Annotated in this window: 211 protein-coding genes, 1 tRNA gene and 6 pseudogenes (1 of these 218 running past the window's edge); 116 read left to right on the forward strand and 102 right to left on the reverse strand. The window is 68.0% G+C overall.

All coding sequences use genetic code 11. The annotated features are described in order from the left end of the window. Window positions 1-25 precede the first annotated feature (25 nt). The 3 genes from SA2016_RS04020 to SA2016_RS04025 all read right to left on the reverse strand — a co-directional run bounded on the left by SA2016_RS04020 (window position 26) and on the right by SA2016_RS04025 (window position 7,314). On the reverse strand, window positions 26-475 hold the full coding sequence (locus SA2016_RS04020) for a hypothetical protein (RefSeq protein ID WP_066495537.1): 450 nt from the start codon (window positions 473-475) through the stop codon (window positions 26-28). A 1,089-nt stretch (window positions 476-1,564) separates the two neighbouring features. Beyond that, on the reverse strand, window positions 1,565-1,900 hold the full coding sequence (locus SA2016_RS21280) for a hypothetical protein (protein WP_141305592.1): 336 nt from the start codon (window positions 1,898-1,900) through the stop codon (window positions 1,565-1,567). Next, entirely contained in the window at window positions 1,900-7,314 is a 5,415-nt protein-coding gene (locus SA2016_RS04025) for an RHS repeat-associated core domain-containing protein (protein WP_084249290.1), read from the reverse strand. The genes SA2016_RS21280 and SA2016_RS04025 overlap by 1 nt, the downstream gene beginning before the upstream one ends. 262 nt (window positions 7,315-7,576) lie before the next feature. Between SA2016_RS04025 and SA2016_RS04030 the strand changes: the two genes are divergently transcribed. The 9 genes from SA2016_RS04030 (at window position 7,577) to SA2016_RS04065 (ending at window position 14,837) form a co-directional block, all read left to right on the forward strand. Beyond that, window positions 7,577-8,584, forward strand: coding sequence for a DinB/UmuC family translesion DNA polymerase (locus SA2016_RS04030; protein ID WP_066495541.1), 1,008 nt, complete (start codon window positions 7,577-7,579; stop codon window positions 8,582-8,584). Window positions 8,585-8,852: 268 nt separating this feature from the next. Beyond that, a complete protein-coding gene (locus tag SA2016_RS21285) occupies window positions 8,853-9,005 on the forward strand; it encodes a hypothetical protein (RefSeq protein ID WP_157089105.1) in 153 nt (50 codons plus the stop codon). 233 nt (window positions 9,006-9,238) lie between these two features. After that, complete coding sequence (locus SA2016_RS04035; RefSeq protein WP_066495547.1) at window positions 9,239-10,135, forward strand: transporter substrate-binding domain-containing protein; 897 nt, start codon at window positions 9,239-9,241, stop codon at window positions 10,133-10,135. Window positions 10,136-10,149: 14 nt separating this feature from the next. Beyond that, window positions 10,150-11,100: an amino acid ABC transporter permease gene (locus SA2016_RS04040; RefSeq protein WP_169803044.1), complete on the forward strand. Its 951-nt coding sequence runs from the start codon at window positions 10,150-10,152 to the stop codon at window positions 11,098-11,100. Further along, window positions 11,097-11,852 carry an amino acid ABC transporter ATP-binding protein gene (locus SA2016_RS04045; RefSeq protein ID WP_066495553.1) on the forward strand — a complete coding sequence of 252 codons (756 nt, stop codon included), beginning with the start codon at window positions 11,097-11,099 and terminating at the stop codon, window positions 11,850-11,852. The genes SA2016_RS04040 and SA2016_RS04045 overlap by 4 nt, the downstream gene beginning before the upstream one ends. A gap of 34 nt (window positions 11,853-11,886) precedes the next feature. After that, window positions 11,887-12,510 (forward strand): RraA family protein, encoded by a 624-nt coding sequence (locus tag SA2016_RS04050; RefSeq protein ID WP_066495556.1) that lies wholly within the window; start codon window positions 11,887-11,889, stop codon window positions 12,508-12,510. Then, window positions 12,495-13,268 carry an NAD(P)-dependent oxidoreductase gene (locus SA2016_RS04055; RefSeq protein WP_066495557.1) on the forward strand — a complete coding sequence of 258 codons (774 nt, stop codon included), beginning with the start codon at window positions 12,495-12,497 and terminating at the stop codon, window positions 13,266-13,268. The genes SA2016_RS04050 and SA2016_RS04055 overlap by 16 nt, the downstream gene beginning before the upstream one ends. Continuing rightward, window positions 13,265-13,852: an HD domain-containing protein gene (locus tag SA2016_RS04060; RefSeq protein WP_066495561.1), complete on the forward strand. Its 588-nt coding sequence runs from the start codon at window positions 13,265-13,267 to the stop codon at window positions 13,850-13,852. Before SA2016_RS04055 ends, SA2016_RS04060 begins: the two co-directional genes overlap by 4 nt. A 7-nt stretch (window positions 13,853-13,859) precedes the next feature. Beyond that, window positions 13,860-14,837 (forward strand): cyclase family protein, encoded by a 978-nt coding sequence (locus SA2016_RS04065; protein WP_066495563.1) that lies wholly within the window; start codon window positions 13,860-13,862, stop codon window positions 14,835-14,837. A gap of 74 nt (window positions 14,838-14,911) precedes the next feature. Here the strand turns inward: SA2016_RS04065 and SA2016_RS04070 are convergent, their stop codons facing one another. Then, window positions 14,912-15,679, reverse strand: a complete 768-nt coding sequence (locus tag SA2016_RS04070; RefSeq protein WP_066495564.1) for an IclR family transcriptional regulator — start codon at window positions 15,677-15,679, stop codon at window positions 14,912-14,914. 197 nt (window positions 15,680-15,876) lie between these two features. Here SA2016_RS04070 and SA2016_RS04075 point away from each other — a divergent pair, with 197 nt between their 5' ends. Both SA2016_RS04075 and SA2016_RS04080 read left to right on the forward strand, forming a co-directional pair. Continuing rightward, window positions 15,877-17,253, forward strand: a complete 1,377-nt coding sequence (locus SA2016_RS04075; protein ID WP_066495570.1) for an MFS transporter — start codon at window positions 15,877-15,879, stop codon at window positions 17,251-17,253. Between the two features lie 2 nt (window positions 17,254-17,255). Further along, window positions 17,256-18,143 (forward strand): DUF6282 family protein, encoded by an 888-nt coding sequence (locus tag SA2016_RS04080; protein WP_066495571.1) that lies wholly within the window; start codon window positions 17,256-17,258, stop codon window positions 18,141-18,143. Between the two features lie 174 nt (window positions 18,144-18,317). Here SA2016_RS04080 and SA2016_RS21715 read toward each other — a convergent pair whose 3' ends face one another. Continuing rightward, window positions 18,318-18,518, reverse strand: a complete 201-nt coding sequence (locus tag SA2016_RS21715; RefSeq protein WP_066495578.1) for a DUF1508 domain-containing protein — start codon at window positions 18,516-18,518, stop codon at window positions 18,318-18,320. A gap of 977 nt (window positions 18,519-19,495) precedes the next feature. Then, on the reverse strand, window positions 19,496-20,905 hold the full coding sequence (locus SA2016_RS04090) for an MFS transporter (protein ID WP_229710795.1): 1,410 nt from the start codon (window positions 20,903-20,905) through the stop codon (window positions 19,496-19,498). A gap of 118 nt (window positions 20,906-21,023) precedes the next feature. Between SA2016_RS04090 and SA2016_RS04095 the strand changes: the two genes are divergently transcribed. After that, the gene (locus SA2016_RS04095) at window positions 21,024-21,434 is read left to right on the forward strand and encodes a winged helix-turn-helix transcriptional regulator (protein WP_218030606.1); all 411 of its coding nucleotides are present in this window, start codon (window positions 21,024-21,026) and stop codon (window positions 21,432-21,434) included. A gap of 95 nt (window positions 21,435-21,529) precedes the next feature. Here the strand turns inward: SA2016_RS04095 and SA2016_RS04100 are convergent, their stop codons facing one another. Continuing rightward, window positions 21,530-22,786 (reverse strand): IS110 family RNA-guided transposase, encoded by a 1,257-nt coding sequence (locus tag SA2016_RS04100; protein ID WP_066495589.1) that lies wholly within the window; start codon window positions 22,784-22,786, stop codon window positions 21,530-21,532. Between the two features lie 389 nt (window positions 22,787-23,175). Between SA2016_RS04100 and SA2016_RS04110 the strand changes: the two genes are divergently transcribed. Together SA2016_RS04110 and SA2016_RS21290 are read left to right on the forward strand one after the other, a co-directional pair. Continuing rightward, complete coding sequence (locus SA2016_RS04110) at window positions 23,176-23,844, forward strand: hypothetical protein (RefSeq protein WP_066495598.1); 669 nt, start codon at window positions 23,176-23,178, stop codon at window positions 23,842-23,844. A gap of 362 nt (window positions 23,845-24,206) precedes the next feature. Further along, a complete protein-coding gene (locus SA2016_RS21290) occupies window positions 24,207-24,359 on the forward strand; it encodes a hypothetical protein (protein ID WP_157089106.1) in 153 nt (50 codons plus the stop codon). A gap of 150 nt (window positions 24,360-24,509) precedes the next feature. Here the strand turns inward: SA2016_RS21290 and SA2016_RS04115 are convergent, their stop codons facing one another. Continuing rightward, entirely contained in the window at window positions 24,510-24,740 is a 231-nt protein-coding gene (locus SA2016_RS04115) for a hypothetical protein (RefSeq protein WP_141305593.1), read from the reverse strand. A 427-nt stretch (window positions 24,741-25,167) separates the two neighbouring features. Here SA2016_RS04115 and nrdH point away from each other — a divergent pair, with 427 nt between their 5' ends. From nrdH to SA2016_RS04140, 5 genes are all read left to right on the forward strand, one after another. Beyond that, window positions 25,168-25,431, forward strand: coding sequence for a glutaredoxin-like protein NrdH (gene nrdH, locus SA2016_RS04120; protein ID WP_066495604.1), 264 nt, complete (start codon window positions 25,168-25,170; stop codon window positions 25,429-25,431). A 28-nt stretch (window positions 25,432-25,459) separates the two neighbouring features. Beyond that, the gene (ssb, locus tag SA2016_RS04125) at window positions 25,460-26,143 is read left to right on the forward strand and encodes a single-stranded DNA-binding protein (protein ID WP_066495606.1); all 684 of its coding nucleotides are present in this window, start codon (window positions 25,460-25,462) and stop codon (window positions 26,141-26,143) included. A gap of 2 nt (window positions 26,144-26,145) precedes the next feature. Next, on the forward strand, window positions 26,146-26,433 hold the full coding sequence (locus SA2016_RS04130; protein WP_141305594.1) for a hypothetical protein: 288 nt from the start codon (window positions 26,146-26,148) through the stop codon (window positions 26,431-26,433). A 58-nt stretch (window positions 26,434-26,491) separates the two neighbouring features. Next, window positions 26,492-27,283 (forward strand): hypothetical protein, encoded by a 792-nt coding sequence (locus SA2016_RS04135; protein ID WP_066495611.1) that lies wholly within the window; start codon window positions 26,492-26,494, stop codon window positions 27,281-27,283. 85 nt (window positions 27,284-27,368) lie between these two features. Next, entirely contained in the window at window positions 27,369-27,737 is a 369-nt protein-coding gene (locus SA2016_RS04140) for a hypothetical protein (protein WP_066495612.1), read from the forward strand. A 94-nt stretch (window positions 27,738-27,831) separates the two neighbouring features. Here SA2016_RS04140 and SA2016_RS04145 read toward each other — a convergent pair whose 3' ends face one another. Further along, window positions 27,832-28,743 (reverse strand): DUF8370 family protein, encoded by a 912-nt coding sequence (locus SA2016_RS04145; protein WP_157089107.1) that lies wholly within the window; start codon window positions 28,741-28,743, stop codon window positions 27,832-27,834. Window positions 28,744-29,315: 572 nt separating this feature from the next. On the opposite strand from SA2016_RS04145, the gene SA2016_RS04150 reads away from it, so the two are divergent. The 5 genes from SA2016_RS04150 (at window position 29,316) to SA2016_RS04170 (ending at window position 32,204) form a co-directional block, all read left to right on the forward strand. After that, complete coding sequence (locus tag SA2016_RS04150) at window positions 29,316-29,819, forward strand: DNA ligase-like domain-containing protein (RefSeq protein WP_066495614.1); 504 nt, start codon at window positions 29,316-29,318, stop codon at window positions 29,817-29,819. Beyond that, complete coding sequence (locus SA2016_RS04155; RefSeq protein ID WP_141305595.1) at window positions 29,816-30,121, forward strand: hypothetical protein; 306 nt, start codon at window positions 29,816-29,818, stop codon at window positions 30,119-30,121. The genes SA2016_RS04150 and SA2016_RS04155 overlap by 4 nt, the downstream gene beginning before the upstream one ends. A gap of 207 nt (window positions 30,122-30,328) precedes the next feature. Continuing rightward, window positions 30,329-30,817: a TIR domain-containing protein gene (locus SA2016_RS04160; RefSeq protein ID WP_066495619.1), complete on the forward strand. Its 489-nt coding sequence runs from the start codon at window positions 30,329-30,331 to the stop codon at window positions 30,815-30,817. After that, window positions 30,811-31,713, forward strand: a complete 903-nt coding sequence (locus SA2016_RS04165; RefSeq protein ID WP_229710796.1) for an HIT family protein — start codon at window positions 30,811-30,813, stop codon at window positions 31,711-31,713. The genes SA2016_RS04160 and SA2016_RS04165 overlap by 7 nt, the downstream gene beginning before the upstream one ends. 92 nt (window positions 31,714-31,805) lie before the next feature. Continuing rightward, window positions 31,806-32,204, forward strand: a complete 399-nt coding sequence (locus SA2016_RS04170) for a hypothetical protein (RefSeq protein WP_066495621.1) — start codon at window positions 31,806-31,808, stop codon at window positions 32,202-32,204. Between the two features lie 445 nt (window positions 32,205-32,649). On the opposite strand, the gene SA2016_RS04175 is transcribed toward SA2016_RS04170, so the two are convergent. From SA2016_RS04175 to SA2016_RS04260, 17 genes and pseudogenes are all read right to left on the reverse strand, one after another. Next, complete coding sequence (locus SA2016_RS04175) at window positions 32,650-33,714, reverse strand: DegT/DnrJ/EryC1/StrS family aminotransferase (RefSeq protein ID WP_066495622.1); 1,065 nt, start codon at window positions 33,712-33,714, stop codon at window positions 32,650-32,652. Continuing rightward, entirely contained in the window at window positions 33,704-35,431 is a 1,728-nt protein-coding gene (locus SA2016_RS04180; RefSeq protein ID WP_066495625.1) for an AAA family ATPase, read from the reverse strand. The genes SA2016_RS04175 and SA2016_RS04180 overlap by 11 nt, the downstream gene beginning before the upstream one ends. Further along, complete coding sequence (locus SA2016_RS04185) at window positions 35,431-36,180, reverse strand: hypothetical protein (protein ID WP_066495627.1); 750 nt, start codon at window positions 36,178-36,180, stop codon at window positions 35,431-35,433. Before SA2016_RS04185 ends, SA2016_RS04180 begins: the two co-directional genes overlap by 1 nt. A gap of 23 nt (window positions 36,181-36,203) precedes the next feature. After that, a complete protein-coding gene (locus SA2016_RS04190; protein ID WP_141305694.1) occupies window positions 36,204-37,454 on the reverse strand; it encodes a hypothetical protein in 1,251 nt (416 codons plus the stop codon). A 5-nt stretch (window positions 37,455-37,459) separates the two neighbouring features. Further along, a complete protein-coding gene (locus SA2016_RS04195; protein WP_066495633.1) occupies window positions 37,460-38,395 on the reverse strand; it encodes a hypothetical protein in 936 nt (311 codons plus the stop codon). A 17-nt stretch (window positions 38,396-38,412) separates the two neighbouring features. Further along, window positions 38,413-39,342, reverse strand: coding sequence for an NYN domain-containing protein (locus SA2016_RS04200; RefSeq protein ID WP_066495636.1), 930 nt, complete (start codon window positions 39,340-39,342; stop codon window positions 38,413-38,415). A gap of 255 nt (window positions 39,343-39,597) precedes the next feature. Further along, window positions 39,598-40,353: a SprT family zinc-dependent metalloprotease gene (locus SA2016_RS04205; RefSeq protein WP_066495639.1), complete on the reverse strand. Its 756-nt coding sequence runs from the start codon at window positions 40,351-40,353 to the stop codon at window positions 39,598-39,600. Further along, window positions 40,346-40,504: a hypothetical protein gene (locus SA2016_RS21295; protein ID WP_157089108.1), complete on the reverse strand. Its 159-nt coding sequence runs from the start codon at window positions 40,502-40,504 to the stop codon at window positions 40,346-40,348. Before SA2016_RS21295 ends, SA2016_RS04205 begins: the two co-directional genes overlap by 8 nt. A 728-nt stretch (window positions 40,505-41,232) precedes the next feature. Beyond that, window positions 41,233-41,889 carry an acyltransferase gene (locus SA2016_RS04210; RefSeq protein ID WP_084249297.1) on the reverse strand — a complete coding sequence of 219 codons (657 nt, stop codon included), beginning with the start codon at window positions 41,887-41,889 and terminating at the stop codon, window positions 41,233-41,235. Between the two features lie 3 nt (window positions 41,890-41,892). Beyond that, window positions 41,893-42,461, reverse strand: a pseudogene (locus SA2016_RS20690) (histidine phosphatase family protein). After that, window positions 42,458-43,420 carry a LipP1 family hormone-sensitive lipase gene (lipP1, locus tag SA2016_RS04220; RefSeq protein WP_066495652.1) on the reverse strand — a complete coding sequence of 321 codons (963 nt, stop codon included), beginning with the start codon at window positions 43,418-43,420 and terminating at the stop codon, window positions 42,458-42,460. The pseudogene SA2016_RS20690 and the gene lipP1 overlap by 4 nt, the downstream one beginning before the upstream one ends. Then, window positions 43,417-44,523, reverse strand: coding sequence for a hypothetical protein (locus SA2016_RS04225; RefSeq protein ID WP_066495656.1), 1,107 nt, complete (start codon window positions 44,521-44,523; stop codon window positions 43,417-43,419). The genes lipP1 and SA2016_RS04225 overlap by 4 nt, the downstream gene beginning before the upstream one ends. Beyond that, window positions 44,520-47,294 carry an AfsR/SARP family transcriptional regulator gene (locus SA2016_RS20695; RefSeq protein WP_084249299.1) on the reverse strand — a complete coding sequence of 925 codons (2,775 nt, stop codon included), beginning with the start codon at window positions 47,292-47,294 and terminating at the stop codon, window positions 44,520-44,522. Before SA2016_RS20695 ends, SA2016_RS04225 begins: the two co-directional genes overlap by 4 nt. Window positions 47,295-47,710: 416 nt before the next feature. Next, on the reverse strand, window positions 47,711-47,881 hold the full coding sequence (locus SA2016_RS21300; protein ID WP_157089109.1) for a hypothetical protein: 171 nt from the start codon (window positions 47,879-47,881) through the stop codon (window positions 47,711-47,713). Window positions 47,882-48,124: 243 nt separating this feature from the next. Beyond that, window positions 48,125-48,757 carry a hypothetical protein gene (locus SA2016_RS04250; RefSeq protein ID WP_066495669.1) on the reverse strand — a complete coding sequence of 211 codons (633 nt, stop codon included), beginning with the start codon at window positions 48,755-48,757 and terminating at the stop codon, window positions 48,125-48,127. 67 nt (window positions 48,758-48,824) lie between these two features. Further along, on the reverse strand, window positions 48,825-50,930 hold the full coding sequence (locus SA2016_RS22475; protein WP_066495671.1) for an LGFP repeat-containing protein: 2,106 nt from the start codon (window positions 50,928-50,930) through the stop codon (window positions 48,825-48,827). Between the two features lie 283 nt (window positions 50,931-51,213). Beyond that, window positions 51,214-51,795 (reverse strand): recombinase family protein, encoded by a 582-nt coding sequence (locus SA2016_RS04260; RefSeq protein ID WP_066495673.1) that lies wholly within the window; start codon window positions 51,793-51,795, stop codon window positions 51,214-51,216. Between the two features lie 376 nt (window positions 51,796-52,171). On the opposite strand from SA2016_RS04260, the gene SA2016_RS04265 reads away from it, so the two are divergent. The 3 genes from SA2016_RS04265 (at window position 52,172) to SA2016_RS21305 (ending at window position 53,085) form a co-directional block, all read left to right on the forward strand. Beyond that, a complete protein-coding gene (locus SA2016_RS04265; RefSeq protein ID WP_066495681.1) occupies window positions 52,172-52,432 on the forward strand; it encodes a ribbon-helix-helix protein, CopG family in 261 nt (86 codons plus the stop codon). Further along, window positions 52,429-52,668: a hypothetical protein gene (locus tag SA2016_RS04270; protein WP_066495683.1), complete on the forward strand. Its 240-nt coding sequence runs from the start codon at window positions 52,429-52,431 to the stop codon at window positions 52,666-52,668. Before SA2016_RS04265 ends, SA2016_RS04270 begins: the two co-directional genes overlap by 4 nt. Window positions 52,669-52,815: 147 nt before the next feature. Beyond that, window positions 52,816-53,085 (forward strand): hypothetical protein, encoded by a 270-nt coding sequence (locus SA2016_RS21305; RefSeq protein WP_141305692.1) that lies wholly within the window; start codon window positions 52,816-52,818, stop codon window positions 53,083-53,085. 299 nt (window positions 53,086-53,384) lie between these two features. Here the strand turns inward: SA2016_RS21305 and SA2016_RS21720 are convergent, their stop codons facing one another. From SA2016_RS21720 to SA2016_RS04330, 11 genes are all read right to left on the reverse strand, one after another. Beyond that, on the reverse strand, window positions 53,385-53,702 hold the full coding sequence (locus SA2016_RS21720) for a TetR/AcrR family transcriptional regulator (protein WP_066495685.1): 318 nt from the start codon (window positions 53,700-53,702) through the stop codon (window positions 53,385-53,387). Beyond that, window positions 53,653-54,039: a response regulator gene (locus SA2016_RS04280; protein WP_169803045.1), complete on the reverse strand. Its 387-nt coding sequence runs from the start codon at window positions 54,037-54,039 to the stop codon at window positions 53,653-53,655. The genes SA2016_RS21720 and SA2016_RS04280 overlap by 50 nt, the downstream gene beginning before the upstream one ends. A gap of 140 nt (window positions 54,040-54,179) precedes the next feature. Further along, on the reverse strand, window positions 54,180-54,920 hold the full coding sequence (locus SA2016_RS04285; RefSeq protein ID WP_066495698.1) for an MgtC/SapB family protein: 741 nt from the start codon (window positions 54,918-54,920) through the stop codon (window positions 54,180-54,182). A gap of 77 nt (window positions 54,921-54,997) precedes the next feature. Next, entirely contained in the window at window positions 54,998-55,954 is a 957-nt protein-coding gene (locus tag SA2016_RS04290) for a DUF6454 family protein (protein ID WP_066495700.1), read from the reverse strand. Then, window positions 55,944-57,527 (reverse strand): inositol monophosphatase family protein, encoded by a 1,584-nt coding sequence (locus tag SA2016_RS04295; RefSeq protein ID WP_066495703.1) that lies wholly within the window; start codon window positions 57,525-57,527, stop codon window positions 55,944-55,946. Before SA2016_RS04295 ends, SA2016_RS04290 begins: the two co-directional genes overlap by 11 nt. Continuing rightward, window positions 57,524-58,606, reverse strand: coding sequence for an ABC transporter ATP-binding protein (locus tag SA2016_RS04300; protein WP_084249301.1), 1,083 nt, complete (start codon window positions 58,604-58,606; stop codon window positions 57,524-57,526). The genes SA2016_RS04295 and SA2016_RS04300 overlap by 4 nt, the downstream gene beginning before the upstream one ends. 8 nt (window positions 58,607-58,614) lie before the next feature. Continuing rightward, window positions 58,615-59,490 carry an ABC transporter permease gene (locus tag SA2016_RS04305; protein ID WP_084249302.1) on the reverse strand — a complete coding sequence of 292 codons (876 nt, stop codon included), beginning with the start codon at window positions 59,488-59,490 and terminating at the stop codon, window positions 58,615-58,617. Then, on the reverse strand, window positions 59,490-60,434 hold the full coding sequence (locus tag SA2016_RS04310; RefSeq protein ID WP_066495706.1) for an ABC transporter permease: 945 nt from the start codon (window positions 60,432-60,434) through the stop codon (window positions 59,490-59,492). Before SA2016_RS04310 ends, SA2016_RS04305 begins: the two co-directional genes overlap by 1 nt. Beyond that, the gene (locus SA2016_RS04315) at window positions 60,431-61,585 is read right to left on the reverse strand and encodes an extracellular solute-binding protein (RefSeq protein WP_066495708.1); all 1,155 of its coding nucleotides are present in this window, start codon (window positions 61,583-61,585) and stop codon (window positions 60,431-60,433) included. The genes SA2016_RS04310 and SA2016_RS04315 overlap by 4 nt, the downstream gene beginning before the upstream one ends. 323 nt (window positions 61,586-61,908) lie before the next feature. Then, window positions 61,909-63,096, reverse strand: coding sequence for an ROK family transcriptional regulator (locus SA2016_RS04320; RefSeq protein ID WP_066495713.1), 1,188 nt, complete (start codon window positions 63,094-63,096; stop codon window positions 61,909-61,911). Between the two features lie 1,531 nt (window positions 63,097-64,627). Further along, a complete protein-coding gene (locus SA2016_RS04330; protein WP_066495717.1) occupies window positions 64,628-65,296 on the reverse strand; it encodes a GntR family transcriptional regulator in 669 nt (222 codons plus the stop codon). Between the two features lie 208 nt (window positions 65,297-65,504). Here SA2016_RS04330 and cuyA point away from each other — a divergent pair, with 208 nt between their 5' ends. From cuyA to SA2016_RS04355, 5 genes are read left to right on the forward strand one after another with little or no spacing between them, the layout of a single operon-like run. Continuing rightward, window positions 65,505-66,515, forward strand: coding sequence for a D-cysteate sulfo-lyase (gene cuyA, locus SA2016_RS04335; protein WP_066495719.1), 1,011 nt, complete (start codon window positions 65,505-65,507; stop codon window positions 66,513-66,515). Beyond that, window positions 66,508-67,269, forward strand: a complete 762-nt coding sequence (cuyB, locus tag SA2016_RS04340) for a cysteate racemase (RefSeq protein ID WP_066495723.1) — start codon at window positions 66,508-66,510, stop codon at window positions 67,267-67,269. The genes cuyA and cuyB overlap by 8 nt, the downstream gene beginning before the upstream one ends. Next, a complete protein-coding gene (locus tag SA2016_RS04345) occupies window positions 67,253-68,536 on the forward strand; it encodes an amidohydrolase (protein ID WP_169803046.1) in 1,284 nt (427 codons plus the stop codon). The genes cuyB and SA2016_RS04345 overlap by 17 nt, the downstream gene beginning before the upstream one ends. Before the next feature lie 58 nt (window positions 68,537-68,594). Next, a complete protein-coding gene (locus tag SA2016_RS04350) occupies window positions 68,595-68,855 on the forward strand; it encodes a DUF3311 domain-containing protein (protein WP_066495727.1) in 261 nt (86 codons plus the stop codon). Beyond that, complete coding sequence (locus SA2016_RS04355; protein ID WP_066495729.1) at window positions 68,852-70,384, forward strand: sodium:solute symporter family protein; 1,533 nt, start codon at window positions 68,852-68,854, stop codon at window positions 70,382-70,384. The genes SA2016_RS04350 and SA2016_RS04355 overlap by 4 nt, the downstream gene beginning before the upstream one ends. 599 nt (window positions 70,385-70,983) lie before the next feature. Here the strand turns inward: SA2016_RS04355 and SA2016_RS04360 are convergent. Further along, a complete protein-coding gene (locus tag SA2016_RS04360) occupies window positions 70,984-72,075 on the reverse strand; it encodes a carbohydrate kinase family protein (RefSeq protein WP_066501995.1) in 1,092 nt (363 codons plus the stop codon). A gap of 97 nt (window positions 72,076-72,172) precedes the next feature. On the opposite strand from SA2016_RS04360, the gene SA2016_RS04365 reads away from it, so the two are divergent. After that, window positions 72,173-72,928 (forward strand): DeoR/GlpR family DNA-binding transcription regulator, encoded by a 756-nt coding sequence (locus tag SA2016_RS04365; RefSeq protein WP_066495732.1) that lies wholly within the window; start codon window positions 72,173-72,175, stop codon window positions 72,926-72,928. 18 nt (window positions 72,929-72,946) lie between these two features. Here the strand turns inward: SA2016_RS04365 and SA2016_RS04370 are convergent, their stop codons facing one another. Both SA2016_RS04370 and SA2016_RS04375 read right to left on the reverse strand, forming a co-directional pair. After that, window positions 72,947-74,293 carry a 6-phospho-beta-glucosidase gene (locus tag SA2016_RS04370; RefSeq protein WP_066495736.1) on the reverse strand — a complete coding sequence of 449 codons (1,347 nt, stop codon included), beginning with the start codon at window positions 74,291-74,293 and terminating at the stop codon, window positions 72,947-72,949. Between the two features lie 43 nt (window positions 74,294-74,336). Continuing rightward, window positions 74,337-75,062 carry a PIG-L deacetylase family protein gene (locus tag SA2016_RS04375; protein ID WP_066495743.1) on the reverse strand — a complete coding sequence of 242 codons (726 nt, stop codon included), beginning with the start codon at window positions 75,060-75,062 and terminating at the stop codon, window positions 74,337-74,339. Between the two features lie 617 nt (window positions 75,063-75,679). Here SA2016_RS04375 and SA2016_RS04380 point away from each other — a divergent pair. The 5 genes from SA2016_RS04380 to SA2016_RS22610 all read left to right on the forward strand — a co-directional run bounded on the left by SA2016_RS04380 (window position 75,680) and on the right by SA2016_RS22610 (window position 80,125). Next, on the forward strand, window positions 75,680-76,564 hold the full coding sequence (locus tag SA2016_RS04380; RefSeq protein ID WP_066495744.1) for a carbohydrate ABC transporter permease: 885 nt from the start codon (window positions 75,680-75,682) through the stop codon (window positions 76,562-76,564). Further along, a complete protein-coding gene (locus tag SA2016_RS04385) occupies window positions 76,551-77,447 on the forward strand; it encodes a carbohydrate ABC transporter permease (RefSeq protein ID WP_084249306.1) in 897 nt (298 codons plus the stop codon). The genes SA2016_RS04380 and SA2016_RS04385 overlap by 14 nt, the downstream gene beginning before the upstream one ends. Before the next feature lie 48 nt (window positions 77,448-77,495). After that, window positions 77,496-78,836: an ABC transporter substrate-binding protein gene (locus SA2016_RS04390; protein WP_066495745.1), complete on the forward strand. Its 1,341-nt coding sequence runs from the start codon at window positions 77,496-77,498 to the stop codon at window positions 78,834-78,836. A 254-nt stretch (window positions 78,837-79,090) separates the two neighbouring features. After that, on the forward strand, window positions 79,091-79,810 hold the full coding sequence (locus SA2016_RS20705; protein WP_084249307.1) for a glucosamine-6-phosphate deaminase: 720 nt from the start codon (window positions 79,091-79,093) through the stop codon (window positions 79,808-79,810). Window positions 79,811-79,885: 75 nt separating this feature from the next. Next, window positions 79,886-80,125: an AAA family ATPase gene (locus SA2016_RS22610; protein WP_371326656.1), complete on the forward strand. Its 240-nt coding sequence runs from the start codon at window positions 79,886-79,888 to the stop codon at window positions 80,123-80,125. A gap of 796 nt (window positions 80,126-80,921) precedes the next feature. Here SA2016_RS22610 and SA2016_RS04400 read toward each other — a convergent pair. Continuing rightward, window positions 80,922-81,920 carry a Fic family protein gene (locus SA2016_RS04400; protein WP_084249309.1) on the reverse strand — a complete coding sequence of 333 codons (999 nt, stop codon included), beginning with the start codon at window positions 81,918-81,920 and terminating at the stop codon, window positions 80,922-80,924. Between the two features lie 153 nt (window positions 81,921-82,073). After that, the gene (locus SA2016_RS04405) at window positions 82,074-83,048 is read right to left on the reverse strand and encodes an IS481 family transposase (protein ID WP_066495756.1); all 975 of its coding nucleotides are present in this window, start codon (window positions 83,046-83,048) and stop codon (window positions 82,074-82,076) included. Between the two features lie 390 nt (window positions 83,049-83,438). On the opposite strand from SA2016_RS04405, the pseudogene SA2016_RS21960 reads away from it, so the two are divergent. Then, a pseudogene (locus tag SA2016_RS21960) lies at window positions 83,439-83,575 on the forward strand (IS481 family transposase); the annotation flags it as partial. A gap of 222 nt (window positions 83,576-83,797) precedes the next feature. Here the strand turns inward: SA2016_RS21960 and SA2016_RS04410 are convergent. Beyond that, window positions 83,798-84,250 (reverse strand): hypothetical protein, encoded by a 453-nt coding sequence (locus tag SA2016_RS04410; RefSeq protein WP_066495758.1) that lies wholly within the window; start codon window positions 84,248-84,250, stop codon window positions 83,798-83,800. A gap of 444 nt (window positions 84,251-84,694) precedes the next feature. On the opposite strand from SA2016_RS04410, the gene SA2016_RS22105 reads away from it, so the two are divergent. The 6 genes from SA2016_RS22105 to SA2016_RS04435 all read left to right on the forward strand — a co-directional run bounded on the left by SA2016_RS22105 (window position 84,695) and on the right by SA2016_RS04435 (window position 89,585). Then, the gene (locus SA2016_RS22105) at window positions 84,695-85,171 is read left to right on the forward strand and encodes an FAD-binding oxidoreductase (RefSeq protein WP_257125850.1); all 477 of its coding nucleotides are present in this window, start codon (window positions 84,695-84,697) and stop codon (window positions 85,169-85,171) included. Between the two features lie 35 nt (window positions 85,172-85,206). Then, complete coding sequence (locus tag SA2016_RS22110) at window positions 85,207-86,124, forward strand: FAD-binding oxidoreductase (protein WP_257125851.1); 918 nt, start codon at window positions 85,207-85,209, stop codon at window positions 86,122-86,124. Window positions 86,125-86,551: 427 nt separating this feature from the next. Further along, window positions 86,552-87,076: a hypothetical protein gene (locus tag SA2016_RS04420; protein WP_157089096.1), complete on the forward strand. Its 525-nt coding sequence runs from the start codon at window positions 86,552-86,554 to the stop codon at window positions 87,074-87,076. 91 nt (window positions 87,077-87,167) lie between these two features. Then, window positions 87,168-87,431: a hypothetical protein gene (locus tag SA2016_RS04425; protein WP_066495765.1), complete on the forward strand. Its 264-nt coding sequence runs from the start codon at window positions 87,168-87,170 to the stop codon at window positions 87,429-87,431. Between the two features lie 428 nt (window positions 87,432-87,859). Next, the gene (locus tag SA2016_RS04430; RefSeq protein WP_066495767.1) at window positions 87,860-88,519 is read left to right on the forward strand and encodes a class I SAM-dependent methyltransferase; all 660 of its coding nucleotides are present in this window, start codon (window positions 87,860-87,862) and stop codon (window positions 88,517-88,519) included. Window positions 88,520-88,919: 400 nt separating this feature from the next. Then, window positions 88,920-89,585: a hypothetical protein gene (locus tag SA2016_RS04435; RefSeq protein WP_141305763.1), complete on the forward strand. Its 666-nt coding sequence runs from the start codon at window positions 88,920-88,922 to the stop codon at window positions 89,583-89,585. Between the two features lie 194 nt (window positions 89,586-89,779). On the opposite strand, the gene SA2016_RS22115 is transcribed toward SA2016_RS04435, so the two are convergent. Further along, on the reverse strand, window positions 89,780-89,992 hold the full coding sequence (locus SA2016_RS22115; protein WP_371326650.1) for a YidH family protein: 213 nt from the start codon (window positions 89,990-89,992) through the stop codon (window positions 89,780-89,782). A gap of 279 nt (window positions 89,993-90,271) precedes the next feature. On the opposite strand from SA2016_RS22115, the gene SA2016_RS04440 reads away from it, so the two are divergent. The 5 genes from SA2016_RS04440 to SA2016_RS04460 are packed head-to-tail and all read left to right on the forward strand — an operon-like array spanning window position 90,272 to window position 95,857. After that, window positions 90,272-90,949 carry a GntR family transcriptional regulator gene (locus SA2016_RS04440; RefSeq protein WP_169803047.1) on the forward strand — a complete coding sequence of 226 codons (678 nt, stop codon included), beginning with the start codon at window positions 90,272-90,274 and terminating at the stop codon, window positions 90,947-90,949. Further along, entirely contained in the window at window positions 90,946-91,824 is an 879-nt protein-coding gene (locus tag SA2016_RS04445; RefSeq protein ID WP_066495774.1) for an NAD(P)-dependent oxidoreductase, read from the forward strand. Before SA2016_RS04440 ends, SA2016_RS04445 begins: the two co-directional genes overlap by 4 nt. Further along, window positions 91,821-92,984, forward strand: coding sequence for an enolase C-terminal domain-like protein (locus SA2016_RS04450; RefSeq protein WP_066495776.1), 1,164 nt, complete (start codon window positions 91,821-91,823; stop codon window positions 92,982-92,984). The genes SA2016_RS04445 and SA2016_RS04450 overlap by 4 nt, the downstream gene beginning before the upstream one ends. Then, complete coding sequence (locus tag SA2016_RS04455; protein ID WP_066495778.1) at window positions 92,981-94,414, forward strand: aldehyde dehydrogenase family protein; 1,434 nt, start codon at window positions 92,981-92,983, stop codon at window positions 94,412-94,414. Before SA2016_RS04450 ends, SA2016_RS04455 begins: the two co-directional genes overlap by 4 nt. Window positions 94,415-94,447: 33 nt before the next feature. After that, a complete protein-coding gene (locus tag SA2016_RS04460; RefSeq protein ID WP_066495779.1) occupies window positions 94,448-95,857 on the forward strand; it encodes an MFS transporter in 1,410 nt (469 codons plus the stop codon). 140 nt (window positions 95,858-95,997) lie between these two features. On the opposite strand, the gene SA2016_RS04465 is transcribed toward SA2016_RS04460, so the two are convergent. After that, window positions 95,998-97,974 (reverse strand): APC family permease, encoded by a 1,977-nt coding sequence (locus SA2016_RS04465; protein ID WP_066495788.1) that lies wholly within the window; start codon window positions 97,972-97,974, stop codon window positions 95,998-96,000. Between the two features lie 162 nt (window positions 97,975-98,136). Between SA2016_RS04465 and SA2016_RS04470 the strand changes: the two genes are divergently transcribed. The 3 genes from SA2016_RS04470 (at window position 98,137) to SA2016_RS04480 (ending at window position 102,110) form a co-directional block, all read left to right on the forward strand. After that, window positions 98,137-100,656 (forward strand): DUF4118 domain-containing protein, encoded by a 2,520-nt coding sequence (locus SA2016_RS04470; RefSeq protein ID WP_066495789.1) that lies wholly within the window; start codon window positions 98,137-98,139, stop codon window positions 100,654-100,656. A 13-nt stretch (window positions 100,657-100,669) separates the two neighbouring features. After that, window positions 100,670-101,416, forward strand: a complete 747-nt coding sequence (locus tag SA2016_RS04475; protein ID WP_084249310.1) for a response regulator — start codon at window positions 100,670-100,672, stop codon at window positions 101,414-101,416. Window positions 101,417-101,552: 136 nt separating this feature from the next. Continuing rightward, a complete protein-coding gene (locus SA2016_RS04480; RefSeq protein WP_066495790.1) occupies window positions 101,553-102,110 on the forward strand; it encodes a hypothetical protein in 558 nt (185 codons plus the stop codon). Window positions 102,111-102,617: 507 nt separating this feature from the next. Here SA2016_RS04480 and SA2016_RS04485 read toward each other — a convergent pair. From SA2016_RS04485 to SA2016_RS04515, 7 genes are all read right to left on the reverse strand, one after another. Continuing rightward, the gene (locus tag SA2016_RS04485) at window positions 102,618-104,009 is read right to left on the reverse strand and encodes an MFS transporter (protein ID WP_084249311.1); all 1,392 of its coding nucleotides are present in this window, start codon (window positions 104,007-104,009) and stop codon (window positions 102,618-102,620) included. 1 nt (window position 104,010) lies between these two features. Further along, entirely contained in the window at window positions 104,011-104,928 is a 918-nt protein-coding gene (locus SA2016_RS04490; RefSeq protein WP_066495792.1) for an SMP-30/gluconolactonase/LRE family protein, read from the reverse strand. A gap of 138 nt (window positions 104,929-105,066) precedes the next feature. Continuing rightward, window positions 105,067-105,999 (reverse strand): 3,5-dioxohexanoate:acetyl-CoA acetone transferase, encoded by a 933-nt coding sequence (gene kce, locus SA2016_RS04495; RefSeq protein ID WP_066495793.1) that lies wholly within the window; start codon window positions 105,997-105,999, stop codon window positions 105,067-105,069. Between the two features lie 13 nt (window positions 106,000-106,012). Then, complete coding sequence (locus SA2016_RS04500; RefSeq protein WP_066495797.1) at window positions 106,013-106,792, reverse strand: SDR family oxidoreductase; 780 nt, start codon at window positions 106,790-106,792, stop codon at window positions 106,013-106,015. A 185-nt stretch (window positions 106,793-106,977) separates the two neighbouring features. Next, window positions 106,978-108,066: a LacI family DNA-binding transcriptional regulator gene (locus SA2016_RS04505; RefSeq protein ID WP_229710747.1), complete on the reverse strand. Its 1,089-nt coding sequence runs from the start codon at window positions 108,064-108,066 to the stop codon at window positions 106,978-106,980. Window positions 108,067-108,354: 288 nt separating this feature from the next. Beyond that, on the reverse strand, window positions 108,355-109,527 hold the full coding sequence (locus SA2016_RS04510; RefSeq protein ID WP_066495798.1) for an ATP-binding protein: 1,173 nt from the start codon (window positions 109,525-109,527) through the stop codon (window positions 108,355-108,357). A 275-nt stretch (window positions 109,528-109,802) separates the two neighbouring features. Continuing rightward, window positions 109,803-110,066 (reverse strand): hypothetical protein, encoded by a 264-nt coding sequence (locus SA2016_RS04515; RefSeq protein WP_066495799.1) that lies wholly within the window; start codon window positions 110,064-110,066, stop codon window positions 109,803-109,805. 474 nt (window positions 110,067-110,540) lie between these two features. Between SA2016_RS04515 and SA2016_RS04520 the strand changes: the two genes are divergently transcribed. Further along, window positions 110,541-112,268, forward strand: a complete 1,728-nt coding sequence (locus SA2016_RS04520) for a sensor histidine kinase (protein ID WP_157089110.1) — start codon at window positions 110,541-110,543, stop codon at window positions 112,266-112,268. A gap of 96 nt (window positions 112,269-112,364) precedes the next feature. Here the strand turns inward: SA2016_RS04520 and SA2016_RS04525 are convergent, their stop codons facing one another. The 3 genes from SA2016_RS04525 to SA2016_RS04535 form a co-directional block, all read right to left on the reverse strand. After that, complete coding sequence (locus SA2016_RS04525) at window positions 112,365-112,670, reverse strand: hypothetical protein (protein WP_066495803.1); 306 nt, start codon at window positions 112,668-112,670, stop codon at window positions 112,365-112,367. Continuing rightward, window positions 112,667-114,229 (reverse strand): signal peptidase I, encoded by a 1,563-nt coding sequence (locus tag SA2016_RS04530; RefSeq protein WP_066495804.1) that lies wholly within the window; start codon window positions 114,227-114,229, stop codon window positions 112,667-112,669. Before SA2016_RS04530 ends, SA2016_RS04525 begins: the two co-directional genes overlap by 4 nt. 82 nt (window positions 114,230-114,311) lie before the next feature. Further along, complete coding sequence (locus SA2016_RS04535) at window positions 114,312-114,704, reverse strand: hypothetical protein (protein WP_066495806.1); 393 nt, start codon at window positions 114,702-114,704, stop codon at window positions 114,312-114,314. 880 nt (window positions 114,705-115,584) lie between these two features. Between SA2016_RS04535 and SA2016_RS21725 the strand changes: the two genes are divergently transcribed. After that, window positions 115,585-115,941, forward strand: coding sequence for a response regulator transcription factor (locus SA2016_RS21725; RefSeq protein ID WP_169803048.1), 357 nt, complete (start codon window positions 115,585-115,587; stop codon window positions 115,939-115,941). Between the two features lie 27 nt (window positions 115,942-115,968). Here the strand turns inward: SA2016_RS21725 and SA2016_RS04545 are convergent, their stop codons facing one another. The 4 genes from SA2016_RS04545 to SA2016_RS04555 all read right to left on the reverse strand — a co-directional run bounded on the left by SA2016_RS04545 (window position 115,969) and on the right by SA2016_RS04555 (window position 119,742). After that, on the reverse strand, window positions 115,969-116,307 hold the full coding sequence (locus SA2016_RS04545) for an Hpt domain-containing protein (protein WP_141305508.1): 339 nt from the start codon (window positions 116,305-116,307) through the stop codon (window positions 115,969-115,971). A 781-nt stretch (window positions 116,308-117,088) separates the two neighbouring features. Further along, entirely contained in the window at window positions 117,089-118,291 is a 1,203-nt protein-coding gene (locus tag SA2016_RS04550) for an IS110 family RNA-guided transposase (protein WP_066495812.1), read from the reverse strand. 300 nt (window positions 118,292-118,591) lie between these two features. Further along, entirely contained in the window at window positions 118,592-118,879 is a 288-nt protein-coding gene (locus SA2016_RS21310) for a hypothetical protein (RefSeq protein WP_157089111.1), read from the reverse strand. 539 nt (window positions 118,880-119,418) lie between these two features. After that, window positions 119,419-119,742 carry a hypothetical protein gene (locus tag SA2016_RS04555; protein ID WP_066495815.1) on the reverse strand — a complete coding sequence of 108 codons (324 nt, stop codon included), beginning with the start codon at window positions 119,740-119,742 and terminating at the stop codon, window positions 119,419-119,421. 455 nt (window positions 119,743-120,197) lie between these two features. On the opposite strand from SA2016_RS04555, the gene SA2016_RS21315 reads away from it, so the two are divergent. The 6 genes from SA2016_RS21315 (at window position 120,198) to SA2016_RS04580 (ending at window position 124,134) form a co-directional block, all read left to right on the forward strand. Continuing rightward, the gene (locus tag SA2016_RS21315) at window positions 120,198-120,491 is read left to right on the forward strand and encodes a response regulator (RefSeq protein ID WP_141305506.1); all 294 of its coding nucleotides are present in this window, start codon (window positions 120,198-120,200) and stop codon (window positions 120,489-120,491) included. 57 nt (window positions 120,492-120,548) lie between these two features. Next, complete coding sequence (locus SA2016_RS04565; RefSeq protein WP_066495825.1) at window positions 120,549-121,145, forward strand: TetR/AcrR family transcriptional regulator; 597 nt, start codon at window positions 120,549-120,551, stop codon at window positions 121,143-121,145. Window positions 121,146-121,331: 186 nt separating this feature from the next. Then, window positions 121,332-121,562: a hypothetical protein gene (locus SA2016_RS04570; protein WP_066495826.1), complete on the forward strand. Its 231-nt coding sequence runs from the start codon at window positions 121,332-121,334 to the stop codon at window positions 121,560-121,562. Window positions 121,563-121,883: 321 nt separating this feature from the next. Next, window positions 121,884-122,387: a hypothetical protein gene (locus SA2016_RS04575; protein ID WP_157089112.1), complete on the forward strand. Its 504-nt coding sequence runs from the start codon at window positions 121,884-121,886 to the stop codon at window positions 122,385-122,387. A 412-nt stretch (window positions 122,388-122,799) separates the two neighbouring features. Beyond that, window positions 122,800-123,006, forward strand: coding sequence for a hypothetical protein (locus SA2016_RS21320; RefSeq protein ID WP_141305505.1), 207 nt, complete (start codon window positions 122,800-122,802; stop codon window positions 123,004-123,006). A 411-nt stretch (window positions 123,007-123,417) separates the two neighbouring features. Further along, entirely contained in the window at window positions 123,418-124,134 is a 717-nt protein-coding gene (locus SA2016_RS04580; RefSeq protein WP_066495831.1) for an ankyrin repeat domain-containing protein, read from the forward strand. Between the two features lie 342 nt (window positions 124,135-124,476). On the opposite strand, the gene SA2016_RS04585 is transcribed toward SA2016_RS04580, so the two are convergent. From SA2016_RS04585 to SA2016_RS04595, 3 genes are all read right to left on the reverse strand, one after another. Continuing rightward, window positions 124,477-125,139, reverse strand: a complete 663-nt coding sequence (locus SA2016_RS04585; protein ID WP_066495834.1) for a response regulator — start codon at window positions 125,137-125,139, stop codon at window positions 124,477-124,479. 309 nt (window positions 125,140-125,448) lie between these two features. Then, entirely contained in the window at window positions 125,449-126,249 is an 801-nt protein-coding gene (locus tag SA2016_RS04590) for a hypothetical protein (protein ID WP_066495841.1), read from the reverse strand. Beyond that, window positions 126,246-126,626, reverse strand: a complete 381-nt coding sequence (locus tag SA2016_RS04595; RefSeq protein ID WP_066495844.1) for a hypothetical protein — start codon at window positions 126,624-126,626, stop codon at window positions 126,246-126,248. Before SA2016_RS04595 ends, SA2016_RS04590 begins: the two co-directional genes overlap by 4 nt. A gap of 351 nt (window positions 126,627-126,977) precedes the next feature. Between SA2016_RS04595 and SA2016_RS04600 the strand changes: the two genes are divergently transcribed. The 5 genes and pseudogenes from SA2016_RS04600 to SA2016_RS04620 form a co-directional block, all read left to right on the forward strand. Then, window positions 126,978-127,487: a hypothetical protein gene (locus SA2016_RS04600; RefSeq protein WP_066495847.1), complete on the forward strand. Its 510-nt coding sequence runs from the start codon at window positions 126,978-126,980 to the stop codon at window positions 127,485-127,487. An 878-nt stretch (window positions 127,488-128,365) separates the two neighbouring features. After that, entirely contained in the window at window positions 128,366-129,652 is a 1,287-nt protein-coding gene (locus SA2016_RS04605; RefSeq protein ID WP_066495849.1) for a competence protein CoiA, read from the forward strand. A gap of 722 nt (window positions 129,653-130,374) precedes the next feature. Then, the gene (locus SA2016_RS04610) at window positions 130,375-131,406 is read left to right on the forward strand and encodes a DUF8611 domain-containing protein (protein WP_218030590.1); all 1,032 of its coding nucleotides are present in this window, start codon (window positions 130,375-130,377) and stop codon (window positions 131,404-131,406) included. Between the two features lie 564 nt (window positions 131,407-131,970). Next, window positions 131,971-132,285, forward strand: a complete 315-nt coding sequence (locus tag SA2016_RS04615; protein ID WP_066495854.1) for a hypothetical protein — start codon at window positions 131,971-131,973, stop codon at window positions 132,283-132,285. Window positions 132,286-133,307: 1,022 nt separating this feature from the next. Next, window positions 133,308-133,820 (forward strand): annotated as a pseudogene (locus SA2016_RS04620) (IS3 family transposase); the annotation flags it as partial. Window positions 133,821-134,007: 187 nt separating this feature from the next. Here SA2016_RS04620 and SA2016_RS04625 read toward each other — a convergent pair. Next, complete coding sequence (locus SA2016_RS04625; protein WP_066495864.1) at window positions 134,008-134,241, reverse strand: hypothetical protein; 234 nt, start codon at window positions 134,239-134,241, stop codon at window positions 134,008-134,010. 1,071 nt (window positions 134,242-135,312) lie between these two features. On the opposite strand from SA2016_RS04625, the gene SA2016_RS04630 reads away from it, so the two are divergent. Both SA2016_RS04630 and SA2016_RS20735 read left to right on the forward strand, forming a co-directional pair. Then, complete coding sequence (locus SA2016_RS04630) at window positions 135,313-137,376, forward strand: hypothetical protein (protein WP_066495866.1); 2,064 nt, start codon at window positions 135,313-135,315, stop codon at window positions 137,374-137,376. Between the two features lie 29 nt (window positions 137,377-137,405). Beyond that, window positions 137,406-137,774, forward strand: a complete 369-nt coding sequence (locus SA2016_RS20735) for a hypothetical protein (protein ID WP_218030589.1) — start codon at window positions 137,406-137,408, stop codon at window positions 137,772-137,774. A 2,499-nt stretch (window positions 137,775-140,273) separates the two neighbouring features. Here SA2016_RS20735 and SA2016_RS04635 read toward each other — a convergent pair. Both SA2016_RS04635 and SA2016_RS04640 read right to left on the reverse strand, forming a co-directional pair. After that, entirely contained in the window at window positions 140,274-140,648 is a 375-nt protein-coding gene (locus SA2016_RS04635) for a hypothetical protein (protein WP_141305503.1), read from the reverse strand. A 644-nt stretch (window positions 140,649-141,292) separates the two neighbouring features. Then, a complete protein-coding gene (locus SA2016_RS04640) occupies window positions 141,293-142,105 on the reverse strand; it encodes a RodZ family helix-turn-helix domain-containing protein (protein WP_066495870.1) in 813 nt (270 codons plus the stop codon). A gap of 313 nt (window positions 142,106-142,418) precedes the next feature. Here SA2016_RS04640 and SA2016_RS20740 point away from each other — a divergent pair, with 313 nt between their 5' ends. The 5 genes from SA2016_RS20740 (at window position 142,419) to SA2016_RS04665 (ending at window position 146,178) form a co-directional block, all read left to right on the forward strand. Then, window positions 142,419-142,604 (forward strand): type II toxin-antitoxin system Phd/YefM family antitoxin, encoded by a 186-nt coding sequence (locus SA2016_RS20740; RefSeq protein WP_229710748.1) that lies wholly within the window; start codon window positions 142,419-142,421, stop codon window positions 142,602-142,604. Window positions 142,605-143,169: 565 nt separating this feature from the next. Further along, window positions 143,170-143,580, forward strand: a complete 411-nt coding sequence (locus tag SA2016_RS04650) for a hypothetical protein (protein ID WP_066495880.1) — start codon at window positions 143,170-143,172, stop codon at window positions 143,578-143,580. Window positions 143,581-143,620: 40 nt separating this feature from the next. Then, window positions 143,621-144,397 (forward strand): HigA family addiction module antitoxin, encoded by a 777-nt coding sequence (locus SA2016_RS20745; protein WP_169803049.1) that lies wholly within the window; start codon window positions 143,621-143,623, stop codon window positions 144,395-144,397. A gap of 54 nt (window positions 144,398-144,451) precedes the next feature. Continuing rightward, window positions 144,452-145,090, forward strand: coding sequence for a transglycosylase domain-containing protein (locus tag SA2016_RS04660; RefSeq protein WP_066495881.1), 639 nt, complete (start codon window positions 144,452-144,454; stop codon window positions 145,088-145,090). A gap of 317 nt (window positions 145,091-145,407) precedes the next feature. After that, window positions 145,408-146,178, forward strand: coding sequence for a potassium channel family protein (locus tag SA2016_RS04665; RefSeq protein ID WP_066495883.1), 771 nt, complete (start codon window positions 145,408-145,410; stop codon window positions 146,176-146,178). 8 nt (window positions 146,179-146,186) lie between these two features. On the opposite strand, the gene SA2016_RS04670 is transcribed toward SA2016_RS04665, so the two are convergent. The 4 genes from SA2016_RS04670 to SA2016_RS21335 form a co-directional block, all read right to left on the reverse strand. After that, window positions 146,187-146,675, reverse strand: coding sequence for a hypothetical protein (locus tag SA2016_RS04670; RefSeq protein ID WP_141305502.1), 489 nt, complete (start codon window positions 146,673-146,675; stop codon window positions 146,187-146,189). Further along, on the reverse strand, window positions 146,672-146,860 hold the full coding sequence (locus SA2016_RS21325; protein ID WP_141305501.1) for a hypothetical protein: 189 nt from the start codon (window positions 146,858-146,860) through the stop codon (window positions 146,672-146,674). Before SA2016_RS21325 ends, SA2016_RS04670 begins: the two co-directional genes overlap by 4 nt. Window positions 146,861-147,245: 385 nt before the next feature. Further along, on the reverse strand, window positions 147,246-147,407 hold the full coding sequence (locus tag SA2016_RS21330; protein ID WP_157089113.1) for a hypothetical protein: 162 nt from the start codon (window positions 147,405-147,407) through the stop codon (window positions 147,246-147,248). Window positions 147,408-147,993: 586 nt separating this feature from the next. Continuing rightward, window positions 147,994-148,536, reverse strand: a complete 543-nt coding sequence (locus SA2016_RS21335) for a hypothetical protein (RefSeq protein ID WP_141305499.1) — start codon at window positions 148,534-148,536, stop codon at window positions 147,994-147,996. Window positions 148,537-149,740: 1,204 nt separating this feature from the next. On the opposite strand from SA2016_RS21335, the pseudogene SA2016_RS22120 reads away from it, so the two are divergent. Both SA2016_RS22120 and SA2016_RS04690 read left to right on the forward strand, forming a co-directional pair. After that, window positions 149,741-150,796, forward strand: a pseudogene (locus tag SA2016_RS22120) (type IV secretory system conjugative DNA transfer family protein); the annotation flags it as partial. A 231-nt stretch (window positions 150,797-151,027) separates the two neighbouring features. Continuing rightward, on the forward strand, window positions 151,028-151,429 hold the full coding sequence (locus tag SA2016_RS04690) for a DUF4913 domain-containing protein (RefSeq protein WP_066495897.1): 402 nt from the start codon (window positions 151,028-151,030) through the stop codon (window positions 151,427-151,429). A gap of 171 nt (window positions 151,430-151,600) precedes the next feature. Here SA2016_RS04690 and SA2016_RS04695 read toward each other — a convergent pair whose 3' ends face one another. The 10 genes from SA2016_RS04695 to SA2016_RS04740 form a co-directional block, all read right to left on the reverse strand. Then, on the reverse strand, window positions 151,601-152,512 hold the full coding sequence (locus SA2016_RS04695; RefSeq protein ID WP_066495900.1) for a dihydrodipicolinate synthase family protein: 912 nt from the start codon (window positions 152,510-152,512) through the stop codon (window positions 151,601-151,603). Between the two features lie 231 nt (window positions 152,513-152,743). Then, the gene (locus SA2016_RS04700; RefSeq protein ID WP_306505424.1) at window positions 152,744-154,282 is read right to left on the reverse strand and encodes an aldehyde dehydrogenase (NADP(+)); all 1,539 of its coding nucleotides are present in this window, start codon (window positions 154,280-154,282) and stop codon (window positions 152,744-152,746) included. A 9-nt stretch (window positions 154,283-154,291) separates the two neighbouring features. Further along, window positions 154,292-155,671, reverse strand: coding sequence for an MFS transporter (locus SA2016_RS04705; RefSeq protein ID WP_066495903.1), 1,380 nt, complete (start codon window positions 155,669-155,671; stop codon window positions 154,292-154,294). Window positions 155,672-155,714: 43 nt separating this feature from the next. After that, window positions 155,715-156,794 (reverse strand): glycoside hydrolase family 88 protein, encoded by a 1,080-nt coding sequence (locus tag SA2016_RS04710; RefSeq protein WP_066495907.1) that lies wholly within the window; start codon window positions 156,792-156,794, stop codon window positions 155,715-155,717. Between the two features lie 303 nt (window positions 156,795-157,097). Next, window positions 157,098-157,889, reverse strand: coding sequence for a FadR/GntR family transcriptional regulator (locus tag SA2016_RS04715; protein WP_066495910.1), 792 nt, complete (start codon window positions 157,887-157,889; stop codon window positions 157,098-157,100). Window positions 157,890-157,959: 70 nt separating this feature from the next. After that, window positions 157,960-158,904, reverse strand: a complete 945-nt coding sequence (locus SA2016_RS04720; protein WP_218030588.1) for a U32 family peptidase — start codon at window positions 158,902-158,904, stop codon at window positions 157,960-157,962. A gap of 38 nt (window positions 158,905-158,942) precedes the next feature. Continuing rightward, on the reverse strand, window positions 158,943-160,046 hold the full coding sequence (locus SA2016_RS04725) for a carbohydrate ABC transporter substrate-binding protein (RefSeq protein WP_141305497.1): 1,104 nt from the start codon (window positions 160,044-160,046) through the stop codon (window positions 158,943-158,945). A gap of 47 nt (window positions 160,047-160,093) precedes the next feature. Further along, on the reverse strand, window positions 160,094-161,749 hold the full coding sequence (locus SA2016_RS04730; protein ID WP_066495927.1) for an AMP-binding protein: 1,656 nt from the start codon (window positions 161,747-161,749) through the stop codon (window positions 160,094-160,096). A 1-nt stretch (window position 161,750) separates the two neighbouring features. Continuing rightward, the gene (locus SA2016_RS04735; protein WP_066495929.1) at window positions 161,751-162,956 is read right to left on the reverse strand and encodes a CaiB/BaiF CoA transferase family protein; all 1,206 of its coding nucleotides are present in this window, start codon (window positions 162,954-162,956) and stop codon (window positions 161,751-161,753) included. Between the two features lie 79 nt (window positions 162,957-163,035). After that, window positions 163,036-163,830 carry an enoyl-CoA hydratase/isomerase family protein gene (locus SA2016_RS04740; protein ID WP_218030587.1) on the reverse strand — a complete coding sequence of 265 codons (795 nt, stop codon included), beginning with the start codon at window positions 163,828-163,830 and terminating at the stop codon, window positions 163,036-163,038. Window positions 163,831-163,971: 141 nt separating this feature from the next. Here SA2016_RS04740 and SA2016_RS04745 point away from each other — a divergent pair, with 141 nt between their 5' ends. The 6 genes from SA2016_RS04745 to SA2016_RS04770 all read left to right on the forward strand — a co-directional run bounded on the left by SA2016_RS04745 (window position 163,972) and on the right by SA2016_RS04770 (window position 170,424). Continuing rightward, window positions 163,972-164,928 carry an MBL fold metallo-hydrolase gene (locus tag SA2016_RS04745; protein ID WP_084249318.1) on the forward strand — a complete coding sequence of 319 codons (957 nt, stop codon included), beginning with the start codon at window positions 163,972-163,974 and terminating at the stop codon, window positions 164,926-164,928. 4 nt (window positions 164,929-164,932) lie between these two features. Continuing rightward, on the forward strand, window positions 164,933-166,060 hold the full coding sequence (locus SA2016_RS04750) for a Gfo/Idh/MocA family protein (RefSeq protein WP_066495933.1): 1,128 nt from the start codon (window positions 164,933-164,935) through the stop codon (window positions 166,058-166,060). A gap of 20 nt (window positions 166,061-166,080) precedes the next feature. Further along, window positions 166,081-167,088 (forward strand): arabinose ABC transporter substrate-binding protein, encoded by a 1,008-nt coding sequence (locus tag SA2016_RS04755; protein WP_066495937.1) that lies wholly within the window; start codon window positions 166,081-166,083, stop codon window positions 167,086-167,088. Window positions 167,089-167,109: 21 nt separating this feature from the next. Next, entirely contained in the window at window positions 167,110-168,615 is a 1,506-nt protein-coding gene (locus SA2016_RS04760) for a sugar ABC transporter ATP-binding protein (RefSeq protein WP_066495939.1), read from the forward strand. A gap of 77 nt (window positions 168,616-168,692) precedes the next feature. Beyond that, a complete protein-coding gene (locus tag SA2016_RS04765; protein WP_066495941.1) occupies window positions 168,693-169,661 on the forward strand; it encodes an ABC transporter permease in 969 nt (322 codons plus the stop codon). Next, on the forward strand, window positions 169,651-170,424 hold the full coding sequence (locus SA2016_RS04770) for a glucose 1-dehydrogenase (RefSeq protein ID WP_066495943.1): 774 nt from the start codon (window positions 169,651-169,653) through the stop codon (window positions 170,422-170,424). The genes SA2016_RS04765 and SA2016_RS04770 overlap by 11 nt, the downstream gene beginning before the upstream one ends. Before the next feature lie 329 nt (window positions 170,425-170,753). Here SA2016_RS04770 and SA2016_RS04775 read toward each other — a convergent pair whose 3' ends face one another. The 4 genes from SA2016_RS04775 to SA2016_RS04790 form a co-directional block, all read right to left on the reverse strand. Then, on the reverse strand, window positions 170,754-171,074 hold the full coding sequence (locus tag SA2016_RS04775; RefSeq protein WP_066495945.1) for a recombinase family protein: 321 nt from the start codon (window positions 171,072-171,074) through the stop codon (window positions 170,754-170,756). A 251-nt stretch (window positions 171,075-171,325) separates the two neighbouring features. Beyond that, window positions 171,326-171,676, reverse strand: coding sequence for a beta/alpha barrel domain-containing protein (locus tag SA2016_RS04780; RefSeq protein WP_066495947.1), 351 nt, complete (start codon window positions 171,674-171,676; stop codon window positions 171,326-171,328). Window positions 171,677-171,821: 145 nt separating this feature from the next. Continuing rightward, window positions 171,822-172,985, reverse strand: coding sequence for a galactonate dehydratase (dgoD, locus tag SA2016_RS04785; RefSeq protein ID WP_066495949.1), 1,164 nt, complete (start codon window positions 172,983-172,985; stop codon window positions 171,822-171,824). 185 nt (window positions 172,986-173,170) lie between these two features. Beyond that, window positions 173,171-174,394 (reverse strand): MFS transporter, encoded by a 1,224-nt coding sequence (locus SA2016_RS04790; protein WP_218030586.1) that lies wholly within the window; start codon window positions 174,392-174,394, stop codon window positions 173,171-173,173. A gap of 396 nt (window positions 174,395-174,790) precedes the next feature. Here SA2016_RS04790 and SA2016_RS04795 point away from each other — a divergent pair, with 396 nt between their 5' ends. The 10 genes and pseudogenes from SA2016_RS04795 (at window position 174,791) to SA2016_RS04840 (ending at window position 185,532) form a co-directional block, all read left to right on the forward strand. Then, complete coding sequence (locus tag SA2016_RS04795; protein ID WP_066495954.1) at window positions 174,791-175,588, forward strand: FCD domain-containing protein; 798 nt, start codon at window positions 174,791-174,793, stop codon at window positions 175,586-175,588. Window positions 175,589-176,966: 1,378 nt separating this feature from the next. Beyond that, window positions 176,967-177,086: pseudogene (locus SA2016_RS22615) on the forward strand (winged helix-turn-helix transcriptional regulator); the annotation flags it as partial. Between the two features lie 48 nt (window positions 177,087-177,134). Continuing rightward, window positions 177,135-178,097, forward strand: a complete 963-nt coding sequence (locus SA2016_RS04805; protein WP_229710746.1) for an ROK family protein — start codon at window positions 177,135-177,137, stop codon at window positions 178,095-178,097. 134 nt (window positions 178,098-178,231) lie between these two features. After that, window positions 178,232-179,680, forward strand: coding sequence for an APC family permease (locus SA2016_RS04810; RefSeq protein ID WP_084249226.1), 1,449 nt, complete (start codon window positions 178,232-178,234; stop codon window positions 179,678-179,680). Beyond that, entirely contained in the window at window positions 179,677-180,696 is a 1,020-nt protein-coding gene (locus SA2016_RS04815; RefSeq protein ID WP_066495967.1) for an ROK family protein, read from the forward strand. The genes SA2016_RS04810 and SA2016_RS04815 overlap by 4 nt, the downstream gene beginning before the upstream one ends. 23 nt (window positions 180,697-180,719) lie before the next feature. Beyond that, complete coding sequence (gene nagB / locus SA2016_RS04820) at window positions 180,720-181,463, forward strand: glucosamine-6-phosphate deaminase (RefSeq protein WP_066495970.1); 744 nt, start codon at window positions 180,720-180,722, stop codon at window positions 181,461-181,463. A gap of 120 nt (window positions 181,464-181,583) precedes the next feature. Then, a complete protein-coding gene (locus SA2016_RS04825) occupies window positions 181,584-182,573 on the forward strand; it encodes an alpha/beta hydrolase (RefSeq protein ID WP_066495972.1) in 990 nt (329 codons plus the stop codon). Window positions 182,574-182,904: 331 nt separating this feature from the next. After that, window positions 182,905-183,108, forward strand: coding sequence for a cold-shock protein (locus SA2016_RS04830; protein ID WP_066495975.1), 204 nt, complete (start codon window positions 182,905-182,907; stop codon window positions 183,106-183,108). 409 nt (window positions 183,109-183,517) lie between these two features. Then, window positions 183,518-184,570 (forward strand): annotated as a pseudogene (locus SA2016_RS04835) (PDDEXK nuclease domain-containing protein). A gap of 344 nt (window positions 184,571-184,914) precedes the next feature. Continuing rightward, a complete protein-coding gene (locus SA2016_RS04840; RefSeq protein ID WP_066495977.1) occupies window positions 184,915-185,532 on the forward strand; it encodes a hypothetical protein in 618 nt (205 codons plus the stop codon). Between the two features lie 59 nt (window positions 185,533-185,591). Here SA2016_RS04840 and SA2016_RS04845 read toward each other — a convergent pair whose 3' ends face one another. Further along, entirely contained in the window at window positions 185,592-185,780 is a 189-nt protein-coding gene (locus SA2016_RS04845; RefSeq protein WP_066495979.1) for a hypothetical protein, read from the reverse strand. 316 nt (window positions 185,781-186,096) lie between these two features. Beyond that, on the reverse strand, window positions 186,097-186,237 hold the full coding sequence (locus tag SA2016_RS21340; RefSeq protein ID WP_157089114.1) for a hypothetical protein: 141 nt from the start codon (window positions 186,235-186,237) through the stop codon (window positions 186,097-186,099). Between the two features lie 135 nt (window positions 186,238-186,372). Here SA2016_RS21340 and SA2016_RS04850 point away from each other — a divergent pair, with 135 nt between their 5' ends. Further along, the gene (locus tag SA2016_RS04850) at window positions 186,373-187,020 is read left to right on the forward strand and encodes a plasmid pRiA4b ORF-3 family protein (RefSeq protein ID WP_066495985.1); all 648 of its coding nucleotides are present in this window, start codon (window positions 186,373-186,375) and stop codon (window positions 187,018-187,020) included. A gap of 229 nt (window positions 187,021-187,249) precedes the next feature. Here SA2016_RS04850 and SA2016_RS04855 read toward each other — a convergent pair whose 3' ends face one another. From SA2016_RS04855 to SA2016_RS04870, 4 genes are read right to left on the reverse strand one after another with little or no spacing between them, the layout of a single operon-like run. Next, window positions 187,250-188,017, reverse strand: a complete 768-nt coding sequence (locus SA2016_RS04855) for an amino acid ABC transporter ATP-binding protein (protein ID WP_066495989.1) — start codon at window positions 188,015-188,017, stop codon at window positions 187,250-187,252. Beyond that, window positions 188,014-189,003 (reverse strand): amino acid ABC transporter permease, encoded by a 990-nt coding sequence (locus SA2016_RS04860; protein ID WP_084249323.1) that lies wholly within the window; start codon window positions 189,001-189,003, stop codon window positions 188,014-188,016. Before SA2016_RS04860 ends, SA2016_RS04855 begins: the two co-directional genes overlap by 4 nt. A 6-nt stretch (window positions 189,004-189,009) precedes the next feature. After that, window positions 189,010-189,927: an ABC transporter substrate-binding protein gene (locus tag SA2016_RS04865; protein ID WP_066495992.1), complete on the reverse strand. Its 918-nt coding sequence runs from the start codon at window positions 189,925-189,927 to the stop codon at window positions 189,010-189,012. Window positions 189,928-189,985: 58 nt separating this feature from the next. Further along, window positions 189,986-191,206, reverse strand: a complete 1,221-nt coding sequence (locus SA2016_RS04870; RefSeq protein WP_229710755.1) for an alpha-hydroxy acid oxidase — start codon at window positions 191,204-191,206, stop codon at window positions 189,986-189,988. Window positions 191,207-191,470: 264 nt separating this feature from the next. On the opposite strand from SA2016_RS04870, the gene SA2016_RS04875 reads away from it, so the two are divergent. Both SA2016_RS04875 and SA2016_RS04880 read left to right on the forward strand, forming a co-directional pair. Then, window positions 191,471-193,057 (forward strand): PucR family transcriptional regulator, encoded by a 1,587-nt coding sequence (locus SA2016_RS04875; protein ID WP_066495995.1) that lies wholly within the window; start codon window positions 191,471-191,473, stop codon window positions 193,055-193,057. Between the two features lie 427 nt (window positions 193,058-193,484). After that, window positions 193,485-193,709, forward strand: coding sequence for a hypothetical protein (locus SA2016_RS04880; RefSeq protein WP_066495997.1), 225 nt, complete (start codon window positions 193,485-193,487; stop codon window positions 193,707-193,709). A gap of 376 nt (window positions 193,710-194,085) precedes the next feature. Here SA2016_RS04880 and SA2016_RS04885 read toward each other — a convergent pair whose 3' ends face one another. Both SA2016_RS04885 and SA2016_RS04890 read right to left on the reverse strand, forming a co-directional pair. Beyond that, window positions 194,086-194,577 (reverse strand): hypothetical protein, encoded by a 492-nt coding sequence (locus SA2016_RS04885; RefSeq protein ID WP_066495999.1) that lies wholly within the window; start codon window positions 194,575-194,577, stop codon window positions 194,086-194,088. Window positions 194,578-194,747: 170 nt separating this feature from the next. After that, entirely contained in the window at window positions 194,748-195,047 is a 300-nt protein-coding gene (locus SA2016_RS04890; RefSeq protein ID WP_066496001.1) for a 3'-5' exonuclease family protein, read from the reverse strand. Window positions 195,048-195,551: 504 nt separating this feature from the next. Here SA2016_RS04890 and SA2016_RS04895 point away from each other — a divergent pair. From SA2016_RS04895 to SA2016_RS21345, 5 genes are all read left to right on the forward strand, one after another. Beyond that, window positions 195,552-196,943, forward strand: a complete 1,392-nt coding sequence (locus SA2016_RS04895) for a tyrosine-type recombinase/integrase (RefSeq protein WP_066496004.1) — start codon at window positions 195,552-195,554, stop codon at window positions 196,941-196,943. A gap of 25 nt (window positions 196,944-196,968) precedes the next feature. Then, a tRNA-Thr gene (locus SA2016_RS04900) sits at window positions 196,969-197,039 on the forward strand. 182 nt (window positions 197,040-197,221) lie between these two features. Next, entirely contained in the window at window positions 197,222-197,401 is a 180-nt protein-coding gene (locus SA2016_RS04905) for a helix-turn-helix transcriptional regulator (protein ID WP_066496007.1), read from the forward strand. A 105-nt stretch (window positions 197,402-197,506) separates the two neighbouring features. Further along, the gene (locus SA2016_RS04910; protein ID WP_066496010.1) at window positions 197,507-197,788 is read left to right on the forward strand and encodes a hypothetical protein; all 282 of its coding nucleotides are present in this window, start codon (window positions 197,507-197,509) and stop codon (window positions 197,786-197,788) included. A 53-nt stretch (window positions 197,789-197,841) separates the two neighbouring features. After that, window positions 197,842-197,997 (forward strand): hypothetical protein, encoded by a 156-nt coding sequence (locus tag SA2016_RS21345; RefSeq protein ID WP_157089115.1) that lies wholly within the window; start codon window positions 197,842-197,844, stop codon window positions 197,995-197,997. Between the two features lie 427 nt (window positions 197,998-198,424). Here the strand turns inward: SA2016_RS21345 and SA2016_RS04915 are convergent, their stop codons facing one another. Further along, entirely contained in the window at window positions 198,425-199,150 is a 726-nt protein-coding gene (locus SA2016_RS04915) for an AfsR/SARP family transcriptional regulator (RefSeq protein ID WP_066496013.1), read from the reverse strand. Between the two features lie 550 nt (window positions 199,151-199,700). Continuing rightward, window positions 199,701-199,940 carry an STAS domain-containing protein gene (locus SA2016_RS04920; protein WP_066496016.1) on the reverse strand — a complete coding sequence of 80 codons (240 nt, stop codon included), beginning with the start codon at window positions 199,938-199,940 and terminating at the stop codon, window positions 199,701-199,703. A 737-nt stretch (window positions 199,941-200,677) separates the two neighbouring features. Here SA2016_RS04920 and SA2016_RS04930 point away from each other — a divergent pair. The 5 genes from SA2016_RS04930 to SA2016_RS04950 all read left to right on the forward strand — a co-directional run bounded on the left by SA2016_RS04930 (window position 200,678) and on the right by SA2016_RS04950 (window position 206,370). Beyond that, window positions 200,678-202,015, forward strand: coding sequence for a glycosyltransferase family 2 protein (locus SA2016_RS04930; protein WP_066496027.1), 1,338 nt, complete (start codon window positions 200,678-200,680; stop codon window positions 202,013-202,015). Beyond that, a complete protein-coding gene (locus tag SA2016_RS04935; RefSeq protein WP_066496030.1) occupies window positions 202,012-202,662 on the forward strand; it encodes a LamG domain-containing protein in 651 nt (216 codons plus the stop codon). The genes SA2016_RS04930 and SA2016_RS04935 overlap by 4 nt, the downstream gene beginning before the upstream one ends. A 51-nt stretch (window positions 202,663-202,713) precedes the next feature. Beyond that, window positions 202,714-203,904 carry a non-hydrolyzing UDP-N-acetylglucosamine 2-epimerase gene (gene wecB / locus SA2016_RS04940; protein ID WP_066496035.1) on the forward strand — a complete coding sequence of 397 codons (1,191 nt, stop codon included), beginning with the start codon at window positions 202,714-202,716 and terminating at the stop codon, window positions 203,902-203,904. Between the two features lie 65 nt (window positions 203,905-203,969). Further along, a complete protein-coding gene (locus SA2016_RS04945) occupies window positions 203,970-205,751 on the forward strand; it encodes a DUF2334 domain-containing protein (RefSeq protein WP_084249326.1) in 1,782 nt (593 codons plus the stop codon). A gap of 337 nt (window positions 205,752-206,088) precedes the next feature. Further along, the gene (locus SA2016_RS04950) at window positions 206,089-206,370 is read left to right on the forward strand and encodes a hypothetical protein (protein WP_066496048.1); all 282 of its coding nucleotides are present in this window, start codon (window positions 206,089-206,091) and stop codon (window positions 206,368-206,370) included. A gap of 888 nt (window positions 206,371-207,258) precedes the next feature. Here SA2016_RS04950 and SA2016_RS04955 read toward each other — a convergent pair. Beyond that, window positions 207,259-207,555 carry a DUF4193 family protein gene (locus tag SA2016_RS04955; protein ID WP_066496050.1) on the reverse strand — a complete coding sequence of 99 codons (297 nt, stop codon included), beginning with the start codon at window positions 207,553-207,555 and terminating at the stop codon, window positions 207,259-207,261. Window positions 207,556-208,157: 602 nt separating this feature from the next. Between SA2016_RS04955 and SA2016_RS04960 the strand changes: the two genes are divergently transcribed. Continuing rightward, a complete protein-coding gene (locus tag SA2016_RS04960; RefSeq protein ID WP_066496052.1) occupies window positions 208,158-208,361 on the forward strand; it encodes a cold-shock protein in 204 nt (67 codons plus the stop codon). Window positions 208,362-208,540: 179 nt separating this feature from the next. Here SA2016_RS04960 and SA2016_RS04965 read toward each other — a convergent pair whose 3' ends face one another. After that, the gene (locus tag SA2016_RS04965) at window positions 208,541-209,830 is read right to left on the reverse strand and encodes a T6SS phospholipase effector Tle1-like catalytic domain-containing protein (RefSeq protein WP_066496054.1); all 1,290 of its coding nucleotides are present in this window, start codon (window positions 209,828-209,830) and stop codon (window positions 208,541-208,543) included. A gap of 229 nt (window positions 209,831-210,059) precedes the next feature. Here SA2016_RS04965 and SA2016_RS04970 point away from each other — a divergent pair, with 229 nt between their 5' ends. Further along, entirely contained in the window at window positions 210,060-210,479 is a 420-nt protein-coding gene (locus tag SA2016_RS04970; protein ID WP_066496055.1) for a nuclear transport factor 2 family protein, read from the forward strand. Window positions 210,480-210,491: 12 nt separating this feature from the next. Here SA2016_RS04970 and SA2016_RS04975 read toward each other — a convergent pair whose 3' ends face one another. Then, window positions 210,492-210,968, reverse strand: a complete 477-nt coding sequence (locus SA2016_RS04975) for a hypothetical protein (RefSeq protein WP_066496056.1) — start codon at window positions 210,966-210,968, stop codon at window positions 210,492-210,494. A 232-nt stretch (window positions 210,969-211,200) separates the two neighbouring features. After that, window positions 211,201-211,821: a hypothetical protein gene (locus tag SA2016_RS04980; RefSeq protein WP_066496057.1), complete on the reverse strand. Its 621-nt coding sequence runs from the start codon at window positions 211,819-211,821 to the stop codon at window positions 211,201-211,203. A gap of 135 nt (window positions 211,822-211,956) precedes the next feature. On the opposite strand from SA2016_RS04980, the gene SA2016_RS04985 reads away from it, so the two are divergent. Beyond that, entirely contained in the window at window positions 211,957-212,994 is a 1,038-nt protein-coding gene (locus SA2016_RS04985) for an AAA family ATPase (protein ID WP_066496064.1), read from the forward strand. A 208-nt stretch (window positions 212,995-213,202) separates the two neighbouring features. Further along, entirely contained in the window at window positions 213,203-213,466 is a 264-nt protein-coding gene (locus SA2016_RS04990; RefSeq protein WP_066496065.1) for a hypothetical protein, read from the forward strand. A gap of 130 nt (window positions 213,467-213,596) precedes the next feature. Here SA2016_RS04990 and SA2016_RS04995 read toward each other — a convergent pair whose 3' ends face one another. From SA2016_RS04995 to SA2016_RS22125, 3 genes are all read right to left on the reverse strand, one after another. Beyond that, window positions 213,597-214,217 (reverse strand): CPBP family intramembrane glutamic endopeptidase, encoded by a 621-nt coding sequence (locus tag SA2016_RS04995; RefSeq protein WP_066496066.1) that lies wholly within the window; start codon window positions 214,215-214,217, stop codon window positions 213,597-213,599. A gap of 473 nt (window positions 214,218-214,690) precedes the next feature. After that, complete coding sequence (locus tag SA2016_RS05000; protein ID WP_066496068.1) at window positions 214,691-216,415, reverse strand: L,D-transpeptidase family protein; 1,725 nt, start codon at window positions 216,413-216,415, stop codon at window positions 214,691-214,693. Continuing rightward, complete coding sequence (locus SA2016_RS22125; protein ID WP_141305626.1) at window positions 216,412-216,858, reverse strand: hypothetical protein; 447 nt, start codon at window positions 216,856-216,858, stop codon at window positions 216,412-216,414. Before SA2016_RS22125 ends, SA2016_RS05000 begins: the two co-directional genes overlap by 4 nt. A 156-nt stretch (window positions 216,859-217,014) precedes the next feature. On the opposite strand from SA2016_RS22125, the gene SA2016_RS05015 reads away from it, so the two are divergent. From SA2016_RS05015 to SA2016_RS05050, 8 genes are all read left to right on the forward strand, one after another. Further along, window positions 217,015-217,296 carry a hypothetical protein gene (locus SA2016_RS05015; protein WP_066496075.1) on the forward strand — a complete coding sequence of 94 codons (282 nt, stop codon included), beginning with the start codon at window positions 217,015-217,017 and terminating at the stop codon, window positions 217,294-217,296. 234 nt (window positions 217,297-217,530) lie between these two features. Continuing rightward, complete coding sequence (locus SA2016_RS05020) at window positions 217,531-218,988, forward strand: purine-cytosine permease family protein (RefSeq protein ID WP_066496077.1); 1,458 nt, start codon at window positions 217,531-217,533, stop codon at window positions 218,986-218,988. A gap of 402 nt (window positions 218,989-219,390) precedes the next feature. Next, a complete protein-coding gene (locus tag SA2016_RS05025) occupies window positions 219,391-220,551 on the forward strand; it encodes an extracellular solute-binding protein (RefSeq protein WP_066496079.1) in 1,161 nt (386 codons plus the stop codon). A gap of 50 nt (window positions 220,552-220,601) precedes the next feature. Then, a complete protein-coding gene (locus SA2016_RS05030; protein ID WP_244932815.1) occupies window positions 220,602-221,513 on the forward strand; it encodes an ABC transporter permease in 912 nt (303 codons plus the stop codon). Then, a complete protein-coding gene (locus tag SA2016_RS05035; RefSeq protein ID WP_066496081.1) occupies window positions 221,513-222,337 on the forward strand; it encodes an ABC transporter permease in 825 nt (274 codons plus the stop codon). The genes SA2016_RS05030 and SA2016_RS05035 overlap by 1 nt, the downstream gene beginning before the upstream one ends. 7 nt (window positions 222,338-222,344) lie before the next feature. Then, the gene (locus tag SA2016_RS05040; protein ID WP_084249329.1) at window positions 222,345-223,445 is read left to right on the forward strand and encodes an ABC transporter ATP-binding protein; all 1,101 of its coding nucleotides are present in this window, start codon (window positions 222,345-222,347) and stop codon (window positions 223,443-223,445) included. Between the two features lie 86 nt (window positions 223,446-223,531). Then, entirely contained in the window at window positions 223,532-225,130 is a 1,599-nt protein-coding gene (locus SA2016_RS20750) for an inositol monophosphatase family protein (protein WP_169803052.1), read from the forward strand. After that, the gene (locus tag SA2016_RS05050) at window positions 225,120-226,061 is read left to right on the forward strand and encodes a DUF6454 family protein (protein WP_066496083.1); all 942 of its coding nucleotides are present in this window, start codon (window positions 225,120-225,122) and stop codon (window positions 226,059-226,061) included. The genes SA2016_RS20750 and SA2016_RS05050 overlap by 11 nt, the downstream gene beginning before the upstream one ends. A 49-nt stretch (window positions 226,062-226,110) precedes the next feature. Here the strand turns inward: SA2016_RS05050 and SA2016_RS05055 are convergent, their stop codons facing one another. Further along, window positions 226,111-226,602, reverse strand: a complete 492-nt coding sequence (locus tag SA2016_RS05055) for a hypothetical protein (RefSeq protein WP_066496084.1) — start codon at window positions 226,600-226,602, stop codon at window positions 226,111-226,113. Window positions 226,603-226,730: 128 nt separating this feature from the next. Next, a protein-coding gene (locus SA2016_RS05060) for a phosphodiester glycosidase family protein (RefSeq protein WP_229710757.1) crosses the window boundary here: on the reverse strand, window positions 226,731-226,876 show its 3' portion. It continues 1,516 nt past the right edge of the window; the window shows 146 of its 1,662 coding nt (coding positions 1,517-1,662); the start codon falls outside the window, past its right edge — the gene reads right to left on this strand; the stop codon is at window positions 226,731-226,733.

Here is a 226,876-nt window from a genome sequence, read left to right on the forward strand (position 1 = left end):
GGTGCCCCATAAGGGTGCGGCTCCGTCAGGTGGGCATCGAGCCGAGTGCCGCGGAGAACACCGTGGCCATCTTGATGCAGGCGACGATGACGGTGCCGACGAAGGCCGCGGCAAGGAGCCACACGGGCGCGAGCCCCCGCGGGCGGGCTGCTCTGCGGACGACCACCGACCTGCCGATCACGTAGCAGGCCGGGGAGAGGAAGGCCCAGGCCCAGTGGAACGGTCGGTGCAGGCCCTGGCCGAGGAGCCCCTCCCAGTCGGCATGTGCGGACCAGACAGACACCCCATAGGCAATGAAGCCTGTGAGCAGGACGACCAAGTACAGGGGTGTGAAGATCGAGTCCATCTCGAGCATCCGGATGCTCTGGCCGCCGCTGACGACGGTGCGGTGGCGGACGACGGGATTCCAGGCGAGCTCGAGGAGCACATTCGTGAAGGGCGCGAGAGTGACAACCCAGATGGGCCAGCCGTACACAGCAGAGCTGGTGTGGAGCGGTGGCCTGTCGGCGCGTACTCCGGGGAACCCCTGTGCGCGGTATGGGTGGGCCCAGGAGCGTCCATCCCCCTGCCCGGGCTGGGGTGAGCTTGGCGCCGGATATGATCCGGGGGGCAGCTTCGAGGGACGCACGTGCCATGCACCCGGAGGTGGCCACCCACCACTTGTGTCGTCCAACCTGAACTCCGATCTCTACGCGGTTCTTCGAAAGGGCGCTTGTCCTGCCGCCGGTGGTCACGGTCCCAGGAAGGTGTCGATTTCCCAGGAGCCTGCGGCGACTGTGTGAGCCAGTCTGGACATCGCGGCAAGGTTCGTGGGCCTGCCGGCAGTACCTGGGTGATACAGGACAGTGACAGAGCCGAGCTTGGTGCATAGGGTGTAATGCCATTCGGCTTTCTCGTTCGCGTAGCCCCCGGCGGGGTCCGCCGGATCAGCTGTGAGGCCTGTCTTGCCGCAGCCGTCCTTGCTATCCGAAACATACTGGAATCGAGCGTACCCAGAAGGGCTCTCTATTCCACTTGTGGGACTGATCTCGCAGGTTACTTCATACCCTGGTGCATTGTCGTGACCCACAACGGCCTGTTCCTTTAGAGGCGCGAACTCCACCCTCTTGGTGAATAACCGCCGGAAGTCAACGGAGAACGTGAGATTCGCGCAGTTCTGGCTCGCCGGAGAACCTTTCGCTGGCCTCTTGGGCATTCGCTCTGCGCTCATGGAGCCCTCAGCAGTCGCCTTAGGGGATGGGCTCATGGATTGCGGAGAAGGAGCGCTCGCGCTCGAGGTTGCGGTCGGATGCTCAAGTCCGGTCGGCTGGAGAGACGCCGAACATCCCGCCGCACAAATAAGGAGCAGTGAACCGCCGAAGGTGGATGCCACTGTGCGAATCCTCGTTCCATTCATTGGTCACCTCGATTTCTTCTCGTTTTTTCTCATTGGAACCTCGTTGTCGTTTCGGCGTCGCAGTATTGTCCTGAGTTTCCTACTTCGAAGATGCGGTCGGCATTCTCTTCGTGATTGCAGTCGGTCAAATTCCCCGGCTCAATGGCGTCGCCTTATGGAGCGGCCCGGCTACATGGACATCGCACCAATGCCTATGGGTGAAAGTACAATGTTCACCGCCAGTGAAATGCTGGCTGTCAGCCGTAGCGATCTAAGTGCTCCCCAGTTGCGGGTTTTAGAGTAGAAGATCCCCATGATCAGTGGTGCCACATACGCGAGTAGTAAGTAGGTGATCATCGAGATGATGGACATCGGACCTGCTCCGCCCTCAAGGCCGCTTAGCATCAATGAGATGCTGACGACGATTCCGATGTAGCCCATGACGCAGGCGATGAGTAGTGCCAGTATGGTGGTCATCACCAATAGTAGTGGCGTGCCAGCAATGCGTTCGAAGGGTTGTCTCATTAAACGCTTCCCAATGGCGCATAACCGTCCGTTGCCATGTAGTCGAAGTTGGTTTGGATGTTTCCGGCGAATTTTGCCCAAGTTTCGTGCGCTATGAAGAAGTTTATATCCCGGACTCCCCACGCGCTTGTTAGGAGGCTTCCACCGGAGGATGTGTCTACGTGAAGCATTGTATCTTCATTGGCCCCCGTGCAGAAGGTGAATGTAATGGCCCGTCCCGCACCTTCGGGGTGACCCTCTCGTGCCACGAACTGGAAGGAGTTGCTCGATGTATTCGTTACGCGCACGGGGAAGGGTAACATTAATTGATGGAGATCAAGGGATTCGCCTGCTTGGAAATTGTCAACGCAGCCACTGATCGGAAACAGGAATGCACAATTCGCTCGTGTGTAGCTGGCCAGCTGGTCAGGCGTCCCCAGGGCACCGAGGTCATACGAATAGTGATAAGCGTCCAGACCAGTCCGGTCTGCTTGGTTCAACGGATCATTCTGCCCGTACTGGTAAGGCTGTGCCGTTACAGATTCAAGTGGGTCACGGCTTAGGAACTGCGCGGTCTCGGGATCGTAGTATCGGGCGCGGAGGTAGTACAGGCCCGTCTCAAGGTCCTGAGCCTGACCGTTCCATCGAAGAGCCGTGTCTGCTGCGCCGGTCTTCTTGATCAGATTGCCGTATGGGTCGTAGGTGTAACTCGCGGCGGCGTTCCCAGCGGCATCGGTGAGTAGGCGTGTAGAGCCGTACCGGTCGTGCTGGAAGTAGAGGGCTGTGCCTTCCGGATCGATCTGCTCAAGGGGGTTGCCTGAGTCGTCGTAGAGGTAGCTGACGGTCCCGTCGGTGAGCATGAGCGGCATAATCCCGTGCATATCCCAGGCGTAGCGTGCCGTGTCTCCGCCCGCTGGGGTCCGAGAAGAGCGGAGGCCGTCGGCGCTGTAAGTCGCGCTACTCCCGGTGGCATCTGTCAAGCGGCTGGCTTCGTCCCAGGTGTAGGAAGCCGTGGTTCCATTGGGGCCTGGGCCGCTGGCGCGGTTGCCCTGGGCGTCATAGGTGAGGCTTGTTTGGTTGCCGTTGACCGTGAAGGTGGCTGGCTGGCTGGCTGTGTCGTAGGTGAGGGTTGCGCCGTTGGCGAGGGTGGTGGGGTTTCCTGTTGGGTCGTAGGTGTAGGCCCCTGACGCGGTTCCCTTGAGCTGGTTGAGGGAGGTGTAGGTGTAGCCGGTCTGGCCGCCCGTGTTTGTTTCGCCGGTGATGTTCCCGGCGGTGTCTCGGGTGTAGGTGAAGGAGCCGAGGGCGGTGTTCCCGGGGCCGGTGTCGGTGATTCCGGTGATTCTTCCTGCCGCGTCGAAGGATGCCGCCGCGGTGACTCCGTTGGCGTATGCGGTGCTGGTGGTGTTGCCGTCGGCGTCGGGGGCGAAGGCGGTGGTGTGCCCGTTCCAGTCGGTGATCGCGGTGAGCCGTCCTGCGTCGTCGTAGGCGCGCGTGATGGTCTTGCCGTTCGGGTAGGCGATGGCTGTGAGGTGCCCTGCAAGGTCGTAGGTGTAGGCGGCCGTTTGGCCGTTGCTGTTGGTCTGCCCGGTGAGGCGTCCGAGGGAGTCGTAGGTGCTGGTGGTGGTCCCTGTCCCGTCGGCTGTCGTCGCCTCGAGCCCGGTCGGGGTGTAGGTGAAGGTCTCGGGCGGCGTGGTGCCGTCAGAGTATGTCGTGCCGGTCTTGCGTCCGGCTGCATCGTACGCGGTGGTCGTTGTCCTTCCGGAAGGGTCGGTGAGGGTGGTGCGGTGTCCTGCGGTGTCGTAGCCGTAGGTGGTGGCCCGGTTGAGGGGGTCTGTTGATGTGATCACCCGGTTGAGGGAGTCATAGGCGTAGGAAGTGGTGTGGCCGGCGGCGTCGGTCTGTGTGGTGGCGTTACCGTCCGGGTCGTAGCCGGAGCTGGTCGTAGTGCCGTCGGCCCTGGTGACAGTGGTGGGGCGGTCGAGAGCGTCGTACGCCGTGGTGGTGGTGTGCGAGAGCCCGTCGGTCGAGCGAGTGCGGTTGCCGTCGGGGTCGTAGGCGTAGGTGAAGATCGAGTTGCCGAGCGCGTCGACCGCTGTGAGGGGGCGGCCCTCGGCGTCGTAGGTGTATGCGGTGGTGTTGCCGCGCGGGCTGACGGCGGTGAGGCGGCGGCCGAGGACGTCGTAGGTGTACTGTGTCTTGTTGCCGAGGGCGTCGGTGCTGGTGGCGAGGTCGCCTACCGCAGTGTAGGTCAGCGTGGTGGTCTTGCCGTCAGGATCTGTGACAGAGGTGGTGTCGCTGGGGTGCGCGCTGTCCGCATGGCCGTAGGCAGTCGTCGCAGCCTGGGAGGTTCCGTCCAGTGGCGTGGACGTGCTGAGCAGGTTCCCTGTCCGGTCGTAGGCGTAGGTCGTGGTGACTCCGGCTGCGTTGGTTGCCGAGATGCGGTCGTTGAGCGCGTCGTAGGTCCAGGACAGATGGTTGCCGTCCGGGTCGGTGGCGGTGAGCATGTTCCCGGCGCTGTCGTAGGTTGCAGTGCTCGTGTGGCCGAGCGGGTCTGTGGTCTGTGTCCGGCCCATGGTGTTCGGGTCGTAGGTGTAGGTCCAGGTGGCCGCTGATGGGGTTCCTGCCCCCTTGACCATTTTCACGATCTGGCCGGCGGCGTAGGTCTCGACGGTGGTCCGTCCGCCTGGCGAGACGATTGTGGTGCCGTCGGCGGCGTAGCTGAAGGTTGTGGTGCCGCCTGCGCGGTCGGTCTGGCTGGTCACCCGGCCGAGGGCGTCGTAGACGTTGGTCGTCGTGTTGCCACGGCGGTCGGTCAGCGCGGTGAGCTGGTTGAGGTCGTTGTAGCTGTAGGAGCTGCCGGCCCAGGCCCGGTCCTGGCGTGCGGTGAGCCTGCCGTCGGTGTCGTAGTTGTACCAGACGGAGTGCATGCTCTGGTCCTCGGCGCCCCAGATCTTGCCTTGGGTGTTGTAGATGAAGGAGATCCATCTTCCCGAGGCGTCGGTGGCGGTGGTGATCTGTCCGGCGCTGTTGCGGGCCAGGGTGGTGGTGTTCCCATTCAGGTCGCTGAGGCTGTTGAGCAGCCCATCCGCGCTGAACGAGAAGGTCTCCTTGGCCCGTCGCGTGTAGGTCCAGGTGCCGTCGGCGTTGTGGGCCAGGGCGGCGAGGACGCGGGGTGGAGCGTGGTAGGCGCCGTTGGCGTCGGGCGTGAAGGTGACGATGGAGCCGTTCTCCTGGTGGACGTCGACGGATTTGTCGGAGTTCGTCGTGAGGGACATCCCGTAGTTGAAGGACCAGCCGTAGCCGAAGGGGCCGTCGGCTGCGGCGAGCTGGGACGAGTAGGAGCGGGTGACCTCGAGTCCTGGGCCGCGGCCGGGGACGGTGATGTCTGTCTCGTTCTCGAAGAACTCCCCGTTGTAGGTGTTGACGGGGTCTCCCTCGCACTTCTGACAGGTCTGCTCGGCCGGGTTCGATCCTGCCGCGGTCTCGTGTGCAGCGGTCGGGCCGGCTGTTCCCACGGTGTTGGTGAAGACCAGGTGGTCGCCGGAACCGTACGCGCTCGTGCTCTTGCCGGCCGCGGCGATGTACTGGTGCCCGGTGTCGCTTGTGGTGACAGTGCAGGAGGCGCCGGTGATGCAGGAGGCCACTCGGGGGTACCCGTCCTGGGAAAGGTCATAGATCTCAATTGCAAGGCCTGTGTTGTCGACCGCGTAGTTCGCGGTGGCCGTGAGGGTGTTCCCGGATGAGGCCAGGCTCTCGGTCCAGACGGGGGCGGTGAGCGGGTCTGATGTGGCCTGGGCCCCCGGGGCGATCCCTGAGCCGGTGTAGGGCGGGGCGGCCACGGCGACGTATTTGGCCTGCTTCTCGGCCGGCGCGCCGGTCCACGAGCAGGAGAGGGCGGTCGGGCAGGAGGCGAGCAGCTGTGGGCCGCCGGGGCCGGTGGTGTCGTAGATGAAGGTGGAGAGCCCGGTGGTGTCGGCGTTGTAGTCCCCGGAGGTGGTGAGGGTGAACTGTGGGCTCATGGTCATGTTCAGGTGCAGCGTCCCGATTGGCGGAGGCTGATAGGTGACGATGGTGCTGCCGCCTTCAACCGTCAGGTCTGTAAGGCTCTTGCCTTCGATCACGGTTCCGGTCAGGTCGATCGCCACGGGCGACCAGGCGGTTTCCCCGGCGGGGACCGCTGTGCTCAGGGAGCTGTCCCAGTTGGTTCCCCAGCAGTAGGGCTTGCCGTCGGCGAGCACGCAGGTGGCGTTGTCTGACGTGCCGATTCGCGTTGCCGTCTTCCCGGCAAGGACGCCCGAGGTGTCCACGGCCTTGGGATAGTACTCAGTGTTCTGGGTGTAGTCGGTGGAGGTGTAGGCGGTGCCGGTGCCTAGCATGCCGCCGGCACCGTCGCCCCAGCAGTAGGGCCTGCCGTCCGCGATGGCGCAGGTCACCCAGGTAAGCACGATGTCGGTGACGTCCATATTGGCGAGGTCTCCACCGACCGCAACGGGGACCTCTGACTGCGTGTTCGAACCGTTGCCGATGTCGCCCAAGTAGCTGGCGCCCCAGCAGTAGGCCCTGTGGTCTGCGATGGCGCAGGCGGTGTCCCAGCCCCCGGAGATCTTGGTGAGCTGCTTTCCTGCAAGTGCCCCGGTGGTGTCGACTGCGACCGGTGACTGTTCGAATCTGGCCGTCTGGCCGTTGCCGATCTGTCCCGAATCGTTGCCGCCCCAGCAGTAGGGGGCGCCGTCGGCGATCGCGCATGCGCCCGTGTCGAGCAGGGTGATGTCGGTGACGGTCTTGCCCGTCAGGAGGCCGCCGATTTCCAAGGGGACGTCGCTGATCTGACCGGTCCCGGTGACCCACCACTCGCCCCAGCAGAACGCCCGTCCGCTCGCGATAGCGCAGGTTGATCCATCGTTGGTCACGACCTTGGTCACGGTGGTGCCCGCCAGTGCCCCGCTTGTGTCTACCTTCGTCGGGGTCGGGCTGTCGTTCTCGGACCCGTTGCCGAGGCCGCCAGCCCAGCCTTCGCCCCAGCAGTAGAGGGTGCCGTCCTTGACTGCGCAGTTGTGGTACCCCGCGGAGGCTGTGGACATGAGGGAGACCGCAGCGCCTCCGAGGTCTCCACTGCCCACAGGGGATGGCCTGTCCACCGGAACGTTCTCGTTTCCCCGGCCGAGCTCGCCAGCATAGTTTCCGCCCCATCCTGCCAGCCCGTAGCCGGTAGGTGTGGCGTCGGTTGCGGGAACCGTGAGGGGGATCGCCGGTCCGGCGATTCTCCGAGGGACCGCAGCCGCAGGTGCCTTCCTCTGGAGCGGTTCGACTGTCGAGGCGACGCGTCCGGGCGTCTCGACGGCGTTCGCTGGCGGTACTGGTAGCGCTGCTGTGGTCATCACTGAAATCGTGAAAGCAGCAATAAGAGCACGCGACGCGAACACTGGGCCCCCCATTGACGAAGCGTCACTTCCAGGTGCCGAGAGCACCTGGGCGATGATCCTTCAGTAACAGGAGGAAATCCGCAAGGCCCGGATGACTCATCTTTTACATGTCCATTCGACAGGTCGATCAAGCGGGTGAGACGCCTGCCAGGAGCCCACTCCGGCAGCATGGCCGAGCTGGGGGAGGCCAGGAACCCAGTTGGAGCTTGCGTAGGATTGCCTCCCAATCGCCTGCGAATAGTGAACTTCCTATCAATAGGCGTCACCAGTAGAGGTGCTGGAGCGGTTCGCCCCGACCCTGCAGTACTCGATCGACGAGGCCTTCCTCCTCCTCGGCCCCCGCACCGCCCAGACCGACCTGGCAGCCTTCGGCCAGGAGGTCAAGGACGCCCTGCGCCGGCTCGTCGGCGTCCCCGTGTGCGTCGGGATCGCCCGCACGTACACGCTGGCGAAGCTGGCGAACAGGACCGCGAAGAAGCTGCCCGTGTTCGACGGGGTATGCGTGTGGGACTCGACCCGTCCCGAGTGGTGCGACGCCCTGTTGTCCCGGCTGCCGGTGTCGGAGGTGTGGGGCATCGCCTCCCGGCTCGAGCGGCGCCTGGCCGCCCAGGGCATCACCACGATCGCCGACCTGCGCGCTGCGGACCCGGTCGCGATCCGGGCCCGGTTCAACGTCGTCGTCATGCGCACCGTCCTCGAACTCCAGGGCACCCCGGCGGTCACGCTCGAGGAGGAGCGGGTCGGGAAGGAGCAGCTGATCTTCTCCCGCTCCTTCTCCGAGCCGGTGACCACGCGGGAGGGGATGCGGCAGGTCCTCTCCGTGTACGGGCAGCAGGCCGCCGCCCGCCTGGTCAGGCACCGCCAGAAGGCGAAGCTGCTGACGGTGTTCGCCGGCACCAGCCACTTCGCCGCCCAGCGCGACTTCCCGAATATGCTCGTGCCCCTGCCGGCCCCGACCTCGGACCCGGTCGTCCTGGCCAAGGCCGCCGGGCGGATCCTGCCCCTGCTGCACGAGGGCACCCCGTACGCCAGGGCCGGGATCATGCTCACCGACCTCCGCCCCGCCGACGGGCAGGCGGCGTTCGAGCCGTTCCGGTTCCGGCACGAGGACGAGGGCATCGCCGAGCTCGTCGACCAGGTCAACCGCAAGCTCGGCGGCGGCTCCCTCGGGCTCGGCCACGGCGGCCTCCGCCCCGGCCCCCAATGGCAGATGAAGCGCCAGAAGCTCTCCCCACGGGCCACCACCCACTGGGACGAGCTCGCCCTCGTCAAAGCCAGCTGATCCCGCCCCCGCAGGGATGCGGCTGGTACCGTCGATCCGTCGCAATCACACCCCTCGCCGGGGGAGTAGACGCGCAAGAACGACGAAGCCCCCAGCCGCCCCTGTCGGCTGGGGGCTTCGTCGTCTCCGTGGGCGGATCCACGCCGTCACCGCGCTCGTGTCGGCGCGGCGGCCCCCGCCTCGGTCACGTGCGCTGCAGGACCGTCCGAGGAGCGGGGCTCTGCGAACGACCGGCTTGGAACCACGGCAGAACGGGCAACAGGGGAACATGGCCATCACCGAGGATGCCGGCAGCCGGACAGGCACAGAGCCTAGGTCCGGCCCTGAGAAGGCCGCGGCCGCTCGCATCGCCCTCGCGTTGGCCGCGGTCTCCACCGCGGCCGGGGCCCTCATCCCTGCACTCCTCACGCAGCTGCGCTGACACCACCCCCTCGTACCACGGGCCCGAGCGTCCACAGGGGTGCCCCCTCGGGCCCGTCCAGCCCCAGCCAAGCGGCAACCTCGCCCGACTGACGTCCCCCCTATCGGCTCCCTTGGCCTTGACATCGTTCCGTGCCCTGAATCACACTGTACCTACTGATAGTTTCTATCACAGAATGATACTCCCTGATGGTCTCCAGCCAATGGCGGCTCCCGATCCGAGGAAACATGTCAATGAAGAAATTGATCCGCAGTACCGTCACCGTGGGCGCCGTCGCGTCCCTGGCCCTCGCGCTCGGTGCGTGCGGGAACAGCACCTCCGCCAGCAGCGCGGCCGGTGCGTCGGGCAGCGCGGACCCGAGCCTCTCCAAGCTCGTCCCGGACGACATCCGTGCGAAGGGGACCCTGGCCGGGGGTGCCTCGTTCGACACCCAGCCGATGAACTTCTACGCGCCGGGCAACAAGCCCGACGGGGTCCTGATCGACCTCCTGAACGGGGCGGCCGGGAAGCTGGGCCTGTCGATCAAGTGGTCGCAGATCCCGTACGCGGGCCTCGTCCCTGCGCTGCAGTCCAAGCGCGTCGAGATCGCCGGTGCCCAGATCAGCAAGACCGCTGAGAACAAGGGCGTGGTGAACCTCCTGGCGTTCTACAAGGCCTCCTCGAGCCTGCTGGTCCCGGCGGGCAAGCAGTACGCCGCGGACACCGATGCGTGCGGCACGCGGTTCGGCCTGACCACGGGCTCGACGGTGAACAAGAACATCGCCGACTCGATCAACAAGGAGTGCAGGGCCGCGGGCAAGCCGGAGCTGCAGTACCTGTACTTCCAGAGCTTCAACGCCGGCGAGGACGCGATCAGGGCCGGCCGGATCGACTCCTTCCTGAACTCCACCCCGCAGATCCAGCTGGCCGTCAAGGCCGACAAGAGCGTCGCTGCCACCCTCGTGGGCAAGCTCGCGACCCGCGAGACAGGCGTCGCCCTCCCGAAGGAGTACACCCAGCTCACCGAGGCATTCCAGGCAGCCTTCAACGCCATGATCGCCGACGGGTCCTACAAGAAGATCCTGGACAAGTGGGACCTGGGGACGATGGCCGTCGACAAGGCCGAGATCAACGACCAGATCCCGATGTGATGGAGCAGGCCCTCATGCAATCCTCAGTCAACCGCCCAGACAGCCTCCCGGCGCCCCCGGCGCAGGGCCTGCGCGGGCAGGTGCCCGACACCGTGGCCGTGAAGAGGCACTACGGCCGCTGGCTCGCCGTCGCCGTCCTCGCCGCGCTCGCGCTGGGCGTCGTGAAGTCCCTCGCCCAGAACCCGCAGCTCGCGTGGGACGTGGTCGGCCAGTACCTCTTCGACGGGCTCGTCCTCGAGGGGCTCGGCGAGACCGTCGTCCTCGCCGTCCTGTCCATGGTCGGCGCGACCGTGATCGGACTGCTCTTCGGGTTCTTCCGCCTCAGCACGAACCCGGTCCTCAGGACGCTGGGCAGCCTGTACGTGTGGGTCTTCCGCAGCGTCCCGGCCCTGATCCAGATCCTCTTCTGGGGGAACCTGGCCCTGTTCGCGCCCCGGCTGGGGCTTGGCATCCCCGGCACCGGCTGGACCCTCGCCTCAGCCCCCACGAATGATGTGCTGTCGCCCTTCGCGGCCTCGATCGTGGCGCTCTCGATCGCCAACGGCGCCTACCTGGCCGAGATCATCCGCTCGGGCCTGCTGTCCGTGGACGAGGGCCAGCACCTGGCCTCCTCGGCCCTGGGCCTGACCTGGTGGCAGGCGCAGCGGAAGGTCATCCTGCCACAGGCGCTGCGCGTGATGATCCCCCCTGCCGGGAACCAGTTCATCACCCTGCTGAAGGAGACCTCGCTCGTCTCGGTGATCGCCGGCGGCGACATCCTCTCCAAGGCCGAGAACATCTCCGGCTACAACCTGCGCACGATCGAGCTCCTGATCGTCGCCGCCATCTGGTACCTCCTCGTCACCAGCGCCGCGACCCTCGGACAGAACATCATCGAGCGCCGCACCGCCCGCGCCCAGCGCCAGCACAAGCGCAAGGGCCGCCCCGCCGAGCCAGCAGCGAGCGTCCAGGAGGCCACGCGATGAGCAGCGTCGACATCGTCAACGTCCACAAGAGCTTCGGCGAGAACGAGATCCTCAAGGGCATCGACATGCAGGTCGCCCAGGGAGAAGTCGTCTGCCTCCTCGGACCCTCCGGCTCCGGGAAGAGTACCCTGCTCCGCTGCGTCGACGGGCTCGTCATGCCGGACAAGGGGCACGTGTCGGTCGGCGGGACGCTGATCGGCCGCAAGGTGCATGGCGGGAAGCTCCACGACCTCAGCGGACGGGAGGCCGCCGGCCAGCGGGAGCGGATCGGCATGGTCTTCCAGCAGTTCAACCTCTTCCCCCACCTGGATGTGCGCGAGAACCTCGTGCTCGGCCCCCGCGCCCACCGGCTCGGCGCCAAGGCCGAGCTCGAGGAGAAGGCCCACGCGCTCCTGGGCAAGGTCGGGCTCTCCAGCCGCGCCAAGGCCTACCCCGCGCAGCTCTCCGGTGGCCAGCAGCAGCGGGTCGCGATCGCGCGGGCCCTGATGATGGAGCCGGACCTGATGCTCTTCGATGAGCCCACCTCCGCCCTCGACCCCGAACTGGTCGGCGAAGTGCTCGACACCATGCGCTCCCTCGCCCAGGACGGCATGACGATGATCGTCGTCACCCACGAGATGGCCTTCGCCCGCCAGGTCGCCGACCGCGTTGTCTTCATGGCGGACGGGCACATCGTCGAGGATGCCGCCCCTGCCCTGTTCTTCGACAGCCCCGAGACCGAGCGTGCCCGAGCATTCCTCCGGCTCGTCTGACCTGCCCACCCCTGCACTACCGGAAAGACCGACCATGACACTGACCACCGAGCAGCTCAGCCACCGCCTCGGCGCGCTGCCCACCCCGAACATCGGCGATGCGATGGAGCGCCTCGGCGTCCTCGACTCCGCCATCAAGTCCGTCTGGGCCGGCGGCCGCCTGGCCGGCCCGGCGTTCACCGTGTGGACCCGCGCCGGCGACAACGCCTACATCCACCGCGCCCTGGCCGAGGCAGCGCCCGGCGACGTCGTCGTGGTCAACGGCCAGGGCGACGAGTCCCGGGCCCTGCTCGGGGACCTCATCGGCGCCCGGGCCCGCAACGCGGGGATCGCGGGCTTCGTCATCGACGGCGCCGTGCGCGACGCCGCCGGACTCGAGCGCGTCGGCATGCCCGTCTTCGCCCGCACCACCTCACCGGCCGGCCCCTACAAGAACGGCCCCGGGGCCCTCGGATGCGCCGTCGCCGTCGGCGGCGTCGCTGTCCTCCCGGGCGACATCGTCGTTGGCGACGACGACGGCGCGGTGGTCGTCCCGCGTGCCAGGGCAGAGGAGGTCCTCCTGGCCGCCGAGGCCGTCCAGGAAGACGAGGCCGAGCGGATGCGCACCATCCTCGCCGCGGCCACGGATGCGGAGGAGGCGGCATGCGCTGCACGGTGATCGGCCTCGGCGAAGCCGGGCGCATCTACGCCCGCGCCCTCCAGGGACTCGGACACGACGTCCTCGGGTACGACGTTGCCCCCATCCCCACCCCCGGCCTGCCCCGCGCCGCGAGCATGGCCGAGGCCGTGGGACAGGCCGACGCCGTGATCGTGATGACGACGGCGCGCGCCTCCCTGCCGGTCGCCCGGGACGCCGCCCCCCACCTCTCCCCGGGAACCCTCTACGCGGACTTCACCTCGGCCGCGCCGGGCGCCAAGCTCGCCCTCGAGGACGCGCTGCCCGCCGGAGCGGTCGCGGCCGACGTGGCGATCCTCGGCCCGGTGATCTCCCTCGGCGCCTCCACTCCCCTCATGGCGGCCGGCCCGGGGGCAGACCGGACCGCCGACCTCCTGCGCCCCATCGGCGCGCCCGTGGAGGTCGTCCACGGCGCCCTCGGGGACGCGATGGCCCACAAGCTCCTGCGCAGCATCGTCATGAAGGGCCTCGCCGCCGTCGTCTGCGAGGCCGTCGAGGCGGGACGCCGCGCCGGCTACGAGGACTGGGTCCGCGGCCAGATCGCCGCAGAGCTCTCCGGGGACGGGCAGTCGACCATTGACCGCTTCATCACGGGCTCGGCCAAGCACGCCTCCCGCAGGGCCGAGGAGATGGCCGCCGTGGCCGACTACTGCCAGGCCCTCGGCGCCCCCTCCCACATGAGCGCAGCCGCCCGGGACTCCCTGCGGGGCCTGGCCGGCTCAGCGCTGGAGAGCGCATGAGCGCCCTCTACACCCTCCAGGCCGGCGACCCATGGCAGCGGCGGGAAGTGGCCCGGGCCCTGCCCAGGCTCGCAGAGATCGCACCGCCCCTGCGCGAGCAGGCCGTCACGGCCTGGGCCAGCGCCTGGCTCTCCAGCACCCACAGCACGCTGGAGGAGATGCCCTACTCCCTCCAGGCCCCGGACTACCGGCTGCTGGACCACACCAACGAGGTCGCCGACACCGGGATCCTGCTCGCGGACTACGCCTGGGAGCACTGGGGAGTGGCCCTGGACCAGGACACCCTGCTGGCCGCGCTGCTGCTCCACGACATCGACAAGGCGCTCCTCTACACCCGCGACGGGGACGCGGTGGTCGCCGACAGGACCCGGGCCGGCCTGCCGCACGGCGTCCTCGGGGCGATGCTGCTGAAGGAGGCCAGCCTCCCGGACCGGGTCGTAGCACTGGTCGGCACGCACACCACCACCAGCCCCGTCAGGACCGAGGGCCCCGAGGCCTGGGTCCTCCACTACGCCGACCTCTTCGCCTGCGACCACGCCTTCGGCCAGGCCGAGGGCACCGTTCCCTTCTTCCAGCGAGTCTGAAGGACCCATGACCGAGACCCTCCCCACCTACGAGCGGCTCCTCCTGCGCAGCGACGCCCCGCCCGGCTCCAGCTGGGGCCTCTTCCCCGAGGACCCCGAACGCGGCATGGCCAACTTCGCCGGGCCCGACCAGGTCCTGCGGGGCCGGGCAGCGATCCGCACCGGTGCCGTGTTCAACCTCGACTACCCGGCCGACGCCTTCGAGCCCTCCATGTCGCGCAGCCGCAGGCCCCCGGCGCAGACCATGACCTCCGCGCACCCCGACAGCTTCGACGACGTCTGGGACGGCTACTGGCCCCAGGCCAGCAGCCATCTCGACGGGCTGCGCCACCGGCGCGCGCACGGGCACGGGTTCTACAACGCCGTGCCGGACAGCAGCGTCGCGGCCGGAACACCCCACTTGGGAATCCAGGCATGGGCACAGAAGCCGATCGTCGGCAGGGCAGTGCTGGCCGACGTCGAACGCCACCGCCGGGAGTCAGGCTCGCCCGTCGACCACGCGGCCGGCGAGCCCCTCGCGCTGGCCGACATCACCTCGACGCTCCAGGCCCAGGGATCCCCCCTGAAGCCCGGGGACATCCTGCTGCTCCACACCGGCTGGGCCGAATGGTTCCTCGGCCTCGATGCACCCGGCCGGGCGCAGGCCAAGGCCACGCGCCACACCACCGGCGTCGCACAGTCGGAGGAGTTCCTGGCATGGCTCTGGGACAGCCGCATCGCCCTGCTCGGCACCGACACCTTCGCGGTGGAGGCCCTCCCCGCCAGCGCGGACAGCCCGTTCCGCGAGACCTCAGGGGAGGACGGCGGGATGATGCACCAGGAGCTCATCGCCAAGCTCGGCTGCCCGCTCGGAGAGCTCTGGCACCTGGCCGGACTCGCCGCCGACTGCGCCCGCGCCGGACGCTACGAGGCCTTCCTCACCGTCAAGCCGCTCAACCTGCCCGGCGCGGTCGGGTCGCCGGCGAACGCCACCGCCATTACCTGAGCAGGACGCCGGCGCCATCACTTCAGAAGGACGCCGGCGCCGCGCCGGCCGCCTCCCTCAGGTGCGGCCGGCGCTCAGCGCATCCGGGCCGCGATGCTGGCCGCAGCGTTGACGACCTCGCGGGTCGCCGCGGCCAGCCGGTCCTCGGAGAGGTCCTCCTCCCGCCCGGACACCTGCACCACCCCGAGCAGGTCGCCGTCCCTCAGGCGGACCGGTGCGCTCACGGACACCGCCCCGACCACGCGCTCGTTGCGTGAGACCGCGTATCCCTGGGCGGCGATCTCATCGAGGAGCGCCGTGTACTCGGAGGCGGGGATCGCCGCGCCGCCCGCGGTCTCGATCTCCTCCATCCCGGCCAGGACCTCCGCCCGCCCCGCCCCGTCCATATAGGCGAGGAACACTTTGCCAGCCCCGAGGTGCAGCGGAAGCCGGCCGCCGACGGGGAGCTGGTAGCGCAGCGGGCTGCTGCCCTCCACCCTCGCCACCAGGACCCGGGCGGAGCCCACCCGCACCGACAGCGAGGCCGTCAGCCCCAGCGCGGCCGCGAGCTCCTGCAGGACCGGGGTCGCCGTCAGCACGAGGTGGTTGCCGACCAGGAACGAATGGGCGGCGGCAAGGGCGGCCGCCCCGACGCTGTACCCGGCGGAGTCCTGCGCGACGTAGTTCCGCCGCTCGAGCACCTTGAGGATCCGCTGGGCCGTGGCGATGTGGAGCCCCGTCCCGCGGGCGACCTCCGCGAGCCTGAGCGGCCGCCCGCTGTCCGAGAGGAGGTCGACCACGTCGAACGCCCGCTCCACCGAGCGCATGGTCGACCGCTCCTGGGCCGCGCCCTCGTCTGCCATGTTGCCTCCTAGGATCATCACGAAATCTACGCCACCGGCCCGCATCTCCCCGCCGATCCACCCCGGCCGCCGCGGGCCGGCCATCCGGTTGACAAGGCGCTATGGGCCGCATCACACTGGGATTGTTGTGATAATCACTATCATACGGTGATAATCGAATGCGAGGGCGTACGCTCCCTCCAAGGAAGAGAAGTCCCATGAAGCAATGGACCGAGGCGCCCGACGCCTCCACGGATGGAGCACCCATCAGCACCGTAGACCACAACCGAGGACCGGCGCGGGGGCCGGCCGTGTGGAGGACCGCCGTAGCCGGCGGTGCCGGCTCGGTCATCGAGTACTACGACTTCTCCCTGTACGCGAACCTCGCCATCTACATCTCCGCGGCGTTCCTGTCCCGCACGGATCCGTCCACCGCCCTGCTGGAGACGCTCGCCGTCTTCGGCAGCGGGTTCCTGATGCGCCCGGTCGGGGCCCTCTTCTTCGGCTGGCTCGGCGACCGCCACGGCCGCCGCACGTCGCTGCTCGTCAGTGTGGTCCTGATGGGACTGGCCAGCTCCGCCGTCGGCCTCCTCCCGGCCTACGCCACGCTCGGCGTCGCGGCGCCCCTCCTGCTGCTGCTCCTGCGCCTGCTCCAGGGCTTCTGCGCCGGGGGAGAGGCCAGCGGGGCCTCGACCTACATCGCCGAGACTGCCCCCGCCCGCCTCCGGGGCTTCTTCGGCGCCTTCAACCCCGCCGGCATCGCCATCGGAACCGCCGCCGCCGGGGGCCTCGCCGCCGTGGTCAGCTCCGTCGTCGGCACCGCGGCCATGTCCGAGTGGGGATGGCGCGTGCCGTTCCTGCTCTCGCTCCCGCTGTCCGTCGCCGTCCTCTTCCTCCGCAGCCGCCTTCCCGAGTCGGCGCAGTTCGCCAAGAACGTCCGCACCGGGGTCGCAGCGGCCAGCCCTTTCCGGTCCGCGCTGGAGGAGTGGCCAGCGGTCGTGAAGCTGGTCCTGCTCTCCTTCTCCATGACGTGCACCGGCTACGTCGGGCACGTCTACCTCAACACCTACCTCACGGCCCAGCTCCACCGTCCCGCCGCCGAGGCGCTGGGGACGAACTCGGCCATCACCGTCGTGTTCGCCCTGCTCATGCCGCTCGCCGCCTGGTCCTCCGACCGCTTCGGCCGGCGCCGGATCTACGCCGCCGCGATGGCCGGGTACATCGTGCTCGCCCTCCCGGCGTTCCTGTGGATGGCCCCCGGCAGCGGGGTCCCCTTGGGCCTGGCCATGGCGGTGTCCTTCATCCCGTGGGTCTTCGCCCAGGCCGTCGGCTACCCGCTCTTCACCGAGCTCTTCGGCTCCAAGGCCCGCATGACCGGGGTGGCCTTCGGCTTCGCCCTCGGCACGATCCTCGGCGGCGGCTTCGGGCCCTACATCGCCCAGCTGCTCACCACCGCAACGCACTGGAACCTCGCCCCCGCCGCCTACATGGCCGCCTCTGCACTCGTCGGACTCCTCACCCTCCGCTTCGTAGGCCGCTCCAAGATCGACGAGCCCGCAGCCGAGTCCGCCGCAGGCCCGGCGTCCAAGGGCTGACCATGGCCGAGCTGGCCGAAGTCCTCCAGGGAGCGATCGACCTCCACACGCACCCGTCCCCCGACATCGTCCCGCGTTCCCAGACCATCGCCGAGACGGCCGCCGACTTCACCGCAGCCGGCTTCGGCGGCTTCGTGGCCAAGTCCCACGTCGCCTCCACTGCGGGCCTCTGCGCTGCCTACAGCACTGGACCCCAGGCCCGGGCCATCGGGTCGATCGCCCTCAACCGCCCCGTCGGCGGACTGAACGCCGCCGCAGTGGAAGTCGCCGCCCTCCTCGGCGCCCGGGTGGTATGGCTGCCGACCGTCGACAGCCGCCGCCAGCGCGAGCAGGCAGCCGCTGCCGGCCCGGCCCCCGTCTGGGCCGACACCCAGGCAGAGCTGGCCCGTACGCCCGGCTACGGACCACCCGTCACGGTGCTCGAGGACGGCGGCGTGCTCCCGGCACTCCACGACATCCTCGACATCGTCGGCGAGCACAACCTGCTGCTGGCCACCGGCCATCTGGACTGCGAGGAGGCCTTCGCTGTCATCGACGCCGCCGCAGAGCACGGGATCGAGCGCATCATGGTCACCCACCCCGACCTCCCACGCCAGCGCATCACCCCCGACGCCCAGATCGAGATGGCACGCCGCGGCGCCTGGATCGAAAGGACCATGGCCTCCGTCCTCGAGGGCAAGCTCCCCCTCGGGCACGCCCTGCACGGCATCAGAGCCTGCGGCACAGGATCGACCCTCCTCACCGGAGACCTCGGACAGCCCCACAACGGCCCCATCATCGGCGGCCTCCGGCGATGGGCAGCAGCACTGAACGATGCAGGATTCCAGCAGGAGCAGATCCGCCGACTTCTCGTCGCCAATCCAAATGAGGCCCTCTCCGGCGGCTTCTGACCCACCTGACGCCCCGGCTGGAACCCACGTTAAGCAGGCACTCCTGACGGCCTTGAACCCGCGCAGCGACCGGCCCGGAGGTGAAACTGGCCGGGGTCCACAGGGACAAGTGCGCCTGCCTGGCAGAGCGCTCCGGCACTCAGCCGGCGCCCCCTTTTGCGGGAGGCCCGCAGCCTACTGCCTGTCGTGCAGGCCCTTCCGGGTGGTTCTTGCGTCCTTGTAGTGGCCGGTGATCACCTGCTCGGCCATCGTCTGCGCGACGGACTCGTGCTCGTAGCCCTGCCCGCCGTCGGTGGCGATGACGTTGCCATTGTCGGAGATGAGCCGCCATCCCCAGTTGCTGTCCGGGCGCTGGTACACGTTCAGTTCAGCCATGCCGGCCCACTTCCCGGATCCTGGGCGGGGCAAACCGTTGCCGGCCGACGTGCCCGGGGCGGGGTGCGGCCCGCTGAGCGGGCCTTGGCCAGGGCTGCGCCCTGGCATGTGGTCCTCGCTGCGCTCGGGCTGTGGCCCCGGGGCATGGCCGGTGCCTCCGCTTCGCTCCGGCCCCGTCGATGCCCCGGGGACGTTCTTCGTCTTTCGGCTGTCCTGCGGATTGTACGCACCCGCCCGGAACCGGCTAGCCCCTCCTTCGTCGGGGCCGCCACGCGTCGGGAATTCTGCTCCGGCGCTCCTTCGTCGCATGTTTCCTCCGCAGATTTCCCGGCGGCGCCGCCCTTCGGGTAGCCGGCCCCGGCCGGGCGCAAGCGAACAAGTTCGCCAGCCGGAATCTCAATGGGGAATGTCAATTCGCTGCGGGCTCGGTCAGTTGAGCCCGCGGCGCCTCACGGGAGGCCGTGAACGAGGAAGCCGGGACTGTGACGATGGTCCAGGGACAGCGGGGCGTTGGGGGTGGGATATGGCGGGCCTTGTCGGGGTCAGCGTTCCTCAGGGTGCGTACTGGAGTTCGCCGTGTCCGAAGGAGAAGTTCTCCTTCGGGACGGGGATGAGGGCTACGAACACGTCGTCAGGGCCGGATGCCGAGCGTCTGTGTCGTGTGTCGGCTGATGGCTGTGGTGAGTGCCTTCTTGTCTGCCAGTGGGCGTTCGGCGGTGAGCAGGACGGTGATGATGAGGGGTCGGGCTGCGCTGCATGCCCATGTAGGTGGGGGATTCAGGAACAGTTCGTTGGCCTGGTGTTCGGTGATGATGTCGAACTGGTCCTCTCTGGTATCTGCAGGGCTCGGTGGAGGGCTTGTGGAAGGGCGGCTGCGAGGTCCCTCTTCTGGTCTGAGGAGTAGCGGCCGGCGGGGATGTGTGCGTGGAAGACGGGCATGGTGCCTCCTTCGGGTAACCCGGTCGGGCCGGTTGATTTCAGCGGCCCGCGATCTCGGTCGCGGGCTCGTCGACGGTCTTCGGGGAACGGCTGCGGATGAGGAATGTGAGGGTCGTGGCGGCAGCGAGGGCTCCGGCTGCGCCCATCGCGGTCCATGCGCCTGGGTAGGCGGTGGGGTTGTCGCCCGTGGTGACGATCGTGATGAGGATCGCTACTCCGAGCGTGGCTCCGATCTGGCGGGCGGTGTTGATGACGCCGGTCCCGGCGGCGTACTCCTCATTCGGCAGGGACCTCGAGGCTCCTGCGAGGAATCCGGTCTGGGCCACTCCCGCTCCGGCGCCGGTGAGGACGAGGCCGGCGAGGAAGAAACTGGGCGAGGGAGATGCGGCGGACAGCGCAGCGGACCACATCGCCCCGCACGCCAGGAAGAGGGCTCCGCCGATCGCCGCGAACCATCTGGGGTCGAGCTTGGCCCGGCCCGCCCCGAGCGCGGTCGCTACCGCGGTGCCGGGACCGACGATGAAGGCCAACCCCGTCATGGCTGGACTCCAGTACCAGACGTTGGTCACCCACAGGGTTCCGCCCAGGAGCATGATGGAGAATCCGACGTAGAACGCCGCCATCCCCACGGCGGCCGCAGTGAACGGCATGCTGCGGAAGACGGCCAGGTTGATCGCGGGAACTGGGTGGGTCCGGCATCGGACGACGAACACGCCGAAGGCCGCGGCGCTGATTGCCAGGGCGGTCCAGAGCCAGCCGCTGGCAGGCGTCCATTCCGTCCAGTAGGACAGGGCCGTCACGAGGGCACCGACCGAGACCGCGAGCATGAGCGAGCCGACCAGGTCCGGCGCGCGCCCGCCTGTGCGGGCAGCCTGGCCCAGGCGTCTGGAGAAGAGCAGGGCCACCATTCCGATCGGGAGGTTAATCGCGAAGACCCACCGCCAGTCGATCTCGGTCAGGAGCCCGCCGAGGGCCGGGCCCAGGGCCGCAGCGACCGAGCCGGTGGCTGCCCACACCGAGACCATCCTCTTGTGCCGGTCCTCCGGGGCCGAGCTCAGCAGCAGGGCCAGGCTCGTCGGAACGATCACTGCCGCCCCGACGCCCTGCACGGCCCGCGCGGCGATCAGGGCGGCCACCCCGGGGGCGGCGACGGCGGCCAGAGACCCGAGGGTGAACACCGCCAGCCCGGCCTGGAACACGGTCCGCCGTCCGAGGCGGTCCGCGATCCGCCCTGCCGGTGCCAGAAGGGCCGCGAACGCCACACCGTAGGCATTCAGGACCCAGGACAGCTCCTGCGCAGACGCGCCGGCGAAGCTGCGGCTGATCCGGGGGAACGCGAGGTTGACGATGAACAGGTCGAGCGAGGCAAGCACGCTGGCGCCCAGCACGGCAACCATCGCCGCGGCCGTGCCACGGGGGGCGGCACCGTCTGGAGAATAAGTCTTCACCCCCTTAGACTATGGATATTAGATACCTTTAAGCAAGCTAATGTGGAGGAACTGAAGCGATATGCCACTGCGTTCCGATTGGTCCGAGAGGCCGTGCCCCATCGCCAGGGCAATCGATGTGCTCGGGGATCCCTGGACCCTGCTCGTACTGCGGGAGCTTGTCTACGGAGTCCACCGCTTCGAGGACATCCGGGCCAACATCGAATCCACGGACAAGACCTTGTCCGAGCGCCTCGAGCGGATGATCGACGCCGGCCTCGTCAGCCGCAGGCAGTACTCCGGAACCGTCAGGCCACGCTATGAATATCTCCCCACATCGGCAGGGCGGGACGCGCTGCCAATCCTCCAGTCCCTCGCCTTCTGGGGAGCAAAGCACACCGAAGCCCGCGACCTCGACCAGCCGTTCGCGATCGTGTGCCTAGCCTGCGGCCAGGAGACGCACCGTTCCGAGACCTGTTCCAGCTGCGGCGCCGAACTGACCACAGGGAACACCATCTGGATCCGCCCCACCACTCGCACCGGGTCCTGACCCGACACCTCAGCCTGGCAGGACTCGCCCGTGCGCCGGTCACAGAGCTCCACCAACTCGCGTGCAGACGCACCGGCTCAGCCAGGTCGGGGCGGTCAGGCTGCGAGGGCGACGTCGGGTTTCCGGTGTTGGAAGGTGGTCCCGTCGCGCAGGAGTGCCCAGATGACGTTGATGCGGCGGCGGGCGAGAGCGAGGACAGCCTGTTTGTGGTTCTTCCCCTCGGCGCGCTTCCTCTCGTAGTAGGTGCGCGATTCGGGGCAGTATCTTGCCGCGTTCTGGGCGGCGAGGAAGCAGGTGCGCAGGAGTCTGCGGTCGTAGCGTTTGGGGCGCCGGCAGTTGCCGCTTACCCTTCCTGAGTCCTTCGGTACGGGCGCGACGCCGGCTATCCCGGCGAGGCGGTCGGCGCTTGCGAAGCGGTCCATGGTCCCGCCGGTGGCGGCGATGAACTCGGCGGCGAGCTGTGGCCCGAAGCCGGGCACGCTCTGGAGGATCTCGAAGTGGGCATGCGCCTGGACCCTCGCTTCAATCTGGGCGTCCACCTCGGCGATCTGCTCGATGAGGGACAGGACGTCTTTGGCGATCCGCGCGACGAGTGCGGCGGCCGCAGTCTGTCCGACCACGGTCGTTGACTGCTGCTGAGCGGCCCGCAGGGCGGTCTCGGCAGTCTTGTCGGGGCGGTAGCAGCCCTGCTTGCGCAGCCAGGCCTCGACACGTGCCTGGCCGGCCCGGCGGATCCCCTCTGGGGTCTGGTACCTGGTCAGCAGGATGACGGCGGCCTTGCGCTGGGAGAAGTCGAATGAGGCCTCCAGCGCCGGGAAGTACTCGAGCAGGGTGGCTCGCAGCCTGTTGTACGCGCGGGTGCGGTCGTGGACGAGGTCGGCCCGGCGGGCCGTGAGCAGGCGCAGCTCGACGATCGTCTCGTCCTCGGCACGAACGGGCTGGAGGTCCCGGCGCATCCTGGCCTGGTCGGCGATGATCCCTGCGTCCTTCGCATCGGTCTTGCCCTCGCCGCTGTAGATGCGCGCGGCGTGGTGCACGGTCCGCCCCGGGATGTAGAAGACGGTCTGGGCGTGCGAGAGGAGGGCACTGATCAGCAGCGCCGCCGCTCCCTGGTTCAGGTCGGTGGCCCAATGGACCTCCCTGCCCTCGGCGAGGGCGAGGACATCGGCGATCAGGGCGAGGATCGCATCCTCGGTGTTCGCCAGCCGCGAGAGCAGCCGGCTCCCGTCCTGGTCGATGACCGTGCAGTGGTGGTGGGTCTTGCCTGCATCGATTCCGGCCCACAGTTCGGCCACAAGTACACCCTTCTCTCTTCGGTCTTCTGGAGGGCCCACGGACAACCACGCCGTCATTTCCTTACACAGCGATCGATGCGCATCTCTCAATCAGCGGTCGAGTCGTCGTGGGACGCAGGCGGCCATTCCGGCTAAGCCACGGCAACGGCGAAAACGAAGAAGCCATACCTGCACCCCTGGGCGGTCAGAAGCCTACGGAAGCCCCGGACCGGCACCTCAAACACCGTAAGGAAAAACGATAGGGGCGGGGGAGGGATACCGGCTGGTCACCACACCCTCCCCGCCTCACCGACCACAAGGAGACACACACCGTGGAAGCAACGCTCAAAGTCGACGGCCCCGCCTCGATGCTCGCCCACATCGACCACCAGTTCGGCCGCACCCCCTAGGACTCCCTCGTCCTGATCACCATCGGCCCCGATAAGCGCCTCGGCGCAGGCCTGCGGATGCTCCTGACCGCCGACCAGGACCCCGACGAGACCGCCGCCCGCGTCCTGCACCTCGCCACCGGCGCGACCACGACCGAGTCCGTCTTCGTCGCCGTCTACACCCCCGACCGGGAACAGGCCGCCGTCCTCGGCGCGCACGTTCACGAGCGCGCCGCGTGCCTGGGCATCGGCCTGCTCGCCAGCGTCCACGTCACCCCCACCGGCTGGGAACGGCTCGACCTCCCCGGACAGGGCGGCACCGCCGAGCAGGTCCGCGACAGCCTCGTCAACGCCGAGCTGGTCGCCCGCGGCTCCGTCGTCTTCGCCGCCGCCCCCGCCGACGTCCCCTTCACCGGAGCACCCGACGCGGCCGAGCGGATCGCTGCCGTCGCCCCCAAGAGCGCCCGCGCCGCGGTGGCGTGGTGGCACGCGGTGATCAACGCCGACCGGGTACTCCTGCCCGCCGACGCCTACCAGCTCGCCGCCGCCCTCTCCCGCGCCGACGAGGTCCGCGACCGCCTGATCGCCGCGACCATCGCCACGGGAACGAGCCCATGCCCGAGCTGCGGGACCTGCTGCTCGGCCGGCCCGGCACCGCCCCGGACTGGAGCCGGGCCGAGAAGGCCATACAGGCCCTCACCGGAGCCCTCGCCCACACCCCGGCAGGGCACCGAGCCGGGATCCTGACCGCCCTCGGCTGGCTGTCCTGGCTCCAGGGCCGCGGCACCGCCGCCCACGCCTGGATCAACCGGGCACGGCAGGACGAGCCCCGCCACCGCCTCGCCCTGCTCCTCGAGCAGCTCATCGACCGCGAGATCGCCCCCATCGCCCTCGACCTGAACGCCGCCTACCGCCGCAACCGCGCCTGACCCCACGACCCGCGGCCGCCCACACCGGGCGGCCGCGGGAACCGTCTCCTCGTGCCCGGGCGGGGCGGCCGGCCCGTGCGCCCCGCGCTCCGGCCCGGAGCGCGGCCCGACCCGGGCCGGCCGCCCCAGCGCAGCACCCGCGCCCTGGCCGCCGCGTGTTCGGCGGCTACCCTGAAGACCATGGACAACCCCGGCACCCCGGAGGGCACCCCCTTCGAGCAGGCACTCCAGAACGCCCTCACCGAGGCCGACGCCTTCGGCCAGCCCCACTTCGGGCCCACCGACATCGGCCGCCCGGCCAGCGACGAAACGGACCCCCAGGGCGCCGACTAGGCTCAGAAGCGATGGCCCCGCTCAGCGGGCGCCGGGCGCCAATTGAATAGAATTCCCCTAGATTTCCTGTGGTTGGGAAAACAAGAAGCGGGACGGCACATGAATGCGGTTTGTGGTGAACCGTGCCGTCCCGCTTCTTCGTCCCCGAATTCAGCGCACAGCGCGCCAATACACCGAGCTGACCATGACCCCGGCAATGGCCAGCACGACCCCGAAAACCACCATCAGCACATTCGGCTGATCGCCCAGGGCCCCAGCGAGGGCCATCCAGGCGGACTCGAGGACGATGACCGCGCCGATCCCCGCAGCGCACGCACGCGTCGCACCCTTCCGGGATCCGGCCGCCAGCCGCCGGCACGCCAGCGCCAGCAGCAGCACCACGGGGAGCCCCCACACCGCAGCAATTCAAAATCCGCTCATGCACCGATCCTCCCCCTGCCGGTCCGACAGAACTCAGGCCCCAGGACAACACCATGCACAGGACAGGCGCAGGCCACCGCCACGGCCAGGACAGGCGCCGAACCCACCCGGACCACGGGGCAGCCGCTCAAAGACGGCTTCATTCCGAGGACTCCCACAGGGGTGGCCATACGGCCGGACATGACGGTCCCACCACTCGCTGCGGAAAAGGGAAATTGCCATGAAGCACCATGCATTTGAACCGCCATAATTGGTCCGCAAAATGCAGGGACAGCCTTCACAATTGCGCGCCCATAAACTAGAATTGAAGCATGAAGACGGGGAGACCATTTCCCGGTCAGATCAGACGAACGAAACCATAATTGCTACGGAACCAAGGACTGCGACCATGGAAAACACCGGCCCCGCCATCACCCTCTACAGCAAGCCGGCCTGCGTGCAGTGCACCATGACCAAGAAGGCCCTCGACAAGGCCGGCCTTGCCTATGAAGAGGTGGACCTCACCGAGAACCCCGCCGCCCTCGAGAATGTGACCGAGGAGTTGCGCTATTCGCAGGCGCCTATCGTCCAGGTCGATGACGAGAGCCATTGGAGCGGTTTCCGCCCCGACCTCATCGCACGCGCCGCCTCTGCCCTCGGCGCCACCGCCTGAACCGGTGGAGAGCCGGGAGGAGGAGACCATGACCCAGTACACGCAGGAGCAGGACCAGGCCTGGATCGACGGGCGCACCACCCCGCCCGAGCCCACGCCACCGGCCCCGGTGGCACAGAGCACCCACCCCCAGGTGCACGCCCTCCAGCACGCCCTCGCCCAGCTGCGCGAAGCGCGCTACTGGCCCCAGGCAGACCCCGACATCCAGACTGCTGTCCGCGCGGCCGCCGCCGCGATCGCCGACGAGCTCACCCACCATGTCCACGAGGACAACGACACCGATCCCCGGAGAGCCGGCACCGCGGGGGAGACCGTCACAGTCACCGGCAACCTCACCGCCGCGCCACGGCTGGACCGGACGCCGGCCGGCACCCCCGTCGCGGACTTCACCATCGCCTCCACCCCGCGCACCTACGACCGCGTGGCGGGGCAGTGGAAGGACGGGGAGACCGCCTTCATCCGCTGCACCCTCTGGCGCGAAGCCGCCCGGCACGCCGCCGCTTCCCTGGCCAAGGGAACCCGCGTCATCGCCACCGGCACCCTCACCACCGGCACCTACCAGGCCAAGGAAGGCCAGACCCGCACCAGCCAGGAGCTCGACGTCGACGAGCTCGGCGCAAGCCTCCTCTTCAACCCCGTCACCGTCAGCCGGCCCAGCCGCCACCACAACCATCGGGCACAGGCCCCCGCAGAAGGGACGAGACAGTGCTGAACGTGACCGACACGACCACCGGACCCGATCCGAGCTGGTGGACCGACGAGTACACCGCCGTCCCCGACCCCATCGAGGCCGACACCGACCACTACTTCGACACCAGCGCCGAGGCCGCCGAGCACGGGACGCCCTGGGCCGTCCTCGAGAACCCCGACGCCTACACCAACGGGCCCATCACCCCCGGCCACTACGTCACCGCAGGCCACCACCCCGCCGCGGCCTACTACCTCTCCTCCCGCGAGCCCCTCCGCGACGCGGACCGCGGCACCTGGTTCCGCTTCTCCTGAACCCGGACCCCTCCCCGCACCACAGACACCGACCCACCAGCACCGGAGGAAGCACACCATGAGCGGAAAGCACACCACCCCCGCCGCGGGCGCCGAGCCGACGGCATGGACCCCCGAAGACCTCCACGAGGCCCACCGGCTCTCCCAGGCCGTGCTCCAGTGGGAATCCCAGCGGCGCGCCACGCTCGAGGAGATCGCGCGCAGGCCCCGCCTGTCCTTCGAGGAGGCAGTGGAGTGCCACGACACCGACGGCAGCGCCTACATCCTGCCCTGGCAGCTGAGCGAGCATCGGATCGCCAGGATGGTCGAGGCCGCAACCCTGATCCTGGGCCCCACCGAGGACGAGCTGCGCACCGCTGTGCAGGCCGTGACCGAGGCCGTCAGCGAAGCGGCCGCCCGCGCCGTCGCCGAGGCCCACCCCGACGCCGCCGTCCAGGCCGAACACGCCCTCTGGGGCACCCCCGCCCTGCGGTACGACGGGGCCGACCAGGAGCAGGCCGCCCTGTATGGGCGGGGGATCCCCTCCGACCACCTTCTCGAAGGCGCCCTCGCCTACACCCCCGGCGCCTTCATCGCCGCCGCCAGCATCCGCGCCCAGAGGACCGCAGCAGCCCAGAACCCCGAGCCCGCCCGCCTGGACGAGGAGAAGACGAGCGCCCTCCCCAGCCCGACCGCGGAGCCCGAGCTCACCGCCGCTGATATTGCCCAGATCCGTGCCCTGCAGGCCGCAAGCTTCCCCACCAGCCCCGGAACCCACCAGCCCCCGACCCGCACCGGCACCGCCGCCGGCACCGACCCGGCCACGACCCGGACACCGAACGCCGCCACGGCCCGCGGCCACGGACGCTGACCCCGCGCCCGGGGGAACGTCATACCCGGGCCCTAAGCTGCACCCAAGGGAACACCCGCCACAGGCACCGGAGGAAAAACACGGCATGAGCGAAGACCAGGACCAGGACCCGATCGTCGTCCAGGAGGCCGACGCCATCTACGAGTCCGTCCGCACCATCTGCCACCACAGCGAGACCCAGCCCGCCCCCACGGTGTACCGGGTGCTGGGGAACCTCAAGGGCGCCGCCGGGCCCATGCTCGCCCAAGCCCTCAACCAGCTCGCCGACGGCCTCGAGCGCTCCTTCACCGAGTACGACGTCTACGAAGACGACGGCTCGGACCCGGCCGGTAACGTCGCGGCGGCGGCCGAGCACATGCGCTTGGCAGCGCACCTCGCGGCCGAGCTCGGCGAACACCTCTCGAAGGCGCAGAGCGCCATCAGCAGGCAGGGGTACCGGGCGCCGGGCGACTGAACCCCAGCTCGGCCTACCGGTAGAGCCGCGTCACCGGAGGGCGGGTTAGGGCCGGTGGCTTCGGCGTGCTGCCGAGGCCACCGGCCCTTTGGGGCTAGGCTGCGGCCCGCTTAGCCAGTTCGAGGCGCTCGGCCACAAACCCACGGAAGATCGCCAGGAGGTCCTGCCCGTCGCGGTCTGCGCGCAGCGTCACTTCACGGTTCGTCTCCCGCCCTCGGGCGAGCCCCTCCTGACGCTTCAGCTCATACTTCGGCGTCCGGAGCGGCTTGCCGTGGGCATCGAACACGACCTGCTCGCCCTGCGCGTACGACAGCACGCTGGTCTCATAGAACCGGCGCGCGTTCAGCAGCAGCGTAGACCGGACCCATTCAGCGGGTACGAGGAGGAGCGGCTTGCCGTTGACGATGGGCAGCTCGACGGGACGGAGAGCCCACGTCAGGGTCGAGGGGTCCCAGACCTGCCGCTCGACCACTCCCGTCTGATGCGACCCCGCAGTGAATTCGGGGTACTGGACCAGCATGTCGGCGGTGAAGTCCGCCAAGGCTCCGAACGCGATCCTGGTCGTCATGTCTGAGGTGATGTCGCGATCCACGCCTTCCACGAAGAGCGGCAGCTCCTCAAGGTGCTTGAGAACCCCAACCCTCAGCAGAGCATCCAGATCGTTGCAGAGCGCGTGCCAGATGCGGGAGCCGATATCCTCGGCCCCGCCGTGCCCAGCGAAGCCCTCCGCAGCCATCCCAAGGCGGGTCTCCCACGGCTCTTCGAAATGCGTCAGCAGGTCGAGGGCCTGCTCACGGGCCGAAGCGGCGCTGGACATTGCGCCGAGGCTGATGGTGTCGAAGAACGTGTCGAAGGACAGCACAGCAGTTGCCGCGTGGGGGTTCGAACTGCCCCACCGCCGGATGATGTGCGCGTCCAGGAACCGCTTGTTGTCACAGTCCACGTCGATGTCGGCGAAGGGAACCGGACCAGCGATTCCATAGTGTTTCGTAATTGATGTCCCCAAGGGGGCCTACTTCCTCCAGCCACTAAGGCTGGCGACTGCACGGCGGATTGCCCGACCCGGGCTGTCGAGGATTCGACAGCCCGGCAGGTTTCGCGTAGAGTCGATCTGTCGCCTCACCAACGACTTACGACCCTGCTCGGAACCAGAATGCTTACTGAAGCAATCTTCCGGGCGGGGCATTCGTGCTGCATACCCACATGCACATCCTACAGCATGGATTGCTGTCCCATGCGGAGGCATGCGCTCCCAGAGCCCCTCCAAGGCCCCCAGGGAGCCTAAGGGCCTGTGTACCTACTTGACACGGAATCCCGCCAAGCGGGCCTCTGAGGGCCCCTCAGGGGCCTTGAGTAGAATGACAACGGCGTGATTTCAGGGTTTTTGGTGATTCCGCGATGCAAGCGCTTACATGCGGAGGGGGTCCGGCCCACCCCGGAGCGCAGGCGGCGAGGAGTATCGGAACTTTCAAACTTAATATTTTGTAACATCTTCTCTGGACCAGAATTTCTGGGTCTTCCTCCTGATATAAGTCCCACTTTCAGTGTCTGCGGGTCGGCGCGGGGCTACCGTGAGGCATGCCATCGCCGCACTCCCGGACGCTGAGCGGCCCGTTTGAGCTCGCCCTGGCCAAAGCCGTTCCCTCGCTCCCCACCTGCTCCGGGATCCTCTTCGAGCCGAAGTGGGACGGCTTCCGATCGACCCTCATCTTTTCGTCGGCAGACCTGCGAGCCGGCCATGCCGAAGAGAGGCGGCGCCAGATCGTCGAGGAGCACAGGGACCAGCTCTTCTTCAGGAAGAACCGTGACTGGGAGTCCGAGAGCGAGCACCGGTATTTGGCCATCAGCGGCTCGGCGAGCGAGCTCGTTCCCATTGATTCGGCGCTGGTCGGGATCGTCCTCGGACAGGGCTTCCCTGACACGGAGCTGAGCGTCCTGGATGACCGGCTTCGTCGCAACGGCCTCGGCCAGGTCAAGTGTGCCCTCCTGACCTGGGACAACGGCGTGCCATACGTCTTCGGTGACACCGACAGCAATGGGCAACTCTGGCTGGTGCTCAATCCTTTTGGGCGACCCGCATGAGTGCCCTGAACCAGCGCGGAGACTCTGAATCGGACCCGGTCCTAGTCCCCGCCGCAGCGATCGACTTGCAGAAGGTCAGCCGTCCGCCGGCACCGATGCCGGTATGGGTACGGCTGACGTTCGACGACGGCAGCGCCGAGCGTACCCAGAAGGGCTTCGCCCTCGCGTGGACCGACCAGCACGTCCAGGTCCAGATGCTGTGGGAGATCTCCTACTACCACGGGGCCCGGGACTTCTGGGTGAACGCCGACCAGGTCACCCGGCGCGCCATCGACCCGCAGTGGCTCGGTTGCTCGGGCTGAGGAAAAGAGCGGATGGCCAAAAGCATTTGGGTGAGCCCCCGGTCCGGGCATTAAGGCCATGAGGCTGCAGGCTAGGGCGGGGCGAGCTTCTATTCGAATGAAACTCGCCGCTATTGCTGATGAACACCCTAGAGTGTCGGTGACCCGCTGTAACTTGACCCGAGGGGGGCGAAAACCGTTCGCCCATCGAGAGTTAGGAGCCAGCGGGTGGCGACCAGGACAGTGTTCTACTCCTTCCACTATGAGCGAGATGTGAACCGGGTACAGCTCGTGCGCAACATCAACGCACTGGAAGGCCAGCCACTTCTCAATGCCCAAGCGTGGGAAGAAGTCAAGCGTCGTGGCCAGCAAGCCATCGTCAACTGGATTGACAAAGAGATGCTCTACAAGCGCGCTGTCGTGGTCCTCATAGGGCAGGAGACCGCAGGCCGGTCATGGGTGCTCTACGAGATCGAGAAGGCGTGGCGCGAGAAGAAGCCACTTGTAGGAATCCGCATCCATGGCCTCTCGTCGTTCGGCAGCGTTGACCGCCCCGGCGCAAACCCCTTCGACAAGGTGTCCGGCGTCCACGGCATCCCGGTGTTCGACCCGACGCGGACTGATTGGCGGGGCGTGGTCGACTCCAAGGCCACGTACACGAACCTCGTCAATAACATGGAGGGCTGGGTCGCTCAGGCGAAGGCTCGCATGTGGTGACCGAGGCCTGCCAGTTCTGCAAGATTGTCGATCGCGATGATCCCGATGTGCGCGAGGTATACCGTGATGAGAATGTCGTCGCGTTCTTCCCCCCTAGGCCTGCGGTCCTAGGGCATGTGCTCGTCGTGCCTCGACGGCACGTACGGGACATATGGGCGTTGGAACCTGACGAGGCGTCGCAGCTCTCGCGGGCGGTGCTGCTCCTGGCCGAAGGCATCCGCGACGCGGTGCGCCCCGAGGGGCTGAACGTCATCGAGTCCAACGGCGCGGCCGCGACGCAGACGGTGCCCCACCTCCACGTCCATCTCGTGCCGCGATGGACGAACGATGCCATGGGTCCTATATGGCCGGAGGAAACGAGCTACTCAGAAGACTTGAAGGAACGCACGATGCTCGATGTCCGCAGCGCAGTGCAGATCCTTAGGGCATCCGTGGAACCGCCGCTCGCTCCTGAGGACCGGCGAAAACACCTTGACTACATCCAGGCTGTGGTCACCAGACAGTCGGCTGCCTCCTCATCGGCGAAGGGCTGGCTGCTCCCCATCACGACTGCCACGTTCGGCTTCGCCCTCACGCAGCGCTCGTGGCCGCTCGCCGCTCTGGGAATGGTGGCTGTGCTGCTGTTTGCGTACCTCGATGCGAACTACCTGAGGAGCGAGAAGCAGTTCCGCAGGCTCTACAACACTGTCGCGCGTTCCAGCCGGAAGGTGCCTCTGTTCACGCTCGACCCGGTGGACGCCGACGAACCGCTTCCCGCCGATGGGTTGCCGCTATCGAAATGGAAAAAGACAGTTCGGAGCTACTTGCCTGAGCGGTCCATCTGGGCCTCGTGGTCGATTGCCCCGTTCTACACCGCACTGCTCCTCGTCGGAGCAGGCGTCCTGATTGTCGCCTAGTCCTAGGTGAAAAATGCCGCTGCCCGTCGGCAAGATGCGATTGCGGACCGCCGGTTGAAGATCTGAAAATAGAAATCAGAGTAAGGAATACCGTGATAACTGCCAAAACCGTTGAGATCCCCCGAGCCCATTTCTTGGCCCTCAGCGACCTAGCCGCGTCCTTCGAGGCCATCGATGCTGTGCGCAGTTTGGCTCACGGAAGCGAGTACGGGCACCCAGGAGACATTCTTGGGTCTGTCCTCTCCGAGGCTTGGAGAGTCGATCCGACGGCCTGCACCAGGATCATGGCTACGTATATCTCCCATTTGCGCACAGAGTGCGAGCGTGTGAACCGGAACAATCCCAAGGCGAACCTGGCCGCCCCCACTCTGGAGAAAGTACTCAAAGTGCTGCCATTCGGCATCAATGAGGGAAGGCATCCTTGGATGACGGAGGACGTTTGGAAGCAGCTGGTGAAGCAGCTGGGTGCGGAGGTCGCGAGCATTCTCTGAGCCATGTCACGGAGGGGGCGTCAAAGACCCTCGACGCCCCCTCTTGCTTGTCTGACAACCGCTTGGAGATGAACCTCCATCTGTGCCGAAAACGAAGGATTGTGGAACAGTCGGTCGCGGTGCTCGGTTCGGGCCTCGGCAGGGGTCCAGCGCGGCGTCAGTACTCGTTTCCGGATTCAAACCAGGCATGAGGGGCGCGGCGCATGGGAAGACCGCCGCATTATGAGAGTCCCAGGGGTGGGGAGGCGATCTTCCCCACCCCTGGGGTGCGGCAGGCGCCTTCGCTGTTGAGCCCGCCGCGGTCGGATAGGCCGAACTTCAGTCCCACTTGATGCCGCAGACCGGGCACTTCTTGAAGCGTGACGGGTAGGCGCACTCAGTGCCGCAGCCGCGGCAGACGTACATTGCCATCCGGGAAAGGATCCTGGTGATGACGCGCATGGAATCACCTCCCTTCTCGGAGCTCGTGGCTGGATGAGGCCGTTGGACGGAGCGTGGGGAACTCCAGTGGTGGCGGGGCGGCGGTGATGAAGGCGATCCGCTGGATCCCGGCTGCCCCTTCCACGATCGCCTCGATGTCGAGCACCTCGCCGTATGCGGCCTTCAGGGTGCGGGGAAGGCGCGTGGCTTCGGCCTGTGCCGCCAGCACCGGAACGGACCGATCCGCTACGCCGCGGCGCGCGTCCACCCCTAGGACATCGATGTCGGTGTTCGCGAGCAGGGCGTCGGCGAGCCGGCGACGCTCGAGGATCGCCGCCTGGGCGTCGTCGGCGTCGAGTGCCGCATCGAGCAGCACTGCCGCCAAGGGGTGGGGACGTATCGACAGGTTCGCCGCTTCCGGTGCCGGGATGCCGCTGAGGCGCTGCCGAATGGGGTGGGCGCTGAGCTGGAGGGCGCGCTGCCGCAGCCCGTCGTCACGGAGCATGAGGGCGCCGAGTTCTCCGACGTCGAGGCGCTTGCCTGGGCCGAAGCTGAACACTGCGGCGTCGCCGAGCACGCCGACGGGGCGGCCGTCGAGGGTGGATCCGAAGGCCTGGGCGCAGTCCTCGACGACAGGCACGCCGGGAAGGGCCAGACGCAGTGCCGGGACGTCCGCTGGGATGCCGAACAGGTGTGTGGCGACTGCAGCGGCGGTCCGGGGCCCGGACCGGGCCGCGGCCGCTGCAGGGTCGATCGTGAGTGTGGCCGGATCGGTGGGGACGACGACGGGGGTTGCCCCGAGGGCGAGCACTACGGCGAGGCTCGCCGCCCAGTCGTACTTCGGGATAAGCACCTCGTCGCCGGGGCCGGTCCCGAGCATCCTGAGCGCGACCCACAGCGCGTAGGTCGCGCTGGGCATCAGCAGCCCCGGGCGCCCCTCATGGAGCTCGGCGAGGCGTGCCTCCGCTCGGGCGATTGCACCACCGCCGGCCAGTTGGCTCGTGGGGGTCGAGACTGCTTTCTCGAGCCAGGCCGCGATGGCGGCCTGGCTGCGCTGGAGGAGAGCGAGATCGGGATGGTCACCGTGCACGCTGGGCCTCCAGCTCGTTGAGGCGCTCGGTGATCCGGTCGCGGTCGAGGGAGCCGTCGGCGTGGACGAACTCGTGCAGTTCCGTCGGCGGCTGGGTGGAGGCCTCTCCGAGGCGGCGTGCGGCCATCCACGGGAGGTGGCTCGTGAACGTGGTGGCCTCGAGCGCTTCGAGCGTCTGGCGCTCGACCGCGGCATCGATGCCGGGGTTGTAGTCGGTCAGCGACTCGACGACGTCGGATCCGGCGATCACCGGGTGCCGGGCGCGGAGCGCCCGGGTGCGGGCTTCGGCGAGCACGGTGACCGCATCGCGGCTCGTCAGGCGCCGTGGGTGCTCCAGCAGCGCCTGCAGCGCGGCCCCGGGCTCGAGGTCCCAGGAGCGGGACCGTGCGGCTGCTTCCATCTGCGCTGCCAGGTCGTCGAGGCCCGGCGGGAGGAACGGGACGCACTTGATCCGGCTCTTCATGGCGGGATCGATGCGCCGGGCGTAGTTCGAGGCGATGACGAGGTGGACGCCGGCCATTCCGGTGGGGTCGCCGAAGCGGTCCAGGAAGAGTCCGGTGAGGGACCCCGAGATCCCGTTGGGGTCTCCATGCGAGGAACGCTCGCGGTCTGCCGTGAGGGCGTCGTTCTGGTCGTCGATGAGCGTCACTGCGGGCTTGAGGGACTCGAGTGTGGCGAGGAAGCGGACAGCGTTCCGCTCGCTGGCGCCGACCCACTGTTCCTTCAGCGTCTCGGGCAGGATCAGCGGCGCGTCGAGGCTGGTCGCCACGGCGCGGGCACCGATCGACTTTCCGGTGCCCGCCGGTCCATAGAAGCCGACCCTCAGCGGCGCCTCCGGGTCGAGGGCATGGTCTTCTAGGAGCACGCGCAGCTGGGGAAGGCCGACGAGGTCTCGTCCGATGACGACCCGGGTGGTGTCGACGCGCGCGATGCCCTGCAGGGCACGTTCGAAGACGGCCTGGGCGCGTTCGCGGACGCCTTCGGCGGTGAGGGGGTGCTCGGGCGAGGTGTGCTCGCGCATCACGCTGATGTCGTAGAGGCGGAGCGCGCCGGTCGCCCTGGCAGCGGCGGCGGCATCGAATCCTGGAGCGAGCACGAGCGGCCGGCGAGGGCTGTTCAGCATCTGCTCGATAGCGGTGCGGCGCTCGGCATGGCCTGGGAGGCCGAGATTGAGCACACTGAAACCCGGAAGCTGCGTCAGCTGCGGGCCGAGGCTGCCACCCCGGCTCAAGACGGCGACGACGTGGCCGCCCCGGCGGAAGGCCGGGTTGGCCGCGACATCCGCGAGCTGCTCGATGATCCGGGCTGTGTCGCCGTTCGCGGTCGGGAGCTGGTCGGCCGGGAGAAGGTGGTCGGCCCAGTCCAGCACGAGGAGGATCGGAGTCGGAGAGCGGAGGCAGTACTCGAGGAGGACATCGATCGCAACAGTCGGAGGGGTCCGGTCACCGATGCCGGCGGGTACGGAGACCGTCGGCCCACCCGGCGCCTGCAGCGCCCGGGCCCCCGACCGGAGGCAGTAGACGATCGTCGGAATGAGTTTCGAGGCGGCATGCGCGGCGAGCACGCGAAGAACATCGCGCAGGGCGCCGTCATGGGCGAGCACGTCGCCGCTCTGGTCATTGACGGCAATGACCGTGCCGTCGAGCTGGGAACCGTCGAAGGCCCCGACCAGGGCCGCGGCGCGCAGCGGGGCGATAGCAGTGGTTGCCTCGTTCATCACCGGCCGCCTTCCGCTGCACGCTGCCGGGCCGAGGAAGTCGGGGCGAACAGCGATGTCGTGAACGTGGACGGCTTGGAGTCCCCGTCGGCGACAAGAGCAGCCGCCCGCGACGGACCCCCCACACGGGCGGCGTCCTGTGCGAGGGCGCCGCCACGCGGGTCATGGTGCTGCACGTTGACCTGTTCGTCGAAGAGGACGCCGTGGGAGCGCATCCGGGCGGCGAACTCCTGCTGGAGGTCGTTGCAGGAGCCGTCGGCGAGGCCGATGTACTCCGTCTCGATGGCGCCCTGGTCTGCGATGCGGATGAGCATCGTCGCGTGGCCGATGGCTGCCTCGATCGCGCTGGTGCGGCTGCCGTCGACGCGCATGGGGGAGGGGGCGCCCATCTCGCCCAGCACCTTCATGGAGATGCTCGTCACTGCCAGCCGCTCGATCGCCCCGAGGTCCCCGGTGACGGCGGAGAGCGCCGCGGGGAGCGGGATGTCGCCGCAGCGCGCGGCGGCCATCGCGTCCAGCGATGTCTTCGGCAGGTGTTCCTGCCAGCCGGGCATGGCGGCATCTACTTGCGCCCAGGCCGAGGCGCCGGAGATGCCATGGCGCGGGATGCCCGCGATGTCGTGGGCGAGCGCGGCGGCCTTCGCGGAGGACATGCCGTGGAGCAGGGCGTCGCACTCGCCTTCGGCGAGGTCGTATGCGTCGACGACGACGGGATTGATCGTCGTCTGGGAGACACCGTAGGTGGACATGGTGTTGCCTTTCTTGAGGGGTTTCAGGAGAGATCGAAGGACTCGTCGGGGAGGTCAGGTTCCTGCCCCGGCGCTGGCGGCGGGGACGACTGCTCAGGCCCCGGGCCCGGGCCCTGGGCGGGCCCGTGGTGGGCAGGGAACTCCGTGTTGAAGACGTCCGTTGGCAGGGTGCTGTGACAGGAGCCCGGCTGTGTAGGAGCCGGATCCTGGGGGGTCGGCTGCTCCGCGGGCGGGAGTTCTCCGGGGCCGGCTGCCCGGGCACGTGAGGCCGTCTCGTGCGGAGCCTGGCCGTTCTCGGCGCCCACCCCACCGAACTGCCGCTGGAGCTCGGCCTGGGGGAGGCCGGCCCGCCGGAAGGTCCGCGATATTCGCCGGTACTGGCGTGCCCGATGGTTGGTCACACGTTCCTCGGCGGTGTCGAGGACTCGTTGCGCCCTGCGTCGGGATCGGTGGGCCTGACCGAGCAAGAGGATCGGGATGGCCAGCGGCACGAAGAACCCGGTGGCGAACTCCGACGCGGCGGCGATCGGCACGAGAACGGTGTTCCACTCGGCAGAACGCTGCTCCTGCGCCTGGAGGTCGCTGAGCTTCTGCTCCGCGTAGGCCTCCGCGGTCGGGTCGCCGTCGTCCTTGTACGCTGTCACCTGCTGTTCAGCCGCGCGCAGCCTGTCGGAGTACTCCACCTCGCTACGGATGGGCGCCAGGTGGGCGCTGTACACCAGGACAAACGCGAACACCGCCAGGAGGACCGTCGCTATCACGCTGAACCAGAGCTCGCTCAGCTGGCCCCTGCGCCACATGGAGAAGAAGTGGCCGAGCAGCATGGAGCCGATGATCGGGACTCCCAGGAGCAGGAGCGCGCCAAGGAAGCCGTAGAACACATTGCCGCCGGAGACCGCGTTGATGATCGGCAGGTCCAGGAAGAAGGCACCCGTGACAGCGACGAACCACAGGGCGGCCATCGCGATCGCGGTGATCTTGAACCTCAGCGGCGGCTCCTTGCCGTCCTTGAACGCGGTCAGGATGTGTGCTGCCCACGCCCGCGCCTTGACCACGTCGCGCTGGGCCCTGGGGACCAGCTGTTCCATGCGCATACGTGAGGGACTGACACGGGCAGCCCAGAATTGGAAGTAGTCGCCAGGGTCCTGCGCGATGCGGGCCAGGGATGCCCGCCTGGCCGCGGCCAGCCGCGGGACGAGATACCTGGCGGCGTAGAAGGAAAGCCAGAGGGTCGCGGCTGAGAGCCCGACGGTGGCGAGGATGGGCAGGAGCATGGCGATCACTTCCCTGTGATGAAGGTGGAGAGGGCAGAAGCTGCGACCTCGGGGCGGACCCGGGTGATCGCACCCGCATGACCTGCGGAAGCCCACGAGGAGAAGTTGTTGAACAAAGAGTCCCAGCGGCTGATGTCGCCGACGGGGTCGGGCTGGACGACGAGGATCGGGTGCCCCTTGAAGTCCGCCGGCTCTTGAGGGCGGTTCTCATCCAGATCGGACAGGACCGCGAATTGGATCTCGCCTTGGGCGGGGGCGAGGAGGGCGAGGGCAGCGGCGCCTGCCGTGATTCCGCTGGACTGGTTGGAGTTGAGGTCGAGCTTGCCGAGGGCCTTGGCGGCGCCGGCGGCTGCCGTGACTGCGCTGTCGTAGGCGGCAGACCAGGCCGCAGCTGATTTCTTGAAGGCGTCGTAGGCGCCGCCTGGGTCGAGGGTGCCGTCAGCGGTCATGTCCGGGCGCGCGGGGAGTCCGGGGACGCTTGGGATGGAGACATCGATGTCCTGCTGCCCGTACGCGAGGCTGTTCGTGGCGACAAGGCGCACGGTCAGCCTCAGGCCAGTGACCGGGGGCACGCCCGTCTTCGGGTTCGACGGCTTCGGCGGCACGTAGTTCTGGACGTCGGCGATGATGTCCGCCTTCATGGAGTCGCGGAACGACTTGTCGGTCGAGGACGTCGGATCGATCAGGACATACCGGAGACGCTGCGGGGGGAGGTCCTCGAGGCTGGTGCCCCCGGAGGGGGCCGTGCTCGGCGCCCCGCCGGGCGTGGGCGCGGGGACAGCGCTGGGGGCGCCGGTCGCCGGGGCGCCGAGCATCGTCGCCCCGGCGGCAGCGGTGGCCGCCGGGCCCGGCTGGGCGCCGAGGACCGGGCCGATCTTGCCCCAGTTCATCCATCCCAGGAGCACGGCCAGGACGATCGCGAGGGGGAGGACCTTCTTCATGGCGGAGCCCTTCCTGCTCAGGCCGCGTCGACTGCGGCGGGACGCATCCGACCGGAGACCTGGCGGATGCGGGCGAGGTTTTCCTGCTTCTGCTTGCGCGCCTCGAGGCGGACGAACGAGCGCGTGTTCGCGATCGCGGCGAGCTCGCGCGAGAGCATCGGGCTCTTCCCTCGGTGCTCGGCGGTCACGACATGGACGGTGAGGCCGAGAGCCTTGGCCCGACGCGCGAGGTCGGCGAAGGCGTGGTCGCCGGAGATGATGACGAGTTCGTCGAAGTCGCGTGCTACGCGGCGGAGGTCGATCGCGGCGAGGAGGGCGTGATCGGCGCCGTCGGGGGCGTCGGCGCCCACGACCCACTTCACGTTCTCGCCGCTGATAACCCTGCGGTACCGGCGGGCGACGGAGCGGGAGGCACCGACGACGACGTGGTCGTGCGGCGCGATGCCTGGGGCCTGCTTCTTGATCAGGTCCCAGAAGGTTGCGACCTGTCTGCAGCTGGCCCTCGCCCCCCGCGTCGGGTTCTCGATATCGGCGAGGACATAACGCTTCTTGCGCGACTCGAGCGAGGCCAGGAACGCGGCGGCCGGCACCGAAGGGACGCTCGCGACAGCGGGCTCCTGGCTCGCCGTCAGCTCGAGGTGGACCCCGCCACAGGCCGGGCACGCGAAGATGCACACCTCGAGGCCGCGTGAGCGCGTCGTCTTGGCCGCCTGCAGAGCCTGGTGGCGGTCCCGGAGCCGGGGAAGGCCAGTGGCCTCACAGACCGAGACCTTGTGCTGGCGCGTCTTCCCGTTCCTGCGGTGCCGCCGGTTGCACAGACCCGAACCGACCTTGTGCCCAGGCTCAAGGCGGGCGCGCCCCCTCTCTGCAGCCCGGCGGGGGGAAAGGAAGGCCTGCCCCGTGGCCGTCTCAGTGTCGTCTACGAGCTCGAGTCTGCCGCCGCTCATCTTCCGTCTCCCGTCGTCTGGCTGGATGCCCAGCTCCTGCATTCGTGTTGCTGGTTGGAAAGGTCCGTTTGTCCGGCCCTTTCCGGTGTGTTTCGTGTAGGAAGAGAATGGCATTCGCCGCTATTCCGATGCTGACGCTGCGCTGCCTTTAAATCTGGGCCCTGTGAGCGAGATGTAAGTCAGTGGAAACTGCCATGAAAAACCCCCGAGGAGGCCTTCTTGTGTTGGTTCCGAGGTGGAATTGACCATTCATGGTTAGAGACTCCTTTCTGAGAATGGGGACCCGCATTTTGCGCAGAGGATGCTCTCCGGCTCCCAGGACCCGCGCGCTATGCGGATGGTGCGGGGGCGGCCTCCGCCGGTCATGCAGTTGCAGGCGGCGAACACATACCGTGAGGCGGCGGGGGCCGGGAGTGAGGTGCCTGGCTCGAGGGCTGTCGACCCGTCCTCGTCTTCGGGCTCCTCGGGGAGGAAGGGTGCCCGGGGGACTGGACTTCTGAGGACGAGGGCGCGGTAGAGCCGGGCTGTGATGTCCGCGTACTCCCTGGCGAAGCGGGGCGAGAGGCAGGGCGTTTCGAGTCCGCGATAGGTGCCGGAGGGAACGACGCGCAGCCCGAGTGCCAGGGCGATCTCGCCGAAACGGCGGTTGTGGAAGCGGCCGCGGTTCGAGGTGTCCTTGATACCCTCGCAATGGGCGTAGAGATGTGCCAGTTCGTGGACGATCGTCGTGAGGATGTCCTCGGCGAGGGGGCCGCGCCCATTCCTGCTGTGGCCGTCGGCGCAGATGACGACTTCGTTGACCGGGTTCCCGCAGAATTCCCATGATTCCGGGGCGAAGTAGCCCAACGTTCCGCGCTTGTGGCGGATGATGTTGAGGATGACGGTGTCCGTGGCGGCCTCCGCGAGCCCGGGAAGATCCTCGGAGCGCCGCCTTGCGACTTCGCAGAGGGCCCAATAGTGGGCATCGGACTGCTCGCGGTTAGCCGACTGGGGGCCGAAGAGGTCACTCACGAGCTCCCTCCCCTTCTAGGCGCACGGTGGAACCGCCTCCGAGGAACAGCGAGGCCGTGCGCCGGGCAGCGCCCGGGCCCGGGGCAACGACCCAGCCGCCGCCGACGACGGCCCCGGTCTCGTCTACCAGGTCGAATTTGTAGCGGTTCATCTCTCGTCCCCTGTCGTCTGCCCGACGTCCTGAGAGAATTCCAGCGTTTCCCTCGCCGCAATTTTCCCGGGCCTTCTCATCGGATCGATGCCGATAAGGGGATGATGCCAAGCACTGCTATTCCGGCGCTGACCGATCACAGACGCGACGTTGCGCTCGGATCAGCATTCTGTAAGCGAGCACTGAGCGCCGAAATGCCGTCGTCTATTCAGGCATTTGAAAGTGGGTCGCCTTGTGTCATTTCGATGAATCCGCGGGGGGCATGATGCGACGCCCTGGCGTAGCAGCGGCCGTCAGCCTCTGGGACGGCCGGATCCAGCCCTGTCACCGAGCGCGCTGGCTATGTTGGCCTCTGTCCTGTCCCCAGGCGGGGCGCCTTGCAGACCTGCACGATCCCGGTCACCGCCATGGCACCGGCTGCCCGTGGAAAGCAGCCGCCGGGGCCCGGAACGTTCAAGAGGCTCCTCAGGAGGCGCCCTGCTGTTCTCGCAAGCTCCTCTGCCAGCTCAACGCACGCGGGAAGGGCAGGCCGCACGAGAGCGGACGACGGACCTGGACGCGACGGAGCAGAGGGTGGGCAGGCGACAGCGCGTCGTGGCGGACACAGCCGCGAGGCCGCCCGTGTCTCGGAGAAGATGAGACGCGGGCCGCGCGCTATGGGCAGAAGACAGCTTCGTTGTTCCTGGATCATCTCGGAAACCAGGAGAAGTGTCACACGGAGGGGCGAGTCAGGGCTGGCCTAGGTCTGGACGGGCAGCGCCCAGGTCCCTGGGGTGCAGGAAGCGAGCGGGCACTCCGGCGACGACAGTGAAGGGCTCGATGTCTCTGGTGACGACGCTGCCCGCCCCGACTATTGCACCATCGCCGATGGTGACCCCGGCCACCACCGTCACCCTCGCGCCCAGCCACACGTCATGTCCGATGACCACAGGACCGAAATCGTGGCCCTGATCGCGGATAGGACGCCCCGAATCGGAGAAACTGTGATTCGCGCTGTTGATGACGGTGTAGGGGCCGATGAGGACGTCGTCTCCAATCTGGACAGGGGCCGGGGCTGTGATGATGACGCCGCGGTTCATGAATACGCGGTTGCCGAGATAGATGTTCTGGGGGTAGTGCAGGATCGTGTCGGGGAAGACGCATAGGTCCCTGACGCGGCCGGGGAGGGTGTTCTCGTAGAACCAGTTCCGCATGTCGAGTTCCAGGCCGACCGATGACCTTCGGGCCAGTTTCTCCTGAAGGAGATGCCAGGAGTGTGACCCTGTTCTTGGTAGGCCAAAGAGGCGTCTCAGCAGGAATTCGACATGTCTTCCCGCCTCGTGCATCTCGAAGACGATCTGCCGGTCCGTTTCACGGGAGTTGTAGGCGTCGAGTTCTTTGCGCATGTTTCAGACGGTGAGATGGCCGAAGCGCCTCGCCTCTTCGAGCAGCATCGGTTGAAGGTGGGGCTCGTCCTCTTCGAAGATGTCGGTCTTGGATATCTGTCCGAGGAGGTAGCGTGCTGTTCTGATCCAGCCGTTGTGGGTGACGATCAGCGCACTTTTCACCGGCCTCCTCTGCACATCCGAGAGGAACTCTGAGATCCGTGTGCAGAAATCCTCGAAGGTCTCACCGCCGGGAGGCGCGAATTCGGGGTCGAACGCTCCCGAGGGGGAGAAGGCCTGCGGGAAGTCCTCCTGCACGCGCGCCCGGCTCATCCCTTCCCAGGCGCCGAGACTGCGTTCCATAAGGCGTGGATCCAACACGATCTCGCATTGGGGGCGGATCGCGAGGAGGGTCTCCTGCGCCCGTGCCAGGGGGAGGAATAGGCGCAGTCGAAGACGTGGCCTTCGAGCCGGAGACCTAGTTCCTGGGCTTGGTGGATGCCTTCGGCGGTTGCCGGAACGTCGGTGCTGCCCATGTAGGTCTTGGAGGCGTTGGACGCTGTGGGGGCGTGCCGCACCACTGTGATGCTCATAGGTCACCTGTGATCATGCGCTGGCGTTCGAGCAGGTAGGCGCCCATTTTCGCTGCGGTTTCGAGGACTGTTTCCCTCGCCCGGTCGATCGCCCTGGTCTGCATGGCGAAACCGTGCATCTGGTCGTCTAGGTGGATGTGCTCCACGAGCACCCCGGCCTGCTGGAGGCGCTCTGCGTAGGCTGTGCCCTCGTCGCGGAGGGGGTCGAACTCTGCGGTCAGGACGAGAGTCTTCGGGAGTCCCTTGAGGTCGTGGGCCCGCAGAGGGAAGAGGTAGGGGTCGTCGCGGTCCCAGGAGTCCGGGAGATAGTTCCTCCAGGACCACTCCATGAACCTCTTGTCCAGGGAGTAGCCCTTGCCCCGCTCTTCATAGGAGGGTGTTGAGGGCTCGAAGTAGTCCAGGGCGGGGTAGAGGAGGAGCTGGTAGTCGGCACGCGGTCCTCGGCGGTCGCGCGAGAGGAGGGAAACGGCCGCCGCGAGGGTCCCGCCTGAGCTGTCTCCGGCCAGTGCCGTGGCGTTGGCGTCGGCGCCCAGGGAACGAGCGTTGTCCAGCGCCCACCTGTATGCCGAGTAGGCATCGTCAACGGCGGCGGGGTACTTGGCCTCGGGGCTGCGCCGGTAGTCCACTGAGAGCACAGCACACCCGGACTTCTTCGCGAGGATTGCGCACAGCCGGTCATGGGTGTCGAGATCGTTCACGGTCCATCCGCCCCCGTGGAAGAACACCACAAGTGGTAGCCGCTGGTCCGACGCTGGCCGGTAGAGCCGGGCAGGGATTCCGCCCTGTGGCCCTGGGATGCGCAGGTCGCGGAGTTCGTCGATCTCCTCGGGATCGCCGGAAATGAAGCCTTTGCGCATCCGCTCACGCGCCTCATCGACGGGGACCTCGTACACCGGCGGGAGGCCGGCCTTCGATGCGGTGTCCAGAAGCTGCTGGGCCTGACCGTTCAGGGGGGTCATGCTGTTCCGCCTTGCCTGTAGTGGGAGTAGATGGGGTAGAGCACTGCGGTCACTTCGCCGGGGCAGCTCTGCAGGAGTGACTTGACGGTGAGGTCTTCCTCGAAGTCGCGGATCGCTATGAAGTCCTCGTTGGCCAGGCTCGCGTCCGTCGAGTACTGGTGGCCCATTAGCGTCAGGCCTGTGGAATCGAACCCGAGGGTCAAGGTGGACCTCGCACGGACGCCGAGACCGTGCGGAGTCAGCAGGCGAGGGCCGTCGGCCGTCTCGACCCAGTTGTCGCCATCTATACCGGCGGAGATCATGAACAAAGGGGCCCCGGGCCGTGTGAGCAGCAGGTATCGGGGGTCATCCTCTCGGAGCCATTGGCATCCGATGGCAACGGAGTTCTGGTCCGGCATTCCATAATGAGGAACCGAAGTCACTTCGTCGAGGATTCCCCCGGGGCCGGCGACGAGCTCCGCACAGAATCGCTGGCGCTCCATCTGGTAGCTCTCCAGCATCCGCGCTGTCCGGAAGAACTTCTCGGCCGACTTCCCGCTTATGTACCTGAGGTATCGCCCGTCATCGCCATGGATGGCCTCTATCTCGTGGCTGTACCAATTGGCGGGATCAGGATAGAGGCCGTTGTACTGGCGCTTGAACTCGGCTGTTGATGCGTGGAGCACCAGATACTGGCCAGCCGGAAGGCCGCAGGGCTCACGCACTTCGCACAGGGTCACAAAATGGTTGCCGGAGTCCCAGTTCCACAGAAACCGGGTGTGCTCGGCCATGGTGCTCCTGGCCCGGAGGACGCGCTCTTGGAAGTCGCTCTCGGAGGTGATCGGTGTATCGAGGCGGAAGACACTGACGCCGCAGACATTGACAGTCGAGTCGACAGGCACCATGGGCACGTCGGAGTCCCAGGAGTAGTAGGCCCCCGTCAGGAATCCGCCGTGAATCCGCTGCACATTGTGAGGAAGGCCCAGATCCGGCAGTACGACGACTTCGGCATGGGCCTTGCGGCCTGACACGGCAGAGGACGCTTGGGCCAGCAGCTCCTCCGTTCTTCGAAGATACGGGAGCAGACGAGCCTGTGTCTCGTCAGGGTCGGTCAAGATTCTCATGGCATCTCCCGGGGCGCGTCCTGCTCGGGAGACATCCCGAGTCGCTCGTAGAGTGAATTGGCCTTCTCGAAATGTTCCACTGCATCATCGGCGGAGTTCTGGAACTGGTAGCAACGGGCCAGGAGGCGATGGTGGTCGGCCTCGTACTTTAGGTCCTTCAACAGCTCCAAATCTGGCCTCAGACTAAGCAAACTCCGCAGCGTCTCCTCCACAACCTCCGGAGTGGGGGCGCCTTCCAAGTCCAAGCCCGCGAGCCACAGGTTGATCAGCATCAGCGCCCTGGGAAAATGATGCTCCTCTGCGTGATCCCGGGCACGAATCAGGAGGGCGCGGCCCTCCGCCCGATGTTCGCCACCGCGGCGGATCAAGCACTCGCCGAACCAGCGGAGATTGGCATTGAAGTCTGCCTCGCTCATCACCGAGGGAACCTCGATGTTCTCCCGCCACAATTCTTCTGCTTCTCGGAACTTCGAGTGTCCTGAGAGATGCAAAGCCTTGGCATGCCGGTAGGAGGCGAGACTGGCCGCGGATACACCAGACGCGTCCCGGGAGAGGATGGCGTCGGTTTCGGTCAAAAGCGTATCGACCCGCTTCAAATTCCCCTGTTTCGCGGCGATGTTCAGCATGTAGACCAGTGCGTCGAATTCCTCTTGGACGTCGCCGAGCTCCCGTGCGGCCGCTGCCCGTAGCTGGTTCACATCGGTCTTGGGAGACCACAAGCCTCTCACGTAGTAGTAGTACCGCATTCCCCGCCCGAGGCAGGTGACACTCCGGTGGCGACCATGCTCGAAGGCCCACTCGATCGCGCATTCGAGGTTCTCGCGGACACCGGGGACGTCGAACTTCTGCAACCTGCTGACGTCCTCTGGACAGAAGCCGACCTCTTCAGCTGCTTCACAGCACTCCGCGAGCCAGCGGTCGTAGACCGGCGCCTCTTCGTCTTCTCTCCGCGCCAATTCGCGGACCTTCCTCGCGACGAGGGGATCCGCGATGAACTTGGGGTCATCCAGCCCTCCGTCAGATTTGACGAAGCGGACATCGTGCAGGTGACGCAGGAGCTGAGGGAAATCGGCCGGCGCCCCGGCGACCCGCTCGAGGGTCGAGCGCGCTGTACCGTGCGGATAGCATGCCAAGGCGAGAAGGACGCGCCGGCTGTCATCCGTCAGTTCATCCCAGCTGGTCCTGAGGATCTTGGTCAGCACGACGTCAACGCTGCTGCCCGCCACTCCATCGAGCTGCGACCGAAGCTCCTGCAGGCCGATGCCGGGAAGCTGACCGATGATCCACTCCAGGATCTTGTAGTTACCCGCCCAATCGTTCCAAAGTTCCTCCAGAACCTTGCTTTCAGGGGTCAACCCTGCAACGGGGCGCGCATCCAACAGCTGTTTGAAGAACGGGACCCGGAGTTCGGGGGAAGGGGCCTGGAGGTCGACCTCGACCCAGTAGCCCACCAGCGAATCCTGAGAAGCGATAGTCGTAATGAGCGCCTTGCTCGGATGCGGCAGTTCGGTGAGCCACCGATCCAGAGACGGATCCTTGACGTTGTCGTACCCCTCTATCACCACAAGCACACGCTGGCTCTGAAGGAACTCCCGGGCCTCGTGCAGCTTCCCTTCTTCCTCGCCACGGGCGAGATGAGTCTGCTCAGCGGTGATAGCAAGCTGGTCCAGTACAGACATCAGCGTGGTGGGCCTTCCTTCCTTCGCTGAAATCCAGAGCACTACGTCGAAATGGTCCCGCGTCTTAATGATTTCCCTACAGAAGTAATGGACGAGGGTACGCTTCCCCCGCCCTCCGATAGCGATCACGGCGACAATCGGACGCTGCTGCTTGATGGCACTCTTGAGACGGTCAAGCTCAGCAGTTGAGATGAACTCTGAATAGGTCGCCCCGGGCAGGTTATTCAGGCAGTGGCGCCGAGACCCTGCGGGGTGCTCCTCAGGGGCCGTCGCTACCAGCGAGGCTGGAGCAACATCTTCTCTGTCAAACCTGTCCCGCAGGTCTTCGAGGAAGTCCAACTCCATGCCGTCTTCTCGGTACTGGTCGAGGCTTCGCGCCAGAACTTCCAGTGCCGGTTGTTTGCCGCGGTGGTTGAGCATCGCATAGAACCGCCACTCGTGAAATCGGTCCTGGAACGGATCCGATCCAAGGAGGATGTCGATGTCATCAAGTGCTTCAGTCAAACGAGTCCGAGCTTTGAGGAAGGCCTGAACGCGCAGTTCTCGGAATTCGTCTTGAAGGCGATCGATCTGCTCGACCATCTCCCGTAAGACGGGTGCCTTAAAGGGGACGCCTCCCAGTGGGCTCCCTCGCCACAGTTCAAGTGTCTTATCAATGACCTCCAGTGCTTTCAGAGGATTCTCATTTTCAAGGAGAGAGGCCGCCGCATGACGATTCGCCTTCACGACTTCATAGTCGGAATTGATCCTCAGCTGATAGCTCGAGCCTACGCTTCCAATGACTCCAGGAGCCTTTTGGTTGATGCGATGCACGCCGGTGTGAAGACTCTGCCTGGCTTTCCTCGGGTCGCGGTGCTTTCCGCTCTCCTCGATGAGCACCTCTATGAGAACGTCCGCAGTGACCAGTGTGCGCTGGGGTTCGCGGGCCAACACGGCCAGTATTTGTGCCTCTAAGGCGCCTCTGTAGCGCACCTGCTTCCCGTTACCAAGGTCGATGACCACAGGCCCGAGCAACCGTAAGATCTCCATGTCCCCCCTCTCCAGCGCGCCCAAACTTAGGACGACGTCCGAAGCCGTCTCTGGCTCCATCATGTCGGGCCCCGATGTCCTGGCGCTGACACTTCCCTGACACTTCGTGGACGTGCCTCAACTCTGAGATGCCGAGGACCTGCCGCCAGCAGTCAACAGGTGAGCGCCCATGGCGCCAAGCTTGCGGCATCCTTTGTGACTTTGAATAAAGGCGGCCATATGTTACGTACGCCAAAACCGCCTTCTTCGAGCGGCGGCACATGGATTGCCGCTGCAGATTCTCCACCGCCCTCTGGCACACTAACGATGGTTCGTGAGACGGTCCGAAGTGGGCCTCGGTCCTGCCGCGGATCTCCGGGTGTCGGCCTGTAACGCTTGTCGTGTACGGGCCTATGTTCTGCTCGCGAGTGTTTCCGACACGCTCTTGCGGCCTGACCGATCTTCCACTGGGGGCTGGGGTACAGCCTTCCGGAAACACGTCAGGGGCTGGGCGTTGCCGCTGAAGAACTGGCGGGGCGAGCGGGCGCTGGCGCCTGGTGGCTGAGGTTGTTGATCAGCATGCCCATGGCTACTTGTGCGCCGACGACGATCAGGGTGCCAGCGAGAACAGCGAGGATCAGGGCCAGGGCCAGCTTTTTGACTGCTCTCATCTCAGGGATGCTACCGCCGGATTGGTCGGCGCCTCCGGAGTGTCGCTTCGGCTTGTAGAGTTCAGGGCACCATCGCCGCGTAAAGACCACATCCACCAGGTCCTCTTCATCGCCCTCTCCTTGCTCGGGCTGCTCCTGCCAGTGCGGGCATTCTTCCCACGGTGCCGAACAGTTTTCGGCTGAAGGACCGGCTGTGCTCAGGCCTGCCCACGTGGCTGTGGTCGAGCGGCGCGCCTGGACCTCTCAGTAGGCAGTCCCGTACGGAACCGGTTCCTTCTTCATCCGCAGGAGGCCGATCGAGCGCACGATGATGAACACGTTGGTGATGAGTCCGCCGTACTGCGGTGCGCCTCCGGTCAGGGCGGACCGGATCAGCAGGAGCACGATGAGGACGATGACGATCGCGGAGAGCACGAGGCTGGCGATCACGGGGGCGGAGGAGATGCCGCGGCGGGCGACGATGTTCCAGACGCCGACCCCGAGGTACGCGAGGGCGACGAGGACGTAGACGGCGATGATGAGCACGGCGTTCATCAGGGCCGGCTGCGAGACATAGCGGCCCTGGGCCTCGAGGGCGTTCACGGCCCGGACGACGGAGGCGATGTTCTCGTAGGCGTAGAAGGCCACGCCGACGCCGAGGATCAGCCCGGCGATCCCGACGGAGAGGCGCCACCTCCGCGAATGCTCGGCCTCATGGGCGCTGAGGAACCGGATCCCGCGGTGGGCGGGGTTGAACTGGGTCGGCCACGGCTGGGGGCGGGCGGGAGGAGGGGCCTGCCGGAGGGGTGGCGCTTGGGTCGGCTGGCTCGGCCATGGCGATGCTGGGGGTTGCTGCGGCCAGGGTTGCGGTCCTGGCTGGGGGTGCTGCTCGCTCATGGTGTGCTCCTTCGCACGTGGTTGGGCACTGCCTGCGCTCCCCGTCTTCTGGGGCTGTATGTGCCCGTCAGGAGACGGTGATGGTGCCGTTGGTGTAGGTGATCTTGCCGCCCTGGAAGTTCTGGGCTGTGCCGTTGGGCACGGGGTAGACGTCACTGGTGGGGTAGCCGAGGCGGCCGTTCTCGTAGCCGAGCTGGGCGTAGCGGGTGCGGATGGGGCCGGTGGATTCGTGGGCTCCGGTTGCGGGGGACCAGACGATGGCCCCGCCCTGGTAGAGCTGGTAGACGCCTCCGTCTTTGAGGCCGCCGGTCTCATCTGAGGTGGGGTAGCCGAGGACGCTGGTCTCGTATCCGAGCTGGCCGTAGCGGGTGCGGATGGCGCCGGTGGATTCGTGGGCTCCGGTGGCGGGGGACCAGACGATGGCCCCGCCCTGGTACATCTGGTACACGCCCCCGCCCCAGAGGCCTCCGGTCTCCTCCCCGGTGGGGTAGCCCATCGTCCCGTTCTCGTATCCGAGGCGGCCCCACGCGGCGCGGATTCCCCCGAGGGAGGCGTGGGCCCCTGTGGCGGGGGACCAGACGATGGCCCCGCCCTGGTACATCTGGTAGACGCCCCCGCCCTTGAGCCCGCCGGCCTCGTCGGTGGTGGGGTAGCCGAGAACGCCGTTCTCGTACCCGAGCTGGGCGTAGCGGGAGCGGATGGCCCCGGTGGAGGTGTGGGCGCCGGTGGCGGGGGACCAGACGATGGCCCCGTAGTCGTACAGCTGGTACACGCCCCCGCCCTTGAGGCCGCTCATCTCGTCGGTGGTGGGGTAGCCGAGCGGCCCGCTTCGGGGGAGGACGAGGTTCTTGAATATGCCGGTCTGCGCCGGGATGACCGCGAGCCATTCGCTGCGGATCGCCCCGCGGGAGACGTACAGGTACTGAGAGGATCCGGGGATGACGGCTCCGCGCTGGTAGGTGCGGTACCGCCAGCCGTCTGAGAAGGTGCTCACCGGGCCCGTGGCGCTCCCGAGTCCCCAGGCGGCGGCCTTCGCATCCATGCCCTGGCTTATGTCGCGCTGTAGGACGGTGAAGGGCACTGCTGCGTATCTGTAGCCGCCGCCAGCCGTCAGCCATGCTGAACCGGCGGGGAAGCCGTCGCCGAGGACTGCGGTATAGGTGAAGGTGCCGTCGGCGCGCGCGGTGGTCTGCCCGAAACTCGTGGTTTCGGATCCTCCACCCACGAGGGGGGCATATAGGCCAACTGAGACGGACTGGCCAGCCTGGAAGTTCCAGCCCGTCACCGTGATGCTCGAGCCGAACCCTTCTGAGTTGGGCGACACACTCAGCCCGGGGGTCACGTTCAGGAGCACGCTTCGCGAATAACTTCCGGCCGAGCTCACCGTCACCCTGTGGGCTTGTTGGACGGCATCTGGGGGGAGGGTGATTTCGGCCCTGAAGGTGCCGTCGGGGCCGACGGTTGCAGAGCCGACGGGGACGGGATTCGAGGGGGTGGCGTCGAAGGTGATCGTCGCGGCCGCCCCGGGGATGTAGCCGGTTCCGGTCACTGTCACGGTCGCGCCCGCGGGTGCCCCGTACGGGGCGGGCAGAGTTGAGAGGGTAAATGCGGGTGCCGGGTAGGCCGGGCATGACGCGGGCAGCGCGCCAGCGTCAAAGGGCACGGTCCCGGCGCCGAGGCCACCGTAGTTCTCGACGTTGTAGCGGACGAATCCGGCTGCATCCGTCAGGCCGGCATCGGGGTCGGTCAGCGTGCCGGTGATGGCCAGGCCGCTCAACTGGCAGGAGTAGTCCAGGGTCCAGCTGCCGTAGGTGTGGACGGAGGTACCCGTGACGCCCGTGATGAGATTGCCAGCTGGATCATGGCACGCCGTGAGCGGGTAACTGTCCGTCCTTGTCGTCCAACGAGACAGGGGCGGCGAGGCGTACGTCGAGGCACCGATCGTGGTGGTCATCACCGCGTTCGGATGAAAACTCGCAGCGGTGCCCACACAGCGCGGATCCGTGAAGGTGACGGTGGCGCCGAGCATCACTTGGTAGTCGATGGTCCCGGACCCGTTGGCACCGCCGTAGTAGATGGCACCAGTGATGCCCCATCCCTTGGGATCGGCTGCCGACGCTGGCGCTGCGCCGGTGACGAGGCCGGCGCCCACGAGCGCGATTCCAGCGAGCACGGCAAGGCAGGCGCGAATGCGCGCAGACAGCGTTTCCAAGAATTCCCCCAAGCCCCCAAAGCCAGTCCCATGAATACCGGCTGGGCCAACGTTACGGGCGAAGAGCCGCGCCGACAATGTTTTCGATGGCTGGTTCCAGAAGACACTGTCCTGACGTGGTCTCACCTGCGCGAACCTCCCCCAACCAGACGGTTACCGGCCGGCGGGGCAGCCCGATTCAGGGCCGGGATGAGGGGGTCTCCACGCCTCGTGTATGGCGGGCTGCGACAGCGGTGCCGAGTGGCTAGCCTGCAAGGGATCGTGATCGCCTGTAGAACGTGGCGCGGGACATCCCGAGATCTCGGGCGACCTGCGCAGCGGGTTCGCCGCCTTCGACCAAGCGGACAGCGCTGCGAATCTGGCTGTCGGTGATCCGGCGCGGCCTGCCGCCGAGATCCTTCCCGGCCTCTCTGCGCTTGCTGATTGAGTCGATGACGCGTTCGCGCTTGATCTCGTGCTCCATCTGCGCGAGGGCGGCCATGATCGTGAACAGCATCGAGCCCATGGGCGTTGCCGTGTCGACGTCGCCGCCTCCGAGGTTCAGCACCCGCAGGCCTGCGCCGCGGCGGCGGAGTTCGTCAGCGAAAGCGAGCATGTTCTGGGTCGATCGCCCGAGCCGGTCCAGCGTGGTGATGACGAGGGTGTCGCCCGTGATCAGTGCGTCGAGTGCCCGGTCAAACTGCGGACGGGATGCCCGGGCGCCGGATACGCCGTGGTCGACGTAGAGGTCGTCGCGTCGGACGCCGGCGGCCAGGAGGTCTGCCTGCTGCCGGTCGGTGGACTGCTGTCGCGTCGAAACGCGGGCATAGCCGATCAGCTTTGGCATGTGCTGCTCCGATGTGTCTCGTAACCAATGGTTGACACATCGATTCAATCAGAAGGTTTTGAGACATAGTTGTGAGAAACGCCGACCGAAGGCCAACTCCCGTGCCTTCGCCGAAATCTCCAGCTCTGGCGTCGGGTCCCCCGACGGTCGCCGAGACGTCTCGTATCCCCAGGGTTACGAGACGCACGGCGTGTAGCGTTTGGCCCCCTTCAGCGGGCAGTTTCGGGGCAGAGCATGCGGGAATCCGTGAGGGCCGGATCCCCAGGAAAGTGACGGGGAAGCCGATCACGGCCTGGGACGCCCAGCTGCGGGTCCCCTTGCGGACAACGGGTAGGTCCTCTGTCCATCGCGGGACATCCGTAATACGATTGTCTGCATGGGACGTGAGATGCGCGGTCGGGAGGTCTCGGAGGCCGAGGTCGACCAGTGGGTCGAGGAGGCAGAGGCCGGCTACGACGTCGAGGAGCTGAAGGCGCGGATGGGGCGCCCGGCGCGGGGTGCGGAGGCGTCGCACGTCGTGCCAGTGAGGCTGACGGTCGAGGAGCTCGCGGCGGTCATGGCCCGGGCTGAGCGCGAGCACCTCAACCGTTCCGAGGCGATCCGCGCCGCCCTGGCTGCCTGGTCGCACGCGGCGTGATCGTCCGTCGCTCCGCACTCAAGCATGGGATCAGCTCCGAGGACGGGATCGAGGCGGCGACCTGGCCTCTGGTGTCGGTCCCCCTGGACGACGAGGATCCTCGCAGGTCCCTCCGTCTGGGATTCGATACCCATGGTCGGCTGCTGGAACTCGTGGTGCTGGTCTGGGACGACGGCACCGAAGAGCTCATCCATGCGATGAAATGCCGTCCCCAATACCTGGGGATGCTCGGCTAGCACTAACGGCAGGGAATCGAAACCGGTCCGGTTGTGCGGTCACCGATCCGTTCCTTCTCCCAATCCGGCCCGAGGTCTCGAAACCTCTGTGTCTCGGAACGCATTGGATGCAAGATCCCGGGCTCGCCGGATCGGAAACGTGGCCTCATGGGCGATATGCCTGTCCGGAGGGGGCCCGGGCCGAGGCACCCGCTCGGGCGCGCCAGCGCCGCCTACCTCGCCGGCAACCGCGCACGTCTGGAGGAGATGGCCCGGGACGCGGGCCTGCGCGACCCGGCCGGCTTCGCCTGGTCCTTCCACATCCTCGTCCAGGGCTCGATCATCGCCGACTGCGAGGGCGACCCGGACGCCGTCGCGCACGCCCGCGTCGCCGCCGCCCTCCTCCTGGACCACCACCGGCCCCCTGCGCACCCCTGACCCCGCGCAAGGGAACGCCCCGTTGCATCCCCGGCTGCCGAGGAGGGCAGATCCGAAACCGTCAAGATGCCCTTAGGACCCGGGGCATTCGCGCCTCGCCGATGGCTCGCTCGGGGCATGCGTCCGGATTGAGGATATTCCGCTCCGGGGTGAGGCAGGCCAGATGGTCGCGGAGGCGCGAGAACCAGATGGTCGCGGAGGCGCGAGAAGCGGGCTAGGGTCGGCCTTCCTACTGGGTGGGCCGGCCCGGGCTCGGGCAGTACCTGGACCAGGGAGCTGCCGGGAGCAGGCCTGTCCGATCACTGCGTCGAAGACGTCGAAGACCCCGGCCAGGGCCTCGGGTCCCACCGCGTGCTGACGGCGGCCCCGATCACGGCCCTGCGCTCCGGGTGGAGGCGGTCGAGGTAGGCCGGGGCGACGGCGTCCTTGGACCCGAAGGCAGCGTAGAGGGCCGCCTGCGCAGCGCCGCAGGAGGTCAGGATGTCCTCCACGCCGGCGGCGCGGATGCCGCGCTCGGCGAAGATCCGGTACGCGGCGGCCTCGATCCGCTCCCGCGGACCGTCCCCCTCAGCCAGCGCCCCCGTTGCCCTGGGGTCGGGGGCTGTTGGCGGCGGCACGCCTGCCCGCCGCGGGGAGGCCGTGGGCGCGGATGTCCCGCAGCACGAACTCGCACCGGTCGACCGTGGTGGGGCCGGTGGACTCGGGATGGTAGCTGACCAGCACGACGCAGCCGAGCCTGGGGACGGTCTCGCGGGCCTGGAGGCACACCTGGATCCCCTTCCCGTCGACGAGCTGCGAATCAAGGACGGCCACATCCGGGCCCAGCGCCCTGATGCGCCCGAGCGCCTGGCGGGCCGATCCGCTCTCGCCGACGACCTGGATCCCCTCGTGCTTGAGCAGGCGCCGTATCTCCTGGCGGGCGAGCTCGTTGCCGACCACGAGGAATACCCTCACGCTGGCGGTCCCGGTTGGGCGGTGGGGACACCGCCTGGGGTCGAAGCGAGGAGCTTGAGCTTGGTGCGGTTCATGGGTGCCAGGATTTGATCGAGACGTCCTCTTCTGTCTGGGAATCCGTCTTCTGGCGGCCTTGGGCGTCAGTCGGTGAAGTCATCGACTCTTACCGACTTGATGCCGTTCAGGGCTGAGAGCGCCTGGACCAGTCTGGGCGGTGATGCGTTCCCTTCTAGCTCGAGTTCGATCTCAACCAGGTTCCGCTCGGCCGGGAGGGCATCGTTGAGCGGGGCCATCCGGTCGAGGACCCCGGGCGGCTCCTCGGGATCGAGCGCCTGGTGCATTTCGAAGCCGTGCACGACGAGCCCTTCGGACGTGCATGCGAAGAGTATGCGCCTGAGGGCACCGGTGCCATCCTCGTATTGGACGTGGACGGTGTGGTCGCGGCTGGGGCCCATGTGCGTCTTGCGCACGATGTAGGGGTAGCCGAGCACGACGAGGAAGTGGACGAGTGTCACGAAGGCTGCTGGGACGACAAGGCCTGCGCCCGCTGAGGAGCCGATGGCGGCCACGAGCCAGATCGAGGCGGCTGTGGTGAGCCCCCGGACCTTGTTCCTCTTGACGAAGACGAGGCCGGCGCCGACGAATCCGATTCCGGAGACGATCTGCGCGGCCATGCGGGAGGGGTCGAGGGTGACCAGGCCCGCTTCCTCGACGTCGTAGAAGCCGTACTTGCTGACCACCATGAAGAGGGCGGCTCCTACGCCGACGAGGGCGTGGGTCCGCAAGCCGGCTGACTTCTGACTCATCTGTCGTTCCACGCCCACCAGGGTGGAGAGGGCCAGGGCGATTGTGAGGCAGAGCAGTTGCTGCCAGGAGTCCATTCGGCTGGTGAACAGAAGCAATGTCGTCCTTTCGCGCCTGAGCCCACTGCGCCGCGCGTTCGGATGGGGGGGTGGGATCAGGCCGTGGCCGGACGCTGGTGCTCCGGGGCGGTGATGGCTTTCAGTGCCCCCTGCGGGGGCGTGGGGCGAGGGGGGTTGGTGACGCGGTAGGTGAGGATCTCTGTGCCGTGGACATCCTCGCCGTCATCAGGGGCGACGTGCAGGAGCACTTCGCCGCCTTCGCGGGTGAGGACGAACGGGTTCCGGAAGACGCTGTGGCCTGCGGCGCTGAAGAGCGGTACCGGGACGTCGGCGGTGATCCGGCGCTCATCGAAGTGCACGGTGCTGACCCCTCCGAGCTCGTACGTCCCGCCGTGCGCGTCGGGCAGTTCGGAGATTCCGGCGCAGATGATCCGCCCCGAGCCGTCGTACTGGCCTTCCTGGGCGTCCAGGTGCCAGCTCGGGTTGTCCCAGGCTTCGCAGTCCCGTGCCGTCGCGCCGCCGGCCAGGGTCCAGCGGTAGAAGCGCCGTGACCCCCAGCCCGCTCCGTAGAGGGCGCCCGCGTCCAGGTCCGGGGCGAGCCAGGTGAGGTGGTCGTCCACCTCGAAGCGTTCAGTGAGCTCCAGTGTGTGCGGGTCCAGCGTGTACACAAGGCTGCGGGAGTTCGCGCGGTACTCTCCCACGGGCACCCAGAGCGGACCGCCCGCGTAGTCGATCCCGCTGGGGTGGTAGGCATCGCCGTCGCCGACCACCAGGTCTGCCGCGAGTGTCCCGTCCGGCCCGATGACGAGGACGTGCCCCCGGCCCCTGCCGGGGGTGCGCCGGGCAGGGTCGTCCGAGCCCCCAATCGGGGCCGGGCGCTCGTGGACTTCGACGGTCGAGAGGAAGATCTTCCCGTCGGCGAACGCCATGCCCTGCGGGTGGTGCGTCGGGAACCGCAGGGGGAGCCGGTGGACGAGCTCGAATCGCGTGCGGCGGGTCCACGATGCGACCTCTGCCGAGAGGCTGCCATCCCTCGGCGGCTCAGACCACATGGCGCGCCTCCTGTGCAGAACGGCGCGCGGTGGCCCAGAGGGCGTAGAGCTCCGACGCGTGCTCGCGCCTGGCCGCCAGGATGCCGCCGGACTCGGGCCACGCGGTCTCCTTGCCGTTGTCGTCGACGAGGACGCCTCCGGCCTCGCGGACCACGAGGGCGGCGGCGAGGTGGTCGATGGGGTTGAAGCGCTCGATCACGGTTCCCACCCCGCGGCCTGCTGCTGGTCCGGCCAGCGCGAGGGCCCCGGATCCCATGATCCGCACGGTGCAGAAACGCTCACGGAGCATGTCGAGGAAGGTCTCCATGCCAGGCCATGCGGAGTGGCCGTGCAGCTCGGTGCTCACGATCGTCCCGGCCAGGTCGGCCGCGGCGTGCTCGGACGGCGGCTGCAGCTCGAGGCGCTGTCCGTCGATTTCGGCTCCCAGTCCCGCTACGGCAGCAAACACCTGCCCGTGCCAGACGTCGCCGAGGACGGCGACGAGCGGCTCGCGGTCGATGGCCAGGGCCAGTGAGAAGGCGGTCCAGGGGACGCCGTTGGCCAGGTTCGAGGTCCCGTCGACGGGATCGACGTACCAGCAGGGAACTCCGGGCTGGGCCGAGCCCCCCATCTCCTCGCCGACGACGGTATGGCCCGGGAGGCGTTCGGCGATGACCTGGCGGACGTGCTGTTCTACCGCGAGGTCCACCGCGGTGACGTGGTCGGCGGCGTTCGCCTTCGTGCGGACGCGTCCGAGGTCGGCGCTGCGGGTGAAGGCGTTGGCCCACTGTGCGAGTTCGTGGGCGACGGCGGCGGCCGCTACCAGCTCGGCACCTGCGAGCCGGGTGGGGCGTGGCGCCCGTTCCCATGCTGCGCGGCCTTCGGCGGATACCTTCTGCAGCATGCCCAGCCGGTTGGTGGTGACGGCGTCCGCGCCGAGGGAGAGGACCCAGCGCATGGCGTCCTCGTCGTCGACTGTCCAGCAGGCCACGCGTAGCCCGGCCGCGTGGACGGCATCGACGAGGTCGCGGCTGAGCACGGGGTATTCGGCGTTGACGACCTCGGGACGCAGCCGCTCGAGGAGCTCTGCGGGCGGGATGTCGCGACGGTTCCAGGGGAGCCAGATGCTCGCCTCGGGATCGAGGTCCCGGACGGCGCTGACGGCCTCGAGGCTCCCGCACCAGGCCACCCGTGCCCCGGGCGCTGAGCCCCGCACGACGGAGACGGCGGGGGCAGCTGCGTCGGGGGTGTCCATGTCGATCAGCAGGGTCGCTGCCGTCCCGGCCACGAGGGCCACGGCCTCGGCCAGGAGCGGGATGCGCTCTTCGCCTGAGCCCAGCCCGGCCGCCTCGGCCCAGTCCATCTCGGCGATGGGCCGGTCCACGCCCCAGAGGCGTTCCAAAGTGGGGTCGTGCAGGAGCACCACGTGGCCGTCCCGGGTCACGCGGACGTCGACTTCGATGAAGTCGGCTTCTGCTTCGAGGGCGGAACGGACCGCAGCCAGGGTGTTCTCCCGGCGCTCCACCGCGGCCCCGCGGTGTGCTGTGGCCCAGAGGGTCCCGTGGCGGCCGGAGCCGGGCGACGTGGTGCTCATGCTGAAGCTCCTTGGCCGACGAGGCGTCCGTCCTCGAACTCGAACCACCTCACGATGCGGGCCGAGCCGCTGGCCCCGACGGCGGGGGGCACACCGGTCGCATAGGCCCGCAGCAGGGCGTCATCCCGGCGCAGGTAGAGCTCGGCGAAGTGCCCGCGCGGGACCACCCGCTCGACCGTCGCGGGCAGGCCGTCCGGGTGCGCTTCGGGGGAGAAGAGCACGTCTTCGGGGCGGATTCCCACGATCCCTGCGCCCGCCACGAGGCGGCCGCCCTCGATGCGGCCCTCGAGCCGGTTCAGGCTTCCGATGAACGTTGCCACGAACTCCGTCGCCGGCGCGCTGTAGAGGTCCGCGGGGGTGCTGAACTGCTCGATCCGGCCGGAATTCATGACGGCGATGCGGTCCGACATCGACATCGCCTCCTCCTGGTCGTGGGTGACGATGAGGGTCGTGATGCCGAGCCGCTGCTGGATCTCGCGGATGTCCTCGCGGACCTTGACGCGCAGCTTGGCGTCGAGGTTGGAGAGCGGCTCGTCGAGCAGGAGGAGCTCCGGCTCCTGGACGAGGGCGCGGGCGAGGGCCGTGCGCTGCTGCTCGCCGCCCGAGATGCGTGCCGGCCGGGAGTCCCTGTGGTGCAGGAGGTTGACGAGGGCGAGGGCGGCGTCGACCCGTTCTGCGATCTCTGCCTTGGGCCGCCTGCGCAGCTTGAGGGGGAAGCCCACGTTCTTCGCCACGGTCATATGCGGCCACAGCGCGTAGTTCTGGAAGACCATGGCGCTCGGTCGCTGCTCGGGCCCCAGATGGACCACCTCGCGGCCCCCGATCCTGATGGATCCGGAATCCGGGGCGAGGAACCCGGCGATCATGCGCAGGGTGGTCGTCTTGCCGCAGCCCGACGGTCCGAGCAGGGACACGAGCTCGCCGGGCTGGACGGCCATGTCGAGGCTGTCGATGATGGTGCGGCCGCCCAGGACCTTGTGCAGGCCACTGATCTCGAGCCCCGCAGGCTGAGTCCGTTCCGGCGCCAGCGGCGCGCCTGCTGTAGCGGTGCTCGAGGTGGTCGGTGTCGTGGTGTTCATGGGTGCCTCTACTTGATCTGGAAGCCCTCGGCGAGCTGGCCGCCGACGATGTGCTTGTGCGCGGCCAGGAGCAGCGCCACGGAAGGGATGGCGAGGAGGATCGAGAAGACCGCCGCCACCTGGGTCGGGTAGTTGAGCACGAGGGTGTACATCTGGGTCGGCATGGTGAAGTAGTCCGGCGCGCCGACCAGATAGGTGCCCTGGGCCTCGTCGAACGAGGCCAGGAAGCTCATGATGGCCGCGACGAGGATGCCCGGCAGCGCCATGGGCAGGGTGACGCTGAAGAACACGCGCACCTTCGATGCCCCGGCATCGCGCGCGGCCTCCTCCAGGCTGCGGGGGACTGCGGCGAATGCGGCCGACGGGATCCACGTCATGAACACGACGGTGCCCAGCAGGTGCACGATCAGGATTCCCAGAATGGAGTTCATGAGGTTCAGCGTGTAGAACAGCGCCGCAAGGGAGACGAAAAGACCCATCTTGGGGAACGCGTTGGCGGCGAAGAGCCCGATGAGGAAGAGCCGCCGCCCGGGGAACTCGAACCGCGCGAACGCCCAGGCGGCCGGAAGGCAGATCAGCGCTGAGACCAGGACGGTGATGGGGGCGAAGAACAGCGAGTTCTGAACGGCGACCCCCAGCGCCGCGTCGTGGAAGACGACCCCCCACCACTTGAGGGTCCACCCGTCCGGCAGCAGGTTCGGGTAGGTCCAATTCGTCGCGAACGCCCGCACCGCCAGCCAGGCGAGGGGGCCGATGATGAACACCGCCAGCGCCAGGGCGAAGAGGACGGCCAGGACACGGGACAGTGCTGTGCGCGCGCCGGCACGAGCCGGGCGTTCCTCGGGGACCACAGCGGTGGTCGGGGCGGCTGTCGTCTGAGCCATCACACGGCCCCGCTTTCCTTGGCTGACCGGAAATTGGCCCACACGTACACCGCTGCGATGCCGGCGGCGATCGCGAACACCACGAACGCCATGACCACCGCCTGCTGCGGCTGGTTGAACGCCGAGAAGTAGTTCGACATCGCCACGCCGAGCATGTTCGGCGAGTTCGGGCCCGTGAAATAGGGCACCGTGAAGGAGCCGAGGATCCCGATCGCCGTGAACGTCGTCGCGATGACGATCGGCACCCCGGCCATGGGGACCACGATGCTGGCGACCACCCTGATGAAGGGGGCCCCGGCGTCGCGCGCCGCGTCGATCATCGCCTGGGGCACGGCCTGGATGCCCGAGGTGACCAGGAGGGTCGCGAAGGGAAGCGAGGTCCACACCGAGCCGATGACCACGGTCACGATCGTGAACGAGAACACCGGGAAGCCCAGACCGAACTGCGCGGCGAGGCTGCGCAGGAACCCGTCCGCGGAGTAGAAGCCCAGGATCGCCCACGAAGCGATCACCACCGGGATGAACAGCGGGACCACAGCAAGGGCTGAGAGAACCTTGCCGACCATGCCGCCGGCGAACTTCAGGTAGAGCCCGATGCCCACCGCCAGGGCAATGACGATGGAGGTGCTCACCACCGCCACGGTCACGGTCATGGCCAGATCGTCGACGAAGCGGGAATCGGAGAAGAGGTCCGCATAGGCGCCGAAGGTCGGGGCGCCGTGCGCCTCGTGGACGTTCTGGCCGATGACGGAGATCGTGTGGTTCAGGCCGCCCGTGAACCCGAAACTGAATCCGAGCGCGAGCACGATCGGCACGCCGATGAACAGGGCGATCAGCAGGATCGGCGGAAGCGCCATCACGAAGCCGCGGGTCCGGCCAGGGGCGGCGGGGGCCCTGGACGCGGCGCCCCGCGCCCCGTGTGGGGTCTGGGGATCAGTCTTCACTGCCCCGGCACCTTCTGGTCCCACAGGTTGTTCAGGTCCTTGTTCATCTGGTCGAAGTAGCCCTTGCGGAGGTCGTTCGTGTTGGCGTTCGCGAACTTCTCCTGCAGGTCCTTGGGCAGCTTGTCGAGGGAGATGGCCGGGTAGCCCGAGATGTCCTTGACGATCATGGCCTGCTGCTCCGGCTGCAGGACGAAGTTCGCGAGCTTGAGCGCGGCGTCCTTGTCAGGCGCGTTCACGGGGATGCCGAGGTAGGCTGCCCCGCCGGTGAAGGACGGGTCGGAGATCTGGGTGGCCTTGATGGTGGCCGGGATCGAGCCGTTCGCCGTGCCGGTGATGAACTGGTCTGACCAGACCGGTGCCATGGAGATCTGGCCGTTCGCGAGGAGCGCGAGCGTCTGCTGGTTGCCGTTCGGGTAGACGCCCTTCTGGTACACGTACGGGTTCAGGCCCTTCAACACGGCGAAGCCCTGGTCCCAGTAGGACTCGAGATCCTTCTCGTACCCGACCGTCATCTTCTGCCGGGCATCCGCGGGGACGTACTTGTCCAGGACGGTGGCGACGAAGGCCCCGCCGGAGCCGCCCGACTTCGGCGAGTTGTAGGTGAACTTGCCCGGATTCGCCTTGATCCACGCAAGAAGGTCATCGAGCGTCTTCGGCGGCGTCGGAACGGTCTTGGTGTCATACGCCAGCAGCACCGAGGACCCCCGGTACGGGATGGCGCCGGTGCCACCGGCCTTGATGACGTCGGCAGGGATGTCGGCAAGCGCGGAGACCTTCGACGGATCGACTGGCTCGAGGAAGTTGGCAGCGGAGGCCTTCGGCACGAAGCCACCGTCGACCAGGTCGAATCCGGGGTCCTTCTTCTGCTCCACAGAGCTCGAGAGCTTCGCGAGGGTCTGGGCATCGTGCTCGCCGTGCAGATCGATGGCGACCTGGACCTTGTAGCCCGGGTTCGCCTTCTCGAACGCCGGGCCGAGGTCCTTCTCCCACAGGTTCTGGATATTGGTGTCACCGCTGATGAAGACCCTGACCGTCTTCGAGCCGGAATCCCCTCCGCTCTTCGCGGAGGTGCTGCTCTGCGCGCACCCGGTCAGCGCGAGGGCCGCGGCCGCGACAGCCGAAGCGGCCCACATGAGCTTGAGCTTCGCCATAGAAGCCTCCTATTTCGATCACTTGTGCAGAACGTCCGAATTGCCTTTATCCCACCCTCGTCTTCCAACGAGTTCCCAAGACCAATGCTGCATTCGCCACTTTGTTATGTCAATAGATTGTCCGTACCAAACATGCGGGGAGAAAAGGGCGCGGGCCAGCGGAAAATGCGCCTGCGAGAGGACATTCTCGAAGGAGTGCGCCGGGTGTCCCGATTCGCCGCTCCGGTTTATTGAGCGGACTCCGCTATACGAAGGCGGTTTTCATATCCTTCGTGGCTGACGCCGGTCGGGCCGGAGCCGGGGGGGGCGAGGCAAGAGGCGTTCTAGGGTGAAATTCCTCCTGGGGCGAGTATCCCGACCGAATGGTCAACGCTCGCGGGAGCGAAGACCTTCCGCATGACCAGCGCCGTCAGTCCACGGACCGCGCTGCGGTCATCCGGCGCTCCGGGCTCGATCAGAAGCCCGTCCGCGATCCTGTCGACGACATTCGCGAAGACCGTTTCGCGCACGCCGTCCACGAATGGCGGCAGGGATCCTATTCGTCCTCCGAGGACGAGGCGATGGGGATTGATCGTGGTCACCGTCGCATCCAGGGCGCTACCGAGCATCTTCGCCGCTGCATGAAGTGTCCGGCAGACTTCGGCGTCGCCTCCTTCTGCGGCCGAACGAATATCGTCAAGTGTGCGGCGACCGCTCCCACTGAGCCGTTCGGATATCGCAAGGCCCGAGCTGAATGCAGCCAGGCAGCCGTGGCGCCCACAACGGCAAAGGGGCCCGTCGGGCGCCACGCGGATATGGCCGATACTGCCCGCGGCGCCGTGCGCGCCCCTGAGGATCGATCCATCGACCACGATTCCGCAGCCGATTCCCGTGCCCACCTTGACGTAGACGAGAGTCTCATCATCGTTCGAGCGTTCACCGAGGCCGCCCGCCATGGCATCGTTCTCCACGACCAGGGGGACGTCCCATGCCCGGCCGACGGAGGTCACCACGGCATCCGAATCCCACTGGGGAACAGTCGTGGCGTGAACCACCCGTCCCGTGCCAGTCTCAACAGGGGCCGGGAGGCCCACCCCCACGCCGACGAGGATCTCGCTGTCATCCCCTTCCAGGAGCAGCGACCGCCCCACCTCGATCAACGGTGCCAGCACGGACTGGGCCGGAGCCGTGATGTCATGCCGCACCACGACCGAACGCAGCGGGGACCCGTCGGTGTCGGCGACGCTGACGGTAGCGCGAGTCTGTCCCAGCGCGAGCGTCAGAACGATTCGGCCGCGGTCGTCGAAGCGGATGTTCCGGGGCCGGCGCCCGACTTTCACGCCGAGGGACTCGGCCTCGTAGATATAGCCAGTTCGGGCAAGTGCGTCGAGGCGCTCGTACAGCGTCGCCCGGGACATGCCAGTGGCCGCGAGGAGCTCTTGGCGCGACAGGCCTCCGGCTGAACGGATGAGTTCCAGGATCCGGCCGTGCGAGGCCGCGACCCCGGCGCTCCCGGGCACTCCTTCGGACATGACACGCTCCGGTTGCCTCGGTTGCCGCTTCGATGGGATGCAAACGGCGCCATCGAATTTTGTATAATGATCAGACGGAATGCGGAGACTGTCAACCCTTGTTGGCGCAACATGCTTCCCCCGGTGGGCTTGCGGAGCCCCGTGGCGGTCCGTGCATGATGCTCCCGGCGTTGACACAACTGATCCGACGTCCGCGGGCTTGTGGGGGCGGCACGGAAGGCCTTGCGCCGGACGGGGCTGCGGAAGCTCCTGGCCGCGGGGAGGGGTCCTCCCGGGCAAAGCTGGGGCGCCCTGGTTCCGGTCGAGTCTTCGATGCTGGCCAAGGACGGCCGCCATGTGGCGCCGGAGTCGGATGTGCATGCATCAGCGGCATCCTGGGGAATTGCGAAGCAGGCAACGATGCTGCTGGGCCGGCTCCAGTCGGCCAGCGACGATGTCCAGTGGCAGATGTAGGGACGACACGACGTCGGTGTGGTCGGGATGCTGGAGCGCTGGGTGTGCGGATGCCCCCGGGGCGAGGCCAGGATGGCCATCGGACCAGACATCGAGTTCGGCGGGCAGTGGTTCCGGGACACGGGGCCTGCGCCGGGCGATCCCGCCGCACGATCCTGTCACAAGGCGGCCACCGCCATCGGCGGACCGAGTGTCTGCGGGAGCTTGAGCGGAACCGTTTGGTGGACCCACACCGGCCGATTTTGCGAGCGGGGGCACACGGAATCCGCGGATGCCGGAGGTTCGCGGGTGTGAAGGGGAGGCCGTTCCGGTCCCGATCGAGGGCCGAGCAGTTTCTCGTGGGCTGCCACCCCGGCAACATGGTCAACCTGCAGCCCATCCACGGCAGCGTGGGGCTTTTCGACATCGGAGGCCGAGTCCAAGTTCGTCGCTGTTCCCCGCCACCCGTCATTCCGGATCCCGGCTGGAGTCAATATTGACGTGCAAGCTCAAGGGCCTGTGCTCGTCTGGATGTGCCCGATAGAGGAACCGCTCGTGATCGGCCGACTGATTCGAGTTGGTGTCTCGAAACCTCGGTGTCTCGGAACGCATGCCATGCAAGACCTGTCCCATCAAAGGTTTGGCACCGCTCTGTTCCGAGACCGGCTGAGCGGGACACATTGCTGAGACTTGCTGGGCTCGGAACTTCATCGAAGGTCCAGCAAGCTCGGGGAGTGGAGGGACGGGGATTTGATCGACCGATGCTAGGGCTCCGAGTGGTGCCGGTATCCATCTCCAGGGGCCGAAGGCCTCTGGCTGGCTTCACGCGCCGGCCCTACCTTCGAAGTGTGCTGGCCTGCCGCCTTCGGGATGGGGAGCTGGCACTCGGCGCCCCGTCTCGACCGCCCCCCAAAAGCCGGGGCGGGGCGACCGCCTCCATGGACCGAGAGTGCCGCAGGCAGGACCGCTCGCATGCCCGTCTCGTTAAAGGAACCATTGCTCATACGACGCCTACTGACCCCCGAATCGGGCGGGGTAAGTCATAGGCTTGTAGACCCCCGCGGGATGGCCTCATACACCTAGGCCTCGGCGGTTTGTGTCAGTCGAGGAGTTCGCTCAGGGCGAGGCTTGTCCTGTGGACGTGGTCGCGGGCGAGGCGTTCGGCAGCTGGGCCATCGGCGTTCTTGAGGGCTTCGATGATGGCGGCGTGCTCCTTCAGCGCGACTTCAGGTCGGCCCGGGGCTCGTGCCGAGATGTTGTTCCCGATCCGCATCTGGCCCAGGAGGTTGTCGGACACCGCAGCCAGCCTGCGGTTGCCTGAGCCGTGCCAGATCATCTGGTGGAAGGCGACATCGAGCTCGCCATAGGCGTCAAGGTCACCTTCGGCGACACAGGTCTGTTGTTGCCGGAGAAGGTCCTCCAGGCGGTCTACAAGACTTGCTCTGGATTCAGAATGGGCGGCGCGGCGGGAGGCTATGCCATCGAGTGCCTCCCGCAGCTCGTAGAGCTCCAGCATGTCCTCGCGCCCCAGCTGGGGAACGAAGTACCCACGATGCTCCTGAGCTTCGAGCATGCCCTGCCGTTCAAGCGCGGCGAGTGCCGTCCGGATGGGTGTCTGCGAGAGGCTCAGCCGGTCCGCTAGCGGCCGGACCGTCACCCGCTGGCCCGGCGCCAGCTCTCCAGACAGGATCAGTCCTCGGATCTGGCTGTACGCGACCGAAACGTAACTGCTCCCTCGGACCGGGGCCGCCTCTTCGTCTATCGCCACTTCTCTCCCGCGTTCCAGAACTCAGGCTGAGCATACCCTTGACCTCCTGCCCGGCCTGATCTAGCTTCCTTTTAAATCGAAAATCAAATCTACTGGCGCGGTCGAACCTGAAATCTGGTTTTCCCCGCTCGCCTGGATGGAGCGGGCTTTCTCTGCGTAGCCCGCTCGATCGTCCCTGCATCCTGAGTCTGATGAAGAGGAGCCTTCCATGCAGCTTGCCCGTATTCCCCGACGGAGATACACTTCGGCCCCCACGCCGCTCGAGTTCCTGCCCCGGCTGAGCGAGCATCTCGGCGGTCCCCGCGTCTACGTCAAGCGTGATGACTTGTTGGGCCTGGCCTCGGGAGGGAACAAGACACGCAAGCTTGAGTTCCTCATGGCCGATGCGCTGGCGCAGGGCGCCGACACAATCATCACGACGGGAGCGGTCCAGTCCAACCACGCCCGGCTGACATTGGCAGCCGCGGTCAAGGAAGGTCTGAAGTGCCGGCTCCTGCTGGAGGAGCGCGTTCCCGGTTCCTACAAGCCCGAGGCCAGCGGGAACAACTTGCTGTTCAGGCTGCTGGGGGCCGAACAGATCCGCGTCGTGCCCGGCGGCACCGATCTCATGCAAGCGATGCAGGAGATGGCCGACCAAGCCGGCAGCGAGGGCCGGGTGCCCTACATCATTCCGGGAGGCGGATCCAATGCCCTCGGCGCTCTGGGCTACATCTCCTGCGCCGAAGAGGTCCTGGAGCAGTCCTTCGAGAAGTCCCTGCCCATCGACCACGTGATCTGCGCCAGCGGGTCCGGCGGCACCCATGCGGGTCTGGTCGCGGGCTTCTACGGCAGCCACAGCGGTGTCCCCGTCACTGGCATCAGCGTGCGCGCCGAGAAGGTCGACCAGGAGGAGAAGCTGCATGTTCTCGCGAATGCGACGTCGAAGCTGGCAGGCGCCGAGCATGAGGTCCCGAGGGGAATGATCACCGTCCGGGACGATTTCGTCGGTCCTGGCTACTCCTTGCCCACAGCCGAGATGACCGCCGCTATCCAGACCTTCGCGCGGTTGGAGGGCATCCTGCTCGACCCCGTGTACACCGGCAAGGCCGCAGCTGGCCTCATCGGCCTCATCCAGGAGGGGGTCTTCGAGCCGCAGGACAATGTGCTGTTCGTGCACACCGGTGGCTCCCCGGCCCTCTATGCCTACCCCGACGAAGTCCTCGCAGGGGACCATGCCTGAGCGGCCCTCGCGGCTGGTAGGCATCCTCGGCGGGATGGGCCCTGCCGCGACGGTCGACTTCTACGACAAGCTGGTCCGGGCCACTCCGGCTCTCATCGACCAGGAACACCTGCGAATTGTCATCTGGGCGGACCCCACAGTGCCTAACCGGCAGGAGGCGCTCCTGTCCGGGGGGCAGGACCCGACGCCTTGGCTGGACGAGGGAGTGGGCCAGCTCCTCCGGTGCGGGGCTGAGATCCTCGTTGCGCCCTGCAATACCGTTCACGCCTACCTCCCCTCGGTGCTCAACGGCCGAGACGTGGAGTTCCTCAGCATCATCGAGGTGACCATGGAGGAGGTCCAGAGGGCCGACTCCAATGACAGGGTGGGTCTGCTGGCCACCGATGGCGCCCTCGCCTCGGGCCTCTACCAATCAGCGCTGGGAGGCCTCGGAAGGGAGACGGTCCTGCCCTCTGGTTCGTCCCAGCAGGACCTGATGCGGCTGGTCCACGCGGTGAAGGCCGGGCGCACGGGTCCGGAGGAACGGCAGCAGGCCCACGGACTTCTCTCGCAGCTCCGGCGCCGCGGGGTCACGACGGTCATCGCCGGCTGTACTGAGATCTCCGTCCTGATTGCAGGGACAGTTGGTGACCTTAACATAGCCGACCCATCGCAGCTGCTGGCCGAGAAGACTGTGCGTCGGGCATACAGCCGGACCCCGACTGACCATGAGCTCCAGAACTCCGGGAAGGACGAGCATGAACTCCGCACCTAAAGGTCTGCCCATGTCGGTGGTCGAGGTTCGCCGTGACTTCCACCGCTACCCAGAGGTGGGCTTCTGTGAATTCCGCACAGCCAGCCGGGCTGCGGGAATGCTGGCTGATCTGGGCTGGGAGGTTCAAACAGGTGCTGCGGTGATGGACCGCGCGAGCAGGCTCGGCGTTCCGCCCGATGACCAGCTCGAGGCGGCATGGTCCCGGGCGGCAGGCACCGGCGGAGATCCCCGCTTCCTGCCCGCGATGAAGGGAGGCATGACCGCTGTCAGGGCCACTTTGACCGGTGCCCGGCCCGGTCCTTCCGTTGCGCTTCGGGCAGACATGGACGCCCTTCCCCTCCAGGAGTCAAACGCCGAAGCCCACTCCCCGGCGCAAGAGGGATTTGCCTCCGAATGGGACGGCGTGATGCACGCCTGCGGCCATGACGGCCATCTTGCGATCGCGCTGGGACTGGCGGCCGAGCTGGCTGAGAACCGCGATTTCGCCGGATCGGTGACGTTGCTGCTGCAGCCTGCTGAGGAAGGTGGGCGGGGAGGTGCTGCTATGGCTGCGGCGCCGGGCCTCACCGACGGCATCGACCGGTTCTACGCATTACACCTGGGCATGGGGCTGCCAACAGGCGTCGTGTGTCCGCACATTTCGGGGCTGATGGCGAACTCGAAGCTGCGCGCCACCTTCGCAGGACTTTCTGCACACGCAGCGATGTCACCCGAACAGGGCCGCCATGCGCTCCTCGGCGCAGCCTCTGCCGCACTCGCTCTGCACACGCTGCCGCACTTCCCAGGACACGAGACCCGTGTAAACGTGGGAGCGCTCAACTCTGGTACGTCGAGCAACATAGTCCCTGACCGCGCGGAGATGCTACTGGAGACCAGGGCCGACGAAGGCCGAGTCAACGAGGACCTCGAAGCCCGGGCGCGGACGGTGCTTGCGGGGGCTGCAGCAGCATATGGGCTCAGCGTGAACGTCGAGCTGGTCGGCGCAGTGACAACGGCCGCGAACGACCGCGAAGCCGAAGACCGGGTCGCCAGCGCCGCCCTGGCCGAGCAGTTGGAGCTCGTACCCTCGACCAACCGTGTGGCCAGCGACGACGCGACGGCATTCATGCGCCGAGTCACCGGCAACGGCGGGTCCAGCTGCTACTTCGCATTCGGCTCAGGCGACTACGGCCCCCACCACTCACCGACATTCGACATCGACGAGACCGCAATCCCCGGAGCAATCCGGCTCCTCACCCGCATGATCCGCTCCGAGAATGCGCACTGAGCCTCACATTAGCCAGCCACTCCGATCACCCTTCATCCGTTCTCAAAGGAGATGACCGATGACGAATCAGACCCGGCCCGACATCAAGCCTGAGCGAACCGTTCCGCGGCCTCGGCGCCACTTGATCCTGCTGGCGATCCCCTACCTCTGGTCAATCGCGGCCATACCCGCTGTCGGAACCACCCACGCGGCCCCCGCCGGAGTTCCCCTGCTGCTGTGGTGGATGCTCGCCGGCGTGTTAGTCACGACAGGGGTGCTCGCGATCGTGTGGCGCATCGATGAGCGACGCGAGCCCAAGGCCGGGGGGGCCGACGAGTGAGCCTCGCCATCGGGATCGGCGTCTTCATCGTTGCGGCGACCGCAGGGAGCACCGTCTTCATGTCCAGGCGGCGCGGCCGGATGGACATGAAGGAGTGGGCGGTCGGCGGTCGCAGCTTCGGGGGAATGCTGCTGTGGTTCCTCTCCGCCGGCGAAATCTACACGACGTTTGCCCTGCTCGGCGCAGCCGGCTGGGCATACCAGCACGGTGCGCCGGGCTTCTACATCATTGCCAACGCGCCCCTGGGCTACGTGCTCGGCTACTGGCTCCTGCCGCGCATCTGGCGCGCCGGACGGGACCACGGCGTCATGTCCCAAGGCGACTACATACTGGCAAGGTTCGACAAGCGCTGGCTCGCCGCGCTGGTCTCGGCCATCGGCATCTTGGCCCTCATTCCGTATGTCCAGGTCCAGCTGACGGGCCTGGCGGCAATCACCAGGGTGCTCTTCGCTGGGAAGATCGACAACAGCGCCGCCGTCGTGGCCGGCGCCCTGGTACTGCTGGTGTTCACCTTCACCGCAGGGATCCGCTCTTCCGCATTCGCCTCGATCGTCAAGGACACGCTCGTCATCATCCTTCTCGTTGCCGTGGTCGCCACTATCGGGATCGCGACAGGCCTCGGCGGCATCGGAGACATCCTGAATCGGATGTCCGCCCAGCACCCGGCTTATGCAGCGCTGCCGGGCCTGCGCCCTCAAGCCCACTACACCGTCTGGTGGTACATGTCCGCGCTGATCATGACAAATGTCGGCTACTGGATGTGGCCCCACTCGTTCCAGGCCAACCTGACGGCACGAAGCGAACGAACCATCCGCAGGAATGCAGTCCTGCAGCCCCTGTACACGCTCTCCTACTTCTTCGTCTTCCTCATCGGCTTCGCCGCGCTCCTCACGCTGCCCAAGCTGAAGGACTCCAACGAGGCCCTCGTAGCCGTGATCGCGCACTCCTACCCGGCATGGTTCGTCGGATTGGCAGCAGGGACCGCCGCCCTCGTCGCTGTAGTGCCCTCCACCGTCATGCTCCTCACTGTCGGCACGACCTTCGCCAGGAACATCTACAGGCCGGCGGCAGACCTCTCCGACCGCCACCGCTTGGTGACGGCACGCGTCGGCACCCTTCTCGCAGTGCTGGCCGCAGCATTGCTCGCGGTGAACTCGAACCAGACCATCATCGCGCTGCTGCTCGTCGCGTACAGCGGCATCGCCCAGATCGGTCCAGGCATGCTCGCATCCCTCCTCTGGCGCAAGGTGAGCGCATGGGGGATGGCCATCGGCTCAATCACTGGGCTGCTCATCGTCGGGATTCCTGCAGTGAAGGGCTGGTGGGCCACCTTCTCCAGCATGGACGTGGGAATACTCGCACTCGCCGTCAACACTGCCTTGATGATCGGCATCAGCGTGCTCACCCCGGCTCCGCCCGCCGCCGCGGTACGCGTGGGCGTCCCGGACGCACCGCTGAATGATTCACGGCGACGTGAAGAAGGAGATGTCAGCGAGCTGACTGAAACACTCCGGGGCCGCTCCGAGTAGCAACGAAGAGCTCTGGGGGCTTGACCCTGTGGCGCCGACACGCTCGAATCCCGGGGGAGGAGAGACGATCCCCTTCTGGCAGGGAAGAGCTGCCCGGATGAGTCCCGCCGCGACGCGATTGCGCTGCATGGGGAACAGAAGGGCTGACTACCGCGGGGATCGCCGCGGGACCGCGGCCGTGCTCGCCTCGGCGGTAGATGAGCTGGCGCGGTTGCGGGTCGAGAACGTCGGCTTGTGTACACGTGTGCACAGACGCTGCAGACGGAGAAGGACCATCCTGTGTGCGGCGGAGTATTTCGTGGCGGCGACGAACTGGCAAGCCGCTTCCAGTTCGTCGCTGGCCACCGGGACGCCTACTCCGTGACGTGGCTGTGCGAGGCTCCGTGAGGTTACGAGGCTCATGCACGAACCCGGCATCGCCGGTTTCTGATGCGCCTTCGGGCCCCACCACGATCCCCGAATCCGCGGGAACGCCGTGTCGAACTTCTTCTGGCTAAACTTCACTCAATGCAGAAGCAGCGCTCGAACCGTGGCCGATCTCGGCGGCGCCGTCTGGAGTCGTTCCATGCGACCCTCCAAGGTAAGGCCCGGGCGCGTACCTATCGGCTTGAATAGTCAGCTGTGTTCGGACGGAAGCCTACAGTGGGGACTGCCCGTCGCGTGCGTCGCACCTGCCTGGTGGGTGGGAACAGCTCCTGGAGGAAACCGTAGTCCGATTCGAATCGGTGTTGTCCGCGCTCGTCGTGCCCCTCGTACCAAGTTCGCAGCTCGTCTCCAACAGGGGCCGAGAGGGAACCGCCGATACGCTGCACGGAGAGACCAGCTGCTACCGCGCCTATGGTGAGTGCTTCACGCACGGTGCATCCGAGCTCAAAGCCCGCCATCAGTCCAGCCACAAACACGTCCCCGGCGCCAGTGGGATCGATGGCGGGGGTTCCGATCCCGCCAACTTCGGTGACGGTACGGGTGGCCGCATCGACAGCGAGGGCGCCGGCAGCCCCGCGAGTGACGACGGCAAGACCTACGTTGTCGGCAAGCCGCGTGGCGGCGCATGCGGCGTCAGCGGTCTTCGTCCACAGGAGCGCTTCCACTTCATTCGTGACGAACACGTCGACCAGCGGGAGGTCTTCCATCGTGGTGAGGTCCCATTGCCCGGTGTCATCCCATCCGCTGTTGGCAATGACTCGAGCCCCGCCTGCCTTGGCCTGTGCCAGCCATCGTGTTTCCTTTCCGGAGCCGAGGGAGACGAATACTGCGCGGGCCACGGGAAGGTCATCGGTGACCTCGGGATGCTCATTGATGTGGCCGTGGGACACCATGGTGCGGTCGCCGTCGTAGGCGAGCGAGATGGTGAGCGGGGTGTGACGGCCGGTCATACGGACGGATCTGCTGAGCTCGATGCCTTCGGCGAGTTCGAGGCTGTCTCGGCAGAAATCGCCATATGCGTCGTCGCCGAATGCAGTCGCAAGGGAGGTCGACAGGCCAAGCCTGCTGAGGGCAACAGCTATGTTTGCGATTCCCCCCGGGCAGGATCCCATCACCTCGGCCCAGGTCTCAGTTCCAAGGACCGGCGCGTGCCGCATCCCCGAGAAGACTATGTCCATGAAGACCGGCCCCGCCAAGAAGACGTCGTAGACCGGTTCGTCTTGGTTCCGAGGGGTGGAAACGCCGTCGGATCCATTCATTCCCATGACCACACATTAGCATGTTCGGTCAAAGTCTGACGCTTTCCAAGGCTTACTCATTCAAACTCGCGCATGCTTGGGCACCTTGAGCTATCGTGAGCAGATGATTCCCGATCGGCGGCACGACGAGATCATCAAGATGCTCACCCAGCGCGGGTCGCTGACGCTCAAAGAAGTAGTAGACGAACTCGGAGTCAGCGAGGCGACGGCGCGCCGCGACATCAATAGGCTGGCGGAGGCCGGGCGGCTTGTCCGAGCCTACGGTGGGGCGGTCATCAAGGGCCCGGCCGAGGTTCCCTTCACCTACTCTGACAGCACGGACCGAGACGAGAAGCAGCGGATAGCACAGGCGGCGGCCGAACTTGTCTCCGACTCGGACACCGTAGTGCTCGATATCGGCTCCACTGTCCTGGAACTGTCCCGGCTGCTGGCCGGGCGACCGATCACTGTGATCACGAGCAACCTTGCTGTGTTTGAGGTGATGAAGGGCGCCGATCGCACGGAACTGATCTTGCTGGGAGGGCAGTTCCGCCGGAACTACCTCTCGACGGTCGGGTTCCTCGCCGAGAATGCAATGCGCCAATTGCATGCCGACATAGCCTTCCTCGGCACTAGCGGGATCACGAAGGCCGGAAGGGTGCTGGACACGACGCCTGTCGAAGTTTCGGTGAAACAGCAGATGATCGAGTCGTCGGAGCGAGTGGTTCTCCTGGCCACCCAGAGGAAGTTCCCAGGCACGGGGCTGAGGGTTGTCTGCGGGCCCGACAGGGTCTCCACACTCATCACGAGCGCGGGGACCCCCGACGACTACCTGCTTGAATTCAGGAGAAGCGGGACCGCCGTGATGAAGGTCTCCTGACCAGGGGGACACGGACCCTCAGACGGCCGGCGCAGCCGCGAACCCCGGGATGCGCTCGAGGTAGCCGGCCAGCAGGTGCGTGCCGACACTTACGGAGTCAACCAGCGGGTGCAGCGCGAATGCCTTCAGCGCCTCCGAACGATCGCCGTGGACCGCCGCTGCGATTGCATGCCGTTCCACCGCTTTGACCTGTTGCATGAGGCCCAACTGGTCCAGGTCCGGGGCGGCAGCAGGAAGGGCATGCACGCCCATCGAGTCCACTGAGGCCGGCACCTCGATCACCGCATCGTCGGGGAGTCCCGCGATCGTGGACCCGTTGCGCACATTGAGGATCATGGTGGCGCTCTGACCTTGGACGATCGCCCGCATGACACCGATCGCGACCCCTGCGTATCCCTTCTCGAGAAGGTCTTCCTCCGAGGAGCCATCCTCGCGTTGCATCCCGCCCCGGGCTTCCGCCATATAGCTGGCGTTGCGGTCGCTCACAGCCTCGAACCAGAGACGTGCAGCCATTCCGGGCTCTCGGTCGAGGCGTGCGAACAGCTCTTGCTGGCTCCGTGCGAGGTAGTCGCCACGGCTGAACGGAGCATTCAGGAGTGATCGAACCGCCTCCCGGTTGAAGTAGTAGTAGAAGAGGTACTCGTTCGGTATGGCCCCGAGGGCGCGCACCCAGTCGAGGCCGAAGACCTGGCCTTCTTCCAGTGCGTTCAGCCTGGTGTCGTCCGCGATCAACTCCGGCAGAAGGTCATGGCCGTCATAGTTGATTGCCCGCAGCCAGCCCAGGTGGTTGAGGCCCACATACTCGGCGGACACCTCTGTGGGGTGGACGTCGAGAAGCGCTGCTACCCGCCTGATCAGGCCGGAGGGGGTGTCGCAGATCCCGACTACGCGGTCCCCGAGCACGCTCTGCAGCGCTTCGGTGATGATGCCGGCAGGGTTGGTGAAGTTGAGGAAGAAGGCATCGGGAGCCAGCTCCTTGACGAGCCGGGCGTAGGACAACATGACGGGTATGGTGCGTATCGCAAATGCGATGCCCCCCGGCCCGGTCGTTTCCTGTCCCAGTACGCCGAGGTCCAAGGCAATGTGCTCGTCACAACGGCGTTCCTCGAGGCCGCCGACTCTTATGGCCGCGAAGACGAATGATGCGCCCGCTATGGCTATGCGGGCGTCGGTGGTGGTGGTGATTCGAGGGGCGTCCCGTCTCGGATCGCGCAGCTGCGCGAGGACAGCGCGCATGGCATGCAGCCGCCTCTCGTCGATATCGAACAGCACCACCTCCTCGACGAAAGGTACGTCGTCGCGCAGCAGCTCCCTGTATATGTAGGGCGTGCGGAAGCCGCCACCGCCCAGGATCGCCAGCTTCATGACCCTGCTTCCCCTCTTCCTCGTTCCACGAGACTATGCCCCCTCAACTGACGTCCACCTTGAGGAAAGATTCGACGAGCCTGCCTTCCGGCGCCCCGAGCCTCTGTGCGCTGCGCGTCATCCGGGACCGCAGTCGCTCCTCCAGGCTCTCCGGCTCCGGCAACTGGCTGGCATGATGCTGCAGCGCACGGATCTTGACGTCGAACACCTCGGTCACGTCTTCGCCGTGATTGGGATTGGGGTGGGCCATCAGCCATAGTTCCTGCACCGTCCATGCATCCAGTCCTTCGTCGGAGATCAGTTCGGGGAAGGCGAATGGATTCCGGGCCGCAGGGTACACTGCGCGGGCCGTGGCCTCGCCCGTAGCGAGATGATCCGGGTGCCCCTGATGCACGCGGAACCAGTCCCGCTCGGGGCTAAGGGAGAGGACTCGATGCGGGCGAACCTGGCGGATCACACGAGTGAGGTCCCGTACGAGGGCTGGGGTGACTTCTACGTCGCCGTCGCGATAGTCCTCGAGGAACCGGACGTCCTCGACCCCGAGGGCACGCGCCGCCCAGATCTGCTCCTTTCGCCGTGTGGAGACGATCTGATCTCGCGGAACGCTTCCGAACCCGCCGACGTCACCCGAGGTGACAAGGAGGTAGGTGACCTCCATTCCCTCGCGCACCCACTTCGCCACAGTGCCCGCGGCGTTGAAGTCCACGTCGTCGGGATGGGCCGCAATCGCGAGCACTCGGAGAGGTGCGGTTTCTTCGGCTGCCGTCACGCCACGCTCCTTTAGATTGGTCGGACTTCCAGTCGGCCGTCCGCTCTGAAACGGATGATGCAGCCGAGATTAGCAAGTTCGCTCAAACCCGGTCAATTGCGGTCATACATGCGATCCTGGATTTGCATTGCTCCTGGCGTGTTTCTGGGGCACATCAAGGGGGGAGTGGTACGACGCGCAGGACGGGTGCTCGAGGGCTGGCCTTTGGGTCGGGGAAAGAGCGCTTCTGGGCCTTCGGTGACCCCCGCCGGAGTCCGCGCCGGTGCCCACCCCGGGTGCCTCGTCGATGCAGGGCCGCAGCCGCATCCCGGCTCAGCCGGGGCCGATTAGAACCACAGCAGCAGCGCGGCGGGACGAAGTTGGTCTTTTCGGGTCCGCGTGGCCGGGGTGGACAGGCCGCGCGCTCCGGATGCGGATCGGAGTTCCAGCTACCAGATCCCGCCACTGGAAACGGCGTGCCGTGGGCCCCCTGAAGAACCGCCTAGGGATGTCGCTGGAAGCAAGAACTAAGACGGGGGCGCGGAAGGCTTGCAAACTCGATCATATCCACGCAGAATGATTCGCATCCCTCCAGAGGCGCGCAGCCGCCTAGAACAGGGCGATCAATGGAAGGCAAGATGAAGAGATCGATCAGCGCCTCGCGTCGTCGCGGAGACCGGATCGGGTACGCGCTGCTCGCGCCCAGCCTTTTCGGAGTGGTCATCTTCCTGCTGACGCCGATCGTGGTGGTCACCTGGCTCAGCTTCCAGAAATGGGATCTTGTCGCACCGCTGAAGTTCGTCGGGCTGTCGAACTGGCTGGCGGTTCTGGGCGACCCTACCTTCATCGACTCGCTCATGACGACCGTCCTGTTCGTAGTCCTCGTCATTCCTGCTCAGACCGCGCTAGGGCTGTTCGCCGCGGTGCTCCTCTCCCGACGTCTGCCTGGCTCCGGCGTGTTCAGGGTGATCTACGTCATTCCCTGGGTGTCCGCGCCGCTCGCGCTCGGCATCGTCTGGAGGTGGATCTTCCAGCCCACAGGGGGGATGCTGAACGTGCTCTTGGGTTCCCATGTCCCGTGGCTGACGCTCCCATCGCTGGCGCTGCCGGCGGTCTCCATCGTCAGCATCTGGTCCCAGACGGGGTACGTCACGCTGTTCTTCATGGCAGGCCTCGCCGTCATCCCCGAGCAGCTGGTGGAAGCCGCCCGGATTGACGGGGCCGGGTCTACGCGAATCTTCTGGAGCATCAAGCTGCCGCTGCTGCGGCCGACCCTCTTCTTCGTTCTGGTCACCACGGTGATCAGCGCCTTCCAGGTGTTCGACACCATCTACTCCCTGACGCAGGGCGGTCCCCAGAACGCCACTGACATCATTGCCTATCGCATCTACGAAAAGGCATTCACGGGGTTCGACCTCGGCCAGGCCGCAGTGACAGCGCTCATCCTGTTCCTCATCCTCGTGGCCATCACTGTCGGGCAGCAGCTCTACTTCCGCCGGAGGATCACCTATGACCTTAGTTGAGCAGACGCCAGACACCCGATCCGCCATTGGGGCCATGGACCGCAAGGGCCGTGCGACGTCTCGAGGCTGGGGGACGCTCGCTACCTACGCGATCCTTCTGGGGGGCGCGCTGATCACGCTCGGACCGTTCGCGCTGAGCATCATCACGTCGTTCAAGACCCCCCAGCAGTTCTCCACCGAATCTCCGCTGTCGCTGCCCGCGCCATTCACCATGCAGAACTATGCCGGTCTCTTCAGCGGTGAGCTGGTGGATTTCGGCCACTCGATCATTGTTACTGCCGGGTATGTTCTCGTTGTGCTGGTCGGGCAGCTCACCTTCTCCATCCTGGCGGCGTTTGCCTTTGCCCGGCTCCGCTTCCCTGGCCGTGACGTACTCTTCTGGCTCTATCTTTCGACCCTCATGATTCCTGCTGTCGTCACGGTGGTTCCGCTCTACCTGATGCTCACCGAGGCGGGTCTGCGCAACACCTTCTGGGGGATAGTGCTCCCGTACATGTTTGGATCGCCCTACGCGATCTTCCTGTTGCGGGAGTACTTCCGAGGCATCCCGGAAGAAATTGTCGATGCCGCGCGGATAGACGGAGCCGGCACGTGGAGGATCCTGACGCGGATCATGGTCCCGCTCTCGCGGCCCATCATTGTGACGCTGACGATCATCACCATTGTTACGCACTGGAACAATTTTCTGTGGCCTCTCATCATCACGGGCAGCCCGTCGTTGAGCGTCATCACCGTCGCGACAGCGAGCATGCAGAGCCAGTACAACGGGAACTGGACCATTGTCATGGCAGCCACGACTCTGGCGATGGCGCCGCTCATCATCATCTTTCTGATCTTCAACCGGCAGATCGTGAATTCGATTGCGATCACGAGCTTCCGTTAGGCCCCAGCATCACCCCGACACCGGCATGACCCAGCCGAAAGGAACACCATGGGATCCTCACGCATCACATTGGCGATTGGCGCAATCGCAGCGGCGGCGCTGGCGCTGACTGGGTGCACCGGCGCCAACTCCTCGCCGGGCAGCACCACGGTCACGTTCCGTCTATGGGACAAGAATGCCGCAGCGGCCTACGAGACCTCGTTCGCCGAGTTCCACAAGCAGAACCCCGAGATCACCGTCAAAGTCGACGTCGTACCGTGGGCGAACTACTGGACCAAACTGCGCACGGACGTCGCCGGCGGAAGCGCCGATGACGTCTACTGGATCAACAAGTCGAACTATCTCAGCTACGCCAGAGCAGGGGACCTCATCGATGTCGGCTCGATCTACGGCTCGGATGCAGCCTCCGCCGAGCAGGGCTGGGAGCCCGCCGTCGTGAAGCAGTTCACGGACGGCGGCAAGCTCTGGGGAGTCCCACAGCTCTCCGACGGCGGTATCGGCGTGTACTACAACAAGAAGCTGCTCGCCGACGCAGGAATTTCCCCGGCCGACATATCCCACCTCACATGGAACCCCTCAGGTGAGAACGACACACTGATCAAGACGACACAGAAGCTCACCAAGGACAGTTCGGGCAAGACCGCAGACCAGGCCGGATTCAATCCGAGCAATGCGACCCAGTGGGGCTACAGCTGTGCTCAGGACGGCCAGGCCATTATGCTGCCTTTCGTCGGCTCGGCCGGCGGCACGATGCAGGACCCGCAGACTGCAGACTTCACCTTCACGAATCCGAAGACGGTCACCGCCTTCCAGTACATGGTCGACCTCATCAACAAGTACCACGTCTCGCCGAGCGCAGCCGACACCAATGGAAACGGGAACTACACGCTGGACGCCTTCCTGCAGGGCAAGATCGCGCTCTTCCAGTCCGGCCTCTACAACATGGCGAACATCTCCAAGTCCGCGAAGTTCGCGTGGGGCACAGCGATGCTCCCCGCCGGACCGGCCGGAGCGGTCAGCGTCACCAACGGGATCGTCGCCGTCGGCAACGTGAAAACCTCCCACCAGGCCGCCACGGAGAAAGTGCTCAAGTGGATCGGGACCAAAGAGGGCAACGCTCCGATCGGCGCCACCGGGGCGAACCTGCCCGGCGTAACGGCCGCCCAGCAGTCCTACTTCGACTACTGGAAAGGCCAGGGAGTGGATGTGTCGCCGTTCTTCGACGTAGTGAAGAACAAGCCGACGATCCCGGCCTACGCCGGACAGAATTTCACACCGGCCTCCACCGCGGCCAAGCCGTTCCTCGACCAGGTGTTCCTCGGACAGCTGCCCGTGCAGAGCGGGCTCCAACAGGCACAGGACGCCGGCAACAAGGCAATGAACGGCTGAGAGTCTGAGGGCACGTGCGCCCATCATGAGCGGACGGTCTCGGGCACGTCCGTTGAACAGCGAGACAGCCGGTGCTCCGAGGCGAGGCATCTGCGCAGGCCCCTCCCGCTGTTGGTGGCTCCCGATGCAGGGGCCTAAATCGTTCGGGATCCGTTCGCGTCCCTCCGCGATGCCCTACCGAGGAGACGGCCTCGGCGTCGGACCTCAGTCGACACAGGACCTTGCCGGGTCCCAGCCAGGAGGTCTTACCGGCAGTGGAAGTTATCAGAACGGCCTCGGCCCGGGAGGCCGGCGCAGCGGCTGCCGCGGTTGTCGCGAACTGCATCGTGGAAAACCCACGAGCCGTCCTGGGCCTTGCGACAGGTTCATCGCCGCTACCGACATACGAGGCGCTGCAGGAGAAGAACCTCGATCTTGACGGCGTCAAGGCGTTCGCCCTTGACGAATACGTGGGGCTCGGCCCGGGCCACGAACAGCGTTATCGGCACGTAATTCGGAGGGAGGTGATACAGCCCCTCGGCCTCCGTCCCTCCCTCGTTCGGGTGCCCGATGGGCTTGCTCCCGCCCCGGAGGACGAAGCCGCACGATTCGAGACGTCCATACGGTGCGCTGGAGGAATCGACCTGCAAATCCTCGGAATAGGGACGAATGGCCACCTTGGCTTCAATGAGCCGGGGTCGTCGTTCTCCTCGCGAACACGGGTCGTCGAATTGGCGGAAACGACGAGGAGGGACAATGCACGCTTCTTCGATTCGCCTGACGAGGTTCCCACCCATGCCATCACCCAAGGACTCGGCACCATCTTCGAAGCCCGGCACCTGCTGCTCGTCGCCAACGGACCGCATAAGGCACAAGCAGTTGCACGAGCGGTCCAGGGACCGATCACCGAAGCCTTCCCCGCCTCCATGATCCAACGCCATCCTCACGTCACGATCGTCCTCGACCGGTCTTCGGCCCGGTTCGTAGGCACTTGAACAACCACGATCAGGCGCCAGGAGAACCTCTGCCTATTCGACCGCAAGATTCAAGGAAGTCCCTACAGCCCCGGGATCGTTCTCTTCGACGAGGTCGAGAAAGCGTGCCCGACGGTCGTGCGCACGCTGCTGCCGATCATGGACAACGGCTTGCCACCCCTGGCCAGCGAGAACGAGACCATCGGCTTCGGAGACTGCTGCGTGCTCATGACCTTCAACCTCCGCCCCACCCTCGTCGCCCGCCGACGCGTTGGCGCTTGCGGGCAGCGGTCCAGGCCCTCGAGCGGGCTGTTGGTCGGTCGGGTGCCGACATGATGTTCTGCCCCCAGTCGTCCAGGACTCGGGGGTGTTGTCACCGGTGCCCTACTGGAGGTCGCGGATCACTGATAGACATCTCACGGGGCGAAGGCGTCAAGCAGCGGCGGGCTGTGCGGGCGTGGGCGGCGCGGCAGGCGGTGTCGAGCTGGAGGACGAGCGCTGCTAGCTGGCGGCCCATTGCGTCTTCGACTGCCTGGGGCTGACGCGCGTAGTCTCCCCGGAAGGCCCCGGAGGCGGACGGCTTCTGTGTCGGTGGACCTCTGGCGGCCGGCGCGGCGGAGCGCGGTGGCAATCCTCGTGGCACTCAGCCGTGCCGCTCCTCCTAGCGTCGGGGCAATGGCGAGCAGTGCCCTTGCCTCGGGTCGCGCGAGATTGTGCTGCCAGACGCCGAACGCCTCTAACGCCGCGGGGAAGAAGAGCCTGAGCAGAGACCGGAGCTGGTTGGCCAGCTGCTGGCGCGCCCCGACCGCGTCCTGCTGGGCACGGGCAAGCACATCGCGAGGAACATGCGCCTACCACGGGCCCCGCGCAATTGAAGCCCGTTGCAGGAGTCCCCGGAGCGTGGCGGCCGGGACTGTTCCCGCCCGTTCGGCATTGAGTCTCGTTAAAGGAACCCATGACTGGAAACGCGCGTCCGGCTGAGTTGAAGCGTCCGAGGAAGCGCGCTCTCGTCCAGACGTCGGCCGGGACCGCCGACGCTCAGCTCGGTCGTGGGATCAAGCTACCGGTCCTCCTGCGTGCGCGCGCGGCAGTGCGCGTGCAGCGGCCGTCGGCCGGCGATGGCCGCCGTCGTTCAGTCGGTGCGGCCACGGCGTCCCGCGCGCTGCGCGAACGCGTCGAGCGCCCTGAGGACCTCCTCTGAGCGCCAGTTGCGGCCCATTTTGTGCTTGTTGACCCCGACGACGACCCCGGCCTCTTCGAGCATCGTCATCGCGCGCCAGGCCGTGTTGCGGGCGAGCCCGAGCTCATCCTCGACGACCCGCGAGGTCACGACGGGCTGGCGCTCCAGCAGGTCCATGACCCTCCAGACGGCGTTGTCGGCCCGGGCTGTGACCTTCCCGTTCCAGCCCTCGCGGGCCCGGGTGATGTCGGCGGCCAGGCGGCGGCCGTTCTCGATGGCCCGGAACGCGGCAACGGACCCCATCTGCACGATCTCGTCCGGCTGGCCCTCGCGGTAGGCGTCCAGCGCGCGGTGGTAGGCGCGCACGTCGACGAGGAGCCCGGCGGAGATCGGCACGGTCACGTTCCGGGTCAGCCCCTTCCCGCGCAGGATCGCCTGCAGTAGCGCGCGCCCGGTGCGGCCGTTGCCGTCGGTGAAGGGATGGATGGTCTCGAACTGGGCATGGGCGAGCATCGCGTGCGCGAGCACCTGGATGTCGTCCCGGCGGACGAAGTCGGCGAGGTCCTCGATGAGGGCAGGGACCCGCTCGAACCTGGGCGCGACGTAGTCGGCACCCACGGGGTTCCGGGCGCTCGTGCCGATCCACACCGGCTCCTGCCGCCAGCGGCCTGCCTGGTCCGGGTCGGCGTGGACCATGAGGGCCCGGTGCATGGCGAGGATGCTCTGCGGGGTCGTGTCGTCCGCCGCGGCAAGGGCAGCCTTCATCCCCGCCACGTTGTCCACGACGAGGGTGGCATTGCGCTTGGAGGTGTCGCCCAGCTCGGCCATGGCGACGCTTCGCGCGCTGGCCGAGACGTTCTCGATCATCGACGAGGACACCGACTCGGTCCGCAGCAGGACCGAGGCGAACGGCGCGATGCCTGCCCCCAGCTCGGCGTCGAATTCCCGCACGGCGACCGCGGCGTCCTCGAGCTCCGCGGCGAGCTTCCCCGAGGGCGTGTAGGACGCGCGCCCGATCAGGGCCGGGACAGCGGCCCGGTACCTCTCCGTCCGCTCGCCCAGGGCCGCGCGCGGGCCGTACTCGTAGCGACTAGTTGTACCCGGTCAGCAGGTTGGTTGCAGTCGGCTGGTCGGGGGTTTGCCTCCGAGTGCGCTGTGACAGCGTTCAGTGTTGTAGTGCTCGATCCAGGGTGCAAGGGCTGCTGTCCGCTGCTCGTTGCTGGTGAACGCCTGGCGGTAGGCCCACGCCGTGGCCAGGGTGCGGTTGAGTCTTTCGACTTTGCCGTTCTGCCAGGGGCAGTGGGGGCGGATGAACTTCTGTCTGATCTCCAGTGCGGCGCAGACGCGTTTGAGGTCGTTGGAGTAGCGGTAGGCGAAGGCGTTGTCGGTCATGAGCCGCTCGATCCGGACGATGCCCTTGGCCGCGAAGTAGGCCGCGGCCCGTTCGAGGAAGCCGGCGCAGGTGGGGCCCTTCTCGTCCGGGAGGATCTCGGAGTAGGCCAGCCGGGAGTGGTCATCGACCAGCGAGTGGACGTAGTCGTCGCCGATCAGTGTCTTCTTGTGCTTGTGGTCCACGGTCGCTTCCCTGCCGAGTGCGCGCCAGCCGCCGCCGTCGGGGATGCGCCCGATCTTCTTCACATCCATATGCACCAGCTCGCCGGGCCGCTGACGCTCGTAGCGGACCGCGGTCTGCTTCGAGGAACGGATCACCTCCCCGGTCATCGGATCGCACTCGCGCAGGCGCGGCACGCCGTGCCGGCGCAGGATCCGCGACACAGTCCTGGCCGGGACGCCGAGTTTCGGCCCGAGCACGTCGGGACCCTGCCGGTGCTCGGCCCGGGCGGCGAGGACCTGCTGCTCGACCTCGGGCGCGGTCCGGGTGGGCATCGAGTGCGGACGTGAGGAGCGGGTTTCCAGGCCGGCCTCGCCTTCGGCCCTGTGCCGGTCGATCCAGGTCTTCACGCACTTGCGGGAGACGCCCATCGCGGCGGCAATGTGGGCCGTCTTCCATCCGGCCCGGTGCCGGTCGACGATCAGCTTTCGGCCATGGACGGTCAGGCGGGCATTACGGTGGGACATGAGAACCTCCGGGTTGGAGTGGGCCTTAGACAAGCCACATCCCACCCGGAGGTTCTCCCTCGTTCAACCAGGCTCGCCGCCACCAACGTCCTGACCGGGTACAACTAGTCCACTCAAGGGGCTCGTCGCTGACCGGAGGCCACGTGCCGTGGCGGGTCTCCCGTTGGGCCAATGCTGGTCGCTCCTAGAACTTGAGAGCATGAAAGGGCGTCTGTTCCAACTCAATCCACAGTTGGAAAAATCTACCAAAGATTGCTCCAACTAAGGCATGAGTTGGAACAATTGGTTCGGTTTCGTTCTGGCTAAACCGAGGGGAGAGGCACCAGAACACGTCGTCGGAGGATCTGGCCCGGTACGGGTGGGTGCGGCTGCGCTGGACGGACCCGGCCTTCCGGTGCCCCGGTCCGGGCGGGCCCCCGTGAGGCCCTTCGCTACGAGCGGGAGGCACCCGTGACCTGGCCCCCGTCGACATCAAGAAGCTGGGCCGGATCCCCGACGGGGGCGGCCACCGGGTCCACGGCAGGGCCTACACCTAGAGATGCGCCTAGGCCTTGTGCAGGGCAGCCACCTCCGCGTCCGTGGCCTTCTGGACGGGTCCGGCGTCGCCAGCGACTTCAGCCCCCGCGGCACGTGTCGAGGAGCTCCGAGCACCGCCCCCAAGGAGGAAGGGCAGCAGCGTCTTCCCCGGATGTGCAGGGGTCCGGGACGGCTTGCCGTCCCGGACCCGTGGTGCAGCGCTGCGGTTGGTTCTACGGGGAGACCTGCAGCTGGGCGTTGCCGATGCCGCTTGGGATGAATCCTGGCAGGGTCAGGAAGGTCTCGTCGGTCCCGGTGTAGTGCCCGGTGGTTGCCGGGACGGTGACCGTCGTGAGGTAGCCGCCGAGCCCGTTGAGGGCGGTGCCGGAGATGATGATCTCGGTCCCGTCGGGGCTGTACTTCCAGGTGACGTCACCTAGGTCGGAGACGGCGCCCTCGCCGCCGTGCCCGCAGTCGGATCCGGCGTAGTCGCCGGTTCCGTCGCTGTTCAGTCCCCACCAGATCCACACTCCGCCGCCGTGGGGGCCTGCAATGTTGTCCGAGAGGGTTATCTGGTAGATCTGCCCGCTGCCGTAGTCGGCGGTGGCGGGCCCTGCTGTGGCGAAGGCTGCGGCGGCCAGTGCGGCCGTGGCGACGCCTAGCACAGCTGTGCGCGTCTTCTTCATCGTGCTTCTCCCGATCTCTGCGAGGGAGCGCTGCCCTGCCGTCCCAGCGTCGACAGCGGAAGGCAGAAGGGCCGCCCGCCACAGTGGCGGGACGGCAGGCCGGCGCTGCTGCCGGCTTCAGCGCGAGACCTCGCCGAATCAGGGCGCTGACCCCGCAGGTCCCCCGGGATCTGGGAAAAGGGTAGGCCCGGACAGGACGGGCGGCAATACGCCGATGCGAGAACTGCCCCACCGGCCCGAGACCGTTCCCACACGAGAGCGCGGTTAGGTTCTCGAATTGCCACGACGCCTGGGATGGGACATCTCCACGTCGCGGGGCACGCTCGCATGGCCTCTTGACGTGCCCGGGGAGGGAGCGTAGACCGGAGAGGTCATCGGATCGCTCTGGCTGGGTTTCGCACGGCGCGGTCCGCCCTCGGTCTCGTCAACGTGCTGGAGCCAGCCATGGGTACCGAGCGCTTCGATGTTCTCCGCGGCCAGGTCCGCGGCCAGGTCATAGAGGGCGATGATCCCGAGTACGAGGTGGCGCGCCACGTCTTCAACGGCATGGTGGACCGGCGGCCCGCCGCGATCCTGCGGGTGTCTCAGGTCGCCGACGTCATGGCGGCCGTCCGGTTCGCCCACGGGCTCGGCATCGACGTTGCCCTCCGGGGCGGCGGCCACAGCGCGCCGGGTTTCGGGACGGTCGACGGCGGGCTCGTCCTCGACTTCTCGGCCCGCCGCGGAGTCCGGGTCGACCCCGCGGCGAGGACGGCCCGCGTCGAGGCGGGCGCGACTTGGGCCGACTTCAATCACGCGACCCACGCGTTCGGCCTCGCGAGCACGGGTGGCATCATCGGCACGACCGGCGTCGCCGGCCTGACTCTGGGGGCGGGATCGGCTACCTGGCCCGGAAGCACGGACTCTCGTGCGACAACCTGATCTCAGCAGACGTCGTCCTCGCCGATGGCACCTTCGTGACTGCCAGCGAGACGGCGAACACAGACCTGTTCTGGGCCCTGCGCGGCGGCAGCGGGAACTTCGGGGCCGTGACCTCGTTCGAGTTCCGGCTGCATCCGGTCGATATGGTCCACGTGGGGCTCATCTTCTACGACGCGGCACTCGGGGCCGATATCGGCGCCTCGTACCGCGAGTGGCTCGCCGACGAGCCGGAGGAGATGGGCGCCTTCCTCGGTTTCCACCAGGGCCCGCCGGTCCCGTTCCTCCCGGAGGAGTGGCACGGCAGGCCGGTCGCAGTGGTTGCCGGCATGTGGACGGGCGACGTCGACGCCGGACCGGCCCACTGGCAGCCCCTGCTCGACGCTGGACCGGTGCTCGGTTCCATGTTTGCGCCGCTGCCGTATCCGGCCCTCAACATCATGTTCGACGGCCTCAGCGGGGTCCCCGGGCTCCAGGGCTACTGGAAGGCGGACTTCCTCCGTACGCTCAGCGACGACGCGCTCCGCGTGGCGGTCGAGCACTCCGCCGGCATCCCCACCGTGCACTCGGCCAACCACTTCTACCCCATCGACGGCGCGGTGCAACGCGTCGCCCCCGATGCCACGGCCTTCCCCTACCGCGACGTACGGTTCGCTCCCGTCATCGCCGGGCAGTGGCCCGACCCCTCGGAGAACAGCCAGAACATCTCTTGGGTCCGCGACTACTGGTCCGCCCTCCACGAGTACTCAGAGCCCGGAGGCTACATCAACTTCCAGGACACGGACGACCAGTCCAGGATCGAGGACAACTACGCCGGGAACTACGCCCGGCTGTCCGCGGTGAAGGCAACGTACGACCCGGACAACTTCTTCCACGTCAACCAGAACATCAAGCCTGCAGCGGCAGCAGCGGCAGATGCCGTGGCCCCGCCGACGGAAAGCGCACCCACGTTCTGATCGAGGGGGCCGGACCCGAGCTGTCACGGCCCGGGTTCCGGCACTCCTACCTGCTCTGCTTGCCCTCAGTACTTGGTAGCCACGCGGAGCGAGGACCCTTCCACTTGACTTGCGCCTGATCAGGACGCTATTCGGTTTGACCGCCTTTACCGCCATTACCGCCTCTGAGGACCTTGGAGATCAGACGCCGGAGCCAGTTCCGGCCCGATCAGAGGTCGTCGCCATGGCCCCACTCCCAGCCTTCAAGAGCTCCCGCGTCGCGCCGTCAGCGGTCGTCATCTGCCTCCTGGGTATCGGGGGGCTGTCCGCCGTCGTTGCTGCTCCGTCTGTTCCGGCCAGCGTGGTCCGTGAGGCCGCTCCAGCTCCCGATCCCGCCGCGGAGCAACACACGCTGGCCCAGCTCGCCCATGAAGCGGCTGACCAGCGGGTGGCACAGATCGTTGAGAGCGCCCGAGCGGAAGAGTCCCGTCAGCGCGCTGCGCAGGAAGCTGCCGCCCAGCAGGCGGCGGCGCAGCAGGCCCAGCGGCAGGCCGCGGCCCAGGCGCAGGCCGCCCACACACAGCCGGCGCAGGTCGCGGCCGCTCCGCCCGCCGCCGTCCCGCCGGCACCCGCACCCGCCCAGCCGCCGAGCGCCTTCATCCCGGTGGTCGGCGCCGGAGGCCAAGCCTCCGTGGACGCCTGTCAGGGACCGGTCCGCTTCACCCCCGTTACGGTGTCGATCAGCATCGCCGAGCACGACCTGTGCGGTGGATGGAACAGGATGAGCTGGATCCAGCCGGGCACCAAGGTCACGGTGCAGGGCTACGGCACGTTCACGGCCTCCGCCCGGATGGTGGTGCCCAAGGGCGCAGGGGAGGGAGTACTCGGAGGCTTCGCCGGCGGCTACCCGCCCATCTTCCTCCAGACCTGCATCCCCGGTACGTCGCAAATGCTGCTCATCGCACTCCGCTGACGGTCTGTGCGGGGATCCTCGGCCGTCGTCCGGCCCACCGGCGCGCGGCATGCCCCCAATCCACACTCGACCCCCGCCCCGAACTGGGAGCATGGGCGAGAACATACTCATCGGCTTCCTCGGCGGTCTCATCACGGGCATCTCGCCCTGCATCCTCCCGGTGCTGCCGGTGATCTTCTTCTCCGGCGGGCTGGACAGCGCGCGGAGGGGGGCGCCGTCGTCCGCCCCCGCCGCAGCAGGCGCACGGGGTGACCTCGCGGGCCCACGGGGCGACCTGGCGCATCCAGGGGGCGACGTCGGCGGAGTGGGTGTCCCTATGGTCTTCGTCAAGCCGCTGCGGCTGCGGGGCTGGTAGAGGGTGCCGTCGCGGAGCATGGCGAAGAGGACGCCGCAGCGGCGGTGGGAAAAAAGGAGTCCGCTGAGGACCTCACGGGCCTGCCGGCGCTGCGGCCCTCGGCGAACCGACGGCTTCAGTGAAGGCGCCGGACCCGGACGCGCGCGGTCGGGGTGGTGGGTCCGGTCCGAGGTCAGGCTTGCCGTCTTGCTGGAAGCTCGGCGGGCGCCGAGCGCCGCGGCCGGCTGAGTGGCCACAGGGCCGCCATGCTGGGGCGCCTCCTCGGGCCGGACTGGTCCTCGATGCGCTGAACGCGCTGCCGTCCCGAGCTGCGCGGGTCCTCCACCAGGCAGGCACGAGGGGGATCGCGCGAGGCCCGGCGGGGACGCGGCAGCCGAGGTTGTGAGGTTCGGCTGGGATCGGGGTCGAGGGCCGCGGATACTCATGGCATGGATCCTTGCTGCGGTCCGCGCGACCCGCGCCGGTATGACGCTGTGTTCGATTCCGTGTTCGCCGCAGGGGTCGCGCGGCGTTACGCCCGACGGGGCCTGCGGGCTCCGGAGCGGAGGATCGTCGACTTCCTCCTGGGCGCCGGGGTCGCAGGGGCCTCGGTACTGGAGGTCGGCGGCGGGATCGGGGAGATCCAGCTCGAGCTGCTCAAGCGCGGGGCCGCCCGGGCGGTGAACCTCGAGCTGTCCGCAGGTTATGAGGAGGACGCGATGCGGCTCGCCGAGGCAGCCGGGGTCGCCCACCGGCTCGAGCGGCGCGTCGGGGTGGACCTGGCCCAGACGCCTGATGAGGTCGAGGCGGCCGACGTCGTCATCCTCCACCGCGTGGTGTGCTGCTACCCGGACTATGAGGCGCTGCTGGGGGCTGCCGCCGAGCACGCCCTGCGCACGCTCGTGTTCAGCCACCCGCCAGCCAATCCGCTCTCGCGCCTGTTCATCGGGGTGATGAACTCGACGATCCGCGCGTCCGGGCGCTCCTTCCGCGGGTTCATCCACCCGCCCGGGGCAATGGTCGAAGTCCTCCGGAGCAGAGGGCTCGAGCCCGTCTACCGCTGGAGCAGCCCCGTGTGGCGCGTGGTCGGGGCCCGCCGGCGGATCTGACCGGCCGGCCTTCCGCCTACGCCGCCTAGGCGAAGCGGGCCAGTGCCGCACGGCATTGCCCCTTGGCTCTGCCGCGCCGGTCGTCGGCGGCAGGCGGCAGGTCCGACTCCCGGCCCTGCGTCGGCTGCTCTCAGTCGGCAGACCTCGACAGCTCCGGCCCACTGAGGAGTGCGAGCTGGCAACCTTGCCCGTGGCTGTCCCATCGGAGGAACGATTGTTGAGCCGTGACAGACTGGGGTGGCGGCGCGTCGAGGGGAGGATATTCTGCCTCCACTCGACGCGACCAGTGCTTTCTTCCTGGGAATGCACCGGATGGCCGTTCCCTCCCGCCCAGTGGAGGAAGGTCAAAGGCATCCGACAGGATGCCGGGAGGCTGCCGGGCGTGGGGGAGAATGCCCTCGTGACGAGCTTCGTGCGGGCCCTCTATTCGTTCATCTTCGGGATCGGCTACTTATCGCTCTTCCTGGTGGCCACGTTCTTCGGGCAGAGAGACGAGGTCCTCGGCCAGACGATAGTGATCATCGCTCTGGCACTGGGGACGGCGCTGGTCGTCTGCACCCAGGTCCTGTCCCTTCGCCGCCGGCGCGCCGCGCGAGCTCAGCGCCAAGCCGTCAAGGACGCCGCGGCTCCCCGCCTTGTGGAGTTCGAGGAGAGCGCCTTCTACCGCTGCGACGCGCAGAGGATCTGGCAACTCATCCGGCCAGCCCAGAGCGACATCCTGCTCGATGAAGCAAGGAGCGCCTTCACCGTCCCTGGCACCCCCTCGGGGATCGGAGAACAGCAGTGCTCTGTGAGGCACGACGGCAGCGTCTCGATCGTCGAGATCCTGGCAGAGGAAGCTCCGAAGTGGCTGGTGGTGGTGTCCGTCGCACCCGCCCAGCCTGGATTCCGGCAAACCTATCGGCTCGAGGAGGCCGAGGAAGGCTGTCGCTTAAGCATCCGCTGCAGTCTCATGGTCCCTGCCGGGTTCCGATCGACCGAGGAAGGCACACAGCAATGGCATCGTCGGGTACGCCGCTACATGGAGCGCATTGACGAGGTCCTCTCGCTCAAGGACGTCAACTAGCCGAGCGACGCTGCCGGTCTTCGCTGGAACCTAGCCTCGTGGGCGCCTCATCGGCGACGATGCCTCCCAGGCGGAGGAAGTCGGCTGCGCCGCCGGGTTCGAACCCCGCGGCACCCGAGGGGTCGGGCCGACCAGCCGCGCCGGCGACTGGGGACCGCGCTCCTGTAGCGACCAGCGGCGGTCGGCCTCGAATGCTAGGAGGGCTCCGAAGGCGGCCAGCGCCAGGCAGAGGGCGATGCGGATGGGGGCCGGGGCGATGTCGGGGTGAGCTGGTCGATGGCGATCGACCCGGCGAGGATGGCCATCGACGTGCGGATCCAAGCGAGGAAGGTGCGTTCGTTGGCCATGGAGAACCTGTAATCCGGCATCTCGCCTTCGCGGCGCCACTGGGGTTCCTTGAGGTCCATGACGTCTCTATTGAGAGCTATGCGACGCCCCAGCCTATTCACCCAGATGTCTCCGCGCGCGGACGGCAGCCGGGACCTAGCGAATATCCGTTCGTCGGCCGGGGTCTCCGCCCTGCCTGGGGAAACGGCCGGCATCCGCCCTTTCTGGCTCAGCCGCCAGCCTAGCTTGCCAGCGTCGGGCCCCAAATCGTCCACCTTTGCATGTTGCATGTAATATGCAGAAACGAGTAACGTGGGTCACATGAAGAGGGAGTCGTTGACGTGGAAGGGATGTCTGTGATGGCGCAGGACACGCTGGATCTGCCCATGCGGGGCGATGCCTTGGTCGACCAAGCGTACGCGATCCTTCGCGCGCGGATCTTGGGCAACGAGCTGCTCTCGGGTGCGCGGCTTTCGGTGCCGAAGATCGCCGACGAGCTGCAGATCAGCAGGAGCCCGGCGCGGGAGGCGATTCAGCGCCTGATCTATGAAGGGCTGGCGGACTATTCTCCGGGGCGCGGGGCGCGGGTAGCGCGGTTGAACATCGCGGAGCTGATCGAGGTCTACAAGGTGCGGTCCGCGCTCGAAGCGCTGGCTGCTGCGGAGGCTGCGCGGAGGATCGATGACGAGACGGTCGAGCTGCTCGCGGACATCCTCCGGGCACACCGCGAGGCGGTCGATGTCGGTGACGTCAGTTCGCACGCGCGGCGGGACATGCAGTTCCACCGCACGGTGCGCGAGGTCACCGGCAACGCGACCCTGCAGGAGTACTTGGAGAGGCTCCAGTCCCGCATCCTCCTCGGGATGGGCACGACTCACACCTTCGAGGGGGGGATGCGTCAGGCTCTCCGGGAGCACGAAGAGATCTTCGCGGCACTTCAAGCACGGGATCCCCGCGCGGCGGAGGACGCTGCGCGGGGACATATCGAGCGGCTCGTCCGAGAGCTCGAAGAACGACGAAAGGCTGGAGAATCATGAGCAAGGTCGCAGTCATCGGGCTCGGCACCATGGGTTGCCGGATCGCCGCCGCCCTCGCGGGCGCAGGCAACGAGGTCAAGGGATTCGACCTTGCAGACGGCGCCGTCGCCGTTGCCAGGGACGCCGGGGTGACCGTGAGCGGCAGCGAGCAGGAGGCCGTCGCCGACGCCGAGATCGTGGTTCTGTCCCTCCCGCGGCCAGTGCACGTTATTGCTGCGACGAGGAACGGTCTCCGCGCCCCCGAGGGCGCGCTCGTCGTAGACCTGTCCACGATCGATCCGGGCTCGGCACGCCAGGCCCAGGCGAACCTGGCAGACCGGAAGATCGGCTATGTCGATGCTCCTGTGCTGGGGCGGCCCGAGAGCATCGGCAAGTGGACACTCGCCTGTGGCGGCACGGACGGGGACCTTGACCGCGTCGAGGCTCTCATGGTCGGGCCTGTCGCCAGGAAGGTGGCGCGCATCGGGGAGGTCGGATCGGGTAGCGTCGTGAAGATCCTGAACAACATGATGTTCGGTGCTATCAACGCAACCACCGCCGAGGCGCTGAATGCCTGTCAGCTTGCCGGAGTCGATCCGGCGGTCTTCGTGGAGACTGTCGCAGAGTCGGGTGCAGCGACCGTGTCGAACCTGTTCAGGGAACTGGCACCGAAGATCGTCGCCGGCGATTACGACCCGGCATTCTCCCTTGCCCTGCTTTCCAAGGATGTGCAGCTGGCACTGGACCTGCAGCGCAGCGTCGGCGCGTTCGGCCCGATTGCCCACAGCGTTGCAGCGGTCAACGAGGTCGGACTCAACAACGATCTGGGCGATATGGATACCGGGGTGGTCCACCGGGTCTACCGGGCTAACTCCCGCGGAGGGGAGCCTCGGTGAGTCCCCTCCGGGAGCTGACGGTCGAGAGGATCGCCTTCCGCCTGCTTGAGGCCCCGGCGGAGTCTGCGGTGCAGATGTCGTTCGGCAGCATCACAATGCGGCGCGCATTCCTGGTCGAGGTCACCGCCCAGGGCGTGACCGGTGTCGGGGAGACCTGGGTGAACCATCCGGACTGGGGCTGGCGGGAGCGCGTCGCGACGTTGGAGGACGGAATCGCTCCGCTCATGCTCGGCATGGCCCTCTCGCACCCTTCCCAGGCCCATGTGCGGCTCGCGGAGAAGCTCGTCGGTATCGGCCGCCAGTGGAACGCACTCGGACCGATCTATCAGGCGATCAGCGGCGTGGACATGGCGCTGTGGGACCTGTTCGCCAAACTCGAGCAGGTCCCGGTGTCGCGCCTCTTACGTGCGGAAGCCACTGGGGCCGAAGGGGCTGCCGGTGTCCCCTTCTATGCCTCGGGCGTGGGCCCAACGGATGTCCGCGCGCTCTGCGAGGAGGCCATGTCCCTGGGGGCGAACGCGGTCAAGGCAAAGGTCGGCTTCGGGGAGGAACGCGACCGGGCGACCCTTCGGTCGATCCGCGATGTCTGCGGGGACGGCATCGGCCTGTTCATGGACGCAAACCGGGCGTGGAACGCCGAAGACAGCACCACCGCGCGGCGGCTCGCCGAGGACTTCGGGGTCGAGTGGATCGAGGAGCCCCTCGCCGACGCAGCCCCCGCAGCGTTGCGTGACTTCAGCATTAGGTCGGGCCGACCGGTCGCTCTCGGCGAGAACCTCTACGGTCCCGACGGCTTCACCCCCTTCCTCGGCCTCAGCGGCATCGCAGAACTGCAGCCCGACGTGGCCAAGTGCGGCGGCCTCACTGTCGCCTGGGACGTCGTGACCCGGGCCGAAGCAGCCCGTGCAAGCGTCAGCCCCCACTGGTACGGCGCCGCGACGGGACTCGCCGCTTCCCTGGCCCTCGCCACGGCCAGCGGCTCGGTCCGCTGGATGGAGATGGACATGCGCGCCAATCCGCTCCGGACCGAGCTCTACGAGAACCCGTACGTCCTCGAAGGCGGCCTCGTGCGACGCGACGAGGCCGTCGGCCTCAACGGCCCCATCCGGTCGCAGACCGTCGAGAAGTTCCAGACCTACTGCAAGGAGTTCACCCGATGACCAGGCCCACCACCCCGATCACCGTGCCCGCAGCACGCATCGCCGGCCAGGACCATGCCGGCACTAGCGGGCCAGACATCATCGACCCGGCCACGGGCACGCCGATCGCCAGCACCGGCTTCGCCGACAAGTCCCTCGTTGGCCGCGCCGTCGGAGCGGCGGATTCCATCCGGGCTGACTTCAGCCGAATGGGCGCGCGTGCCCGCGCCGCTGCACTGCTCGCCATCGCACGGGAGATCCGTGCCCAGGCCGGCGAGCTCGCGCCCTGGATCGCTGCCGAGACGGGGAAGCGCATCTCCGAGGCCCAGGGCGAGGTCGAGTTCACCGCGAAGTACTTCGACTGGTTCGCCGAAGGGGCAGCGGACCTCGACCGCGCGACACTGCGCCGTGATGCGACCCGGGAATTCCATGTCTCACGGCGCGCAGCCGGGGTCTCGGCAGCCCTTGCCACCTGGAACTTCCCCCTCTCGATCCCCGGCCGCAAGATCGCCCCTGCGATCGCGGCCGGAAGCCCGGTGGTACTCAAGCCATCGGAGCTGGCGCCGGTTTCCTCGTACCTCCTGACGAAGATCGCCGAACGGCACCTGCCCGACGGAGCGGTAGCCTTCGTGCTCGGCGACGGCGAGCTCGTGACCAACGCGCTCCTGGACGATCCGCGCGTCACGCATGCCTCGTTCACAGGCTCCACCGCAGTGGGGCATGTCATCGCCGCCCGCGCCGCGGCCACTCTCACCCGCGTCACCCTCGAGCTGGGAGGCCGCGCGCCCTTCATCATCGCCCACGATGCTGACCGCGAACGTGCCGTCGCGAACCTCATGATCGCCAAGTTCCGCAACAACGGCGCCTCCTGCATCGCCGCCAACAACGTCTTCATCCACGAATCGCTCTACGACGATGTCGTAGCGGATCTGGCCGAACAGATCTCCGCACTCACCGTTGGCGACCCGTTCGACGAGGCGACAGACCTCGGACCCGCGATCGCGGCACGGTTCGCCGAACGGCTCAATGGCCTCACCTCGAAGGCCGAGGAGAGCGGGGATCGGGTCGTCATGGGCAAGCGCGGGCCAGCCACGGGAACCTATGCCACCCCTGCCCTGATCGAGGTCGACAAGAGCGCAGGGCTGTGGGACCAGGAGATCTTCGGACCAGTGATGCCGGTCCAGAAGTTCACCGACGAGGCCGCAATCGTCAACGAGGTCAACTCATGGCGGTACGGCCTCGCAGGATACGTCTGCTCCCAGGACGTCGCCCGCGCGGAAGGGCTCGCCGAGGCGATGAACATCGGAATCGTCGGGATCAACAACGGCGCCCCGAACACCCCAGAGGTCCCCTTCGGCGGCTTTGGGGAGAGCGGGATCGGCCGGGAGGGATCCATGAGCGGAATCCACGCCTTCATGGAGGAGCAGACCATCACCATCCAGCACGCATGACTTCGTAACCCACGCCCACGAAATGGAACTGCAATGACGCAAGTAACCATCCGCAACGCAAACGACGTCGTCTCCTACATCAACAACCACCCCACCGGCAGCCAGCGGGGACGCATCATCGCCTGGGTAGCCCTCGGCTCGATCTTCATCGACGCCTACGACTTCACCAGCCTGTCCCTGGGCATCGGCTCACTGAAGAGCGAGTTCTCCCCGAACGCCACAGAGCTCGGCCTCCTCACCGCCTCGATCGCCATCGGCGCGTTCCTCGGCGCGATCGCCGGTGGATGGCTCGTGGACCGCCTCGGGCGCTACAAGCTGCTCATCCTGGATCTGCTCCTGTTCGTGGTCGCGGCGGTCGCAGCCGGCCTCTCGCCCAACATCTGGGCGCTGATCTTCTTCCGCTTCCTGCTCGGAATCGGCGTCGGCATCGACATGCCGGCTGCGCTGAGCCTCATCAGCGAATTCTCCCGGACCCGTGAGAAGGGCCGATCGGTCAACCTCTGGCAGCTCCTCTGGTATGCAGCCACCGTTCTCAGTGCCCTGATCACCCTGCCGATCATCGGCCTGGCCGGCGGTAATCACCTGTGGCGCTGGGCTGTCGGCCTCGGCGCTGTGCCCGCGCTCATCGTGCTGATCCTGCGGCTCGTGTACGCCGACGAGAGCCCCATGTGGGCCGCAAAGCACCTCGGCCTCAAGGACGCCGTGGACGTCCTGCGAAAGAGTTTCAGCGACGACTTCATCATCGAGGAGAAGGACGCTCCGGCCGCCGTGAAGCGGGTACAGGTGCTCGAGATCTTCCGCGGAAAGTACCTCGTGAGAACGTTCATCTCCTGCCTGGTCTCCTGCTTCCAGGCGATCCAGTACTTCGGCGTGGCCTTCTACATCCCCCTCGTCATCGGCGCGATCCTCGGAAAGGACATCACTCAAGTCGTGATCGGCACGATGATCATCAACGTCTTCGGCCTGATCGGCGGCGGAACCCAGGCCCTGGCCACCTGGAAGCTCGGCATGCGACGCCTGACCATCATCGGCTGCTCGATCTGCATCGTCGCGCTCCTGCTCCTGGGGATCATCCCCCAGACGGCCTCGCCGTACCTGATCGGCGCCATGCTCGCCCTCTTCATCTTCGGGCATTCTTTCGGCCCCGGTGCCCAGGGCAAGAGCTACGCAGCCCTCTCATTCCCGACCAACCTCCGCGGCGTCGGCACTGGTGCGGCAGAGGCCGCATCCCGGGTCGGATCAATCGTCGGCTTCTTCTTCTTCCCCATTCTCATAGCAACCGCGGGTGTGAACGGCACGATGCTCTGGTTCATCCTTGTCCCGGGCATCATGCTGATCTCACTCGCGCTGACCCGCTGGGATCCCGCTCGTGTCGATGTCGACGCGGAAGCCGGCCAGACGACCCCCACAGGGGTGCTCACTGAAGGCCTAAGGCTGCCCTGAAACAAGGGCGACGACGACCCCAAACCGGCCGTTGCGGTCCGGAGAGCCCTAGCGCTCTCCGGACCGGTCCTGTCTCCTGGGGACTAGCGTCAGGCCCCTCAGATCTCATCAAAGGAACGGTTGTTGGGAAGCTGTTGGAGCTAGCCGACGTGGACCCAGGGGCGCTGGGTGACGTCTGGGACGGCCTCCCGGAGCACCTCGCGGGTGACCGGGGCGATCTCGCCCTCGCCGAAGAACATGAAGCGGAGCAGGTTGCGCACGGGGTTGCCCTCGGTCCAGCGGAAGTAGATGTGCGGCATGAGGCCCGTGACGTCGCGGATGTGCAGCAGCACCGAGGCGATGGTGTTGGGGACGACGGGCCCGTGGACCTCCAGGACCCGGTAACCGTGGCGCATGATGCCGTGGACGTCGAGGTCGGTCTCGAAGTCGGAGGAGTCGTCGACGATGACCTCGAGGAAGATGACGTTCTCGTCGAGGGGGAGGTGGCTGACCTCGCTCGCGGAGGCGAGCTTGTCCCGGTACGCCTGGCTCGTGAGCCTGAGCGGCTCGTGGGCGATGATCTGGATCGGCCCGGATTCCGCCGAGGCGATGAACTCGATGGCCTTCTCGTCGAAGTGGATGCTCGTGGCGTGCAGTTCGAAGGAGCGCCGGGCGCGGGAGATGAAGGAGATGACGATGGTGCCGGCGATGAAGATCGCGGCGATCTGGATGCCCTCGGGCCGCTCGACGATGTTCGCCCCGGTGGTGTAGACGAAGACGGCGGAGATGATGCCGAAGGCGAGGGTCAGTCGGGGCTTGCCGCGCCCGCGGGTCGAGAGGGTGACGGCGATGGCGGCGGACGTCATGAGGACGAGGACGCCGGTGGCGTAGGCGCCGCCCTGGGCGTCGACGTTCGCTTCGAAGATGAGCGTGATGAGGAAGCCGATGGCGGTGAAGACCAGGACGAGCGGCCGGGTTGCCTTGGTCCACTGGGGTGCCATGCCGTAGCGGGGGAGGTAGCGGGGCACGAGGTTGAGCAGGCCGGCCATGGCTGAGGCGCCCGCGAACCAGAGGATGAGGATGGTGCTGAGGTCGTAGACGGAGCCGAAGGCGACGCCCATGTACTCGTGGGCGAGGAGGGCGAGGGCGCGCCCGTCGGCGGCCCCGCCCGGCTGGAATTCCTGCTCGGGGATCAGGACCACCGTGGTGAAGCTCGTGGTGACCAGGAACGCGCTCATGATGACGGCCGCCGTGGTGAGCAGCCGCTTGGTCCCGCGGATGCGGCCGGTGGGGTGGTCCTCGGTGTCGTTGGCGTCGCCGCGGATCTGTGGCATGACGGCGACACCGGTCTCGAAGCCGGACATGCCGAGGGCAAGCTTGGGGAAGACGAGGACGGCGACCGCGAGCATGAGCACTGGGTTCCCATGGGAGGTGAGCATCGCGTGCCACCAGTCGGTGATCTGGACGGGGTGCGCGAGGGCCTGGCCGATGGTGACGACGACGAGGATGGCGTTGAGCCCGAGGTAGAGGCCTACGAGGACGACGGCGACGCCGATGGCCTCCTTGAATCCGCGCAGGAACACGGCGGCCAGGAGGGCCAGCAGGAACAGGGTGACGCCGATGTTCTGGCCCTGGAACCACGATGGCACGAGCGGGTTCCCGATCAGGTGCGCGGCCGCGTCGGCGGCGGAGAGGGTCATGGTGATCATGAAGTCCGTCGCCGCGAACCCCAGCAGCGCAAGCACGAAGAACTTCCCGCCCCAGCGCGGGAGCAGGCGCTCCAGCATGGCGATCGAACCTGAACCGTGCGGGCTTTCGGCCGAGACCCTGCGGTAGACCGGCAGCGCCCCGAGGAGGGTCACGGCCACGAGTACGAGCGTCGCCAGAGGGGAGAGCACCCCGGCAGCGACCGCAGCGATGGCGGGCTGGTAGCCGAGGGTGGAGAAGTAGTCCACGCCCGTGAGGCACATGACCTGCCACCACCGGTGCTTCTTCTCATGGCCCTGCGGGATCGCGTGCGGCCCCTGGTGGAGGGCCTGGGTCTGGTGCAGGTCGTGCAGCAGCCAGGATCTGAACGAACCGCCCCTGGTCTTCTTCACGGGCCTGGGCTCGGCTGGCGGCCGGCTCAAGGTAGTCACCGAAGCATCCCTCTGTTCCTCTGTAGCCCGCTTCACGCGGGTCCGCTCTTCGCGACGTCCGCGAGCCTACCGCCCCCCAGAGCGCCGCGGGGCCGCCTTTAACGCGATCCTTATGCCCCTCTTCCGCCATGGGGCCCACGCGGGGCTGGAAGAATCGTGAGCATGGACCGCGGGAGCCTGCGCATCTTCCTCGGCGCCGCACCCGGCGTCGGGAAGACCTACGCCATGCTCGAGGAGGCCCACCGCCTCGCCGCCGCCGGCACCGACGTCGTGGTCGGCATCGTCATGGACCATGGCCGGGCCGCCACCGTCGCGCGCGTCCAAGGGCTCGAGCAGGTGCCGCTGCGGAGCGTCGAGTACCGGGGCACGAGCCTGCCGGAGATGGACGTGGACGCCGTCCTTGAGCGGGCCCCGCACACCGTCCTCGTGGACGAGTACGCCCACACCAACGCCCCCGGCAGCCGGTACGCGAAGCGGTGGGAGGACGTCGACGAGCTCCTCGCGGCGGGAATCGACGTCCTCACCACCGTGAACGTCCAGCACCTGGCCTCGCTCAACGACGTGGTCGAGTCCATCACCGGGACCCGGCAGCAGGAGGTCGTCCCCGACGCGATCGTGCGCAGGGCGGACCAGATCGAGCTCGTGGACATCCCGCCCGAGCTGCTGCGCCAGCGGCTGGGCTCCGGCCTGGTCTACGCCCGGGACAGGATCGACGCGGCCATGTCGAACTACTTCCGGCTCGGCAACCTCGCGGCGCTGCGCGAGATCTCCCTGATCTGGCTCGCCGACCGGGTCGAGGAGGGCCTGGCCGAATACCGGAAGCGGCACCGCATCGATCAGACCTGGCCTGCGCGCGAGCGGGTCGTCGTCGCGCTCACAGGCGGCCCGGAGGGCGAGGCCCTTATCCGACGGGGCGCGCGCATCCTCTCCCGGGTCAGCGGCGGCGACCTGGTCGCCGTCCACGTCCGCACCCCGGACGGGCTCACCGAGGGCTGCGAGCAGGACCTCGCCGTCCAGCGCAGGCTCGTCGGGGACCTCGGGGGCAGCTACCAGCACCTCGCCGGGGACGATGTCGCCACGAGCCTGCTCGACTACGCGCGCAGCATCAACGCGACCCAGATCGTAGTAGGCGTCTCCCGCCACACCCGCTTCCAGCAGTTCCTCGGCCGCGGAGGGGTCGGGGCGGCCGTCGTGCGCGACTCGGGCGAGATCGACGTGCACATGGTCACCCACCCGCTGGCCGAGCGCAGGCAACGGCTGCGGCTCACGCCATTGCTGGGGCGCACCCGCACCCTCGCCGGGTACGCCTTGGCGTTCCTGGTGCCGATCCTGATGACCGCCGCGCTGCTGCCGTTCCCCCAGCTGAACCTCGCCACCCTGGCCCTGGCCCACCTGTGCGGGGTCGTCGTCGTGGCCTTCATCGGGGGCCTGTGGCCGGCGGTGGTCGCCGCCGTGTTCAACTCGCTCCTGCTCAACTACTTCTTCACTCCGCCGGTCGGGACGTTCACCGTCGCGGACCCGCAGAACGTCTTCGCCCTCCTGGTCTTCCTCGCGGTCGCCGTCGCCTTCTCCCTTGTGGTCGGGGTCTCCTCGCGCCGCTCCCGGGACGCGGCCCTGGCCCGGGCGGAGGCGGGCACCCTCAGCGAGCTGGCCAGCGGATCCCTCGCCCGGGACCAGAGCGCCGAGGACTTCCTCGAACAGCTGCGCGCAGAGTTCCAGCTCGAGGCCGTCAGCCTCCTGCGGGAGAGCCAGGGGACCTGGAAGGTCGACTCGGGCGCGGGCCCCGACGCCCCCGCCAGCCCCGACGAGGCCGACGGCGCGGACCCCCTGGGCGGCGGCCTGACCCTGGCATGGAGGGGCCGGGCGCTCAGCGGGAGCGAGCGACGGCTCATGGCGGCCTTCGAGGCCCACCTCACCGCGCTCCTGGAGCGCCAGGAGCTCACGCTGAACCTGGGCGAGACCGTGAGGCTGGGCGAGGCCAACCGGATCCGCACCTCGATCCTGCGCGCCGTCTCCCACGACCTGCGCACGCCGCTGGCCGGCATCCGCCTCGCCGTGACCGCACTCAGGCGCCAGCATGGCAAGACGACCCCGGAGGAGCAGGCCGAGATGCTCGAGGCCATCGACACGTACTCGAACCGGCTGGAGGCCCTCGTGTCCAACCTCCTGGACATGTCCCGGCTCGACAGCGCGGCTGTGTCCGTCCTGCACGAGCCCGTCACCTGGCTCGACGTCGTCTCCGAGGTCCTCGCCGAACTCCCGCCCGAGGCCGTCCGCGTGGACCTTGCCCCGAACCTGCCGGCACTGGACGGCGACCGCGGCCTGCTCGAGCGTGCCCTGGCGAACGTCGTGGGCAATGCCGTCAAGTACGCCCCCGGCAGGGACATCGTCATCGTCGCCAGCACCGGAGGCCTCCTCGGCCCCGGCCTCGGCGACCAGCCGGTGAGCGAGCTCCGCGTGGTGGACCACGGCGGGGGCGTGCCGGCGGGGCGGGTCGTGGCGATGTTCCAGCCGTTCCAACGGCTCGGAGACGAGGCGAACGGCCCGGGCATCGGCCTGGGTCTGGCCGTGGCGAAGGGCTTCATCGAGGCGATGGACGGTGAGCTCCTCGCAGAGCCGACCCCGGGAGGCGGCCTGACCATGGTCGTCCGGATGCCCCTGTACTCTGGGCCGCGGGACTGACGGAGGTGGTCAGGTGAAGAGGGTGCTCGTGGTCGACGACGAGCCGCAGCTGCTGCGCGCGCTCCAGATCAACCTCCGCGCCGAGGGCTACACGGTGACGGTCGCCTCCAACGGCACCGAGGCCCTGCACCTGGCCGCGTCCAGGCCCCCGGACGTGCTCGTCCTCGACCTCGGACTCCCCGACATCGACGGGACGGAGGTCATCCGCGGCATCCGCGGCTGGTCCGACATGCCCATCGTCGTGCTCTCCGCCCGCCACGGCTCCACCGACAAGGTCGAGGCCCTCGACGCCGGCGCCGACGACTACGTCACCAAGCCCTTCGGCCTCGACGAGCTCCTCGCCCGCCTGCGCGCCGTCGAGCGCCGTTCTGTGCATGCAGCTCCCGGCGGGATCATCGACGCCGGCGACCTCCACATCGACCTCGGCGCCTCCACCGTCACCCGCAGCGGCGAACGGATCCACCTCACCCCCCGGGAATGGGCAGTACTGCAGGCGCTCGTGGCCCACCGCGGCAGGCTCGTCACCCAGCGCGAGCTGCTGCATTCGGTCTGGGGGCCGGCCTACGGCGAGGAGGCCCAGTACCTGCGCGTCTACATGGCCCAGCTGCGCCGCAAGCTCGAACCCGACCCCGCAAGCCCCCGCCACCTCATCACCGAAGCCGGACGCGGATACCGTTTCGAGGCAGCGGAGCCGACCGCCGCCCCGTCCACCGCTGCAGAGGAGCCAAAAGCCGACGGCCCCAGCACCACCCCCACCTGACCCCCGGTCCTTGTTAAGGTTCCGTCAAGGTTCCACCGGCCGGCGTCGGCATCCCGTAAAGAACGACCAAAACGCCCACCGGACCGTGCTCTCATCCTGACAGGGCCCCCACCCGCGGGGCCGGGAAGGAAGAGCGATGAGCGCCCTGTCCCTCATCGTGCTGGACGACGAAGGCCAGTTCCGCCTCTACGCGGCCGAAGCCGAGCTCCTCCGGTCCCAGGAACGGCCCGGGAGCACTCGGTGCGTCATCGACCGCACCGGCCAGTACTATCACCTCCAGGCCGACCCCCACGGGCGCCTCGTCCTGGGCCGCCCGCTCGGCCCTGCCGAGCACCACTCACTCCGTCAGCACTTGCTGCGCCAGCAGCACCTGCACCCGGAGGCACACAGGCTGCGCCGGCGCCACTGCCCCACCTCCCGCGAGGAGTTCCTCGAGGCCATCTTCGAAGAGCTCGCACTCGAAGGACCAGGCGACGACCAGCCCTGGACCGTACGAGCTGGACGGCAGAGCTGGCGATGCAACGGGCTGCGCGCGGTCGATGCCCAGGTCGCGCGCGCCTCCGGGCCCGTCGTCGTCACTGACCCCTTCGGCCACGCCTACCGGCCCCGTGTCCCCTGGAACCGCGCCCTCGCCAGACGCCTGCGCGGCCACCCGCTCTACGTCGAGATCCTTCCGGAGGGCGCGTACGCCTGATGCTCCCGTGGGGGAAGGCCCCCGGCGGCGCGCTCAGTCCCCGGGGCCTCGCCTCGGGTTCCCTGATCGTCCTCCTCGCCGCTGCGGCGGTGACGCTCTTCATCGGCCCGTCGAAGGGATGCTTCTCAGCGCCGGCGCTCTCGTGCTCGCCGCCCACTCTGCGTGGTCAGGGCTGCACCCCCGGGGATGAACAGCAAGGGGGGCCGCGAAGGGCATCCCGTCCCGTTAAAGGAACGCTCTTTTACACAGGGAGGCTGAACCTGGACCGGTTGTTCCTCTGAGGAGTCGCACCCAGTTGGGCCCGGATTTCTTCATTGGGGGCAGAGGCCCTTCGGGCTCCCAGCGGGGAACGGTCCCTGAGGGAACCCGAAAGGCCTCCGGAATCCCTCGCAGCTCGCGTGAGTGGCTGGTTCTGGGATTCGCGTCGCCTCCTCTTATACGGACCTTCGACGACGGTGCGCGCTGGTCGCGGTCAGGTGGGCAGGTGGGATGTCGCCGGTCAGGCTGTCAACTCGTCGGATGAGAAGGCTCGAGGGTGTCGAAGGACATTCTGGGTTCGCGGACGATGACCTGGAGGATCACGCCTACGATGGCCGAGACCATCATCACGATGAACGAGATGTTGTAGCCGAAGATGTTGGCCCATCCACCGCCGACTGCGATGAGGGCGCCGATGATCAGTGGTGCGAGGCCTCCTCCGAGGAACATGGAGGTGGTGATGAAGCCGTTCGCGGTCCCGGCGATGTTGCGCGGGGCGGCGTCGGTGGCGGCTGCGTAGAAGATCGGCCAGGGTGCGTTGGCGACGCAGCCGAGGAGCAGCTGGACTCCTATGTAGGCTCCCATGCTGTGGGCGAAGTAGAACGCGCCTGCGGAGATTCCCATCCAGACGCCGGTGATGATGAGGGTCTTGCGGCGGCCGAGGTAGTCCGAGATGCTCGGCCAGACGATCTGTCCCAGGATGCCGGTGATGGTGAACACGACCGAGTACGCGGCCGCATCGGCGAAGGGGAGGCCGACGATATTTGCCAGGTACAGCGGGAGGATGTAGCTCACTCCGTTGTAGACGATCTGGAACAGCAGGGTCGTCCCGGAGGTCAGCATCACGATCTTGTTGGTGAGGCAGGCGCGTATGGCGCCCTTCTGGTCCTCATGGTGGGTCGACGACTCCTCGGCACTGATCGGCGGCGTCATTCCCCGTTCGGTGATCGAGGTGTAGACGCGGTCCAGACGGTGCTTGCGCGAGTACCACCACCAGAAGGCCATGACGGGGATCGCGGCGATCAGGCCGACGAAGAAGATGTACGACCAGTTCTCCACGCCGAAGGCGCCGAGCATCCAGGCAGCGACGAGGCCGCTCAGGAGCGCACCGACGGGATAGCCCGTGTGGTGGACTCCGAGGGCGAACCCGCGGCGCTCCTTGGGCCACCATTCGGTGGTGTTGGAGACGCCGACCGGTTCTCCCCACCCGGCACCGAGGTTCACGCCCACCCGGAGCAGGAGGAAGGCCACGAGGTTGCCCGCGACTGCCCTCACGCCCGAGATCGCCGAGAGAAGGTTGTACCCGATCACGAGCGGGACCTGGAACCAGGCCCTCTTCCAACCTGTTCCGTGGCGGTCGCTCATGCGGGATCCGGGGATCGCCATGACGGCGAGGGCGAAGAAGATCACTGCGGTGATGATTCCCCACGCCTCGGGGGACAGGCCGAAGTTCTGGGAGATGATCGGGCCGAGGCGGAGGATCACTTCCCGGTCGAAGGCGTTGATGATCCAGATCAGCCAGGTGACCAGCAGCGCGACCCATGAGCCGGCGGGGACCAGTCTGAGCGAGGCCTGGCCGCGGGCCAGCCGTGGTCGCGGCTTGGTGGTTGTGGGGGTCCTGCCCCCGTCGAGCTTTGTCATTTCATGACTCCTTCGTCGGTTTGTTGGCGCTGGCAGGGGCGGGAGAGCCGAAGCGGGGGATCGCCTGGCCCTGGATGCCCAAGCCGTCGATGGCGAACAGGGCTCCTCGATCGGGGCCGTCAGTTGGAAAGCGGGGGAGCGGTGGCCGGCCCATGGTGGTGACGAAGAGGCGATCCAAGTCCGTGCCTCCGAAGGTCGGGCACGTGATCTTGAGGACGGGCATTTCGATCGTGCGCTCCAAGGTGCCCTCTGGGTCGTACCGGTGGAGCTTCCCGCCGTAGACGTGGGCCTGCCAGAGGAACCCGGCGGCGTCGACCGTCATGCCGTCCACGGCGCCGCCGTCGCTGGTGTCCACCTTGGCGAAGACTCGCCGGTTGGCCACTTCGCCCGTCTCGAGATCGTAGTCGTAGGCCCAGATGTCGCCCGTCCAGGTGTCTGCGAAGTAGAGGGTGGATCCGTCGGGGCTGAAGCATGGCCCGTTCGAGCAGATGATCCCCTCGTCGATGACGTGGATCGAGAGGTCCGTGTCGAGGCGGTATAGCCGCCCCGAGGGGGTCTCCTCGAGTGTGTCCATGGAGCCGAAGACGAACCGGCCGCGGGGGTCCACCTTCCCGTCGTTGAGGCGGTTCGTCGGCGAGCCCGGCTCTGGATCGGCGATAAGTGCGCGGGTGTCCGTCTGGTGGTCGTACCTGTAGAGCCCGCTCTGCTGTGCCAGCAGCAGCGATGCGCCGTCGGCGAAGAGGGCCATCGACCCGATCTTCTCCTCGACGTCCCAGACCTGCAGGCCTGCCCCGTCTTGGTCGTGTCGGTAGATCCGTCCGTCGATCGAATCAATCCACCACAGGAGCTTGGTCTTGACGTCCCATACCGGTCCTTCGCCCAGGCTGGGCTTGAGGTCGATGACCGTACTGATTCTCAACGGGTCCTCCCGTGTTCGGGTGCCGGTGTGTCCGGGTCGTCTGTTCGTGGCCGTGGGCGGTGGAGGCTCCGGCTGGGATCTTGGCTCTGGGGGGAGCGCGTGAAGGCGTAGCGGGGCAGCGGAGACGTGCCGCGGAGGCTAGAACCCGACATTCTCGCGGCCCTTGAGCTGGAGCATCTGCCTCGCCTCGTCCGGGGTGGCCACCTCGAAGTTGAGTGCTTCCAGGATGGTGCGGATGCGCCCCACCTGCTCGGCGTTGCTCTTGGCGAGCTCGCCCGGGCCGATCCACAGGGAATCCTCCAGACCGACGCGGACATGCGAGCCGATGGCGGCCCCGATCGCGGCGAGCGGCATCTGGCTCCTACCGGCTCCTAGCACGGACCACAGGTAGTCCTCCCCGAGCAGCCGGTCGGCGGTGCGGCGCATGTGCATGAGATCCTCGGGATGCGCACCGATGCCCCCCAGCAGCCCGAACACCGACTGGACGAACAGCGGCCCGCAGGCCAGCCCCCGGGTGTGGAAGTGCGCGAGGTTGTTCAAATGGGAGATGTCGTAGCACTCGAACTCGAAGCGGGTCCCGTTGGCATTGCCGATCCCGAGGATCGTCTCGATGTCGGCGAACGTGTTCTTGAAGACCAGGTCCCGGGACTTCTCCAGCGACTCGCGCTCCCATTCGTGCTCGAACTCGGTGAACCGATCGAGCATCGGGTAGAGGCCAAAATTCATCGAGCCCATGTTCAGGCTTGCCAGCTCGGGCTTGAACGCGGCCACGGGCCGCATGCGCTCCTGGACCGTCATGTGCGGCGAGCCGCCGGTGGTGATGTTGATGACCGCGTCCGTGTTGGCCTTGAGCTTCTCCAGGATCGGCTCGAAGTGCTTCGGGTCCTGGGATGGGCGTCCATCCTTCGGGTCCCGGGCATGCATGTGCACGATGGCTGCGCCTGCCTCGGCCGCCCCAATGGCTGCCTCGGCGATCTCCTCGGAGCTGACCGGGAGGTAGCGGGACATGGATGGGGTGTGGATGGCGCCGGTGACGGCCGAGGTGATGATGACTTTGCGCTTGGCTGACATTGATCAGGACCCTTCAGTAGAGCTTTTCGGTGTTGCCGTCGACGGCCATCGCCTGGCCGTTGACGTTGCGGGCCAGAGGGCCGGCGAGGAATACGGCCATGTTGGCGATGTCCTCGGCCTCGACGAGGCGGTTGAGGGAGGACTGCGCGTGGTAGAGGTCGGAGACCTCCTTCACGGGCCTGTCCAGCATCGAGGCCTTGGCCTCGATGACCGCTTCGATCCGTGGCCCGTTCACCGCGCCGGGACAGATGGCATTGACCCGGATCCCGTCGGCGCCGAGTTCGATCGCCAGTGTCTTGGTCATCCCGACGACGGCCCACTTCGAGGCCGAGTAGGGGCTGCGCCCGGCCATCCCGAGCCGTCCGGCTGCCGAGGAGAGGTTCACGATGGCCGGTTCCTCGGCCTTACGGAGCATCGGCAGGGCATGCTTGACGGCGTAGAACTGCCCGTGCACGTTCACGTCGAAGGTCTTCAGCCAGGCACCTGAATCGAGGGTCTCGATCGGCCCAGTCGGCCCGGCTATGCCCGCGTTGTTGACGAGCACGTCGAGGCCGCCCAGCGTCGACTGGACCTCTTCCATGAGACCCTCGACATCAGACTCGTCCGATACATCGCTGACCTCCGCCAGATAGCCGGCGTCCCTGGCGCTCGCCACCGCCTCCGGGCGGACATCGGTCACGAGCACTGAGGCGCCCAGTTCGCGGAAGCGCGAGGCGATTGAGTGGCCGATGCCGGCAGCTCCGGCGGTCACCAGGACTCTGCGTCCGGTGTAGTCGAGGACGGTGGGGATCATGGAATGTCTCCTAACCTGGGGGCACGCGGCGTTCTGTCGAAGGGAAACGCTTGCGTGCATTGGCTGTAATTGGTCAAGGGTGAGTAGGGCGGCGTGACGGCCCCTGGTCCTGCCCTCGCCGTCGACGTACCGGCTGTCGGCGTGCTTGTGCCTTTGGGCGAGGGCGCACACCTAGGTGAGCGGGCTCAGCGCGCTGTGCTCGGTGGCGGGCAGCCGCAGGATGTTCCGAGGTAGAGTCTGTGGTCGCAGACTGTGTGGGTATAGGTGCTTCTGGGGTCGGTGATCTGGCCGAGGAGGAGTTCCACGGCGCGCTCGGCCATCTGCCGCACCGGCTGGACGATCGTGGTCATCCCGATGAGCGACGACCTGCTGTGGGGGAGCCCATCGCTGCCGACGACCGCCAGATCCTCGGGGATGCTCAGCCCGATGGCCAGTGCGTATTCCATGACTCCGATGGCGATCTCATCGGACCCGCAGACGATCGCCCGAGGCGGGCGCTCCGATGCGAGCAGCCTCTTGGCGGCGGTGAGGCCGCCCTCAGAATTCAGCCGCGTGCTCACCTTCCTCTGCCCCGCAATCGTCACTCCGGCGGCCTTGGCCGTGCGGACGAAGGCCTCCTCCCTGGCAAGGGAAGCTGTGGAGAAGCGGGGGCCGATGACGGTGGCGAGCTCCGTGTACCCGTGACCCAGCACGTGGTGCATCAACTGGGTTGCGGCGGCGTCGTCATCGATGCCCACGAAGTCACCGGGGACGTGGTTGGACCGCCGGGAAAGGTAGACGTAGGGTATCCGGTGCTGCCGCAGCGTCCTGAGCGCACGGGAATCGTCAGACAGCGCTGCAGCGATGACGACCCCGTCCACGTTTCGGGCGGCGAGGGTGTTGGCCGTCTGCGCCAGAGTGTCCGCATCGTCCTGGCTGGTTGCGACAAAGACATCGAAACCCTGTTCCGAAGTCGCCGTGATGATGCTCTGCGCCCAGCCCGTGTACATGGGATTGACAATGTTCGGGAGGATCATCCCGACCACACGCGTAAGCCGTGGGTCGGGGGCGTCCTTGCCAGCCGAGGGCCGGAAGCCGAGCTCGTTCGCCACCTTCACCACGTGCCGACGAGTCTCGTCGGAGACCCCCTGCTGGCCGTTCATCACATAGCTCACCGTGGCAGGAGAGACGCCCGCCGCCCGGGCTACGGCCGCGGCGGAGACTTTGATGGGACGCGAGGTCGAGGCCGGATCCATCAAGACGTCATCCACCTCCCTTGCTGTGAAGTACACCACGGTTCGCCTGAGGCCTCCATTACATGGGAGGACCAAAACGTTCAGCAACATTAAGTTGGCGCGATGATGATCGTTGAACTACCGGAGCCGCCCCGAGCTCCTCATCCAGCCGGTCGGCGCTCCTGCTTGAGGAGGTGAGGTCGGCGCCTGAACCCTTGGAAGAGGGGAATGTCGACCTCGACGCCGGATCGACCCAACCTCGGGGCCGCGCCGAGTCGGGGCGGCCTCGCGCCGGCAGGGCCTTGGGTCAATGGATGGCGAGCGGGGAGGGTCTTCGCAGGCTGCTGGTCAGAGCGCGTTGAGTCGGCTGATGTAGTCGGCCATTCCGGGCACCGTGAATGCCACCCGTCCCAGGGCCGGCGGGTAGATCACGCCCTTGCTGATGAGGGCCGCGCGGGTCATGGTCATCGAACTCTGCTTCCTGCCGGCGCGTTCGGCGAGGTCTCTTGTGCTGGATCCCGCGTCGCCGTCCTGGGCCATCAGGCGCAGGAAGTCCTTCTCGGCCCTGGTGGCCCGTTCCCAGCGGGTGAGGAAGAATCCTTGCTCGAGCTGGGCACGCCCGAGTTCGATGGCGATCCTGGCGTCCTCGATGGTGATGGTCTTCTCGGGTGCGGTGTCCCAGGCGGCCTTGCCGTATTCCTGGATGAAGTAGGGGTAGCCGCCGGAGGCGGCCAGCAGCGCATCACGGGCTTCCGGGGTGTAGGTGGCGCCGTACTTGGAGGCAGGGACGACAAGCGCCGATTCGGCTGCGTCTGGGGGAAGGGCGCCTATGCTGCGGTAGGTGAAGAGCCGCTCGGCGTATGAGCGCGCCTCGCTCAGCACTGCTGGCAAGTCCGGCAGGCCGGCGCCCACGACGTAGAAGGGCCAGTCCCGTTGGCCGGCCTGGTGCTGGACGGCCAGGAGGGCGGCGAGCAGGCCCCGGTCCAGGTCCTGCATCTCGTCGATCAGGAAGACCAGGGCCGACCGCTTCTCGGCCAGGGCGCCGGAGAGGTCTTCGACCATCTCCTCCAGATCGACCTCGATGGAACCGGAGTCAGCGCGCCCCCGGGTCATGTCCACACCGATGTCGATCCCCGTCACGCCCAACTGAGCCGAGAACGAGGCGATGCTGCCCAGGCCCCGCTTCAGGGCCCCGCCGATGCCGGGGCGGTTGACCTTCCGGCCGGCCTGCAGCAGGCCGCGGCCCAGTTTCGCCCGGACCGCCTCGGGGCCGCCCTCGGCCTCGCGGCCTTCGAGGGAGACCACGACGAAGTCAGCCCGCTCGGCCTGGCGCCTGAATTCGTTCAGCAGCACCGTCTTCCCTACCCCACGCAGTCCGTGCAGGACCAGGGACCGCTCATGCCGGCCGTGCCGGGTGATGGCCACGAGCAGGTCGAAGGCATCGATCTCAGCCTGCCGTCCCGCCAGCTCCATAGGCCGGCGGCCGGAACCGGGTGAATAGGGGTTGAGGGAACTGTCCATATCCGCAACCATACCCTGATATCCATTTTGCCGGATACAACGGTATGGCGTTTTATGGGACGGGCAGACTGAGCGGCGGGGCGCAGCTGCTGGCCCGTGATGGGCGGAGACTGTCAGGGTCCAGTCTGCTGGAGCAGCGCGCGATGGGAATGATCGGAATCACCGGCTCCGGGGTCGGATGTGCCCGTGTCGGGCACACTGATTCCCCGGGGCCGTGGACGCGCCCGTGTCGGGCACACTGAGTCCCCGGGGCCGTGGACGCGCCCGCGCGGCTGTCATCCCGGGTGCAGCGGGGCCCGTTCGGCGATGAGGCCGCTGCCGAGCAGGTTGCGCAGGAATCTGCAGGGCCAGGGCTGCCCGCACTGCCGGCACCGGTCGCCCACGAGGGGGCCGTCCGGGCGGTGCGCGTCGACGGCCGGCTCCCAGGTGTCGACGTTGAAGCGCTGGCGCAGCGTCCCGTGGAGTCGGGTGTGGTCGATCTGCTGCAGGATCTCCTCGTACACCGGCCCCGAGGCCGGCCGTCCGCATTCCGTCTCCATCGGGTCTTCCCCCTTCTCGGTCCCTCCGGCACCGGGGCTGCTCTCCTCCCTGGTGCGACCAGCTGGCCGGTTCGGCTGGCACGGCTGTTGCCCGGTGGACGACCAGGCCAAACGCCCGTGCTCGCTGCAGGGAATGGCCCGGGATCGCCCGGCTATGCCCCGGCAGGAGGGCTGCAGCCTCGTGGGGGGCCGCCGCGGGGCCGCATGGGCAAAACCCCCGCGGCACGCAGCCGACTGGCAGCGGCTCCGATTCCGTGCTCCCCGCCGCGCGAGACGGCGGTCAATCGACCGACATGAAGGGTGTGCGCTCCAGCCACTCCGGTCCTGCCCGCGGCCTGCCGATCAGGTTGCCTTTCCGGCAGGGGCCGGCGAGGTCCTGTCGTACCTGAGAGTGCTGATGTAACCTTTGCCCGAAAAGGTGTCAAGTAGTGTGACGTGTCAGCGAGAGGTGCCGAGGGCGGTGGTGTGGCGGTGGTGGCAGCGCGTGGCTGGGCGTGGTTCGTGCATGTGTTCGTCCACGGCCTCTCGCGCCGGCAGCAGGTGGTGCTGAGCCAGGTCCCCCTGGCGGCCGCGATCGCCCTGGTGGCCGTGGTCGTGGCCGTGTGGCGCCCGGATGTCGCGGCCGAGCCGCTGTTCGTGTGGGGCCTGCTGGGGCAGGCGATCCTGCTGGCCCTTGCATGGGCCGTGCCGTGGGGCTCGCTGCCGCCTGGGGCGGCGCTGGCGGTGCCGCTGCTGGACTTCGTGCCGATCGGGCTGGTTCGCGTGGCCGGTCTGGGCACGGAGATGCAGCTGGGCGCGCTGGCCGTGGTGCCGGTGGTGTGGCTGGCGTGGTCGGGCCTGCGGCCGGGGTTCTGCATGGCTGCGGCGTTCCTGGGGCCGCTGCTGATGGTGTGGCTCCCTCTGGCCGTGGCGGGGTCCGCGGATGCGGGGGCGTATGCGCAGGTGCTGGTGCTGCCGGCGATGATGCTCGCGGCGGGGGCGGTGGTGCACCTGCTGGCGGCCGCGACGCGGGACCAGAGGCGTTCCCTCGAGGACGCGCGGGCCCAGCTGCAGGAGGCACTGGAGGCCAAGGCGCGGGAGAAGAGGCTGCTGGACACCGTGCTGGAGACGATCCCGGTGGGGGTGCAGGCGCTGGACGCTTCGGGTGCGACGGCTGTGGCGAACAGGCAGCAGTACCTGAACAAGGCGCTTGCGGGCAGGGTGCCTGGGGTGGGGCAGGACTGGCCGAGGGTGTTCGACATGTCCGGGGCGCCGCTGCCGCCGGACCGCCAGCCGGTGGTGCGGGCGGTGCGGGGGGAGGCGTTCTCCGACTTCCTGGTGCGGCTGGGGGAGGGGCCGACGCAGCGGGTCTTCTCGACCTCGGCCCGGCCGGTCCAGGGCCCTGACGGGCGTCCGGACGGGGCGGTCCTGGCCTTCAGCGATGTCACGTCGCTGATGGAGGCGCTGGCGGCGAAGGACGTGTTCCTGGCGAACGTCTCGCATGAGCTGCGCAACCCGCTGACGTCGATGACGGGCTACCTGGACCTCCTCGGGGAGATCCCGGGGATGCCCTCGCGGGCGGGGCACGCCCTGGAGGTCGTCCGGCGCAACACGCGCCGGCTCGAGCGGCTGGTCGGGGACCTGCTGGCCGCGGCCTCCGGGGCGATCGACGTCCGGCCGGAGCCGGCGGACGTGGCCGAGCTGGTCCGCCTCGCGGTCGAGGCCGCTGCCCCCGCGGCCCGTTCGGCAGGGGTGGGCCTGAAGGATGGGACCGTGTGCGCGCAGCTGCCGGCCGTGGTGGACCCGGTCAGGATCGCCCAGCTGCTGGACAACCTCCTCTCCAACGCCATCAAGTACACCCGTCCGGGCGGGAGGGTGGTCGTGCGGGCCTCCCGGGCCGCGGGCGGGATCGTGTGCGAGGTCTGCGACACGGGCATCGGGATGAGCGCGGAGGAGGCCGCCGCGGTGTTCACCAGGTTCTACCGGGCACCGGGGGCCCGGGCCGCCCGTGTCCCGGGCCTCGGGCTCGGCCTGCCGATCGCCCGGTCCATCGTCGAGGGCCACGGCGGCCGCATCGAGTGCTCGAGCAGGCCGGGAGCGGGGACGACCTTCACTGTGTTCCTGCCCGACCCCGCCGCAGAGCCCGGCGAGGGGCCGGGCAGGGGAGCGGAGACGCCTGCCGGGCACGGGCAGCAGCAGCACCTCGGGCCCCAGCAGCGATGACACGCCCCCCGGTAGCCGGCGGCCGGCGCGGGCGGCAGCCCTCCACCGGGGGACGCCTCGGCACGGCCAGGCGGTGCCTTGGCCCCTTCACTGAGGTCAGACGGCTGGCTCGGGGAGAAGAAGGGGCGTGGCCACGGCGGGGGCCGGGAACGGCTGTCCGAGTCGGGCCGGGGCGGAGGCGCCTGCGTCGGCGCTTCGGATGAGGCGCAGGTGTTCGAGGAAGGCCTCCCCGGGGCGGTCGTGGTGTTCGGCCAGGAGGGCCCGGAGCCTTGCCCTGGCGTGGTCGGGCAGGTGCGGGCTGGTGAGGGCTTCGGCCAGGATGCCGCGGATCTGGTCGTGGATGGTCGTCTCCTCTGATGGATGGAGGATCCGGTCGTTCCCTGCTTCGCTGTTCTCAGTCATCGGGCCTGGCTTCCTCGGGTGGTGGCTTCTTCTGCACGGCTCTCGGGCAGGAGCGCTTCTGCGGCGCCTGTGCGGTAGCGGTAGGTGATGTTCTCGTCGTTGACGATGAAGGTCTCCACGCCGCTGCGGGACCAGGTCAGGATGAGCAGGCCGTAGCGTTCGGCGAGCCGGGCGAGGGTGGCGATGTCGGCGACGTCCACCAGGGCGCGGCCGGGTGCTGCGGGGACCGGGTGGACGGGCACGAGGAGGGAGCCCCACCGGTGCCGGATCCGGGCGGCCTCGTCCTGTGGGGCGCGGCGGCGGGCCGCGAGGGCGAGGGCCGCGAGGGCGAGGGCCGCGGCGGCGGAGGCCCCTGCGGACAGGGGGCGTGCAGCGGATGCTCCGAGGGACCAGGCCCCGAGATCGAGCGAGCGTTCCTTCGGGGCGGGCGCGGCGGAGCCGGGGGCCTTCTGCGCGCTGCTGAGCCCGGCGGGGTCGGCGAGGGCCAGCTGGAGGGGGGTGAGGGTCAGCTTGAGCGCGGGACTGTAGTCGGCGCCGCCTGCATGGACGGTGGGGACGACGGAGACCGTCACGGGCGCCGCGGGAGTTCCGGTGGCCTGGGCGGCGGCCTGGGCGCGGGCGTCAAGTGCTGCCAGGTCGAGGACTGCCTTGCCCGTCGCGCCGTCGCTGATGGGCTGGGCGCCGGTGAGCGGGACGGTGGCGTGCCAGCCGCCCGGGGCGGAGAGTTCGGCGGCGACCGAGACGGTGCCGGCGGGGCCGTGGTAGGTGTAGGCGACGGTGACGCTGCCGGCGAGGACCCGGCGGAAGACCGGGTCGGGGGAGGAGACGGTGGTCCCGTCGTAGGCCGCGCTCGGTCTGACGGGGGCGGAGTAGGAGAAGTCCATGCTCCTGCCCGGGGCGGCCCCGCCGGTGGAGGTGCCGGTCTCGGCAGGCGCGGACCACGCCCACGCGCCCAGAGACCCTGAGAGCGCCAGCGCGGCGGCTGCGGTGGCTGCCCAGCCACGCAGGGGGCGCTGGAGGAGCTGCGCCAGCGATCCGCGCCGGGAAGGGGTGCCGGTCTCGAGGTGGCGGGACATGCTGGTTCTCCTTCGGGCGCGGCGGCGCCGGCGACGGGTGAGGGCGGTGGTGCCGCCGCCGAGGAGGGCGAAGGCGGCCAGGGCCAGGACCGGGGGACCGGTGAGGGCCTTCAGGGCAGTGCCGGCCTGGGGCACGTGCACCACGGCGCGGCCGATGATCTGCTCAGCGGTGGGGTGGTCGATGTCCGTGGACTGGTTGTTGTCGCCCTTGATGGCGAACCCCGCCGCGTCCCCGCCGATGATCCGGTGGAGGGCGATCTCGGGCCCGCCGTGGACGTGGTAGGCAACGATGTCCCCCACCTGGTACGCGCCGGCGCGGGCGACGACGACGAGGTCGCCCTGGTAGTACACGGGGTTCATGCTCACCCCGTGGGTGACCACGACCGCCGCCTGCCCGCTCACCAGCAGGACCCCCAGGATGGTCCCGGCAGCGGAAGCGACCGCGGCCGCGACGGCCAGGATCCGGCGGAGCAGCCTCTTCACGGTGGTCCTCCAGGGCAGCGGCAGCAGGGGTGGGGGTGGTGCGGCCCGCCCAGCTGGCGGCGGGCCGCACCACGGGCCAGAACTAGCTGACCGTGACGGCCAGGCTGGTCAGGCCGGTCTGGTACGTGCCGGCAGTGGCGGGCGTGCAGGTGGCCTGGAACGTGGTCCCGTCGATCGCGGTGCACGTGAAGGCAGTACCGGACCCGCTGTTCAGCGACACGGTGGGGACCTTCCCCCCGGTGGCGTCGGCGAAGGTCAGGGTGATCGAGTTGACCTCGGTGTTGGAGGGGGCATCGGCGAACGCGTAGTCGACCCCGGACAGGGTCGCGCCGGTGACGCTCTGGGACACGGTACCGCCGAGGAACTGCGTCGACGGGGCCGTGGTGGCCAGGCCGGTGCCGGTGAAGGCGGTACCGCCGGCGAGGGCGGCGGCGCCGAGGCCGAGGGCGAGGGCGATCTTCTGGGACTTGCGCATTGGTTTCTCTTTCGGTCGTGCGGGCACAGAACGCACCCGCGACTGCTGCACCAGGCCATGGCCCGGCTCTCATAGGGGTGTCGTGGCAACAGCGCTCACAGCGGCCTGACCGAGAAGAAGAAGGCTCCCCCGAACCTGGACCGCGGGCCGCCACCGCCCACCTGCTGGAGCGGAGACTGGGATGAGAACCACCCGACGCTCCCACGCTAGAACCGGAAGGCCCCGCCCATCCCGGATCTCGCCCGATCCTGCGGGAACCCTTGCAGCAAACCCGGGCAGGCGGAGCCTTCCTCAGCCTCGCCCCAGGAAAAGGCCCCGGAACGCACTGGGGCCCGCCCGAGCCGGGCCCGCGGCGCTCCCCGGCCACGGCTCGCGGCGCCGCTTCCCTGAATCCACCGCGACCGGAGGTTCTGCGGTACGCGCGCCCGCAGGGGGCTGCCGCCGTCCTGCCGTGGCTGCCGCCCTGGTGCCGCGGAGGAGCCTAGGGAGACGGGTGCCCGCTGGCCGCCGGTGGACCGGGCTCCTGCTGCCGCCCCGGGCGCCGGAGCCCGTTCCCCGCGCCTCCAGCCCGGTACGGCGCAGGACCGGCAACCGCGGGCGGCGCCCGCCGTCCGACAGCGCCGCTGTAGTCTGTGCCGGGAACGCCGTCCATCGAATGCGACGGCCAGGGGAAGGGGGACTGCTATGGCAGGACAGCCGGGGAGGGGCAGGGCCGGGGCCTGCACGTCTGCTCCCGCGGTGGAAGCAGGGGCGCGGTCAGCAGAGGTGCCGCCGGCTGTCTCGGTGGCCGGTCCGCCATCCTCTTCCCCTGTCCGCACCAGGCCCGGGGAGGAGACTGCACCGGAAGGCGGCGCAGGGACGGAGCGAGAGGAGCAGCGCCGTGGCTGAGGGAAGGCCGAGGGCAGTGGTCATCGAGGACGACGACGACGTGCGCGGGCTGGTCCAGGCCGTCCTGGCCGCCGCCGGGGTCCAGGTGGACGCTCTCGCTGCCGGCCCGGAGGGTATCGAGGCTGTCAGGAAGGATGGGGCGGACCTGGTCGTCCTGGACTACGGGCTGCCGCACATGGACGGCGCCCAGGTCGCTGCCGGGATCCGGGCCATCAGCGCAGTCCCGATCCTGCTGCTCACTGGCCGGGAGGACCTCGTCCGGGACCTGCCTGCCGGGGTCACGGACGCCATGGCCAAGCCCTTCACCGTCGCCGAACTCCGCCAGCGGGTACAGGCGCTGCTGCCCTGACCGCCCGGCCGCAGTCCTGCCACCGGATCAGTGGGCGCAGTCGTCCACCCATGCAGTCCTCAGGGAGGCCACGGTGAGGGTCCCGCACTCGGCGATCTGGGCACACAGCGGCCCGGCGTTCCCCTCCCCCGAGCGCAGGAAGCCTTCCAGGGCCGCGGCCCTGGAGGCCAACGGGTGGGCCCCGACCATCATCGAGGAGACCTTCAGGCTCAGCACCGCATCCAGGGCCTCCTCCCTCGAGCCGGCCGCGACCGCTCCGGCGATCCTGGCGTACCGGTGCGCCCACAGCCGCACGAATTCAGCAGCGAACCTGCGTCCGGCGCCGGGGATGTCCGCCTCGAGCTCCGCCAGGACAGCACGGTCCACCAGGGCAGGGACACACAGGCCCGGGGGCGCGCCTCCGGAGCACAGCTGACCATCCAACACAGGCCTCCAGACCTCGGCTTCCAAATGCCCCAGCCTACGGCCGCGCCCTCGCCCTCGCCGGGCAGACGCGGAGAAACTGCGCCGAAACTGAGAGTGCCGTCCCAGCGCCGGAGGAGGCCTGAGCGGCTGGCGCCCACCAAAGGCGCGCCCTCGAAACACGCCCGCCTACTGAGCGCTTCGCCGGTGCCCGCTGCCAGGGCCTTCCGGAGACAGGGCCAGGCCTCTGGACATCAGTCCGGTCTCCAGCGCCGGTCCGGGCGGGAGCTCCTGGATGCCCCATCTCGTGCTCTCCGTCCGAGCCGGGTGGGGTGCCCCACATGTCCGGGCGGTGGAGAGGGCGCGGCAGCGGGGTGCGGCGCGTGGTCGCCTTCGACGGAGGCGGCCATGGCGTCCGTGGTGAGGACGTGGAAGGACCGGGCGAAGCCGGCGGGATCATCTGGGCCCAGGTCCTTCGGCGAGGGCGGCCAGGCCTGTACGGATGTCCTTGAGGTGGGACATGGCCGCACGTGCGCCGTAGGGAGGGCAGGAAGAATCAGGAAGTCTGGTGCTCGGGCTCAATGGACCGATCCACGGTTCTGCGCGCGCATCGTGGGCACCTGCCGGCAGTGACGATTGGTCTTCTCCCCAGCCCCTGCATTGCCGGTAGACCACGCCCAGGTCACCCCGTGGCCCTGGGGTGGCACCATGAGGATTTTTGGGGGGGGTGCCTCTATGGTTTTCGTCAAGCCGCGGCGGTGGTTGGGGGCTGGTAGAGGGTGCCGTCGCGGAGCATGGCGAAGAGGACGTCGCAGCGGCGGCGGGCGAGGGCGATGAGTGCCTGGTTGTGCCGTTTGCCCTGGGCTCGTTTGCGGTCGTAGTAGGCCCGCGAGGGCGGGTGGCTCAGTGAGGCGAAGGCCGAGAGGAACAGGGCGCGTTTGAGGCGTTTGTTCCCTCCGCGTGGGGCGTGCTCGCCGCGGATCGAGGTTCCGGATCTTCGGGTGACCGGGGCGATGCCGGCGTAGGAGGCCAGGTGGGCGGCGTCCTTGAAGTCCTTCCCGACGACTTCGGTGAGGATCCTGGCGGCGGTCCTGACCCCGACTCCGGGGAGCGAGGTCAGGACCCCGTGAAGAGGGTGGGCCTCCACGAGGGCCTCGACCTGGGCCGCGATCTGGCCCCGCTGCCGTGTGAGGGCCGCGAGCTGCTCGGCCAGGATCGGGATCACGACCCCGGCTGCGTCGGTTCCGGGCACCGTGACGGTCTGCTCGCCCAGAGCGGTGAAGACCTCCTGGGCGAGCCGGTCGGCCAGGCGCGGGGCGTGCTTCTTCAGCCTCGCCCGCACCTGCCCGCGCCCTGCCGAGGCGAGTCTGGCGGGGGTCGGGTATCGGGTGAGCAGGTCCGCCACCGCCGGGTGGGCGACCCTTGGCCCGAGGGCCCGCTCGAGGGCCGGGTGGATCTGGGTGAGCAGGCCGCGGAGCCGGTTCGATACCGCGGTGGCCTCCTGCGCGAGGTCGTCGTCGAACCCTGCCAGCAGGGCCAGGGCGGCGATCTGCTCCTCGTCCGCCCGGATCTGGCGCAGGGTGTGCGGCATGGTCCGGGCGGCCTCGGCGATGATCAGCGCGTCCCTGGCGTTGGTCTTCGCCGCGCCGGGGTGCAGGTCCGCGATCCGGCGCATGGCCAGCCCGGGAAGGTAGGCCACCTCGACCCCTTCCATGGCCTGGGCGACCGCGACCGGGAGGGCCCCGATGGTGGCGGGCTGGTCCACGACCATCAGCACCGGACCGTGTTCGGCGAGGCCTGCGAGGATGGCCCGGAGCCTGGCCTCGTCGTTGGGCAGGGCCCGGTCCAGCAGGGCCTTCCCGTCCACGCCCAGGGCAACGGCGTGGTGATCGGACTTCCCGACATCGAGCCCGACAAACACCGCCGGCAGGCTCCCGGACACTCCCATGCGCTCTCCTTCCCGCTCCCGTCAGGCAGCGGCCGGTCAGGGCGATCACGCTCGGCATCCACGTTACGAAGGTCCCTTGGAACTGCTTGGGTCGTGCCCATGCCGGAACCCGACCGGCCAACACCCTCATCCTCACGGATCAGGGAGCCACGAGAAAGGTAACGGGGGGTGGTCCAGGCCGGAACACTGCGGGGAGTGCAGCGTCGCTGCCCACGCGGGCGGGCCGTGACAGGGCGGCCCCTCTCCGAGCGGATCTCTCGGTTCGAGGAGAATGACGGGCGTTGCGGCCGGGTTCTGGCCCTAGGCCGATCTGCCGGGCCCGCTTGGGCGCCGGGCCCTGCGCCGGGCCCGCGGTCCAGGGGTGCGTCCGAGGCCGCCGAGGATGGCCAGGACGGTATGGCAGGGCCAGCGCTCGAGGCAGCCCTCGCAGATCGATCCGACACTTTCACCGGCCGGGGCATGGACCTTCAGCAGCGACTCGCAGGCTCCGAGCGGGTACCTGTCGTGCGGCATCCCGCGCCTGCGGGCCTCATGGACCATCTCGAGCATCGTCTCGTGCAGCGACGATGCCGCATCAAGTTGAGGCATGGATGTGGCGGTACCCGCCCCCGAGACGGATAAACCGAGAGGGGCCAATCGTTTGTGATCGGCTGGGTGTGACGGCGGGGGAACAGGGCCCCGTTGCGGGGACGCTCTGGCGCTGCTGCGACAGACGCGGGCATGGCCTGGGAGTGCGCGGCGGGGGCGGGAACGCTGCTCCTGGTCGAGGCTGGCAGCGCCCGAGTGGCCGTGCGTCTGGCAATGGGCGACGTGCAGTGCCTGCCGTGCAGGCGCCCCGAGGGGAGGATCCCTGTTCGAGGGGCTCTCGCGGTCCCGCGATCGCGGGCCCATTGCCCCCGGCGGAGCCCGCTCGGTGCGGCGCCGCTGTGCCGGCCCGGGTGGCCGGAGGGCCGACCGTGGTCACGGGGCAGGGGAGGGCCGGGCTGCGGCCCCGTGGCCGGTGGCCAGCCCCACATCGCGCCGGTCCGGCCTGCTCTCCAGGCAGGGCGGCCATTTGGGCCCGGCCCGTTCTTGCCCACGCCCTGCCCGGGCTCGGGTGGGGTGTGGCCCGTCTGGCCCGCGGGCCTTCAGTGTGCGGCTGGGGCCCGGATCCCGGGCGGGACGTCTGCCCGTGGAGGGAAGCGGATTTGGGTCCGGCCGGTCCCGTCAGCGGCCGGAGAGGGCCTGCACGGCGGCGGTGCCCCGAGGGAGAGCACGCTGAGCTGTTCTTCGGTCATCGAGTACCTGGCCTCGTCGGGCAGGGTGTCCAGGGCTTGGCAGAGGGCGGCGCATCTGGCCGTGTAGTCCTGCTGCACCGCCTGTTCGAGCTCCCGGCGTGTCTGCCCGGGGACGGCCTGGAGGCCAAGGAGTGTCCGGATGGCCTCGTCCGGGTAGTCCGACTCGTTCTCCATCGCTGCAGTTCCTCTCACTCGTTCCCCGCTCTCCCGGTTCCGGTCCGCGCGGTACTCCTGCCGGACCACCGCCCCCGGCGGGGGCTGTGCCTCGCGCCCGGGGGACTCGGCGCCACAATAGTCTCGGATGAGGCGGGGGCCGCCGGGGCCGGCCCACGGATCGGGGCTTCCGGGGCCTGAAGGGGAACGGCCGCACCGAGGGCTCGGGGGAGGAGCCTGGAGAGCACCGGCTGCACTCCTGGGCTGAGCCGGCGCCGTGCCTCCTCCAGCGACGCCATCGCGTCCTGTGCTGTCATCCGGTGTCGTGTTCGGGTGCTGCTCTGTTTTGTGGCATGCCTTGTGCATATGGTCAAGGCCTGCCTGGAATCATGGACGGTCCTGTCCTGGTCCGGCCTTTGGAGCAGGGGGTGGCTGTGGCCGCTGGGGATGAGGGTGCCGGGGCCGGGGGAGTGAGGGTGTCCCTGGTGATCGGGAACGGGCTGGCCGGGGAGTGCTCGTCGGCGCGGTGTATCCGGGCGCTGGGGCCGGATGCGACGGTCCTGGACTCCGGCATCGCGGACGGGAAGGGCGTCCAGGTCTGCCTCGAGGCGAGGGAATCGGTTCCCGGGCTGGGGTGTGTGGTCCTGGTCAGCTACCCGGACGAGGCCGCAGGGCACGGTGCCGGGGACTGCGAGTTCGTGCTGCGGGAGGTCGCCGGCCACGGCCTGGTCGAGGCGGTCAGGCGTGCCGCCGCCCGGGAGGACCAGTGAGCAGGCGGCCGGCGGGCGACGGCTGCGGTGCCCTGCCTGCCCGGGGCAGGGGCGGGCATGGGTGAGGGAGGGGATGCGCGGGGGCGGATCGAGGCGGCCGCCTACCGGCTGTTCGCCGAGCGGGGGATCCGAGCCACGGCCGTCGAGGACATCCTGGCTGCCTGCGGGGCCGCCCGGGCGACCTTCTACAGCGTCTTCGGCTCCAAGGACGGGATCGCCCTGGCCTACCTCGAATGCCTCTACCAGGAGCGCAGGGCCGCGATCGGGGCGGCCGTGGCCTGCCGCGGCGACGGGCCCGAGGCCCTGGCCGGGGTGTTCGACGTCTTCGACGTGGTGGTCGGGGGCGGCCGGCTCCCCGGGGGCTCCCTCGTCCAGGTCCTGCTCGAGCTGGGCCTGGCACACCCGGTCGGGCGGGCGAGCCTGGACTACTTCGCCCGCCTCCGGGAGGACCTGGCCGCCCTGGCCGCCGAGCGTGGGATCGCGGATCCGGTGGGGTTCGCCCGTGACTGCCAGCTGCTGCTCAAGGGCACCCTGGTCTCCGCCGCGGAAGGCGACCCGGACGCGGTCGAGACCGGCCGCCGGCTCGCCAGGATGCTGGTCCGCAACTACTGCTCCTGTCCCGACGCGCGCGGCGGGGACGGGTCCCTGGGGTGATCCGGGCGCCCGCGGCCGGGTGATGGCGCCGGTCGCAGGGCCCAGCCCTCGCCGGTCCGCGGTACTGCTGGGGCGGAGGTGCCTGAAGGGAAAGGGAGACGGGGGTCGGGGCTTTTTACAGGATTAGTCCGTGATCTGCTAGGGCCCTATGGACAGAATGACCGTTCTGTCTCCACACTTCCTGGCATGGCAGAGATCATGGCAGCTGGGGCCATCGACTACCGCTTGGAGCCGCTGGAGCGCGAGGAGACCCTTGCCCTGCAGGTGCTGGGCATCCTGCATGAGGTCCTGGCCCGTCCGGGCCTGTCCGAGGAGGCCAAGGACGGGCTGCGCCGGCTCATCGAGGCCCACAGGGACCATCCCGAGCGGGCCCTGCTCGAGCACCTGTGCTGCCTCCGGACCGCAGCGGGCAGCTGAGAGGGATGGACGCCGCGGGCGTGCCGCCCACCGTCCCCACGGCCCCGCCCGTCCGGGGCCGGAGGTCCCGGGCCCTGTGCGGGCCCGTGGACGCGGCGGTGCGCTCCGCCAGGGGCCCACACGGGTGCCGCCGGGGGTCGGCCGTGCAAGGGCTCGGGCGGTGCGGGGCGCTGGGGCTCTGGGCAGCTCGGGGGTGCCGCTGTGGCGCTTCCAGTGAGCCGGGGCGCCCCTGCCGCAGGCCTTCTCCGGCCCCCGCAGTCCCGCCATGTCCACAGGTCAGGGGGGTGCGCCCTTCCAACGTGCCTCCCGGGCGGTCGGGCATTGGGCCCGGAGGAGCTCGGGGAGCTGCTGGAGCAGCTGCGGGTCCTCGCCGGCCTCCCGCAGCCTGCCGCGCCCGTGCCGTCGGTGCCCCGGGCCCCTGCACCGTCGCACTCCCACCGCGCAGCGGGACGGCCCGGGGCGGCCCAGGGGAGCGGTTCGGTGGGGGTGAAGTTTCGGCGCCAGCTGCACCGGGTCGTGGAGTTCTCGGCCTCCTGCGGGCGCCTGCCGTCGATCGGCCGCCCCGCCTCCGCGGAGGAGCGCAGGCTCGGGATGTGGCTCCATCGGCAGCGACGCCGACACCGCGACCGGATCGCCGCGGCCGCGGAGGCCGCCCTCCTCGCCCGGGCCCTGGGCAGTGACTGGGCCAGGACTCCGGGCCTGGGCGCTGGCCGCCGGGGAAGCGCAGGCGAGGCTGCCGGGGACACGGCCCGGGGATGGCCGGCCCTCGACGGGCGCGGCGCGGGGCCCGGTGGCCAGAGCGGTGGCTGGCAGGACGCAAACTGAGGCGGGGAACGGACATCCCTGGGCCCGGCACCGGCTGCAACGGCCTGGAGGTCGCCGCCGCGCACCCTCGGGGCCTCGGGTGCTCCTGATCCGTCACGGAGCCCCGGACGGCCGTTCGGCACTGAGCGGCTTCCGCGGCCAAGGGCGGGAAGGGGGCCGGGGCCTGCCTTGTACATGTAGGACCTTGGCAGTCCGGGGCCGCGAACCGGTGTCGGCGGCGTTCGGAGGGTGCGAGTTGCGCGTCGGCCCTCACTGGGTATGTCCATGGGAGGGGTGTTGGGGGGACAGTCCTTTGGGGCATCCCGGGCAGGCCGGGCGGTTGCCTGCGGGGTGCCGGACTGGCATGGTGGAAAGGGGCCTTGAGCAGCAGGGCCCCGAAGCGACCGCCGACACCATGCCCTGGTGAGGAACCATGGAAGATCCCCGACTCCTTGCACGGAGGATGGTCGGGCAGGACCCTGCCTGCATCAATGACCTCTGGCTGCGGTACTGGGCCAACGGCGGCGACGTACACAGGGCTGAATTCGACGCCCACCTCAGCAGCTCCGATGACTGGGAGGCATTCGAACTCAAGGTCCTCGCCTGGGCCATCGAAGACCTGTCCGGCCAGTTGCACTAGCAGCCGCCGCAGGTTCCCGAGCTGTTCCGTCCAGCACCCTGAGCGAACACCCTGCTCTGGACCGTGGCCGTCGGGCGGGTGCTGGGCCCCGGGCTGCGTCCGGGCGGTGCCACCGAGGACCCTCGACGATCCGCTGCAGCCGGCTCGGGTCTTCGTGGGCTCATCGGAAGCCCCTCCGGCTCGAAGCCGCCCCGCCGCCTCGAGCCCATGGATTGGTTATCTTGCTCGGATGGGCTAGTCGCGCCGCGGCTCATCTGCCGGCAGTGACCGACTCAGTCGGTGCTGGCGCTGGCGCCACGCCTTGGCGTACGCACCGGGTCTCGGGGGGGATCGGCGAAGCAGGTGCCAGACAGTGTGGTTCTCGGACGGCTTGGGCTCTGTATGCTCCTGTGCGTGACCAGAGGAGGGGCCGTGCCTACGGACGAGGACCGCGCAGACGTGTTCGTGTCCATCCGGTCGGGAGATGTCGAGGCGCTGCAGAAGGTGCTCGCCGCCCGCCCTGTGCTTGCCGCCTCCCGCCTCGGCGGTATGGCGCGAGGACGGACCCCCTTGCATGTCGTGACCGACTGGCCTGGCTATTTCCCAAACGGCCCCCGCATTGCACAGGTGCTGATTGGCGCCGGCGCGGACGTCGATGCCCGGGAGAACGAGGACGGGACGGGGGAGACTCCGCTGCACTGGACGGCGAGCAGCGACGACGCAGACGTTGCGCGCGTCCTCATCGATGCGGGCGCTGACCTCGAGGCCCCCGACGGCTCGATCGGCACGCCGCTGGACAACGCGGTCGGCTATGGCTGCTGGAACGTTGCCCGGCTGCTCGTCGAGCGCGGCGCGAGGGTGGAGAAGCTCTGGCATGCCTCGGCGCTGGGTCTGCTCGACCGCATCGAGGACTTGCTGGGTGACCCGGCGAACTCGACGGAGGCGGCCATCGACCAGGCCTTCTGGCATGCCTGCGCCGCCGGGTACCGGCGTGCTGCTGCGCTCCTCTATGAGCGGGGAGCAAACCTGGCCTTCACACCGGCCTACGGCCACGGAACTGTTCTCGATGCGGCGTCGAGCCATGGAACGCAGCGGGGCAGCCTCATCGGATGGCTCGAGCAGCTGGGCGCGCACCGCACCACCGACTGACGGTCAACGGGGTCGACCGCCGCCTCCCTGTCAGGAACTAGGTCTGGGCCAGGAACTGGGTTTGGCCCGGCAGCAGGGGCCGTCCTCTGTTCCTCGTGGGTTCCGCTCGCCCACCGTGCATCGTGCTTCAGCCAAGCAGATACCCAGAGCCTGGGCGCGCGATCATTGCCGATCCCGCTGATCTGGGGCACGAGTGCGCGGGTGGTCCTGATCCCGATCCGCGATGGATGGGGCATGGCCGGGACAGTGCTGCCCCTGTCTGGGCCCGGTCCGAGTGCGCGCTCCGAGTGGGGAATCCATCGAAGGCTGTGGTGATGCCGGGGCGCTGTGCGGGCTGCCCTTTCAGCGGGAGTGCGGCGGTGGGGCTGGGGTGGTGGTGCCGCCCGGGGCGGCGGGTGCGGGGCGGTAGCCGAGCCTGGCGAGGAGGGCGGAGAGGCAGGCGGAGAAGTCCTTGGGGGTGAGGGCCAGCTCGGTCCTGATCTGGGCGTTGGTCCTGCCCTGTCGGATCAGGGACCAGAGGGCGCACTCGGGCGCGGGGGCCTCCTTCAGCAGGGCGTCGGCCCTGAGCTCGTGCAGCAGGGCCCGGGCGGCCTTGGCGGTGGGCAGCTGCTCGCCTGCTGCTACGCGCCGGAGGGCCTGGACCAGTCCGTCCACGCGGGCGCTCTGGAAGACGTATCCGTCGGCGTCGGCGAGGGCTGCGGCGCGCAGGGCCATGGGGCCGTCGTAGGTGGTCATGATGATGCAGCGGGTGCGGGAAGCTGCCTCGCGGAGGGCGCGGCAGGCCTCGATCCCCGTCCCGTCGGCGAGGCGGTTGCCCACCAGCACCACGTCGGGTTCGGCCGCGGTGGCGGCCGGGAGGGCGGCCAGGATGGTGCCGGCCTCCCCGACGACGTCGAAGCCCTCCTCCCGCAGGAGCTCGGCGAGGCCGTCCCGGACCGGGGCGTGGCCGCTGAGGATGAAGACGCGGGTCGCCGCGGGGATGGTTCCGATTGCGGGGTTGTCCATGGCCGTATCTCTGCTTGTGCGTACGGTGCCCTGTCCAGCTCCGCTGTGGTCTCTTGGCTCCCATGCTCCCGGACCGGTCCTGTCAGGGCTAGAGGCGTAGTTCCCCTCGCGCATGCCGCCGGCTCCGGCGTGGGCGCCGGCGAGGCGCTGCAGGAGGGCCGTGCCGACGTCCAGGAACATCTGCCAGGGCCAGGGCCAGGGCCAGGGCCGGCCGTGCCCCGTACCCGGCGCATGGACTGCCGGCCCGTGTGTCCCGTGGTTCCCCGCGGCTGATCTGTTCGTCCAGCACCGCAGAGCAGCCTGTGGGCATCAGGGGTGCGGCCCGAGCACCGGCAGGCCGTAGTGGCCTGCCACGAACGCGAAGTCTGGGTCGGGGCCGACATTCTCGGAGGCCAGCTGGTGCAGGTCGTTGCTGCCGGGTCCGAGGCCCTCGTCTGTGCGTCGGTCCCAGTATGCCCAGCACCTGCCGAACAGTGTCTTGGATGCGTAGGAGATGCCGAGGGGCTCGGAGCCGTCGTCGAGGACCTGCATCCTGATCGCCTGGGCCAGGAGGGTGGTGAGGTCGCGGTCCTCGCCGTAGATCGCTGTGGCGGTGAGGACCTGCAGCGATTCGGTCAGCCCGGGCACTGTCGGGGCCAGCTGCTCGAGGGCGGCCAGTGTGCCGCGGTCGTCCACCTTCACCCACCATCCGGCGCGGGGCAGGCGGATGCGGTAGAGGGAGCGGTCCATCTGCCAGTCGACCGATACCGACCACGGCGCATCGACGCCGTTGGCCGCTGCGTCGGCGGTGACCTGCGCGATGTAGTCCTCGACGGTCATGCCGATCGACTCCGCGGCCCTGGCCACGCCGGCCCTTTCGTGGCGGAAGCCGGTCAGGACCTCCGCGTAGGCGCAGCGGCGGTCCTGGGCGAGGTAGATCGTCGATCCCACGGTGTCATACCTGCCGCGGCGGTCGGCCGTCGTGACGCTGGGCGAGATCGGCAAAGGCCCCACGATCGGGTTCTTCCGCACGGAGAGCGCGCCGTGGCGGTCCTTGGCTATGCGGAACGCCTCCTCGCCGCCCGCTGCGATGAGCCGGAGGCCGGTCCCGGCGCAGGTCCGCTCGCTCACGCGGCGTAGGTGTCATCGACGAAGGCCTCGGCGGCGCCGATGACCTCCCGCACCTTCTGCTGCTGGATGCACAGGACGGGGAGCTCCTCGTCCAGACGGGGGTTGGCGCCCAGGAGCCAGGCCAGCGCGACATGCTTCCCCTCGGCCATCTCGAGGGTCTTCCAGACCCGGTAGCCGAGCCTGAGGCGCGCCTCCTTGGCCGGGCGGGGGTCCGGGCCGTCGGGCTTGGCCCAGCTGTAGGGGGAGGTCCGGTCCTTGACGCCCGCCATGGTCTGGACCACGGTCGCGCCGACGTTCTGGTTGAGCTCACGTACCAGGTCATGGATGTTCATCCGCGAAGCGTCCTGGTGGATCTGGTTTCGGATGGCGGCTTCCATGTCCCCATACTCGCAGGCCCTGACTGCTAGGGCAACGGAAAAACCATATGAAAACCAACACTCAATCCTGCTTGGAAGCGGCCTTGGCGAAATACTTAGGACCTGGGAATCCTCCTTCTCCTCGGAAGCAGGTAGTCGCGATGGTGGAGCGAGTACCGTGCTGTCTCCGAGTGGAGTACAGACCACGCTCGCCGTCGCGGGGCCCAGGCCCGATGCTGGGTGCATCGGGGCGCTGGTGGCTCGGCGGGACAGCACGGCCTGGCATCGCCCTGACTCTGCCGGGTCCTACCGGACCCCGGGGCGCAGCGGACGGCGCCGCTGCCGGTCCCAACCAACCGAAGGAGAGACACCATGAACCACAGGAGCAGAACCCTCAGCGCACTCGCAGCCGCCGGCCTCGCTGTGGCGTGCCTGGGCGCATCGCCGGCCCTGGCCTCCTCAGGCCACACTGTGAGCCTGACGACGACGCAGCACGGCACCTGGACCGAGTCCGGGGACACCGATTTCTGCACGAACGAGGCCATCAGTCCGACCATCACCGGCAACTCCGTGATGCACGTGACATATTTTCCGGCTGGCGACGAGGTCTGGGGAACCTTCACCACCGAGGGAACCGGCAGCTACGTCCAGCCCTCGACGGGCCTGGTCTACTCCGGGCGGGTGACGGTCTGGGGCAACTTCAATGTCAACGAGCAGAACCAGAACCAGACCTTCACCGCCACGTTCGACCTCACCGCGGTCGACTCCTCCGGGACGGTCCACACCGAAGTCGGCCACATCGTGGAGCACGTTGCCTACAACGCCGCCGATCCCACGTCCCCGATCGTCTCGTTCGGCAACTTCACCGGCACCTGCAGCTGACCCGCGTCCCCGATCCTCCTGCACGCGGCTTCAAAAGGAGACGTTCCCAAGGTGGGTCCTCGCCGTGTCGCCCGGTGGGCCTGCGCCACGCTCATTGTCCAGATCGGCAATGGGTCGGGGCTGGGGGCCTGTGCCACGGCGGCGAGGAACGCCTGGCTCGTTCCATCGAGTGCCGCGCGCAGGACCCTGCTCCCCAGCAGGCGGCTCGAGGGAGGTCCGACGGCGCAAGCCAGCAGCGCGCGCAGGGCGGTCGAGTGAAGCGGCTGGATGGCCGTCCGGCGTTCTTGCCTGCCGATCTTGCCCAAGTCTTGGAATTCGCAGAGGCAGTCCCATGTTCCGATCCGGTCGCCCGTGCTTGCCGAACTCGTCCCATTCCCGCTTGCTCATTGCGGCCGCAGCGACCGGGAGGATCTGGTCCTCCTCGTGGCCCAGGTGGGCGGTGAGTGCGGCCTGCACCCGGTCGAGGACCTCGGCGACCGCGACTCTGGCGGCCGGATCGGCGGTGCGCCGCCAGGTTTGCCAGGTCGGCCTCCAGTTCGCACAGGAGGGCTGCAACGGTCTCGTGCTGGGCCTTCATCTGCCCGACGCGGAGCGCCAGCATAGGAAAGCGGGGACGCCCTCCTCAAGGAACCTCCGCGCTCGGAGCGACCCCCTAGGCATATCGGACAGCCCCGGCACCCGGTTCCTCGTCCCGATGGCGACAGCCGGCCGACCCATCTCATCAAAGGAACCTTTGACCAGACGTACTCGGTTAAGAGACCCGGCAGGTTTGGAAAGGCTCCGGAAGTTGGTCGTCGCAGCTAGGGCTTGCATGTTTCGAGCGCCGTTGGAGACTAGCGCGGGCAGAATGGTCCTACTGGTTCGAGCATGGGGGAGCTATGCCACTGGCCGCGGTGTTGTCCGAGGAGCGCGTCGATGCAAGTCAGCTCGATGACGGCGCGTGGGAGGCTCTGCGCCAGCGATACAAGGCAGGGGAGACGCTCCTGATGCCTTGCGGGCAGCCAGGAGTTCCGCGAAGATCCAAGCTCGGCTTGAAGCACTTCGCCCACAAGCCCGGTCAAAACTGCCCGCTTCACTGGGACGAAACGCAGGAGCACCTCGAGCTGAAGGCCTTGCTGGCCAAAGCTGCCCGGGCCGCCGGCTGGGAGGCCACCCTCGAGTTTGCGGCTGATGACCGATCCTGGATCGCCGACGTCCTTGTCACAGACGGAAGCCGGAGGATCGCGCTTGAGGTCCAGTGGTCTCCGCAGTCGGAGGACGATTTCGTCCGTCGGCAGCGGCGCTACGCCGCGGCCGGCTTGGAATGTCTCTGGTTTGTCTCGTCCGGAAACGTTGACCACGCGGGCCAAGTGCCCGCCTTCGAGCTGAGGGGGGCCAGGGGAAGTTGGTCCCTGCACCTCATGACAGCGCTGGGTCACCGGACGGATGTGCCCCTGTGTGATGTCCTAGTGCACCTCCTTGCTGGCAACTACCGGGAGCCGATCGAGCCCTTTATCCAGGCCTACTCCGTGCAGGTCGCCATGGTGAAGTGCTGGAAAGATGCCTGCGCGCGGTGGCTGACGGTGTGGAGACTCGACGACGTACAAATCAAGACCCGCTGCGGTCTTGAAGGAACGTTGGAGGTGTTCTACGACCCTTTTGCAAGGCTGTTCCCGAAGCAGCGGTTGGAACAGGAGTTTGCGGCGGATGTTCTGCAATGGCTGGGACACCCAGAGGTCGATCTTCCACGGGTGGCTACGTTCGCCAGTAGGCACTCGAAGGCCGCCGACCGCACCTACCTCGCATATTGCTGCCCCCACTGTGGGGCGATGCAGGGCGATGTGCCGCTCAATGAAGCCGGTACCCGCTGGCGGACATTTGTCATCTGGAGACGACTAGCCCTGTCTATCGATCCCAAACTTCGTCGTCTCCAGCACCTCTGCTTAGACCGCGGCAAGGGCCAGTGCAACGAGTACGCTCCGAGCTCGACAAAGTCTTTCTTCCCCGGCGCGGGATACTCCTCAGTCCGGTTCCACACCGCACTGCTCACCGAAGAACTAGATCGTTTACCGCGCCGAGGAGGCCCGCGGAGCACTGAGTCGAAACAGGTCGAGAAGCAGTCATTCCCTCTCACCTCCTTCCAGATCAACGAGATGCTCAACCGAGGTCGGAATGCACGTTCATAGTGTTCGAGGGGTCGCTATGCGGTCGAGCGGTCGACGGTCGAAATTCTCGGAAAGTCCCAGGTCCAGTCGGCGAGGGAACACCGTGGGCCATGCAAGTTTGTCGGAGGGGAGGGATGCTCTGCGGTCATGACTCGCGCAAATACGTGGCCTCGTGACAACTACAGCGGCGTCGGCGGCGGCCTTTATACGGGGGTGGGCGGCGGCTTGTATACGGGGGTGGGCGGCGGAGCCTACAGCGGAGTCGACGGTGGGGCCTATACCGGGGTGGGCGGCGGAGCCTACACCGGGGTTGGTGGTGGCCTCTACACCGGGGTTGGTGGTGGCCTGTACACGGGCGTTGGTGGCGGTCTCTACAGCGGGGTGGGTGGCGGTCTCTACACCGGCCCTGGTGGTGGTCTCTACTCCGGCCCTGGCGGCGGTTTGTATACCCGGGCTTGCGACCGGCCCTACCGTAGTAATTGGCCGCCCGCCTACATTCTGTTGCCGTTTATGAGGCGAGCTGGCTTGGGAAGCTACGCGGATCTGCTCGAGAGGTATGGCTGGCGTTGACATAGCCATGTGAGCGGCCTCGGCGCAGGGCAGCTTGGGGGGGCGCTCCCTCCGGAAACTAAGCTGAATCCATGCCTCGTGAGTCGTACAACGTCCGTGTGCTGCGGACGAAGGCCGTAGCGTCCCTACGCACGGGAATCACGGCATTCAACGGTCTTGACAATGATGGCCGGGTGACCATCGTTCTGCTCTGCGTACAGCACGCTTTCGAGATGCTGCTGAAGGCAATACTGGATTTCAAGAAGGCGCGCGTCTTCGACAAGAAGAGCCAGAAGTCGATTTCGCTCGAGAACGCTGTGCGGCTGTGCCAGCAGCTCGATGGCGTGCAGCTCAGCGACGAGGAAGCAGGGACGATCCGAGTCCTAGACTCTCTCCGAGACGCGGAGCAGCACTGGCACATTGTGGTCGAGGAGGGACTCCTGTACCTGAACATCCGCGCGGCCGTCACGCTGTTCGATAGCCTGCTGGGGCGCGTGTTCGATGAGCGTCTGGCGGATCACCTTCCTCCACGAGTACTCCCAATCAGCTCAGAACCTCCGCAGAGCCTGGACCTACTAGTGGACCGCGAGTACGAGCGCATCGCAGGCTTGTTGAAGCCCGGGCGTAAGGCTTCAGCTGAGGCAATGGGGAGGATCAGGGCACTTCTGGCCACGGAGGCACTTGCAGATCCCGATGCAGCCGAGATCAGTGAGGCAGATGTTCGAAGAGTCGCTCGAGGCGTCAGAGAAGGAAAAGAGCGCCAGCAGGTCTTTCCCAAGTTGACTGGATTTTCCTCTGATGTGCAGGGCTCCGGGCTCACCGTGGAGGTGCGTCTGGTGAAGGCGGGAGGCCTGCCGGTGACATACACAACTGACCCCAACGCCGACGCTGCGGCCATTAGAACCGTGGACCTGGAGAAGAAGTTCTACATGGGTCCCAATGATCTAGCGGAGAGGGTCGGGATTGCTCGGAGTAGAGCTACAGCCCTTCGGCGGCACCTGGGTCTGGACGCCAATGACGATCACTACTCGCACAGATTCGTGTTTGGCGGCACAAGCCACATCAGGTACTCCGATAACGCGTTCCGGGCAATGAAGGACTCCGTAAAGAGGCTGGACCTAGAGCATGTCTGGGCGGCGCACCGGACTATCCCATACAACAAGCGGCACGAAATCGTTCCGCCAGCATGTGACCAGCCGGGGTGCGTAGTGAAATTCACAGAATAGGCCGACTCGTTGGCTCGCTGAACCTCCTGATGGATGCTGCTGCTCCGCAGTAGTACGGTCAGCTCGAGCACAGGAGATCGTAGAGCATCTCGAAATCTGGGATTCTCGAAAATTCTTTGAAACAGACCTGCCCCTCATCGAGGCCGCCGTCGAGCGGGCGGTCGACACGTCCGGGGAGGCGTCCGCGATGACCGTCCGCGGCGGCCGGTTCACGGCCCGGAGGGAGCGGCCGGGGCCGTGCAGGACTGGGCGGCGGTGAACTCGCGCCACGTGATGGATCCTTACGCGCGCCGACCTCGGCGTCCTCGCCGAGGTCGGCGGCCATGCGGTCGGGGCCCGGCTCATTGTCCCGTTCCCGGGACAGAAGTCCACCGCGCAGTTGAGCCTCGACGGTGTGCCGCGGACCTCGTTCGAGGTCGAGCGGGATGCTCTCTGATCAACGCCGACCTCTGGGCCATCCGCCCGCTCGAGAACCGCGTCGAGACCCTGCCCAGACTGGTCCAGCGGACTGCCGAGCGGGCGGCGGAGGCCGAGGGCAAGATCGCTGAGGCCGAGGCCGAGGCCATGCTGCGCCGGCCCTTCAAGCACATGGACGCCCTCGCGGGCGCCCGTGCTGAGGTGGAGCTGGTCGACGTGGCGATCGCCGCGGGCAGCGGACCGGCCGAGACCGCCGCTGCGGCAGAGCCGGACGGGCAGGATGAGGAGACACGTCGCCTCGCGGGGCTCGTGGCTTCCGACTTCCCGGCCGCAGCGCGGGGCGGCGGGGGACGCTCTGGAGACGGAGCGAACGGGTATGCCTCGGCCCAGCGGAGGGACCTCAGCCGGGGGGCTGTAGCCCCGGAGCCCGCACTGCTGAGGGGGCTGGGCACGGCCGCCTGACGCATCGGCTGGCGGTAGACGACGCCGACTGGCTCGATCAGATCGAAGTGGACCTGAATGGGACTTCCTGGGGACCACGGTCACCCCGGATGCGAACGTGGTCCGTGTCTTCGCGTCACTCCTGGTCAAGCGCGGTGCGGGGCAGGCCCGGTCGTCGATGCCCGGTTCAGGGGAATCGCGCGGGACGATGAATGGAGCCTCGTGGCGGCGGTTTGCGTACAGCAGCTAGCGCGTCAGTACGGGGGAAGCGTTGACTTCTTGCGAAAATTCGATATGTCGTCACACATGGGATGGGGAAAGCAGCCGGAACCGGCAGGCGCGGAGAACGTCGTCGTAGAATTCGACCACGGAGGACGTACCTACCGAACGGCAGTAGCATCAGTCGTGATTACGCCCTATTATTGGGCGAATCAACAGAGGAACATGACCTCGACCGAGAAGGACTTGATATCCGGTCAGCATATCCTAGTGGACTGGAGCAAGATCGGCGTGGTCCGAAAGGTAGAATAGCAGCAAGTGCTCCTTCGACTAGCTACGGCGTAAAGAGTGCTTGGTTGCTGAGGCACACCAATGTTGAGTCGGCTGGCTAAGATCAGTCAGCCCTCGTGGCCTCAGCGGCGCTCTATCGGTTCAGTTCGCTGCAATCAGAATTTTCGCGTAGCCCCTGCCGTAGCTTTCCTCGATCTTTCTCAAGAGATATTCGGGTTTGCCCAGGAACTAGTTGGAGCCATGCCGTGGCTTGTCCCAGCAGCGCTCTCGTCCCATGGAGCGAAGGAGTCTCAGCCTTTGGCAATAGAACTCCGAGCGTTCGTAGGATCCCAGGTCGCTCAAGCGCCTTAAGGTCGCAGGACTGGCAGATCTCTTCAAGGGACCAACCGAGGGCAAGCAGGTTTCCGTCCCGTGGAGCGTGGCCTAACCCAGATCTTAGGTATTGCCTGAGCCGGTCCTCAGGCTCTGCGAAGACTGACTCGACGAGTCGGTAGGGTATCCTGTTCATGGGTCTCTATTGGCGCTTCGCCCACGACCTGACGTGCGTGGCGAGGTGGGCCGGCGCCGCATACGTGTGCTTCATCATCCACGCGTTCTCCCGCATGATCGTGGGGTGGCGGGTCGCGTCGCACATGCGCGCCGAGATGGTTCTCGACGCGATCGAGATGGCTCGCTGGTCCCGTGGCCATCACCACGACGGCCTGCGATGCCACAGCGACGCGGGATCCCAGTTCACGTCGATTCGCTACGGCGAACGGCTCGCGGAGATCGGTGCGACCCCGTCGATCGGGACCGTCGGCGACAGCTATGACAATGCCCTGGCCGAGACGGTGAACGGGTACTACAAGGCCGAGTTGGTCCGTGGGCCCGCCCGCTCCGGGCCGTGGAAGACGGTCGAGGACCTCGAGCTCGCGACCCTCGGCTGGGTTCAATGGCACAACACCCAGCGGCTCCACGCCTACCTCGGCGACACCCCGCCCGCCGAGTTCGAGAACGCGTTCTATGCTGTCCGAACCGGCCGCGAACGGCTGGTCGGAATGAAATAGCGTGAGTCTCCATCAGCCCCAGTGCGCTTCAGGCCCTACAAGGGATGATTGCAGGACGGCGACGGCGGAAGGCTCAGCTTCCCCATCCGGGGTGCGCGCCTGCCGCGGGGGATGGCGTGCGAGCGCCGAACCACAGTGAAGCGCAGCTCCAACCGCCGATGGAAGTTCGTCTGGGATTGCTCGCAGCTCAGATTCGCCCGCTCCACCAGCGCTTGAGCTCTTCCCACCGGGTACGCGCTCTCGGCGGTGCCCAGTGCTCTCCGGCGAGGGTCGGCAGCGACGCAAGCCGCAGTACCCACTCAGGTGTTTCCTTGTTCTGCTTCCAGTCGGTGAGGACCCTCAGCCGCGCGGCCTGGATCTGCACCCTGAGTTCCTGGCGCGAGATCGTCTTGCGCGGCTGCTGGGCGTCGGGATCGGCCATGCCCCTATTGTGGCGGGACAGTGCGCGGGAGCGCCATGGTCGTGGAAGAGTGCGCGCTCGGCCGGGATGCAGTGGCCCTTGGGTCAGCGACGCACTGGCACCCTGGAGGTGTCGCCAGGTGGCTGGCGCCGCAGGCATCGCCCGATCCTGCCGACGACGACGGGCTGCCGCACCCGTTGGGGCTGTAGTTAGCCCCGCTCGGTGTCCCTCACCCGCCATTCTCCAGCCACCCTCGATCCCCGCCCTGCGCGGGGAGGGACTGTCTGCGTCTTCCTGCATGGCTTCCGCCGGGTCTTCGTCTCACGTCGGTCCGTGCCGGAACCGGGGTGGCGAGATCGCCCGCTGGTGGTCTGGGCCACGGAAGGCTCTCGGCGGTCGTCGTAGGCGCCCCACCGACGAGGTGGCTCCGCCCAAGGCTTATCGACAGGCAGCCCTGCGGACGCCCTCAGGCCGCTGCTGAGCCCGTGGATCTGGGCGGCCGTGTGTCGACAGCCAGCCGAATGGGGCGGGCAGTCCAGCTCGGGGGGACTGGGCTGTGGAGCCTCGACGCTGGTCTGGGTTCTCGGGCGACGGGGCCGAGCCCAGGGCTATGTGAGGAATGTCATATGACGAAATCCGTCGGCTCGAGCGGGTGCCCTTTGTGCCGCGCATCACGGTCCTTCACCGGCTTCTGCCCGGCGAAGAAAGCACATTCGTCAACCTAGATGGCGGTGGATTCCGGCGGCTCGAGCAGCTGGGGGGAGCGGAGACCGTGGTGGGGCGGCTCTGTGCGGCAGGACCTCTGGTTCCCCGCTGGGCCAAGCAGGCGAGCGTCAACCGTCCTGTCTCTTCCCTCGATCAGAAGTTGCGGGCCGGCCCGAGTGGTGTTGCAGAAGCGAGGCCGGCTTCCAGTGTTCCTGACGCCGATATTGACAGCCGCAGTGGATCGCTCCGAGCCCGAAATGCGGACCTGCGCGAAGGTGCGCCCCGGCCTCCTGGCCTCCTGCCGGCCGCAGTAGCCTCGATCCGCGGGACCTCTGTTTTGGACCGCGGACGTCCCCCATCGCCGCCAAAGAAGGGAACCCTGAACCCATGAGCCTGAGTGAATCCATCGACGGGCGTGGCCTGCAACCTGCCGACGCCGAGCCTCCCCGCGCGCCCGCTGCTCACGTCGCCGCATCCGGCCGCTCAGCCGTTCCCCATGATGCGTCAACGGCCGGCGCCGCGGTCACGGAGACCGAGGCCATCGGCCTCCGCAGGTCCGCCGCAGGCTCCGAGGACGAACTCTCCAGGAGCCAGGCGAGGGCGGCCGCCCGCACGTATCTGAGCCGGAAGGAGGTCAATCTTCCCCCAGAGGTGATCGAGCTCATCGTCGATAGCGCTGCCCATCCCAGCGAACTCGTGGACGCGCGGATCGGGAGCCACACCATCGGCACGGGACGGCTGATGGTCATCGAGTATGAAGCCCTCACGACCGCGCTCCTGCCCGGGGTCGACAATGACAGATGGCTGCCTGACGCGCTCTATGCAGCCGACCCTAGGGCGCGGGCCGAAGGCAGGACCCTTGCGATGCCGCAGCCCAGCCAACGGCACGCTGTCCTCGAGTACCCGGGGGATCCCGAGCAGATTCGCGAGTCCGTGGACCGGTCCGCCAAGAAGGCGTGGGATTCCAATCGCCAGACGCTCGGTGCCCAGTCGGTGGTGCTTCCCCTGACCATGGTCGCGGCGACGTTCCGCTCCGACGAAAGCCGATGCGCCTATGAACTCGTCGCGGTCGACGGCAACTCCCGGCTGGTCTCCGCCTATGCGTACAGCCGGCTTCGCGTGGCGCCGGGCGAGCCGGTCCTCGGGACGTCGGAAGTGGGGCTCCCGCTCAAGCCCTCGGCGCTGATGGCGATCCCTCTCAGCGAGCGGATTGAACTCGGGGCGCGGTTTGCCAGGGCTGCCCGCGAGCTCCTGGAGGAGCCGGACACAACACCCGAAGCCCGCAACACCGCAGCGGAGGTCCTGAGCGCGCTCACAGTGCCGGTCCGGGTCATTGTGGGCTACCAGAAAGATGGAGACGCTCAGGGAAGGGACGACTTCCGCAGCGCCGTCCGCGCGCTTCTCACGCACATGAACGTCGGTGTGAAGCCATTCGATGCGGCGGCGCGGGACGCCGTCATGGCCGAGGAGATCGTCACTAGCTTGCACCAAGAGGGACTCGTGGACCCCCACATGCGTGATGTGCTGATCGGCCGCGAGAATGTGGACTCGGGGATGCAGACCCTTGGACTCGACCCGACGCTCCCCGATCTGCGGTTCGCCCTTGTCATCCAGCAGCTCACCCGCAGCGACGCCGAGTTCAAGGCGCTCGTACTCTCCGAGCAGGGCAAGAAGCGCGGTCGCATGCTCAAGCAACGCAACGGTCCCGTCGTCGACCTCGGGCTCCGCTCGTACTCAGCCAGAGGCCCTGAGGCGACCACATCGGCCCGTACAGCGTTGACTTCGGGATGCCTGTGGGCGGAACTAGTCGACGAGCCGTGGGAAGTCCAGAACGTCAACACGGACGCGGAGGTCGACAAGCTGCTGGCGGGGGCAGACGAGGATGACGACGGGAGCAAGGATCGCCTACTCCTGGGGGTACTCGGGATGGTCTCTTTGGTCATGAGCGGTCACCTCCTGGCAGCTGCAGGCTCCGCTGAAGCCATTACGGGGACCAAGATCGCTCGCACGAACGTCGGCGGGATCATCAGAGCGCTCCTTGGGAAGAGCGAAGGGCGCCAGCTCTTGGCGGACTCGATCAAGCGGTCGAGGGCCGACAAACCGCCTCGCTGGTGGGACAGTGCCAAGGGCGAACTCATCGAGCGGACATGGGCGGGCTCCGACTACAACGCCCATCTACGCGCGGCCGTGCGGAACGGCTTCGGCCCCAAGGGCGAGCACGAAGACGGGGAGAAGAAGTCGGGCGCGGAATGCGAAGCCGAGAAGCTGACTACGGTCCAGGAGAAGGTCCGAGAGGCCTATGACGAGTTGCAGGATCTCCTGTCGTTTCGTGAAGCGAATTGCACAGCGGACCCCCTGCCTTGGACCGAGACCGAGGCGACGTTCACCTTGTTACGCCGCCTGCTGGAGGGCCTAGGAGGGATCTCCGAACCGGATCCCGAGCCCCGATGAGGGTTCCCGTCTGGGAAGGAGTCGTCGAGATGACGCCCGAGCGCTACGAAGCTCTCGCCGGTCTCGCCGGCTCCTGGCTCGAGGAGCGCAGATGCGCTCCGCTGGACCTCGATGAGGACAGCGGCCGCGAGGAGCGCGCCGTGTACGTCGTCGTCAACCACGACGGCGACGCCTGCTACTGCGGCAGGACGCGCCCAACCCGGTCCCTGAGACGAGGGGCCGCGGCCACGCGGCTCCGACAGCACACTGCAGGCGCTGGTTCGAAACGGGAGGAGTGGAGGGCTTATTGGGTTTTGCCCCTCCGTCCCAGCACACCAGATCCGATCGTCGACGCACTCGAGAGAACTGTCGCCGCACGGCTCGGGCTACCCCTGCAGAACCGTCGGTGGAGAAGGTGATGCGACCCGCTCAAGAGAGTCCGGCCACCCCCGGGCTCGGCCAAACGTCCCTCGTGCCGTCGGAACGGCTCCGACGAAACGCGGGCCTGCGTTGTCCGCGGCCAGGCCCGACTGGCAGCCGGACATCTCGGGGACGCGGACCGTGACGAGCGCGGATCGACGATCGACCAGCGAACGCAACGAGGATTCTTGGGGCGGGACAGTGGGCGCCCCAGCAGCATGAATAGGTGACGCGATGCCTGGGACCGTCTCGGCAATGGCGCCACCCGCGGGGCGCCTTTAGTCCGGACCACCTCGTGCGAATTCTGGCATGTTCATCCACCCCCCTCTAACCCCCAATATTGGGGGTACTTCTAGCTACCCCTCGGGCCCTCTCTGTCTTGGTACCCCCTGCAGTTCATTCCCAGCTGTGCTGTCACTCGTTCCTCCCTCCGCTCATCCGGGATTGATCTACTGTGTGTACCGGCGAGTCGGTCCCTGCGCCCCTTGTCCACTCCGGTGCATCGGTTCCCGTGCACATGCCCCTGTTCGTTCCTCACTGGAACATGAGCTCGGGCTCCATGCATCTGCGTGTCCTGCGTGGCTCCGGGTCCTTGTCGTTCGGGCCGTCTCGGCTGTCGTTCCGGTCGCTTCGCGACCTGCACTGGCCTCGGCGTAGTCACGTGGGTGTGTGCCTGCTGTAGGCGATCCACAGTGTGTGAGTGGGTCCAGCGCTATGGCCTCTGGAGTCACCGTTTCCCCGCCCGGTACAGGTACTGCCGCTCTCTTCCTCAGCTGTCCTATGGACGCGTGCAGCATGGTCCAGCATGGAGCGCACTGTTCCGTTTCCTCAACCGATAGGTGTACGGCCTTGTGTGTACCTGCCGCTGATCCCGTCCTGCTCCACTGCGTTCCCTTCTGCGCCTGTTCCTCCACGGGGCGGGCTGGTCATCTCGATGCCGCAGGCATGCGCGTGGCCCATCCGGCTTTCATCAGCAGAGGGCCGTGTGTGTACCGGCCGGTGACCACGTGGACCGCACAGAAGGTTCGGTGCCGACGCGGGGAGTCGGAATGGTCATGGGCTTGGCGCGTAAGGAGCGCAGCGACTGGAGTGGCAGGACCGTGACCATGGAGACGGTGGACCCACCCGGGAGCGGAGGTGGAATGGGGCCGGAGTCATGGATGGGAGGGAGTGGAGCGAAGCGGAAGGACCGGAGAGCCGTGACGGAGGAGCCATGGAACCGGAGCGGGTGCAGGTGAGCCAGCAGCGTGTGGTGACTGTGAGTGCTTGTTGTGTGAGTGCTCGGTCGTGGCTGCGTGAATGCGTGATGGCTGTCGGTCGTGGCTGCGTGAATGCGTGATGGCTGTCCGTCGTGGCTGCATGACTTCTTTCATGCTTGATGAATCCCGTGTGTGGGTTTCGCGTGCAGTAGCGCCCGTGTGTGTGAGCGTCCAGTCCGGTGCATCGCTCGTATTGTCCTCGTCATCCCCGCTGCGCTTGCTTGTCGATCAACGGCCCGTCGTACTCCGGGCACGAACGCCTGCTCGTGCTTGCCCCACAGGTGCAGGCCGTCGCCCATGGTGTGTACCGGCTGGGGGAGCACGCTGCACCATGCCGGAATCAGACCGCTCCCACTTCGACACGGTTCCCCTGCAGTGCCCGGGGGTGAAGGCGCTCCTTCCTGAGGCAGGTGCCGGTGTGCCAGCACAGGGGGGAGAGTGATGACGGGTGGAGAGCAGTCTGCAGCCTGGGTGGACCGTCAGGGTTGCAGGTGCGGGGGATCAGGTGGCGGGTCAGTGGAGGTGCTGGGCCACAGAGGGGAGCGAGCGAAGCGAGCGGGCTTCCCCGTCATCATGATCACCGGCCTCGTCATCATGATGATCCGCACACACGGGACTCGACTCTGGACGGGAGGGAGCGAGTGAAGCGAGCGGGGAATGGATCTCAGCGCAGTGTCGGGGAAGAAAGGGGTTGCGTCGGAAAGAGGACCACGGGGACGTCTCACTACAGCTGGTGTGAGAGCGGCCGGGTTCTTTCCGACGCTGGGGGCGATCCGGGCGATGGGGCGGCGGCGCCTCGCGGCGGGCACTGGGGCGGCGGCGCGCGCGGCTCGGATCATGCAGTGGACGGGGGAGCCGGGGCTGCCGTGGTGGCAGTGGGGGGGAGCCTGGTCCGGTGAAGTGCCGCGGTGGCAGAAACGAGTCGGGCCACCGCGGCTGGTGATCGCGGTGGCCCGACTCATGTGAGGGTGGTGGTTGCGCTCGCTGCTCCTCGTCGGCGGTGACTGATCAGGTGTCAGCGCCGATCTCGTCGCAGCCAGCGCACAGGGGCGGTGGTCGGCGGGGCGCGGCGCGCGGAGGGCATGAGGACCTTGGGGCGAGGCCGCGACCGCGGTCGGAGTCAGCCGTCGGCGATCGCTGGTGTGTCCGAGTCGAGCCATGCGATGGGGCGGCACCTGTCTTCGCTGGTGCAGAGGGCCCACCGGCTCCCGACAGCTGGAGTGTCCGTGGAGCCAGCGTTCAGCGGCGCTCGGGTTCCACGGTCCGCCAGAGCACTGACTCGGCGAACTGCGCGAGCTTCTCCCCGCCCGCGGTGACGTAGTCGGCTCGATTGAACACCCCGGTCGCGTCGCCCTGCCCGATCATGTTCATCCAGTTGCGGAACTCCCCGGCGAGCATGCGCCCCTCGGTGCTGCGGTCCCTGGCGACGAGTTCGAGGGCGTGGCGTGCGACCTCTGGCCAGTGGGGGATCGCGCGTACTCCCTCGGGGAGGCGGACGCGGTCGAGCCGGTAGCCGCGGAACTCGACGTTGGCGAACGTCGCCTGTGCGAAGTCCACGTCCCTGAGGGGGTCGGCGGTCGCCTCGCCGCGGAGCGTGCGCCCGTCGAACATCACGTCGCGCAGTGGTCCGGTGAAACACGACCCGGTCGAGGGTGGTGTGGAGGAACTGGGCTGAGTCGAGTCGGGCCGTCTTGAAGGTGCACCTGCGGATCAGTGCCGCGGTCCAGAGGGTCTCGGTGAGGTTCGCGTCGTCGAGGGTGACGTCCTCCCAGTGGTTGCCTCGCCGCGCGTGCCAGGTGCCGAGGGCGGAGCCGGTGAAGTCCGTGCCCCGGAAGGAGCTGTTCTCGATGCGGCTGCTCCAGAGTCCCCAGTGTGGGCACTGCGCGCCGTCGATGACGCAGTCGCGGAGCTGGGCGCCGGTGGCCCTGAGGGCTGGGACGGCGGCGCCGCTGAGGTCCAGTGCGGTCCACCTGAGGCCCTTGACGGGTTCAGCGGGGAGCTGCCTGAGCGGGAGCCCGCGGAGGTCGGCCCGGCCACTGTGGCTGCGGACCCACCGTGGTCGCTGCCCGCCGTGCAGCAGCCACGACTTCGCCTCCGTGGCGTACGCCTTGCCCTCGTCGGACTCCCAGCGGGTGCGGAGCGCCGGGTCGATCACCGTGCCCATGGCGCTGATCCTGACACGGGCCCGGGGCGGGGGCCAGAGTCGGAGGGCTGCGGCTGAGCAGTCCACTCCGGGGCCGTCGGCGGGCGTGCTCCGGTCAGCGGTACGGGTTCTGCGAGCTGCGGCCGCCGCCATTGTCGTCCCTGCCGACCTCGCAGTACGTGGAGAGGTCCGAGTCGGCGAAGTAGGCGAGTGCCACACTCGGGCACGCGGTGTCCGTGTACCAGTACTGGATGACTTCGAGCTCGTCGGGGGCGAGGTGCCGCTCGGAGCAGTTGAGTGAGGCGCCGAGGGCGATGACCAACTCGTCGGCCCTCGGCTTCCCCGGGACGGCGGACTGAGTGCAGTCCCCGAGCGTGTCCTCGTAGCGATCCCTGCCCTCCTTGTCGAGAGCCCGGACGTCCGGGAGGCTCACGGTGTGGACGCGGACCGGGGCGGTGGTCCCGTTCGTGACCGAGCCGTGCACGACGACGGTGTAGGAGGGATCCCACAGCGGATCGACGGTGGCGTCCACGCGGTCCACTCGGGCGGTGATCTTCCCGGTGGGGCACGCAGGACGCGTCCACGCCGGGCCCGGGAGCGGGCGCGGCTGGTGGGGCGCTGGCACTGGCGCCGGGGGCATGGTCACCGGCGCGGCTGTGCCGATAGGGAGGTCCGGCGTGGCCGGGGAGGCGCCAGCGGCTGCACGGGAGTGCGTCTGGAGGACCCCTGTGTCCAGAGTCGGCGCGGGGGAGCTGCTCGTGGCTGCCGGGCTTACGGCGGCGGAGAGGGTGGGAGTGGGCTGCGAGGTGCGGTCGGCCAGCTGCGGTCGGGAACTGAGCGCGGCCATCGTGGCGGCGAGTCCGATGATGGCGGCTGCTGCGGCGGCGAGGATGAGCCGGCCCAGACGCTTGCCTGCCTTGTCCCCCATGAGTCAGGTCATAGGAGGCCCTGGATGGAGGGGCCGACTGTGTCGGCGCATGCCATGACGGGTGGTGGTTGCGCTCGCTGCTCCGTGACCGGGCGGTGATGGGTGGATCGTCATTGCCGGTTTCGTCCCAGTGGTCACAGCCGGTCTCGTCGCCGCCAGCGCTCGCGTGATGGCCGCTGGCGGCAGCCCGCGGTGCTCAATGGCCCTCGGGGGTCATTCGAGGTGGAACTCGACCCGGTACTTCATGAACCGGATGTTCTGCGCGACGCTTAGCGCCCGGCGGATTCGAGGATCGTCTTCCCGGCCGATGATGATGCCCTCGACGGACTGGAATGATCGTGAAGAGGTCGTGGTAACCCGCCCGAACGGGAAGAACGTCGTGATCGTGTCCCAGGCCGAGTACTCGTCACTTATGGAGACGGCATACCTCCTGAGCAACCCCAGGAATGCCGCGCGGCTCTTGTCGTCCATCGAGAGCCTCAAGCCATACCGTCACTGAGCTTCGCGCAGCTGGTCGTGGCTCAGAGCCCGACGGGGACAGTTCTTCTGCCTATCGCTCTGGCTGCGAAGCACAGTGTGTACCGGCTTGCTGCCTGGAGCCAGGACAACCGCCTCCTCCTCACCGACAACGGACGTCCCTTCGGGGTAGTTGATTCGGCGAAGAGGCTGGGCGCGGACGTGCAGCGGATGTGCGAAGCAGGTAGCGCTGTCTTGGAGTTCGCGGTGCGTCGGGCGGGCGAGCGGTCTGAGGGTTTCGGCCTAGAAGACGTGTGCGGCAAGCTAGGGACCGACCCCGAAAGGGTCCGACTGCGGTCCGCTGCTCGCCGGGCCGCACCGGAAGAGGAGATCTCCATGAACTTTTCGTCACCTGCGCCCCTTGCTCTTGGCCACGCCGTGGACGACGAGCCGCGGCCGTCAGTGTCCGGCCGGCTCGGACGGCATGATCCACGGAATGTCGAGAAGGTCGATGGCCGCGGACGTTCCCAGCGCACTCGGGAAGCAACTTGGTCCGAGAGCGCCTGGAGCGTTGGGACGATGCCGCGGGGAGCGCTGTGAAGGGCCCCGTGTCCGTCCAGTTCTGGGCCAAGCACAAGAGACTGCCAGCAGAGCAGCAGATTCAGGCATTCATCTTTGTGCCCGACCCGGAGGGCGTGAGTATGTCGGCCATCGGGGGCAGGTACGACGGTGCTTCGGTCCTGTATGAGTTTGACGTGTCGGTCCTGGGCGACTGCGGCGCGCCCCTGGAGACGGTGCACGAGTGGGCGGTCTCGGTGATGAACTTCCTCTTCCAGCAGGACCAGACAGCTACCGACGGCTTCACCGACCCCCAGCTGTTCGCTGCGGCGTATCGCACGGGGAAACTGGGCGCGAAGGCCGAGGATGTGCCGCAAGCGTTCAGGGGATTCGCCTCGTTGAGGCAGGCTCTGCACGTGGTCCAAGGCGGCGCAGGCTCCTTGGCCGGAGGCGCCCTGTGATGGCCGATGAGGAGGCAGCTGAATGGGAGAAGCGGCGGACGTGGAGCACACCTTCACCGAGGATGAGGCGCAGGAAGACCTGGGCGAGCTGATCCGCAGAGTCCACGAGGACGGCTCAGTCGTCTGCATCGTCTCCGGCCGCGGCACGGCGGTGCTGATGAGCTCGTCGGAGCTGGAAGCGCTGGGGGGCGGCGTAAGTATGATCGAGGAGATCGCACGCCGCTTGCGCACGAAGAAGAGGACGGCCGAGCAGGGCGTGCACGGGGCAGAGGGCGACAGCGGCGGCGCGAAGACGCGGCTTACCGCAAGGGTGTTGCGCGACGGCGCTCACTGGTACGTGTCAGTGCCGCAGATCCCGGGGTTGGTGACACAGGCGCGCATGCTCGGCGAGGTCGCCGAGATGGTGGCGGACCAAGCAGCCTCACGGACAGGCCGTCCCGAGTCCGATTTCGAGATCGCGATCGACCTGCTCGATCTTGCGGCCGCGATCGCACCCGACCGGGAGGAGGCCGACTGGGCCAAGCCGCGAACGCCCATCCATCCGGGGAGAGTCCTCTCGCAAGACTTCCTCGACGCGCTGGGGCTCTCGCAGGAACAGCTCGCCCGGGCGACTGGCCTGCCAGAGGCATGGATCGCGGAGTTCGTGAGCGGCAGCGCGCCTCTCACGGCCGACGCGGCCCTGCGCCTCTCCCGCGCCTTCGAGCTCAGCGACCGATACTGGATGGATCTCCAAGCCGACTACGAGCTCGTGCTCGCCCGTCGGGCCAGCCCGATGGCCCTATCCCACGTCCTGTCTCTGGTCCCCCGGCATGGATAGCGGGGACGCAGGCCAGCACTGAGCCGTGCCGCCCAAGCATGCCGGGAAAAGTGAGTGGCAGCTCACGGCGTCGAGGGCAGCACGGGCCGAGGTGCATTAGGCAAAGCCGAGGCCGTTGTTCCATACTTCGAGCGGGCACAGGCCTTCGTCACCAAGCAGAAGGTCACCACCGGATCGAGCATCCCCCAGCAACTCGCCAAGAACATCTTCCTCACACCGGGCCAGACGACAGGACGGAAGACCATCGAGGCGGTGCTGGCCGAGGAGATCGCGCGCCCGCTGCCGCGGGCCCGCACCGCAGAGCTCTACCTCAACTACGCCCAGCTCACCCCGCACCTCTACGGGATCTGCGCCGCGAGCTGGTACTACTTCGACGAGCCGCCGTGGCACATGAGCTTGGAGCAGGCCTCCGATCTCACCGGCCTCCTCACCGCCCCCGAGTACGCCAGACGCGCCGCCGACGGGGGCGTTGACGTCGGGGACTCCTCCGCCAAGCTCACCAAAGACGAGGTCAGCTACGCGAAGTCCTTCGTGCAGCAGCAGTACGGCAAGCACGGCGGGGTGGAAGCCGCTCCTCGCCACCATCGGCACCACGTCCCCGGCAAGCGCCCGCGCAGGCGCCCAGAAACAGGCCGATGGGTGCTCGACGATGCCCGATGCCGTCCGCGGCCGCCTCCATACCGAAGGGGGTGAAGGTCTGACGGCGTGGAAGGGCTGCGGGCCCTTCTTCCCCTCGCACTATCGTGCATTCTCGGTGTTGCGTGTCCTTCGGCTCTCCTGCTCGCAGCCTTGCCTCCGCTGCGACGGGACCTCGCCCACTGAGGCTGAGAGTCTACGGTTGAAAGTGCACACCCGCGCTCGGAGTTGAGTGCGGACCGTGGCCCGGAGCTCGGTGCAGAGGTCCGAGTGGACCCGTGGGCATCGGACGCGAGGGCCAGGGACCGTGGCAGTGGTGACTTGCTCCGCCCGTTCTCGGGCGCCTCGGCGCGACGGCGAGTAACTTTCGGTGCATGACCATTGAACGTTGGCAGCGGGTCTCCGAGTGGCCCATGATCGTCGCTGCCGTGGTGTTTCTCGCTGCGTACTCGGTGCAGGTGATCGCGGACCTCCCCGAGAGCGCGAACCTGCTCCCGGATGACCTCGTGTGGGTCGCGTGGGCGGTGTTCCTCATCGACTACGCCGTGAAGCTGTGGCTGGCGCCGAGCCGGGGGAGGTGGTTCGTCCGGCACCTGCACGAGCTGTTCATCCTCGCCCTGCCCGCCCTGCGGCCGCTGCGGCTCCTGCGGGTGGTGACCATCCTGAACGTCTTCCACAGCCGGGCGGGCGCGGCGCTGCGCGGGAAGCTGCTGGCGTACGTGCTCGGCTCCTCCGCGATGCTCGTCTACTGCGGCGCCCTTGCGACACTGGATTCCGAGCAGAACGACCCGAACGCGAACATCCGCTCCATCGGGGACGCCCTCTGGTGGGCGGTGACGACCATGACGACGGTCGGCTACGGGGACCGGTACCCGGTGACGGCGGTGGGCCGGTTCGCGGCCGTCGGCCTCATGCTCACGGGGATCGCGGTGCTCGGCGTCGTCACCGGTTCCATCGCCTCGTGGATCGTTGACGCCGTCGCGCGGCAGACGGCGCGGCAGACCGCCGCGGCGGTCGAGGAGGCTGTGGAGGCCATCGATGAGCCGTTGGAGGAGCAGATGCGTGCCCTCGTGGAGCAGGTGGCGAGGCTGAGCGCCGCGCTGGAGGCCCGGAACCTCAAGGATCCGGGCCGGCTCGAAGCCTGACCCGGCCCCTAGGCCCTGAATTCGAGCACGGGGCGGTCCGCGACTCTGTCCGCCCGGCGCTGCCAGCTCCTGGGGTTGTCCCAGTCGATGACGAGGGTGCCCGCGAGGGGCGCGAGGAACGAGCTTGGGCGCAGGTCGAAGAAGCGGCGGGTGGCGCCCGGCTGGACGGGGAGCTCGCCGCGGTTCTCGAAGGTGCCGAAGAGCCGGGCGCGGCGGCCGCCGTCGGCGATGAAGATCACCCAGTAGGTGGGCGGCGTAGCCGTGAACTTCAGTGCCGAGAAGTGCTGCGAGCTGGTGTACGCGAGGAGCTTCTCCGGGTCGGTCAGGTCCTCCGGCTTCTGCATCTCCTCGTGGCCGCCGGGCCGGTAGACGTGCCGGAGGACGTGGACGTCGTCGAGGTCGATCCGAGGGCTGTGCTTGGAGCCCATTCGGGTGAGGACTTCGCGGAGGGTGAGGGAAGCGGTTGTCGGCGTACCGAGCAGACTGGGGTGGTTCACGACGTCAGGATATGCGGCGTCGGGACGCCCTGGCCGCCGGGAGCGGCGACGCCCTCCGCGCCTTTGCCACTGCGACCCGTATAGGACAGCAGAGGAAGGAGGACAGCTTGAGCGATCTCGGGTACGTCCTGGTCGGGTTCAGTTAAGCCAGCGGACAGCCCGCCCTCGTGGATCAGGACGTCCACCGCACCGAAGATGAGGCTGAGGAGTCCCGGGACCCGTTCCGGGCCCAGGGCGCCGCGGCGGGGCGCCTGGAGCAGCATGTGGTCGCCGCGCTACGTGGCCGCAGGGTGGCTAAGCGCTGACTGGCTGGGGGCACCATGGTCGCATGGGTCGCGTCCGACTCCGCCAGCTGATCGCCCGCCCGTGACCCTTAGGGCGAGTTGGGGCGATGAGTTTCCGCGGGACCTCACGGCCCCCGCTCGTAGAAGCCTGTCCTGGACGCCGCCCTGGGTGCTAGCTTTGCGCGCATTGGGGGAGTGCAGGCGTGCTCCTATGCATAGAACGGAGCACCGCGTTGAGCAGTCCGCAGCAACCTGAACCGCCAGCCTGGCCCTCAGCCAAACCGCACTACCCGACGCCGACGTGGCCCTCGTCGTCGCAGCCTTCTCCATGGCCTCCAATGCCGAACCCCTTGGTGCCCTTCGTGGACCCGCGGTTCACCGAGAGGCTGCGCAGGGGGCGCACGTGGGTCGGGGTGCTGTCGCTGGTGGTGGGAGCCTTCGCGCTCATCGGCACTGCGGCGACCGCTGTCCTCGCCAGTCTCCGACCGGGCCTGATCACCTCGGGACTTGTCGGGGCTGTGCTCGTAGCGTTCGGGCTCATGGAGGGCCTTGCTTACCTTGGGGTTGGGATCTGGGTGCTGGTGACACGTAGGGGAACGACCTCGGCCCCGATCATCACGGCCGTGGTGCTCAGCAGCATCGGTGTCGCACTCGGACTCTTTGACGTCCTGACCGAGGCCTTGAGCGGGCGCTCGCTGCAGGTCTGGGCGCTCGTCGTGGTCGCAATCCTGCTCGGGCGATCCATCAGAGTGCTGCGGATGAAGCCGAGCCCGGCTCAATTCCCGCCCCGACGAGAGCCGGGTAAGCAGATAGTGTGCCCATGCGTCTCCCGGCGCGCGGCTGCGGCGCCGGTAGACGTGGATGCCGTCGCGGTCAGTCCTCTGGCTGTGCTCTGTCTGCATTCGGGCGAGGACATCGCCCCAGGGATGGCGGTCCAGCCAGGGCATGAGGAGAGAGTTGGGATCGTTCTCGCCCATGTCCGGGTGGGGCATCGGGCTCCTGGAAAGTCATGGGTCGTCGGTCATCCAGAGGCCTCAAGCGAAGTCGTACCGCGCGACGGTAAGAACTCGGTCCGGCTCGATGCCAACCCTGTCCACAGGTCGAGCGTCATATTCGAGCATGCCGTTTGGTGAGCAGAGCCAGAAGATGAGGTTCTCATGTGCCACTCCGCGCTCGTTGGCAATGGCTATGAGGGCCGGAATCACAGGCAGGACTCGCGTGCTATCGAACTGAAATCTCGGGTAACGGACCGCTCGCTGGCCGCGGCGGACGTATCCAAGGATCTTGCTCCTCGCTCGCATGCTGGATGCCAAGGTGCGGGTCCGCTTCCTTCCCATCTGCTCTGCGACTCCCCAGCTGTCGAGCCACCCGAATTCGTCCTCGACCGCCCGTAGGTCCTGTTCTTCCTGCGCGAGGGCGAAAGCTATCTGCGGGGAGACCGCTCGGCCCTCTTTGGCGAGGGGCGAAGCCAGCGCCGCAATTGACTCCGCAAGCTGGGAAACGAGCTCCTGACCGGCCTCATCGGTGCTGCCGACCCGCGTGGACCGTCCTGAGGAGACCCTGGTGTGCCGTGCCATACAGCGAGGCTACTCGCACACCAATCCAGAGACGATGCCCTGGCTCGGGCGCGCACTGGTCTTCGAGGATCGTTCGAGACCGGCAGTAGCGTGGCATTCGGCGGCGAGAGCGGCCCGCTGCCCGGGCCATCTCGGCCTCCGCTGCCAGTGCCGGGTCCGGGAGGAGAGGCTCCTTGAGATCGCTCACCGAAAGGACCCTGCGGTTCGGCGGGACCGCCGGACTTTGTCATCCCAGGCCTGAACCAACTCGGCGGCTGCCCACATGTCCCGCAGCGCTGCGACAATGAGCGCATGCCCGCGAATAGGGGTTCCTCTGTGCTCAATCCGCAGTTGATCCTCGATGAAGCCGTTGACGCGGTCCAAGTGGAGCTGGCTCGTGGTGACCTCGACTTTGCGCTTGGGCTCGCTCTGGATGCATTCAAGGCGCTAGTGGCGCTCGAGCCTGAGACGTTGGCAGAGCCGCACTCGACTGGGGACGCGTGATGGGACGCACTCTTCGCAGCCGGGGCTCGTACCGCGTTGAGCTCGGCGGGCCGTTGCCACGGTTTGGGATCGCGCCTTCCGCAGCCTTGGTTTCCCGCTGGGGATACTCGGAGCATCAGCGCTGCTTACCGGCAGCTCACCATCCGGCGTACGCCCAAGGAGTTCGCTGAATTCAACATCTTCCTGAACGTCACCTCGCTGGCGTCAGAATAGGCGCAATCCTGATCACCCAACTCATGCACACGGAGCGCCCCGACTATGCCGGCTGCACAAGTTGGATCCTTGGCGAGGTGCGAGGGCGATGAGGCTTGCGAGCAGGAGTCCCCTTCACAGACTGAAGGCCAGCGGCGCATGACGGTCACCCTGCAGGACACTGATCCCAAGCGGGTCCAACCTGCCGGCGAACCCGTTCGAGCTGGTCCTGGGGCCTCTCACCCACAAGGTCGCCTGGCGGCCCGCCGCCACCTGGGCACTGACCGGCCTCGGCCCAGTGACCGTGGCGGTCGCCGCCGTGGTGGTGCGGGCCGTGCTGCGCCGCCGCTCCAAGCGTTCCCGGGTGGACGCAGCCGCGCAGCACATGGCCACGGGCCGCGACCTGCGGGCGCTCAGCCTGGCCGGGGCGACGGCGACGGCCCAACGCCTCGGAGTCAGAGGCTCCCCCGGAGTCCCGGTCGGGCGGACCGTCCTGGGCCGGCAGATGGTCTACGGCTCTTGGGAGGACATGCACCTCGACGTCTGGGGCCCCCGCACGGGCAAGACCACCTCCCGGGCGGTCCCCGCGATCCTCGCCGCCCCGGGCGCCGTCCTGGTGACCTCGAACAAGCGGGACATCGTCGACGCAACCAGGGACGTCCGGGCCGCCGACGGGCCGGTGTGGGTCTTCGACCCCCAATCCGTGGCGCTCGAGGAGCCTTCCTGGTGGTGGAACCCCCTGTCCTATGTCACGGACGAGGTGCGCGCGGCCCGGCTGGCCGACAACTTCGCCTCCGGCTCCCGCGGCCCGGACGCGAAGACGGACGCCTACTTCGACCCGGCCGGGCAGGACCTCCTCGCCGGCCTCCTCCTCGCCGCCGCCCTCGACCACCGCCCGATCACCCAGGTCCACACCTGGCTCACCCGCCCGGCAGACGATACGGCCGTCGACATCCTCCGCGCCCACGGCTTTACCCAGACTGCTGACGCCGTCGGCGGCGTCGTCAACGCCCCCGAGAAGCAGCGCGGCGGCGTGTACGGGACGGCGCTGCAGATGGCCTCCTGCCTCACCAACCGCCAGATCGCCCACTGGATCACCCCACAAGGCAAGGGCGACGGCCGGCCGCAGTTCGACCCGGCCGGCTTCGTCCGCTCCAAGGGCACCCTGTACAGCCTGTCCAAGGAGGGCAAGGGCACCGCCGGCCCCCTCGTCACCGCCCTCACCGTCGCGGTGGTGGGGGCCGCCGAGGAGCTCGCCGTCCACTCGTCCGGTGGCCGCCTCGCCACCCCCATGGTGGGGGTCTTGGACGAGGCGGCGAATGTGTGCCGCTGGCGCGAGCTGCCGAACCTCTACAGCCACTACGGCTCCCGCGGCCTCGTCCTGATGACCATCCTCCAGTCCTGGTCCCAGGGCGTGGAGGTCTGAGGCCGCGACGGGATGCGCAAGCTCTGGTCCGCGGCCAACATCAAGGTCTACGGCGGCGGCGTCGCCGAAGCCGAATTCCTGGGCGAGCTCGCCCAGCTCGTGGGCGAGTACCGCTACTCCAACACCACCCGGTCCAGTTCCAGGCAGGGCATCTCCACCAGCCACGACCACGACCGCAAGGAGCGCACGCTGGACGTCTCCGACCTCGCCGCGTTCCCCCGCGGCCGCGCCATCATGTTCGCCTCCGGGGCCCCGGCCGCACTGCTGGAGACCGTGCCCTGGATGAACGGGCCCCCCCTGAGGCGGTGCGGGCCTCCATCGCAGCCCACGACCCCGCCAACCAGCCCGCAGCTACTGAAGGCGACCGGTGGACAGCCGCTCGAGCGTCGAATGAGTGAGGGACTGGGGGAGTGGGACGACGAGCCCGAGGCCCCGGAGCCGGTCGAGGACGCGCCGGAGCTGTTCTACGCGAATGTCGCCGAGTTCGTGGCCAAGAAGCTGGCCGTGACCTACCGGCGCCAGATCAACGTCCAAGGCGGGAGCACGTGGTGCCCGCAGTGGTGGAAGCACGCCGAAGCAATCAGTCGGCTCGAAGCCCTCTGGCGCGCCTGGGAGCACCTGCGCCTGGACGGCACGACCGGCATAAGCGTCTGGTGGCGCGACCACGCAGACCACCATATGAGCGTCCTCCTCTCCGCCGACGGGCCCTTCCGAGGCTGCAGCCCCGACGACGGTCACCGCGCCAAACTCACTCCGCTGCCCTGCGACGAACCGCCAGGGGGACTGTTCTGACTACGAGGGTCTCTACTGCGGTGATCTTCATCGGTTCCCTTTCTGATGGGTGGTTCAGGGGGTGGGGGTTGCCGCGGTGATCGCCTCTGAACCCTGTGCACGGCAGGGCTGCCTCCGCAGCGCGGTGAAGGGGGAGCGGTGCGCCCGAGACTGGTCGGGGAAGGCTGAGAATCAGGCCCAGCGCAGAATCAGCGGGTCTTTGCGCTTGGCTATCTCGAGCAGCTGCGACCGGGTGTCGGGGTGGAGTTCGCCGAGGGGTGCCCTGGTCCTGTCGCTGTGGATGATGCGTCCTTCCTTCATCAGGGTTTTGGTGGCGCGCAGGCCGCACTGGCGGTTCTCGAAGTGGATGAGGGGGAGGAGGTCTTCCCATCGGGCCACGGCGCTGTCCCGGTGTCCTGCGTGGTAGTCGTGGACGATGGGGCCGAGCTGGTCGGGGACGAGGCAGCTGCTCATTGTTCCCTGTGCGCCGGCTTCCAGGTCCGGGATGAGGGTGATGGCCTCTTCGCCGTCGAACACCCCTGGCAGGTTCTCGCCTGCTGCGGAGACGAGGGCGCGGATCTTGTCTGCTGTCTGGGGCATTTCGATCTTCGCGTACCTGATCTGCGGGATTTCGGCGGCGAGCCGGGCGAGCAGTGCCACGGATAGCGGGGTGGGGCTCATGGGGGCGTCCTGGATCATGACGTCGATCTCGAGGCCATCGGTGACGCGCTTGAAGTACTCGACCACCGCGTCCTCGTCGGCTTTGACGGTGGCACCGAAGAAGGGGGCCATGAGCATGACCATGGCGGCTCCTTCCCGCTGGGCGCGCTGGGTGCGTTCGCGGGCGATCCGGGCGCTGTAGTGGCTGGTTGTGACGCAGACGGGGATTCTGCCGGCGGCGTGGTCGAGGGTGGCCGTGAGGACCTGGTCGCGCTCGTCGTCGGTGAGGGAGAACTGCTCGGAGTAGTTTGCCAGGATGCAGACGCCGTCGGAGTTGGCGTCGACGAGGAAGTCGATGACGCGCCGCTGGCCCTCGAGGTCGAGTTCTTCGTCGTCTGTGAAGACGGTGGGCGCTACCGGGATGACGCCGGTGATGGTGTTCATGCTGTTGGCTCCATGCGGGCTTGTCGGTGGACGGGGGTCGGTGGATGCGGGAGAAGTCAGCGGCCGGAGTGAGTCCGATCCTGTGGGGGATGGAGTGGGTCGGGCCTCTCGGAGGGAGGGGTGGTGCGGGCTCTTCGGCCGCTCCGGACGTGGTCTGCTGGCCTCGAGCGCTGGGGGAGCGGGGGCGTCCCAGGCGTGCTCGTCTGCTCTGCCGGGGTCAGGCGCGTCTCGTCAGATTCCTGCCGAGACTGCTGTGGCGGCGTCATCCTGTCGGCGTTCGGCCCTTTCCCATTGCCCGTTGACGCGTCGGCTGATCTTCCAGGGGTTCTCGTCCTGGAGCGGGGCCGGCAGCTTCTCGGGGGGGAAGGACTGGTAGGCGACGGGCCGCATGAAGCGTCGGATCGCGCCTGTTCCTACTGAGGTCGCGTTCGGCGCGGTCGTGGCGGGGTAGGGGCCGCCGTGGTGCTGGGCGTAGGTGACGCTCACTCCGGTGGGCCACCCGTTCCAGAGCAGTCGGCCGCTGCGTTCGGCGAGGACGGCGACGAGGTCGGCTGGGTCCTCCTGCGGCTCGGCGTGCACTGTTGCTGTCAGCTGGCCGTCCAGTAGCGATGCGAGTTCGCACAGGTCGGTTCCGGGCCGGTAGGAGACGATCAGGGTGGCGGGCCCGAACATCTCCTGCTCGAGGATTCGTGGGTTCTGCCGCACGCGTTCGGCGGTCGTCCTGAGCAGGGTGGGGCGGGGGGCTTCGTCGTCGCTGCCGGCGATGAGGACGTCCACCCCTTCGGTGGCCTGGAGGGCGGCCACGGCGTCGCCGAAGCCGTCCCGGAGCGAGGGGGTGAGCAGGAGCGCCGGAGCGTGGCCCTCGAGCGCGGGGGCGAGCGCGGCAACGAGGTCGTCTGGCTCTGTTTCCGGGGCGAACAGCAGCCCGGGCTTGGTGCAGAACTGCCCCATGCCGAGGGTGAAGGAGGCGGCGTATTCGGTCAGGATGCTGTCCCGGCGCTCCTGCCAGGCCTTCTCGGTGACGAAGACGGGGTTGATGGAACCGAGTTCCCCGTAGAAGGGGATCGGGGCTGCCCGGCGGGCTGCCCTGTCGAACAGGGCCCGGCCGCCGGCGGTGGACCCGGTGAACCCGATGGCCTTGACCACGGGGTGGTCCACGAGCGCTTCGGCGGCCTCGCGGCCGGTGACTGTGGAGAAGAGGGCTTCCGGCGCCCCGGCGGCGGCCAGCGCCCCGATGACGATCTCGGCCGTCCGGTGCCCGAGCCGGCGGTGCCCGGTGTGGATCTTGTGGACGACGGCGCAGCCGGCGGCCAGGGCCGAGGCGCTGTCGCCACCGATGACGCTGAAGGCGAAGGGGAAGTTCGAGGCGCCGAAGACGCCGACGACTCCGAGCGGGACGTTGACCCTGCGGAGGTCTGGGCGCGGTCCCATGCCCCAGGAGGGATCGGCGTGGTCGATCGTCGCCTCGAGGGGTTCGCCCGCGACGATCTCGGCGCCGAGGAGTCGGAGCTGGAAGACTGTTCGCCTGAGCTCGCCCTGCAGCCTCGCCTCGCCGAGATGCGTGTCCTCGTCTGCGATCCGGACGAGTTCGTCGGCGTTTTCCTCCAGGGACGCGGCGACCGACTCCAGCCAGCCTGCACGGGCCTGCGGGGGACGCCGCGCGCCAGACGGTAGGCATCGTGCGCGGCGCGCACCTTCTCCTCGAGCTGTTCGATGGTGGTGTTCATCCTGTCCTTCTCTTCGGTGGACCGATTGGCCATCGCGGGGCAAATCCAGTGGTCAGAGTGCTTCTGGAGCTGGGACGGCAGGGCCGGGGCGGCCGGCGCCCGCGCGGCCGACGGTGTCCTCGTTGAACCGGTCTTCGCTGCCCTGGTTCGTGTCGGAGCGGAAGTACTTGGAGTAGTAGACGGCAACGAGGGCCACGAGGGCGTTGGCGACCATGTAGAGGGCGATCGGCCACCAGTGTCCCGACCAGGCGAAGAGCGCTGTTGCGATGAGGGGGGCAGCGCCTCCGAGGATGGCTCCGGTGATCTCCCTGGCGAAGGCGACCCCGGTGTAGCGGACCGCGGGGGGGAAGAGCTCGGTGAGGAACGCTGCCTGGGCGGCGAAGACCGTGCTGACGGCGCCGACGAAGTACACCACCAGGTCCACGGCGATCAGGGCCGGCTGGTGCGTGTCGATGATCATGAACATCGGGAATGCCCCGGCTGCGGCGAAGACGAGCCCTGCCATGTACAGCTTCCTGCGTCCGATCCGGTCGCTGAGGTGGCCGAAGTAGGGCGCGGTCGCGGCGCCGGCGACCAGGAGGGCGGCGTTGATGCCCAGGGCCAGCAGTGCGGCGAGGCCGATGTTGTTGGTCAGGTAGCTCAGTGCCCAGACCTGGGGGATGTAGGAGAACCCGGAGAAGAAGTTGCAGCCCATCGCCACCAGCAGCCGGCGCTTCTCGGTCCTGAACAGGCGCAGCAGCGGGATGCGCTCGATCTCGGCGTTGTCCTGGGCCTTCTTGAACTGTTCGGTCTCGAAGACCCGGCGGCGGATGTAGTAGCTGACGGCGAGCATGACCAGGCTCAGCAGGAACGGGATGCGCCAGCCCCAGGTGTAGAACGCCGGGCCGGTGATCCCCAGGACCGCTTGGAAGGCGAACAGGGCAAGGGCGCTGCCGACCCAGGTGGCCGAGCCGGACCACGACGCGTAGAAGCCGCGTCTGGCGGGGCCTGAGGACTCGGAGGATAGGATGATCGCTCCGGCGTATTCGGCGCCGGCGCCCAGCCCCTGCAGGATGCGCAGGGCCACGAGCAGTGCAGGCGAGGCGAAGCCGATGTTCGCGTAGCCAGGCAGCACTGCGATCAGCGCTGTGCTCAGGCCCATGATCATGAGGGTGACGACCATGACGGGCTTGCGGCCGATCTTGTCTCCGAGGTGCCCGAACACGATGCCGCCGAAGGGCCGGGCGAAGTAGCCCACCGCGAAGGTGGCGAATGCTGCGATCAGGCCGACAGCGGGGTCGCTGGATCCGAAGAAGTAGCCCTTGAAGATCAGCGCCGCAGCCGCCCCGTAGAGGGCGAAGTCGTACCATTCGACGAGGCTGCCCACGGCCGAGGCCGCGGCAGCCCGTCTGGCGTTGCGCGCGTGGTCGGCGGGGTGGAGGGTGGCTTCCATGGTGGCTCCTTTGCTCACGTGGAACTGTGCCGGGGATAGGGGGTCAGTGGGAGGTCTGGAGGCTGGGGGCGTCTGCAGTGGAGTTTCCGGCCTTTGCGTCGAGGGGCCCGAGGGCCTCGAGGGTGCGGAGGCGTTCGGCGGCGGCCCTCATCGCCGCCCCCTGGCCCCAGACGTTCACCTCGGTGGGCAGGGTCCTGTACATTGCCGCGTCCTCGGCTCCGGCGGTGGAGGCCCAGGTGCAGGCGGAGACGCCCCAGAATGAGCCGTCCTGGTCGATGCGCGCCTCGGTGTACCGCCAGGCGTCCTCGGCGGCGGCGGCGAACCTGCCGTCCAGCACCCCGGTCCGGACGCCCTTGGTGAAGGCCGCGCAGAACATCGCGGCCGTGGAGGACTCCAGGTACGCCTCTCGGTCGTCGATCACGGTCCGCCAGCACCCGGTGGAGTCCTGCAGGGCCAGGACCTCCTCGGCCAAGGCTCGGAGTTCTGCTTGGGCTTCGTCGTGCCCGGGATGGTCGGCCGGGATGACGGAGAGTGTGTCGACCATGCCGAGGAGTGCCCATCCGACTCCCCGTCCCCAGCCGGGGCCGTGGATGCTGCGGGCGCCGGTGTCGTAGGCGTGGGCCGGGAACGGGGAGCCGGCCGGGGTGAGGACGCGCAGGTGCGCGGCCTGCTCGGCGAGTGCGGCGTCATACCAGCGACCCTCGCCGGTCATGCCGGCGAGCCGTGCCAGGAACGGCGGCACGTGGTAGATGCTGTCGACCCAGACCGTGTGGCGGTACCGGGGGTCGTCCGGCCGGTACAGCGGCGCGTCCTCGGCGCGGGGCACCCCGAGGAGGTGGTCCGCAAGCCGCCGGGCCTGCTCGAGCGGTGCCGGGTCGTCGGTGACCGCTGCCAGGCGCAGCAGCGCGTCTCCTGGGGCCAGGTGATCCCTCCATCCCAGCGGTGCGGCCGGGCGCCGGAGGAAGCGCTCGGCGTGCGCGGACGCCTCCTTGTCGCCGACGAGCTCGGCGGCCTCGAGGAGTCCGTCGATGGCGATGGCATCGCCCCAGAACCAGACGGTGAAGTCGTAGGCTCGCGTCCGGCGGGCAAGCCGGCCGAGCAGTTCGGCGGCGGACGGGCCCATCAGCGGGCCCTCCGGGCGCAGCCGACGTGGGGGAGCCGGCTGGTCGGCGGGGCGCAGAGGAGCGTCTCCATTTGTCAACCTTTCATATGATGATTCGATCTTCACACGATAAGTTGGGACGGAGGGGGTGTCAAGGGCCTTGGGGCGGGATGCTGGGGAGGCCGCAGGCCGATGCGCCGGAAGTGCGCGGACGCGCGGATCTGGGCGGAAAGTGGAGCGGCGTCGGCGCGCCCCGGGAGAGGCAGCGGCGCATTGCCGCCTCGTCCCGACGAGGGGGGCGGCACCCGCGCCGGATCCGGGGGGCTAGAGTGCCGCGGCGTCCTCGGGGCGGGACGAGCGGGCCTCCCGAAGGCGTTCCCCGCGCAGGCGCGCATCGTCCCGGCCTGTGAGGCGCAGCAGTTCCTGCATCTGTGCCTCGGCCTCCTGGGGCTGGCCCTGTCCGACGGCATCGAGCACGTGCTCGTGGTAGGGCAGGGACTCGTGCATGCTGGGAAGGACCGGGCCGACGTTCGCGTGCCGCAGCACCAGCGCGGACCTGACTGCTTCCTGCAGTCCCTGCAGCATCCGGTTGTGGGTGGCATTCAGCAGCAGCGCATGGAAGTCCAGGTCGGCGGCGAAGTAGTCCTCCGGACTCTCGAGGGCCTCCCTCATGCGCTCCAGGGCGCCGCCTATCGCCGCGCGGTCCGCCGCCGTCGCGCGCTGGGCGGCGAGCCTGGCGCTGGCCGGCTCGACCATGAGCCGGAATTCCTCGAAGTCGCGCAGCAGGTCGTGGTCCGGCTCTGCGGCGAGCTGCCAGGAGAGGACGTCCGGGTCGAGCAGGTGCCATTCGGATTGGGGTCGGACCCTCGTGCCCAGGCGGGCCCTGGCCTGCACGAGGCCCTTGGCTGCCAGCCCGCGGGTGGCCTCGCGGATCACCGAGACGCCCACCCCGAACTCCTCGGCGAGCTGCGGTTCAGTCGGCAGCGCATCGCCGGGGGCGATGCGGCCGGCGACGATGATCTGGCCGAGTTCGTGGAGGACGTAGTTCTGGAGGTTCCGGTACGGTTCGTCGCGCCCTTCCCTGCCCAGGCGTGAAGTCCGGATTCCCTGCGTCATGGCGCCTCCTTTGGGTGCATTTCTCCGATCATACCGTGATTGAGTGCGCTGGGGCAGGCTCAGCTGGGGCTCAGGCGGCTGGCACTCCGGGGCGGCTCTGCCCCACAGGGGACGGGGTGGCCCCGCCTGAGCGTGCGAGGGCTTCGATCCCGATGGCGGCGCGGCGGACCCGTTCGCGGCCCGTGCTCACGGCGGCCTGCTCCAGGTGGCCGCCGCTGGGGTACAGGCCCGGGGCGTTCCGCAGGCCGAACTTCAGGTGGACCGGGGCTGCAACCCGGACGATCTCCCCGATCTCGTGGTATCGGGTGAATCCTCCGAGGTTCTCTGGGCTTTCGATGTAGAGGTCCAGCGGGGAGCGGCAGGCGGACCGGAAGGCCGCCAGTTCCCCTGCGGGAATGTCGGAGGCGACGTTGAGGGTGTCGGCTCCTGCCTCTTCGAGCAGGGAGGCGCCGACGGGGTTGGCGATGCCCATGATCGCCGAGGCCTTCATCACGAGGTCCTCGGGCAGGTCCCCGGCGCGGCGGGCCTGGTCGACGAGCCGGATCAGCCCCTCGTCGGCGACCAGGATGCTGCGGATGCCGAGCTCTGCGGCCCGGAGCACGTCGTCGAAGGCGTAGCGCAGCTGGGCGATGGTGGTGTGGCGCCAGCCGAAGAACTTCCCGTCCGGGGTCAGCGCCGAGGCGCTGCCCTCCCAGGGGGCGCGGGGGCCGACGAAGAGGCAGACTTCCACGCCGTGCTCGGCCCCGAGGGAGGCCATGTCGCGGATTTCGGCGTCCTGGAGAAGGGTGATCCCGCTGCCCTGGGAGACCCGGTGCAGGGGGACCCCGAGTGCCTCTGCGGCCTCGATGACCGCCTGGAGGGCGGCGGGCCCCTCGACGCTGGGGATCTCGATGCGGTAGGAGCCGCCGTCTTCGAAGGAGTCCGGGGAGGTGGGGCAGTCCCGCACTGTGCGGGCGAGCTGTTCCAGTGCCAGGGGCATGGTCGGGGTGGCGGTGCTTGTCCTTGCGGGGTTCATCGTGTCCTCCGGGGGAATGGGCGGCAGTGCAGTGGGGGTCAGTTCGAGGCGCCGGTGGGCCGGTGCCAGCGGTAGCAGACGTCGAGTTCGTCGAGCAGGTCTTTCGGGTCGCGCTTCCGCCGCAGTCCCTCGTAGATCAGCCGGGATCCGCCGGACTGGACGGCGATCCAGCCGTCGAAGCGCGGTCGGCGCCACGCTGCGTCCTGGGTCCGGCGGGTGGCGGCGTAGAAGTCCAGCCACCGGGCGTTCACTGCGGGGTCCTCCCAGGCGGCCGTGGCGCTGGGCTGGCCGCCGGCAGCGGGGATGACGGTGCGCTGGGCCTGTCCGTGCATGGCCTGCCTCACGTGCTCGAGCAGCCGCTCGTCGTCCGCCGACCTGGCGGCCAGGGCCAGGCCGGTCCCTCCGAGGACCGAGCCAGGGGTCCCGCCGGGGCGGTGGGCCGGTGCGTCGCGGAAGCAGACCGGCGGCAGCCCGCCTGCCGTGGCGTCGCTGTAGGTGACGTATCCGAAGACCAGCGGGCTGTAGGCGATACCGCCAGTCTGCATGCGGTCCAGAATCTCGATGGGGTCCAGGTCCAGCAGGTCGGGAGGAGTCCGGCGGATGAGGCGGCCCAGCAGGTCCAGCGCCTCCCGTCCCACCGCCTGCGGGACCAGCTGGGTGGCGGTGGCCTCCAGGGCCGGGTCGACGGCTGCGGCGATGCCCAGGAAGGTCAGGAGTGTGTGGGGGCCGGCAGTCGGGACGCACATCTTCACTTCCGCGGGGAGCGCGAGGACCTCCTCCCAGGTGGCGGGGACGTCGGCGAGCAGGTCGGGGCGGTGGGCGCTGACCTGTGCGGCGGCGTCGACGGGGAGGGCCCACTGGTGGCCCTCGTAGCGGTAGCTCTCGTAGGCGGCTCCCACGCTGGCTGCCTCCCACGCGGCCAGCTCGGCCGCGGGGAAGAGCTCCTCGAGCGGGGCCAGCGCGCGGGCGGCGCGGGCGCGGCCGAGGCCGGGGTGGTCCAGGACGACGAGGTCGTAGCAGGCTGCCAGGGCGTCGATCGGGCGGGACTCGAATCCGGCCAGGTCCTGGGCATCCCAGCGGACCCTTGACCCAGGAACGCTGAGCGGGCCGGGCAGCGCGGCCTGTTCGGCAAGTGCCCTCATGGGGGCGAGCCCTCGCGGGTGCGACCAGGTCATCCCTCGGAATTCTTTCAGGGCCACTGTGCCTCCCCGGCTGCCGGAGCCGTGCTCCGCGGAAGGGCGCTCCCCGGCCCCTCGGGGCCCAGCGCCTGTCTGCGCACCTTTCCCGACTCCGTCCTGGGGAGCTGGTCGGTGAAGTCGATGATGCGGGGGTAGGCGTGACGGCCGGCCTCCTGCCGGACGAGGTCCTTCAGGTTCGAGGCCAGTTCGGGGCTGCCCGCGTAACCTGGCATGGTCTCGACCACGGCGCGCACCGTGCTTCCGCCGGCCCCGTCCGGGGTGGGCACGGCGGCGGCGTCCCGGACTCCCGGATGGCGTCGGAGCACGCTTTCGACCTCGACGGGGGAGATCTTGTAGCCGGAGGTGACGATCACGTCGTCCACGCGTCCGCGGTAGGTGAGCTTTCCGTCGCTGTCCCGCCGGAAGACGTCTTCGGTGGCGAGCCACCCGTCCTCCGTCCAGAGCCTGGCCCACGCCGGGGTGGCGTTGGCGTATCCGTCGGAGAGCTGGTGCGGCGGTCGGCGGATCAGCAGGCGTCCCTCGGAGGCCGTCCTCCCCGGGTCGGCCAGGCGGACCTCCCATCCGGGGATGGGTTCGAGGCGCCCGTCGCCCTCGCCGGGGTCGGCCAGGACCATGCCGACTTCGGTCAGGCCGTACCCGTTGCGCAGCGGCACGCCGGTCAGCTCTGACCAGCTGCGGGCCGTCTCCGGGTCTAGCGGTTCCCCGCCGCTAGTGGCCGGCAGGAGCCCGGGCAGCGGCGGGCCGTCGGGAATGCTGTCTAGGAGCCTGCGGAAGGCGGTGGGGGCGCCGGCCACGTGGACCGCGCCGTTCTCCGCGAGGGCGTAGAGGATGCGGGCGGCGTCGAACCTCCCTGTCTGGACGATCACGCGGTGGCCCAGGGCCATGATGGTGCTCCCGGTGGTGAGCAGCCCGTAGGACCAGCCGGGATCGCTGAGCCCCAGGACGGCACTGTCGGGCCGGGTGCCTAGGACGTGCCGGGCGAAGGGGACTGTGGCGAGCCAGCCAGCGTGCGGGATCGTGCACGCCTTCGGCGTCCCGGTGGTGCCGCTGGTGAACATCATTACCGCTGTGTCGGCGGGGCCGGTGGCCGCGATCGGGCGGTATGGGGGGTGGGCGAGGGCCTGGCCGAGCGAGGGCCGGCCTGGGCGGCCGTCCGTGGCTGTGGCGGAGCCGATGATCTCGGTCCCGGGCAGTTCGTCCTCGAGGGCTGCCTGCAGGGCGGGTTCGCAGACCACGATTCTGGCGGATGCGAGCCGGAGCCGATCTGCAAGGGCAGCGGCCCCGTAGCCCGTGAAGAGCGGGACGTAGACGGCGCCGAGCCGCCAGGCTGCGAACGCCACCAGCCAGGGCGCCAGGCCGCGGTCCAGGATGCCTGCGACCGTGTCCCCGGCCCCGATTCCGCGGCTGCGGAGGTAGCCGGCCAGCCGGGCGGACATCCCGTCGAGCTGGGTGTAGGTGAAGTTCTCGGACGTGCCGGATTCGTCCCTGACGGTGAGGGCGGTCCGGGTGCTGTCCGCGGCCCATCGTCCGCAGGACTCGGTGTAGAGGTTGTGCCGTCCGGAGCGCGGGTGCTCCGCCGCGAGGGCCTCGACCAGGGCCCATTCGGCCGTGTTCGCATCGACTGGTGCTGCAGTGGGGCCGGGCATCTCAGACGGCTCCGCGTTCCCGCAGGGCGGCGATGCGGACCTCGTCCAGCCCGCACACCTCGCCCAGAACCTCTGCCGTGTGCTCGCCGAGCAGCGGCGGGGGCAGGCGGATAGCGCCCGGCGTGTCCGACAGCCGGATCGGGATGGCGGGGGTACGCAGCTCTCCGATCGTGGGGTGCTCGACCGTCTGGATCATCCCCCGGGCCTGCACGTGGGGGTCCGCCTCGACGTCGGCGTAGGTGTAGACGGGGCCGGACCAGAGCTTGTAGGAGTCCAGGTGCGCGATCCATTCGGCGGTGGTGCGGGTGGGGGTGATCTGTTCGACGATCCGGCGTATCTCGTCCCGCCACAGGTGCGCCTCGTCCCAGGAGGTGATCGCCCGGAGCCGATCGTCGTCGAGTGCCTCGCCGAGGACGTCGATGGGCAGCTGGGAGAGGACGAGGTAGCCGTCGGCGGTGGGGTAGACGCCGTAGGGCGGGTTGCACCAGGTGTGCGCGAAGGGCTCGTCGGTGCGCTCGGGCTGGATTCCGCAGTTGAGGTAGGTGGTGAACTCCTGGGCCTGGCAGTCCATGATGACCGACCACATGTCCACTGAGACCTTCTGGCCGGCTCCGGATCGGTCGCGGTCGCGAAGGGCTGCGAGGATGCCGATCGCGGACTGGTAGGCGGTCATCGCGTCGGCCGCCCAGAGTGCGCTGGGGGTGGGCGGGTCATTCTTGGCCCCTACAGACCACATCGACCCCGAATAGCCCTGCACGAGCAGGTCCTGTCCGGGCCGGTCGCGGTAGGGGCCGTCCTCTCCGTAGCCGGTGATCTGGCAGTAGACGAGGCGGGGATTGATCGCCCTGAGCTGCTCGTAGCCCACGCCGAGGCGCTCGGCGGTGCCGACGCGGTAGTTCTGCAGGTAGACGTCGCTCTTCCTCACGAGGTCGTAGAAGACCTCCCGGGCCTCCTCGTCCTTGAGGTTGATGGTCAGGCTCCGCTTGTTCCTGTTCAGGCCCAGCAGCGCCGTCGTCTCCCCGGCCACCTCCGCGTTGGCGAATCCATGGGAGCGGGTCCATTCACCGCTCAGGGGCTCGACCTTGATCACGTCCGCCCCCAGGTCGCCCAGGCGCATGGCGCAAAGAGGGCCTGCCAGCATCTGGGAGCCGTCCAGCACACGTACGCCCTCCAGCGGACCCGAGGCGCCGGGAAGTGTCTCGTCCATAGTCTCTTCTCCTCGATCAGTCGTAAGTCAGGCAGCCCGAAGGCGGAGCCCCATGCAGGGGAGCCGCATTCGGAGGCGCCTATCGTCCCTGGAATTCGGGGTCCCGCTTCTCCAGGAATGCGGCGCGGCCCTCGGCACTGTCCTGGGTGGTGAAGCAATAGGCGAAGGTGTCGTTCTCGTATGCCAGGCCGACCTCCAGGGAGGTCGACTGGGCGACCCTCACGAGGTGCTTGGCCAGCTGCGCCGCGATGGGGGCGTTGGCGGCGATCCGGGCGGCCAGCTCGGAGACATAGGCATCGATCTCCTCCTCGTCGCGGAGTTCGTCGACCAGTCCGTCTGCGCGCGCGTCCTCGGCGGCCATGAGGTCGCCGGTGAGGAGCATCTGCAGCGCCTTCCCGGAACTGACGACCCTGGGCAGCAGCTGGGTGTTGCCGGCCCCTCCGTGCCACCCGAGCTTGATCTCCCCGGCTCCGAACCGTGCCCCGGGGGCTGCGACGCGGATGTCGCTCATCAGCGCCATCTCCAGGCCGCCTCCGATGCAGTACCCGCGGATCTTTGCGATCACGGGCTTGCGGATGGCCCAGATGGCGCGGGCGTAGTCGACACGGTTCCGAAGCTCCCAGTTGTTCCCGTAGGAGTCCAGCACGCTGACGTCGCTCCCGGCGGAGAACGCCCGTTCGCCCTTGCCCTGCAGGATGACCGCCCGCACCTCGTCGTCGGCGTTGATCGCCGGGACCAGGGACATCAGCGCCTTGCCCATCTCGGGAGTCATCGTGTTCAGCTTCGCGGGCCGGTTCAGGGTCAGCGTCAGCACGCCGTCCGCCCGGGTCGCCTCCAGCTCCTCGGGCAGCTGCGGATACAGCATCTCGTCCATAGTGATCCTCTCCTCAATAATCAGATGATAGGTTCAATCGAACAACCGGTCAATGGACGGGGGACTTGATTGTGACCTGTTGCACTTCGCTGATCATCACCTTAGCCTGTGAACATTAGAACATCAGATGAAAGGTTGATCATGGAAGTAGCGCCGGGACTCCATCGCATCGAAGCCCCTCTCGGGGACCGTTACGTCGCCATGTACCTGGTCGTCGGCAGCAGGGGAGCGCTGCTGGTCGACAGCGGCGTCGCCGACTCCGTGACCGATGTCCTGCTTCCGTACATGGACCGGGCGGGTATCGAGCGCTCCAGCCTGCGATACCTCGTCAACACGCACTCGGACTTCGACCACGTCGGGGGCAACGGGGCACTCAGGGACAGCGTGCCCGGGGTGCTCATACTCTGCGGCGAAACGGACCGGCCGCTCACCGCCGACATCGAGCGGATGATCAGCGAACGCTACGGCGAGTTTGCTGCCGACCACGGCCACGACGATCCGGAGTCCACCAAGGACTACATCCGTTCGGTCTCCCGCTCCGAGCCCGTCGACATCGGCCTGCGCGGAGGGGAGCGGATCGACCTAGGAGGGCGGGTCGTCGAGGTCCTGCACACCCCCGGCCACAGTCCGGGCCACGTCTCGGTCTACGATGTGCAGGCCGACGCCCTGATGATCGGCGATGCCGTTCTTGGGAGCGGCCTGCTCACCGTCGCCGGCACTCCGGCATTCCCGCCTACCTACCGTGACGTCGGTCCCTACCGAGCAACGATCGAGAACATCAGGAAGCTGCAGCCCTCCCTCCTGCTCACAGCCCACTATCCCGTCTACCGCGGGGCAGAGGGGGAGGCTTTCCTCACAGAGAGCTCGGACTACACCGACCGAGTCGAAGACGCGATCCGCCGGGCCCTCGCAGCCTCGGACACACCGCGGACCCTGCTGGAGCTGGTCCGCGACACCCGCGACCAGCTCGGCGACTGGTCCGACGAGGCGTCGTCGCTGCTGGTCTACCCACTCCTGGGACATCTGGAGCTCCTCGAGCAGCGCGGCGAGGTCGGCCGCTCAGAAGGCACCCCGACCCGCTTCTCCCTGGCCCGGTGAACCCATGATGGAGAAGAAGACGATCAGCGGCCGGCCGGTCCGCGTCGGGGCCATCGGCGCCGGCTGGTGGGCGACCACCAATCACTTCCCGCTGCTGGCAGGCCGACCCGACGTCGAGCTCGTATCCGTATGCCGCCCCGGAGCGGAGCTGTTGGAGACGGTCCGGGACCGGTTCGGGTTCCAGCACGCGACGGAGGACTACCGCGAGCTGCTCGAGCAGGACCTTGACGCCGTCCTCATCGCATCCCCCCACAACCTCCACTACGAGCACGCCAAGGCGGCCCTGGAGAAGGGACTGCACACCCTCTGCGAAAAGCCCTTCACCCTCGATGCGCGCACGGCGTGGGAACTGGTCGAGCTCGCGGAAGCCCGCGGCCTGCACGCCATCGTCCCGTACGGGTGGCACTACAAGCCCTTCATCCTTCAGGCGAAGCAGTGGCTGGACCGCGGCCTCGTCGGCGAGATCGAGTACGCCATGTGCCACATGGCCTCCCCGACCAAGGGCTTCTTCTCCGGGGAGGGGGCCGTGCCGTCCCAGTGGGATCCGCAGGTCGTCGGCCCCGACCCCCGCACCTGGCAGACGCCCGGAGCCGGCGGAGGATACGCCCACGGCCAGCTCACCCACTCCTCCGCGCTCATGCTCTGGCTCACCGGCTTGCGCGCCTCCAGGGTCAGTGCTCTGATGAGCGGCCCGGGCGCTCCCGTGGACCTCTACGACGCCGCCCAGGTGGTGTTCGACAACGGCGCCCTCGGCGTCGTATCCGGCGCCGGAACCCTTCCAGACGACGACAAGTTCCAGATCGACCTCCGGATCTTCGGCAGCGAAGGCGTCCTGCTCCTGGACGTCGAGCGCGAGCGGGCAGTCCTGCGCCGCCACGACGGGCGCAGCGAGGAAGCCGAAGTCGTCCCCGGGGAAGGGGACTACAGCTGCGAGATCCCGCCGGTCAGGCTCATCGAGCTGGTCAGCGGCGCCAGCCGGGAGAACCACTCGCCCCTCGAGGTGGCTGCACGCTCGGTGGAGCTGCTCGAGGCCATGCACACCTCCGCTGCCCACGACGGCCAGCCGAAGCACATCTCCGCTGACCGGACAGGCCAGCGGAAGCAACCCGCAGAACAGCCGGTCCCGTCCTGACCGGCCTGAAAGGACATCCAATGATGAAAATCCGTCCCGCGCTCCGTGCAGCGGCCATTGTCGCAGCCTTCGCGCTCACGCTCACCGGCTGTGGCTCACAGACGACGAGCGGATCCGCCGGGGCCCAAGGCGGCCAGAAGAAGGTCTTCTACATCCCCAAGCGGATGGACCAGGCCTGGTACCAGGTCCAGGCAGACGGGGTCAAGACAGAAGGGGCCAAGGACGGCCTCGACGTCAAGGTCCTCGACAGCCGATTCGACGGCAGCCAGCAGCAGGCGAACCTCGACACGGCCTTCAGCCAGGGCGCGCAGGGTCTGGTCCTGGTCATCCAGGACCAGACCCAGGGCCCTGCGGTTCTGTCCCAGGCAAAGGCGCACAACGTCCCGGTGATCGAAATCGACGACAACATCTCCGACAGCGACGGCAAGCCGGCCCCGTTCGTGGGCATGGCGACCGAGCAGATCGGCCAGAGCGTCGGGGAGATGCTGGCCGACGAGGCGAAGCAGCGGAACATGGCGACCAGCCAGATCGGCGTCGCCGCCCTGACGTTCAACCAGGTCAGCGTCTGCAGCCAGCGCACGAATGCCACCCACGACGCCCTGCTCAAGGCCATGCCAGGACTCCAGGCCTCCCAGATCCACGAGGCCAACTACGCCGGAGCGAATACAGACGGAGGCCTTCAGGCCATGCAGGGCCTGCTGACGGCGAACCCGCAGGTGAAGTCCTGGCTCGTCTACTCGTGCAACGAAGAAGGCATCGTCGGCGCCGTCCGGGCGCTGGAAGGGGCCGGAAAGGACAAGACCTCCTGCGGCGTGGGCATCGGCGACGGCTCTCTGGCCAAGATCGAGTTCGACAAGGGGACCGCTGCCTACTGCGGAGACGTGTTCGCCAACTCCAAGAAGCACGGCCAGATCGCAGCCCAGGAGATGGCCGACTACCTGAACAACGGCAAGGCCATCCCGCAGGAGACCCTGGTGCCCGGGGTGAAGGTCACGAAGGACAACTACAAGCAGGTCTTCGGATCCTGACCGCCGACCACAGGAAGCACCATGCACACGGCCATTGAATTCCAGGGTGTGACCAAAGTCTTCCCCGGCGTCCTTGCTCTGGACGACGTGTCCTTCACCGTCCAGGGAGGAGAACTCGTCTCGCTGATGGGGGAGAACGGAGCCGGCAAGTCGACGCTCCTCTCCATTCTCGGCGGCGAACAGCCCCCGGATGCGGGATCGGTCCTCCTGGACGGGACCCCTGTGGATCTGTCCTCTCCGATCACCGCACAGCGGGCCGGGATCCGGGTGATCCACCAGGAGCCGCGCTTTGCCCCGGGACTCACCGTGGAGGAGAACATCCTCCTCGGACACCTTCCCAACAGGTTCGGATTCATCCACCGCGGAGACGTCCGGCAGACCGCCGCCGAAGTCTGCAGACGGCTGGAGATCTCCCTCCCGCTCGATGCGAAGGCCGGAAGCATCGGGGTCGCCCAGGCCCAGATGCTCGAAATCGTGAAGGCCCTCGTCTTCGACGTCAAGGTCCTCGCACTGGACGAACCGACCTCATCCCTGGCCCTCACCGAGGTGGAGCAGCTCTTCCGCGTGCTGAACCAGCTGCGCGCGGAAGGCGTGACCATCCTCTATGTCTCGCACCGGATGGAAGAGGTCTTCGCCCTCAGCGACGGATTCGTGGTCCTGCGCGACGGCAAGCTCGTCGGGACGAGAGAGGCGGCCAAGGCCACCGAGGACGAGATCATCACCATGATGATCGGCCGCGACCTCGAGAACGTCTTCCCTGCCCTGAACCCGAGGCACGGACGGACCGCCCTCAGAGTCGAGAACCTCGCCACAGCCGCGGTAGGGCCAGTGTCCTTCGAGGTCCGCTATGGGGAGATCGTCGGCGTCGCGGGCCTTGTCGGCTCTGGACGGTCCCGTCTCGTCCGCGCACTCTCAGGGGTGGACCGCGCCGTCAGCGGCCGCATGCTCCTCGACGGCGCCGCCGCGGAACTGAGATCAGAACGGGACGCCTTGGAGAAGGGCATCGCGGTGTGCCCGCAGGACCGCAAGGGACTGGCCCTCATACCCCAGCGCAGCGTCGCGGAGAACATGGTCCTCGGCACGCCGCCGCGCCGCTCGCTCTTCATCCACCCCGCATCCGAAGACGCGGCCGTCTCGGACTACATGAACAAGCTCGCCGTCCGCCCGCCCGATCCGAGGCGGAAGGTCTCCACCCTCAGCGGCGGGAACCAGCAGAAAGTCGTCCTGGCCCGCTCGCTGCTCCGCAAACCCCGCGTCCTCATCCTCGATGAACCGACACGCGGGGTGGACGTGGGAGCCAAGAGCGAGATATATGCCGTCATCAACGACCTGGCCGCGCAGGGCACGGCGGTAGTCGTCCTCTCCTCGGACCTCATCGAGGTCCTCGGCCTCTCACACCGCGTGCTCGTCATGAGACAGGGAAGCGTCGCCGGAGAACTACCAGGGACGGCAGCAACCGAGGAATCAGTCATGAAACTCGCCGTCGGAACAACCGAGAAGAATGCAAACATGAAGGAGAAGGCGTGACCTCGTCACTTCCCGCAGCGCGCCTGCGAGGACCAGGCAGCCTGGTTCGAAAGGTCCAGACAAACGAACGGCTCGGCGTGATCGCAGCGCTGGTGCTCCTCGTGATCCTCCTCACCTGGGCCTCCCCCTACTTCCTCACCACGGGGAACTTCGTCAACATCGGCTCGAACATCGCCGTCATCGGGATCGTCGCCACGGGTTCGACGCTGGTGATGCTCGGCGGGGGCATTGACATCTCCATCGGCTCCACCGTCGCCGTCGCAGGCATCGCCGCAGGCAAGGTCCTCAGCGGAGGCGGCCCCTGGGTCCTCGCCGTCGGGGCAGCCCTTGCCGTCGGAGCCATCGCAGGCCTGGTCAACGGCCTGCTGGTGACCGTGTTCAACATCAACCCGCTCATCGCCACACTGGGCACCCTGTCCGTCTTCAGGGGAATGGCCTTCATCCTCGCCGGCGGCGTACCCCAGTCAGCCGCGAACGCAACATTCCTCGAGATCGGCCTGGGCCAGGTCCTCGGAATCCCGACCCCGGTCTACCTCATGGCGATCATCGTCGCCCTCGCGTGGGTCGCCCTGAACAAGACCACTGTGGGACGCAACATCTACGCACTGGGCGGCAACGCCGATGCCGCCCGTCTCGCCGGGATCCGCTTGGACCGCTACCGACTCGGACTCTACCTGGCCAGCGGCCTGCTCTCGGGAGTGGCCGCAGTGGTCCTCACTGCCAAATTGGGCTCGGCCCAGCCGCTCGCCGCGGACGGCCTGGAGCTCGACGCGATCGCGGCCTGCGTCCTGGGAGGAATCGCTCTGACCGGGGGCATCGGCACGATCGGGGGAACGCTCCTCGGCGTTGTGATCCTTGGGATCGTCAACAACGGCCTTGCGATCCTCTCCGTCGATTCCTTCTACCAGTACCTGGCACGCGGCGGGGTCCTGCTGGTCGCCGTAGCACTGGACCAGTACAACGCAAAACGCCGCGACAAGGCAGCCGCGGCGACCATACGGCGCCGTGAGAAGGCCGGATCGAAGGAGCAGACCGTTGGGAGATAACCTGAGCCAGAATGTGGCCCTGGTCACTGGGGCCGCGCGCGGAATAGGTGAGGCGATTGTCCGCGAGATGGTCGAGGAAGGCGCCAGCGTCGTGGCAGTCGACCGGGACGGATCCGCACTCCAAGAGAGCCTCGCCCGTTTGGGCGCGGACGGCAGAGTCCTGGGAGCATGCGCAGACATCACCCGCCCGGACGAGGTGGCCGAAGCTGTCGCCAGAGCCTCCGAGGCCTTCGGCCCGGTCGACGTCCTGGTCAACAACGCCGGCGTCAGCGCCTACTTCGACCCCGTCGCCATGACCGATGCCGACTGGGAGAGCGTTCTCGGTGTGGACCTCAAGGGCGCCTGGACCTGCAGCCGCCAGGTCATTCCCGGCATGCGAGCAGCCGGAAGGGGCTCCATCGTCAACATCGCCTCAATCCACGCCCGGCTCACAGTCGGGGGCATGTTCCCCTACGCCGTCGCGAAAACCGGCCTCATAGGACTCACCCGAAGCCTGGCCCTCGACCTCGCAGCAGAAGGGATCAGGGTCAACGCCGTCAGCCCCGGATGGACCAGGACATATCTCGTCCAAGAATGGTTCGAATCCCAGCCTGATTCGACTTCCGCAGAGGCAAGCGTGCTGAACGCCCACCCGATGGGTCGCATCTGTGAACCCGAAGAGATCGCTCGGGTCGTCGCATTCGTGGCCTCCGACAAGGCCAGCGGATTGACGGGGGCAGAGATACCCGTCGACGCGGGACTCGGAATCCGCATGGCAACCTGAAGGAAGCTCTCGCACCGGACAGAAGAACATGGTAGCTGAGAGCAGCCGCTCCCTTGCGCCCAGAGAGATTCGGGCCGGGATGCGATGGGCACTCGGAGTCCGGCCTGTGGCGGCTGCGCCGCGCGCCCTTGGACGGTGTCGGCGCCGCAGAGGATCTCCGCTGAGCAGTCACAGCTGCTGGACGGATGATCAGACCGCAGTGCCCGTGAGTGGCGGGGCCCTTACCGTGATGCTGGCTCGGCCCTCGCCCGACTGCTCCGGTGTGTGGACATCGCTCCCATCTCTCGGTCGCGCTCGAGGGCCAGGTACCGGTAGACAGGGGCCCGCCCCTACCCCGACGGCTCTGCCGATGTCTGCCTTGAGTGCTTGTGCCTTGAGCCCGCGTGCCCGCCTGGCCTTAGCGTCGCCAGCGGTGACCTCGCGCCTGCCGGGGCGGCGGCTTTGGCTACTGCTATCGCCGTGCCGGCGCGTGTGCGTTCGGAGAGCTCGTCGCGTTCGAGCTCGGCCTCGGGGTCGTCCCGCAGGGAGCGGAACTCGATGTCCCTGGCCTTGAAGGTGTCCAGCCGCTCGAGCAGGTTGCGGGTGTTGCGCACCAGCCGGTCCAGCTTCCACACCATGACCTCATCGCCCCGGCTGAGTCGGTCGAGCATCCTGTCCAGCTCCCCCGGCCGGCCCTAGTGCCGCTGACCTCGTGGTTTGGCAGATCCGCTCGCCTCCCAGATGTACGGCTTCCGGGTGCACGGTGCACGGCCCGTATGACCCATCGGCCGGTCTTCGTTGCACCCGGCGGCGGTCCTCGAAGTGGATCGGGGGCAGGATCTCCTCCCACCGGGCCACCGCGCTGTCCCGCCGGCCCGCATGGAAGTCGTGCATGATCTGGCCCAGCTGGTCGGGCACCTGCTCATGGTTCCCTGCGCGCCAGCTTCCAGGTCCGGGATGAGCGTGATTGCTTCCACGCCGTCGAAAAGGGCAAGCTCGCGCCTGCTGCGGGTGCGAGGGCCCGCAGCTTGTCCGCGGTCTGGGGCATCTCGACCTTCACGTATTCAACCTGCGGGATCTCGTTCGCGAGCCGGGCGAGCAGCACCCCGGACAGCGGTGTCGGGCTCATTGGGGCGTCCCCGATATGACGTCGATCTCGACCCCGTCGGTGACGCTTGAAGTACTCGACCACCGTGTCCTCGTCGACCCTGAACGTGGCGCCGAAGAACGGTGCCATGAGCATGACCATGGCCGCGCCTTCCCGCTGGGCCATCAGGCTCCGCTCGCGAAGACTGTCGGAACAACGGGGACGACCCCGGTGATGATGTTCATCCGGGATTCTTGATTCGTGTCGTATGGGGAACGAGGTGCTCAGTGATCTACGGAAAGGGCGCCCGCCATTCGCGGGCTCGGAAGGTTCACCAGTCGGAGACCGATCCGTCGCTGGCGCGGGTGTGGATTTGAAGTTCAGGTTCGTAGGGGTGTTCTGCGGCAGCCTCTTCGTTGACCGTGATGCCCCAGCCGGGGCCGGCTGGTTCGGTGATGAATCCGTCGACGATCGGGAATGTCCCGCTGACGACGTCGTTCCGCCACGGCACGTCCGAGCGCATGACCTCCTGGATGATGACGCCGGGGGTGGCGAAGGCCATGTGTTGGTTGACAGCGGTGGCGATGGGGCCGAGCGGGTTGTGGGGCGCCAGTGGTATGTGGTGGCTCTCGGCAAGGGCTGCGATCTTCCGCAGCCCGGTGGGACCGCCGACGTGGCAGATGTCGGGCTGGAGGACGGCGCACGCGTTGGCCGCGAGATGGGTCCGGAACTCCTGGAGGCTGATCAGCCGCTCTCCGGCGGCGACCGGGAAAGGAAGGGCGCGGGCTACTGCGGCGAGGGCCTCGGGGTTGCCCGGCTGGCAGGGCTCCTCGAAGAACCAGGGCTTGTAGGGTGCGAGGGCGTGGCCGTAGGCGATCGCTCCGGCTGCGCTGGTGCGCCCGTGGAGGTCGACCATGATGTCCACGGCGCCTCCCACCGCCTCGCGCACCGCCCGCATCGCCGCGGCCGCCCCGTTCAGGTCCTCTTCGCTGGGCAGGCCCGACCCGCTGGGAACGGCGAGGATCTTCAGGGCGGTGAAGCCGTCGGCTACGGCCTTCTGGGCCGCCTCTCCGAAGCGCTCCACAGTGGCTGGACCGTAGACCACGGAGCTGTCGCCCCCGCCGAGGTGGTCATACATGCGCAGCTTGTCCCTGACCGCACCGCCCAGGAGCTGGTAGGCGGGCACGTCGTAGAGCCGGGCGTTGATGTCCCAGAGGGCCTGGTCGATACCCGAGAGAGCGCTCGAGGTGACCACTCCGCCCTGGAAGAAGTGGTCGCGCTGCATGGCCTGCCAGAGGTACTCGATGCGGCGCGGGTCTTGGCCGAGGACGACCGGTGCGAGGTCCGCCACGGCTGCTGCGACCGCACGGCTCTGCCATTCCAGGGTCGCCTCTCCCCATCCGACCAGACCTTCCCTGTCGGTGGACACCTTGACGAAAACCCAGTTGCGCAGGCGGGCATTGACGACGAGGGTCTCTACTGCGGTGATCTTCATGCTGCCTTTCCTGCCTGCCGCGGCAGGCTGTGATCGTAGTGTGAGGTACCGGCATGCGGACGTATATGGACCGCGATGCGGGACGAGCCGTCGGGGTCGCCCTGGCCGTGGGAGTGCGAGGGGCAACCGGGTCCCTTTCCCGGCCGCCCGAGGAGGCTGTGTCAGGGCGGCCGGTGTTGTGGCTGCTAGTTCGTTTGGAGGCGTTCGACGTTGTCGACCAAGAAGATGTAGGCGAGCGCCCCGACGGCTGCGACGACGGCGACGTATCCGATGCCGCCGACGAAGGAGCCTGTGAGTTCGACGATGTATCCGATCACGAGGGGGGAGACGATTCCTCCCACGTTCCCTATGAAGTTGAACAGGCCGCCCGTGACCCCGAATTTGCCGACCGGTGCGATGTCCGCCACGAGGGACCAGGAGATGGCCGACATGCCCTGAGCGAAGAATGCCAGGGACATGATGGTGATGATCAGGGCCGGATCGTCCGTGAAGTTGGCCAAGACGATCACGGATGCACCTACGAGGCCGGTGATGATGGGCGCCTTGCGGGCCACGTTGACCGAGGTGCCGCGCTTGAGCATGCGGTCGGACCAGGAACCGGCGAAGAACACCCCGATCAGGGCCATGATGTAGGGGATGGAGGCCATGAATCCGGCATTCAGCAGGGTGAAGTGCTTTGCCCTCACTAGGTATGACGGGAACCATGTCAGGAAGAAGAACAGGGTCGAGCTGATCGCGAACTGTCCTATCAGGATCCCGATCATGCGCCGGTGCCGAAGGAGTCGGAGGACGTCGGACCAGCTGGCCCTGTCATGCTTGGGGGTGTCCACAACGGCGCCTCCGTCGGCGAGCAGACGCATCTCCTCCGGCGAGACCCTAGGGTGACCCTTGGGGGTATTGCGGATCCTAGTGAGCCAGACAACGGCCCACGCCAGCCCGAGTCCGCCGCAGAGGTAGAACACCGACTGCCAGCCCAGCGCCGTGGCCACTGCGGCCAGCACGGGAGTGGCGACGGCCAGGCCGACATATTCTCCGGCCGTGTAGGCTGCGGTCGCGGTACCCCGTTCCTTCTTGGGGAACCAGGAAGCCACCAGTGCCGAATTCGCCGGGAAGGCCGGGGCCTCGGCCGCCCCGAGTGCGAGACGAAGGCCGAAGAGGACCCCGAACCCGCGGGCGAGGCCGATCGCGCAGGTCGCCAGCGACCAGGCAATGAGGGCATAGCCGAACGCCAGCTTCGCGCCGACTTTGTCGATGAGCCAGCCGGCGGGGATCTGCAGGATGGCGTAGGTCCAGCTGAACGCGGAGAACAGCAGACCGGTCTGTGCCGCATCGAGCCTGAGATCCGCACTCAGCGCCGGAGCCACGATGGCAAGGTTGGCGCGGTCAAGGTAGTTGATGGCCGTGCTCACCGATATGACCATCAGGATCCCGAATCGGACCCTGCTGCCTCGGCTGAGCTTCATCGAGGAAGAACCCAACTGCTGCTGCGTCACTGCATCCATCTCCCAACCCTCGAAGCGCCCGGGCAGATGATCTCCTTCGACCCGCAGGCGGCGGATCCCACGACGGTGTGGGCATGCCGCAACTCTGCAGCAACCTGGGTCGCCGAGTCAAGAAGTAGTAGTACTAATGGCATGATTAGTGTGACTAGTCATTGGTTAGTCCACTGCTTCCTGAGAGGTCCGGCTCGTCTGCGCCCCGTGCCTTCCGGGCCGTTCTCGCACTCCGGACGGGGGAAGGGCCCGCACAGGGGAGGGCGCGGCGGAAGGCCCTACACTGACAGGATCACCACGAGAGGGGGCCATGTGGCTCGGCGCCAGCGGGCACGGCTGTACGACGAGGTGCTGTCCGGACTCGGGCGCCGCATCGTGGGCGGCGACCTAGGCCCGGGGACCGTGCTCGATCCGGCTGGCCTGGGCGTCGAGCACGGCGTGAGCCGCACGGTGGTCCGAGAAGTCCTGAGGGGACTGGGCAGCCGCGGGCTGGTCACCGCCTCCCCGAGGAGCGGGACCGTGGTGAACGAACGGGAGGACTGGGTCCTGCTCGACCCCGCCGTGCTGCGATGGCGCTTCGAGACCAGGCCAGACGACTACTTCCTCGAGGAGCTCACCGAGCTACGGCAGGTCATCGAGCCGGCCATCGCCCGGTTCGCGGCGGAGCGCCGCACTGACCACGACATCGCCGCGCTCTCGGATGCCCTCTCGGCCATGGAAGCATCCGACACCAAGAAGGCCGAAAGCCACATCGACGCGGACGTCCGGTTCCACCATGCCCTCCTGCGCAGCGCCCACAACGAGCTGTTCGAGCACATGTCGGTCATCATCGAGATCGGCCTCAGATGCCGCGACCGGTACGTCATCAGCTCGGGCAACCTCGCCGCTCCCGGAAGCCACGAAGAGATCATCGCCGCCCACGCCGAAGTGCTCGAAGCAGTGAGGAAACGGCGGCGCCACTCCGCTGAGATGGCGATGCGCGGACTGCTGAACAGGTCCGCCCAGGACAACCGGAGCGTGCAGAGAACCGAGCGGCAGGGCCAGAAGGTCGAGTACGAGGTCGGCCAGGGGCAGAAGGGCCCTGTGGCCCATAAGACCCGTCCCCTCTGAGCAGCCAGCGCGCCTCTGACGGGAATGGCCCGATCAGATTGTGCAGACGGCGTCTGCACAGGGAACCGGGAGCCGCAGCGACGTCCTGCCCGACACCGTCCCGGCCCCGTCGGGCGCGAGCAGGGCACTGCCTGGGAGTGGGGCTGGATCGTTGGATTAGGGGGGTTGGGGCGATAGAGCTTGAGACGGCCTCGAGCGATCGTCGTGGTAGACCCCAGTTCTGTCGAGGATGTGCACGGGACGGGGTCGACACCTGTGTCACGGGCAGCGGACCCAGTAGGCCCAGCAGGTCCGGCCCGCTGCCGGCGCCGTACTTGCTCGTGGACGGCAGGCCTGCGGGGTAGGCAGCGCTCGTAGAGGATGAGGCCGGGAGCCGGTCGGCAATGAGGGTGGTCGCCGTGTGGTCATCGCTGGTGAGGGTGCGGAGGGTGATCTGGGTGATCGGCAGGGACCTTCCGCTACGGCCGGGTCGAGCTCGGCGTTGATGACTGCGATCGTCTCGGCCGCGGTGAGGACGCTCCACCCTTGCTGGTTCTCAATCCTGTGCCGGTACAGCAGGCAGGCTGTCGCGCCACGCATTGGGGACGCAGCCTGGGGCAATCTTCCCGGTCCACTCATTTGAATCCCCAGTGGATTGGTCCCGTTGCCGTTGCCGGGTTTTGAGGGCCAATCAGCAGATACGGCGACCCGGCTGTAGCAGGGAGTCGTCCCATGGGGAGATTCGCGGGGTGGTTTGGCGCCAGTAGTACTGGAGATCCTCGGTGTCCCAGCCGGTGTAGATGTCGTCCCAGTCTGCTCCTCCATGGTGGGTAAGTGATTTGGCCTCGATTGGTTCGGAGGCGGGCTGGTATCTCACGTCCATCGAGAGCCGCACTTGGCTCCTGTTCCGGGGTGCGAGGGCCTTGTGCACCGTCAGCGCGGGGAAGGTGTGGACGTCGCCGGCCGCGGAGTCTGTGCCCGCCCAGTCGGTCTCGCCGTCGCAGAGTTCCGCCCCGATGCCTCGGGCGCCCGCCGCCTGATGAATTGGAAGGTGCCCGTTCAGGTGTGAGCCCCGCAGCACGGCCAAGGGCCCGAGGTCCCGCGGGCAGTCCCCGAGCGACGGCCCCGGCGAACACCCAGACGTGCCGACCCTTCGCGGCCTGGGCTCGTCGGACACTGCCCTTCCGTGCCCCACAGAAGAAGGCCGGAGCCGGGACGCTCGCGTACCGGCGGCCGCGACCTGCCGGCTGACGTCAGGGAGGGCTCTTGCTGGATGCACGCGTAGCCTAAGAGGACGACACGTGGGGTCTGCGGTTAGTGCTTCGGAAGAAGGTTGAGTTTTTTGAGTTCGGTGCTGCACGGTGTTCGCGCGGGCGATCTGAGGCGCACGAACGGGCGGGTGGTCCTGGAGGAGCTGATCTCGGCCCGCTCCGCCACCGCCCCCGAGTTGGCGGGCAGGACCGGACTGTCGAAGCCGACGGTCGCTTCTGCGCTGCGTTCGCTTCAGCGTGCCGGACTCGTCGAAGAGCGTGGCCTCCGTTCTGGCCAGTCGGGACAGTCGCCGGTGGTGTGGGGGATCGACAGGTCGGCGGGGGCGGTGCTCAGCGTCGATGTGGGCACCCAGTGGGTGCGGCTGGCGCTCACCGGCCTTGACGGGGAGCGGCTCGCCCTGTGGCGGGAGCGTCCGGCCTCTCCTTCGGCCGATGGTGTGCTGGCTGCGCTGGATGCTGGTTTCGCCCGTGTACTGGGGGAGGCGGCCCTCGACCGGGAGGCGATTGCCTTCGTTGTGGTCGGGAGCCCTGGAGTTGTGCACCCCGAGTCCGGCGTGCTCGAGCACGCGTCGAACCTCCCGGGCTGGGGCGAGATGGCGACGCTGGCGGCGCTGCGCTCCCGGTTCGGGCAGGCCCTGCTGGTGGTGAAGGACGTGTATCTGGCGGCCTTGGGGGAGGCGCAGGCGCGGCGGGACACGGGACAGGACGACTTCGTGCTGTTCTCGATCGGACGCGGCGTGGGTGCTGCGGTGGTACGGGCGGGCCAGACGCTCGCCGGCGCCCGCGGACTTGCCGGGGAGATCGCCTTCCTGCCCCTTGCAGCCCCTGCCGGGGAGGTCCTTACCGCTGGGGGGCCCTCGGCCAGGGGCGCCCTCGAAGAGGCCGCCTCGGCGGATGCCATGCTTGCGCGGGCGGCGGAGGGCGGGGCCCGCTTCGGCACCGTCGCCGAACTGATGGAGGCAGCCCGGGAGGGCAGCACCGAGGCGGAGGCCGTGGTGGACGGGGAGGCCAGGCTCGCTGCCTTCGCCCTCAGCGCGTTCACAGTGGTCGTCGACCCGCCGCTGATCGTGCTCGCCGGCAGCGTCGGCCTGCACGGAGGGGCCCATTTCGCCGAGGCCGTGAATAGGCACCTCCAGTCGATGCTTCCATTCCCGGTCCCGCGGGTGGAGGTCAGCCGGGCGGGGGAGGACGCGATCCTGGACGGGGGCGCGGAGAAGGCCCTCCAGCTTGCCTGGGAGAAGCTCTCCTCCTCCCTCTGACCCCTGCGCGCCCCGGGGATGTGATCCGGGACGCACATCCCCCTTGACGTCGATCGGAAAATACTTTTACGATTGGGCCAGTCCACCCCTCCTGTCGGGGGCTGCGGCTTCCCTCTTCTAGCAAGGAATCAACGATGGCGTCATTCCCTGACCGCGCGCCGCAGCTGCGGCGCCGCATCGGCTCCTTCCAGGCCACCGCGATGAACATGTCGCAGATGGTCGGGATCGGCCCGTTCATCACCATCCCGGCCATGATCGTGGCCTTCGGAGGCCCGCAGGCCGTGGTCGGCTGGATCGCAGGCGCGATCCTCGCGCTGGCGGACGGGCTGGTCTGGGCCGAGCTCGGCGCGGCCATGCCGGGCTCGGGCGGGACCTACGTGTACCTGCGCGAGGCGTTCAAGCGCCGGACAGGCCGCCTGATGCCGTTCCTCTTCGTCTGGTCCGCGGTGCTGTTCATCCCGCTGATCATGTCCACCGGCGTCATCGGCTTCGTCCAGTACCTCGGATACCTCATCCCGGGCATGGATGACATGACCGGGAATGTGGTCGGGCTGGCGCTGATCGCGGTGATCACCGTGGTGCTCTGGCGGCGGATCGAATCTCTCGGCCGGCTCACGGTGGTGCTGTGGGTGATCATGGTCGCCACAGTGCTGACCGTCATCCTCGCCTGCTTCACCCACTTCAACGCCGCCCAGGTCTTCGACTTCCCTGCAGGGGCGTTCGACATCTCCTCGGGCGGGTTCTGGGTCGCCTTCGTGGCCGGCCTGACGATTGGGATCTACGACTACCTCGGCTACAACACCGCCGCCTACATGGGCGCCGAGATGAAGTCCCCGGGCCGGACGATCCCCCGCTCGGTCGTGTTCTCGGTGTTCGGGATCATGGTGATCTACCTCTTCACCCAGATCGGTGTCCTGGGCGTGGTGAAGTGGCAGGAGATGCTCGACACCGGCTCCCAGGCCTACACCTCGGTCGTCTCACTCCTCCTCGAGCGAACCTGGGGTCCCGGGGCCGCCGCGGTGGTGACCGTCTTCATCCTCGTCACCGCGTTCGCCTCCCTCCTGGTCGGCCTACTCGCGGGCTCGCGCGTCCCCTACGACGCGGCCCGGGACGGGGTGTTCTTCAAGGCCTTCGCCAAGCTCCACCCCACCAAGGAGTTCCCGATCGCCGGCTTGATCACTATGGGCGTCGGCACGATGGCAGGCTTCCTCATCGGCCGCTTCACCGACATCTCCGCCCTGATCCAGCTGCTGACCGCCGTGATGGTCCTCGTCCAGGCCCTCGGCCAGATCGCGGCCGTGGTGCTCCTGCGCCGCCGGCGGGACATGGTGCGGCCCTACCGCATGTGGCTCTACCCGCTGCCCCTGATCGTCGCAGGGGCGGGATGGATCGCGGTCTACCTCTACTCCGACGCCAACGCCCCGGGCCTGCACCCGATCGAGCTCTCCCTCGGCTGGGTCGCCCTCGGCGTGGTCCTCTTCCTCGTCTGGGCCAAGCGCGAGAAGACCTGGCCCTTCGGCCCGCTGCCCGTCGAGCCGAACGAGGTCGACGCCGAGATCCACCTCGACGAGGTCCGCGCGTGAGCGCTCCCATCCTCCTGGCGATCGGCGTGGACATCGGGGGGACAAAGGTCAAGGTCTGCGCCGCGGACCTCGACGGGCGCCTCCTGGCCACCGCCACCCACCGCTCCCGCTCCGGCCGCCCGGCCCAGGAGACGCTCGCCGAGGTCCTCGAGTGCTACCGCGAGACCATGGCCTCCGCAGCGCTGCACGCCAGCGGGCCGGTGCAGGCCGCCGCCGTGGGCCTGGCGACCCCCGGTGTCGTGACCGAGGCGGGCATCGGCCTGGTCCCGAACAACCCGGGCATGGAATCCTCCGTCCCCGCGGACGTCCTCGCCTCGGCCCTCGGGGCGCAGGAGGTCGGGTGGGCCAACGACGTCAAGGCCGCAGCCATGGCCGAGCACCAGTGGGGACAGCTGCAGGGAAGCAGCTGCGGGCTGTACATCAACCTCGGCACCGGCCTCTCCGCGGGCGCCGTCATCGAGGGCAGACCGCTGATGGGAGCACACGGGGCAGCCCTCGAGATCGGCTACTTCCTCCCCGCCGCCCCCGGGCGGCCGCCCGGGCACCGCAGCGGCGCGGCTCCGCTGGAGGACCTGATCTCCGGCCGTGCGCTGACCCGGCGCGCGGCCGAAATGGGAGCACCCGACCTGGACGCCTCAGAGCTCATCGCCCTCGCTGGCAGCCGCGGTCCCGGTGGCCGCAGCCGGGCCCTGGAACGGATGGCCGAGGACGCCGTCGAGGAACTCGTGCGCGCCGTGGTGAACCTGGCCGTGGTCCTGGACCCCGAGAAGATCTCCATCGGCGGGGGAGTGGCCACCGAAAGCGCCGCAGCGGCGTTCCTCCCACCGCTGCGCGCCGCTCTCGAGGAGTACGTGCCCTACCCGCCCGAAGTCCTCGTCTCACCGGACGCGAACGAGCTGTCCATGCTGGGCGCCCTCCTGCTGGCCTACCGCCGTCTTGGCTGCCCGGTCCCGGCCGTGAAGATGCCACCGGCCGATTCGACGCCAGAGCAGCACCTCCTGCCCGAAACTGTATAAGCCCCGATCGCCAAAGGAACCCGATGGACCTGATCATCGCCGACACGCCCTCGCAACTGGGAGAGGACGCAGCCGCACTCATCACCGACCAAGTCCGCCGCCAGCCCAACACCGTGCTCGGACTGGCGACCGGATCCTCCCCACTTCCGGTCTACGAGCACCTCGGCCGCCACCGCGGGACCGACTTCTCCAGCGTTACCTGCTTCGCCCTCGACGAGTACGTCGGAGTGGCAGCCGAGCACCCACAGAGCTACCGGCGGTTCATCGCCGACCGCATCGCCGGCCCCCTCGGCATCGCCCCCGGCCGGGTCCACGTCCCAGCCGGGGACGCCCAGGACCTGGACGCCGCCTGCGCCGCCTTCGAAGAGTCGATCGCGGAGGCAGGCGGAGTGGACCTCCAGATCCTGGGAATCGGTCGCAACGGCCATCTGGCCTTCAACGAGCCCGGCTCGGCGTTCTCCTCCCGCACCCGCCCGGTCCGCCTCACCGAGGACACCCGAAGGGTCAACGCCCGATTCTTCGACTCCCTCGGCCACGTCCCCACCCACGCCGTGACCCAAGGACTGGCCACCATCATGGAAGCACGCCGCCTGCTCCTCGTCGCCCAAGGAGCGGACAAGGCAGCCGCCCTCGTCCAGGCGCTCGAGGGCCCCGTCACCGAGGCCTTCCCGGCCTCCATCATTCAGCGCCACCCCCACGCCACGGTCATCGCAGACAGCGCAGCTGCGGCCCTGCTCAACAGCGCATCCGCGGCCACCGTAGCATGACGGGACAAAGGTGCCGGTCTCGGTCGTTCCCCACACTGGGTGCCGCTCGAGGGAGGCAGCGGCACGTTTGGGCCGTCGCGGCGGCATAGGCGGGTGCAGGGGATGAGAGGAGGAGATCCGATGACCGAAGCCACCGCAGGCCGCCCCAGCAGCAGCCGCCGGCCCGGGCCGCCGCCGGCGATTGCCCCGGAGCTCGTCACAGCACTCGGCGCGCCCCAGCAGCCCATCACGGCAGCCGCTCTCCCTTCCCTGAGGATCGCCCAGCCGTCTCCGACGGACGCCGAACTCGCCAGAGGAGGCGCCTTCCTGATCCGCGAGATCGCGGTGCCCGGCCCCGAGGCGGCCCCGGCTGTCCAGCTGATCCTCTGCCTGCCAGCCGGCAGGAAGCCCACAGGCTGCATCTACTTCATCCACGGCGGCGGGATGATGCTCGGTACGCCCCGTAACGGCCTCGCTGAAATACTCGAATACGCCGAGGCCTCCGGACTCCTCGTCGCCTCGGTGGATTACCGCCTCGCCCCTGAGACAAGGCACCCCGGCCCCGTCCAGGACTGCTACGCCGGGCTGGTGTGGGTCGCCGCCCACTGCACCCAACTCGGGTTCCCGCCGGGGCGGCTCATCGTCGCCGGAACGAGTGCGGGAGGTGGGTTGGGAGCCGCCGCTGTCCTGATGGCCCGAGACCGCGGCGGGCCGTCCATCGCCGCCCAGATGCTTCTGGCCCCCATGCTGGACCACCGGAACGACACGCGCTCGATGCTCCAGCTCCAAGGAGCTGGGACCTGGAACCGCGAGACGAACCAGCTCGGCTGGAACAGCCTTCTCGGTCCCGACATCGACCGCGCACGGGTCTCCCCCTATGCATCCCCCTCCCAGGCCAAGGACCTCGCCGGACTGCCACCCTCCTACATCGACGTCGGCGCAGCCGATGCGTTCCTCGATGAGGACGTGGACTACGCGCTCCGGATCATCAGAGCCGGCGGTCTGGCGGAGCTCCACGTCTGGCCCGGCGCCTATCACGGTTTCGAGGGACTCGCCCCTGACTCCGCAATCACCCGCGACGCCAAGCTCGCCCGCGCCGCATTCGTCAGGAGGGCCGCCGACAACACCTGAGCTGCCCGGAGCCCGTGGACGGCAACGCCGGCCGGCTTGGACCCCATGGACCAGATCGTCACCGCCATCGCCGGCAACGTGGTCTCCCAAGGTCGGAGCACTGTCGACGACCTTGAAGATGCTCGGCAGACCATGACGGCGCTCGGGGGAGCGCAGGAAGGACCGCCTGCCTTATGGGCCGAGCGGGCCCGGGCAGAGGCAGCCCCTCGCTGCTGCAGCCTCCTTGGCCCTTGCCTCACAGCGACGCCGCGCAAATAGGATGGGCGCAGAAGGACGGCGTGGGATTCGGCCGCGGAGTGCGGCCACGGCGCCGCCGGGGAAGGCTGCACCAATGGCTACAGGTACCGTGAAGTGGTTCAACGGCGAGAAGGGCTACGGCTTCATCGCTCCCGACGACGGCTCGGCGGACCTCTTCGCGCACTACTCGGAGATCGAGGCCCGCGGGTTCCGCTCGCTCGAGGAGGGCCAGAAGGTCGAGTACGAGGTCGGCAAGGGCCAAAAGGGCCCTGTGGCCCAGAAGATCCGCCCGGTCTGAGCAGCCCCCGGCGCGGAGCGAACAGAACAGGCGGGGCCTCCCAGTGGGAGGCCCCGCCTGTTCTGCACTCAGGCTCTGGCCGTCCGGCGGCGACTGCCAGGGACGGGAGCCACGCAGCATGCGGAGGCCCATGACCTGACCCTTCAGCATGTGCACGGGGGCACAGAGAGTCCCTGTAAGCCGACATGATCTCCGTTCTCCGCTCATATGCGGAATCGGAGGCCGCCGCGGAGTCCAGCAGTCAGGCTCGGGGGGATGGACATCCTCGACAACTCATCGGGACTCGCCGACTCATCGGGTTCTGCACGGCTGGGAGGGGCGCAGGTGTGGCTCGGCTCAGTCGCGCAACAGGCCGTTGCGCGACTGAGCTGCGGCAGTGCCGCCAGACCTGGCGGCTAGGGTGAAACCCATGGCACAGCTCGAACGCGACCTGCCGGCCGGCTACCCGGAAGCCCTAGCCTCCCTCAAGGACCAGGTCAGGGACGCCCAACACCGTGCCCAGCGCGTGGTGAACACGGCCATGATCGAGCTCTACTGGAGCATCGGCCGCACGATCCTCGCCCGGCAGGAGACCGCCCCGTGGGGCAGCAAGGTCCTCGGCCGCCTGGCATCGGACCTTCGGGCCGAGTTCCCGCACATGAAGGGCTTCTCGCCCCGCAACCTCACGTACATGCGGACCTTCGCCTCGGCCTGGGCCGACAGCGGCCCAATCGCGCAACAGCCTGTTGCGCAATTGGGCTGGGGCCACATCACGGTGCTCCTGGACAAGTTCCGCGACAGCGAACTGCGGTACTGGTACGCCGCCAAGGCCGCTCAGCACGGCTGGTCCAGGGCCGTGCTCGAGCACCACATCCTCACCCGCCTCCACACCAGGGCCGGGGCGGCGCCGAACAACCTCGAGGCGCGCCTGCCGGGGGAGGGGACGGACCTGGCCCAGGAGGTCGCCAAGGACCCGCTCGTGCTGGACTTCCTCGGCCTGACCGAGGAAGCCGACGAGCGGGCCATGGAGGAGGCGATGACCCTGCGGATGTCTCAGACCCTGGCCGAGTTCGGGCCGGGGTTCGCCTTCGTCGGCCGGCAGTAGCGGCTGAGCATCGAAGGGGACGAGGACTACTTCATCGACCTGCTGCTGTTCCACATTCCTTCCAGCCGCTATGTCGTGGTCGAGCTGAAGTCCAAGAGGTTCCGGCCCGAGCACCTGGGGCAGCTGAACTTCTACGTGGCCGCCGTCGACGGCATGCTCCGCCTGCCCCATCACGCACCCACGGTGGGGATCCTGGTCTGCGGGTCCAAGAACGACCAGACCGTCCGGTACGCGCTCGACGCTTCCGCCGCGCCGGTTGCCGTCGCGGCCTACACCTACGACACTCTGCCGGCCGAGGAGAGGGCGGCTCTCCCGTCTCCCGAGGCCATCACCGCCGCGCTCGACCAGGGCACCGTCGCCGCCCCCGCAGACTCCTGACGCTGCTTCCTCCCGGCGCGGCGGCAACCAGCGGCTGAGGTCGTGCGCCAGAGTGGGTCGTGGCGAGGGCGGCTCCTGTCCCTTGGCCAGCCCTCAGCCGGCGGGGTGGTTCCCCGCCCGACCCGTGGAGGGGCCGGCATCCCTGGCCCTTCCACGGCGGCTGCGCCCCCTCCGTGCAGGAAGGTCCGCAGCAGCGGCCGTGGCCAGAGCGGTACCTCTCCCCAAGGCGCTCCCCAGGCAGTGATGTGCCTGGCGCGGGCTGCCTGCCCTCGCAGCCCGCCCGGTCCTCTGCGCTCGGCACAGACGGGCGCGCTGCCGCCCCGGCGGGCGATAGTGTTCGGCCCATGGATCTCAGCACGGGCGCTGACGGGGGCCTTGGGGCCCGCCTGCGGCTCGACCTCGCACTGCGTCGCAGCCGGGGACCGCAGGCAGACCGTTCCGTCGAGCAGTGGACGGCGGCCCTGGTCCTGGGGGACGACGACGGTATGGACCCGGAGATCCTTGGGCACGCGGCTATCGTCCGCTGTGTCCTCGGGCTGCCGGAGATGGCCGAGATGCTGGACGGCGAGGACGCGGGCCTCGGCACGGCCGCCGCCGCAGTGCTCGACCCGTGCACCGGAGAGCCGGCCCTGCCGCTGCAGAAGTCCCTGCTCGGGCAGGGCGACCGGTTCCTGGTCCTGGACAGCGTCGAGTTCGAGCCCGGTTGGCGACGGCGGGGGATCGGGCGCTGGTTCGCGGCGGAGGCCCTCGCGGCCCTCGCCCCGGGTGCCATGTTCGCCGCGGCGATCGCTGCCCCGATGGACGACACCGAGGGCCTGGAGCGCAAGCGCGCCGAGGCGAAGCTGCGCAGGGTCTGGGCCGACCTCGGCTTCGAACCGCTCTCAAGAGGCGTCATGGTCCTCGACCTCGGCACAGCCACCCGGGGGGAGAAGATCGCCGTCTTCCGGACGATGTTCGACTAGAGCACATTCGGCTGAGGAGCGGGCCGCACCGGCGCAATGTCCTGCTGTGCCCGGGTCGCTCAGCCGGACCAGATGTCGCCGCCGGCGAGGCGCCTGATCTGTTCCCGTTCGGTCTGTCGGCTCATCCCGGCCCTGGTGAGGGCGCGGAGGGCATGCTCTTCCCTGCCTACGGGATCCGACTCCTCCTGGAGCCGCGTCATTGCGGGCGTCACAGAGGAGGCCGACCGGGACTCGGCGATGATCGTCATTGATCGCCTGCTTCTGCAAAAACAGCCCGCCGCGCCTTTGCCGAGGAGGTGGCACGGGCCAAAGCATCCGGCTCCTGGACCGGCACAGGGGAGAGGGGCTCCCAAGTGTCCTGGACCACTGGGCGGGAGCAGCGGCGGGCACCGCGGCACGCGGGGGCACGGAGCCCGGTGCCCAGGCGTCCAGCCCAGGGCTGGAGCACGGCCGGGCGCCCGAGCCGGGACCCCGGCCGGCTCAGTGACGTCGACCGGCCGGGGTCCTGCCTTCCGCATCGTGCCGTGCCCGGCTGCAGTGGAGCGCCAGCGGGGGAGGGCGTCGTCAGCCGACGACGATCTCTTCGCTGTCGAAGAGGCCGTCCTCCTCGTCCCATACAGTCTGCTCGGGTCCGAAGTCGAAGTCCTGCGAGAGGTCCTGGCTCGTCGGGGAAGGGGCGGTGTCGCTTGGGTCGTCGTTGACCATGGCACTCCTGAGCTTCGGGGCGGATAGAGGGCACGGCTGCCGCCGTCGGCGGCCGTGCCGTTCAGGACACCATGGCCTGGGACCGCCGTCAATGGACCGTCCCCATGGGTGGGCGGGCTCTGGGAGGATGGGCGCATGGCAGATACAGCCCCGGGCCGGGAGACGCTGAGGGTCCGTTTCGAGCTCGAGCTCAGCGTGCCGCCGATCTGGCGCACCCTAGACCTCGGCTCCTCCATGTCCCTGGACCGGGTCCACGACGTCGTGCAGGCGGCCTTCGGCTGGGAGGACGCGCACCTGCACCGGTTCACCGACAGGGACCCGTACGAGCGGCTGCGGCCGGTGGACGGGGAGGTCGACTGGCCCCTGCAATGGCTCCCCCGGGACCTCGTGGAGGATCCCGAGGACAGGCCCGAGGAGGAGCTCGATCTCGGGACGCTGCTCGCGCAGGGGGCAGGGACGGCGTTCTATGAGTACGACTTCGGCGACAGCTGGCTGCTGAGGATGCAGCTCCTCGAGTCCAGGCCCGTCCCTGCAGCCGGCCCTGCGGCGTCCGTGGTCGACGGGGCACGCCGCGGCCCGCTGGAGGACTCCGGCGGTGTGCCCGGGTACGAGGAGCTCCTTGAGGTGCTAGCCGACCCGGACGATCACGAGCACGCCGAGAGCCGCGAGTGGGTCGCCGAGATGACCGGCACCGACGATCCCTACGACCCCGAGGAGTTCGACACCGAGGACCTCAACCGCAAGGTCGCAGCAGCCCTCGAGGAGAGGGCTTCCGCAGGCTGATCGTGGAGGCACCCGGCGGCCGTCCGACGGTGCACCGCTCATCATCCTTCCGGAGCACTGTTCTGAGCCGCGGGGGAGGCCGCGGCGCTCGATTTCGCCGCTGAAGAGACGACATGGCGAGACTCGGAGTCGCGATGATCGTCGTCGCACACTGCTATTCCGGGGAAGACCCCACGAGCCTGGCGCCGGGGACTCCATTTCAGCTTCGGAGCCGGGGCTGGGGATGGGGCTAGAGCACCTTGGAGAGGAAGGCCTTTGTCCGCTCGTGCTGCGGGTTCGTCAGCACGTCGCGCGGGTTTCCGGACTCCACGACGATCCCTCCGTCCATGAAGACCAGTGAATCGGCAACTTCCCGGGCGAATCCCATCTCGTGGGTGACCACGACCATGGTCATTCCGGTCCTGGCCAGCTCTTTCATCACGTCGAGTACTTCGCCGACCAGTTCGGGGTCGAGGGCGCTGGTCGGTTCGTCGAACAGCATCAGTTTCGGGTCCATCGCGAGGGCGCGTGCAATGGCCACGCGCTGCTGCTGGCCTCCGGAAAGGTGGGCTGGGTATTCATTGGCCTTGCTGGCCAGGCCGACGCGGGCCAGGAGTTCCATTGCCCGCGCCGTTGCCTCGGTCTTCGGACTTCGTTTCACCCTCGTGGGCGCCAGAATGATGTTCTCCAGTGCGGTGAGGTGTGGGAAGAGGTTGAACCGTTGGAAGACCATGCCTATGTCGCGACGCTGGTGCGCTGCTTCAATCGGCCTGAGTTCGTAGAGCCTGTCCCCTTTCTGGCGGTATCCCACCAGCTGTCCTTCCACGGAGAGTCGGCCCGCGTCGACCCGTTCAAGGTGGTTGATGCACCGGAGGAATGTTGACTTGCCCGAGCCGCTGGGCCCGACGATGCACAGCACCTCGCCGGGATCGACCTTAAGGCTGATGCTCCTGAGCACCCGGTTGGTTCCGAAGCTCTTGGAGACCCGTTCTGCGAGCACCATCGGTTCGTGGCTCATCCTTTGCCTCCTGCTTCATTGCCGATCGCGGTCGGGAGGAGCACCGTCGGCGCTCCTCCGGGTTCTGGCTGCCTGTCTTCCTTTCGCTGGCCAGATCCCCGGGAGAACCGCTTTTCGATGAAGTGCTGGCCGACCATGAGGATCGAGGTGAAGAGCAGGTACCAGAGGGAGGCGACGATCAGCAGCGGCACTGGGGTGAAGGTGACGGCGGAGATTCCCCGCGATACCCCGTAGAGATCGATGCTCAGGGGGATCGCGGCCACCAGCGAGGTCGTCTTCAGCATGGAGATGATCTCGTTGCCTGTCGGCGGGACGATGATGCGCATTGCCTGGGGCACGACGACGTAGCGCATGGTCTGCCCCCAGGACATCGCCAGGGCGCGGGATGCTTCCTCTTGGCCCGCGTCCACGGCGAGGAGACCGGCCCGGACGATTTCAGACATATATGAGGCTTCGTTGAGGCCCAGTCCGATGGCCGCCGTGATGAAGAGGTTGGTGAAGATGCTGTTGGGTACCGAGATCCACGGGGTCATGAATGGGATCCCGAGGGTGAGGTCGGGGTAGATCAGCGGGATGATGCCCCAGAAGACGAGCTGCACGTAGACGGGTGTGCCGCGGAAGACCCAGATGTACAGCCAGGCGATGCTCTTCAGCACGGGGTTGGGGGAGAGGCGCATGATGGCCAGGAGCAGACCCAGGATGATCGCGAGGACCATCGCGTAGACCGTCAGCTGCAAGGTGACCAGAGCAGCTGCGCTGATGCGCTTGTCGAAGAGGTACTTGCCCACATCGGCCCAGCCGTAGTCCTCGCGCTGCGCTGCGTCGATGATGAAGACGGCCAGCATCACGATGAGTATGACCGCGACGAGGTTGCGCCACGGATGACGCAGCGGAACCGCCTTGACCGCTTCGCCTTCCTGCCCGGCATCCAGGGCTTCAGCTTCAGTTTCGGCTGCGCCTGCCAGACCGGGGTCCCGGGGATTCATGGATGGTTAGCCTTTCGAAGCGATGTTGACGGTGGCGGTCTTGACCCCGCCGCTTTCGACACCCCACTTGGAAAGGATCTTCTGGTAGGTGCCGTCGTCGATCAGGGCCTGGAGGGCCTTCTGCAGCACAGGCTTGAAGGCGCTGTCCTTGGCGACCGGCATCCCGTAAGGGGCAACCTCGAAGGCATCCCCGGCGGTCTGCAGCTTACCCTTCGTCTGGGAGATGGCGTAGAGGGTCACGGGCGAATCGGCGCTCATGGCGTCGACCTGTCCCACCGCGAGGGCATTGGTGGCCTGGTCCTGGGTGTCGAACTTGAAGACCGAGATGGCCGGCTTTCCTGCGTCGGTGCAGGCCTTGGACTTGGCCGGAACCTCATGGGTGTCTTCATACGTGGTCGCCTGGACCGCGACCTTGAGGCCGCAGGCGTTCTTCGGGTCGACCGTCTTGCCCGCAGGGGATGCCCACTGGATGCCGGCGGAGTAGTAGTTGACGAAATCGACCTGCTTCTCTCGCTCCACGGTGTCGCTGAAGGAGGACATCCCCATGTCGTCCTTCCCGGCCTTCACGGCCGGCAGGATGTTGTCGAACGTTCCGATGTCGAAGTTGACCTTGAGCCCGAGCTTCTGGCCCAGCGCGTTGGTGAGGTCGACGGACCAGCCTGCGGGCTGGCCGCTGGGGTCCTTGAACTCGTTGGGCGGGTAGTTGTTGGCCATGCCGACGTTGAGCGTTCCAGCGCTCTTCATCTTGTCCGGCAGGAGGGCGGCAATCGCGTCGTCCTTCTTGACGGTCGCCGTGTTCGTGGAACCGGATGATCCCGCAGACCCGGGCGGGGCGGCCGCGGCCGACCCGGTGTTGTCGACGCATCCGGTCAGGAGTAGCGCGGCCATAGCGGTGAGGGCCGGCACGGTGTAGCTGAGGCGCATTCGTAATCCTTCATGTTGTCAGCTCGCCCGTCGGAGCCAGGCGATAGCAGGGGGACGGTTAGTTGGTGGTGAGCAGTGATGCGCCTTCGGCGCGGGACGGGGCCCCGTCCATTTCCTTCATGGCCCCTCTCAGGTCTCGCACGACTTCTGATCCTTTGACCTTCAGCTCGGCGACCGTGGAGACGCCCACGAGTGTCATGGTCCGGCGCAGTTCCTCGGAGAAGATCTCGATGATCCGGCCCACCCCTTGGGAGCCGGCGGCGACCAGGCCGTAGAGGTAGGGCCGGCCGATCGCGCAGGCGTCGGCACCGAGGGCGAGGGCCTTGACGACGTCGCTCCCGCGGCGGATGCCGGAGTCGACGTAGATCTCGATGGCGCTTCCCACCCGCTGGCGGGATTCCTGCAGGACGTCCATCGGGCTGAGCATGTGGTCGAGCTGGCGGCCCCCGTGGTTGCTCAGCTGTACTGCGTCCAGGCCGATGCCGGCCGCCCGCGCAACGTCGTCCGGGTTCACGCAGCCCTTGAGGACGATCTTTCCGTCCCAGGCTTCCCGCAGTGCCTCGAGCTCCCCCCACCCGTTGCCCGAGTCTGAATGGCCGAGGATCTGCTGCCACATTGAGGGCGTGACCGTTGGGTTCGGTCCCTGTGGAGATAGGTTGGGGAAGCTGAGTCCGTCCGAGCGCAGGAAGTTTGCCCACCAGCCGGGACGGCTGGCGATGTCCACAAGGGTGGATAGGGTCAGGCTCGGCGGAGCGGTGAAGCCGTTGTGCAGGTCCCGTTCCCTGGCTCCCAGGGCGCGGGTGTCGACCCCCACGATCAGGGTATCGAAGCCTGCCGCCTTGCAGCGCGCCAGCTTCTGGTCGCGGGAGGGGGCGTCCCGGGAGAGTCCGAAGTTGAACCAGCGGTCCAGGCCGGGGAAGCTTTCGGCGATCGATTCCATCGCTACGGTGCTCATCCCTGCCAGACCGTACGGGATGCCGGCCGCCTCCGCTGCCTTGGCAACAGCCAGCTCGCCTTCGGGGTGGAACAGCCGCGTCGCGCCGGTCGGCGTGAGCGTCAGCGGCAGCGCACTCCTCCTCCCCAGCAGGGAAGTGGTGGTGTCCGGCCCGGACACCGGCCCCCACGATGGCATCAGACCCCACGCTTCGAATACCTCCCGGTTTCGCCGCAGGGTGACCTCGTCCTCGGAGCCGCCGTCCAAGTAGTCGAAGATGCCCGCGGGGAGGACCCTCCGGGCGGCCGTGCGGAATTCCGTTACGTTGTACGCGTTAGCCAACACTCTGCGTCGTCTCGACATCACCGGTGCCTTGACCTGTACGAGCTGTCTGATGTCGCTGAGCTTCACGGGGCACCTTTCGAAGATTGCGGCCGTCTGGCCTGAGCCCAGCCTAGAATCGGAAGTCTTATCTCACTATGGACGTCCCGACGAACAGGAGGCAGACCGATTGTGAGCAACTACCAATCCCGCGGCACTGGGCCACGCCCTGCGGTGCGATTCCCTGCTGCCGAAGCCCCACAGGACCGCTTGCCCACCGTGCATTCGATGGGCAGGCTCATCGGAACGGAATTCGCGAGCTTGGTGGAGGCCGCCGACGCCGGCGACCGCTGCGTGTCCGGATCGGTCCTCTACGACCCGAACGCGCAGCCGCCCCGCTTCCCCGGAGCCGTGGCCCTGGGCATTGGGCTCTCGCTCTCGGGAAAACGCTTTCGGCAGCGCTTGGAGGACCTAAAGGAGGCCGGTTACGTCGCCCTCGTCTACAAGGCGAACGGCGCCTCGGACGAGCGCCTCCGTGAGGTGGCCCGGGCCGCGGGCATAGCCCTTTTCCGCGCAGCCGATTCGACGCCGTGGAACCAGCTCGCAGAGATCATCGACGCGGCGATCGCCCCGCACCGTTCCAGCGGAAGAACCCTTGTGGACATCCGCCCCGGCGACCTGTTCGACTTGGCGAATACCGTGGCCGCACTGGCCGGAGGGGCAATCGCCATCGCCGATCCGGAGCAGACCATCCTCGCCTACTCGACCCTGCCGGATCAGCCAATCGACGAAACCAGGCGCAATTCGATCCTGCGGCTCCACGTTCCCCAGACCGAGCAGAACGATCTCGACTACCGGCGCGTGCACGCCGCTGTCGACGTAGTCGATGTCGAGACCGAAGAGCCGGGCCTCAGGCGCTGCGCCATCGCCATCCGAGCGGGCGACTCAGTGCTGGGCTCGTTGTGGCTGCTGACTGCAGCCGCGAGCATCGGCGGCGACACCGCCCGCGTGATGAGAGAGGCGGCGAACGTCGCGGCCCTCCACCTCCTGCACCGCCGCACTGCCTTCGTCTCCAACCTGACGAGGCAGGTCGACCTGGTGAAGCCCCTGCTATTCGAACCCGCACGGGCCGAGCTGGCAGCACTCAAACTAGGCATATCCTCAACCTCGGTGCGCATCGCGGCTCTGAGCTCGTGGCCCCTGCAGCCGGGGCCCGGCGCACTCCAGACGCTGCAATCGCGGCTGCGCCTGTTCGACATCGTGCGAACGTCCTGCGCTGTGCGGCTCCCGACCGCCGTCTGCGGGCTTGCCGACAACATCGTCTACGTCGTCCTGCCCCAGGCCGACGATTCATTGCACAGGTTTCACCAGGAAGCCATCCTCCGAGTAGTCCAAAATGCCGCGCGCCTGCTCTCCATACCGGTGGTTGCCGGCATCGGCGCCCCCGCCGCGCTGAGCAAACTCGAACAGTCGCGAACAGGTGCGGAAGCGGTGCTCGGCGAGCTGATTCGTGACCTCGACGAAGGACGGATTTCCCCACAGTCCGGCGGCGTGGTCGCCGACAGAGAGCTGCTGGGCTCCAGGCTGCACCTGCGGCAGATCGTCATGGACCTGCAGAAAGCCGGCCATCTCCCCGGTGAATACGCCACAAAGATCGCCGAGTACGATGCCGAGCACAAGACGTCCTTCGAGGAAACACTCCGCACGCACCTCGACGCCGGAAGGAACGCGATCGAAGCTGCGAAGAAGCTGGGACTGCACGTGAACACCGTCCGATATCGGCTCTCGCGGATCGAGCCGCTGTTCGGCATAGACCTCGACGACCCTGAGACCCGCCTGCTGGTGTGGCTGCAACTCTGGGCCAGACACAACTGACATGGCGTGGCTTTCCGTAGAGAGGCAGGGAGAGGCGCCCCCGGGGAATGTTGTCCCGCCGCCTCTGGGCTTCACCGGCGCCGGCCAGCGCGTCCTCGGGCCATGCACGATCAGGCCAATCTCCGCGCCGGCTGCTGCAGGACGATGGCTCCGCTGGAGCCAGCAGGACGCGAGTTGCCACCCGTACTCGGCGCCCCGCAGTAACTCACAGCGCACCTGGCTCGCCGGGCCAACACGGCCCGCCACCGCCAGCTCGCAGCCGTCTCGAGGTGGCCCGCATCAGGTCGCCCCAAGCGAATTCCCTTCACAACGTCCCAAACGATGAGGCCCGCAAGATGGGCGTTCCTGCACTGTTCACCGGCGCTTCAGACTGGCCGCCCCTACTGCCGGGTAGTGCAGTGCGGGGACACGCAGAAGGGAGAACACCATGAGCACAGAGACACCTCCGGCGCCGCCGGCCATCGAGCGCATCACGGAGTGCTGGGAGCTGCGGCCGGGGATGGAGATTGAGACCCGGGTCGGAGGCGTACGCCGGTTCGCCGGCCAAGTCGTCGATACCCACCCCGCCATGGGCCTGTTCTGGGCCGTCTCGCACGTCGGGGAGCGGCGCCTCATCGAGCTCGGCGAGTACGAGGTCTACAGGCTCGAGTAGAAGTCAGGAGTGCAAGGGAAGTGCTGACTGCTTCCGCCCGCCCATTCGCAGACAGGCGTCCTTGGCGGGCCGGCCTGGCTCTGGAGCGGCAACCCGAGGGTCACCAAGCAAAAGGAGCGCGCCACGGTCCACGACGGGCTGCGGCACGGGTACGGCCCGTCGCAGGTGCATCGAGCGCGTCGAGACTGCTCGGCGCCGGTGCTGGGCGCCCAAGCGCGCCAGTGGGCACACCGCGAGGGATCGGAAGGTGGGGGAGAGGGCTCATTGGGTGGTCCTTCCGTCCTCCATGTATACGGCACGGCCCACGTGCAGCACCGGTGGAGCCCGCAGCATACCGCCTGCCGTGGTGGCCAGAGCGCGGTCGGGCGGGGCAGCACTAGCTCTCGCCGAACCGCCGGAACAGGCTGCGGGCCAACAGGACTGCGGCAACCACTGCGACGAGGAGTATCGCCCCCACGGGGCCGGCCTTTCGGCTCCTGCCCGTGGCGCGCCGGAGTTCACCAGATGCGGACCGCGCCGCGTCTGCGATGGCCTTCTGACCGGCCTTGACTGCTCCTCGGCTCGCCGGCACCGGGGCTTCGGAGACCGCGTCGGCGAGGCGCTCAGCGGCCTTCGCCAGACGGGCCGTCGCTGCTCTCGCCGCAGATTCGGCCCTCTGGGCGCCCTTCGCGGCTGCTTGGCCCAAGTCCTCTCCCACTGGGGCAAGCGTGTCGAGCTGATGCCGGAGCGCGGTGAGGACTCCGTCGAGCCGTCCCCTGATCTGCGGGGCAACCCTGTCCAGACTTGATTCGATTCTGTCGATCGAGTGCTGGATCGCTGTTTCGGCCGCCGATACGGCCGCCCTAGCGTCGGAGTTCGTCGTCCCCATGGAAGCCTCCACAAGATCAAGTGCGGGTCCGCCCAGCGTACGCCGCGCACGTCGCCCAGGGACACAGCTCCGACAGGCTGTGTGACATGTATGCGGACCAGGCGCCCCCTTAGGGGTCCGACCACATCCGGAATCACATGCTGTCCGGCACGCCGATAATCCACCCTACGTCAAGTAAGTGCGTGTCGAATCCGGGAGGACAGATGACGGAACTCTTGAGTAAAGACCACGCTAAAAGCGTTCGGCTTTACCCAGCACGGAGCGCCCGCCGCATGGAGCATGTCCGGGGTGATCCCGCGGACGGCGATGTTGCCGAGGCTGAAACGCCCGAGGCTCGAATGCGGCCACATGAGGAAGGACTCCTCGACGAGGACCGCCCCGCCGTGCACGCGGGTCATCCTCACGTAGCATGCCGAGCCCCTGCGGCTGTTCGCCGTCTCGAAGTCGATGGCGCAGAAGCCGAGCGACACGAATGGCTCCCTCTCGGCTTAGCGGTGATGCCGGCTCCACCACATTACTGCTGAGGGCCTACAGCTGTGGAACAGGCACAACGCTGCCGTCCTGCCTGTCGTCACTCGCGCCCGTTAGCCTGCTGGCCGAGGGAGGATGGCTTCAGCCCCATGTGCAGCGCGGCGCCTGAGCGCTTCGTCAACAGCCCTTTCGGCGCTGGCCAGTGCGGCCCGTGCATTGGGTTTCCGATCTCCGCGGATTCCTCGTAGGTTCTGCCTTCTGCCGGACGAGAGCAGGCCAGGAAATGCAGACCGTAGGCCGAGATTGGGAGCGCCTGAAGCGGACCCGCCGGAACCAGCGGGCTCAGTGAATGACACACGGCTCTTCCTGCCGGCGCGGGACAACCTTCATCTTTACTTTCGGAAATGGCACGGTACAATTCCCGGCAATTCGCTAGGGCTCCCAGCCGGACCACGGGACATCACCTGCTCTGGCTTCGAAACTGAAATGAGCCGGAGGCGGGAATGGCGGGACAGCGACGCGGTAAGAAGACCGGCAGCATCTCCAAGGCGAGCGATGGATGGAAGGGCTACGTCACCGTCGACGGCCAGCGGAAGTACTTCTGGGCGAAGACCCGCAGGGAAGCTGACCTGAAACGCAGGCACCTCGTGGAACACCCCGAGGACGTCCGAAATGAGCGAGCGGCACAGCAGGAGGCCGTGGAGCCCCATCCACCCACCCGAAATGTCGCCGTCTTCGGCAGCAGCACCGTGGGAGCGATCGTCTCGGGATGGATCGATCACAAGCTCAAGGTCGAGCGCGGTCGGCACAAGCCGAAGACCAGCAGGGGTTACTCCGACCACCTCCGGATCCACGTCAACCACCCCGAGTATGGGATCGGTGACCTCGACGCCGACGAGGTCACAGCCGAAGGGCTCGAAGATTTCTTCACTGCGCTCCGCGAGGAGGCCCTCCTCGGCGCATCGGCGCGCCGAGGCATCCACAGCCTGCTCAACAGCGCCTTCAACTTCGCCCTCGAACGGAGGATGGTGCGCGCCAATCCTGTGCCGCGTTACCTCCGCCCGGCGCCGCACGATGGGGAAATCGTCGAGATCGACCCGGCGCAGGTGGAGCAGTTGCTGCTCCACTTCGCCTTTGACTCGACGTACGAGGCGCGTTGGCTGCTCGCCCTCTTCGTCGGCCTCAGGCCGGGGGAGGCGCTCGCCATCCAGGTCGAGGACATCGACTGGAACAAGGGCCTGCTGCGCGTCTACCAGCAGCTCCAGCAGGACTCCGGCTCCGGCGGCCTGATCCTCGTCCCGGTGAAGTCGCGGACCTCGAAGCGGACCCTCGTGCTCCCCGATTTCGTGTTGGAGGCCCTCAAGGCACGCCGAGCCGCCCTCATCGAGCAGCAGCGCGCCGCCGGGGAGGCGTGGAACCCCTGGCGCGGGACCGGCGAGCAGGCTCCGCAGTTCCTCTTCGTCCAGGACAACGGCCAGCCGATCCGTCCCCGCCTCGACTACGCCATCTGGAAGCGCCTTCTCGAGGTGGCCGGAGTGGTCCGGGAGGGCGTCCGCGACGGGGTGCCCGTGCTCGAGGCCGTGCCCGTCTCCCGCTACGCGTGCCGGCACCACGCCGCGACCTGGCTGCTCGGCATCGGCAACGACGTCGCCCTGGTCTCCCGCTACCTCGGGCACTCTGACGTCGGGTTCACGATGAGGACCTACGTCAGCAGCCGCCTCTCCAACGCCTCCGTCGCGGTCAGGATGGAGCAGGCGTTTCCAACGTACAGCGACAGCGAGATCGTGCAGGTGGCGACCAGCCCTGCCCCCGCCGCGGCACCTCCCCCTATTCCTCCCCCTATTTCCGCGCGCTCCGCGACCCCTCCTGGGCGACGGGGCCGCGGAAGCCGCTGAATTCCAAGGATCTCTCGTCCCTGGGAGCCCTCAGTTGGCCAGAGCATCTGTCTTGTAAACAGAGGGTCGCCGGTTCGAATCCGGCAGGGGGCTCCACGAACCCCTCTCTGACCTGGCATTTCGCCTGATCGAGAGGGGTTCTCTTGTTCCATAGATGGCTCACTACACGCTTACGACACGCATCGATCCACGGGTGCGACCGCCGTCAGGGTCTACTCCGTATAGGGCTCTCCACGGAGAAGAGCACGAGACGCCTCGAATCAAGCGTCAACCAGGGCATGCCCGAGCAGTACCTCACCACCGAGCAGGTTGCGACCTGGCTGCAGATCGCGCCCAAAACAGTGTGGAACCGGCGCTCGCCCGGGCTGGGCCCTCCCGCACTGAAGACCTACGGCCACGTCCGCTACGCGCGCGCGAACGTCGAGGCGCGGATCGCCTCCACTGCTGAGGTCGCGTGATGGCCCGGGCTGGCCTGCCCCTGGGCGCTTGGGGCGCGATCAGCGAGGAAGGACGAGGATGCCGGCAGGTGGCGTGCCAGCCGCCGTTTCAGGGACTACGACGGGATGACCCGAACGTACAGCAGGTTCGGGCCTACGAAGGGCAAAGCGGAGAATGCCCTGCTCGCTGCGATGCGCGCCCGTCAGGACAACGGGCGGCAGGCTGTCGAGACCCCGACCCTCGGCGAAGTCGCGAAGCGGTGGTTGGCCAGCATCGAGGTGCCCGAGGTCCAGGTGGACGCCATCGGGAACGCCGTCTCGCTTCCGACCAAGGGTATGCGGCGGCAGACCCGGGACCAGTACGCCGGCCGGTCCGTCGGCACATCGAGCCCAAGCTCGGTGCTCTGAAGATCAACGGGATCAGGACCTCGACCTGTGACTCGTTTCTCCGCTCCCTCGTCGTGGACGGGAAGGGCTACACGAACGCGCGCCTCGCGAAGACCGTGCTGAACCAGATCCTCTCGTACGCGATCCGGCACGACCTCTACACGGACAGCAGCCCCGTCCTCGAGGTGGACCTCGCGCACCGCGTGCGCGTCCACCCGGACGTCGTCTGAGAGGCACAGCGGGTCCCTGTCCTCGGCCAGGAGGCCCGGGAGCTGGTGGCTGATCCGGAACACGGTGGCGCGTAGGCTGCTGGCCGCCTGCGGCTCGCCGCTGTGGGGCCAGAGGATGGCGGCGAGATAGCCGCGGGTCCGCGGGCCCAGGAGGGCCAGGGCCGCGATCAGCCGCTGCTGCCGGATCCCCGCGTCCTGCGCCGATCCGCCCCCGCGCAGCTGCCAGCACCCCAGGAGGCGCAGTTCCCACGACGTCGCACTCACCCCCATACTGGCCCGAGTCCACGGCAACCGCCCAGCGCAGCGTTATGCCCCACGCACTGACAAGCCGGACCGGGGCCAGGCCGCTGAGGCCCCGGCCAGCGCGGCCCGGTCCAGCAGCGAGTGGAGCGCGGTCCGCGTTGCATCTGTGTTACCGGCGCCCGATCTACGCTGGCTGCTCCGGGCCGGGGGGGAGCCTCCTGCGGCCGGGTGGCCCGGCCGGGAGCAGCTGGGTGAGCCTGTCGGAGGGCTCTAGGCCCATCTCTTGGGCGAGGCGCTTGCGGAAGTCCTCGTAGGTGCGGTAGGCGCCGGCCTCGTTGCCGGCGCTCACCTGCCCCCGGATCAGGAGGGCCTGCGCGGACTCGTCGAGGGGCTCGATCGCAGCGGCGTGCAGGGCCGCGGCGATGGCCGCCTGGTGCCGGCCCTCGCCTAGGAGGCGGGCCGCGTGGGCCTCGAGCGCGGCCATACGCAGCTGGCGGAACCGTTCCTGCTCGTATAGGAGCCAGTCCTCGTACCAGCCGGGAAGGAGCTCTGCGTAGCCGAGCAGCTCGGCCAGGCCGGGGAGCGGCTCCGTCCCAGTCAGGGCGCCCTGGGCGGCATCGCGCAGCGCGTGCGCGTCCACCCGTACCTCGTCCGAGAGGCACAGCGGGTCCCTGTCCTCGGCCAGGAGGCCCGGGAGCTGGTGGCTGATCCGGAACACGGTGGCGCGTAGGCTGCTGGCCGCCTGCGGCTCGCCGCTGTGGGGCCAGAGGATGCCGGCGAGATAGCCGCGGGTCCGCGGGCCCAGGAGGGCCAGGGCCGCGATCAGCCGCTGCTGCCGGATCCCCACGTCCTGCGCCGACCCGCCCCCGCGCAGCTGCCAGCACCCCAGGAGGCGCAGTTCCCACGACATCGCACTCACCCCCATACTCGCCCGAGTCCCCGGCAACCGCCGAAAGTGCAGCACGGCCCATAGAACGCCGCGTCGGACTAAACGCGACAAGGATGGCTACGGCGGGATAGCCGAGTCAATGGACTTTTGCCGCGTTTTCGGAACTGTCAACCAAACAGCAGGCTGCTGTCGGACGCCTCCCGCCCTATCGCGCGCCGGCTTCCCGTCTCGAGAGCCAGTCCCGGACCACCTCTATCGCGGCCTCGACACTAGCGGCGGTGGTCGCCTCGACGGGGTCAGACGGCCCCTCTGAAGCGAAGATCCTTAGCCTCAGGCCGCCTCCAGGGGCGGGCTCACGCCACACCCGCAGCACGAGGGCGCCCAGCTCCTCGAGGCCAGTGGTACGCGGGCCGTCGCCACCGCCGGATTCGGATGTCCGTCCCATGGGTCGAATGCCTTTCTGGGAGGCCGACCGGAGTCCGTCGACCGGACTGAGCTATGTGTTGTCCCCCAGCCACAGTCTAGGCTCCTGGCACCATTTCGATGGTCTGCAGGCGTTCCGCCCGGGTCTTCAGGTCCTCATCCACGCCCGCGAGGCAGAGTTCCCCGCCGCCCTGTGCGCCCGCGTGTGTGCCTGCAGGAGTGCGCCGAGGCCTGTGGAGTCCGCGCGCACGGTGCCCCTGAGGTCAATTAGGAGCCGGAGGCAGGCCGCCTCAAGCTCCTGTGCGACGCGCTCCCGGAAGCCCTGGACGTTGTCCCAGTGCAATCCGTCGCGCACGGCGGTGACGTAGAACCCGTCGAGGCTGTCCATCTATCTGCCCCCCGGTGTGTGCCTCGTTCCGGGACGGCCCCTGGTCCGCGCCCCGTTCTTAAGTGGTGCTGCTGTTCTGCCTGCATTGCTGGTTGGAACGGGCGCTCGCGCGGCTCGAGGAAGCCAGCCCGCTGGGCGCGCAGGCGCTGGTTGTCCTGAGTAGTACCACGTAGCCCTGGCTCTGCAGACTGCCCTGCCTGTTTGGAACGCTCCAGCCGGCGATCACGCCTCGGTCACGCGTGTGTCACGGCTCCGGATCTTAGCTGTACGGACCTCAAGCCGCTCGTGATTAGAGGCAGACCGTGTTCCTTTTTCTTCTTTCCCGAGGGCCATCCGGGGCAGTCAGCCTTGCACTTCCTGCTCGAGGAGCAGTGACGGAGGTGTGGACCGGATGCTGACAGGGAAATCGTTGGTCCCTCCGGGGGGAAAGGTCGGCTTCACATGCCATACCTTGTCATGCCCATGGGCCTTTTAGTGTCGGCGGAGGCCGCACAGTCGGCGCTCCATCTAGTGGGACGATTCCTGCTCATGGTCTCGATGGCGTTGTTCCTCTCCTACCTGCTCTTCATGCTCGGTGCCGTCGTGGTGTCAGGCCTTCTGGCGCGGTTCGCTCCGTCCGCAGGCGTCTCGCGCACGACGTACCAGCCGCATCGGGCGGTCCGCAGTCCGCGGCACCGTGGCGCCACATCGACTCCGCGGGCGGCTGCCACGGAGCACGGGCGCAGGGAACAAAGACCATGATGATTCTGTATGGCCAGCGCATCGACATCGTCCTGATCTTGGCCGTGGGCCTGGTGCTCCTGTCGGTCCTGTACGGCGTGCTGATGCTCGTGCTGTCCCGGTTCGAACCGGCGTCCGCGCGACGTCGATCGATGACTTTCCCCGCGACCGCGGCCGAGAAAGCCGTCATCTTCGTAGTGCCCTGCCTCAACGAGGAACGGGTCATCGCGGCGAGCCTCGATCGGCTCGTCGAGATGGACTACCCGCGGATGCAGATCCTGGTGATCGACGACGGCTCGGACGATGGCACAGCGTCCATCGTGCGAGCGCACCCCGATCCCCGGGTCAGACTGCTGCAACGACGACTGCCGGCCGCCCGTCAGGGTAAGGGTGAAGCGCTGAACGCGGCGATCCGACACATCCGCTCAGGGGCGCTCGGCGCCTGCACCGACCCCTCGGACGTCGCCGTCTGCGTCGTGGACGCCGACGGGAGGATGGAGCCGCAGGCCCTTGACGAGGTGATGCCGCTCTTCGCCGATCCTCGGCTGGGCGCCGTCCAGATCGGCGTCCGGATCAACAACCGCCACCAGAACCTGCTGGCCCGCATGCAGGACATCGAGTTCGTGCTTTACACCGAAGTCTTCCAACGCGGTCGCCGGCACTTGGGGAGCGTGGGGCTGGGTGGCAACGGGCAGTTCGTGCGGCTCTCAGCCCTCAACAGCCTCGGCCCCGAGCCTTGGTCCAGAAGCCTCTCGGAGGACCTCGACCTCGGCGTGCGGCTGCTGATCAGAGGGTGGAACATAGAATTCTGCTCCACCTCGGCCGTGCACCAGCAGGGTCTCGTGGACGCCCGGCGCTGGGTCAAACAGCGGACCAGGTGGTTCCAGGGGCACCTGCAGTCCTGGACGCTGGTCCCTTGGGTGCTGCGGGATCTGACCGGCGCGCGCCGCGTGGACCTGCTCTATCACCTGACCAGCCCTTACCTCCTCCTGCTCGCCTCCTTCCTCAGCGCCGCCTTCGTGCTATGGATCGTCAGTGTCGGCATTGGCGTCTTCACCGGGTCTCTGGACTTCTCGTGGTGGTGGGTCTCGGCTTACGCTGTGGCCTTCGGACCCGCACTGATGTACGGGGCCGTTTACTGGCGTCACGAACGTGGTCACGGCTTCGGTCCGCTGACCGCCCTCGTGGTCCTGCACGTCTACGTCGGCTACGCCGTCCTCTGGTATGTCGCCGGCTGGAAGGCTGCGTTCCGCTCCCTCGCGGGCCGAAACTCCTGGGCAAAGACGGACCGGACCACAGACGATCAGGACCAGACCGCACGGGAGCTGGACCATCCGCTGGCGGCATCGACATGAGGACATCCCTATTCCTGGGCGCCGCCATCCTCCTCGTAGGTTCCATCGCCGTCCCGGTCGGCCTGAGCCAGCGCGACACCGGCCCATGGTCGGACGGTGAGGTCCACGGACGATGGACCGTGATGTACACCGGTGACGGCGAGGCCTCGGGCAATGACGACGAGGTCGTGCTCCAGCCCAAGTCGGCCGCCTCCGCGGACATCACCCACGCCGGTCTCGTGCACACCGCCAGCTCCTACATGGACCCCACCTTCGAGGTGACGGTGCACACTGAGGCCCAGGTGCGGAACGGCCCGCCGAACGACTGGGAAGTGGGCTGGGTGCTCTGGAACCTCCGCGACGACGAGCACTTCTACGCCGTGGCACTCAAGCCTAACGGGTGGGAGATCTCCAAGCAGGACCCCGCCTATCCCGGCAATCAGCGCTTCATCACCACTGGCGCGGAACCGAAGTTCCCCATCGGCCACGACTACCGCGTGCGCGTGAAGCACGACTGGCCACGCATGACGGTGAGCGTCGACGGGCGCGAGCTCGCGACCATTACCGACGACGAAAGACCGTACCGCGGCGGAACCATCGGCCTCTACACCGAGGACGCAAGAGTCCGCTTCACCCACCTGGACATCCTCCACGCCGCCTCCGGCTGAACAGGGCCTTCGAGCTCTCAACCGGACACCCAACGCATCAGGAGCAATCCCATGTCCCACTCATTCCCCAGGACGCCCATCTCCGTCACGGCGATCTACGGCACACGGCCCGAGGCCATCAAGATGGCGCCTCTCGTGATCGCACTGCGCAACGACCCGCGCTTCGAGGTCCGCGTGGTCGTTACGGGCCAGCACCGCGAAATGCTGGACCAGGTCAATCAGTCCTTCGGCATCGTCCCGGACCAGGACCTGAACATCCATGCCGCCGGTCAGACGCTGACCGAGATCACGACGCGGACGCTGCAGGGACTGGCTCAGGTCTTCGACGCCGACCGACCGGATGCGGTTCTGGTGCAGGGCGACACGACGACGACTTTCGCCGCGTCCCTGGCGGCCTTCTACGCCGGCGTCACGGTGGTGCACACCGAGGCGGGACTGCGAACGGGTAACAAGTACTCGCCGTACCCAGAGGAGATCAACCGTCGCCTCACCGGCCAGATGGCGTCCCTCCATCTGGCTCCAACGTGGGCCGCGCGGGACAACCTGCTGCACGAGAACGTCCCTTCCGACTCGATCGTAGTGACGGGAAACTCGGTTATCGACGCCCTGTTCATCACGGTTGCATCCCGGCCGAGGATCGAGGACCCCGCACTGGGCGCGCGGCTGGCGACGGGGCGTCCCGTGGTGCTCGTGACGGCACACCGCCGTGAATCGTGGGGAGAACCGCTGCGTCAGGTCGGCCGGGCGATCGCCCGGCTGGCTGCAGCGCACCCGGACCACGACTTCGTCTTCCCTGCGCACCGCAATCCCCTGGTGCGCGGAGCGATCCTGCCTGCTGTGCAGCATTGCCCCAGCGTCCTGGTCACGGAACCATTGCCCTACGCTCAGTTCTGCGCACTGCTGGAGCGCTCCTCCATCATCCTCACCGACAGCGGCGGAGTGCAGGAGGAGGGGCCCTCGCTGGGCAAGCCGGTGCTGGTCATGCGGGATACGACCGAACGGCCGGAGGCCGTGGCCGTGGGCGCCGTGCAACTGGTCGGCACGGACGAGGAGACGATCGTGGACGCGGTGTCCATCCTCATCAAGGACGAACGGACCTACCGGCGCATGGCGAGGGCGCTCAATCCCTACGGCGACGGTCACGCCGCCGAGCGGACGGTGCGGGCCCTGGCCCGCCACTACGGACACGACGACACTGTGCAGGAGTTCCAAGACTGGGCAGCAGCCGTCCCCGTCGCCTGAAAGTCGCGGGACCCGGAATCCACGCCGGCCAGCGGAGCCGCCACCCACGCCCTCGAGGAGAATCCATGGAGAAGCAGTACCAGTTGTCCAGAAGAGGGCGTGTGTGGTGGGTAATCGCCCTGGTGTCCCTGCCCCTGGTCGCCGCGACCGCGGTCTTCGGCCTCACCGACGACAGCCTCGTCGACGGAGAGAACTCCCCCCTCGCCCGGCGTTTCACCACCGTGACGAACTCCGATGCCGACGCATCGGCGGTGAAGACCGCCACGTTCTCGCCGCGCTTCGGCCGACCGGACGGGAAGCGCACGCTCGTGCTCTACGACGGCACCGGTACCACCTCGGAGGACGCCGAACTGTATGGCATTGAGGCTGGGAATCTGGCCACGCACTTCGGTGAGGCCAAGGTCTCGGCCGTGGGCGATTACACCGCGGACATGATGAAGGACTTCGACGCCGTCGTCTACCTCGGAACGGACTCCAAGGCGACACCGCCGAAGGCCTTCCTCACCGACGTCCTAAAGGGCACCGTGCCCGTCCTCTGGGTGGAGCAGAACATCAATAAGCTCGTCGGAGACGAGCTGGGCTCGATCGCGGAGTTCGTGTCCCGGTACGGCTGGGATCCCACCGCCCCTCTGGAGGTGAGCAACGTCCAAGTGAAATCCGTGTCGTACAAGGGCCGTTCTGTGCACCGCAACACGCTTGACTCCGACGCCGTCTACAGTCCACGCATTGTGGACCCCGGAAAGGCCCGGACCCTTGCGACCATCGTGTGCGGCGACCCGCAGCACCCTGTTTCGTGCAACGTCCCCGGTGAACCACCGGCGACCGGACTGGCCTGGGCAGTAAGCTCAGGCAACCTGACCTACGTGGCCGAGATACCCCTCAATTACATCGACGAGAACGACCTCTACCTGATCTTCTCGGACCTGTACTACGACCTGCTCGCGCCGGGGACGCAACCGGTGCGGCAAGCTGCTCTACGCCTGGAGGATGTAGGCCCCGAAGCCGATCCCAACGATCTGCGGAAGGTCGCCGATTATCTGCACGATGCAGGGGTGCCCTTCCAGGTGGCTGTCATTCCCGTCGATGTGGCCCGCATCCCCGGCAAGGACGGCTGGTACGGACTGAGCCTGCTCGACAGACCGAAGGTGGTCGAGGCGCTGAAGTACATGCAAGCGCGTGGAGGAACACTCATCCAGCACGGCACCACCCATCAGTACGGCACGCTCAATAACCCGTACAGCGGCAGATCGGGTGAGGACTACGAGTTCTACCGGTACGGCTGCACCGACACCGACCGGCCGCCCTACAAATTCGGGGAGTGCAAGGCTGACTCTTACATCACCAAGATCGGCCCGGTCGGGGAGGACAGTGTCGAGCAGCAAATCACCCGGATCGAATACGGCCGGCAGGTGATGATCGACGCCGGCCTGGGCACACCCACCATCTTTGAGACCCCGCACTACTCCGCATCCGTCAACGCCTATGCCGCGATCGCCGCCGTGTACAAGGCGCGGTACGAGCAGTCCGATTACTACGCCGGCATGATCTCGGGCAAGAAGATCACCACCCGCTCCGACAGCCAGCAGTTCCCGTACACCGTCCACGACATCTACGGCACCACGGTGTATCCCGAAGACCTCGGCAATATCACCGTCACGGAGCAGAACAACCACGCCATCCGGGATCCGCAGTACATCATCGACCGGGCCAAAGCGAACCTGGTCGTCCGGGAGTCCACTGCCAGCTTCTTCTTCCATCCCTACCTGAGCCTCGACTTGCTCAAGCAGGCGGTCACCGGCATCAAGGATCTCGGTTACACGTTCGTCCCGGTCGGCGACCTGAGATGAGAAAGCGGCGGCCTCGTGGCTCGTTGAGCCGTCCATGACGGGTATCCCTGTACAGCTCAGGACGCCCGGTTTCGAGCACGCTGCCGTCGCGCTGCTCCGGACCTCCCTCGACCGAATCGTCCCGAGACTGTCCCTCACGCGGGGAAGCGCGCAAGGAAGACCCCCAGATTGGAAAGTGACACGCATCGCGCCGCGGTAGTCATGTGCTCCAGCTAGGGAGTTGACGGCCGCTCGCCGGTCCGCACACACGGTCCGAAGACGACTCCGGCCCAAAGGACCGCCATGCACACCCGTCAGGACGCCCGCAAAGCAGATCGAGCTCACCGAGGGGGCCTTGGTGTCGGTGCACACTGCGCTCGAGACCCTGGGCGTTCGCGGCTGGGCCGCTGAGAACCGCACCGCCGTCTGGGAGTACCTGTTCCCGAACACGGCCGGCCCGTTCATGGGAGTCGCGACAGAGCAGGCGTTCACCAGCTTCGACCTGGCCGCGTACCGCATCGGCCGGATCGACCTGTGCGTGGCAGGAAGCCGGACCTACGGCGCCGCCGTCGACGGAGCGGCCGCGGAGGACCACGGGGCTTACACCACGGTCACCGGCCGGTGCATCAAGGCGCGCTGAGCCCGGAGCCCGGCGGCCCCGGCGGGCGGCCGTTCGCTCACCCGCCCGCCGAGGGTCCGTCGGGGAGCCCATCGTCCGCCCTGCCGGCCCCGGCGCGCATGGGGATTTCGTCCCGATGAACGCAGTCGGGACCGGCGTGGCGTGGCGTGGCGTGGCGTGGCGGGCGTGGGCGTCGCGGCGGGGGCGGCGGGCCGCGAAGGCGACCACTTGTCGCACTCGACCCGGTCCCCTCCGTCCGACGGCCCCTAGCACCCCGTGGCGCCGGCGCTGAGAGATTGCCGATTGCCAACATCGAGCCCCACGGGGTGCTGAAGGGAAACTGCGCTGCCCGGTCACTACCCTGTTTACTACCCGCTTTTGCGGGACAGTTCGGGATCCGACGGGTAGCCTGACGAGGTCCGCTGAGCATGTTTCCGCTGGTCAGACAGGAATTCCGGGCAACTCCGGGGACCGACGGGCATCCCTGCCTGTTAACAGAGCGTCGCCGGTTCGAATCCGGCAGGGGGCTCCATGAACCCCTCTTTGACCTGCGGAAACGCAGATTTCAGAGAGGGGTTTGCCGTGCTCCGGCGGCGAGGCGGGTGCCGTTCGGGCGGCTAGGAGAGGGGCACCAGGCCGCCGAGGATGCCCATTGCGGTCCTGCAGGGCTAGGGCTCGTGGCAGCCGGCGCAGGGCTCCCCGAGCAAGTCCCCGTCGGGGGTGTGGATCTCAAGAGGAGCTCGCAGACCGGGAGCGAGTACTCGGCGTGCGGCATGCGGCGCCGGCGTGCCTCGTGGAGCACGCCGAGCATGGTCTCGTGCAGTGGCTGGGCCGGTTCCAGTGAAAACATGGCGGATAAGTTACCCGAGGTAGGGATGGGGAAACCGCGGGGAGCCCAGACGGCGGCCGTCAGCCTTCGCAGTCGCGGCAGTACTCGACCCCGCCCCGCACGACCTTCTGCGACCGGTGGCGGACCAGGAAGCAGGACTGGCAGACGAACTCGTCGGCGCCCTGGGGGATGAGCTGGACTTCGAGCTCGCCGTTGACGAACTCGCCGGGCAGCTCGGCGCTCTCGCCGCTGTCGTCGACGTCGAGTTCGCGCACCACGGACCGCGGGTCGGGCGCACTGGCCGACTTCAGGGCCTCGAGCGAGTCGTCCTGGGATTCCTTGACGTCCGTGCGCAGCGCGTCGTAATCGGTGGCCACTTGGCTGGTCTTCCTGTCTGTCGGCGAGGGTGCGAGGAAGCAACGGTACACCGCCCGGCGTCGCCGCCATGGGGCCAAACGTCCTTGGCGGAGCGTGAGGTTCGTCATCAGGCTCCCAGCCCTCCGATGGGCCTGCGCTGCGCGCCCAAGGCCCAGCCTGACCAAGGGGTGCGCCCCGGTGGTGGCGTCTCAAGAACTCTACTTTCGTTGGCACTCACGTGAACCTCGGTCGTGGCCGAGCTAACTGCTCGATCACGCCAATCTAGGCGCGCTGGCAGAAGCGGTACCAGGGCCGTCAGGCTCGCGATTACGGGGCGGAAGAACCGCCAGATTCTGCTGCGTCACATGGGTTTGGTGACCCTTGGGCGCATTGTCGCTGGGTACGGACCGTCCACCTTGATCAAACAGATGAGCTTCATTACCAGTGGCCATACCCAAACTGTCGAACACATGGAGGAAAATCCGGTCCGCGCTGCGGCCAGGTGAAGACTCCCGACCGCCTCCTCCTGCACGTGGCCTGGCGCACATAGGATTGTTCGCATGGACGGCGCGGGACCCGGCCGGAGTGCGGCCACGGCACCGTCCGCAGGAAGGCAGCACCGATGGCAACAGGCACCGTGAAGTGGTTCAACGCCGAGAAGGGCTTCGGGTTCATCGAGCCCGACGACGGCTCGGCGGACGTCTTCGCGCACTACTCGCAGATCGACGCCCGCGGGTATCGCTCGCTCGAGGAAGGGCAGAAGGTCGAGTACGAGGTCGGGCAGGGGCAGAAGGGCCCGCAGGCCCAGCAGATCCGCCCCATCTGACCCCACGACCCACAGGAGAGGGGGAGACCGCCCGAGGGCGACCTCCCCCTCTTTCGCTGCCCTGCTGGGGCCAGTGGTGGCTGCCGACCCCACAGCCGTGGGTGGCCGCCTCCAGCTGGGCCTGGCGGTCACCGGTCCAGAGCAACGCCCGGCTCGCGCCCGTCCCCGGCCCGTCGCCGTCACGCGCGAGGAGATCTACCAGGCCGTCTCGGGTGCCAGTCGGGCGGCCGCCGGTGCCCAGGCATCGGATGTGCTGAGGTGGCCGCCCGTGGTCGTGTCGCCCGGGGCCCGTTCGACATGGCGGCCTTCAGGATCCCGGCTGCGTCCACCTGATCCGTGTCGACGAGGGGCTGAGAGATCTCGGTCTTCGGCGGCTCCGCTGTTGCCGTGCGCCTAGGCTCGATGCGGACGAATCGCTCCTTGTTGTCGAGGTGGGGGATCAGGTTGGCCGGGCTGTAGTTGTCATCCTTCTTGTACCGGTACTTGGCGGTGGAGGCAATCCATTCGCTGTCGCTGCTCAGGAGCGTCCTCGAATAGGGCCGCAGGACGCGCCACCCTCCCGTCCACGACGCGGTGAGCTGCGCCAGGGGGTTGGGGCGAGTGAGGTACTTGGCCGGGGGCATCGAGAATCCGTCATCCGAGAAAGCGACGTGGCAGTTGGTCGTGAGCCGCTCCACGATCCACATGAGCGCGACGTCGGCCAAGGAGTTGTCACGATTCCCGCCCCCAACGTCACCATGGCTTCCGGAGAACCACATCTGCTCCAGCGTCTGCTCGGAGGCGTGTGCCTGCTGCGTCCACACCGACGGCTCGAAGGAGTTGCGTCTCTCGTCGATGGCGAGGGCCTGGAACGCGAACTTGACCTTCGTCGAGAGGTCTGTGTCGTGGAACCGCCACTGTCGGTTGAACACATTGACCCAGCGGAGCCCGTTGATGGGTATCCCGAGGGCTCCGACTGTGTCCCAGACCGCGATGCAGCGGATGTCGGGCTCGTAGCAGTGATGCTTCCGCCTGAAGTCCACGGCTGCCGGGGAACTCGGCTTCGTCGCGGGGCCCCGGTCCTTGTAGAAGGCGTAGGCCTGGTTCAGCATCTTCAGGTTCTCCGGCTTGAGGAGTCCGCAGTTGCGGATGAAGCCCGCCGTGCTGCGGGCAGTGAAGGCGCCGCGGCTGAAGCCGATCAGGATGATCTCATCGCCCGGCTTGTAGCTCTTGGCAATGTCGCGGTAGGCCTCGCGGACGTTCTTCGAGAGGCCGAACCCAAAGGCTCCGCCCCAGAGGTGGTCCCATCGGCCGGTCCCTACCCCCTCGATGTAGAACTTCTTCTGCTCCAATCCGTCGAGGTCCTGAGGTGCCAACGCGTTATAGAGCTTGACCACGTTGGACGGGCATGGGACCCCATCGGTGGTCTGGTCCCGTCGGTCCCACGTCCCGTCACAGCAGACGATGATCTTCTTCCGCTTCTTCTCCATGGCCTCTCCTCGTCCCGGCTTCACCACGCGGCCCACGGCAGCGACACCGCACGTGAAGACCATGCGCCGTTGCGGTGTAGTTTGCGAGAGGCCAAGGGCCGATTCTGGATGGCGTGTTTCTCGTGCGGGCCGAGGGGCCGGTGGTGCCCGCCGAACGCGGCGACCCTGGCTGGGCGGTTCGCCCTATCGGGCCGTTGCCGCAGATGGGGGCCGCGGGTACCTTGACGGCATGACCGACCGGGAGGACTTCCTCAACCGGGTCAGGACCGCGCTGCACGACGCGGAGGTAGCGCTGCACAACGGCGACGCCGGCTTTCGCCGGGCCATCTGGTCGCGGAACGAGCCCGTCAGCATCCTGGGAGCGTGGCGGAACGCGTACGGCCAGGGCGAGGTCGAGGATGTGCTCCGGTTCCTCGAGCAGAGCTTCTCCGGCTGCGCGTCCTACGAGTTCGAGCTCCAGACGTTCGACGTGATCGGCGACGCCGCCTACACCGCCGGCCTTGAGCACACCTCTGCCATCGTCGACGGGGAGCTGCGCACCTACACGCTCCGCGCGACGCAGGTGTACCGGCGCGAGGGCGGCGACTGGAAGGTCGCCCACCGCCACGCCGACACCGTGACCGAACCGGACGCCGCCGAAGACCGCTGACGGGTGCGCCGGTCAGGGGCCGGTGACGGCGGGGCCGTCCGGCACCGGAGAGGGCCGCGCTTCGCCGTGGACGGTCGTGAGCTCACCGGAGGGCTCGACCTGAAGCGCGACAACGTCGACCGGGACTCGGGCCTGCCAGGCGGCGGCGAGGACGTCGTCGGGGATGCGCTCGGCCGCGACCGCGGCGCGGTGCGGGATGAGCGGCAGGAGGGAGCTTTCCTCCTCGAGATGGCGGACGGCACGGTCCACCTGGTCGATGTCCGCGGCGCCCAGCTGGACCTCCACGATGTGCCGGACGCCGTCGGCCGGGTGGAAGAGGATGACGGCGAACTGGTCGGGCCTCGCGTGCACGACGGTCCGCTCGAACGCGGGCATCCCGTCGCCGAGGCCGAGCCAGGCGGGGTCCTCCTCGACGCGGGCGGCCAGCCACGCGCCGGACAGGGCTGCAGGGTCATCGATGGGCGATAGCTCGGGGGATCTGCTGTTCATGCGCGCATCATGTGCCCTGCGCGGCAGGGCGTCTGTCACCCGGGAGGCCGTCGTTGGGCCGGGTCGGGCGGGGGAACCGTTGGCTGCGATCCAGAGCATTGCGAGACCTTCCTCCGGGGACCACGTTGTCCCCTTGGGGTTAGCCACCTCCGCCCCTTCCCAATCACATTGGTCCCAGAGCCGGTGGTGGTGCTCATCCGGGCATCCCAGGTGCGCCGGAGGGGCAGGGCTGTCACGCAGGGGCGGGTGGGTCGGCGGGACCGCGGTCGTCGTGACGGTAGAGGCGGCCGATCATCCGCAGGCGCAGGTCGGCGGCCTGCTCGGGGGAGTGCCCCTGGAGTCGGGCGACCGCCTCGGCGAGCCTGGTCGCGAGCTCGTGGTCGGCGGCGGCGTCCGTGACCTCCGGCGGATGGACCGGCTCCGTGTGGAGGACGACCTGGTCTCCGACCTGGAGGGCGTGCAGCTCATACGCGCCCAAGGGTGCCACCTCCTGGGCCATGAGGACGGCGCGGGCCACGGCCGGGGGAATGTGCTCGGCCACCACGGAAGGCTGCCGCTCAGCGCCGGTGGGGTCGGTGTGGCTGCCCAGCCAGAGGGTGAGGACGTGGAGGACTTGGTCGGTGTCCGCGTCGGAGAGCTTGACCTCGGCGACGTGCCAGATGCCGGCGGTGGGGTCGGCGAGGTGCACTGTGAGGGAACCGGGCCGGTCGGAGGGGGCGATGTGCTCGACGGCGAGCTCGGTCTCCCCGAGGGCGAGGAGTGCGGGGTCTTCGACGATACGCGCCGCCAGCCATGCGGTGTCGAGGCCGAGGTCGTCCTCGAGGTAGACCCGGTCGGAGGGGGTGTAGTCCACTCTCGGATGGTAGATCCGGGCTTGTGGAGGCCGCCACAGTGGGGGGCGGTCTGAACTGCTCCCCGAGAGTTGGATTGGGGAACGGGACGGGGCCAACCCCGCTGCGCTCCGGGAGCTGAGCACTACCATGGAGGCATGGCTGCCAGCCGAAATCCGCTCGACGACCTGCGCGGAACCCTCAACCATCTGGCCGATCAGCTCAAGCTTCCCGGTTCGGAGCGCGTCGACGAACTGGTTGGCGATCTCATCGGTGCAAGGCCCGGGCCCGCCCGGCCGCTGGCCGAGGTGCAGGCCGAGCTCGACGCGCTGGTCGGCCTGGAGACCGTCAAGGAACAGGTGCGCGCCCTCGTCGCGCTCCTCCAGATCCAGGCCCGCCGCAAGACGCACGGCCTCCCGGAGGTGGCCACATCACAGCATCTGGTGTTCCTCGGAAACCCGGGCACTGGAAAGACCACCGTGGCGCGACTCCTGGCCGAGATGTACCGCGCGGTCGGGCTGCTGCAGAAAGGCCACCTGGTCGAGGTCGACCGTTCGGGCCTTGTGGGGCAGTACGTCGGTGCGACCGCCATCAAGACGGACCGGGTGATCCGGCGTGCGCTGGATGGCGTGCTGTTCATTGACGAGGCCTACGCGCTGGCGCCGGAGGACGGCCGGATGGACTTCGGCCCCGAGGCGATCGAGATCCTGCTCAAGCGGATGGAGGACCACCGCCACCGACTGGTCGTGATCGTGGCCGGGTACCCGCGACTGATGGAGTCCTTCCTGCTCTCGAACCCCGGCCTGCGCTCCCGGTTCGCCCGCGAGATCACGTTCCCCGACTACTCGGTCGACGAACTTCAGACGATCTTCCACCAGACGCTGGCCCAGCACGAGTACACGCTGGGGCCGCGCGCGGACCAGATGCTGCGCCGCATCCTCACTGGGCTCCACGCGGGCGAGGACTCCGGCAACGCACGCTTTGCCCGTACGCTCTTCGAGCAGGCGCTCAACCGCCAGGCGCTCCGCCTCTCGCGCGACCAAGGACAGAGCCTCGACGCGCTCGACCGTGAGTCCGTCACGACGCTCACCGCGGAGGACATCGTGGAGGCCGCGCTGGCGCTGGGCGAGGAGCCGGAGCCGGAGCCGGAGCCGGAACCGGAGCAGCAGCCCTGGTGGCGCCGCTGGCTGGTCTGACCGTCATTGCGGCGGCTGCAAGGGCGCACGCCGAGAAGGACGCAAGGCGTCCCTACGGACCATGCAAGGGATAGCCGCACCGATTGGAGGGACGGTACTGAGGCCGGGCGATATGGGGGCACGAATACCCTTCTCGTGGTGCGGGAGCACCAGTAGCGTCCTGCGCACCGGGCCTGCGGACCGCCGGCCCCCTTCGAGAGGACGCGCCATGCCGACCGTGATCGCCCACCACGATGTGAAGGACAAGGACCACTGGCTCGCCTCACCGAAACGTGAGGAGCTCTTCGGCCCGCTCGGAGTCACCAATATCCGGACGTTCGTCAACCCGCAGAACCCGACACAAGTGGCAGTGCTGATGGATGTTGCTGACATGGATGCGGTCATGGCGGCGATGCAGTCCAAGGCCGCCGCTGAGGCCATGGAGTACGACGGCGTGCTGGCCGACACCTTGGTGATCCTGGTAGAGGCGTAGGCGCTGCTCCTGCAGGCGAGGGCGCAGGTCCGTGCGGAAGGTGCATGCGCCCCCGTCCCGCGGGCTGGACCGGCAGCGGGCGCCGGCTCATCATCCGGGTTCCGTCCTGCGCGGGTGATGCGATGACTGTTCAGGCAGACATGGTGGCGAGCGTGAGCAGTGCCAGGTCGTGGAGGCCGTGCCCCAGTCCGGTGGCCAGAGTGGTGCAGTGGCGGATGGTGAGCACCGCGGTGGCGTAGACCGCGCCGATGAGCGCCGTCATGATGACCTGCAGGACGTCCTGCGCGCCAGGGAAGTGCCAGAGTCCGAAGAGGGCTGACGAGGCGACCACCGCCCAAGTCCTCGAGGCCAGGACGCGTCTGGCTCCTGCGAGGACGTAGCCCCGCCAGGCGAACTCCTCCACGAAGCCGACGAGCACGAAGGAGCGGACGGCGAGGTAGGCGAAGGCGAGCGGCCGGGGTTCGCCTCGGCCCAGGACGCCGAAGCCCAGGAGTGCCGGGACGAGGGCAAGCGTCAGGCTGGCCGCGGCGAGGGCTACCCCGATGAGCGCCTGGCGCCCAGCGTGCGTAGCGGACCAACCGAGCGCGAGGGAGAGGGGCAGTCTGCCGAGCCGGGCGGCGGCGACCAGGACGGCCATGATCGCGAGGAACGGGGACAGGTCGACGGCGACCCGCAGCGGTAGGCCCCTCGCGCTGGCGGCGGAGACGGCGACCGGCCAGAGGACGGCGACCGCGAACAGGGCAAGCACCACGACGGCCGATGCTGCGAGGCTGGGGGCCGGCCAGCCGTCTCTGAGGACCAGAGCGTCCCGCCACGAGGGCGATCCGGCCGGTGCGGCACCGCGCTGACCCTTCGGGTCTTTCGGGGGACGCGTGGTCCGGCGTCTGGGCCGCATCGCCTTAGCCCCTCCGCTCTCGTGGAAACTCGGGCTGCGTGAGGCCGGTGGGGGCCGCCCCCGCGCCGCACCATGAACTCTTGCCCTTGGCGTCCCTCCCCGGTAGGGCCGTTCGACCGCCAGCAGTGCGGGCAGCCTTGGCCGTGCCGGTTCCTCTTGAACTGCTCAACAGCGGCTTGGTCGCCGAACGAGGGCACTTGTCCAAGGCGCCGGTCCTGGACAGCCCCTCCGGGCCCATCGGGGCGGCGGACATGGCCGCGCACAAGGGCCCAGGATGCCGTCGGTGACGGTCCCGGGCCCTTCTGCTTGCCCCTGAGCGGGGCGCCCTGTCAGTGGAACAGGTCGGAGCGGACGCCCATGATGATGCGGTCGCCGCTGTGCGCCTTCTGCAGCCAGTCGACGAGGTTCCAGTCCGGCAGGGCGATGCACCCGGCCGTCGGGGCGGTGTTCTCGTGCAGGAAGATCGCGAACCCGGCGTCCTGGACGATGCCCGAGTCGGGCGGCCTGTTGTAGTTCAGGACCGCCCCCTCCCTGTAGTCGTGGGTGGACCGGGTGGCGAAGTACCACATGTTCTCGTCGTACCCGACCCACGCGGACTCCTCGAAGTACTGGTTGTACTCCGGGGTGCCGGGGTTGCCGCCCCAGCGCGAGTCGGGGTTGAGGGTCTGGTACGGCAGGGCGGTGCCCGGGTTGCCGAGGCCGAAGGCCTGCGTGACCGAGTAGTCGCCCGTGGGGGAGTACTCGTACCGGGTGGGGCCGGACGCGACGCCCGGGGGCTTGAACCCGGACCGGCCCACGGTCGCCGGCGTGTACCAGTCGGGCCAGTAGACCCCGGCGGTGTTCTGGCAGCGGATGAACCATGCGTTGTACGACCCGTAGTACTCGGCGACCGCGAAGGACACGGCAGAGGCGCCGTAGCTGGGGTAGTTGGAGTGGCCGTTGTTCAGCGACTCGCACTCGTTGTACCCGTGGATGCCGGTGATGCCGGCGATCCAGGTGATGGTCCCGCCCTGGAACTTCTGGATGCAGGCCGAGCCGCTGCACTGCTCGTCCGTGACCGGGTAGCCCATGGACCCGTTCTCGTACCCGGTGCCTGCGTATGCTGCGCGGATGCCACCGCGGGAGGTGTGGGCGCCCGACGCCGGGGACCAGTAGATGGCCCCGCCCTGGTAGAGCTGGTAGACGCCGCTGCTGCGGATCGGGACCTCGTCGGTGGTGGGGTAGCCGAGGGGCCCATTCTCGTACCCGCTGGCCGCCCAGCCGGCGCGGACGGCGCCGCCGGAGCTGTGGGCGCCGGTGGTCGGGGACCAGAGGATGGCGCCGCCTTGGTAGAGCTGGTAGACGCCGCCGCTGCGGATCGGGACCTCCTCCGAGGTGGGGTAGCCGAGGAAGCCGTTCTCCCAACCCTTTGCGGCGAACTCGCTGCGGATCCCGCCGTGGGAGGTGTGGGCGCCGGTGGCCGGGGACCAGTAGACGGCCCCGCCCTGGTAGAGCTGGTAGACGCCGCCGTCGCGGATGGCGACCTCATCCGTGGTGGGGTAGCCGAGGAAGCCCGTGGGGCCGCCGGTCGATGCCCAGCGGGCGCCGACGCCGCCTCCGACGGTGTGGGCCCCGGTGGCGGCGATCCAGTAGATGGCCCCGTGCTGGAACGTCTCGGCGCAGCCACCGCCCGGGGGGCTGGTGCAGTCCTCGGCAGTGACGGGTGCCCCGAGCCAGCCGGTGGCGCCGCCGAGGGCGGCGTACTTGGACTGGATGGGGGAGGGCGCCGGGGGCGTGCTGGGTGGGCTCGTCGGCGCCCCGGTGGGCGTCGCGGTCGAGGTGGGGGACGGAGTCGCAGTGCCGGTCGGCGAACCGGTTGGAGAATCGCTCGCCGTGACAATGGGCGTCGAGGTGGCGGTGGCGGTCGGGTCTGCCGTCGACGTGTTGGTCGGGGAGGGGCTGGCGGTGTCGGTCGGGGACGGGGCGGCCGTGGTGGCCTGGGACGGTGCAGCCGTCGTTATGAGTGCGGCCAGCGCCAGCGCTGCCGCCCACCCCCCGTGGCGGCGGATAGTCATTCCGTCCTCTCTTGGGAGACGGCGGCGGCGCAGTCGGTTCCCGCGGAGGGGGCGTCCTTGCCGAAGCCGGTGGCGGAGACCTGGGCGGTCTGGCCGGGGGCGAGGGTCTTCTGGATGAGGGCGTGGTCGAGGACCGAGGTGTCCCGGGTGAGGCCGATCGCAACGGTGAACGCCGCCCGGGCGGCTCCCTGGTTGGACAGAGTTGCCGTGTACGACCAAGTGCCGTCCACGCCCTTCTGGCAGTGCTCGCCGCTGAGGGCGCCCTCGGCCATGGCCGACGCGACGGCGGGCGCCACGGTGACTGTCGCGGAAGGGACCTGGGCTGCGGCGGTGGTGCCCGGCGCCGCCGGGGCTGCTCCCGGCGCCGCGCAGCCGGCCAGCGCCGCCGGAAGCAGGAGCGAGGCGGCGAGCCTGAGGGCCAGTGGCCCGGGTCTTGATCTCATGGGTGTCCCCCGGATGGAAAGGTAAGTTGTACATGTACAACCTAGTGGCTTGGGCTGGAATCCGGCCTGATGCGAGACAGGACCTTCTCCTCTCCATGTCGGCCGTTGCCGGTCCCTAGAATTTGGGCGGGGAGGGACCGGCGATGAGGGCCGGACATGGACAGAGACCTCATGCACGAGTTGGCCTGGCAGATCACGGGTCTGCCGGTCCCCGCGCAGCAGGACGAGGCGGACTTCGCTGCGGCGCTCCACCGGGTCGAGACATTCCTGGCCGAGTACAGGCACGTCCCCGACCCGAAGGCCGGGGACGCGTACGAGGCACGGCTGGGGTCCTGGCTCGACGCCGAGCGGGCCGCCGATGAGCACGGCGCCTTGTCCCAGAAGCGCAGGGAGCGGATCCAGCAGGTCGTCGGCCCTGAGTGGCGCGCCGCCGGATAGGGCGTGGTGAGCGTCCTGCGGGAGGGTTCCGCCGAAGCGCTGACCGTGCTCCCGGACCGACCGGCCCTGACCACGCTGGCTCCCCGATGTGCGTCCGCCCAGTTTCGGGGCGCCGAATTCTGGTGCTTTGCACATGTTCCGGCGACCGGCTGCCCGCATATCTTGTGCTGTCGGTGTTAGGCCGGTCACAGCTCCGTGGCCCGGCCGCGCCCCCAGGCCCCACGAGGAGAACGCATGACCAGCTCCACCGGTCAGTCCCAGAGCAACCGAGGACTTGAAGTCCGCTCCATCGACTACGTCCCCCTGGACGAGCGGCACGGGAAGGTCTCGAGCATCGGCCCGCTCTGGTTCATGAGCAACGCCCAGATCGCCACCCTCGCCGTCGGGCTCATCAGCATCACCACAGGCGGCAACCTCATCTGGTCGATGATCGCCATCGCCGCCGGGGTGCTCGTCGGAACCCTGTTCATGGCTGCGCACTCGTCCCAGGGCCCCCAGCTCGGACTGCCGCAGATGATCCAGTCCCGCCCCCAGTTCGGGTACGTGGGCGCCCTCCTCGTCTGGCTGTTCGCCTACCTGCAGTACGCCGGGTTCAACATCTTCAACACCGTCCTTGCCGGACAGGCCATCGGAGCGTCCGTGCACGGGGGGTCGGACAGCCTGTGGTTCTGGGTGGTGACCATCGTCGCCGTCGTCGTCGCGCTCTTCGGGTACGACCTCATCCACCGCTTCGAGCGCTACCTGACCTACCTGACCGTGGCGATGCTGGCCCTCCTGACGGTCGCCGTCCTCACGCACCTCGACCTCCCGGCGGCCATGTTCGACCTCGGCGGCTTCCAGCTCGTGCCCTTCCTCGCCCAGCTCGGCGTCGCCGCCGGCTACCAGATCTCATGGGCGATCTACGTCTCGGACTACTCCCGGTACCTGCCGCCCGCCGCCGCCGGCCGGACCTTCCGGTACACCTTCTGGGGCAGCGCCCTCGGCGGGATCTGGGTCATGTTCCTCGGGGCCTTCATCGCCGCCGCAGCGGGCAAGGACTTCGACACCATCCCGTCCATTCAGGCCACCGCCGACAAGCTCTTCCCGGGATTCGGGTCGATCGCCCTCTTCGTCGCCGCCCTCGGCCTGGTGTCCGTCACGGCGCTGAACATGTACGGCGGCTCGCTGACGCTGATCTCCTCGATCGACAGCCTCCGCCGCATCAGGCCCACCCTGCGGCTGCGCATCATCACCATTGCCGTCACTGCGGCGATCTCCGTGATCCTGGCCAATGTCGCCTCGGAGGACTTCCTCGCGAACTTCAACGACTTCCTGCTGCTGGTCCTGTACTTCTTCATCCCGTGGACCGCGGTGAACCTCACGGACTACTTCATCGTGCGCAAGGGCCACTACGCCATCGCCGAGATCTTCAAGCCGCACGGAATCTACGGCCGGTGGGGGTGGCCCGGCATCATCGCCTACCTCGTCGGCTTCGTGGTAATGGTCCCGTTCTTCTCGGCCGGGACGCTCTTCGTCGGTCCCGTCGCCCAGGCGATGGACGGCGCGGACATCTCGCTGTTCATCGGCCTCCCTGTGGCCGGTGTCCTGTACTGGCTGCTGACCCGGAAGGTGAATGCGGCCGAGGAGGCACGGCTGGGCGACGCGGAGTCGGCTGAGCTCGACGCCGCCGCGCACGGGCACACGCTGCCCTGAGCTGCTGTCACAGGAAGGAGGCGGTCCGGTCATCCGGGCCGCCTCCTTCCTTTCACGCCAGGGCCGACGGCGGACTCCTCGTGAAGACCGACGCGTCGGAGACGTCGACAGGCGAGTTCCCGCCCCGCCCGGCGCCGCAAGCATTTGAGCCTGCTTAACCTCCCCGTCACCCCACCTTTGACCGTTAGTCAGGACAAAGGTGTTCAGTCTTCGGTGGGGGTTGGCGCCATCGGGCCGCCGACGTGCTGTGCCCCAGCGGCCCAGCGCGGTGATGACCTGTCGACATCAGACGAAGGGGCCGGGCGGCCACCGCTGCCTGCGCGTTGAGGCAAGGGCCGGAAGCCCGCAGAACCTCTGCGCCTCGTGCGTGCCCTTCGTCGAAGCTCTTGGGAGAGAGATTCCATGAAGTTCACGACTGCCCTGCGATCTGCTGTCGCCGTCACGGCGTTGGCGTTCGCCGTCAGCGGGTGCGCCCAGAGCAGCACCGCCGGAGCGAACAACGCGGCTGGCGAGGCCGGCTCGAAGACCGTCCGGGTCTTCATCAGCGGTGACACCAACATCCAGAAGCTCTGGGAGAAGGACCTGGGACCGGCCTTCGAGAAGGCCAATCCAGGCTACCGAGTCCAAGTCCAGTTCGATCTGCATGGGGAGCACGACGCCCAGACGCTCGCCAAGCTCTCCAGCTCTGCCCAGCAGAAGAAGGACGCGGGGTTCGACCTCGTGGATGCGGGGTTCGTCCCGAAGGCGTCGTCGGCCAACCTCCTGGAGCCGGTCGACAGCGGGAAGGTCCCGGCGCTGGCAGACGTCCCCGCCGACGCGATCAAGGCCGGGGGGACCAGCGGCATCCCGTACCGGGGCTCGTCCGTCCTGCTCGCGTACAACACCAAGACCGTGGCGGCTCCGCCCAAGACCCTTGACGACCTCCTCGCGTGGATCAAGGCGAACCCGGGCAAGTTCACCTACAACTCGCCCAAGTCGGGCGGGTCCGGAGCGGCGTTCGCCACCACGGTGCTGGACAAGTATGTTCCGGCCGATGTGAGGCAGAAGATGACGGTCGGGTACGACAAGGGCCTCGAGTCCTCCTGGGACCAGGGCTTCGCCGAACTCAAGGGCCTCAACCCCTTCGTGTACCAGAAGGGCGTCTACCCGAACGGCAACCAGCAGACGCTGGACCTGCTCGCGAGCGGCCAGATCCAGATGGCTCCCGTCTGGTCGGACATGTTCACCACTGGCGTTGCGAACGGCTCGATCCCGGCGTCGGTCAAGGCGACCCAGATTTCCGATCCGTCCTTCACCGGCGGCGCGGCCTACCTGGGCGTCCCGGCCGACAGCCCCAACAAGGATGCCGCGCTCAAGCTGGCCCAGTTCGTCCTGCAGCCTGACCAGCAGGCGATGATCGTCAAGGACATCTCGGGCTACCCGGCGATCTCCCTCGACAAGCTGCCCAAGGACCTGCAGGACAAGTTCGCCAACGCGGACACGAAGAACCTGCGCCAGGGCTACTACAACGACATGTCCAAGGACATGAACAACCTCTGGGACCAGAAGGTCCCCGGCCAGTGACAGCCGAGCCGACCACAGTCCGAGAGGATCGGGCGGCCCCGTCGCGCCGCGTGCGCCCCGCACGCGGCGTGGCCGGGGCGCGGGCCGCCGCGGGCCTGGGCATGGCACTCCCGCCGATCCTGCTCATCGCCTTGTTCATCGGGTTCCCGATCGTTCTCGCGTTCGCGTTCAGCCTCGGCTTCACGGGAGGCCTCAACCACACGATCGCCGTCATCGGGCAGAACGTCCACGAGGCCGACGGCGCAGTCCCCGACCTCGGCGCCTACACCGACACGTTCACGAGCCAGCGGTTCCTCGGAGACCTCGCTGTGACGGTGGCCGTCACCCTCACCAGCACCACCATCGTGGTCCTGCTCGCCGCCGCGATCGGCCTCTACCTGAAGTTCAGGGGCGGCCTGGTCGGCAAGGTGCTCTCGGGACTCGCGGTCGTGCCGCTGTTCATTCCGGTGGTGATCGCCTCATGGGCCATCCTGGGCTTCTACTCCGCCAACGGGTTCCTGCGTAGCGTCGCTGCCCAGCTCGGGGTGGAATTCCCGGTCTGGTCGTTCACCATGGTCACGGTCGTCATCGGCTCGGTGTGGACCTCGCTGCCGTTCGCGACGCTGCTCGTCACCTCCGGCCTGCAGGCCGTGCCGCAGGCGATGATCGACGCCGCCCGCGACGCCGGCGCCTCCTTCTGGCGCGTCGTCGCCTCGGTGGTGCTCCCCATGGCCGGGGTGCCGATCATCATCGCGACGACGTTCACGGCCATCGGGATCCTCGGCTCCTTCACGGTGCCCTATTTCACGGGCCCGAACTCGCCGAACATGCTCGGGGTCGACATGTCGAACTACTTCTCGGCCTTCAACCAGCCCCAGCAGGCGGTCGTCATGGCATTCGTGGTGTTCGCGATCGCCTCGGGCATCGCCGCCGTCTACGTCTGGGCCAACTTCCGCTCCGCCAAGGAAAGCGGGGCCGTCTGATGCAGAGCCCTTCGGCGCGCCGAGCCCTGACCGGGGTCCTCGCGGCGCTCTTCGCCCTGGCGCTGGCTGTCTTCATCATCGGCCCCCTCGCCTGGCTGGCCGTGCGGGCGTTCGCGACGAACTGGACCTACCCGAACCTGCTGCCTGACGGGTGGACCCTCAAGTGGTGGGGCCTCGTGTTCAGTGACAGCGCCCTCGGTGTGGCAGTGCAGAACTCGCTGTTCTTCGCCCCCATCACCGTCCTCGTCTCCGCGCTCATCTGCCTCCCCGCCGCCTACGCGTTCGCGCGGTTCGAATTCCCCGGGCGCCGGCTCTTCCTCATCGGGCTCTTCGCCGCCAACGCGTTCCCCAAGATGGGCCTGTTCGTCTCCCTCGCGGCGCTGTTCTACACGCTGAACCTCATGAACTCCATTCTGGGAATCCTGATCGTGCACCTGCTGGGCACCGTCGTGTTCATGACGTGGATCCCGTCGGCCGCATTCGCCGCAGTCCCCCGCAGCCTGGAGGAGGCCGCGCGCGATGCCGGGGCATCGAAGGTGCGCGTGTTCTTCAGCGTCACCCTGCCCATGGCGCTGCCGGGCATCCTCGTCGCGGCCATCATGAGCTTCCTGGCCTCGTTCGACGAGGCCCAGGGCACCTATCTGGTCGGCGCGCCGGACTACTTCACCATGCCGACCCAGATGTACACCCTCGTGCTCAACTACCCGACCCAGGTGGCGGCGGTCTTCTCGATCCTCCTCGCCATCCCCTCCGTGGCGCTGCTCCTGGCCGCGCACAAGCACATCGTCGGCGGCCAGCTCGCCGAGGGCTTCCAGATCAAGTAGAGGCACCATGAACACCACGACACCCACCACCGCCAGAAGCGACACAGCAGGAGCATCCCGGATCCCGGAACGTTCCCGGTCCGCGGGGCTCGAGATCCGTACTCTGCGCAAGGTCCTGGGCGGGCGGACCATCATCGACAGCCTCGACATGGCCGTGCAGCCCGGCGAGCTCGTGTCCCTGCTGGGCCCTTCGGGCTGCGGCAAGACGACCACCCTGCGCATGATCGCCGGATTCCTCACCCCCGACGAGGGATCCATCAGGGTCGGAGGCCGCGAGGTCGCCCATCTGGGGCCCGAGCAGCGACCGAGCGCCATGGTCTTCCAGAACTACGCGCTGTGGCCGCATATGACCGTGGCGAAGAACGTGGGCTTCCCCCTCAAGCTGCGCAGGCGGCCCAAAGCAGAGATCGCCGAGCGCGTCGATGCCGCCCTCGCCCTCGTCAACCTCCTCCACCACAGGGACTCCCGGCCCGCCCGCATCTCGGGCGGCGAACAGCAGCGCACGGCCCTCGCCCGCGCCCTCGTCCAGGAGCCGGAGCTCCTCCTGCTCGACGAGCCGCTCTCCAACCTCGACGCCAAGCTGCGCGTCAAGGTCCGCGAGGACATCCGCGAGATCCAGCAGCGGCTCGGCATCACGACCCTCATCGTCACCCACGACCAGGAGGAGGCCATGTCGATGTCGGACCGCATCGCCGTCATGAATTTTGGCCGGATCGAACAGTTCAGCACCCCCGCTGATCTGTACCGTGCGCCGGCGACGGAGTTCGTGGCCACCTTCATCGGCAGCCTCAACCGGCTCAAGGGCAGCATCCGCGACGGCCGCCTCGTGCCCGGCAGCGGCATGGCCGGCGTCCGTCCGGAGGACGTCGTCTTCACTGCGGACCTCCTCGGAACAGACGGCAGCGGGAGCGGATGGGCGCCTGCGACCGTCGATCGGGTGGTGCCGCACGGCCACTTCGCGGAGCTGCACCTCACGCGCGACGACACTGCCCTTCGCAGCTTCGTGACGGGCACCCCGCCTGCCGTGGGAACTCGGGGATACGCGAGAATCACCAGATGGCTCGACTTCGAAGACGGCGTGCTCGCCGGACACGGGGCCGCGGCATGAGCGCGGTTCCGGCGCGAGCGCCCTTCGAAGCCGCTCCGGCCGTCCCACCGAGCCGCGGCCCCCTCGCCACCGCCCATCGTGGACATGTGGAGCGGCACCGCGAGAACACGCTGCCCGCCATCCGTGCAGCCATCGATGCTGGCGCAGACTTCGTGGAGATCGACGTCCGCCTCACCCGCGACCGCCACGTGGTCCTCCTGCACGACGAGACACTCGAACGGCTCTGGAACGATCCCCGGCACATCGCAGCCGTCCACTGGACCGAGGCCGCGGCCCTCGGGAGCGCGGACGCCCGCATCCCGCTCCTCGCAGACGCACTCGACGCCGTGGCCGGGACGGGCTCCGTCCTGGTCATCGATATGGATGAGCCCGGGCCGGCCGCGCCCAGTGTCGCCGTCGTTCACGCCCACGCCGAGGCCGCCCGCGCGGCAGGCCGCGAGGGTGCCCGCGTCGCGTGGTGCGGGAGCCTCGAAGCCATGACCAGGATCCGGGACCTCGATCCCCACGCGAGCATCTGGCTGCCCTGGAACCGGCGGGACCTGCCGCCCAAGCAGCTGCTTGACCGCCTCCGCCCGACCGCCGTCAACTCGGACCACGCGGTCCTGAGCCGCGCCCTCGTCGACGCAGTCCACGCCTCGGGCGCGCTCATGACCTGCTGGACGGTCGACTCCGCCGAGAGCATGCGCTGGGCCCTGGCTCTCGGCGCGGACGCGGTCACCACCAACCGGCTGTCCGTGCTGCAGAGCGTGATCGCCGAAGGGCCGGCCGCCTGGGCTGCCGCGCAGCCGCCGCGGAGCCTCGCTGGCGATGAACTCGTGGCGGCCGCGACGGTGGCCTACGAACTCGGCCAGTGGGCCCTCGAGCACACGCGCGCCGCCGCCCTGGGGACCGTGAGGACCAAGGCGAACGCCGCGGATCACGTCACCGACGTCGACCTCGCGGTGGAGCAGCACGTCCGGGAGGTGATCTCGGCCCGGCTCCCGGGCCACACCGTGGTGGGGGAGGAGTTCGGCGGTGCCCCCGAACCGGGTGTTCCATGCTGGTACGTCGACCCGGTCGACGGCACGGCGAACCTCGCAAACGGCGTGCCGTGGACCGCGTTCTCGCTCGCCCTTGCCATCGACCGTGAGCCCCTCGTCGCCGTCGTCGCAGACGTGTGGCGCGGACAGGTGTTCTCCGCCGTCGCCGGCTACGGCGCCGAAGTCGACGGAGCGCTGCTCCGCCTCGCCACGTCGCAGCCCCCGGCACCCCAGCAGCATGCCCAGCCCGGGGCGCCGCACGAGAACGCGCTCGCCGGCACGGTAGTCGCCACGGAACTGCTCGGGCACGCGGCGTGGCCCGGGTTCCAGGCGTTCCTCTCAGCGCTCACCGACCGGTTCTGCACCCTCCGCGTCATGGGCTCGGGCACGCTCGCCCTCGCCGGGGTCGCCCTCGGACGGGGTTCGGGGAGCGTGATCGCACGATTCAGCCCCATCGACCACCTCGCGGCCGCGCTCCTCGTGCGCGAGGCCGGCGGGACGCTGCTCGACGAGGAGGGCCGGGAGACCGTCTGGCCCTCCTCCGGCGGAGTCATGGCGGCCAGGCCCGAGCAGGCGGACGAGCTGTACGAAGTCTGGGCCCTGGCGCTGCGCGCCGGGCAGGAGGACGCACGGAACGGGAACGGGCAGGTACCCCGTGTGGGCTGAGCCGCCGCGGGACGGCACCCTCTCCGCAGAGGTGGCCGGATGGACCCGGCGCACCCGCTTCGAACTCCTTCGGCGGCTTCCGCTGGCCTTCGCCACCCACCACCCCCAGGGGATGACCCTCGCGGCCGGTCGGGTCTTCCTCACCACGGTGGAAGTCCTGGACCCCCCCGCACCCCTGCCCGGGGCCGACGGCGACACCTCGCGCCGATCGCCGGGGCGGGGGCGGGGACACGTGCTCGTCATCGAACCGGACGGGACGCTCGCCGCTGACATCCTCGTGGGGGAGGGCGACGCCTACCATCCGAGCGGAATCGACCACACCGGTGGGCTGCTGTGGGTCCCCGTCGGGGAGTACCGCTCCCACTCGCGCAGCCTCGTCTACACCCTCGACCCGGTGACGCTCGAGCTCGTCGAGCGCTTCGACGTGGACGACCACATCACCTGGCTCGTATCCAGCCCCGGAGGGGGCGAACTGTACGGTGCGAGCTGGGGCTCGCGGCGCCTGTACCGGTGGGCGCTCAAGGAGGCGGCCGACGGCGGGCTGGTCCCGGGAGAGCCGGAAGCCTGGGACAACCCCAGCTGGCATCTCGACTTCCAAGAAGCCCAGTTCGACGGCGGCGGCCGGCTCATCTGCGCGGGCATCAGCGAGCTGCCCGACGCCCACGGCGGGGTGTTCGAGCTCGGAGGGGTCGCCGTCGTGCACTTCGACGAACGCAGGATCGCTGCGGACGTCCCGGTGCCGCTCTTCAGCGCGGCAGGGCACAGCGTCTTCCGCAACCCGTTCGTCCTCACCCGCCACGGCGAGGACGTGGTCCTCCTGGTGGCGCCCGACGATGGTGACGAACCGTGCGGAACCGAAATCCTCGCCTACCGCGTCAGCCAGCCAGCCGAGCCGGCGCCCCGCGTCGGGAACCTGCGCAAGCTGGCGTAGCCGCGCGGGCCTTCGTGCTGTAGTCAGGCGGCTTCAGGCGCAGCACAGGTCAGTGCGTGGGCTCGGGTGCTCCGTCGGTGGTATCGGGCTCGGGCCGGTGGACGTGGACGAGTTCGCCGCGGACGCTTGCGAGCTCGCCGGATGGTTCGATGCGCAGCTCGACCACGTCCAGGGGGAGCCCGGCCTGTCTGGCGGCGGCGAGGACATCCTCGGGGATGCGCTCGGCCGCGACGGCGGCGCGGTGCGGGATGAGCGGCAGCCGGGCCCGCTCCTCCTCCATGTGCCGGACGGCGCGGTCCATCTGGTCGGCGTCGGCCGAGCCGAGCTGGACCTCCACGACGTGCCGGATCCCCTCGGCCGGGTGGAAGAGGATGACGGCGAACTGGTCGGGCCGCGAGTGCACAACGGTCCGCTCGAACGCGGGCATCCCGTCGCCGAGGCCGAGCATGGCCGGGTCCTCCTCGATGCGGGCGGCCAGCCACGCGCCAGCCAGGCCGAAGGAGTCATCGAGGGGCGACCGCTCAGGGGATCCGCTGTTCACGCGGGCATCATATGCGCGCCAGCTGGGTTCCCGCCTGTCATGCGCTTCCTCGGTCCCGGGCCGGCCCGGAGAGAGACGGAGGAGGGACACCTCTCGGGGGTGTCCCTCCTCCAGACGCATGCCACGGGTCAGGGGCGTCGGCCGGCCTGATCGTTGCGGTCCGGCAGGACCAGGAGCGCATCGCCCACGGGCCGCTCGCTCGTCCCCGAAGGGGCGTTGACGACCGAGCCGGCGGCGACCGCCGTGGTGGAGCCGCCGCCGTCGAGGTTCATCG

Source organism: Sinomonas atrocyanea (assembly GCF_001577305.1).
In the GTDB taxonomy this organism is placed as follows: domain Bacteria; phylum Actinomycetota; class Actinomycetes; order Actinomycetales; family Micrococcaceae; genus Sinomonas; species Sinomonas atrocyanea.

Bases quoted from the DNA above. Each gene is read 5' to 3' on its own strand.
- SA2016_RS21280 (WP_141305592.1), bottom strand. From the start codon at position 1,900: ATGAGACAACCCTTCGAACGCATTGCTGGCACGCCACTACTATTGGTG.
- SA2016_RS04025 (WP_084249290.1), bottom strand. From the start codon at position 7,314: ATGGGGGGCCCAGTGTTCGCGTCGCGTGCTCTTATTGCTGCTTTCACG.
- SA2016_RS21285 (WP_157089105.1), top strand. From the start codon at position 8,853: ATGGCCATCACCGAGGATGCCGGCAGCCGGACAGGCACAGAGCCTAGG.
- SA2016_RS04035 (WP_066495547.1), top strand. From the start codon at position 9,239: ATGAAGAAATTGATCCGCAGTACCGTCACCGTGGGCGCCGTCGCGTCC.
- SA2016_RS04040 (WP_169803044.1), top strand. From the start codon at position 10,150: ATGCAATCCTCAGTCAACCGCCCAGACAGCCTCCCGGCGCCCCCGGCG.
- SA2016_RS04045 (WP_066495553.1), top strand. From the start codon at position 11,097: ATGAGCAGCGTCGACATCGTCAACGTCCACAAGAGCTTCGGCGAGAAC.
- SA2016_RS04050 (WP_066495556.1), top strand. From the start codon at position 11,887: ATGACACTGACCACCGAGCAGCTCAGCCACCGCCTCGGCGCGCTGCCC.
- SA2016_RS04055 (WP_066495557.1), top strand. From the start codon at position 12,495: ATGCGCTGCACGGTGATCGGCCTCGGCGAAGCCGGGCGCATCTACGCC.
- SA2016_RS04060 (WP_066495561.1), top strand. From the start codon at position 13,265: ATGAGCGCCCTCTACACCCTCCAGGCCGGCGACCCATGGCAGCGGCGG.
- SA2016_RS04065 (WP_066495563.1), top strand. From the start codon at position 13,860: ATGACCGAGACCCTCCCCACCTACGAGCGGCTCCTCCTGCGCAGCGAC.
- SA2016_RS04070 (WP_066495564.1), bottom strand. From the start codon at position 15,679: ATGGCAGACGAGGGCGCGGCCCAGGAGCGGTCGACCATGCGCTCGGTG.
- SA2016_RS04075 (WP_066495570.1), top strand. From the start codon at position 15,877: ATGAAGCAATGGACCGAGGCGCCCGACGCCTCCACGGATGGAGCACCC.
- SA2016_RS04080 (WP_066495571.1), top strand. From the start codon at position 17,256: ATGGCCGAGCTGGCCGAAGTCCTCCAGGGAGCGATCGACCTCCACACG.
- SA2016_RS21715 (WP_066495578.1), bottom strand. From the start codon at position 18,518: ATGGCTGAACTGAACGTGTACCAGCGCCCGGACAGCAACTGGGGATGG.
- SA2016_RS04100 (WP_066495589.1), bottom strand. From the start codon at position 22,786: ATGACGGCGTGGTTGTCCGTGGGCCCTCCAGAAGACCGAAGAGAGAAG.
- SA2016_RS04110 (WP_066495598.1), top strand. From the start codon at position 23,176: ATGCTCCTGACCGCCGACCAGGACCCCGACGAGACCGCCGCCCGCGTC.
- SA2016_RS21290 (WP_157089106.1), top strand. From the start codon at position 24,207: ATGGACAACCCCGGCACCCCGGAGGGCACCCCCTTCGAGCAGGCACTC.
- nrdH (WP_066495604.1), top strand. From the start codon at position 25,168: ATGGAAAACACCGGCCCCGCCATCACCCTCTACAGCAAGCCGGCCTGC.
- ssb (WP_066495606.1), top strand. From the start codon at position 25,460: ATGACCCAGTACACGCAGGAGCAGGACCAGGCCTGGATCGACGGGCGC.
- SA2016_RS04135 (WP_066495611.1), top strand. From the start codon at position 26,492: ATGAGCGGAAAGCACACCACCCCCGCCGCGGGCGCCGAGCCGACGGCA.
- SA2016_RS04140 (WP_066495612.1), top strand. From the start codon at position 27,369: ATGAGCGAAGACCAGGACCAGGACCCGATCGTCGTCCAGGAGGCCGAC.
- SA2016_RS04150 (WP_066495614.1), top strand. From the start codon at position 29,316: ATGCCATCGCCGCACTCCCGGACGCTGAGCGGCCCGTTTGAGCTCGCC.
- SA2016_RS04155 (WP_141305595.1), top strand. From the start codon at position 29,816: ATGAGTGCCCTGAACCAGCGCGGAGACTCTGAATCGGACCCGGTCCTA.
- SA2016_RS04180 (WP_066495625.1), bottom strand. From the start codon at position 35,431: ATGAACGAGGCAACCACTGCTATCGCCCCGCTGCGCGCCGCGGCCCTG.
- SA2016_RS04185 (WP_066495627.1), bottom strand. From the start codon at position 36,180: ATGTCCACCTACGGTGTCTCCCAGACGACGATCAATCCCGTCGTCGTC.
- SA2016_RS04190 (WP_141305694.1), bottom strand. From the start codon at position 37,454: ATGCTCCTGCCCATCCTCGCCACCGTCGGGCTCTCAGCCGCGACCCTC.
- SA2016_RS04195 (WP_066495633.1), bottom strand. From the start codon at position 38,395: ATGAAGAAGGTCCTCCCCCTCGCGATCGTCCTGGCCGTGCTCCTGGGA.
- SA2016_RS04200 (WP_066495636.1), bottom strand. From the start codon at position 39,342: ATGAGCGGCGGCAGACTCGAGCTCGTAGACGACACTGAGACGGCCACG.
- SA2016_RS21295 (WP_157089108.1), bottom strand. From the start codon at position 40,504: ATGAACCGCTACAAATTCGACCTGGTAGACGAGACCGGGGCCGTCGTC.
- SA2016_RS04210 (WP_084249297.1), bottom strand. From the start codon at position 41,889: ATGCGCAAAGAACTCGACGCCTACAACTCCCGTGAAACGGACCGGCAG.
- lipP1 (WP_066495652.1), bottom strand. From the start codon at position 43,420: ATGACCCCCCTGAACGGTCAGGCCCAGCAGCTTCTGGACACCGCATCG.
- SA2016_RS04225 (WP_066495656.1), bottom strand. From the start codon at position 44,523: ATGAGAATCTTGACCGACCCTGACGAGACACAGGCTCGTCTGCTCCCG.
- SA2016_RS20695 (WP_084249299.1), bottom strand. From the start codon at position 47,294: ATGATGGAGCCAGAGACGGCTTCGGACGTCGTCCTAAGTTTGGGCGCG.
- SA2016_RS21300 (WP_157089109.1), bottom strand. From the start codon at position 47,881: ATGAGAGCAGTCAAAAAGCTGGCCCTGGCCCTGATCCTCGCTGTTCTC.
- SA2016_RS04250 (WP_066495669.1), bottom strand. From the start codon at position 48,757: ATGAGCGAGCAGCACCCCCAGCCAGGACCGCAACCCTGGCCGCAGCAA.
- SA2016_RS04260 (WP_066495673.1), bottom strand. From the start codon at position 51,795: ATGCCAAAGCTGATCGGCTATGCCCGCGTTTCGACGCGACAGCAGTCC.
- SA2016_RS04265 (WP_066495681.1), top strand. From the start codon at position 52,172: ATGGGACGTGAGATGCGCGGTCGGGAGGTCTCGGAGGCCGAGGTCGAC.
- SA2016_RS21305 (WP_141305692.1), top strand. From the start codon at position 52,816: ATGGGCGATATGCCTGTCCGGAGGGGGCCCGGGCCGAGGCACCCGCTC.
- SA2016_RS04285 (WP_066495698.1), bottom strand. From the start codon at position 54,920: ATGGACTCCTGGCAGCAACTGCTCTGCCTCACAATCGCCCTGGCCCTC.
- SA2016_RS04290 (WP_066495700.1), bottom strand. From the start codon at position 55,954: ATGTGGTCTGAGCCGCCGAGGGATGGCAGCCTCTCGGCAGAGGTCGCA.
- SA2016_RS04295 (WP_066495703.1), bottom strand. From the start codon at position 57,527: ATGAGCACCACGTCGCCCGGCTCCGGCCGCCACGGGACCCTCTGGGCC.
- SA2016_RS04300 (WP_084249301.1), bottom strand. From the start codon at position 58,606: ATGAACACCACGACACCGACCACCTCGAGCACCGCTACAGCAGGCGCG.
- SA2016_RS04305 (WP_084249302.1), bottom strand. From the start codon at position 59,490: ATGGCTCAGACGACAGCCGCCCCGACCACCGCTGTGGTCCCCGAGGAA.
- SA2016_RS04315 (WP_066495708.1), bottom strand. From the start codon at position 61,585: ATGGCGAAGCTCAAGCTCATGTGGGCCGCTTCGGCTGTCGCGGCCGCG.
- SA2016_RS04320 (WP_066495713.1), bottom strand. From the start codon at position 63,096: ATGTCCGAAGGAGTGCCCGGGAGCGCCGGGGTCGCGGCCTCGCACGGC.
- cuyA (WP_066495719.1), top strand. From the start codon at position 65,505: ATGCAGCTTGCCCGTATTCCCCGACGGAGATACACTTCGGCCCCCACG.
- cuyB (WP_066495723.1), top strand. From the start codon at position 66,508: ATGCCTGAGCGGCCCTCGCGGCTGGTAGGCATCCTCGGCGGGATGGGC.
- SA2016_RS04345 (WP_169803046.1), top strand. From the start codon at position 67,253: ATGAACTCCGCACCTAAAGGTCTGCCCATGTCGGTGGTCGAGGTTCGC.
- SA2016_RS04350 (WP_066495727.1), top strand. From the start codon at position 68,595: ATGACGAATCAGACCCGGCCCGACATCAAGCCTGAGCGAACCGTTCCG.
- SA2016_RS04360 (WP_066501995.1), bottom strand. From the start codon at position 72,075: ATGGGAATGAATGGATCCGACGGCGTTTCCACCCCTCGGAACCAAGAC.
- SA2016_RS04365 (WP_066495732.1), top strand. From the start codon at position 72,173: ATGATTCCCGATCGGCGGCACGACGAGATCATCAAGATGCTCACCCAG.
- SA2016_RS04370 (WP_066495736.1), bottom strand. From the start codon at position 74,293: ATGAAGCTGGCGATCCTGGGCGGTGGCGGCTTCCGCACGCCCTACATA.
- SA2016_RS04380 (WP_066495744.1), top strand. From the start codon at position 75,680: ATGAAGAGATCGATCAGCGCCTCGCGTCGTCGCGGAGACCGGATCGGG.
- SA2016_RS04385 (WP_084249306.1), top strand. From the start codon at position 76,551: ATGACCTTAGTTGAGCAGACGCCAGACACCCGATCCGCCATTGGGGCC.
- SA2016_RS04390 (WP_066495745.1), top strand. From the start codon at position 77,496: ATGGGATCCTCACGCATCACATTGGCGATTGGCGCAATCGCAGCGGCG.
- SA2016_RS04405 (WP_066495756.1), bottom strand. From the start codon at position 83,048: ATGTCCCACCGTAATGCCCGCCTGACCGTCCATGGCCGAAAGCTGATC.
- SA2016_RS04410 (WP_066495758.1), bottom strand. From the start codon at position 84,250: ATGAAGAAGACGCGCACAGCTGTGCTAGGCGTCGCCACGGCCGCACTG.
- SA2016_RS22105 (WP_257125850.1), top strand. From the start codon at position 84,695: ATGGGTACCGAGCGCTTCGATGTTCTCCGCGGCCAGGTCCGCGGCCAG.
- SA2016_RS04425 (WP_066495765.1), top strand. From the start codon at position 87,168: ATGGGCGAGAACATACTCATCGGCTTCCTCGGCGGTCTCATCACGGGC.
- SA2016_RS04430 (WP_066495767.1), top strand. From the start codon at position 87,860: ATGGATCCTTGCTGCGGTCCGCGCGACCCGCGCCGGTATGACGCTGTG.
- SA2016_RS22115 (WP_371326650.1), bottom strand. From the start codon at position 89,992: ATGGACCTCAAGGAACCCCAGTGGCGCCGCGAAGGCGAGATGCCGGAT.
- SA2016_RS04440 (WP_169803047.1), top strand. From the start codon at position 90,272: ATGGCGCAGGACACGCTGGATCTGCCCATGCGGGGCGATGCCTTGGTC.
- SA2016_RS04445 (WP_066495774.1), top strand. From the start codon at position 90,946: ATGAGCAAGGTCGCAGTCATCGGGCTCGGCACCATGGGTTGCCGGATC.
- SA2016_RS04455 (WP_066495778.1), top strand. From the start codon at position 92,981: ATGACCAGGCCCACCACCCCGATCACCGTGCCCGCAGCACGCATCGCC.
- SA2016_RS04460 (WP_066495779.1), top strand. From the start codon at position 94,448: ATGACGCAAGTAACCATCCGCAACGCAAACGACGTCGTCTCCTACATC.
- SA2016_RS04470 (WP_066495789.1), top strand. From the start codon at position 98,137: ATGGACCGCGGGAGCCTGCGCATCTTCCTCGGCGCCGCACCCGGCGTC.
- SA2016_RS04480 (WP_066495790.1), top strand. From the start codon at position 101,553: ATGAGCGCCCTGTCCCTCATCGTGCTGGACGACGAAGGCCAGTTCCGC.
- SA2016_RS04485 (WP_084249311.1), bottom strand. From the start codon at position 104,009: ATGACAAAGCTCGACGGGGGCAGGACCCCCACAACCACCAAGCCGCGA.
- kce (WP_066495793.1), bottom strand. From the start codon at position 105,999: ATGTCAGCCAAGCGCAAAGTCATCATCACCTCGGCCGTCACCGGCGCC.
- SA2016_RS04500 (WP_066495797.1), bottom strand. From the start codon at position 106,792: ATGATCCCCACCGTCCTCGACTACACCGGACGCAGAGTCCTGGTGACC.
- SA2016_RS04510 (WP_066495798.1), bottom strand. From the start codon at position 109,527: ATGGACAGTTCCCTCAACCCCTATTCACCCGGTTCCGGCCGCCGGCCT.
- SA2016_RS04515 (WP_066495799.1), bottom strand. From the start codon at position 110,066: ATGGAGACGGAATGCGGACGGCCGGCCTCGGGGCCGGTGTACGAGGAG.
- SA2016_RS04525 (WP_066495803.1), bottom strand. From the start codon at position 112,670: ATGACTGAGAACAGCGAAGCAGGGAACGACCGGATCCTCCATCCATCA.
- SA2016_RS04535 (WP_066495806.1), bottom strand. From the start codon at position 114,704: ATGCGCAAGTCCCAGAAGATCGCCCTCGCCCTCGGCCTCGGCGCCGCC.
- SA2016_RS04550 (WP_066495812.1), bottom strand. From the start codon at position 118,291: ATGGGAGTGTCCGGGAGCCTGCCGGCGGTGTTTGTCGGGCTCGATGTC.
- SA2016_RS21310 (WP_157089111.1), bottom strand. From the start codon at position 118,879: ATGCCTCAACTTGATGCGGCATCGTCGCTGCACGAGACGATGCTCGAG.
- SA2016_RS04555 (WP_066495815.1), bottom strand. From the start codon at position 119,742: ATGGAGAACGAGTCGGACTACCCGGACGAGGCCATCCGGACACTCCTT.
- SA2016_RS04565 (WP_066495825.1), top strand. From the start codon at position 120,549: ATGGGTGAGGGAGGGGATGCGCGGGGGCGGATCGAGGCGGCCGCCTAC.
- SA2016_RS04570 (WP_066495826.1), top strand. From the start codon at position 121,332: ATGGCAGAGATCATGGCAGCTGGGGCCATCGACTACCGCTTGGAGCCG.
- SA2016_RS21320 (WP_141305505.1), top strand. From the start codon at position 122,800: ATGGAAGATCCCCGACTCCTTGCACGGAGGATGGTCGGGCAGGACCCT.
- SA2016_RS04585 (WP_066495834.1), bottom strand. From the start codon at position 125,139: ATGGACAACCCCGCAATCGGAACCATCCCCGCGGCGACCCGCGTCTTC.
- SA2016_RS04595 (WP_066495844.1), bottom strand. From the start codon at position 126,626: ATGGAAGCCGCCATCCGAAACCAGATCCACCAGGACGCTTCGCGGATG.
- SA2016_RS04600 (WP_066495847.1), top strand. From the start codon at position 126,978: ATGAACCACAGGAGCAGAACCCTCAGCGCACTCGCAGCCGCCGGCCTC.
- SA2016_RS04605 (WP_066495849.1), top strand. From the start codon at position 128,366: ATGCCACTGGCCGCGGTGTTGTCCGAGGAGCGCGTCGATGCAAGTCAG.
- SA2016_RS04615 (WP_066495854.1), top strand. From the start codon at position 131,971: ATGCTGCGCCGGCCCTTCAAGCACATGGACGCCCTCGCGGGCGCCCGT.
- SA2016_RS04625 (WP_066495864.1), bottom strand. From the start codon at position 134,241: ATGGCCGATCCCGACGCCCAGCAGCCGCGCAAGACGATCTCGCGCCAG.
- SA2016_RS04630 (WP_066495866.1), top strand. From the start codon at position 135,313: ATGAGCCTGAGTGAATCCATCGACGGGCGTGGCCTGCAACCTGCCGAC.
- SA2016_RS20735 (WP_218030589.1), top strand. From the start codon at position 137,406: ATGACGCCCGAGCGCTACGAAGCTCTCGCCGGTCTCGCCGGCTCCTGG.
- SA2016_RS04640 (WP_066495870.1), bottom strand. From the start codon at position 142,105: ATGGGGGACAAGGCAGGCAAGCGTCTGGGCCGGCTCATCCTCGCCGCC.
- SA2016_RS20740 (WP_229710748.1), top strand. From the start codon at position 142,419: ATGCCCTCGACGGACTGGAATGATCGTGAAGAGGTCGTGGTAACCCGC.
- SA2016_RS04665 (WP_066495883.1), top strand. From the start codon at position 145,408: ATGACCATTGAACGTTGGCAGCGGGTCTCCGAGTGGCCCATGATCGTC.
- SA2016_RS21330 (WP_157089113.1), bottom strand. From the start codon at position 147,407: ATGAGCGCGAAGGCTCCCACCACCAGCGACAGCACCCCGACCCACGTG.
- SA2016_RS21335 (WP_141305499.1), bottom strand. From the start codon at position 148,536: ATGGCACGGCACACCAGGGTCTCCTCAGGACGGTCCACGCGGGTCGGC.
- SA2016_RS04690 (WP_066495897.1), top strand. From the start codon at position 151,028: ATGAGTGAGGGACTGGGGGAGTGGGACGACGAGCCCGAGGCCCCGGAG.
- SA2016_RS04695 (WP_066495900.1), bottom strand. From the start codon at position 152,512: ATGAACACCATCACCGGCGTCATCCCGGTAGCGCCCACCGTCTTCACA.
- SA2016_RS04705 (WP_066495903.1), bottom strand. From the start codon at position 155,671: ATGGAAGCCACCCTCCACCCCGCCGACCACGCGCGCAACGCCAGACGG.
- SA2016_RS04710 (WP_066495907.1), bottom strand. From the start codon at position 156,794: ATGGGCCCGTCCGCCGCCGAACTGCTCGGCCGGCTTGCCCGCCGGACG.
- SA2016_RS04715 (WP_066495910.1), bottom strand. From the start codon at position 157,889: ATGACGCAGGGAATCCGGACTTCACGCCTGGGCAGGGAAGGGCGCGAC.
- SA2016_RS04720 (WP_218030588.1), bottom strand. From the start codon at position 158,904: ATGAACCCCGCAAGGACAAGCACCGCCACCCCGACCATGCCCCTGGCA.
- SA2016_RS04725 (WP_141305497.1), bottom strand. From the start codon at position 160,046: ATGAGGGCACTTGCCGAACAGGCCGCGCTGCCCGGCCCGCTCAGCGTT.
- SA2016_RS04730 (WP_066495927.1), bottom strand. From the start codon at position 161,749: ATGCCCGGCCCCACTGCAGCACCAGTCGATGCGAACACGGCCGAATGG.
- SA2016_RS04735 (WP_066495929.1), bottom strand. From the start codon at position 162,956: ATGGACGAGACACTTCCCGGCGCCTCGGGTCCGCTGGAGGGCGTACGT.
- SA2016_RS04740 (WP_218030587.1), bottom strand. From the start codon at position 163,830: ATGGACGAGATGCTGTATCCGCAGCTGCCCGAGGAGCTGGAGGCGACC.
- SA2016_RS04745 (WP_084249318.1), top strand. From the start codon at position 163,972: ATGGAAGTAGCGCCGGGACTCCATCGCATCGAAGCCCCTCTCGGGGAC.
- SA2016_RS04750 (WP_066495933.1), top strand. From the start codon at position 164,933: ATGATGGAGAAGAAGACGATCAGCGGCCGGCCGGTCCGCGTCGGGGCC.
- SA2016_RS04755 (WP_066495937.1), top strand. From the start codon at position 166,081: ATGATGAAAATCCGTCCCGCGCTCCGTGCAGCGGCCATTGTCGCAGCC.
- SA2016_RS04760 (WP_066495939.1), top strand. From the start codon at position 167,110: ATGCACACGGCCATTGAATTCCAGGGTGTGACCAAAGTCTTCCCCGGC.
- SA2016_RS04775 (WP_066495945.1), bottom strand. From the start codon at position 171,074: ATGCTCGACCGACTCAGCCGGGGCGATGAGGTCATGGTGTGGAAGCTG.
- SA2016_RS04780 (WP_066495947.1), bottom strand. From the start codon at position 171,676: ATGGCCCAGCGGGAAGGCGCGGCCATGGTCATGCTCATGGCACCGTTC.
- dgoD (WP_066495949.1), bottom strand. From the start codon at position 172,985: ATGAAGATCACCGCAGTAGAGACCCTCGTCGTCAATGCCCGCCTGCGC.
- SA2016_RS04810 (WP_084249226.1), top strand. From the start codon at position 178,232: ATGGCGTCATTCCCTGACCGCGCGCCGCAGCTGCGGCGCCGCATCGGC.
- nagB (WP_066495970.1), top strand. From the start codon at position 180,720: ATGGACCTGATCATCGCCGACACGCCCTCGCAACTGGGAGAGGACGCA.
- SA2016_RS04825 (WP_066495972.1), top strand. From the start codon at position 181,584: ATGACCGAAGCCACCGCAGGCCGCCCCAGCAGCAGCCGCCGGCCCGGG.
- SA2016_RS04830 (WP_066495975.1), top strand. From the start codon at position 182,905: ATGGCTACAGGTACCGTGAAGTGGTTCAACGGCGAGAAGGGCTACGGC.
- SA2016_RS04840 (WP_066495977.1), top strand. From the start codon at position 184,915: ATGGATCTCAGCACGGGCGCTGACGGGGGCCTTGGGGCCCGCCTGCGG.
- SA2016_RS04845 (WP_066495979.1), bottom strand. From the start codon at position 185,780: ATGACGATCATCGCCGAGTCCCGGTCGGCCTCCTCTGTGACGCCCGCA.
- SA2016_RS21340 (WP_157089114.1), bottom strand. From the start codon at position 186,237: ATGGTCAACGACGACCCAAGCGACACCGCCCCTTCCCCGACGAGCCAG.
- SA2016_RS04850 (WP_066495985.1), top strand. From the start codon at position 186,373: ATGGCAGATACAGCCCCGGGCCGGGAGACGCTGAGGGTCCGTTTCGAG.
- SA2016_RS04855 (WP_066495989.1), bottom strand. From the start codon at position 188,017: ATGAGCCACGAACCGATGGTGCTCGCAGAACGGGTCTCCAAGAGCTTC.
- SA2016_RS04860 (WP_084249323.1), bottom strand. From the start codon at position 189,003: ATGAATCCCCGGGACCCCGGTCTGGCAGGCGCAGCCGAAACTGAAGCT.
- SA2016_RS04865 (WP_066495992.1), bottom strand. From the start codon at position 189,927: ATGCGCCTCAGCTACACCGTGCCGGCCCTCACCGCTATGGCCGCGCTA.
- SA2016_RS04875 (WP_066495995.1), top strand. From the start codon at position 191,471: ATGGGCAGGCTCATCGGAACGGAATTCGCGAGCTTGGTGGAGGCCGCC.
- SA2016_RS04880 (WP_066495997.1), top strand. From the start codon at position 193,485: ATGAGCACAGAGACACCTCCGGCGCCGCCGGCCATCGAGCGCATCACG.
- SA2016_RS04885 (WP_066495999.1), bottom strand. From the start codon at position 194,577: ATGGGGACGACGAACTCCGACGCTAGGGCGGCCGTATCGGCGGCCGAA.
- SA2016_RS04895 (WP_066496004.1), top strand. From the start codon at position 195,552: ATGGCGGGACAGCGACGCGGTAAGAAGACCGGCAGCATCTCCAAGGCG.
- SA2016_RS04905 (WP_066496007.1), top strand. From the start codon at position 197,222: ATGCCCGAGCAGTACCTCACCACCGAGCAGGTTGCGACCTGGCTGCAG.
- SA2016_RS04910 (WP_066496010.1), top strand. From the start codon at position 197,507: ATGACCCGAACGTACAGCAGGTTCGGGCCTACGAAGGGCAAAGCGGAG.
- SA2016_RS04915 (WP_066496013.1), bottom strand. From the start codon at position 199,150: ATGTCGTGGGAACTGCGCCTCCTGGGGTGCTGGCAGCTGCGCGGGGGC.
- SA2016_RS04920 (WP_066496016.1), bottom strand. From the start codon at position 199,940: ATGGACAGCCTCGACGGGTTCTACGTCACCGCCGTGCGCGACGGATTG.
- SA2016_RS04930 (WP_066496027.1), top strand. From the start codon at position 200,678: ATGATGATTCTGTATGGCCAGCGCATCGACATCGTCCTGATCTTGGCC.
- SA2016_RS04935 (WP_066496030.1), top strand. From the start codon at position 202,012: ATGAGGACATCCCTATTCCTGGGCGCCGCCATCCTCCTCGTAGGTTCC.
- wecB (WP_066496035.1), top strand. From the start codon at position 202,714: ATGTCCCACTCATTCCCCAGGACGCCCATCTCCGTCACGGCGATCTAC.
- SA2016_RS04945 (WP_084249326.1), top strand. From the start codon at position 203,970: ATGGAGAAGCAGTACCAGTTGTCCAGAAGAGGGCGTGTGTGGTGGGTA.
- SA2016_RS04960 (WP_066496052.1), top strand. From the start codon at position 208,158: ATGGCAACAGGCACCGTGAAGTGGTTCAACGCCGAGAAGGGCTTCGGG.
- SA2016_RS04965 (WP_066496054.1), bottom strand. From the start codon at position 209,830: ATGGAGAAGAAGCGGAAGAAGATCATCGTCTGCTGTGACGGGACGTGG.
- SA2016_RS04970 (WP_066496055.1), top strand. From the start codon at position 210,060: ATGACCGACCGGGAGGACTTCCTCAACCGGGTCAGGACCGCGCTGCAC.
- SA2016_RS04975 (WP_066496056.1), bottom strand. From the start codon at position 210,968: ATGAACAGCAGATCCCCCGAGCTATCGCCCATCGATGACCCTGCAGCC.
- SA2016_RS04985 (WP_066496064.1), top strand. From the start codon at position 211,957: ATGGCTGCCAGCCGAAATCCGCTCGACGACCTGCGCGGAACCCTCAAC.
- SA2016_RS04990 (WP_066496065.1), top strand. From the start codon at position 213,203: ATGCCGACCGTGATCGCCCACCACGATGTGAAGGACAAGGACCACTGG.
- SA2016_RS05000 (WP_066496068.1), bottom strand. From the start codon at position 216,415: ATGACTATCCGCCGCCACGGGGGGTGGGCGGCAGCGCTGGCGCTGGCC.
- SA2016_RS22125 (WP_141305626.1), bottom strand. From the start codon at position 216,858: ATGAGATCAAGACCCGGGCCACTGGCCCTCAGGCTCGCCGCCTCGCTC.
- SA2016_RS05015 (WP_066496075.1), top strand. From the start codon at position 217,015: ATGGACAGAGACCTCATGCACGAGTTGGCCTGGCAGATCACGGGTCTG.
- SA2016_RS05020 (WP_066496077.1), top strand. From the start codon at position 217,531: ATGACCAGCTCCACCGGTCAGTCCCAGAGCAACCGAGGACTTGAAGTC.
- SA2016_RS05025 (WP_066496079.1), top strand. From the start codon at position 219,391: ATGAAGTTCACGACTGCCCTGCGATCTGCTGTCGCCGTCACGGCGTTG.
- SA2016_RS05035 (WP_066496081.1), top strand. From the start codon at position 221,513: ATGCAGAGCCCTTCGGCGCGCCGAGCCCTGACCGGGGTCCTCGCGGCG.
- SA2016_RS05040 (WP_084249329.1), top strand. From the start codon at position 222,345: ATGAACACCACGACACCCACCACCGCCAGAAGCGACACAGCAGGAGCA.